209 protein-coding genes and 7 pseudogenes (1 of these 216 only partly in view) are annotated in these 230,686 nt (G+C 38.3%); 91 read left to right on the forward strand and 125 right to left on the reverse strand.

All coding sequences use genetic code 11. From position 1 onward, the window contains the following. The 7 genes in view from MST17_RS08035 to MST17_RS08065 are tightly spaced (at most 42 nt apart) and all read right to left on the reverse strand, a layout consistent with a single transcriptional unit that may run on beyond the window. Positions 1-492 carry the 5' portion of a M48 family metallopeptidase gene (locus MST17_RS08035; RefSeq protein WP_180027279.1) on the reverse strand. The gene continues 249 nt to the left of window position 1, outside the view, so the window shows 492 of its 741 coding nt (coding positions 1-492); it begins with the start codon at positions 490-492; the stop codon falls past the left edge of the window. 1 nt (position 493) lies between these two features. Beyond that, complete coding sequence (locus MST17_RS08040) at positions 494-3,775, reverse strand: type I restriction endonuclease subunit R (protein WP_180027278.1); 3,282 nt, start codon at positions 3,773-3,775, stop codon at positions 494-496. A 42-nt stretch (positions 3,776-3,817) separates the two neighbouring features. Further along, a complete protein-coding gene (locus MST17_RS08045) occupies positions 3,818-6,781 on the reverse strand; it encodes a reverse transcriptase domain-containing protein (protein WP_218949240.1) in 2,964 nt (987 codons plus the stop codon). Between the two features lie 37 nt (positions 6,782-6,818). Then, positions 6,819-7,760 (reverse strand): endonuclease NucS domain-containing protein, encoded by a 942-nt coding sequence (locus tag MST17_RS08050; RefSeq protein WP_180027277.1) that lies wholly within the window; start codon positions 7,758-7,760, stop codon positions 6,819-6,821. Further along, positions 7,760-8,917, reverse strand: a complete 1,158-nt coding sequence (locus MST17_RS08055; RefSeq protein ID WP_180027276.1) for a restriction endonuclease subunit S — start codon at positions 8,915-8,917, stop codon at positions 7,760-7,762. The genes MST17_RS08050 and MST17_RS08055 overlap by 1 nt, the downstream gene beginning before the upstream one ends. Continuing rightward, positions 8,907-10,430 (reverse strand): type I restriction-modification system subunit M, encoded by a 1,524-nt coding sequence (locus MST17_RS08060; RefSeq protein WP_180027275.1) that lies wholly within the window; start codon positions 10,428-10,430, stop codon positions 8,907-8,909. The genes MST17_RS08055 and MST17_RS08060 overlap by 11 nt, the downstream gene beginning before the upstream one ends. Then, positions 10,430-11,050: a restriction endonuclease subunit S gene (locus MST17_RS08065; RefSeq protein ID WP_180027274.1), complete on the reverse strand. Its 621-nt coding sequence runs from the start codon at positions 11,048-11,050 to the stop codon at positions 10,430-10,432. Before MST17_RS08065 ends, MST17_RS08060 begins: the two co-directional genes overlap by 1 nt. A gap of 1,101 nt (positions 11,051-12,151) precedes the next feature. Here MST17_RS08065 and MST17_RS08070 point away from each other — a divergent pair. From MST17_RS08070 to MST17_RS08080, 3 genes are read left to right on the forward strand one after another with little or no spacing between them, the layout of a single operon-like run. Further along, on the forward strand, positions 12,152-13,642 hold the full coding sequence (locus MST17_RS08070) for a site-specific integrase (RefSeq protein WP_180027273.1): 1,491 nt from the start codon (positions 12,152-12,154) through the stop codon (positions 13,640-13,642). Beyond that, a complete protein-coding gene (locus MST17_RS08075) occupies positions 13,639-15,846 on the forward strand; it encodes a hypothetical protein (RefSeq protein ID WP_180027272.1) in 2,208 nt (735 codons plus the stop codon). Before MST17_RS08070 ends, MST17_RS08075 begins: the two co-directional genes overlap by 4 nt. Beyond that, a complete protein-coding gene (locus tag MST17_RS08080; RefSeq protein ID WP_180027271.1) occupies positions 15,839-16,450 on the forward strand; it encodes a hypothetical protein in 612 nt (203 codons plus the stop codon). Before MST17_RS08075 ends, MST17_RS08080 begins: the two co-directional genes overlap by 8 nt. A 22-nt stretch (positions 16,451-16,472) precedes the next feature. Here the strand turns inward: MST17_RS08080 and MST17_RS08085 are convergent. Both MST17_RS08085 and MST17_RS08090 read right to left on the reverse strand, forming a co-directional pair. Beyond that, a pseudogene (locus tag MST17_RS08085) lies at positions 16,473-16,649 on the reverse strand (IS5/IS1182 family transposase); the annotation flags it as partial. A 70-nt stretch (positions 16,650-16,719) separates the two neighbouring features. Beyond that, complete coding sequence (locus MST17_RS08090) at positions 16,720-17,202, reverse strand: hypothetical protein (RefSeq protein WP_180022928.1); 483 nt, start codon at positions 17,200-17,202, stop codon at positions 16,720-16,722. Between the two features lie 305 nt (positions 17,203-17,507). Here MST17_RS08090 and MST17_RS08095 point away from each other — a divergent pair, with 305 nt between their 5' ends. Continuing rightward, a complete protein-coding gene (locus MST17_RS08095; protein WP_180022930.1) occupies positions 17,508-17,834 on the forward strand; it encodes a helix-turn-helix domain-containing protein in 327 nt (108 codons plus the stop codon). 361 nt (positions 17,835-18,195) lie between these two features. On the opposite strand, the gene MST17_RS08100 is transcribed toward MST17_RS08095, so the two are convergent. Next, positions 18,196-19,584 (reverse strand): hypothetical protein, encoded by a 1,389-nt coding sequence (locus MST17_RS08100; RefSeq protein WP_180027270.1) that lies wholly within the window; start codon positions 19,582-19,584, stop codon positions 18,196-18,198. Further along, positions 19,577-24,622, reverse strand: coding sequence for an AAA domain-containing protein (locus MST17_RS08105; RefSeq protein WP_180027269.1), 5,046 nt, complete (start codon positions 24,620-24,622; stop codon positions 19,577-19,579). The genes MST17_RS08100 and MST17_RS08105 overlap by 8 nt, the downstream gene beginning before the upstream one ends. 430 nt (positions 24,623-25,052) lie before the next feature. On the opposite strand from MST17_RS08105, the gene MST17_RS08110 reads away from it, so the two are divergent. Continuing rightward, a protein-coding gene (locus tag MST17_RS08110; RefSeq protein WP_085940648.1) for an IS4-like element ISAba1 family transposase occupies positions 25,053-26,143 on the forward strand; the annotation gives its coding sequence in 2 pieces (ribosomal slippage) (positions 25,053-25,593 and positions 25,593-26,143; 1,092 coding nt in all). Here the strand turns inward: MST17_RS08110 and MST17_RS08115 are convergent. Further along, positions 26,105-26,425 (reverse strand): PH domain-containing protein, encoded by a 321-nt coding sequence (locus MST17_RS08115; RefSeq protein WP_257222723.1) that lies wholly within the window; start codon positions 26,423-26,425, stop codon positions 26,105-26,107. The two genes, MST17_RS08110 and MST17_RS08115, sit on opposite strands and share 39 nt — an antisense overlap. 114 nt (positions 26,426-26,539) lie before the next feature. Then, entirely contained in the window at positions 26,540-27,454 is a 915-nt protein-coding gene (lpxO, locus tag MST17_RS08120; protein WP_178318334.1) for a lipid A hydroxylase LpxO, read from the reverse strand. A 123-nt stretch (positions 27,455-27,577) separates the two neighbouring features. Here lpxO and MST17_RS08125 point away from each other — a divergent pair. After that, a protein-coding gene (locus MST17_RS08125) for an IS4-like element ISAba1 family transposase (protein WP_085940648.1) occupies positions 27,578-28,668 on the forward strand; the annotation gives its coding sequence in 2 pieces (ribosomal slippage) (positions 27,578-28,118 and positions 28,118-28,668; 1,092 coding nt in all). 49 nt (positions 28,669-28,717) lie between these two features. Beyond that, positions 28,718-28,888 (forward strand): nitroreductase family protein, encoded by a 171-nt coding sequence (locus tag MST17_RS08130; protein WP_218944955.1) that lies wholly within the window; start codon positions 28,718-28,720, stop codon positions 28,886-28,888. 498 nt (positions 28,889-29,386) lie between these two features. Here MST17_RS08130 and estT read toward each other — a convergent pair whose 3' ends face one another. Both estT and MST17_RS08140 read right to left on the reverse strand, forming a co-directional pair. Continuing rightward, positions 29,387-30,247, reverse strand: coding sequence for a macrolide hydrolase EstT (gene estT, locus MST17_RS08135; RefSeq protein WP_077782102.1), 861 nt, complete (start codon positions 30,245-30,247; stop codon positions 29,387-29,389). Positions 30,248-30,264: 17 nt separating this feature from the next. After that, positions 30,265-30,561: pseudogene (locus MST17_RS08140) on the reverse strand (FAD-dependent oxidoreductase); the annotation flags it as partial. 155 nt (positions 30,562-30,716) lie between these two features. Here MST17_RS08140 and MST17_RS08145 point away from each other — a divergent pair. The 5 genes from MST17_RS08145 (at position 30,717) to MST17_RS08165 (ending at position 36,124) form a co-directional block, all read left to right on the forward strand. Continuing rightward, a complete protein-coding gene (locus MST17_RS08145) occupies positions 30,717-31,367 on the forward strand; it encodes a DUF234 domain-containing protein (protein WP_218944954.1) in 651 nt (216 codons plus the stop codon). A 165-nt stretch (positions 31,368-31,532) separates the two neighbouring features. Continuing rightward, the gene (locus MST17_RS08150; RefSeq protein WP_218944953.1) at positions 31,533-32,063 is read left to right on the forward strand and encodes an NAD(P)H-dependent oxidoreductase; all 531 of its coding nucleotides are present in this window, start codon (positions 31,533-31,535) and stop codon (positions 32,061-32,063) included. Positions 32,064-32,154: 91 nt separating this feature from the next. Continuing rightward, the gene (locus MST17_RS08155) at positions 32,155-33,189 is read left to right on the forward strand and encodes a tRNA-dihydrouridine synthase (protein WP_169538918.1); all 1,035 of its coding nucleotides are present in this window, start codon (positions 32,155-32,157) and stop codon (positions 33,187-33,189) included. A gap of 75 nt (positions 33,190-33,264) precedes the next feature. Further along, positions 33,265-34,355, forward strand: a protein-coding gene (locus MST17_RS08160; RefSeq protein WP_085940648.1) for an IS4-like element ISAba1 family transposase whose coding sequence is annotated in 2 segments (ribosomal slippage) — positions 33,265-33,805 and positions 33,805-34,355 — 1,092 coding nt in all. Because the reading frame shifts where the segments join, the coding sequence is not laid out codon by codon here. A gap of 434 nt (positions 34,356-34,789) precedes the next feature. After that, entirely contained in the window at positions 34,790-36,124 is a 1,335-nt protein-coding gene (locus tag MST17_RS08165; RefSeq protein ID WP_180027168.1) for an ISNCY family transposase, read from the forward strand. 212 nt (positions 36,125-36,336) lie between these two features. Here MST17_RS08165 and MST17_RS08170 read toward each other — a convergent pair whose 3' ends face one another. The 7 genes from MST17_RS08170 to MST17_RS08200 all read right to left on the reverse strand — a co-directional run bounded on the left by MST17_RS08170 (position 36,337) and on the right by MST17_RS08200 (position 45,198). After that, positions 36,337-37,674 (reverse strand): MFS transporter, encoded by a 1,338-nt coding sequence (locus MST17_RS08170; RefSeq protein ID WP_180008152.1) that lies wholly within the window; start codon positions 37,672-37,674, stop codon positions 36,337-36,339. A gap of 202 nt (positions 37,675-37,876) precedes the next feature. Next, on the reverse strand, positions 37,877-38,902 hold the full coding sequence (locus MST17_RS08175; protein WP_180027169.1) for an enoyl-CoA hydratase/isomerase family protein: 1,026 nt from the start codon (positions 38,900-38,902) through the stop codon (positions 37,877-37,879). A 23-nt stretch (positions 38,903-38,925) separates the two neighbouring features. Beyond that, a complete protein-coding gene (locus MST17_RS08180) occupies positions 38,926-39,699 on the reverse strand; it encodes an enoyl-CoA hydratase (RefSeq protein WP_180027170.1) in 774 nt (257 codons plus the stop codon). Positions 39,700-39,778: 79 nt separating this feature from the next. Continuing rightward, positions 39,779-40,906, reverse strand: coding sequence for an acyl-CoA dehydrogenase family protein (locus MST17_RS08185; protein ID WP_180027171.1), 1,128 nt, complete (start codon positions 40,904-40,906; stop codon positions 39,779-39,781). Positions 40,907-41,026: 120 nt separating this feature from the next. Beyond that, positions 41,027-42,682, reverse strand: coding sequence for an AMP-binding protein (locus MST17_RS08190; RefSeq protein WP_180027172.1), 1,656 nt, complete (start codon positions 42,680-42,682; stop codon positions 41,027-41,029). An 89-nt stretch (positions 42,683-42,771) separates the two neighbouring features. Continuing rightward, a complete protein-coding gene (gene mmsB, locus MST17_RS08195) occupies positions 42,772-43,665 on the reverse strand; it encodes a 3-hydroxyisobutyrate dehydrogenase (RefSeq protein WP_180027173.1) in 894 nt (297 codons plus the stop codon). Between the two features lie 15 nt (positions 43,666-43,680). Further along, positions 43,681-45,198: a CoA-acylating methylmalonate-semialdehyde dehydrogenase gene (locus MST17_RS08200; RefSeq protein ID WP_180027174.1), complete on the reverse strand. Its 1,518-nt coding sequence runs from the start codon at positions 45,196-45,198 to the stop codon at positions 43,681-43,683. Between the two features lie 163 nt (positions 45,199-45,361). Here MST17_RS08200 and MST17_RS08205 point away from each other — a divergent pair, with 163 nt between their 5' ends. Together MST17_RS08205 and MST17_RS08210 are read left to right on the forward strand one after the other, a co-directional pair. Then, positions 45,362-46,243, forward strand: a complete 882-nt coding sequence (locus tag MST17_RS08205; protein WP_078193328.1) for a LysR family transcriptional regulator — start codon at positions 45,362-45,364, stop codon at positions 46,241-46,243. A 121-nt stretch (positions 46,244-46,364) separates the two neighbouring features. Then, entirely contained in the window at positions 46,365-46,523 is a 159-nt protein-coding gene (locus tag MST17_RS08210; protein ID WP_168379604.1) for a hypothetical protein, read from the forward strand. Positions 46,524-46,753: 230 nt separating this feature from the next. Here the strand turns inward: MST17_RS08210 and MST17_RS08215 are convergent, their stop codons facing one another. Then, positions 46,754-47,569: a hypothetical protein gene (locus tag MST17_RS08215; RefSeq protein WP_180011811.1), complete on the reverse strand. Its 816-nt coding sequence runs from the start codon at positions 47,567-47,569 to the stop codon at positions 46,754-46,756. A gap of 197 nt (positions 47,570-47,766) precedes the next feature. On the opposite strand from MST17_RS08215, the gene MST17_RS08220 reads away from it, so the two are divergent. Both MST17_RS08220 and MST17_RS08225 read left to right on the forward strand, forming a co-directional pair. Continuing rightward, the gene (locus tag MST17_RS08220) at positions 47,767-49,191 is read left to right on the forward strand and encodes a PLP-dependent aminotransferase family protein (RefSeq protein WP_180027192.1); all 1,425 of its coding nucleotides are present in this window, start codon (positions 47,767-47,769) and stop codon (positions 49,189-49,191) included. A gap of 120 nt (positions 49,192-49,311) precedes the next feature. After that, on the forward strand, positions 49,312-50,748 hold the full coding sequence (locus tag MST17_RS08225; RefSeq protein WP_180027175.1) for an amidase: 1,437 nt from the start codon (positions 49,312-49,314) through the stop codon (positions 50,746-50,748). Between the two features lie 108 nt (positions 50,749-50,856). Here the strand turns inward: MST17_RS08225 and MST17_RS08230 are convergent, their stop codons facing one another. From MST17_RS08230 to MST17_RS08245, 4 genes are all read right to left on the reverse strand, one after another. After that, a complete protein-coding gene (locus MST17_RS08230; protein WP_180027176.1) occupies positions 50,857-52,986 on the reverse strand; it encodes a TonB-dependent receptor domain-containing protein in 2,130 nt (709 codons plus the stop codon). Between the two features lie 368 nt (positions 52,987-53,354). Continuing rightward, a complete protein-coding gene (locus MST17_RS08235) occupies positions 53,355-54,668 on the reverse strand; it encodes a DcaP family trimeric outer membrane transporter (protein ID WP_180027177.1) in 1,314 nt (437 codons plus the stop codon). A gap of 126 nt (positions 54,669-54,794) precedes the next feature. Continuing rightward, positions 54,795-56,168, reverse strand: coding sequence for an MFS transporter (locus MST17_RS08240; protein WP_180027178.1), 1,374 nt, complete (start codon positions 56,166-56,168; stop codon positions 54,795-54,797). Positions 56,169-56,359: 191 nt separating this feature from the next. Further along, the gene (locus MST17_RS08245) at positions 56,360-57,274 is read right to left on the reverse strand and encodes a LysR family transcriptional regulator (protein ID WP_180027179.1); all 915 of its coding nucleotides are present in this window, start codon (positions 57,272-57,274) and stop codon (positions 56,360-56,362) included. A 280-nt stretch (positions 57,275-57,554) separates the two neighbouring features. Between MST17_RS08245 and catA the strand changes: the two genes are divergently transcribed. The 6 genes from catA to benE all read left to right on the forward strand — a co-directional run bounded on the left by catA (position 57,555) and on the right by benE (position 63,663). After that, positions 57,555-58,475, forward strand: a complete 921-nt coding sequence (catA, locus tag MST17_RS08250; protein ID WP_180027180.1) for a catechol 1,2-dioxygenase — start codon at positions 57,555-57,557, stop codon at positions 58,473-58,475. Between the two features lie 85 nt (positions 58,476-58,560). After that, positions 58,561-59,958 (forward strand): benzoate 1,2-dioxygenase large subunit, encoded by a 1,398-nt coding sequence (gene benA / locus MST17_RS08255; RefSeq protein ID WP_180027181.1) that lies wholly within the window; start codon positions 58,561-58,563, stop codon positions 59,956-59,958. After that, positions 59,955-60,464 (forward strand): benzoate 1,2-dioxygenase small subunit, encoded by a 510-nt coding sequence (gene benB / locus MST17_RS08260; RefSeq protein WP_078190730.1) that lies wholly within the window; start codon positions 59,955-59,957, stop codon positions 60,462-60,464. Before benA ends, benB begins: the two co-directional genes overlap by 4 nt. Before the next feature lie 94 nt (positions 60,465-60,558). Next, the gene (benC, locus tag MST17_RS08265; RefSeq protein WP_078190731.1) at positions 60,559-61,575 is read left to right on the forward strand and encodes a benzoate 1,2-dioxygenase electron transfer component BenC; all 1,017 of its coding nucleotides are present in this window, start codon (positions 60,559-60,561) and stop codon (positions 61,573-61,575) included. 14 nt (positions 61,576-61,589) lie between these two features. Next, positions 61,590-62,375, forward strand: a complete 786-nt coding sequence (benD, locus tag MST17_RS08270) for a benzoate diol dehydrogenase BenD (RefSeq protein WP_180027182.1) — start codon at positions 61,590-61,592, stop codon at positions 62,373-62,375. A gap of 64 nt (positions 62,376-62,439) precedes the next feature. Next, complete coding sequence (gene benE, locus MST17_RS08275) at positions 62,440-63,663, forward strand: benzoate/H(+) symporter BenE (RefSeq protein WP_180027183.1); 1,224 nt, start codon at positions 62,440-62,442, stop codon at positions 63,661-63,663. A 181-nt stretch (positions 63,664-63,844) separates the two neighbouring features. Here the strand turns inward: benE and MST17_RS08280 are convergent, their stop codons facing one another. After that, positions 63,845-64,681, reverse strand: coding sequence for an SDR family oxidoreductase (locus MST17_RS08280; protein ID WP_180027184.1), 837 nt, complete (start codon positions 64,679-64,681; stop codon positions 63,845-63,847). Between the two features lie 524 nt (positions 64,682-65,205). Here MST17_RS08280 and MST17_RS08285 point away from each other — a divergent pair. Continuing rightward, positions 65,206-65,646, forward strand: a complete 441-nt coding sequence (locus tag MST17_RS08285) for a DUF2147 domain-containing protein (protein ID WP_168379617.1) — start codon at positions 65,206-65,208, stop codon at positions 65,644-65,646. Positions 65,647-65,731: 85 nt separating this feature from the next. On the opposite strand, the gene MST17_RS08290 is transcribed toward MST17_RS08285, so the two are convergent. Further along, on the reverse strand, positions 65,732-66,787 hold the full coding sequence (locus tag MST17_RS08290; RefSeq protein WP_078190744.1) for an aromatic ring-hydroxylating dioxygenase subunit alpha: 1,056 nt from the start codon (positions 66,785-66,787) through the stop codon (positions 65,732-65,734). A gap of 248 nt (positions 66,788-67,035) precedes the next feature. Between MST17_RS08290 and MST17_RS08295 the strand changes: the two genes are divergently transcribed. Beyond that, entirely contained in the window at positions 67,036-67,965 is a 930-nt protein-coding gene (locus tag MST17_RS08295) for a LysR family transcriptional regulator (protein ID WP_078190745.1), read from the forward strand. A gap of 105 nt (positions 67,966-68,070) precedes the next feature. Here MST17_RS08295 and hpxO read toward each other — a convergent pair whose 3' ends face one another. Beyond that, positions 68,071-69,228, reverse strand: coding sequence for an FAD-dependent urate hydroxylase HpxO (gene hpxO, locus MST17_RS08300; protein WP_180027185.1), 1,158 nt, complete (start codon positions 69,226-69,228; stop codon positions 68,071-68,073). Between the two features lie 208 nt (positions 69,229-69,436). On the opposite strand from hpxO, the gene alc reads away from it, so the two are divergent. Continuing rightward, positions 69,437-70,444: an allantoicase gene (alc, locus tag MST17_RS08305; RefSeq protein WP_180027186.1), complete on the forward strand. Its 1,008-nt coding sequence runs from the start codon at positions 69,437-69,439 to the stop codon at positions 70,442-70,444. A gap of 89 nt (positions 70,445-70,533) precedes the next feature. Continuing rightward, entirely contained in the window at positions 70,534-71,034 is a 501-nt protein-coding gene (locus MST17_RS08310; RefSeq protein ID WP_180027187.1) for an ureidoglycolate lyase, read from the forward strand. Between the two features lie 202 nt (positions 71,035-71,236). Here MST17_RS08310 and MST17_RS08315 read toward each other — a convergent pair whose 3' ends face one another. The 5 genes from MST17_RS08315 to MST17_RS08335 all read right to left on the reverse strand — a co-directional run bounded on the left by MST17_RS08315 (position 71,237) and on the right by MST17_RS08335 (position 75,237). Next, entirely contained in the window at positions 71,237-72,616 is a 1,380-nt protein-coding gene (locus tag MST17_RS08315; RefSeq protein WP_180027188.1) for a nucleobase:cation symporter-2 family protein, read from the reverse strand. A 30-nt stretch (positions 72,617-72,646) separates the two neighbouring features. After that, entirely contained in the window at positions 72,647-72,967 is a 321-nt protein-coding gene (gene uraH / locus MST17_RS08320; RefSeq protein ID WP_168379624.1) for a hydroxyisourate hydrolase, read from the reverse strand. Then, positions 72,964-73,467 (reverse strand): 2-oxo-4-hydroxy-4-carboxy-5-ureidoimidazoline decarboxylase, encoded by a 504-nt coding sequence (gene uraD, locus MST17_RS08325; RefSeq protein WP_180027189.1) that lies wholly within the window; start codon positions 73,465-73,467, stop codon positions 72,964-72,966. Before uraD ends, uraH begins: the two co-directional genes overlap by 4 nt. 143 nt (positions 73,468-73,610) lie before the next feature. Further along, positions 73,611-74,573 carry an allantoinase PuuE gene (gene puuE, locus MST17_RS08330; RefSeq protein ID WP_180027190.1) on the reverse strand — a complete coding sequence of 321 codons (963 nt, stop codon included), beginning with the start codon at positions 74,571-74,573 and terminating at the stop codon, positions 73,611-73,613. Positions 74,574-74,670: 97 nt separating this feature from the next. Beyond that, positions 74,671-75,237, reverse strand: coding sequence for a hypothetical protein (locus tag MST17_RS08335; protein WP_180027191.1), 567 nt, complete (start codon positions 75,235-75,237; stop codon positions 74,671-74,673). 321 nt (positions 75,238-75,558) lie between these two features. Between MST17_RS08335 and MST17_RS08340 the strand changes: the two genes are divergently transcribed. Then, positions 75,559-76,428 (forward strand): IS982 family transposase, encoded by an 870-nt coding sequence (locus tag MST17_RS08340; RefSeq protein ID WP_180048875.1) that lies wholly within the window; start codon positions 75,559-75,561, stop codon positions 76,426-76,428. Between the two features lie 746 nt (positions 76,429-77,174). On the opposite strand, the gene MST17_RS08345 is transcribed toward MST17_RS08340, so the two are convergent. Next, positions 77,175-77,549 (reverse strand): hypothetical protein, encoded by a 375-nt coding sequence (locus MST17_RS08345; RefSeq protein WP_180027385.1) that lies wholly within the window; start codon positions 77,547-77,549, stop codon positions 77,175-77,177. Between the two features lie 286 nt (positions 77,550-77,835). Here MST17_RS08345 and yddG point away from each other — a divergent pair, with 286 nt between their 5' ends. Continuing rightward, positions 77,836-78,759, forward strand: a complete 924-nt coding sequence (gene yddG / locus MST17_RS08350) for an aromatic amino acid DMT transporter YddG (RefSeq protein ID WP_180027386.1) — start codon at positions 77,836-77,838, stop codon at positions 78,757-78,759. Between the two features lie 23 nt (positions 78,760-78,782). Here yddG and MST17_RS08355 read toward each other — a convergent pair whose 3' ends face one another. After that, positions 78,783-80,078: an MgtC/SapB family protein gene (locus tag MST17_RS08355; RefSeq protein ID WP_180027387.1), complete on the reverse strand. Its 1,296-nt coding sequence runs from the start codon at positions 80,076-80,078 to the stop codon at positions 78,783-78,785. A 287-nt stretch (positions 80,079-80,365) separates the two neighbouring features. Between MST17_RS08355 and MST17_RS08360 the strand changes: the two genes are divergently transcribed. Next, positions 80,366-81,112 (forward strand): IS5 family transposase, encoded by a 747-nt coding sequence (locus tag MST17_RS08360; RefSeq protein WP_026056797.1) that lies wholly within the window; start codon positions 80,366-80,368, stop codon positions 81,110-81,112. Positions 81,113-81,214: 102 nt separating this feature from the next. Here the strand turns inward: MST17_RS08360 and MST17_RS08365 are convergent, their stop codons facing one another. From MST17_RS08365 to MST17_RS08425, 13 genes are all read right to left on the reverse strand, one after another. Continuing rightward, positions 81,215-82,102, reverse strand: coding sequence for a DMT family transporter (locus tag MST17_RS08365; protein WP_180027194.1), 888 nt, complete (start codon positions 82,100-82,102; stop codon positions 81,215-81,217). Between the two features lie 241 nt (positions 82,103-82,343). Continuing rightward, positions 82,344-83,972, reverse strand: coding sequence for a long-chain-fatty-acid--CoA ligase (locus MST17_RS08370; RefSeq protein WP_180027195.1), 1,629 nt, complete (start codon positions 83,970-83,972; stop codon positions 82,344-82,346). 400 nt (positions 83,973-84,372) lie between these two features. Then, on the reverse strand, positions 84,373-85,119 hold the full coding sequence (locus tag MST17_RS08375; RefSeq protein ID WP_227591916.1) for an OmpA family protein: 747 nt from the start codon (positions 85,117-85,119) through the stop codon (positions 84,373-84,375). A 20-nt stretch (positions 85,120-85,139) separates the two neighbouring features. Next, positions 85,140-86,099 (reverse strand): type VI secretion system-associated protein TagF, encoded by a 960-nt coding sequence (tagF, locus tag MST17_RS08380; protein ID WP_078190765.1) that lies wholly within the window; start codon positions 86,097-86,099, stop codon positions 85,140-85,142. A gap of 57 nt (positions 86,100-86,156) precedes the next feature. Further along, positions 86,157-89,987 carry a type VI secretion system membrane subunit TssM gene (tssM, locus tag MST17_RS08385; RefSeq protein WP_180008120.1) on the reverse strand — a complete coding sequence of 1,277 codons (3,831 nt, stop codon included), beginning with the start codon at positions 89,985-89,987 and terminating at the stop codon, positions 86,157-86,159. A gap of 28 nt (positions 89,988-90,015) precedes the next feature. Then, positions 90,016-91,461, reverse strand: coding sequence for a hypothetical protein (locus MST17_RS08390; RefSeq protein WP_168379477.1), 1,446 nt, complete (start codon positions 91,459-91,461; stop codon positions 90,016-90,018). Between the two features lie 2 nt (positions 91,462-91,463). Next, complete coding sequence (gene tssG / locus MST17_RS08395; RefSeq protein ID WP_168379478.1) at positions 91,464-92,456, reverse strand: type VI secretion system baseplate subunit TssG; 993 nt, start codon at positions 92,454-92,456, stop codon at positions 91,464-91,466. After that, positions 92,420-94,228: a type VI secretion system baseplate subunit TssF gene (gene tssF, locus MST17_RS08400; protein WP_180027196.1), complete on the reverse strand. Its 1,809-nt coding sequence runs from the start codon at positions 94,226-94,228 to the stop codon at positions 92,420-92,422. The genes tssG and tssF overlap by 37 nt, the downstream gene beginning before the upstream one ends. 15 nt (positions 94,229-94,243) lie before the next feature. Next, a complete protein-coding gene (tssE, locus tag MST17_RS08405; protein ID WP_078190770.1) occupies positions 94,244-94,720 on the reverse strand; it encodes a type VI secretion system baseplate subunit TssE in 477 nt (158 codons plus the stop codon). 70 nt (positions 94,721-94,790) lie between these two features. Beyond that, positions 94,791-95,294: a type VI secretion system tube protein Hcp gene (locus MST17_RS08410; protein ID WP_078190771.1), complete on the reverse strand. Its 504-nt coding sequence runs from the start codon at positions 95,292-95,294 to the stop codon at positions 94,791-94,793. Positions 95,295-95,342: 48 nt separating this feature from the next. Next, positions 95,343-96,827: a type VI secretion system contractile sheath large subunit gene (tssC, locus tag MST17_RS08415; protein WP_180022645.1), complete on the reverse strand. Its 1,485-nt coding sequence runs from the start codon at positions 96,825-96,827 to the stop codon at positions 95,343-95,345. After that, a complete protein-coding gene (gene tssB, locus MST17_RS08420; protein WP_078193364.1) occupies positions 96,820-97,323 on the reverse strand; it encodes a type VI secretion system contractile sheath small subunit in 504 nt (167 codons plus the stop codon). Before tssB ends, tssC begins: the two co-directional genes overlap by 8 nt. A gap of 15 nt (positions 97,324-97,338) precedes the next feature. After that, positions 97,339-98,034 carry a hypothetical protein gene (locus MST17_RS08425; protein ID WP_111885475.1) on the reverse strand — a complete coding sequence of 232 codons (696 nt, stop codon included), beginning with the start codon at positions 98,032-98,034 and terminating at the stop codon, positions 97,339-97,341. Positions 98,035-98,415: 381 nt separating this feature from the next. Between MST17_RS08425 and tssH the strand changes: the two genes are divergently transcribed. From tssH to MST17_RS08455, 6 genes are read left to right on the forward strand one after another with little or no spacing between them, the layout of a single operon-like run. Beyond that, positions 98,416-101,088, forward strand: a complete 2,673-nt coding sequence (tssH, locus tag MST17_RS08430; RefSeq protein WP_180027197.1) for a type VI secretion system ATPase TssH — start codon at positions 98,416-98,418, stop codon at positions 101,086-101,088. Between the two features lie 19 nt (positions 101,089-101,107). Beyond that, positions 101,108-102,238, forward strand: coding sequence for a type VI secretion system protein TssA (gene tssA / locus MST17_RS08435; RefSeq protein WP_180027198.1), 1,131 nt, complete (start codon positions 101,108-101,110; stop codon positions 102,236-102,238). A 5-nt stretch (positions 102,239-102,243) separates the two neighbouring features. Then, on the forward strand, positions 102,244-103,608 hold the full coding sequence (tssK, locus tag MST17_RS08440) for a type VI secretion system baseplate subunit TssK (RefSeq protein WP_180027199.1): 1,365 nt from the start codon (positions 102,244-102,246) through the stop codon (positions 103,606-103,608). A 9-nt stretch (positions 103,609-103,617) separates the two neighbouring features. Then, positions 103,618-104,421 carry a type IVB secretion system protein IcmH/DotU gene (gene icmH / locus MST17_RS08445; RefSeq protein ID WP_111885479.1) on the forward strand — a complete coding sequence of 268 codons (804 nt, stop codon included), beginning with the start codon at positions 103,618-103,620 and terminating at the stop codon, positions 104,419-104,421. Between the two features lie 12 nt (positions 104,422-104,433). Then, positions 104,434-105,105, forward strand: coding sequence for a hypothetical protein (locus tag MST17_RS08450; protein WP_180027200.1), 672 nt, complete (start codon positions 104,434-104,436; stop codon positions 105,103-105,105). After that, a complete protein-coding gene (locus MST17_RS08455) occupies positions 105,102-106,058 on the forward strand; it encodes a M15 family metallopeptidase (protein WP_180008112.1) in 957 nt (318 codons plus the stop codon). The genes MST17_RS08450 and MST17_RS08455 overlap by 4 nt, the downstream gene beginning before the upstream one ends. Before the next feature lie 45 nt (positions 106,059-106,103). Here MST17_RS08455 and MST17_RS08460 read toward each other — a convergent pair whose 3' ends face one another. The 9 genes from MST17_RS08460 to MST17_RS08500 all read right to left on the reverse strand — a co-directional run bounded on the left by MST17_RS08460 (position 106,104) and on the right by MST17_RS08500 (position 111,657). Next, positions 106,104-106,865, reverse strand: a complete 762-nt coding sequence (locus tag MST17_RS08460) for an alpha/beta fold hydrolase (RefSeq protein ID WP_180027201.1) — start codon at positions 106,863-106,865, stop codon at positions 106,104-106,106. A gap of 176 nt (positions 106,866-107,041) precedes the next feature. Next, positions 107,042-107,926 carry an MBL fold metallo-hydrolase gene (locus MST17_RS08465; protein ID WP_180027202.1) on the reverse strand — a complete coding sequence of 295 codons (885 nt, stop codon included), beginning with the start codon at positions 107,924-107,926 and terminating at the stop codon, positions 107,042-107,044. Beyond that, positions 107,926-108,345, reverse strand: coding sequence for a DUF6691 family protein (locus MST17_RS08470; RefSeq protein ID WP_180027207.1), 420 nt, complete (start codon positions 108,343-108,345; stop codon positions 107,926-107,928). The genes MST17_RS08465 and MST17_RS08470 overlap by 1 nt, the downstream gene beginning before the upstream one ends. Before the next feature lie 2 nt (positions 108,346-108,347). After that, positions 108,348-108,761, reverse strand: a complete 414-nt coding sequence (locus tag MST17_RS08475; protein ID WP_180027203.1) for a YeeE/YedE family protein — start codon at positions 108,759-108,761, stop codon at positions 108,348-108,350. 241 nt (positions 108,762-109,002) lie between these two features. After that, a complete protein-coding gene (locus MST17_RS08480) occupies positions 109,003-109,248 on the reverse strand; it encodes a hypothetical protein (protein ID WP_180008109.1) in 246 nt (81 codons plus the stop codon). Between the two features lie 40 nt (positions 109,249-109,288). Continuing rightward, positions 109,289-110,044, reverse strand: coding sequence for a zeta toxin (locus MST17_RS08485; RefSeq protein ID WP_257224042.1), 756 nt, complete (start codon positions 110,042-110,044; stop codon positions 109,289-109,291). Between the two features lie 3 nt (positions 110,045-110,047). After that, entirely contained in the window at positions 110,048-110,308 is a 261-nt protein-coding gene (locus MST17_RS08490; protein ID WP_168379492.1) for a hypothetical protein, read from the reverse strand. Positions 110,309-110,892: 584 nt separating this feature from the next. Continuing rightward, a complete protein-coding gene (locus tag MST17_RS08495; RefSeq protein WP_218949232.1) occupies positions 110,893-111,285 on the reverse strand; it encodes a hypothetical protein in 393 nt (130 codons plus the stop codon). 3 nt (positions 111,286-111,288) lie between these two features. After that, entirely contained in the window at positions 111,289-111,657 is a 369-nt protein-coding gene (locus MST17_RS08500) for a hypothetical protein (RefSeq protein WP_078190788.1), read from the reverse strand. A 1,119-nt stretch (positions 111,658-112,776) separates the two neighbouring features. Between MST17_RS08500 and aroQ the strand changes: the two genes are divergently transcribed. From aroQ to accC, 3 genes are read left to right on the forward strand one after another with little or no spacing between them, the layout of a single operon-like run. Further along, positions 112,777-113,232 (forward strand): type II 3-dehydroquinate dehydratase, encoded by a 456-nt coding sequence (aroQ, locus tag MST17_RS08505; protein WP_078190789.1) that lies wholly within the window; start codon positions 112,777-112,779, stop codon positions 113,230-113,232. Positions 113,233-113,247: 15 nt separating this feature from the next. Beyond that, positions 113,248-113,664: an acetyl-CoA carboxylase biotin carboxyl carrier protein gene (gene accB / locus MST17_RS08510; protein ID WP_078190790.1), complete on the forward strand. Its 417-nt coding sequence runs from the start codon at positions 113,248-113,250 to the stop codon at positions 113,662-113,664. Between the two features lie 17 nt (positions 113,665-113,681). Then, complete coding sequence (gene accC / locus MST17_RS08515) at positions 113,682-115,043, forward strand: acetyl-CoA carboxylase biotin carboxylase subunit (protein WP_180027204.1); 1,362 nt, start codon at positions 113,682-113,684, stop codon at positions 115,041-115,043. A 70-nt stretch (positions 115,044-115,113) separates the two neighbouring features. Here the strand turns inward: accC and MST17_RS08520 are convergent, their stop codons facing one another. Then, a complete protein-coding gene (locus MST17_RS08520; protein ID WP_078190792.1) occupies positions 115,114-115,596 on the reverse strand; it encodes a hypothetical protein in 483 nt (160 codons plus the stop codon). Between the two features lie 299 nt (positions 115,597-115,895). Between MST17_RS08520 and MST17_RS08525 the strand changes: the two genes are divergently transcribed. Next, entirely contained in the window at positions 115,896-117,278 is a 1,383-nt protein-coding gene (locus MST17_RS08525) for a sensor domain-containing diguanylate cyclase (protein ID WP_257224043.1), read from the forward strand. Between the two features lie 24 nt (positions 117,279-117,302). Here MST17_RS08525 and MST17_RS08530 read toward each other — a convergent pair whose 3' ends face one another. From MST17_RS08530 to MST17_RS08565, 8 genes are all read right to left on the reverse strand, one after another. After that, positions 117,303-118,463, reverse strand: coding sequence for an MFS transporter (locus MST17_RS08530; RefSeq protein WP_180027206.1), 1,161 nt, complete (start codon positions 118,461-118,463; stop codon positions 117,303-117,305). Positions 118,464-118,709: 246 nt separating this feature from the next. After that, the gene (locus tag MST17_RS08535) at positions 118,710-120,680 is read right to left on the reverse strand and encodes a choline BCCT transporter BetT (RefSeq protein WP_180008104.1); all 1,971 of its coding nucleotides are present in this window, start codon (positions 120,678-120,680) and stop codon (positions 118,710-118,712) included. A gap of 433 nt (positions 120,681-121,113) precedes the next feature. Then, positions 121,114-121,860 (reverse strand): IS5 family transposase, encoded by a 747-nt coding sequence (locus MST17_RS08540; RefSeq protein WP_257246850.1) that lies wholly within the window; start codon positions 121,858-121,860, stop codon positions 121,114-121,116. 136 nt (positions 121,861-121,996) lie between these two features. Next, positions 121,997-122,413: a DNA breaking-rejoining protein gene (locus tag MST17_RS08545; RefSeq protein ID WP_168379498.1), complete on the reverse strand. Its 417-nt coding sequence runs from the start codon at positions 122,411-122,413 to the stop codon at positions 121,997-121,999. A gap of 230 nt (positions 122,414-122,643) precedes the next feature. After that, entirely contained in the window at positions 122,644-123,165 is a 522-nt protein-coding gene (locus MST17_RS08550; protein WP_168379499.1) for a hypothetical protein, read from the reverse strand. A 29-nt stretch (positions 123,166-123,194) separates the two neighbouring features. After that, on the reverse strand, positions 123,195-123,677 hold the full coding sequence (locus MST17_RS08555) for an SH3 domain-containing protein (protein WP_180009663.1): 483 nt from the start codon (positions 123,675-123,677) through the stop codon (positions 123,195-123,197). A 10-nt stretch (positions 123,678-123,687) separates the two neighbouring features. After that, positions 123,688-124,140: a DUF4236 domain-containing protein gene (locus MST17_RS17205; protein WP_180009664.1), complete on the reverse strand. Its 453-nt coding sequence runs from the start codon at positions 124,138-124,140 to the stop codon at positions 123,688-123,690. Positions 124,141-124,150: 10 nt separating this feature from the next. Continuing rightward, positions 124,151-125,140, reverse strand: a complete 990-nt coding sequence (locus tag MST17_RS08565; RefSeq protein WP_180074499.1) for a DUF4041 domain-containing protein — start codon at positions 125,138-125,140, stop codon at positions 124,151-124,153. Positions 125,141-125,626: 486 nt separating this feature from the next. On the opposite strand from MST17_RS08565, the gene MST17_RS08570 reads away from it, so the two are divergent. The 3 genes from MST17_RS08570 to MST17_RS08580 all read left to right on the forward strand — a co-directional run bounded on the left by MST17_RS08570 (position 125,627) and on the right by MST17_RS08580 (position 127,075). After that, positions 125,627-125,848, forward strand: coding sequence for an excalibur calcium-binding domain-containing protein (locus tag MST17_RS08570; protein ID WP_180009665.1), 222 nt, complete (start codon positions 125,627-125,629; stop codon positions 125,846-125,848). A gap of 125 nt (positions 125,849-125,973) precedes the next feature. Then, positions 125,974-126,621 carry a hypothetical protein gene (locus MST17_RS08575; protein ID WP_180009666.1) on the forward strand — a complete coding sequence of 216 codons (648 nt, stop codon included), beginning with the start codon at positions 125,974-125,976 and terminating at the stop codon, positions 126,619-126,621. Further along, on the forward strand, positions 126,590-127,075 hold the full coding sequence (locus tag MST17_RS08580; RefSeq protein WP_180009667.1) for a hypothetical protein: 486 nt from the start codon (positions 126,590-126,592) through the stop codon (positions 127,073-127,075). The genes MST17_RS08575 and MST17_RS08580 overlap by 32 nt, the downstream gene beginning before the upstream one ends. A gap of 148 nt (positions 127,076-127,223) precedes the next feature. Here the strand turns inward: MST17_RS08580 and MST17_RS08585 are convergent. Next, positions 127,224-128,370 (reverse strand): annotated as a pseudogene (locus MST17_RS08585) (IS3 family transposase). A 357-nt stretch (positions 128,371-128,727) separates the two neighbouring features. Beyond that, positions 128,728-128,958, reverse strand: a complete 231-nt coding sequence (locus tag MST17_RS08590) for a hypothetical protein (RefSeq protein ID WP_078190858.1) — start codon at positions 128,956-128,958, stop codon at positions 128,728-128,730. Positions 128,959-129,193: 235 nt separating this feature from the next. On the opposite strand from MST17_RS08590, the gene MST17_RS08595 reads away from it, so the two are divergent. Beyond that, on the forward strand, positions 129,194-129,670 hold the full coding sequence (locus MST17_RS08595; RefSeq protein WP_180007802.1) for a CinA family protein: 477 nt from the start codon (positions 129,194-129,196) through the stop codon (positions 129,668-129,670). A gap of 79 nt (positions 129,671-129,749) precedes the next feature. After that, positions 129,750-130,367, forward strand: a complete 618-nt coding sequence (locus MST17_RS08600) for an aminotransferase (protein ID WP_180026238.1) — start codon at positions 129,750-129,752, stop codon at positions 130,365-130,367. Between the two features lie 65 nt (positions 130,368-130,432). On the opposite strand, the gene prpC is transcribed toward MST17_RS08600, so the two are convergent. Further along, positions 130,433-131,569 (reverse strand): 2-methylcitrate synthase, encoded by a 1,137-nt coding sequence (gene prpC / locus MST17_RS08605; RefSeq protein WP_180007804.1) that lies wholly within the window; start codon positions 131,567-131,569, stop codon positions 130,433-130,435. Between the two features lie 3 nt (positions 131,570-131,572). Continuing rightward, on the reverse strand, positions 131,573-132,457 hold the full coding sequence (prpB, locus tag MST17_RS08610; RefSeq protein ID WP_180007805.1) for a methylisocitrate lyase: 885 nt from the start codon (positions 132,455-132,457) through the stop codon (positions 131,573-131,575). Between the two features lie 239 nt (positions 132,458-132,696). Between prpB and MST17_RS08615 the strand changes: the two genes are divergently transcribed. The 3 genes from MST17_RS08615 (at position 132,697) to MST17_RS08625 (ending at position 134,951) form a co-directional block, all read left to right on the forward strand. Then, positions 132,697-133,350 carry a TetR/AcrR family transcriptional regulator gene (locus MST17_RS08615; protein WP_180005562.1) on the forward strand — a complete coding sequence of 218 codons (654 nt, stop codon included), beginning with the start codon at positions 132,697-132,699 and terminating at the stop codon, positions 133,348-133,350. Between the two features lie 112 nt (positions 133,351-133,462). After that, on the forward strand, positions 133,463-134,383 hold the full coding sequence (argF, locus tag MST17_RS08620; protein ID WP_078193464.1) for an ornithine carbamoyltransferase: 921 nt from the start codon (positions 133,463-133,465) through the stop codon (positions 134,381-134,383). 91 nt (positions 134,384-134,474) lie between these two features. Then, positions 134,475-134,951, forward strand: a complete 477-nt coding sequence (locus tag MST17_RS08625) for a hypothetical protein (protein ID WP_180026239.1) — start codon at positions 134,475-134,477, stop codon at positions 134,949-134,951. A gap of 47 nt (positions 134,952-134,998) precedes the next feature. On the opposite strand, the gene MST17_RS08630 is transcribed toward MST17_RS08625, so the two are convergent. The 5 genes from MST17_RS08630 to argC all read right to left on the reverse strand — a co-directional run bounded on the left by MST17_RS08630 (position 134,999) and on the right by argC (position 140,026). Next, positions 134,999-135,352, reverse strand: a complete 354-nt coding sequence (locus MST17_RS08630; protein WP_111883867.1) for a YnfA family protein — start codon at positions 135,350-135,352, stop codon at positions 134,999-135,001. Between the two features lie 77 nt (positions 135,353-135,429). After that, entirely contained in the window at positions 135,430-137,706 is a 2,277-nt protein-coding gene (clpA, locus tag MST17_RS08635; RefSeq protein WP_180026240.1) for an ATP-dependent Clp protease ATP-binding subunit ClpA, read from the reverse strand. Positions 137,707-137,718: 12 nt separating this feature from the next. Beyond that, positions 137,719-138,132, reverse strand: a complete 414-nt coding sequence (gene clpS, locus MST17_RS08640; protein WP_078188641.1) for an ATP-dependent Clp protease adapter ClpS — start codon at positions 138,130-138,132, stop codon at positions 137,719-137,721. Between the two features lie 18 nt (positions 138,133-138,150). Continuing rightward, positions 138,151-138,900: a hypothetical protein gene (locus tag MST17_RS08645; protein ID WP_180026241.1), complete on the reverse strand. Its 750-nt coding sequence runs from the start codon at positions 138,898-138,900 to the stop codon at positions 138,151-138,153. Between the two features lie 79 nt (positions 138,901-138,979). Then, a complete protein-coding gene (argC, locus tag MST17_RS08650; RefSeq protein WP_180026242.1) occupies positions 138,980-140,026 on the reverse strand; it encodes an N-acetyl-gamma-glutamyl-phosphate reductase in 1,047 nt (348 codons plus the stop codon). A gap of 137 nt (positions 140,027-140,163) precedes the next feature. On the opposite strand from argC, the gene MST17_RS08655 reads away from it, so the two are divergent. Further along, positions 140,164-140,442 (forward strand): hypothetical protein, encoded by a 279-nt coding sequence (locus tag MST17_RS08655; protein WP_228157131.1) that lies wholly within the window; start codon positions 140,164-140,166, stop codon positions 140,440-140,442. Between the two features lie 213 nt (positions 140,443-140,655). Here the strand turns inward: MST17_RS08655 and MST17_RS08660 are convergent, their stop codons facing one another. Beyond that, positions 140,656-141,333 carry a SprT family zinc-dependent metalloprotease gene (locus MST17_RS08660; RefSeq protein WP_180007811.1) on the reverse strand — a complete coding sequence of 226 codons (678 nt, stop codon included), beginning with the start codon at positions 141,331-141,333 and terminating at the stop codon, positions 140,656-140,658. A 215-nt stretch (positions 141,334-141,548) separates the two neighbouring features. Beyond that, positions 141,549-142,220, reverse strand: coding sequence for a ribose-5-phosphate isomerase RpiA (gene rpiA / locus MST17_RS08665; RefSeq protein ID WP_180004663.1), 672 nt, complete (start codon positions 142,218-142,220; stop codon positions 141,549-141,551). Positions 142,221-142,327: 107 nt separating this feature from the next. Here rpiA and ilvA point away from each other — a divergent pair, with 107 nt between their 5' ends. The 4 genes from ilvA (at position 142,328) to MST17_RS08685 (ending at position 146,681) form a co-directional block, all read left to right on the forward strand. After that, positions 142,328-143,866, forward strand: a complete 1,539-nt coding sequence (gene ilvA, locus MST17_RS08670) for a threonine ammonia-lyase, biosynthetic (RefSeq protein WP_180007812.1) — start codon at positions 142,328-142,330, stop codon at positions 143,864-143,866. Positions 143,867-144,060: 194 nt separating this feature from the next. After that, positions 144,061-144,528, forward strand: a complete 468-nt coding sequence (locus MST17_RS08675; RefSeq protein WP_180007813.1) for a hypothetical protein — start codon at positions 144,061-144,063, stop codon at positions 144,526-144,528. Positions 144,529-144,632: 104 nt separating this feature from the next. Then, positions 144,633-145,292 (forward strand): TrkA family potassium uptake protein, encoded by a 660-nt coding sequence (locus MST17_RS08680; protein ID WP_168378595.1) that lies wholly within the window; start codon positions 144,633-144,635, stop codon positions 145,290-145,292. A 51-nt stretch (positions 145,293-145,343) separates the two neighbouring features. Then, on the forward strand, positions 145,344-146,681 hold the full coding sequence (locus MST17_RS08685; protein WP_078188650.1) for a TrkH family potassium uptake protein: 1,338 nt from the start codon (positions 145,344-145,346) through the stop codon (positions 146,679-146,681). Positions 146,682-147,058: 377 nt separating this feature from the next. On the opposite strand, the gene MST17_RS08690 is transcribed toward MST17_RS08685, so the two are convergent. The 4 genes from MST17_RS08690 to MST17_RS08705 all read right to left on the reverse strand — a co-directional run bounded on the left by MST17_RS08690 (position 147,059) and on the right by MST17_RS08705 (position 152,708). Next, positions 147,059-148,216, reverse strand: coding sequence for a phospholipase A (locus MST17_RS08690; protein WP_180004659.1), 1,158 nt, complete (start codon positions 148,214-148,216; stop codon positions 147,059-147,061). Positions 148,217-148,234: 18 nt separating this feature from the next. Next, positions 148,235-151,174: an insulinase family protein gene (locus MST17_RS08695; protein ID WP_180026243.1), complete on the reverse strand. Its 2,940-nt coding sequence runs from the start codon at positions 151,172-151,174 to the stop codon at positions 148,235-148,237. A 141-nt stretch (positions 151,175-151,315) separates the two neighbouring features. Further along, the gene (locus MST17_RS08700; RefSeq protein ID WP_373685441.1) at positions 151,316-152,083 is read right to left on the reverse strand and encodes a hypothetical protein; all 768 of its coding nucleotides are present in this window, start codon (positions 152,081-152,083) and stop codon (positions 151,316-151,318) included. A 175-nt stretch (positions 152,084-152,258) separates the two neighbouring features. Then, positions 152,259-152,708, reverse strand: a complete 450-nt coding sequence (locus MST17_RS08705) for a GNAT family N-acetyltransferase (protein ID WP_078188654.1) — start codon at positions 152,706-152,708, stop codon at positions 152,259-152,261. A 277-nt stretch (positions 152,709-152,985) separates the two neighbouring features. Between MST17_RS08705 and MST17_RS08710 the strand changes: the two genes are divergently transcribed. Genes MST17_RS08710 through MST17_RS08720 form a run of 3 tightly spaced genes read left to right on the forward strand, consistent with a single transcriptional unit; the run spans position 152,986 to position 154,941 of the window. Then, positions 152,986-153,990, forward strand: coding sequence for an adenosine kinase (locus tag MST17_RS08710; RefSeq protein ID WP_180004657.1), 1,005 nt, complete (start codon positions 152,986-152,988; stop codon positions 153,988-153,990). Continuing rightward, positions 153,990-154,316 (forward strand): Rieske (2Fe-2S) protein, encoded by a 327-nt coding sequence (locus MST17_RS08715; protein ID WP_180004656.1) that lies wholly within the window; start codon positions 153,990-153,992, stop codon positions 154,314-154,316. The genes MST17_RS08710 and MST17_RS08715 overlap by 1 nt, the downstream gene beginning before the upstream one ends. 16 nt (positions 154,317-154,332) lie before the next feature. Beyond that, positions 154,333-154,941, forward strand: coding sequence for an OB-fold-containig protein (locus MST17_RS08720; RefSeq protein ID WP_180026245.1), 609 nt, complete (start codon positions 154,333-154,335; stop codon positions 154,939-154,941). Positions 154,942-155,028: 87 nt separating this feature from the next. Here MST17_RS08720 and MST17_RS08725 read toward each other — a convergent pair whose 3' ends face one another. Together MST17_RS08725 and MST17_RS08730 are read right to left on the reverse strand one after the other, a co-directional pair. Beyond that, positions 155,029-155,655 carry a YidB family protein gene (locus MST17_RS08725; protein WP_180010117.1) on the reverse strand — a complete coding sequence of 209 codons (627 nt, stop codon included), beginning with the start codon at positions 155,653-155,655 and terminating at the stop codon, positions 155,029-155,031. Between the two features lie 112 nt (positions 155,656-155,767). Continuing rightward, entirely contained in the window at positions 155,768-156,238 is a 471-nt protein-coding gene (locus tag MST17_RS08730; RefSeq protein WP_078188659.1) for a DUF6231 family protein, read from the reverse strand. A gap of 34 nt (positions 156,239-156,272) precedes the next feature. Here MST17_RS08730 and MST17_RS08735 point away from each other — a divergent pair, with 34 nt between their 5' ends. After that, positions 156,273-157,142 (forward strand): DUF2797 domain-containing protein, encoded by an 870-nt coding sequence (locus tag MST17_RS08735; RefSeq protein ID WP_180026299.1) that lies wholly within the window; start codon positions 156,273-156,275, stop codon positions 157,140-157,142. Between the two features lie 77 nt (positions 157,143-157,219). Here MST17_RS08735 and MST17_RS08740 read toward each other — a convergent pair whose 3' ends face one another. The 7 genes from MST17_RS08740 to MST17_RS08770 form a co-directional block, all read right to left on the reverse strand. Next, positions 157,220-158,137 carry an alpha/beta fold hydrolase gene (locus MST17_RS08740; protein ID WP_373684066.1) on the reverse strand — a complete coding sequence of 306 codons (918 nt, stop codon included), beginning with the start codon at positions 158,135-158,137 and terminating at the stop codon, positions 157,220-157,222. 250 nt (positions 158,138-158,387) lie between these two features. Further along, the gene (locus MST17_RS08745) at positions 158,388-158,999 is read right to left on the reverse strand and encodes a hypothetical protein (RefSeq protein WP_180022148.1); all 612 of its coding nucleotides are present in this window, start codon (positions 158,997-158,999) and stop codon (positions 158,388-158,390) included. A 78-nt stretch (positions 159,000-159,077) separates the two neighbouring features. Further along, positions 159,078-159,416, reverse strand: a complete 339-nt coding sequence (locus MST17_RS08750) for an Ig-like domain-containing protein (protein WP_180026246.1) — start codon at positions 159,414-159,416, stop codon at positions 159,078-159,080. A gap of 81 nt (positions 159,417-159,497) precedes the next feature. Continuing rightward, positions 159,498-159,725, reverse strand: a complete 228-nt coding sequence (locus MST17_RS08755) for a hypothetical protein (RefSeq protein WP_180026247.1) — start codon at positions 159,723-159,725, stop codon at positions 159,498-159,500. Positions 159,726-159,910: 185 nt separating this feature from the next. Then, positions 159,911-161,776 carry a SurA N-terminal domain-containing protein gene (locus MST17_RS08760; protein ID WP_180026248.1) on the reverse strand — a complete coding sequence of 622 codons (1,866 nt, stop codon included), beginning with the start codon at positions 161,774-161,776 and terminating at the stop codon, positions 159,911-159,913. A gap of 132 nt (positions 161,777-161,908) precedes the next feature. Beyond that, positions 161,909-162,181 (reverse strand): HU family DNA-binding protein, encoded by a 273-nt coding sequence (locus MST17_RS08765; RefSeq protein WP_078188662.1) that lies wholly within the window; start codon positions 162,179-162,181, stop codon positions 161,909-161,911. Positions 162,182-162,347: 166 nt separating this feature from the next. Then, the gene (locus MST17_RS08770) at positions 162,348-162,818 is read right to left on the reverse strand and encodes a phasin family protein (protein ID WP_180007822.1); all 471 of its coding nucleotides are present in this window, start codon (positions 162,816-162,818) and stop codon (positions 162,348-162,350) included. A gap of 207 nt (positions 162,819-163,025) precedes the next feature. On the opposite strand from MST17_RS08770, the gene MST17_RS08775 reads away from it, so the two are divergent. The 8 genes from MST17_RS08775 (at position 163,026) to fdx (ending at position 169,201) form a co-directional block, all read left to right on the forward strand. Continuing rightward, positions 163,026-163,673, forward strand: coding sequence for a hypothetical protein (locus MST17_RS08775; protein WP_078188664.1), 648 nt, complete (start codon positions 163,026-163,028; stop codon positions 163,671-163,673). A 112-nt stretch (positions 163,674-163,785) separates the two neighbouring features. Beyond that, complete coding sequence (locus tag MST17_RS08780) at positions 163,786-164,259, forward strand: Rrf2 family transcriptional regulator (RefSeq protein WP_078188665.1); 474 nt, start codon at positions 163,786-163,788, stop codon at positions 164,257-164,259. Position 164,260: 1 nt separating this feature from the next. Then, positions 164,261-165,478 carry an IscS subfamily cysteine desulfurase gene (locus MST17_RS08785; RefSeq protein WP_078193480.1) on the forward strand — a complete coding sequence of 406 codons (1,218 nt, stop codon included), beginning with the start codon at positions 164,261-164,263 and terminating at the stop codon, positions 165,476-165,478. Between the two features lie 104 nt (positions 165,479-165,582). Beyond that, the gene (gene iscU, locus MST17_RS08790; RefSeq protein ID WP_078188667.1) at positions 165,583-165,969 is read left to right on the forward strand and encodes a Fe-S cluster assembly scaffold IscU; all 387 of its coding nucleotides are present in this window, start codon (positions 165,583-165,585) and stop codon (positions 165,967-165,969) included. 37 nt (positions 165,970-166,006) lie between these two features. Further along, the gene (gene iscA, locus MST17_RS08795; RefSeq protein WP_078188668.1) at positions 166,007-166,327 is read left to right on the forward strand and encodes an iron-sulfur cluster assembly protein IscA; all 321 of its coding nucleotides are present in this window, start codon (positions 166,007-166,009) and stop codon (positions 166,325-166,327) included. A gap of 104 nt (positions 166,328-166,431) precedes the next feature. Next, positions 166,432-166,947, forward strand: coding sequence for a Fe-S protein assembly co-chaperone HscB (gene hscB, locus MST17_RS08800; RefSeq protein ID WP_078188669.1), 516 nt, complete (start codon positions 166,432-166,434; stop codon positions 166,945-166,947). Positions 166,948-166,986: 39 nt separating this feature from the next. Next, positions 166,987-168,846 (forward strand): Fe-S protein assembly chaperone HscA, encoded by a 1,860-nt coding sequence (gene hscA, locus MST17_RS08805; protein ID WP_180026249.1) that lies wholly within the window; start codon positions 166,987-166,989, stop codon positions 168,844-168,846. Between the two features lie 16 nt (positions 168,847-168,862). Beyond that, positions 168,863-169,201 carry an ISC system 2Fe-2S type ferredoxin gene (gene fdx / locus MST17_RS08810; protein WP_078193483.1) on the forward strand — a complete coding sequence of 113 codons (339 nt, stop codon included), beginning with the start codon at positions 168,863-168,865 and terminating at the stop codon, positions 169,199-169,201. Positions 169,202-169,375: 174 nt separating this feature from the next. Here fdx and MST17_RS08815 read toward each other — a convergent pair whose 3' ends face one another. From MST17_RS08815 to aspA, 5 genes are all read right to left on the reverse strand, one after another. Next, the gene (locus MST17_RS08815) at positions 169,376-170,842 is read right to left on the reverse strand and encodes an adenylate/guanylate cyclase domain-containing protein (RefSeq protein ID WP_180026250.1); all 1,467 of its coding nucleotides are present in this window, start codon (positions 170,840-170,842) and stop codon (positions 169,376-169,378) included. Between the two features lie 61 nt (positions 170,843-170,903). Then, complete coding sequence (locus tag MST17_RS08820) at positions 170,904-171,338, reverse strand: HIT domain-containing protein (protein WP_067762788.1); 435 nt, start codon at positions 171,336-171,338, stop codon at positions 170,904-170,906. A gap of 223 nt (positions 171,339-171,561) precedes the next feature. After that, the gene (gene mfd, locus MST17_RS08825; protein ID WP_180026301.1) at positions 171,562-175,029 is read right to left on the reverse strand and encodes a transcription-repair coupling factor; all 3,468 of its coding nucleotides are present in this window, start codon (positions 175,027-175,029) and stop codon (positions 171,562-171,564) included. A 179-nt stretch (positions 175,030-175,208) separates the two neighbouring features. Beyond that, positions 175,209-175,565 (reverse strand): hypothetical protein, encoded by a 357-nt coding sequence (locus MST17_RS08830; protein WP_180007827.1) that lies wholly within the window; start codon positions 175,563-175,565, stop codon positions 175,209-175,211. Between the two features lie 334 nt (positions 175,566-175,899). Then, the gene (gene aspA / locus MST17_RS08835) at positions 175,900-177,348 is read right to left on the reverse strand and encodes an aspartate ammonia-lyase (protein ID WP_180007828.1); all 1,449 of its coding nucleotides are present in this window, start codon (positions 177,346-177,348) and stop codon (positions 175,900-175,902) included. 422 nt (positions 177,349-177,770) lie between these two features. On the opposite strand from aspA, the gene putP reads away from it, so the two are divergent. Then, the gene (gene putP, locus MST17_RS08840; protein ID WP_180026251.1) at positions 177,771-179,273 is read left to right on the forward strand and encodes a sodium/proline symporter PutP; all 1,503 of its coding nucleotides are present in this window, start codon (positions 177,771-177,773) and stop codon (positions 179,271-179,273) included. Positions 179,274-179,336: 63 nt separating this feature from the next. On the opposite strand, the gene MST17_RS08845 is transcribed toward putP, so the two are convergent. Next, entirely contained in the window at positions 179,337-179,831 is a 495-nt protein-coding gene (locus MST17_RS08845) for an Lrp/AsnC ligand binding domain-containing protein (RefSeq protein WP_180026252.1), read from the reverse strand. Between the two features lie 205 nt (positions 179,832-180,036). On the opposite strand from MST17_RS08845, the pseudogene putA reads away from it, so the two are divergent. From putA to MST17_RS08865, 4 genes and pseudogenes are all read left to right on the forward strand, one after another. Continuing rightward, positions 180,037-183,696 (forward strand): annotated as a pseudogene (putA, locus tag MST17_RS08850) (trifunctional transcriptional regulator/proline dehydrogenase/L-glutamate gamma-semialdehyde dehydrogenase); the annotation flags it as partial. A gap of 229 nt (positions 183,697-183,925) precedes the next feature. Further along, positions 183,926-185,008: a tRNA (uridine(54)-C5)-methyltransferase TrmA gene (gene trmA, locus MST17_RS08855; protein ID WP_180026254.1), complete on the forward strand. Its 1,083-nt coding sequence runs from the start codon at positions 183,926-183,928 to the stop codon at positions 185,006-185,008. Positions 185,009-185,260: 252 nt separating this feature from the next. Continuing rightward, positions 185,261-185,485, forward strand: a complete 225-nt coding sequence (locus MST17_RS08860) for a hypothetical protein (RefSeq protein ID WP_168378613.1) — start codon at positions 185,261-185,263, stop codon at positions 185,483-185,485. A 263-nt stretch (positions 185,486-185,748) separates the two neighbouring features. After that, the gene (locus tag MST17_RS08865) at positions 185,749-185,997 is read left to right on the forward strand and encodes a hypothetical protein (RefSeq protein ID WP_180026255.1); all 249 of its coding nucleotides are present in this window, start codon (positions 185,749-185,751) and stop codon (positions 185,995-185,997) included. 56 nt (positions 185,998-186,053) lie between these two features. Here the strand turns inward: MST17_RS08865 and MST17_RS08870 are convergent, their stop codons facing one another. Then, positions 186,054-186,830: a phosphodiester glycosidase family protein gene (locus tag MST17_RS08870; RefSeq protein WP_257223090.1), complete on the reverse strand. Its 777-nt coding sequence runs from the start codon at positions 186,828-186,830 to the stop codon at positions 186,054-186,056. 135 nt (positions 186,831-186,965) lie between these two features. Here MST17_RS08870 and MST17_RS08875 point away from each other — a divergent pair, with 135 nt between their 5' ends. Beyond that, positions 186,966-187,502, forward strand: coding sequence for a lecithin retinol acyltransferase family protein (locus MST17_RS08875; protein WP_078193494.1), 537 nt, complete (start codon positions 186,966-186,968; stop codon positions 187,500-187,502). A 139-nt stretch (positions 187,503-187,641) separates the two neighbouring features. Here MST17_RS08875 and MST17_RS08880 read toward each other — a convergent pair whose 3' ends face one another. Together MST17_RS08880 and MST17_RS08885 are read right to left on the reverse strand one after the other, a co-directional pair. Continuing rightward, a complete protein-coding gene (locus tag MST17_RS08880; protein WP_180026256.1) occupies positions 187,642-188,100 on the reverse strand; it encodes an SRPBCC domain-containing protein in 459 nt (152 codons plus the stop codon). An 80-nt stretch (positions 188,101-188,180) separates the two neighbouring features. Then, positions 188,181-189,211 (reverse strand): annotated as a pseudogene (locus tag MST17_RS08885) (aldo/keto reductase). Between the two features lie 96 nt (positions 189,212-189,307). Here MST17_RS08885 and MST17_RS08890 point away from each other — a divergent pair. Beyond that, the gene (locus MST17_RS08890; protein WP_180026257.1) at positions 189,308-190,231 is read left to right on the forward strand and encodes a LysR family transcriptional regulator; all 924 of its coding nucleotides are present in this window, start codon (positions 189,308-189,310) and stop codon (positions 190,229-190,231) included. Between the two features lie 7 nt (positions 190,232-190,238). Here MST17_RS08890 and MST17_RS08895 read toward each other — a convergent pair whose 3' ends face one another. Together MST17_RS08895 and MST17_RS08900 are read right to left on the reverse strand one after the other, a co-directional pair. Then, positions 190,239-191,150, reverse strand: a complete 912-nt coding sequence (locus MST17_RS08895; protein ID WP_180026258.1) for a bestrophin family protein — start codon at positions 191,148-191,150, stop codon at positions 190,239-190,241. 135 nt (positions 191,151-191,285) lie between these two features. After that, a complete protein-coding gene (locus MST17_RS08900; RefSeq protein WP_180004641.1) occupies positions 191,286-193,013 on the reverse strand; it encodes a glutamine--tRNA ligase/YqeY domain fusion protein in 1,728 nt (575 codons plus the stop codon). A 168-nt stretch (positions 193,014-193,181) separates the two neighbouring features. Between MST17_RS08900 and MST17_RS08905 the strand changes: the two genes are divergently transcribed. Further along, positions 193,182-193,691, forward strand: a complete 510-nt coding sequence (locus tag MST17_RS08905; RefSeq protein WP_078193500.1) for a peptidylprolyl isomerase — start codon at positions 193,182-193,184, stop codon at positions 193,689-193,691. 138 nt (positions 193,692-193,829) lie between these two features. Continuing rightward, complete coding sequence (locus MST17_RS08910; RefSeq protein ID WP_168378618.1) at positions 193,830-194,549, forward strand: UDP-2,3-diacylglucosamine diphosphatase; 720 nt, start codon at positions 193,830-193,832, stop codon at positions 194,547-194,549. A gap of 134 nt (positions 194,550-194,683) precedes the next feature. Here MST17_RS08910 and MST17_RS08915 read toward each other — a convergent pair whose 3' ends face one another. Next, positions 194,684-194,902 carry a transposase gene (locus MST17_RS08915; RefSeq protein ID WP_168378619.1) on the reverse strand — a complete coding sequence of 73 codons (219 nt, stop codon included), beginning with the start codon at positions 194,900-194,902 and terminating at the stop codon, positions 194,684-194,686. A gap of 308 nt (positions 194,903-195,210) precedes the next feature. Here MST17_RS08915 and MST17_RS08920 point away from each other — a divergent pair, with 308 nt between their 5' ends. From MST17_RS08920 to MST17_RS08950, 7 genes and pseudogenes are all read left to right on the forward strand, one after another. Continuing rightward, entirely contained in the window at positions 195,211-195,360 is a 150-nt protein-coding gene (locus MST17_RS08920; RefSeq protein ID WP_168378620.1) for a hypothetical protein, read from the forward strand. Between the two features lie 59 nt (positions 195,361-195,419). After that, positions 195,420-195,647 (forward strand): annotated as a pseudogene (locus MST17_RS17210) (transposase). Positions 195,648-196,399: 752 nt separating this feature from the next. Further along, positions 196,400-196,591, forward strand: a complete 192-nt coding sequence (gene cydP / locus MST17_RS08930) for a cytochrome oxidase putative small subunit CydP (RefSeq protein WP_078188513.1) — start codon at positions 196,400-196,402, stop codon at positions 196,589-196,591. Beyond that, complete coding sequence (locus MST17_RS08935; RefSeq protein ID WP_180022131.1) at positions 196,591-198,177, forward strand: cytochrome ubiquinol oxidase subunit I; 1,587 nt, start codon at positions 196,591-196,593, stop codon at positions 198,175-198,177. Before cydP ends, MST17_RS08935 begins: the two co-directional genes overlap by 1 nt. Continuing rightward, a complete protein-coding gene (gene cydB / locus MST17_RS08940; RefSeq protein ID WP_180026259.1) occupies positions 198,174-199,319 on the forward strand; it encodes a cytochrome d ubiquinol oxidase subunit II in 1,146 nt (381 codons plus the stop codon). The genes MST17_RS08935 and cydB overlap by 4 nt, the downstream gene beginning before the upstream one ends. Positions 199,320-199,343: 24 nt before the next feature. After that, positions 199,344-199,445, forward strand: a complete 102-nt coding sequence (gene cydX, locus MST17_RS08945) for a cytochrome bd-I oxidase subunit CydX (RefSeq protein ID WP_002120988.1) — start codon at positions 199,344-199,346, stop codon at positions 199,443-199,445. 3 nt (positions 199,446-199,448) lie between these two features. Beyond that, the gene (locus tag MST17_RS08950; protein WP_078188516.1) at positions 199,449-199,751 is read left to right on the forward strand and encodes a cyd operon YbgE family protein; all 303 of its coding nucleotides are present in this window, start codon (positions 199,449-199,451) and stop codon (positions 199,749-199,751) included. Between the two features lie 20 nt (positions 199,752-199,771). On the opposite strand, the gene MST17_RS08955 is transcribed toward MST17_RS08950, so the two are convergent. From MST17_RS08955 to MST17_RS08990, 8 genes are all read right to left on the reverse strand, one after another. Then, on the reverse strand, positions 199,772-200,206 hold the full coding sequence (locus tag MST17_RS08955; protein WP_257223993.1) for a hypothetical protein: 435 nt from the start codon (positions 200,204-200,206) through the stop codon (positions 199,772-199,774). A gap of 17 nt (positions 200,207-200,223) precedes the next feature. Next, complete coding sequence (locus MST17_RS08960; protein WP_257223994.1) at positions 200,224-200,442, reverse strand: hypothetical protein; 219 nt, start codon at positions 200,440-200,442, stop codon at positions 200,224-200,226. 68 nt (positions 200,443-200,510) lie between these two features. Then, positions 200,511-201,647: a rod shape-determining protein RodA gene (gene rodA / locus MST17_RS08965; protein ID WP_180007840.1), complete on the reverse strand. Its 1,137-nt coding sequence runs from the start codon at positions 201,645-201,647 to the stop codon at positions 200,511-200,513. Between the two features lie 85 nt (positions 201,648-201,732). Further along, a complete protein-coding gene (gene ispD, locus MST17_RS08970; protein ID WP_180026260.1) occupies positions 201,733-202,458 on the reverse strand; it encodes a 2-C-methyl-D-erythritol 4-phosphate cytidylyltransferase in 726 nt (241 codons plus the stop codon). Then, positions 202,421-202,813: a septum formation initiator family protein gene (locus MST17_RS08975; RefSeq protein ID WP_078188520.1), complete on the reverse strand. Its 393-nt coding sequence runs from the start codon at positions 202,811-202,813 to the stop codon at positions 202,421-202,423. Before MST17_RS08975 ends, ispD begins: the two co-directional genes overlap by 38 nt. A gap of 16 nt (positions 202,814-202,829) precedes the next feature. Further along, entirely contained in the window at positions 202,830-204,119 is a 1,290-nt protein-coding gene (gene eno, locus MST17_RS08980; protein ID WP_078188521.1) for a phosphopyruvate hydratase, read from the reverse strand. A 64-nt stretch (positions 204,120-204,183) separates the two neighbouring features. Continuing rightward, on the reverse strand, positions 204,184-205,041 hold the full coding sequence (gene kdsA, locus MST17_RS08985) for a 3-deoxy-8-phosphooctulonate synthase (protein ID WP_078188522.1): 858 nt from the start codon (positions 205,039-205,041) through the stop codon (positions 204,184-204,186). Positions 205,042-205,072: 31 nt separating this feature from the next. Beyond that, entirely contained in the window at positions 205,073-206,713 is a 1,641-nt protein-coding gene (locus tag MST17_RS08990; protein ID WP_180026261.1) for a CTP synthase, read from the reverse strand. Between the two features lie 229 nt (positions 206,714-206,942). Between MST17_RS08990 and MST17_RS08995 the strand changes: the two genes are divergently transcribed. After that, complete coding sequence (locus tag MST17_RS08995) at positions 206,943-207,356, forward strand: internalin (RefSeq protein ID WP_180026262.1); 414 nt, start codon at positions 206,943-206,945, stop codon at positions 207,354-207,356. Positions 207,357-207,467: 111 nt separating this feature from the next. Here the strand turns inward: MST17_RS08995 and MST17_RS09000 are convergent, their stop codons facing one another. Next, complete coding sequence (locus MST17_RS09000; protein ID WP_180026263.1) at positions 207,468-208,352, reverse strand: LysR family transcriptional regulator; 885 nt, start codon at positions 208,350-208,352, stop codon at positions 207,468-207,470. 108 nt (positions 208,353-208,460) lie between these two features. Here MST17_RS09000 and dkgB point away from each other — a divergent pair, with 108 nt between their 5' ends. Both dkgB and MST17_RS09010 read left to right on the forward strand, forming a co-directional pair. Beyond that, entirely contained in the window at positions 208,461-209,267 is an 807-nt protein-coding gene (gene dkgB / locus MST17_RS09005) for a 2,5-didehydrogluconate reductase DkgB (RefSeq protein WP_218949175.1), read from the forward strand. A 1-nt stretch (position 209,268) separates the two neighbouring features. Continuing rightward, positions 209,269-210,444, forward strand: coding sequence for an MFS transporter (locus tag MST17_RS09010; RefSeq protein WP_180026264.1), 1,176 nt, complete (start codon positions 209,269-209,271; stop codon positions 210,442-210,444). Positions 210,445-210,482: 38 nt separating this feature from the next. Here the strand turns inward: MST17_RS09010 and MST17_RS09015 are convergent, their stop codons facing one another. The 3 genes from MST17_RS09015 to MST17_RS09025 form a co-directional block, all read right to left on the reverse strand. Further along, positions 210,483-211,574, reverse strand: a complete 1,092-nt coding sequence (locus tag MST17_RS09015; protein ID WP_180026265.1) for a YheT family hydrolase — start codon at positions 211,572-211,574, stop codon at positions 210,483-210,485. A 203-nt stretch (positions 211,575-211,777) separates the two neighbouring features. Then, complete coding sequence (locus MST17_RS09020) at positions 211,778-212,182, reverse strand: nuclear transport factor 2 family protein (protein ID WP_180026266.1); 405 nt, start codon at positions 212,180-212,182, stop codon at positions 211,778-211,780. Between the two features lie 122 nt (positions 212,183-212,304). Beyond that, positions 212,305-214,329, reverse strand: coding sequence for an NADPH-dependent 2,4-dienoyl-CoA reductase (locus MST17_RS09025; RefSeq protein WP_180026267.1), 2,025 nt, complete (start codon positions 214,327-214,329; stop codon positions 212,305-212,307). Between the two features lie 181 nt (positions 214,330-214,510). On the opposite strand from MST17_RS09025, the gene MST17_RS09030 reads away from it, so the two are divergent. After that, a complete protein-coding gene (locus MST17_RS09030; protein WP_180022122.1) occupies positions 214,511-215,050 on the forward strand; it encodes a PadR family transcriptional regulator in 540 nt (179 codons plus the stop codon). Positions 215,051-215,074: 24 nt separating this feature from the next. After that, the gene (locus MST17_RS09035; RefSeq protein ID WP_180026268.1) at positions 215,075-215,983 is read left to right on the forward strand and encodes an alpha/beta fold hydrolase; all 909 of its coding nucleotides are present in this window, start codon (positions 215,075-215,077) and stop codon (positions 215,981-215,983) included. Positions 215,984-216,116: 133 nt separating this feature from the next. On the opposite strand, the gene MST17_RS09040 is transcribed toward MST17_RS09035, so the two are convergent. Then, positions 216,117-217,028: a LysR family transcriptional regulator gene (locus tag MST17_RS09040; protein WP_078188530.1), complete on the reverse strand. Its 912-nt coding sequence runs from the start codon at positions 217,026-217,028 to the stop codon at positions 216,117-216,119. A gap of 279 nt (positions 217,029-217,307) precedes the next feature. On the opposite strand from MST17_RS09040, the gene MST17_RS09045 reads away from it, so the two are divergent. Then, a complete protein-coding gene (locus MST17_RS09045; RefSeq protein ID WP_180011275.1) occupies positions 217,308-218,222 on the forward strand; it encodes a LysR substrate-binding domain-containing protein in 915 nt (304 codons plus the stop codon). Positions 218,223-218,542: 320 nt separating this feature from the next. Here the strand turns inward: MST17_RS09045 and map are convergent, their stop codons facing one another. Then, on the reverse strand, positions 218,543-219,337 hold the full coding sequence (gene map / locus MST17_RS09050) for a type I methionyl aminopeptidase (RefSeq protein ID WP_168378636.1): 795 nt from the start codon (positions 219,335-219,337) through the stop codon (positions 218,543-218,545). Positions 219,338-219,686: 349 nt separating this feature from the next. Between map and brnQ the strand changes: the two genes are divergently transcribed. Further along, the gene (gene brnQ / locus MST17_RS09055; RefSeq protein WP_180026269.1) at positions 219,687-220,979 is read left to right on the forward strand and encodes a branched-chain amino acid transport system II carrier protein; all 1,293 of its coding nucleotides are present in this window, start codon (positions 219,687-219,689) and stop codon (positions 220,977-220,979) included. Between the two features lie 558 nt (positions 220,980-221,537). After that, positions 221,538-221,774, forward strand: coding sequence for a hypothetical protein (locus tag MST17_RS09060; RefSeq protein WP_078188534.1), 237 nt, complete (start codon positions 221,538-221,540; stop codon positions 221,772-221,774). Positions 221,775-222,047: 273 nt separating this feature from the next. Here MST17_RS09060 and MST17_RS09065 read toward each other — a convergent pair whose 3' ends face one another. After that, positions 222,048-222,509 (reverse strand): hypothetical protein, encoded by a 462-nt coding sequence (locus tag MST17_RS09065; RefSeq protein ID WP_180026270.1) that lies wholly within the window; start codon positions 222,507-222,509, stop codon positions 222,048-222,050. A 174-nt stretch (positions 222,510-222,683) separates the two neighbouring features. On the opposite strand from MST17_RS09065, the gene MST17_RS09070 reads away from it, so the two are divergent. After that, positions 222,684-223,544 (forward strand): alpha/beta fold hydrolase, encoded by an 861-nt coding sequence (locus MST17_RS09070; RefSeq protein WP_180026271.1) that lies wholly within the window; start codon positions 222,684-222,686, stop codon positions 223,542-223,544. A 216-nt stretch (positions 223,545-223,760) separates the two neighbouring features. Next, positions 223,761-224,246: an Lrp/AsnC family transcriptional regulator gene (locus MST17_RS09075; RefSeq protein ID WP_078188537.1), complete on the forward strand. Its 486-nt coding sequence runs from the start codon at positions 223,761-223,763 to the stop codon at positions 224,244-224,246. A gap of 85 nt (positions 224,247-224,331) precedes the next feature. On the opposite strand, the gene MST17_RS09080 is transcribed toward MST17_RS09075, so the two are convergent. Continuing rightward, entirely contained in the window at positions 224,332-224,544 is a 213-nt protein-coding gene (locus tag MST17_RS09080) for a hypothetical protein (RefSeq protein ID WP_180011282.1), read from the reverse strand. After that, complete coding sequence (locus tag MST17_RS09085; protein WP_078193931.1) at positions 224,541-224,753, reverse strand: DUF4177 domain-containing protein; 213 nt, start codon at positions 224,751-224,753, stop codon at positions 224,541-224,543. The genes MST17_RS09080 and MST17_RS09085 overlap by 4 nt, the downstream gene beginning before the upstream one ends. 384 nt (positions 224,754-225,137) lie before the next feature. Between MST17_RS09085 and MST17_RS17215 the strand changes: the two are divergent. Beyond that, positions 225,138-225,924: pseudogene (locus tag MST17_RS17215) on the forward strand (IS3 family transposase); the annotation flags it as partial. A 127-nt stretch (positions 225,925-226,051) separates the two neighbouring features. On the opposite strand, the gene MST17_RS09090 reads toward MST17_RS17215, so the two are convergent. The 4 genes from MST17_RS09090 to MST17_RS09105 form a co-directional block, all read right to left on the reverse strand. Continuing rightward, positions 226,052-226,543, reverse strand: coding sequence for a hypothetical protein (locus MST17_RS09090; protein ID WP_078193829.1), 492 nt, complete (start codon positions 226,541-226,543; stop codon positions 226,052-226,054). A 361-nt stretch (positions 226,544-226,904) separates the two neighbouring features. After that, positions 226,905-228,299 (reverse strand): class II fumarate hydratase, encoded by a 1,395-nt coding sequence (fumC, locus tag MST17_RS09095; protein WP_180026272.1) that lies wholly within the window; start codon positions 228,297-228,299, stop codon positions 226,905-226,907. A gap of 199 nt (positions 228,300-228,498) precedes the next feature. Then, the gene (locus MST17_RS09100) at positions 228,499-229,506 is read right to left on the reverse strand and encodes an SDR family NAD(P)-dependent oxidoreductase (RefSeq protein WP_180026273.1); all 1,008 of its coding nucleotides are present in this window, start codon (positions 229,504-229,506) and stop codon (positions 228,499-228,501) included. Positions 229,507-230,021: 515 nt separating this feature from the next. Further along, positions 230,022-230,618 carry a phosphatase PAP2 family protein gene (locus MST17_RS09105; protein WP_180026274.1) on the reverse strand — a complete coding sequence of 199 codons (597 nt, stop codon included), beginning with the start codon at positions 230,616-230,618 and terminating at the stop codon, positions 230,022-230,024. Between the last annotated feature and the right edge of the window lie 68 nt (positions 230,619-230,686).

The following is a 230,686-nucleotide window of genomic DNA, read 5'->3' on the forward strand; positions in this document are numbered from 1 at the left end:
CTGAGTTTCAACCCATAGGGCTTGCTCTAGAATACGTTGCAAACGTACTTTAAATATGACTTTTGCTCGTGATCTATACCATTCATTTAAATAAGATTTAATACTTTCAATATCCGCATCTAAGGTGTTTACCTCCAATCGTCCCCTCAGAAGTTTTACACCTTTTGGCTTGGTATCATCATGAATCACTTTCAATTGATACTGTTTACCCAAATAAAAGTGGCTTTCACCACTTTTATATTGGCGAGGCGTGATAAATTTGCTTTGTTCACGGAACTCTCGTAATTGCTTATAGATCCAACGACTACGTTGCTTTACCGCTTCAATGATTGTTTTATCATCTGTATTTAACGGTGTTGATACAACTACCCGACAATCAGCATAGACTTTAATCAGTATTTTTTGAGAACGACTAGAACTTTCAAGCACCTCAAAATCGATAACTTCATCACCATATACAATGCTTAACTTTTTCTCTGGCAGCGTATTCATCCTAGAGCCCATTCAAACCGACCCGAGTAATTTGTACGATCATTTCCACAATTTTTTTGGCTTGATCCATACCACTCCCAATGGATTTACATTCACGGAACATCTGAGGTAATAGTTTTTTACGGATATCTGCTTCAATATTTTGTGGATTAATTGAGTTTTCAGCCACAGAACTCATAACAGAACGGTCAACCTCGAAAGCAAGTTCAATCCACTTATCTTGATTCTCTTGATCTGTTATCGAGAATGCTTCAGGTAATAGCTTCTTAAAGACCCCGTAATAAGCTTGAGCATGCTTATTACCACTGAATACATCAGGAATTTCATCTAAACGACGAGCTTCTACTTGCTCTTCAAACTCCCTAAACAACATGTGTTGCTTCAATGGGTGATCAAACTCTTTCTCTGCTTCTTCAATGACTTGACGTAACAGCTTAGAGAAAGCCTCCTGAGCATAGGGATCATCACGCAATTGCTGTTCAATCATCTTCGTTACACGAGTTTTGATGATATCCGTTTCATTACGTGTTTTCTCTTCACTCCAATCTTCAGGTTGCGCCACTTTGCCCATCTTGCCGACTTCATAGACTCCATCAGGGTCTTTTACCTCAATACCCACAACATGTTTATCAAGAAGTTTTTTGACTTGCTCAGCATACTGATCATAGTCAATAGTCTCTCCAGCATCTCGTTTCACAATCTGACGCAAGCTTGTAAATAGTTTGACTGTTTCTTTGTAGTGCTGACGATCTGCATCAGAAAAGCTTTTATCTTCAAAGAAGTTTGCTGACTGCAACGCAACTTTTAAACAACTTGCAAACTCTGTAAGTGCTTCATAAAAATCATCACGAACTTTTAAGTGAATATCGACTAACTCACCCTCACGTTCTTCAATACGAGGGACTAAAACTTGGCGCAACTGCTCTAGATCATTTTTATTTTTTACACCATCAAAAATCGCCCATAGCGCTTTATACAAACGAGGTAAACGTTTGTATTCAGAGCTCATTTGCGTATACAAGCCTGTAAGATCATTGATATCATAGCCACCTTGGGTACGAGCAGCGAGATCTTGGTAATCAAGAATTGTGGCATCTAATTCTTTTAAAATACCTCGATAGTCAATCAATAAACCAAACTTTTTCATCGGATGAAGTCGGTTTACACGCGCAATTGCTTGAATCAGATTGTGCTGTTTTAAATTTTTATCAATATAAAGAACAGCATTTTTAGGTTCATCAAAACCTGTTAAGAGCTTATCCACCACTATCAGCAATTTAAGCGAATCATCTTTTTCAAAACGCTCAATTACTTGTTTGGTATAAGTTTGCTCATCCTGAGTGCCGACATTGTCTTTCCACCATTGGGTCACTTCAGGGGTAGTCGATTCATCAACATCAGTATTTCCTTCACGACTATCAGGTGGGCTCATCACCACAGCAGACTCAAACAAGCCTGCTTCATCCAAGTACTTTTTATACTTAATCGCTGAAGCCTTGCTATCGCAAGCAAGCTGTCCTTTTAAACCATCATCAATATTTTTCACAAAATGATTGGCAATATCTAACGCAATTAGGCGAATACGATCATCCGCTGTATAAATCTCACCTTTTCTCGCAAATTTACGTTTTAAATCTGCTTTTTGCTGATCATTTAAACCTTCTGTTATCCGTTCAAACCACGTATCAATCGCTCGTTCATTGACATCTAAATCAGGAATTCGTTCTTCATAGAGCAAAGGCGTTACGGTTTTATCTTCTACCGCTCTTTGCATCGTATACGCATGAACAATAGGACCAAACTTGTTAACGGTCTTTTCATCTTTAAGCAATGGTGTACCTGTAAATGCCACGAATGCCGCATTTGGAAGTGCGAGTTTCATACGCACATGGTTTTCACCACCTTGGCTTCGATGCCCTTCATCAATCAAGACAATGAAGTCTGAACTTGTATTGACACATTCAGGAAGTTTGGTTGCTGAGTTAAATTTCTGAATCAAAGAAAACATGATTCGCTCTGTGCCTTTGCCAATTTGTTCAGCCAAGCGTTTACCTGAAGTCGCCATGGCGTTTTGCTTGTCTCTTTTCCCTGTCAGTTCGCCACCAGAAACAAAGGTTTTACTGAGTTGATCTTCTAAATCAACACGGTCAGTAACAACCAAGATACGGCATTGTTTTAAAGCTTCATGCAAGATCAAGGCTTTACTGAGAAAGACCATGGTAAAAGATTTACCTGAGCCTGTTGTATGCCAAATTACACCACCTTCACGGCCACCTTTAGTGTTTTTAGTACTAATACGTTCAATGAGTCGCTTAATACCAAAAATTTGCTGATATCGAGCAACAATTTTTCCAACTTTCTTATCGAAAAGCGTATATAAACGAACAATTTCGAGTAGTCTTTCAGGCTTTAATAAACTAATAAGTAATTGATCTTGGCCCGTAACAGCCAACTCTCCACCTGCAATAAGGTTTTCATACCAATTTAAGTCATCGGCTGGACGATAAGAAAATAGGCTCTGTTTTTGTGAAGCACTTAATTTCTTATTTTTAAGCGCAAACATGTCTGCATCAGAAATATCTTCTTCTCGCCATGCTGCCCAGAATTTTGCAGGGGTATTGCATGTGCCGTAACGCCCTTCATGTCCATTTATAGAGAGTAGCAGTTGGCTATATGCAAACAAATGTGGAATTTCATCAGGTCGCTGATTACGAAGCGTCTGAGAAATACCTTCATTAATCGTTGGACCTTTCTTTGCCTGACTATCGGGGCGTTTTGCTTCAATCACTACTAAAGGGATACCATTTACAAAGCAAATGATATCGGGTCTACGTATATCTACACCACCTGAGCGTGTAACAGCAAATTCTTCAGTGTATGAAAAGTTATTGTTATGGATGTTATACCAATCAATCAGTGGAATCGTTGGGCTAACCTTTTTTCCATTCACAAATTCAGTTACAGGAATGCCATAGAATAAGTGGTTATACATTTTTTCATTGGCTGTCAGTAACCCTTCATTCAAAGCAGGGCTACAGATTTCGGCAATTAAGTTATCAACTGATTTTGAAGATAGTGGATATTCTTTGCCCGCGAATGGAAAAGTACGTTTAGAGAGCTCTTGACGTAAAATTTGGCGTAATACCACTTGGTCTTGCTTTCCATCACGGGCAGAAAGTGCATGTGATGGCGGTAAAAATGACCATCCTAAGTTAGTCAACAAGGCTAAAGCCGGAAGTTTTGCACTATATTCTTCTTGAAGTTTAGGAAGAAAATTTGTCATCAATTATATCTCGATAAATTAGCAGTTTAGATTCGATTTGAATCAACGCTTAAGAACTGCATCACAATCATATCCAGGAGGCAAATGTTTGAATAAATCTCTTGAATTTGGTGAAGATTTAAATTGAAAATCTCTTAATTCCTTAATCGATAATTTAGTTGTAAGTACACAGGTATTTTCCCCACCTTTGACATAAAGCATAGTCTTGCTCTCTGTTTTTGAAGGTCTCAATACACAAGATCCCCCATAGTGAGACGTATTAGCTTGTACTGTATAACAGTGTAAATCTCTTACCGCAGATTCAAGAATATGCTGATAATAATTGGTATCTCTGTTCCAAACACACGCTATTAATAGGTCAATTTCAGATTTAAATAAAACTCTATGAGTGATATCTGATAGCTCAAAACAATTGTAGGTTGCAAAGGAAATACCACGCCAAGATACTTTATGGTAATAAACATGTGGCTTAATTTCTAAATGTCCAGCCTTCAATCTTAGAGTTTGGAGCATATCTAACTCTGATGGTGCATAATGATTTTTTATACGAGCCGTCACTACACAAGATTTATATTCACCTGAAACTCTAAATGGCAAAGCCTCGATGATTAAATTATATGCAACACCATTAACAACCCAATGTTCTAGACCAAAAACTAAACCTATTTGGTGTCTTCTTGAAAAAGCAACCATAAATGGAAGCCAACTTACTGGAATTGCTACTTCTGGTAAAATAAGTAAATCGGCATGTTCTCTTAATGATGAATTAAGAATATTGAATAGTTTTTCCTGTCTATTAAAACTTAAATTTGGCTTGCAATCTTTTCTTACAGCAGAGGCTATGTCCGAGTCTGCTATCTTTAAATTCCCAATAGCTAAATTAATAACCGCTTTAAATTCACATCCAGCAACTTTAAGTTCAGATTTTACTATGCCTGTATTAGCTGCATTTTCTTGCTCAAATTTTACTGAAAACCCTTGACCAAAACTCTTTTCTTTATACTGTTTTATACATTTTGCCATCCAGTCATTCATATTAGGTTGTTCAATCAACTCATTTCCTAAATGGAAAAGTTGCCATTCATCAAAATGTATAAACCGTGGTGAAAGCTCTATTTTTTTTGTATCTAAATTTTGATTTTCTGAAGCTAAAAAGTCCGTTTCAGAAGTCAAGTCTCCATCATAACTAGAAAAATTGGCTAAAGGCCAAGCTACTAAATGGTGTCTTAAAAGGTTAGACTGACGAAACTGCCAAGCATATCTATGTAAATTTGAACCATAATTAATTAGGCTATTGATATTTGGTTTGTTGTCTTCATTTATAAATGCTGAATCATTTTCTATAAAACCCCATAAATTATTTGAATATTCTTTAATATCCAACAAACCTAAAGTAATGGATACCGATAATTCACTAAATAACTTAAGGTCATCCTGAATTTTTTCCGTTAATTTTATAGATTTTTTCTTTAAATTAAGTGTAACTCCATCAATTTTAGAAATCTCATCATCAATATAATCTTTAAAAGATTTTATGAAACTAAATTGATGGGTAACAACACCATATTGGTATAACTTTTCCCATAAACGGAAAAACTGCAACGCATTTTGACCTTTAAAGAATTGTTTAAGCTGAGGGAGTATATTTTCTTTTCTATCGATATGACATAATCGATGTGCTGTAATATGACTAGAGATATATTTAGAAAGTTCTGTTTCATTTTCAGCCAATCCAATCACACTACGTAAGGTATTCGCAGATCCGTTGTATAAAATATCGTATGCGAATCGATCTAAATCTTTATCTATATGATCATTAGGTAAAAATTTAAATGCACTACTACGTTCATCGAGCTCTTGTTTGAATAAATCCAATCCAGCTTTACTATGTTCTTTATCAAAAAATTGAAGAATTAACTTATCCTTTTGGATAGGTAATTTATTTTCTTCAATTTGAATTTGATAGTTTGACTGATCTTCAGATTTACTAATTAGTCCTTCAAAGTAATTTTCAATAAAAGATTCAATTGGATTCTCAATATCAAAATTAGGTCTCTTAAATACCATCAATATATCATCAACATATCGACCATAGTATAAAGGTCTAATATGCTTCTCCACATGATTATCAAAATCAGACAAATACCAATTTGCGATAATTGCGGATGATGCAAAACCAATAGGAAGTAGTTTTTTATCTTTACATTCTTTATGTGTTCTTGAGATTGGAGTGTTTATTTTAATTAGATATGCAGCATGCATTTTTTCAAGTAAAGTATTTAACTTTAAGGCTATATCTAATTGATCCTTTTGATCCGCATAATAACTTTGAATATCTTGTTCAATTTTTTCAAAACTTAAATTGACTTCATAAAAATATGATTTTAAATCTAATGAAAATAAGGCCACATCATCGCCAAATTGAGCAGTTTCTGTAGCTGCTTTAATTGCTTGATCACGCCAAGCATTGTATTGCTCGATATACCGTTTAAAAACCTCTTGACCATTCACACCATCACACTTATTACCATATTTTAAAGTCGATGGATGCATTCTATTACCATAGTTATCTTTGCTGACCTTTACCTCAAGGGCTGGACCCACAAAAAGACACCAAAGTATTTCTAAAATATGAATTTCAATCGGTGCTTTTACAAAATAATTAACTTTAGAAACTTGATATTTCTCAGAATCTTTGACATTGCTTATAAAAAGCCCATTCCCACCATCATTATGCTTCTTTTGTAATTCATCCTCATTTCTATCTACTTTTTTAGGCAATAGATGGTAGTCAATTTGATTTAAAAGTGTTTTTAATTTTTCATCTTCATCTAAATTTTCACAAACAATAAGATTTAATAGGTCATCGAAGATCTCTTCGAGATTATTATTTATTTCAAAATCAGCAATGCGCTGTTTGAGAAATAAATTAATATTTTCATGATAAGCATAACTTTTTAAATATAAATACGCTTTTTTAATATGATTAGAATTCAACACTATCATTATCCCCTAAAATAAAAAATGCACATAACCTAAAAAATTATTTATTTTTTAGTAACTTAAAACTCAACTGATAACGATAAAACTCAATATTCTGAGCCGCACTCAAAGCACGACGAATTCTTAGGTCATCTTCTAGTGCAATGATGACACCTTTCACTTGTTGATCTGCCTCAGCTAACTCATCTTTGACATAGCCCATATAGCGTTGAATTTGCCCCACAACACGATCACTTGCACGACCACGCTTAAGTTCAACAACAAGTAACGTCTTCTTATCCTTACTGATGGCCAAGATATCGATAGGACCTGTATCCGATGGATACTGCTGACCGACCAATTGACCTTCTTCGGTATAGATATCATAAGTCGAACCCAACTCGGTCTTAGACCAGTTTTCAACTAGAAAATGCTCCAGATGTTTTTCCAAAGCAAAAGCCGCTGGGTCTTCTACAATTTCATCGGGTTCTAAACCTTCAACGGGTTCTTTGCCTTGTATTAAGACTTTAAATTCTTCGGCATATTTAGTGATATTACTCACAGTACCGACTGATCCCGATGAGTTTTTTAGCTCTTGAGACATCAATTCTCTAGGCAAGGTTTGCTCAAACCATTCAACTTTTCTTCGATGGCTTAATTCACCTGAAGGCACATAGTAGTAATCTGAAATCACTTTACCTACTAAGTAGTTACCGTCTCCACGAGGCGTTAGAATGATATCTCCCTGTTTAATCCCTTTGCAGATAGTGTGTAACATGCCACATGCTAAGCCTGCCGAAATCTTAGTTTTATCAGGTAATGCTTTAAGATAAACAGGAATAAAACGATGATTAAACTCACGCCAATCATCAGGTAAGTCCTGTGTTAAGTCTTGGTCAATGTTCCAGTTGGCAGCAATAAAGCCGCCATCTAGAAACTCTTGAGCAAATACAGACTTCGCACCCGCCATAATGCGGTAGTAGCTAGGTGTTATTTGCATCATTAAGCAGCCACCTTGACACGTTTTTTACCTGTCAAAAGTTGTTGCATGAGTGCTTTTTTCTCTTGCTTTAAGCAATCAAGTTTCTTTTGCAAGGTCTCAATTTCTTTATCAGCTACCGAGATAATTTTCGCAATTTTTTGTTGCTCTTTAAAACTTGGGAATTTAAGACTAATCGTTCCCATCACTCCATTCATTAGCTTAGGATTAGCTAAAGTATGTGAAACGTACTTATAGGCCTCTCTTGATAAAGAAAAAGCTAGAAATTTTAAATCAATAGATGATTTTTTAGGTGTTAAAGTTCCACAGACATTTGTGCAATTAAATTTACCAGTTCTATAAAAAACAGTTCCAGCATTCACACCATCTGTAGTCCACGTAACCACTTCGCCATCAAAATCATAAGAATTTAAATATCCCATTACCCCATTATGTAAGGTCTGTGAAGAATATACAGGAAAGGTTCCTTTATTTTTTTCAATTTCAGTTTTACTAATTACTCTCCCACGCCCTACATGACATATTTCTGATACATGTACCTGATTCCATTCATCATGAAATCTCACCCCATTTTCATCGAGCAAACGCTTCTTACCCGTCAGCAACTGTTGCATTAATGCCTTTTTCTGCTGTTGGCTATTTTTGAGCAGTTTTTCAGTAGCCGAAATCGCTTGATCCCAAGTCGAAAGGATTTGGGCAATTTTTTCTTGTTCTGGCAAAATTGGAGCTAAAACTGGAATACTTTCACAATTTGCCTTATTTAAATATAGTATGGTCGTTTTAGATGCGACACTTTCCATATAAGGCTTCTGTGTTTCTAACCAGTATGCTAAATATTCATTATTAATAACATCAGTACATACAAAAGCATGGAGTTGTTGATTAATAACTAAGGGTTGTTTAGCAATAGCTACTACACCGAGTTCTCCAACAGCCGACATAATTACAGCTCCAGCAGGAACAACTTTTGCTCCTACCTCTTTAACAGCTTCATCAGAGATATAATTAACTTGTAAAACTGACGGTAGATAGCGACCATTAATTTCAGGTGTTGTTACCCAAGGAATATTGCCATCAAAAGTCTTTGGCTTATTGCGACCTGGAACTATTGATAAACAAATTTCATTTATTAAAAATTTTTTCCATCCATTAGGCACCATAACCCAACTCCTCTAAATACTTCGCCATCTGAACTTCAAGCTCAGCAAGTTGAGCCTTTAGCTGCTCACGCTCAGCACGTACAGCAACCAAATCAATCTCAGCTTCCTCTTCAAAGGTATCCACATAACGAGGAATATTTAGGTTGTAATCATTGTCTTTCACTTCCTGCAAAGTCGCCAAATACGCATACTTATCTACGCTTTCACGAGCACGATAGGTTTCAATAATCTTGGCAATATTGTCTTCAGTTAAATTGTTTTGATTTTTACCTGACTTAAACTCACGGCTTGCATCAATAAACAAAACCGAATCATCAGACTTTTGCTTTTTGAAAATTAAAATCGCAGCAGGAATACCCGTACCGTAGAACAGCTTTTCAGGTAAACCAATCACCGCATCTAACAAGTTTTCGTTAATCAACTTCTCACGAATCTTCCCTTCAGACGAACCACGGAATAACACACCATGTGGAACCACAACACCCATACGACCCGTAACAGGCTTTAGCGTTTCAATCATGTGAGAGATAAAGGCATAATCACCTTTGGTCTTTGGCGGCAAACCACGACGGAAACGATCAAACTTATCATTTTCAGCTTGCTCATAACCCCACTTGTCTAATGAAAATGGTGGGTTTGCTGTCACAATATCAAACAGCATTAAATCGCCATTCTTATCCAATAGTTTTGGATTACGAATGGTATCGCCCCACTCAATTTTGTGGTTGTCTTCGCCATGCAGGAACATGTTCATTTTGGCTAATGACCACGTTGAACCAATCGCTTCTTGACCGTATAGTGCGTATTCTTTGCTATTGTGATTACTTACAACTTTACGACCACACTTCATCAACAGTGAACCAGAACCACAGGCAGGGTCACAAATGCTGTCGCCTTTTTGTGGATCAAGTAACTCCGCAATTAAGTCCGATACTTCAGGTGGCGTATAGAATTCACCTGCCTTTTGACCACCACTCGCAGCAAAGTTTTTAATCAAAAACTCATAACCGTTACCAATCACATCAAGTGAACCCACACGGCTTGGTTTTAAATCTAAATCAGGCACAGCAAATACTTCTAAAAGATCTTTTAGAATCGTATTTTTTTGCTTTTCTTCGCCCAATTTATCCGTATTAAAAGAAATATCTTGGAAAACGCTTTTACCTACATCTTTCAGCTTTGTCCCATTGGCTTCTTCAAGTGCATGTAAAGCCATATCAATACGTTCACCATTACCGGGCTCAAAGCGACGCTCATGCAAAGTATAGAAATTAGATTCACGAGGCAGGACAAAACGCTCGTTTTTCATCATTTCTTCAATCAGTTCAGGCTCATCACCATATTCATTTTTATAATTGTCGTAGTGATCTTGCCATACATCCGAAATGTACTTTAAGAACAACATCGTCAAAATATAGTCTTTGTAGGTATCAGCACTCACTGTGCCACGGAATACATCACATGCCGACCAAAGGGCTTTATTGACGGTATCTTGATTAATTTGAGTAACCATTATTTGTTTCCTTGGAGCAGTTGTTTAAACATACCCATCATCATTTGTTCACGATTTTTAAGTAATTGTTGGGTCAAGATCTGCTCTTGCTCCCAAATACGGTTTAATTCGATTATCTGTTGCTGAATGTCCAAGCTAGGGACTTCAATCTCAAACTGGCTAACAGTTGATACGCTAAGCATCGGCATCTTAGAACCCTGACTTTCTTTGCGTAATTCATATTGCACATGAGGCTGGTTCAAGTACCAGCATACGTATTCAGGTAGTACATTTTGATTAGGCATCAAAATCAAAAATTGACTACTTACAATTAAGGGTAATGTTTTTGATTGATCTTGATGACCTACAAAATAATGTGCCTTGAGATACTCTCCACGACAGGGCAACAATACAGACTCAGGCGATACGATTGCGTTATCCTTACCCTGCCAATCAATTTGCGGTAAAGCATCAGCAAAAAGCGTATAGCCACATGTATCCGTTGCAATGTTACGAATATCTTTGATCTGCAATACATGGGCATTGCCTGAATCAACTTCTTCAACCTTTTCACGGAATGTAAAGCCTGTGCGGATCTCTGCGAGATCGCTCAGTTTTAGGAATCTTTTTAACTTTGCCATAAATATTTACTCTGAAAGAGAATGAGCCATCCTTGGCTCAGTCCACTTAAGATGCGTTACCAACATATTTCTTTAGCCAATCAGTCATTGATTTGTCTTTATCTGAATCCAAATTTATCCAAGCCGCATCTCTTTGCAAACGTGTCACTAATAAACCATCATCTCTATCCATGACTTGTTGTAAATCATCACGAATCTGTGGTGCTATTTTATCCGAAACGATAATCCAACAGGACTTTAACGGTCGACACCATGTTCCATAAGCCTTAATTTTTTATCCAGCTCTTCATAGTTACGTTGTTTACGCAGGTCATAATTGATCTGATATACTTTCATTTGTTCTTAACTCCTAATGTTTAGTCACGTTAATGGTTTTGAATTCGATGACAGGCGGCCACCTGTCATCACTAAATTTAATGCAGTAGAGACACTATGAGACATGCCGAGTGTTATGTTAGGTTGGTATTTGTGTTATGTCAATAAAAAACGCAGTAGAATCCCTATGTAAAATAATAAATAAATTTTCCTACTTTTTGTGAATTTCAACGAGGTTCTGGAAATTCTCAGATTTCAACTCAAAAAATTTAATATTGGCTATTTGAATTTAAAGTATATTGATTATTGGTGCTCTTCATAGAAAGTGATTCAATTATTTAATTCAAATTTATAAAAAACTGCTGAAGGGTTTTGTTGCACCCTTCTTAGACCAACCATATTCTGCTGTTTCATTACTATTGATGCCTGACTCATCAATATAAAGAATCTGTTCTTTTACATATTCGGCTTTTAATTGAGGCAACAATCATTGAAAGACAGCTCGACCTATTTTGCAGGCTTGTCTAGAGTAATATTTTTACATATAAAATATAAAAATCAATACCTTACAAATTAAAACTCTTATTTAAATCACATTTACAACAGTTCATTAATAATTATTTAATTATAAAAATTATTATATTTATAATAAATAGAATTTTATTGAGATTATTATATTTATAATAAATAGAATTTTATTGAGATTATTATATTTATAATAATCTTGAAGAGCTTGCAAAAATTTATTTTTTATATATTATTCTTAATGAAATAAAAGGAATTATCATGGATAACAAATATCAAGAAGCAAGTGCATTAGAATTTAATGATGATGGTTTATTTAAAATATCTACAAAATATATTAGATATGAAGATGATTTTACAGAAAAAATACACACATTTAGGGATGTTGAAAATGATAGTTGGGAAATTTATAGTGATGGGTGTAAAAAGATAATAGTTTTTAACAAATATAAGACTAATATTAAAAACTTAATTAAGTTAACTGCTATAAACATACTTACTAATCTTTCATCTTCTACATTAGTTAATTATATTCATGGATTCCTAAAAGTATTCTCTGAGCAAGAAATAATTGACATTATAAAAAATAAAGAAAAAATTCTTTATAATTGGGAAATCTATAAATCAAATAAAATCAATAGCTTTACAATCTCAACAATCTTGCCAGCTCTAAATTTTCTAAAAAACATCCTAATATATCTTTCTGTTAATAATTTATTAAGATGGAATAAAAATGATATTGAGAATATATCAAATTTAAAAAGATTTAAAATAAACAAATATGCAAAAATAAAATCCGGGGATTGTTTTTTAAATACAGAAGAGGAAGCAAAAATATTAAATTATATTGGCAAGGTAAGTAACTATGAAAATTTAACAAGTAAAGATTTAGATGAATATTGTGTTCTTATACTTTTTTATCAATTTGGTGTTAGGCCAAAACAAGTCGGAATGCTTAGGCTTTATGACTTAAAAACTTATAAAATAAATAAATACGATGAAACACTTCATGTTAAATTTCAAAAAATCAAACAAAGACATACTATGAATGCAATTCCATTAGTTAGAAAAATAAAAACAGAATGGATAGTTTTTTTTAAAGAAAAAATTAGAAAAACAGATAAACATGGTAATTATTATTTTTTTTCTAATAATAAAAACGATATACGTGAAATTTTAAGAAAAGTAACAATTAAAATATTAGGTTATCCTATTAATGCAAATATATTTAGACATTCAGTTGCACAGAGACTAGTTGAGTCTGGGGCAAATTTAGATGAAGTATCTTCCTTCCTAGGACATACTTATTCTAAAAGTGCATTGATTTACTTCCAAGTATCTGCACAGACTGGAGTATTAATTAATAAAGCTCTAGGCATATCTAATATATATAGTAAAATTTCAAAAATTACGCATGGTGATTTTATAAGTATAGAAGAATTAAATAATTTGAATACTGAAAAATACATTGAAAGTTATCCACATGGAATAGCAATATCTGGTATTGGTGGATGTGATTTAAAACAGAACTTATGTAAAAAAAATCCAGTTTTTTCATGTTATGGTTGCGATAAATTTTTACCTCTAAATGATAAAAGTGTTCATGAAAATGTATTAGAAAACCTAAGAAGTATTATAAAAAAATTTAAGGACTCTAGCTTATCTGAGACTCACTCTCCTGCTTATATGCAACTTAAGAGCCTAATATTCAATATTGAATCCCTTATACATGAAATCGAGGAAAAAAAATGAATAATTTTAAGAATTATATTTTAGAAATGAAGAAATTAGCTCAAATAAAAAAAATTAAATGGGACATAGAGGTTGACAAAAATGGTGTCGTACTCTCTGAGGATCGCTGGAATTTAAATGAGATAATTGGAAATAATACAAGACCATTTTACTATCTTTCTAGTTTCGAACTGGTTGATAAGTTTAGATTAAATAATATTGAAAATGTTATTATTAGTAATAACTGGATTGAACTTATCAAAGCAGTAACAATAGAAAAAATTTTAATAGATAAAATAAAGCCAAATAGTATAATGCCAATAATATTTAATTTGAGAGTAATAGCTAGTATAGCAACAAAACCTCCATATGATATGAATCCAGAAGATTTTTTTAAAGTTATAAATCATATTGAGAAAATAGACTCATTAAAAATTACAGCAATAAAAAGTATTGTAAAACATATTTTTGATATTAAGTTTTTATCTAAATTTTGTCCTATATATCCTTACTTAAATATTAAAAAAATATCTAGTTCTACCCCACTTTCTAATCAAATAGATAAGAGGGATAGTGCTGATAAACTACCCGAAAATAAATATTTTTGGGAACTAGTTAGAATTTTATATACAGAGGAACCAAAATCTTTTTTTGATTTTATTAGGTTTAGTCAACTAAAGTTATTAGTTCTTACTGGTTTACGGATTAGTGAAATAACTTCTTTACCTCTAAACTGTATAAAAAAGCACAATGTTTTAGATAAAAAAATCTATGAAAAAAATAAACAGTATGGGGCAGTTAGTCATTATTTTTCCCTTAAATACTTCGCAGAAAAATTAGAAAAAGAAAATCAACATAATATTTTACAAATTGAATCACAGATCATTCCAGAAATATTTGAGCTTGAAATCTTAAGTATTGTTGAATCAATTGAAAAATTAACTTTAGGTATTCGTTCAACTTTGAAAAATTTTGAAAATAAAAACTTAGGATTTTATGATGATTATATACCTGCTTACAGTGCTTATTTAATATTAAGTGGTAATAGTATTTTTTTAGAGAACATTGAATATGATACAAAGGAGCTAAATATTATACAACGTCAGGAACTATCCAATAAATTAATTGAATTGCAAATAAAACTATTAGATACCAAAGAATTCACACACTCTTTTTATACGTATATGCAAAGATTACGCTTAAAATGCTGTATATATAATCAAAAAAAACAGCCTTACCTTAGTCACGAAAAAATTATCTATAGAACCTCTTTTTTTCGAAAGTCTGATATCTTAAATTATATTTTTAATGAAAAAGAATCCAAATCTCCTGACCTATATTCTATTAAAGTGAATGATGGTTCAGTAATTAATTCTAGTGATTTTTTATTTCTGTATCCTAAAAGAGCCCTCATAGAAAATAGAAACAATGGTCTACTAGCAATTGATCATTATTTAAGTATTGGTGTTACCAATCGCCAAGCCCTGAACTGCTTTATTAGCAAAATTAGTGAAAGCACCCCTACTATTTTTGAAATATATGGATCAGATGAATTTAAAACTGCCTCACTAAAAAGCCATAGTTTCAGACACTTGATGAATACTGAATTATTCAGAAAAGGTATAGCAGATTCATTAATTACTAAACATTTTAATCGCCAATCTATTTCACAAACTTATGAATATGATCATCGCTCACTTGCTGAGAAATTAGATTTTAACAATATACCAACTATAAATAAAGACATAGATAATTCAAGAACTGAAGTACTTATAAATTTAATTAATGAAAATAAAACTAGAGGGCCTCTAATCAGCAAATATCTAGAAATTCAAGAAGAATATGGTGATGATGAAGCCTATTTGTTCTTGAAAACAGAAGCAGATGGATTTCATACAACACCTTATGGACATTGTGTAAATAGTTTTGCTGTTGATCCCTGCCCCAAACATCTTGAATGCTTCTCTGGTTGTAATCACTTTATGTCTACTGGTCTAAGTAAGCATAAACAAAACTTAATTAATCTACGAGATAAATTTAAGCAAGAATTACAAATTATTGAAGACTTCCCAAGTAAAGGAATAGGTAAATTGCATCAAATAGGTCACATTAAAAAACAAATATTAAATATAGAACTTATTTTGGAATCAGATGAAGGTTCTTTAGTTTTTCCTGCAGAAAATGATTTGTCTGATATTGATAAAAAGGATATTTTCGATGCATAATTTAATTCAACTATTAGAGCGTATGTTAGAGAATAATATTGACATTAGTTATAGAAAAGTTGCTGAATTAAGCAATGAATTCAAACATGCGTCTTCTATAACAAGGGACACTGAACGAAAAAATCTTGTTGATTCCTACAAATTTAGACAAGAAAAACTTAGATTATTAATTCGAAAAAAGACTCCTGAATATAATGTTCAACAAAAAAATCAAAGTTTACTCTTACAAATTGATGAGCTTAAGAATAATAACTTAGAACTGATAGCCTCTCATAATACTTTACTGAAAATTGTTGGTGAATTAGGTGGCTTTACAGCGTGGTCACAACTTTGTGAATCACTGGATCATTATGATCAAAGAGTTATAATTTCTAAAAATCATCCAGAATACTTAGCTTTTATAAAAAATTTACAAACTATTAGAAATCAAATGCAGCTATCTCAAATTGAATTATCAGTAATTTTGGGTAAGGATGAAAATTTTGTAGAAAATATTGAGTCTTTTGAACTTCTGCTACCAATCACAGGAGTCATCATAGTTGCTAATTTTTTACTTACACAGCAATTTGAAAATTATCGGAATTTTAAGCCAATTTTAGAGTGAGTGTTTAGGGGCTGTTGACATTTCAAGTATAAAATTTACCCGACAAAGGTAGCCAAATAAAGATACAAGCTAAAGCTACTGCTCCTTCATAACTACACTTTAGCTTATCATATCTCGTAGCTATTCCTCTAAACTGCTTCAACCGACAGAATTCATTCTCAACTAAATGTCTGATTTTATATAAATACCAATCCATGTATGATCAATAGATGACATTAACTTTATAATTAAAGCCTTTAAATGTCATCCAAAAATAAATATTAAAATTATTAATAAATACAAGATTCAATATTTTTAATAATATTAGCTATATTGTTTTTCTTTTTTATAATATTTTTTAAGTCAAAACTAATGTTATTGATATATTTTTCTAAGCAGAAATCTAACTCAGGAATTTCTTTAATTAGTTCGTTAGTTAATTTAATTTCATAGTTTTTATCTAATTCTTGTTGTCTAATTTCAATTAATTTTTTGTTTAATATTTCAGTTGCTTTAAATTTGCAATGATCAAATCTAAAATTTTCCAATTTTGAAGTTTCTGAATAATATTTTTTTCCATTCGAGCTAATAACTTCTGTGAGGTAATCCTGTCTTACAAGCTCTCTTAGAAGAGCATAAGTCTGCTGTTTTATTTCATCTGAAATGGTATCAAATTGAATCCAGATCTCTTTTGGAGTAAACATGACTAGAATAGTTTGTCGCTCAATAACGTGTAAGAACTGTTCTTTAACTGCATTTTTAATTTCTTTCATATGCCTTATCTTGGAAAGATGATAGCTAATTTTTCAATTTATAGATTCTAAATTCTAAGTTGTAGCTTACTGAAACCGAGGTATCTTTACAGATTGTATGCCCTTTATCATTAGCTTTAAGTTCATTAAACGCACTCCGAAAAATTATCAATTTTAAAAATTTAAAGGAAAATAATCTATCACTTTTCAGTCGCATGATTCGATAAAAGTAAAATTTCCTGAGATGTATGAATACTAAGGAATCCTTAGTAATAAATCAATTTAAAACTAAGAAAATCTTAGTTTTATGGTTTATATCTGAACTAATGTCACAACATAATTCAAATGTTTTCTCTATACGTTTAAGAATTGCTCGAAAAACAAAGAACTTGTCCCAAGAACGTTTAGGGATATTGGCCGGTATTGATGAATCATCCGCAAGTGCTCGGATGAATCAATATGAGACTGGAAAACATGTTCCTGACTTTCTTATGGCGACAAAAATTGCAGATGTTTTAGAGGTTCCTGTCGCTTATTTTTATACTAATGATGATTTAATGGCCGAAATTATTTTAAAAATTCATTTGATGACATATTTACAGAAATTGGAAGTTTTAAAATTTATTGATAATTCAGAAGAACTTACCGATTGATGTCAATTGATTAGCGCTTATGACGTTTATAAAAGAATTAATTAAGCTTCTTTATCACACGTACTGTATGCTAATTTTAGATCGTAAATACTTTTCGTAAAAAGTATAGATCAACTCCTTGAATAACCACATAAATGTGCTCTAATCAACAATAACGTCAACTATAAGTATTTACTTCTAATCCTTTAACTAGATTATATCAAAGCAGATTCCATCACTTATTAGACATATACTTGGTATTTTATTGTTAATATAGAACATACGGAAGTTACCTTATTTATTAAAATTTAACACTTCTTTAAATAGATAACTTCCTTTTTCTAAGATCAATCTGTGTTCATATATAAGCTAATAGTAATGATTAATTAGATTTTTTGAACATTGAACCGAAGCTAATTCCATTTTCATCTCTTGGACGTTGCCAAGCCTCGAATAAGCTCACCATACTCTTAGCCAAGCTCTTGTCATCACTAATAGAACCTATTGGGAATGAGGTTAAATAATCTGCTTCCGAATCCAATACATGCAGAATTATCACCACAAATTCATTTTCAACTGCAATGATTTCACAATTACCGTCAAGTAACCCTTCTTTAATACCGTAAAAATATTTTTGATGTTCTTTTGCAATGATCTTTCGATAATTTTGTAAGGATACACGATCTCGCTCATCTGACATCGGTAAAAAACACTTTAGCTGTATTTCATCGTTTTGTTTATTTTTGAGTTGTCCCAAAGCATTGACAAATGTATTAAATCTAAGAGATTTACCCCAAAATGCATCATCTGGAGCTAACCAATAAATATTCTGTACAGGATGATTTTTCGCAAGAATATCTTTGATTTTATTCAATATCAGTTTTGAATTACCTTGGCTATAACAAGGTCCAATAAACAGGTGATTTCCATTATTTGCTTCATTTCCCATAGGATTTAAGCTATCAAATAATGCAACTGATGCTAAAAAACGACTATCTTTAAAATATTGATGCAAATTTAACTGTTCGAAGCCTTCAAGGTTCTTCACGATATCTCGAATATTATTTCCTTTCTTACTCTGACCCAATACCTGATAAGTCTTATCTTTAAGCTCATCGCTCATAATAGAATCCAAGACTTTTATAGGTTGTGGATCGGCTTGAGCATCTATATTAAGGTCTAGCGACTTACGTACAGTGCATTCCCTAACCTTCTTTACAGTTCCCATTTTGTAGATGGCCGGTCTACCATCCATTTTTTTTAGGGTGATAATGTCATCTTCAATGAGTTGATAAAATTGCTTCTGAAATCTATCTCGAACAATACTTTCACTATTTGCTGCATGTTCGCTTGAAGCGATTAGTTTTAAGCCGTACATATTAGTATCAGGATTCTGAGCTATGTAATTAAAATTAGTAAGCTCATAAACTAGACCATGTGTATGTTCCAAGATCGAAGCAACCTTAGGTATAGAATCCACAGTTGTAAAGTATTTCATTGATTTGTTTGTCAAATGAAATAACCCATCTTGTTTAAGCTCAATCTCGTTATTTGTAATCAGTTGATCTAAAACTATCCGTGACTCTCTTTGATTCATACCCAAAAAGTTTGCAATGTTTTTGACCGACATTGGGCTGATACGCAGTAAACGCATAATCATTGAATCAATAAATTTTGGCATTTGGCTTGATGTATAACTGAATTTTATTTCAAACTTCTGTGCCGGAATCAAAATATCAACATCATGATATGGGATGCTGTAATTACTCATGACTGATACCTCGACTTGTCTTTGTTTTGATATTTGCGTTTAATTTGAATTCATTTTTTCTATCAGCAATATATTGGTAACGTGTCCTATCGCTTGAATACTCCTTAATATAGTTAAGCACTTCACCAAGCGGTGATTCTTGATGTTTTGGCATACTCCATAAACGTGAAGCACCAAAAATAACTAAACGATCCATTGCCCTAGATAATGCAACATTAATTCGGTTTGGCATGTTCATGAATCCAATTTTGTTATCTGGGCTATTTCGGGTTACAGACAGAATGATGATTCTATTCTCTTTCCCCTGATAACTATCGACAGTATCAATTTTTACTAATGATCTAAAATCTTCATTCCAAGCTTTCGAATTGAACTGCTTGCGTAAATAACGCTTTTGTTCACCATACATACATATAATGCCAATCGGAGGCTCATTAGGCTTAGATCGTTCTTTTAACTCTTTTAGTAACTCCTCATCTGCATGAATTTTTTCTAACAAACCAATAATCTTACGAGCCTCATGCTTGTTAAAGAAGGTTGTTCCAACACTATCACTAAATTTTTCAGACGTATCGACCCATGTGACAGTAGAACGTAATTCTTGAACCGAACAATGCTGGTATATATTTGGTACGATTCGAACCATTTTCTCTTGGTAAGGCTTACCTAGAGGCTCAATAACGCCTGTTACTAATTCCTCATCATAGAAACACGCAGAAACCATTTCTCCAATTGCTGGAGCCATACGATATTGAACTAATAACTTACCCTGTACAGCCTTACCATACGGCGAATTAAATAATCGTTCAAAATCACTTTTTAAGTTCGCTTCAATACGGTTTTTTGTAAATCCTAACTTTCGACCAAGGGCTTTAGCATGTTCAGGTGAATATAATGGAGGTAATTGTTTATGATCTCCAACTAATAAAATGCGTTTAGCAGATTGCATCGCAATAGCCAATTCTGAAGAAATTGACCTCGCTGACTCATCAATAATGACCCAATCGAATGATTGGTTCGCAATGTCAATAGAGTGATGTCCTATACCTACACAGGTACCGCAGATAAATTGTCTAGTTTTAGAAAGGTATGTTTCGTAATTAGCATTTGGACTATCAATCAGTTGATCATAGTCGAAAGCAATTTGCACCAAGGCTTTAGCGTTATTTGCAGCCTTACCCTGAACCTCAAAAGTCTCGTCCAGCATCTCCCATATTTGAGTTTCTCGATCTAGTATCTGACGACTATTCCATCCTAATAATGAAGTATGCAATTCCTTTGAATAATCCTTAAGTCTTTCGATAAGCTTCGTTGACAGGTTATTCCATTCAGCCTTGGAGATTAATTGATTATCTTCTGATTCTGTTGATATCCACATTCTAGATAAGTGACCAAACAAATGTACTTTTAAAAACAAAGCACATGCCAAATAATCTCTGTCAACGCCTATCGACTGACTCAAAGAAAGAACTCGATCTTCCATTTCCGTTAAGAATAGATTGCGATGTGTGGATATGATCGAATCCGAAAATACATCTTTTAGATTATTCGATACTGCATTCTCTCTGTTACTGAAACGTACAATCTCTAAAGGCGTATTTAGGCGGTGCGAGTGTTTTCTTATTCGTTCAGCAGCAGTATTAACAGCTTCATGTGATTGACTGACCATCAATACATTATTGACGTTTTGTTTTTCAAAAAGAAAGTGAACAAATGCTGCAATAAATTCAGTTTTACCTGTTCCTGGAGGACCTTGTAGAATTGAAACAGGCCCGTAGTTTATTAATTTTCGAAAAGCCTCGCGTTGAAGACTGTTCAGACTGACAACAACCTCACCTTGCTCATTATGTTGATCAAATCTCTCGAAGTCCTTATCAGTGACTGTAATATCATAGTGAGTCGGTCTAATATCTGAATTAGGCTCGAAATATTCTACCAAGTTTGGAATATCTGATTGTCTTCTTAGAATTTGCTCTAAAGCATTTTTTCTTTTCAAGAATGAAGATTTATCAGCTTTTGTTCTTAAATATAGAACTTCACCAACCTTAATTTTATCGGCGTGTTTAACACCTTTAACTCTTAATTCACCTGCAAGTGAGTTCTGAATATCAATATCACCTACTCGAAATTCTCTATCTTCTCCATTAAAATCAATAGTCTTGTAAATTAGGCTTATAAGTGAATCTTTAGGAAACTTATCTAATACATCATTATCATCTTCATATCTTGCAATGTAAATTTTACTATCAACCAAATGTAATGGTTGTGACAAGACGATATATGGTAATGCCTCAGTCTCAGTCTCTAAAATTGCCTTCCATAGCTTCTTAGTATCAATATTTAGAGCAGCTAGTTTCTGAATATCATCGCTTAAGTTGTCATCTCTAGATTTTGATGAATGTTCTACTGGAAGTTGATTTTCTTGTGTAAATAATTGTTGATCTGCCTTGTAGTCTTCAGATAACTCCAAATTTTTACTTACATCAACACTTTCATCTTGATCATTAGCTTGCTCTTGAAGGACATCATTAATAGCTGTTGAAAACTCATCGATTTTAAAAAGAAATTCTGATAGTTCAGCATATTCAGGTCTACCTACAGAATGTCTAATATCAAGAGCCACATTTATTTCAAGCATAGCCTGATCTATGACGTAATGTGGAACAACGTCTGACTCACGCACTCCAGTTACAAAGCGTATAGTCTTACTATTTGGATCGAGAATAAACTGTATTGACCCTCCAACACCTTGCATCTTAACAATAATATCATTTGCGTTACGTCCCTTTTCTAATGCTAGATAAATACGTTTATTGTCTGCAAAAATTTTAAGCTCTGTAAACTTATCAGGCACAGGAATTCGAAGTGTCGGAGTATCACCATGAATTTGTTCAGTTTCTATACTTTCTAATAAACGGTTTAGATCACCCAAAGGATATTCTGATTCTTTAAGTTCTATATTTACAGCATCGCTAACCCATTTGAATTCTGAACTATCACTTCCTATTTCAAATCCTAGAATTTCACATACCAATACCATAATTGCATAATTTTGGCACTGTTCACTTGTGGGATTATCAATGTAGGATGGGTAATACTTACTTTCGTGATCTAGATATTCATTAATATCAATAATGTCATTAAAAATAAAACTGTTATCATTCAAATTTAATAAGAGGCTTTTTTGGTCAATTCTTCCGATTGGCAAACCTAACTTGTGTAGATGAATGATGGCCTCAATCAAATTAGCTGCCAACAATAATTTTGATTCTTTCGTAGTTTCAATTTGATCAACAGTTATACCTTCAACAAAATTGCTAACTAGAAATAAAGATCTTGATTTTAATGAAATACCAAATCTTTCTATGCTTGGTAAATATGATAAATTTTGGGAGTTAGCTTCCTCAATACGCTCAAAAAAGTGCTGATATTTTAAAATATCGCTAGATGAAAATTCATTTACATGAACATCAGCCCATTCTTTGACACATAAATTACCTGAACGATATAAGATAATATCGTTCTTTTCATCTTCATAAATTTCATCATCTTCTGGATATAATCTATTCAGTCTTTCTGAAGTGATATATTCATTTAAACATGAAATATCGGCTATAAAATCTACGGCTTGAACAGGTCGTTTTGCATTGAACTCTCTAAACAATTGGCTAGCATCATCTATTTCAAGATTGATAGCCTTTCTCACTAAGTTTGCTAACCAATGGTCACTATTAACACATATATTATTTAGAGCTTTTGGGGTTAAACGAATATTCGACCACAAATGCCATGCGATAACCCCTAACATATAGACGTCTTTTTTAAACGCTTGTACATTAGCAATTTTTGATTCTTTCCCATCAGCAATAAATACTAAATCAGGTTGTAAATCACGAATATTATTAGCTATATTTTTTGAATCTGATGTTAAAAAATGTGAAATAGCCACATCTTTTTCAGGCGATATCCAAATACAATGCGAATTAATATCTCCATGTGATATACCTAGGTTATGCATCTCAGAAAACTTGCTGAGTAAAATCTGAATTAGATTTAACTTATCTTCTTCATTCAAATTCGGGCAAATCGTAGTAATAAAATCATTAAATCTAAGATGACTTTGACGATACTCAACCAATTCATTGTACTGTTGAGTAATTTGCTCTTCATTTGGCATGATTAATGGAACAAGTGCCGTATTGTACAAATGGCTGCTTTGTTTAAATTCAGCACTAATAACTCGCTCATGATTCAACAATGCTGCTCTCATTTTAGGAGATTGAATACTCAATTCCTTAAAATTTGAAAACATCCACTGTCTTATGATTGCTTTGTCGGAGCGTGAAATAGTTGAGGTAGCTTCGTATTCGGTATATAGCTTTTTAGGGTGACTTAGAATCTCATCATCTTGCTTATATTTTTGAACAATGATTTTTTTAGGTTGTGTAACTTTCTGCATAAAGATTTTATCAATAAGGTCAAAATCTTTATAAAGATGCTGGGCACTTGGATGTGGCTTAAATTCTTTATTAAATGAATGCTTATCGGCAAATTTTAAGAATTTATCAAGGCTAATGACATGATTTTTTTCATCATCGGGCAGATTTGAAAAATTAACCTTGCCACACATTACAACAAAGAAATACACCCTTGGAACAAAACCAGGATTTCCCTGAAATTTATCTTTGAGCCCCTTTAATTTATTGACAAGGATGAATTGTTTTTGGCGTGTCAATGAAACAGGTGATACCCCCATATCACGCTCGTCCATATACCAATTACCATTGGCAGACTTAATCGATTTACCATTCCAGTTTTTCAATTCAATAACTATGAGAACACTGTTAGTAACTAAGATTAAATCAAACTCTCCTTCTTTTTTTGAAATCTTATCAACTAATGTATAGCCGGCATAACCATACCAAGGACTATTTTTTCGCATTTCATCGTCAACACTAAATGCTTCTTGAATTTTGGAGATAGCTTCAGTTTCGTGCTGATGAAGCCCATTTGCTTGGGTTTTAATAATTAAAGACATAAAAAGTTAAATCCATAAAACATAGATATTGAAAATCAAGTCAATAAAAAAATAGATATTAAGAATTAAATCAATTAAGTGGTAAGTAGTTGAAATAAAATTAATTAATATATGAATATAAGAAATAAACATAAAAATACGTCCTGTAAAAAAACAGATTAAAAAACAAATCCATAAACCATAGACGTAAAAATAAAATCTATAATTTTCTAGACTTGCAACTTTTACTAAATTTAAAACTTGGTGATATAGTTATGGCCAGTACAATTGTGTACGAGCTCAAATTTAGGTAGGTCTTTTTAGTTATCTTTCCTTGGCTATAATTGAGCCATGAATAATTAATTGAATATAAATTATTCCTCTGTACACGACAAAAATAGATAACTCATTGAAATAATGTCACAATAATTGTTTTCTAACGACGAATACTATGACACATCTCAATGAGTTATATCTTATCTTAAACAAATCTCTAAAATGGAACAAGTCACATTTAAAGTGCTTTGCGCTCATCATGCTTGTGATTATTTTAAAGCAAACATGTAATCTTTCTTCTGCATCTAAAGCCTTGCCCATCAAGTGTTTACCACAATCATTTTATCGACGTATGCAGCGCTTCTTTGCAGGTCAGTATTTTGATTATCGTCAAATTTCTCAGTTGATTTTCAATATGTTTTCATTCGACCAAGTGCAACTGACTTTAGATAGAACCAATTGGAAATGGGGAAAACGAAATATTAATATCCTGATGCTCGCAATCGTTTATCGTGGAATAGCGATACCTATCCTTTGGACATTGCTTAATAAACGTGGAAATTCAGATACGAAAGAGCGTATTGCTTTGATTCAACGCTTTATAGCCATTTTTGGTAAAGACCGTATTGTGAATGTGTTCGCAGACAGAGAGTTTATCGGTGAGCAGTGGTTTACATGGTTAATTGAACAAGACATCAACTTCTGCATTCGTGTTAAAAAAACTTCATTGTCACCAATCATTTAGGAAAGAATCATAAAATTAGTGATTTATTTCGCCATCTTAAAGTTGGTCAAATTGAATGTCGTAAACGACGGATTTTGGTTGGTCGGGTGAAACTATATATAAGTGCACTACAGTTAGAAAATGGAGAGCTTTTACTCGTCGTTTCTCCTCAGTTTAATGCCAATGCTATTCAGGATTATGCATTACGCTGGGAAATTGAAACCTTATTCAGTTGTCTCAAAGGACGCGGGTTTAATCTTGAAAATACGCGCTTGACAGACCCTAGACGAGTGAAAAAATTGATTGCGGTGTTAGCTATAAGCTTCTGTTGGTGTTACTTAACGGGTGAATGGCAACATAATCAAAAAAAAGCGATAAAAATAAAGAAGCATGGACGACTCTCAATGAGTTTATTTCGCTATGGTTTAGACTATGTTCAAATGGCGATTCAGCGTTTAATTGGTTTTGGGAAAAAAGAAGAGTTTAAGGAAATTTTGGCAATTTTAAGAAAGCAGAATCCTGATAGGATAAGGGTTCTGTGAAATTTGTCGTGTACAGAGTATTTTTTGAATACTGTCGCGTGGAATGTCCCATTTTAAAAACATGCAACGGATCTGCAAGCGTTCTGCATCGACCTGATAGCGCGTATTGAACACAGGCCACCACAACACAAAAATGGTAATGAAATACACCCCTGTGTGCACAGGAAATGCTGGCATCGTGCCTTTGGCGTACATGGTCAGCAATAACTGAATCAATAGACCAGACATACAAATCACAAAAGCCAAAACCCACCAATCTTTTTTAGAACGAAACGTTTGCATAAAAATTCCCCTATTTACTTCATTCTATACATAAAAGTAGGTCTGGATTAAAGCTCGTTGCTGAAATTGCTCAAAAATGTCATAAAAAAACGCCCCGAAAGGCGTTGTAATACTCTAAAACACATAAGGGCGAATAAAAATTAAGAAGAAAATCCCGAGCATTAAAAACCATTTTAAGAAATAGTACACACGACTATTTTTAGCTTTTAAAGCCTTGGCTTTTAAACGCACTTGATAGACATAGCCAAAGACTTTATTTAAGCCACCCGTCTGATCGCCTGCTTCATTCGGAGAGCTTGCTGCGGTCATCACATTTTTGCCAAACCAGTGATTAAACTTTTGCATCCAGCGAGATTTTAACGGACGCTCGACATCGGCAAAGAAAATAATACGGTTTTGAGAAGTGCCATTTTCAGCATAGTGAATATAGGTTTCATCAAACACCACACTTTCACCATCACGCCATGAATACCGCTCACCATCGACATCAATAAAACAACGGTCATCATTTGGTGTCATCAATCCCAAGTGGTAACGCAATGAACCTGCATACGGGTCGCGATGACGCACTAAACGACTGTCGGGCGCTAGTTCAGTAAACATCGCCGCCTTAATGCTAGGCAAAGTTTTTAATAATGCTGTGGTTTTTGGACATAATTCTGCTGCTGATGGATGCGCGGAGTCATACCATTTTAAGTAAAAGCGCTTCCAGCCTGTTTTAAAGAATGAGTTAAAACCCAAATCATCGTAAGTACTTGAAGCTTTAATACCACCCTGTTCATATAAAGCTTTGGCTTCATCACGAATCATTTCCCAATTGTCATCCAAAACCTTTAAATCTTGAAAGTGCTGGGTGTCGATATACGGTTGATTTGGTACTTTAGAGAACAAATACATTAAATAGTTGATCGGTGCGAGGATGGTAGAATGGTCAAAAAACTGACGATAAAAACTATGACGCACCTTGCCGCGCTGTTGAATATACAGCGCTGAAGCGATAAAAATCGCCAAAATAATCCACTTCAACATAGAACAACCTAAATTGCTGAAAACAGCTAAAATTCAAAATGTCGCATATTCTCTCTGTACACGACAAAAATAGATAACTCATTGAAATAATGTCACAATAATTGTTTTCTAACGACGAATACTATGACACATCTCAATGAGTTATATCTTATCTTAAACAAATCTCTAAAATGGAACAAGTCACATTTAAAGTGCTTTGCGCTCATCATGCTTGTGATTATTTTAAAGCAAACATGTAATCTTTCTTCTGCATCTAAAGCCTTGCCCATCAAGTGTTTACCACAATCATTTTATCGACGTATGCAGCGCTTCTTTGCAGGTCAGTATTTTGATTATCGTCAAATTTCTCAGTTGATTTTCAATATGTTTTCATTCGACCAAGTGCAACTGACTTTAGATAGAACCAATTGGAAATGGGGAAAACGAAATATTAATATCCTGATGCTCGCAATCGTTTATCGTGGAATAGCGATACCTATCCTTTGGACATTGCTTAATAAACGTGGAAATTCAGATACGAAAGAGCGTATTGCTTTGATTCAACGCTTTATAGCCATTTTTGGTAAAGACCGTATTGTGAATGTGTTCGCAGACAGAGAGTTTATCGGTGAGCAGTGGTTTACATGGTTAATTGAACAAGACATCAACTTCTGCATTCGTGTTAAAAAAACTTCATTGTCACCAATCATTTAGGAAAGAATCATAAAATTAGTGATTTATTTCGCCATCTTAAAGTTGGTCAAATTGAATGTCGTAAACGACGGATTTTGGTTGGTCGGGTGAAACTATATATAAGTGCACTACAGTTAGAAAATGGAGAGCTTTTACTCGTCGTTTCTCCTCAGTTTAATGCCAATGCTATTCAGGATTATGCATTACGCTGGGAAATTGAAACCTTATTCAGTTGTCTCAAAGGACGCGGGTTTAATCTTGAAAATACGCGCTTGACAGACCCTAGACGAGTGAAAAAATTGATTGCGGTGTTAGCTATAAGCTTCTGTTGGTGTTACTTAACGGGTGAATGGCAACATAATCAAAAAAAAGCGATAAAAATAAAGAAGCATGGACGACTCTCAATGAGTTTATTTCGCTATGGTTTAGACTATGTTCAAATGGCGATTCAGCGTTTAATTGGTTTTGGGAAAAAAGAAGAGTTTAAGGAAATTTTGGCAATTTTAAGAAAGCAGAATCCTGATAGGATAAGGGTTCTGTGAAATTTGTCGTGTACAGAGAATAATATTAATAAAAAATAAGGATAAATTTATGGAAAAAACTTTTATGGAAGCAATGGATTTTAGACATGCTTGTAAAATATTTGATGAGACAAAAAAGATAAAAGATGAAGATTTAAACTATATTTTAGAAGCAGGGAGAAAATCTCCTAGCTCTTTTGGGCAAGAGCCATGGAAGTTTTTGGTAATTACAAAAGTATAGCCTGAATTAGCCCTCGATTTTACATCTTGGAACCATGGCCCCCCCCTTTTTTAGGAAAAGGATGACCTTCGGTCTCTCTATTTAAAGGAAATCTTCACGCCTTTTTGTCGGATTCGGCTGAAATTTACGGGACGGTCTTATTTAAGAATGTATGGCTTAATGTTGCGAAAGAAGTTGATTTCCTCCCAATGGTTTTTAAAACCCTGCTTTATAATATCCTCTCTTATTGACCATAAGTACTCTTTTAGGTATATCGTCATTTGGTGCGCTTCATCAATTATATTAGGTGCAGACAGCGAAATGGCATTTTCTTTTCGCTGTACCTCTGAGATAATATGATTTAATGAAGATACCATTTCGTATTTAGTTTACAATATTTCCTTTTATAAAAGAAAATTGCGTAGTATGATTATTAAAAAACACCAAAAGATGTTATTCAAAGAACACATTGATATTAGCTTCAATCTCTAAACCGTTGATTTGGAAATACATAATACCCTATTTGTTCATTCTTTTGTTATTTGTTGTATGTTGCGTTATTCCATCAATAATTTTATTCCAATCTTCGAAATGTAGTTCGTGTCCGGTTCCATCAAGCGTTATTAGTTTTGAGCCGTTTATCTTTTCAAGTAAAACTGCTGAATTCTTAAAATGCCATATTTTATCGTCCGTTCCGTGTACAATTAAGGTTGGCTGATTGATTTCGCTCAATCTGTTCCAGTATTCTTCACCACCTTGCAGTGCCGCATGATTGAACATACTTATATAGTTATTAGCTCTTTTAAATTCGGCTCTAATCAGTTTTTCACTTCTTTGTTTGTCAAATTGTTTCCTGCCGCTCATCAATTCAGCACCTTGAATTAAATAATTTGCCACACTGTCTTCATTTGTCCAATCTACGGTTTCAGCTTTTCCGTGAAAATCTAAAATACGCGTATCCATTTCAGGAATTGTGGGGTCTGAGTCGCCCCAAGGACCTGATGAGATTAGTGTTATTGAACTTACCCTGTCGGCATATTTTATTGATGCTATTTGAGAAATCAGTCCGCCCAGTGAAATTCCCACAAAATTGGCTTTGACTATTTTATAGCCGTCCAAAATTGAAATAGCATCATGGGTTAAGTCAACAATATCATAGGGGGTTGAACCCGGTTCGTAATTAGTAGATTTTCCTACGTCCCTATTGTCGTAGCGAATAACAAAAAATCCCTTTTCAGATAGTTTCTGGCAAAATTCAGCATCCCAATACAACATGGATACCGTTGCTCCCGCAATCAAGAGTATTGCCGGATCTTTTTCACATCCAAAACTTTCGGTAAAAAGTCTTATTCCGTTTTTTTTAACTATTTTCTCTTTCATTTCCTCGCCTTTCTGTTTTATAGATTCATTAGTTTTTGGAACGAAAAGTCGAGGCTGAACATTTCCGTTTCGTTTATTATTGATTCTGCCTGTGCTTCTCTTCCATAAGCAAACATTTGCTGTTCATAATTTTCAATAGCCTCTTCAATGCTGTTAAATTTCCCATTGGTCAGATTATCCGACAATATCAAGGCATCCATCAACCCACTGTTTACGCCTTGTCCTGCAAAAGGAGGCATCAAATGAGCAGCATCTCCAATCATCGTTATGGGTAATGGACGCTTACTTTTCCAAGACTTATCTAAGGGAAATAGATTTAAAACCTTTGAAAGTAAGTGTATTAAAGGAGATTTTAAAAGATTACAACTCTTATTCAAATAAAAATTTACTTGATTTTTATTTGCTAAGTGGTGGAGTTGCAAAATATATAGAACTATTTATCTTAAACAGTAGTTTTGATTTAAAATCTATGATAGATACAATTATTGATCCAAACTCAATATTTTTGGAAGAGGGAAAAAATAGACTTATTGAAGAGTTTGGAAAAGAGTATGGAACATATTTTTCTATTTTAGCTTTAATCTCTGATTCAAAAACATCAAGAAGTGAAATAGAATCAATTTTGGAAAGAAATATTTCAGGACATTTATCACGACTTGAAAATGACTATAACATCATAAAATCAATTAAACCAATAAATGCTAAACCAAACTCAAAAGTACAAAAATATGAGATAGTTGATAATTTTTTATCCTTTTGGTTTAGATTTATTTTTAAATACCAATCACTAATCGAAGCTGAAAATTTCGATAGATTAAAAGAGATTATCTATAGAGATATCTCAACTTTTCAAGGAAAATTCCTTGAAAAACTTTTTGTGGAACTCTTAAAAGAGAAACAAACTTTCACTTCTATTGGCTCATATTGGGAGAGAAATAATCAAAATGAGATAGATATAGTTGCTATCGATGATATTGATAAGAAACTTCTAATTTGTGAAGTAAAACTAAATGAAAAACGGATAAACTATCAGGCTTTAGTTTTGAAATCTCAAAAATTAATTCAAGAGTATAAAGATTATGAGATAGAGTATAGGCTTTTATCGATAAAAGATATTTAAAATTAGAAAAACAGATAATAGCTGGTGCTAGAGTGGTTGCTAGGGTAATTACTCTAATTTCAAGTTGGTGCAAGTGGTTTTTGCAAACTTTGTATAAAGCCTTAATCGATATAAAAGTTAAGTTTGATTATATATAATTGTTGAATAATTTAAAAGGAGTACAAAATGAAAAAAGTTTTAATTTTAAATGGACACCAATATTATGAAAATGTTGCAAAAGGTGAATTAACTGAAAAGATTTTAGAAAAAGCGACACAATTTTTCAAAGAAAATAACTTTCTTATAAAATATACAAATATAGATAAGGGTTACGATATAAAAGAGGAGTGTGAGAAGTTTGAGTGGGCTGATTATGTGTTGTTTCAATATCCTGTTTATTGGATGGGTGTTCCTTGGATTACAAAAAAATATTTCGATGAGACTTTTACTCAAGGAAGACACTATGCAAACGACGGAAGAAGCAAAAACGATGATAGCAAAACTTATGGAAGTGGTGGATTACTAAAAGGCAAAAAATATATGCTAAGCTTGACATATAATTGTCCAAAAAGTGAGTTTAACAATCCTGATGGTTTTTTTGATGGATTATCACTAGATGAAGCAAATGTTGCTACTCATAAAACTTTTCAATTTGTTGGATTAGAACCTTTAAAACTTACTCTATGCATGATATTTTTAAAGGAGATTTGGATTTAAATAAAGAGTTAGCTAAATTTGAAGATACTTTAAGAGAGAATTTTAAGTTTAGTGTATATATAATTTGATATATTTAATTTAAGGAGCTATAATGAGTTTATTATTAAACAAAGGTAAAATAGGTGATTTGGAACTAAAAAATAGAGTTGTAATGCCACCTATGTGTATGTATAAAAGTGATAATAGTGGAGAATTAAAAGATTTCCATATGTTTCACTATACTTCAAGAGCAATGGCTGATGTTGGTTTAATTATTGTTGAACCAGCATCAGTTGAGCCAAAAGGAAGAGTTTCATCTTTTGAATTAGGACTTTGGGATGATTCTTTAATTGAAAATCATAAAAAAATGAATGAGAAGTTACACTTATTTGGAGCAAAAAGTTCTATACAATTAGCTCATGCAGGAAGAAAATCTGAAGTTGTTGATGATATTTGTGTAGCTCCAAGCTCAATTGCTTTTAGTCAAAAATCACCATATAAAGTTCCAAAAGCGTTAAGTCTTGAAGAGATAACAAAAATAAAAGAGTTGTTTGTAAATGCTGCAATTAGAGCCGAAAAAGCAAATTATGATTCAGTAGAACTTCACGCTGCTCATGGATATTTGTTGTGTGAATTTTTATCACCTTTAACAAATAAAAGAGATGATATTTATGGTGGAAGTTTAGAAAATAGGTGTAGATTAGTAATTGAAACTGCAAAAGAGATAAAAAATAGGGTAAAATTACCCCTTATTGTTAGAATTAGTGCTGATGAATGGATGCAAAATGGATGGAATATAGAAGACTCTATTTATTTATGTAAAGAGTTAGAAAAAGTTGGAGTTGATTGTATTCATGTTTCAAGTGGTGGAAATATAGAAAATCCAGATAAGATACCAAAAATTGAACCATTTTATCAAGCTAATTGGGCAAAAGAGATTAAAAAAAGTGTAGATATTCCTGTTATTGCTGTTGGTTTAATAACAACAGCAAAAGAGGGTGAATATCTTCTTGAAAATAGTTTTTGTGATTTTGTTGCATATGGAAGAGAGTTGCTTAAAAATCCAAATCTTGTATTTTATGCTGCAAATGAACTAAACGAAAAAGAGAAAATTAATAGCTCTTATGCAAGAGCATTTTTAAAATAATATTCTCTGTACACGACAAAAATAGATAACTCATTGAAATAATGTCACAATAATTGTTTTCTAACGACGAATACTATGACACATCTCAATGAGTTATATCTTATCTTAAACAAATCTCTAAAATGGAACAAGTCACATTTAAAGTGCTTTGCGCTCATCATGCTTGTGATTATTTTAAAGCAAACATGTAATCTTTCTTCTGCATCTAAAGCCTTGCCCATCAAGTGTTTACCACAATCATTTTATCGACGTATGCAGCGCTTCTTTGCAGGTCAGTATTTTGATTATCGTCAAATTTCTCAGTTGATTTTCAATATGTTTTCATTCGACCAAGTGCAACTGACTTTAGATAGAACCAATTGGAAATGGGGAAAACGAAATATTAATATCCTGATGCTCGCAATCGTTTATCGTGGAATAGCGATACCTATCCTTTGGACATTGCTTAATAAACGTGGAAATTCAGATACGAAAGAGCGTATTGCTTTGATTCAACGCTTTATAGCCATTTTTGGTAAAGACCGTATTGTGAATGTGTTCGCAGACAGAGAGTTTATCGGTGAGCAGTGGTTTACATGGTTAATTGAACAAGACATCAACTTCTGCATTCGTGTTAAAAAAACTTCATTGTCACCAATCATTTAGGAAAGAATCATAAAATTAGTGATTTATTTCGCCATCTTAAAGTTGGTCAAATTGAATGTCGTAAACGACGGATTTTGGTTGGTCGGGTGAAACTATATATAAGTGCACTACAGTTAGAAAATGGAGAGCTTTTACTCGTCGTTTCTCCTCAGTTTAATGCCAATGCTATTCAGGATTATGCATTACGCTGGGAAATTGAAACCTTATTCAGTTGTCTCAAAGGACGCGGGTTTAATCTTGAAAATACGCGCTTGACAGACCCTAGACGAGTGAAAAAATTGATTGCGGTGTTAGCTATAAGCTTCTGTTGGTGTTACTTAACGGGTGAATGGCAACATAATCAAAAAAAAGCGATAAAAATAAAGAAGCATGGACGACTCTCAATGAGTTTATTTCGCTATGGTTTAGACTATGTTCAAATGGCGATTCAGCGTTTAATTGGTTTTGGGAAAAAAGAAGAGTTTAAGGAAATTTTGGCAATTTTAAGAAAGCAGAATCCTGATAGGATAAGGGTTCTGTGAAATTTGTCGTGTACAGAGAAATTATTCATTTTTTCAGAAAAAGTAAAGTATTTTTTTCAATAAATCATACTATTAAGTAAAACTTAAGAAACTAGCCATTAATCAAATTTACATTTTTTACAACTATAAATTTTTGAAAAGACAGTTTTATAACTGATGCTAAATACCATAAAACAAAGCAACACTCTTCTTAAGTGTTGCTTCTTGTGTTGTTTTTTATAACAACAATCATCAATGTTTTAAATTGCAACACAACTTTCATGAAATTATAAAATAATAAATATATATCAATATTTTAATCAGACAACACAGAAATAAGGTACTTATAATACGAAATAGTATTGTTAGAACCCATTTAAAGTGTCTATATTCTCACCAATAAAAATGTCTAGTTTATGATGGTTTTTATCATCATGGACTGGATATAAATATAGATGCTGATCACTATGTCTGACAAAGAAATTCAACGGCTTGCAGTTCTGCAAGACGTTCGAGATCATCGTATTACCCAGATCCGTGCTGCTGAAATCCTAAATCTTTCCACCCGTCAAATTACCCGGTTATTGCAAAAGCTCAATCAAGATGGTGTCTCAGGTATGGCACATGCCAGTCGTGGTCAACCTGGCCATCGTCGCCATGATGACTTGTTAAAATCAAAGTGCCTTTCCATTATTGCTGAACATTTGCTGGGCTTTGGACCCACCTTGGCGCATGAGAAGCTCAGCAGCATATTTGACCTGAATATCCCGGTAGAAACGCTTCGGCGCTGGATGACGGCCAATGACCTGTGGATTCCGCGATCCAAGCGCCTGAAGCGTCCATATCAGCCACGTTATAACCGGGATTGCTTCGGTGAACTGATCCAAATTGATGGCTCATATCATGACTGGTTTGAAGGTCGAGCTGCAAAATGCTGCTTGTTGGTTTATATCGATGATGCCACTGGAAAGCTGTTGCATCTGCGCTTTTGTGAGGCTGAAACGACCTTTGACTACATGCTTTCAACCCGAGCCTACATTGAACAATACGGCAAACCTCTAGCTTTTTATAGTGACAAGCATTCGGTATTCAGAGTTAATCAGAAATCCAGGCAAGACAGCCAGATTACGCAATTTGGGCGGATTCTGAATAATTTGAACATCGATATTATCTTTGCCAACTCACCCCAAGCCAAAGGTCGTGTGGAACGTGCCAACAGAACCCTTCAGGACCGTCTGATCAAAGAGATGCGCCTGGAAGGCATCGGTTCGATTGCAGAGGCCAATATATGGTTACCCTGCTTTATTGAGCAGTTCAATCAGAAGTTCGCCAAATGTGCGCGAAACTCAAAGAACCTGCATCGGCCATTAACCGAATCTGATCTTGAACTGGATGATATTTTTACCTGGCAGGAACCGCGTAAGGTCACCAAGAATCTGACCCTGACCTATGACAAGTGTATTTATATGCTTGAACCGACAGAGCTGAATCATAAGCTTGTTGGGCAATACATTTCATTTCTGGAGTACCCAGATGGTACTGTGGCAATCATGCATGAAGGACGGAAGATCAACTATAGCGTCTTCAATAAACTGGCTGAACTACAGCAGAATGAAGTGGTTGAGAATAAAAGATTAGGTTCGGTCCTGGCCCATATCCAGCAGCAACATGAGGAATTGGAGAAACAGAATAAACGTTCCCGTCTCAAGAAAAGTATGCCGAGTCGTAAAGCTCAGAAAGTTGTTATTGAACAAAGAAATTTAAATCCTGTGCTTGACTCTTGTAGTTAAAAACAGGACATTTTAAATGGTTTATCGCATAGACATTTTAATTGGTGAATAACAAGTATAATTTTGTGCCGCCAAGATCCTACGCAATACTGACAATATTATTTGTCCTGCTACAATCCTCAGACAAGAAAAAAGCCATAACAACGATTGCTATGGCTAATTCACATTAATTTCTATATTTAAATCAGCCTACTGTTTACCTGATTTTTGATTTATGAAGATTTAATTTCTTTACTGCTAAATGCTTTTGTTTTTTGCTCTATTTGATCCGGCTTTAAAAATGACGACGCAATAATCGCAATCACTGCAAAGCCTGAAATATAGGCAATAATTAAATTGGGGCTTCCATCACCAATACTCAACAATTTCGTCGCGATTAATGGAGCTAAACCACCACCTAGCACGCCTGCAAATTGAACTGAGATTGAAATACCGCTATAACGTATTTCTGCTGGAAATTGGCGTGAAAATAACTGTGACTGCGGCGCATACATCAAAGGAAAAACTACGCCAATACCAATCACAATGGCCGTCCAAACCAATACAGGATCCTTGGTATTTAACATTGCAAAAAATGGATAGCTGTATAAAGCCAGTACGCATAAACCAAATCTGAACATGTTTTTTTGCCCAACTTTATCAGACAAATGCCCAAAAATTGGCGTAATGACCATGATGACCGCAGCACCACAAATCGTTGCAAACAAAATGTCTTGTCTAGGAATATTTAGCTGTGTGGTTGTATAGGCTAAAGCAAATGTCGATGCTAAATAGAACCAAGCATTTTCAGCAGCTCGAGATAAAATAATCGTAATCAACTGCTTAGGATGATTTTTAAACACTTGTTTTGCTGGAACTTTAATTGTTTCGGTTTGAGCTTTAACTTTTTCAAAGTCTGGTGACTCAGGCACTTTCACTCGAATATACCAACCTACAGCCAGTAAAATAATGCTGGCTAAAAATGGCAGACGCCAACCCCAGCTAAATAGTGCTTCTTCAGGCAACATTGAGACTAAGCCTAAAGCTACCGAAGCGAGCAATAAACCACCACCTGTACTGGCTTGCGGTAAACTTCCCCAAAAGCCTTTTTTACCCGCTGGCGCATGCTCTACCGCCATGAGGACTGCTCCGCCCCATTCTCCACCCATGGCCATGCCCTGTATAAATCTTAAAATAATTAAACAGACCGTTGCCCAATAACCAATGGTTTCAAATGTCGGTAACAACCCAATCATCACCGTTGGAATACCCATCAACATTAATGTGACCAATAACATTGATTTACGACCGATTTTATCGCCGAAATGACCAAAAACAATTCCACCAAGTGGTCGACCAATAAAGCCAACAGCATAAGTGGCAAATGCTGCCAATACGCCAGTTAATGGATCAAGATTTGGAAAGAAAAGTCGATTGAAAATGAGTGCTGCGGCAGCACCATAGATAAAAAAGTCATACCATTCGATGGTTGTACCCACCATGCTGGAAATACCTGCTAAACGATGCGAAGACTTAGCTGGTGGAGCTGTGTTTCCCTGTACATTTTGCATTGTTATCTTCCTTATTCTGCAAGATATTTCTATGTTGCATTTTCACGATGCTTGATTTGTGTGATGATTTTCTTCATGAAAATCAATATTTTTAGATCTTATATGTGTTTAATTTACGCTGAGTCACTGGTTCATATCGAACATAAAATCAAATATGAATATTGACCAAGGGTTTGAACCGTTAAAAATATAAACCTACTGATTAAATAGATATTTCCTCCATTATTTTGTCTAAAGTCGGACTAGACTGTTGCCACTTTGGCTGTTTGTCTTTATCCACAATTAATGCACGCACACCTTCAACAATATCGCCATGTTGAAACCAAACATCTTGCAAATGTCGTTCAATTTGCATGCATTGCTTTAGAGAAAGCCCACGACCTAAATGCTGTAGTTGTAAACTGATCCTTTTCGCGATTGGAGAACGTTGTTCCAAGGTATTGCGTATTTTTAACGCCCACGGCTGAGCATCATTATGCTGTTCATTTTCAAGACTATTTTCAATGGCATCAATGCACTCATAACCAAAATGCTTACGAATTAAATCTGCATTTTGACTAAGTTCACTTTCCGCTGGTCGAGTAATATATTTCGCAATCAATTGTTCAATATTTTCCTTACTTAGTTGCTTAGAATTTCTTAAATCTTCTTCTAATTGAACAAGTTGCTCACTCGGAACATGGTAGTCAATCAAATCTAGGTATAACGCATCGCTGGCACTGATTTGATCGCCCGTAGTTGCCATGTACACACCAATATCATCCAAACGTGATAAAAAGTGTGTCGCAGCCACATCTGGGAAAAATCCAATGGCAGTTTCAGGCATGGCAAATCTAGATTTTTCGCTGCTGACAAGCACATGACATGCTTGGGCTAAGCCAAATCCACCGCCAAGTACATAGCCATCGAGTATGACAATAATGGGTTTTTTATACGCACGAATGGTATTCAGCATTTCATACTCAGCTTGAAAATAAGCTTGATGATCATCTCTACCATTCATATAACTATCATAGAGATAGCGAATATCTCCACCTGCACAAAATGCTTTGGGACTATTTGAGCGAATAAGTACAGCATGAATATTGGTTTGATCAGCCCATAGTGCTAATTGCTGTTGAATCCCTTGGATCATTTCTAAAGACAAGGCATTTAAACTTGCCACGCGATCTAAACTGATTTGGCCTAAATGCCCATGTTCTTCAATCATTAAGTTATTTGTACTCATATCCATATAATCCTTTTTTATTTTTAATTGTTTTTAAAATTGGCTTGGCGCTTTTCAACAAATGCTTGCATGCCTTCTTTTTGGTCTTGAGTTGCAAAAATCGAATGGAATGTTCTACGTTCAAAACGTAAACCTTCTTGCAAACTGACTTCAAATGCACGGTTAATTGACTCTTTGATCATCATGGTTGCGACTACAGATTTTTCGGCTATTTTTTCAGCAGCTTTTAAGGTCTTTTCGACCAACTCCTCTTTAGGGAAGACTTGAGCAACTAAACCACTCTGCTCTGCTTCTACTGCGCCCATTTGTCTCGCAGTCAGACACATTTCCATTGCTTTGGCCTTACCAATAGCAAGCGTTAAGCGCTGTGTCCCACCTATCCCTGGGATTACTCCCAAAGTCACTTCTGGTAAACCGAATTTTGCATTATCGGCACAGTAAATAAAGTCGCACATGAGTGCTAACTCACAGCCTCCACCCAACGCATAACCACTGACAGCTGCAATTAAAGGTTTACGGCGCTGAGCAATTCGATCTGCCAGATGAAAAAAATCATCCAAATAAATATTTGGGAAACTCAGTTCAGCCATTTCTTTAATATCTGCGCCAGCGGCAAAGGCTTTTTCTGAACCTGTAATAACCATACAACCAATGGTGGGATCTCGATCTAGATCATCCAAGGCAGTATTAAGATCTTGAATTAATGTGCTATTCAACGCATTTAAGGCCTGAGGACGATTTAAAATAATGAGTCCAACACCATTGTTCTTTTCGAGCAGAATCGTTTCAAATTGCATGTGAGATCCCTATATATGTTCAATATTTATGAGTAGGCTTCATATCTGAAGCCTTGTCGTTTTAAATGTCTTAAAGACGTTATAAGCTACGGGCAATTACTAAACGTTGGATATCACTCGTACCTTCATAGATTTGGCAAATACGTGCATCACGATATATACGTTCTATAGGGAAATCTTTGAGATAGCCATAACCACCAAAGACTTGTAATGCTGCAGAGCAAACACGCTCAGCCATTTCAGATGAAAAAAGCTTGGCCATAGACGCTTCATTTAAACAAGGTTGTCCTGCTTCTTTTAAACGTGCCGCGTGATAGACCAATTGGCGTGCGGCTTCTATTTCTGTCGCCATACTTGCTAACCGGAACGCAACTGCCTGATGTTCAAAGATCGACTTTCCAAAAGTAATACGCTCTTTGGCATATCGGGTTGCTTCTTCTAATGCTGCTCGTGCAAGACCAACCGCTTGCGCCGCTATACCAATACGACCGCCTTCTAGATTTGATAAGGCGATTTTCAAACCTTCACCTTCTTTTCCTAACATTAGGCTTTCATGCACTCGCACGTCTGTGAGTGCGATTTGGCAGGTATCTGAGGCATGTAATCCAAGCTTTTCTTCAGTACGAATCACTTCATAACCAGGTGTTTCTCTTGGGACAATAAAAGCACTCATGCCTTTTTTCCCTGCACTTGGGTCAGTCACAGCAAAGACAATAATGACCCCTGCATTATATCCCGAGGTAATAAACTGCTTAGCACCATTAATCACCCATTCATTGCCATCTTTTACTGCACGAGTTTTAATGGCAGCAGCATCTGAACCCGTATGTGGCTCAGTTAATGCAAATGCACCGATCATTTTGCCTTGTGCTAAAGGCACTAAATATTTCTGCTTTTGTTCTTCTGTGCCAAATTTAGCAATAGGAACACAGCCTACCGAGTTATGTACACTCATAATGGTTGAGGTTGCCCCATCGGCCGCGGCAATCTCTTCTAAAGCCATAACATAGGCAAGATTACCTGTATCTGAACCACCCCATTCATCTGATACCAACATACCCAATAAACCCAGTTCTCCCATCTGCGCTAAAGCCGCTTTGGGAAAGGTACCGTGTTTATCCCATTCGGCCGCTTGAGGTTTAATTTGTTCCTGTGCGAAACTGCGTGCCATGTCCTGAATTAATAATTGTTCTTCGGTAAATTGCATCTTATCTTCCTGTACATCAATCAATTGCTTTCATCCAGTTTGAAAATGACTAGAACTGAATGAAAGCTTGATTTTGATCCTGATTGTTCGGCATTCATTTAGGGTTAATCGTTGCGTCATTTAACTTGCATGCTGCGTAGATTGTTTTGCAATCTCTTGATTTCTTAATAAGAAACGCTGAATTTTTCCACTTGGAGTCTTCGGCAGTTCTTGAACAAACTCCACCAATCGTGGATAAGCATGTGCGGATAAGCGCTTTTTCACAAATTGCCCTAGTTGCTCTGCTAATTCTTCTGACGCTGTGACATGCTCAGCTAAAATCACAAAAGCTTTTACAATTTCTGTCCGATCTGGATCAGGCACACCAATGACCGCAGCTTCAATCACTGCATCATGCTCAAGTAAAGCACTTTCTACATCGAATGGCCCAATACGATAACCGGATGTTGTAATCACATCATCATTACGACCAACGAAGCTCATACTGCCATCTGCGTGTAATTCTGCGGTATCACCCGTGAGGTAATAGTGCTTTACAAAGGGTGACTTACGACTTTCTTTATAGCCACCAAACCACATCATCGGTGATTGACTAATATCGACAGCCAGTACTCCTGGCGTTCCTGCAGCTAGCTCTAGCCCTTGTTCATCAACAACCGCCACGCGATATCCCGGACTGGCATAACCTGCGACACCTGCGCGAATATCATGTTGTAAGCCATGATGATTACACACCACCATACCAACTTCAGTCTGACCATAATGGTCAAAGATCGGTGCATCTAAAACTTGTTTAAACCAGCGGAACACTTCAGGGTTAAGCGGCTCACCAGCGCTACTCACGACTCTAAATTTACCTTTGAGTTTTGCCATTTGTTCAGGATCAGCTGCCATCATCATCCGATACGCTGTCGGTGCGCCTGCAAGGTTCGTCACTTTGTAGTCATCTACGATCTGACACAAACTATCAATGCTAAAACCACCTTCGTAAAAGAGTGTTGCATGTCCAAGTAAAAGTGGCCCAGTGATTCCATAATACAAACCATAAGCCCAACCCGGATCGGCAATATTCCAAAATGAATCATCTTCACGTAGTCCTACCGCATTTTTCATATATTGACCAAAAGCGATCAAAGCTTTAAGCGGGACTTCTAAGGGCTTTGCAGGACCTGTAGTACCTGAAGTAAACATTAAAAGAAATGGATCATTGATGCTCTGTAGGACAATTTCACAATCTGTAGACTGTGCGTTTACTTCATCCCAAAAGTTTAAATCTCCCTGTTGAATCCCATGACCCGCTGGATCTGCAACAGTAACGATTTGAGGACAATGTGCAACTTCATCTAATTTACTGCGATTACCAACATCACTAATCACCAATTTGCTTTGTGCAAGGTGTAAACGATGTTCAATGGCTTTGGGGCCAAAGGCGGTAAATAGCGGTTGATATACAGCACCTATTCGCCAAGCCCCTAAAATCACCACAAGTAATTCAACTGTACGGGGTAATAAACCCGATACACGATCACCCTTTTGCACACCCTGTGACTTTAAAAAATTGGCAAATTGGCTCGACCACTGTTGCAGCTCTGCAAAGGTATATTGTTCTTTCCGCCCATCTTTACCTTGCCAATACAGTGCAACCTTATTTTGATCAATCGCATGACGGTCGCAGCATTCATAACATGCATTTAATTGCTCTAAAGAGCCTGATAACATTTCTTTGGCAGCATGATTTAAGTCAAATGCCTTTGAAACATCTTGATAATTCGACATCTTCTCTACCTCAGTCTCAATTTATTGTTATTCCGACACGAGTGTTTGTATTGTTAGCCATCCCTAGGCCAGATTAGTATTCAATCTGATTATTCAGCGTCCTTAGGTAAGTATTGCTGCACGATACTTGAAAAATCTAAGTGTGCATTACCTTGTAAACACAGCTGTTGATACATCTGCTGAACCAGTCCGCCTAAAATAATCGGCTGTTTGACTTGTCCTGCAGCTTCTACAGCCAATCCTAGATCTTTCAACATCAACTGCGTTGCAAAACCATCGGTATAGCCACGTCCTGCGGGTGCATTTGCTGAGATACCCGGCCATGGATTACATACATCTGAACTCCAGCAACGTCCGCTCGAACTATTCACCACACCCGCTAGGGCTTGAGGATCAATCCCTAGACGCGCACCGAGCGCCATACCTTCAGCAACGGCTGCCATGGAAATACCAAGAATCAAGTTATTGCAAATTTTCGCAATTTGACCTGCACCCACATCGCCACAATGCACAATGTTTTTACCCATGTGGCCCAATACAGCTTTGGTTCTTTCAAAGGTTTGATCATCTGAACCGACCATAAAGGTTAATGTACCTGCCTGTGCACCAATAGTTCCGCCTGAAACAGGTGCATCACAGATTTTTATCTGATGTGCAGCACCGGCTTCGGCTATATCCTTAATGGTTTGCGGATCAATGGTACTGCTATCGATACATAAGCTTCCTGCTTTCATTACCGCCAATACACCATTTTCTCCCAAGTACACCTCTTTGACATGCTTGGCAGCAGGCAACATGCTCATCACAACATCTGCTTGTTTCGCGGCATCTTGTGGGCTGTGGCAAACGATGCCACCTGCTTCAGTAAAATGCTGAATCGCAATTTCGCTTAAGTCGAAACCGTAAACCGTAAAACCTGCTTTGAGAAGGTTTTGGGCCATTTTTCCGCCCATGTTTCCTAAACCGATAAAGGCAATATTCATCCTTGAACTCCTAAATTAACGTAGGTTAATGGTGGTATTCACTTCACCTTTTTCTTGTGTATCTTCGAACCAACGACTGGTGATGGTTTTGGTTTGTGTATAGAACTGAACTGCTTGCTTACCATATGGACCTAAGTCACCCAGTTTTGAACCACGCGATCCTGTAAAGCTAAAGAAAGGTACAGGTACAGGAATTGGAATATTGATACCCACTTGACCAATATCGATATCACTTTGGAATGTACGAGCGACTGCACCACTTTGTGTAAATAGTCCAACACCGTTGCCAAATGGATTGGCATTAATCAATTCAATCGCCTGCTCTAGAGTATCGACATGAATAATGGCTAACACGGGCCCAAAGATCTCTTCGGTATAGATGCGCATATCAGTTGAAACTTGATTAAAAATCGTTGCTCCGACAAAGTTTCCTTGCTCATAGCCAATGACTTGAACATCACGACCATCCAGCAGCAACTCTGCACCTTGCTCTACACCGCTTTGAATTAAATCCAGTACACGTGCTTTTGCACGAGGTGAAATGACTGGGCCAATATCGGTATTCGGCTCATGCCCTGCATTGACCTTCAGCGTTTTGGCTTTTTCAACCAGTTCATTAACCCATTCTTTACTTTCACCAACCATGACAGCAACAGACAAAGCCATACAACGCTGACCTGCCGCACCGAATGCTGCACCAACGAGGGCATTTAAAGTTTGTTCTTTATTGGCATCTGGCATTACCACCACATGGTTTTTAGCTCCCATCATCGACTGCACACGTTTTCCATGCTGTCCTGCAAGGTTATATACATGTGTACCAACGGCTGTAGAGCCTACAAATGAAATGGCCTTAATAGCTTGATGTGTGCATAAACGATCAACGACGTCTTTACCACCATGCACTACGTTTAATACACCTGCTGGAATACCAGCTTCAATTGCAAGTTCGACAAGCATCATGGTCGATAATGGATCTTGTTCAGATGGCTTTAAGACAAAGGTATTTCCACTGACAATCGCCATTGGGAACATCCAGAGTGGAATCATCGCAGGAAAGTTAAATGGCGTAATTCCTGCACAGACACCCAGAGGTTGTTGCAAGGTATAGGTATCCACACCACGTGCAACACCTTCTATATATTCGCCCATTTGAAGTGTGCCAACCGAACACGCATGCTCAACGACTTCTAAACCACGTTGAATATCACCTTCAGCATCTGCAAGCGTCTTTCCTTGCTCAGCCGTCAGTACACGGGCAATCTCTTTCATATTGCTACGGATGAGATCTTGTAGCTTCAGCATAATGCGCATACGTGCTTGAACAGGCGTTAAGCGCCAAGTTTTAAACGCCTCTTGCGCTGAAGCAATCGCTGCATCCACTTCTTCCATAGTCGCCATTGGAACACGACCCAAAACCTCTTGAGTTGCAGGATTTAGAATGTCTTGCCACTCTGTAGTGTTTGACTCTACAAATTTACCGTTAATTAATAATTTAGCCGTCGCTGACTGAATATTTGACATTGTGTTCATGACCTCTCCATAGGCACTTATTGTTTTGTACTGACTTAGAAAATATCCAAAAGCCTTATATTTATATTTTCCAATTCACTTCAAACTAGCAAAGAAAATTTTGACTACCAATAGAGATTCACGCACGATTGATGTGCAAATATGCACAGGGATGACAATAACAATGAAAGTAGATTGGGATCATTTACAGTATTTTTTGGTTTTGGCTCGTGCGAAAACCCTAACCAATACCGCACGTATTATCGGTGTTGAGCACAGTACAGTTTCTCGACGCATACATGCGCTAGAACTGGCTTTAGGCACACCATTATTTAAACGTGAAGCCACAGGTTATGAGCTCACTTTAGAAGGTTTGGCACTGGTTCCTCGCGTTGAACAAATGGAACAGGCCTTTTTACAAATCGAAAAACCCAACCAACCTATGCAAGGTCGTGTGCGAATTGGCACACCCGAAGGGTTTGGAACAGCATTTTTGACACAGCTCTTGGCAGAATTGTCCAAAAAATACCCCTTGCTGACTATCGACCTTATTCCTGTCCCGAAAATGATCAAGCTTTCACATCGTGAAGCAGATATTGTTATTTCCATCGATCGACCGAAATCAGGCCCCTATATCATTACTCGACTGGCAGACTATTGTTTAAAGATTTATGGCAGTAAAGAATACTTAAAAAACACGCAACCCATTCATACCTTAGAAGATTTAAAATCACACACTTTTGTGAACTATATAGATGATTTAGTCTATAGTCCCGAACTGTATTGTTTAGAGCGCTTACCTATTCAGCTTAATGCCAACTTTAGAAGTAGCAGTATTTTGGCTCAACAAATTGCCGTGAGTGCGGGTGCAGGATTGGCAATATTGCCCAAGTTTTTGGCAGAGGAAAAACCCGAATTAGAACAAGTCTTGGCGCAAGATGTTCGTTTTGTGCATACCTTTTGGATGCTGACCTTAGTCGATTTACAACATGAGCCGCGCATTAAGCTGGTCTGGGACTTTTTGAGAAAAAGAACCGATCAATATCATAGTTTATTAATGGATTAAGTCAGGATGGCTTCTTCTAAACTATAACTGTTATAGAAATTTAGATGAATGTTGTATCTATGCTTTCAAGCGATATACCCCAATAATCACCTATAACCACTAGGGATTTAGAGTACATCTTATGAGCAATCAAGAGCCTAAAAAACCGCAAAAATATGCAGACAGTGAAATTTCAGATAAGGCCTTTAAACGTGCCATTATTTGGTTCTCGATCTATGTGCTTTTATTCTGTATTGGTGTAGCGTTTGTCGTTGGTGCAGATAATTCCTATCTACCTTAAACGATAATCTATTCGCTTATTGCAACTCGCTATTGCATGTATATCTTACATTTCATGTTTGCTCATGATCAGTTCATAATGAATTGATCATTAGGCCAAATAAATTGGTTTAAAATTGGTTTAAATTTGAATTTTAAAAAAGCTTGTAAGTCTACATTTACAAGCTTTTTTGCATTTTTAAAGTGATCAAATTACAGCTATAAAATTACTTGCCCATCTGAATCGCTTGCTTATGCAGGACTTTGCTTTTTAACTTGGTGCTGTAGATGTGTTTGAATATATTCACCGTAGACCGACATTTTTTCAAAGATGTGTTCTGAATAAAACATGTCTTCTACCAAGACTTGCGCACGATCAAATTCATATAAACCCAATCGTTGTAAAATTTTCGCATTAATAAACGAAAATTTTTGGCATAAATCGATATATTGCTGATCTTTGTCTTTAAATAGCAGCTTTAACATATTGATTTTATTTAGATCAAAGTCAATCGGTTCAGCTTTATCCGCCAAGACATGGATTTCAACATCTAAAAATTCAGCGAGCTGTTTTAATTTTTCTAAGTCGATATGTAGATGTGTAATACATATGATTTTGGAAACCTTCGGATTACATAAGCTATTGATCAAACTAAAATAGAAGTATTCTGCTGGCGATAGTTGTTCATTATGTAGCTCAATGTAGACATTTAGTCCCGATAAAACATCATCAACTTTAAATGCGCTAAGTTTAGCCTCAGCATGATAATAACGATTCAATATCGCAACATTTTCAGGGCTTTGCAGTGTAGCGTAGATCACCTTCTGATTCAAATTCGCTAAGATAAAAGGTGCAAATAAAAAAGCCGCATTTTCAGCCTTGGCATCCATATGTTCCTGACAAATACTGACATAGCCCACTTGCTGTACTTGACGCAAAATTCGACTGCGCAAAAGTACCGCTTCTAAATTAGTATGCTGTTGTTGCAACAGATGCAGCGTTGAATCTGTCAATGGAACATCCACCAGTAAATATTGTAACAGTTCTAATTCACTGGCTTTAAACATATTCAACTCCCTAACTTCCATACCATTTGACGCCACAAGTGTTGTGGTCTATGCACCTTATAAAAAATTCAAGCTTAAAACTAGATACAGTGATTTTGAAAAAACATATAACAGTATAGACTCATCTGTTATAAAAATTTAATGTAAAGTTTCATTTACTGATATATTTATAACAGAATTTTGTCTTGTTGATGACTATGTATAAATCGGAACAGCTCGCTCAGCACCTACGTCAACTGATTGAAAATGGCACTTTAAAAGCGCACGAAAAACTTCCGTCTTTACGTGAACAAGTGCAGTTGTCTGGCTTTAGTTTAATCACGGTCATGAATGCCTATCAGGAGTTGGAATCGCGTGGCTTAATCTATGCACGTGAAAAATCAGGCTACTATGTAGCGCAAGGCTTGCTCGAAATAGAGGATGAACAAACTCAGATTGTGTCCTTAAACACGCCGGTTGAAATTAACTCTCTAGTCTTTAAGTATTTAAAATCAATACAAGATGAAAAAGTCGTTCCATTGGGATCAGCTTTTCCAGCTCAAGACATTGTTTTTTCTAAAAAGTTAACCCAAATCATGGGGCAAATTTCCCGAAATCCCAAAAGTTACGATGCCATTGATAATCTTCCACCCGGTAATTTAGCCCTTCGTAAATTGATTGCACAGCGTTATTGCATGCAAGGCATTGCCACAGATCCAGAGGATATTGTGATTACCTCAGGCTGTATGGATGCACTGAATCTTTCCTTACAGGCCATTGCCTCACCGGGTGACTATATCGTGTTACAGCAAAATATTTTCTATGGCGCCTTGCAAGCTGCAGAGCGCTTAGGCCTTAAAGTGGTGACCTTACCTGAACATCCACAAGACGGTTTTGATTTAACCGCGTTTGAACATATTTTAAAAACTTATCCCGTCAAGATCTGTTGGTTGATGCTGAATTCACATAATCCTGTGGGCTTCACAGTGAGTGATGAAATCAAGCAAAAAATTGCCGTGCTCTTACACCAATATCATGTGCATTTAATTGAGGACGATGTGTATGAAGAAATGCATTATGCGTCCAAGAAACCTGTTTCAATGAAATACTTTGATCAAAATAATATGGTCTTACATTGCTCTTCTTTTTCTAAAACGTTGGGCGCTGCATTTCGGGTCGGTTGGGTGCACGCCGGTAAATACTCTCAAGCGATTCAACACTTACAACTCATGAGCACGATTTCCGTTAATACCTTATTGCAAAATGCCTTGGTGGAATTTATTTCAAATTATCATTATGAAAAACATTTACGGGTCTTAAGAAAAAGTCTACAACAACACAAATTACAGTTTTACCGTTATTTAGAAAGCCGCCTACCGACTGGATGCAAATTACAATATCATCCAAGTGGTTATTTTTTTTGGTTAAAACTACCGGAAAATGTTGAAAGTATGGCAGTCTATGAAGCCCTAATTCAACAGCAGATTAGCGTTGCTCCAGGCCGTTTATTTAATGTTGCGGAAGCCAAAACTCAATATATCCGTTTAAATTGTTCCTTTGCATGGAAGGATGAGATTCAACAGGCTTTAGATGCCCTCCTTAGTACAATCTCTGCACTTTCCTCAGATCAGACAAATATTTGACAATTTTTATTGTCATTATTATGCTCAAACAGATATTGTTCAAATACATATATTTGTTGTTGAGATAACAATGAATTCATTCAATATTTACCAAAATTCAAAAAACAAATAGGTTCGTTCATGGAAGATCAAAAACACAGTCAACGCATACATGCTTTTAGTTCGGATGTACTCACAGATCTGGATGCTGTGGGGATTGCACAGCTCATCAAATCTAAAGAAGCCTCTGTACAGGAAATTACACAAGCGGCCATTGCACGTGCGGAACAAGTCAATCCGCATCTAAATGCCATTGAACTGGACTGTTTTCAACGTGCTTTAGAGAAAAATCAATATGTTGAACATGGTCTATTTGCGGGCGTCCCTTTTTTCTTTAAAGATAATCTAGATTATCAAGGATTGCCATCACGCCATGGTTCAAAGGCCATAGGTTCAAAACCAGCCGATCGTAATCCTCAAATTAGCCAACAAATCTTAGATCAAGGTTTTGTCGTATTAGGAAAATCTAAGCTCCCTGAATTTGGTCTAAATGCCAGTACCGAATATAAAGATGGCTCAGCCACCTATAACCCTTGGAATCTAAGTTATTCCTGCGGCGCGTCTTCTGGCGGTTCTGCAGCTCTCGTTGCAGCCGGTGTAGTGCCAATTGCCCATGCCAATGATGGCGGTGGTTCGATTCGAATCCCTGCTGCATGTTGCGGTTTGATTGGATTAAAGCCTAGCCGTAGCCGTACGTATGACAGTGATGCAGCAGGCTCTCTTCCGATTAATATCATCAGTGAAGGTGTCCTAACCCGTAGCATACGAGATACTGCGCATTTCTATGCAGGAATGGAGTCAAGTTATTACAATAAAAAGTTGCCACGCATAGGTATGATTCATGGCCCTTCTAAACGTCGACTACGCATCGGTTTAGTCCCGCAATCGATTACAGGGCAAATAGATAGCGAAACAACTGCAACCTTAATGCATAGCGCAGCACTCATGGAAAAATTAGGTCATCATGTTGAAGAACTTCAGTTACCTTTTGCCTTAAGCTTTGTTGAAGATTTCAGTGAATATTGGGGAATGTTGTCCTTTTTACTGAGTACCTTTGGCAAAAAAATCTTTGGCGCTGACTTTAATCCCAAAGAGTTAGATCACTTAACCATTGGTTTATCGAAGTTGTATAAAAAGAACTTTTATAAAACCCCGCTATTTCTGTATCGATTAAAGAAAATGCAGCAACAATATCGTGAAATCTTTAAGCATTATGACGTTTTGCTATCGCCTGTACTTGCACATATCACACCTAAAATTGGCTATTTGTCACCTCAATTACCGTTTGACCAGTTATTTGAGCGTATACAGAACTATGTAACATTTACACCTATTCAAAATGTGGTGGGTGCGCCGGGTATGTCGATTCCTATGGGAGAAACGCAAAACGACGGACTTCCAATCAGTATGCAAATTTCAGCCGATGTCGGTGATGAAAAAACCTTGATTGAACTGGCGTATGAAATTGAAGAAGCTCAGCCATGGCGACGTATTCAAGATATGCCTCGTACTGCTTAACAACTCAATCAAAGATTTAAAAAAAGGGAGCTGATTGGCTCCCTTTTTTATTATCAAATCCGCAGCATAAGCCTTTTCAATTGTTCGCTGTATTTGAATATAAGATGCTTAATTAAAATGATACGTCAGTCCTGCATATACCGCCCGACCTTCACCCGGTGTTAAACGCGCAGGATCTTTGCCGGCATCGTTATAGCCCGGTGTAACGGTAGATGCATATTTTTTATTGGCTATATTTCTAAAATCCAACCACGCCATATATTGTTTTTGTGGTTGTATATAGCCGAATGATGCTCCCCAAATTTGCCAATCTTTTGCATAGACACTATTGGCATAGTCAGTTGCGACCTTTGCGGCATAAAGTGTATTCACCGCAGCATAAAAGCCTAAAGGATGTTCATATTTAAGTTCAGCCTGATAGATGTGTTTTGGTATACCTGCCAGCTCATTTTTTCCAAATACCGCATCATTTTTATAGTGAAAATCATTCAAGGTGTAGGCTTGTTTCAGTTGAACTTGTCCATATACATCATTTTGCCAAAGTAAACTGTTTAAACCGGCTTCAAGCCCCTGATGAATGGTGTCTGAAGCATTTGATTCAGCAATAATCTTTTTAGGCTCTGATTGGATTTCAACGGCCAATAGTTCATTTTTAACCTGTGAATAGTAATATGCAATATTCCACTCACCCAGTGCATGTTGACCACGCCCACCTAGTTCAAGAGTATTCGCTGTCTGACTATTCAAATGAATCGGAGCATTTTGGCGTCCCGTCGCTGCGCCACTTTCGTCGGGGAACTTTTGATCCGAACCCCAAATTAAAGCCCAAGGATGTGGTGCTTCTAAGCTTCGACTGACATTGGCAAAGAGCTGTGTTTCAGGTTGGATTTGATATCGAAAACCAAGCGATGGCAGGACATTCCATTCACGAATATTTTCTTTATGACTTTGCACAGGCCATGTCACTTCACTTTCACGATGGGTGTACGCCAATGCAACTCGACTATCGAGCCAAAACTGTGGGTGTAGTGCCAAGGCATTGGCATAATGTAAAACATAGTCACCACCTTGGTAGGTATAATGCCGCGTTTCTGTATCCGCAGCATAGGCGCCTTGCGCTACACGCAAGCGTTCAACGACCTGACCATCTGGCAAATGCGTGGTACTACGAAAACCTAAAGTATTTTGGCTTTCATGCCCCCATAGCGTTCGGTCAAATTGGTAGTTAAATAAGGTAATGATATCGTCATAGTCAACATCGGTACTATACAAACCTTCTTGCAAATCCATCGGATAATGATGATAGGCCAGACCCAACTGTAAACGATCGCCCGAGTCCAAAGTCATATTGGTTTTATTCGCCAACCAAAGACTTCCCGGCTGCGGACGATTATTATTCAGCGAGATATTTAGGGCTAATGCTTGTTTTGGATCTTGTTCAATCTGTTGTTGGGTTAGTCGTCCCGGTGTTTGGTGTTCAGTCTCTCGGTAACGCAGATAAAATCGTGTATCTAGGTGAGGATTTAATTGATATCCCACATTGGCCGATATACCTTTACTCTGGCTTGAGGAATGATCTTGAAAACCATCATCATCACTTTGCGTTAATGAAACATAATAGTCTAAGTCACCGATTTGTTGTCCTGAGCTGATTTCACTTTTCTGATAACCGTGGCTACCCATTTCATGATGCACTGACAGTTTTGCTGCATTTTTTCCAGTTGGGCTGGCATAGTTAATTAGACCACCCAAGCTTAATGCGCCACGTGTTAAACCATTAGCCCCCCGTAAAACCTCTATATGGTCTACCCACAGCGGCTCAAGCAGTTCATAAGGTGTTCCTCCTGGCCCTGTAAATGGCAAATCATCTAAGGTTACATACAACCCTGAAGCATGCGCCCCCGGTGCACGATTGATCCCCGAGCCACGTATCGACAGTTTCACCCCTTCATTTCCTGAAGATGCCGCGTATATCCCCGGTTGATTTTTAAATAAATCAGCATTTGTTCGCTTGGGTACATCTTGAATGTCTGCTGCAACGATCGCATTGGTTGCACCATTTACTTTAGTCAGTGCTTTTTTTATTTGATCATCCATTGAACTTTGTTCAACGTTAATGGTGATTTCAGGTAATACATTGCTATCTGCAACACTATATGGTGCCATCGCGGTGAGCATCATCAGGCTTAAAAGCTTAAGTGACGTGTTGTTATATTTGGAAAATTGAGGGACATCCATGATTGCGTCTTCTAAGTGAAACGAAATTGACGGCAAGGATTATAGTGTGTTTTATCATCATGTATGTATCAAAATATTTCAAAATTCATGATATTTATCAATATCCTTCTTCGTATTTTTATATTCAAATGATTTGTTAAATGAAATAAAACAGATAATTATATTTTTTAGTCAAAAATAAAAGTTTCTAAATAAGATAAAAGCCCTCAATCGATAAAGATCAAGGGCGTGTATGGATTGAGAGTACGCATTGAAAGATTTTCGGAAAGTTAGATGTCAAATCCTGAACATACTTTCAATCACACTCTCGTTAAATTGATATTGAAATTTCTAAGGCAATTTAAATTAAACAATTCTCTGTAACGGCATTAGAAGTTGTACATCGCGACCGCATTGATTCGGTTATCTTCACCCTTGGTACTGCCATTTGGCGCAGCACCAAAAGCTTCACGTTCACCATAGACATATTCCAGACCTAAACTAATCGGCTTAACAGGGCTGTAAAATACATTTGCCCATGCTTGCCACAAGTTTTTATTGGCCTTGGTTTTATCGACTAATGAGTTGACATAATCAGCATTATTATCTGCTTTCATATAACCATAGCCCAATGTTCCGCGCCATTGTGCTGAAATTTGTTGAGTTAAACCTACTGTAATCGAGTCAAATTCATTGGTGGCGATGATGTCTTTATCCGCATTAGTGACAAAACCTTGGTTGGTCCATGACACAAAACTACTGTCGCCTTTGACATGGTAATAATCCGCCTTGAGCACTGTTTTATCCGTCAAATCTAGTTTTGCGCCCAGACCAAGCCCCCATGCGGTTTCTGTATCCGTATCCGTTTTCTTTTCAGCACCCATCGCACGTGCGCTTAACATCAGCGTATCTGTCATTTTATGGTTTAAACGCGCTGTTAATGCAGGCAAACGCATGTTTGAACTGTCATCCTTAGAATCTTCGGCAGCGAGTACAAGATTTGTCTCTGGACTAAATTTGTGACTATAGCGAACTTGCGGTGTACGTTTAACAGCACCACCGACATAGCCCAATGCATCAATGGTTTCAGGCATATAATCAGGTACAGCAAAGTTAGACCATGTTTGCCCCACCAACCAATCACCATAGGTTAAATAGGCATGACGAATACGTAGTCCATCATTTGCACCCAAAAAGTCGACTTCAATTTTACCACCTACATCTCCCACTTGAGTCGGCGTTTTAAAGTCTAGTCCTAAACGTGTGGCAGCAAGTGTTGCTTTTAAACGATCTGAACTTTCAGCATTCCCTTCTAGCGGAACACTATTCATTTGGTTATACAGGCGAGATAAGCTGCCGCCTTCTGTCTGATAAGATGCATCTGCTCGCACATTGCCATACAAGCTAAACTCAGCGCCCGATTTGGTATTTAAACTCAGGCTCGGTGTTTGAGTCGGTTTTTGATTCTGCGCAGCAACTACAGATCCTTGTTTTACGTCTTTGATTTCACTCGACAAAGTGTTTTGCTGCTGAACATATTGCTGCATCATGGCTTTTAATGCTTTGACTTCATCACGCAACTGTTCAACTTCAGCTTCGCTGACTGCCGCATGTGTCCACATGGGGAACGCGACTGCACAAGCTAGTATCATCGGTTTAATTTTAAAGGTTTTTTTGACTAAATTTAGCTTTTGAGTTTTCATCCTGACCTCGATTTGGGCAATGCCCTTTCCTTATTTTTTGTCACAATTTCCCACTAGCCCTCATGCTGTGCATCAGGGCCTGGAAACTTAAAATTTTGGGGTAATGTTAAATCTTTAAATATCGGCTTAATTCGCTGGATTTTTGATAGCTTGCGTATTGAGTTTTGGCGATTGACCTTGAGTAGATGCCTCTACAGACGCTTGCAAATTCACCATAAAGATCGCCAATGCAGCAATAACACCGGGAATGGCTATCACCAAGAAGTTCATTTGATGCGGCAAATTCATGGTTAACAGTGCCCCTGTAAGCACAGGTCCAACGATTGCACCAATTCGTCCAATACCCGATGCCCAGCCCATACCTGTAGAACGTACCGTGGTTGGGTAGTATTGTGCGACAAAGGTATAAAGTAGGATTTGCGAACCGATGGTAGCTGCGCCTGCTACAGCAATTAAGGTATACAGAACCATTTGCGGACTGTTAAAGCCCAGTAAGATTAAAGCCAATGCGCCACACATGAACATGATGCTTAGTACTTTCTTGATATGGAATCGGTCTGCCAAAGCACCTCCACCAATAGCACCTACCATTCCACCAATATTCAGTGCAAAGAGGAAAATCATACTTGCACCTAGCGAATAGCCAGCTTGAATCATCAATTTTGGTAACCAACTTCCAAGTGCATAAACCATCAATAAGCACATGAAAAATGCAATCCAGAACATGAACGTACTGAAACTACGGCCTTGTTGAAATAATGCTTTTAACGGAGCTTTGTCTTCTTCAGAAACTTCATTGAGTACAAATTGAGTATCCGTTGTGAGGACATGTTCAGGGGCAATTTTTGAGACAATCGTTCGAGTCGTATCTGTTTGATGCTTCGAGGTTAAATACATCAATGACTCAGGGAGGAATTTCCAAATTAAAGGCAGTGCAAGACATGGAATAATCGCAATATAAAACATGATTTTCCAGCCATATACTGGCACTAACCAAGCTCCCAATAATGCTGAAGCCATACCACCAATGGCATAACCACTAAACATTAGTGCAACCAAGGTGCTGCGTATACGTTTTGGCGCGTATTCTGTCATTAATGCCACAACGTTCGGCATAACGCCACCGATGCCTAGTCCGGCAAGAAAGCGTAAAATACCAAACTCAACGGGGGTACTTGCAAAAGCGCCGCAGAAGGTAAAACCACTAAAGATACCGACACAGATCATAATGGTTTTTTTGCGACCAATTTTATCGGACAGTGTGCCAAAACACATGGCACCAAACATCATGCCAAATAAAGCCGTACTTGCCAGTAAGCCGGCTTGTACCGCAGATAAGGACCATTCTTGCATCAACAACGGTAAGGCAACGCCATAGATCACCAAGTCATAACCGTCAAAAATAATAATCAAAAGACACCAAATCAGCACACCCCAATGAAATGGCGTAAATTTGGCTTCATCAACCAAGGTATTAATATTAATTTTCTGGTTTTGCATAGCCCACCTCCTAATTGTGAAGCTTGTAAAATTCGCTTTTCACAATGAATAAGTCGGTGCTTAATGTCCAAAACCGATTAGGCATGTTTGTATACCTAAAAAGTTAAATACAAATTAATCCCTTGATTCCGCTTTATTTAAATAGATCATTTCATAACTGCAGTTCATCTGAACGTCTAGCGACAGCATACTCAAAACACAGCACGATCATATGGAATCGCTTCTAAATCATACACTTGATAAACACTATCAAATAAACCACGAATATCTTCGCTCTCATCCATATGACGCACAGCCATAAATACAGGGCTAATCGCGGCTTCGTCTAAGATAGGAACAAAGGTTAAATGTGTTAATTGCACACTTTGGGCACTCATTGGGGTAATACAAACCCCTTCATTCGCTGCAACAAAGCCTAGTGCCAGTTGTAATTCACGTACTTCACGTACTTTTTTAGGTTCTAAACCATACTCTGAAAATATGCCACGCACTTGGGTCGAAAAGTTTGGTTTGTTGTGATTTGGGTAAAAAATCAATTGTTGATCGATCAGATCTGCGAGATATACCCCTTCCTTTTTTTGTGCCAATGGATGACTAGCATGTAAGGCAACTACTAAGCGTTCTTCACGCAGTAAAACCCGTTTAATTGCAGGGTCTGAAATACGCAAACGCCCAAAGCCGACATCTATACGACCTTCCTTTAATGCTTTGATTTGTTCTGTGGTGGCCATTTCCTCCATTTCTATTTTTAAATGTGGATGTTGTTGTTTAAATAAGTACAAAATATTCGAGAGTAAACCAAACAATAAAGAGCTCACAAAACCGATTGTCACTGTTCTTTCTGTCAAACCGATTCGTTTCGTCATTGATTTAATTTCTTCTGCATTAGACAAAAGTTTTAAAGCATGATGATAAAAAAATTGGCCTGCTTCTGTAGTCTTAAGCGGACGGCTACCGCGTTCAAATAACTGAATTCCAAGCTCATGTTCCAAATTTTGAATCTGCCGACTCAAAGGTGGTTGAGCTATATATAGTTTTTCTGCCGCTTTGGTAAAACTCTGCTCTTCAACCACCGCGACAAAGTATCTTAAGTGTCTTAGTTCCATGGCTATCAATACCTATTAAGTATAATAAAATGCAAATTTGATCTTCGACGTGAAGATTTTATTCTTTTAAGGTATATCACATAGACAGGATTAAGCAAATTTAATCCCATCCAACAGATCAAAAACATCGTGCAGCCCATACCTGAAAGAAACTTCAGCTGCTACACGAAACAACTTAAAAAGTATTGTTAGACAACCAAACAAGGAACGTGGCAGCCAAAGACCTCTTTTATCGAGTGATAGCCACCCATACTTAAATGCATACTTAAGGAGATATAGTATGAACCGTCAAGAGATTGATGTTCTGGTTAAACAAATGAACGTAGATACAGCAACAGGGCCTGTTGACCAACGTGTACAGCAAGTTGTGGTCCGTTTATTGGGTGATTTATTCCAAGCGATTGAAGATCTAGATATTACTCAAACTGAACTATGGAAAGGTCTAGAGTATTTTACAGATGCGGGTCAAGCGAACGAATTAGGTCTTTTAGCCGCTGGTTTAGGTTTAGAGCACTATCTAGATTTACGTGCCGATGAAGCTGATGCGAAAGCAGGTATTACAGGTGGTACACCACGTACCATTGAAGGCCCTTTATATGTAGCTGGCGCACCTGAATCAGTTGGCTTTGCTCGTATGGATGATGGTACGGAAACCGATAAAATTCCAACCCTGTTTATTGAAGGTACAGTAACAGATACCGAAGGCAACATCATTGAAGGCGCTAAAGTTGAAATTTGGCATGCCAACAGCCTGGGTAACTATTCTTTCTTTGATAAGTCACAATCTGACTTTAACCTTCGCCGTACGATTCTTTCTGACCAAGACGGTAAATATGTTGCACAAACCTCGATGCCAGTTGGTTATGGCTGCCCTCCAGAAGGTACAACTCAATTTGTTTTAGACAAATTAGGCCGTCATGGTAACCGTCCATCACATGTACATTATTTTATCTCTGCACCAGGTTACCGCAAGCTAACCACTCAATTCAACATCGAAGGTGACAAATACCTTTGGGACGACTTTGCCTTTGCAACTCGTGATGGTCTGGTAGCAACTGCTGTTGATATCACAGACGAAGCTGAAATTGCGCGTCGTGGTCTAAACCAACCGTTTAAGCACATTAGCTTTAATGTTGAGTTAGTTAAAGAACAAGCCGCAGCACCAAATACTGAAGTTGATCGTCGACGCGCTAGCGCTTAATTACTCACTCAAAGGAAGCCGAGCTGTCTCATCCAAGTTTGACAACTCGGCGACTATCCCCTCATTGGACAGTCGGAGAATGGACATGCCACGTATTCCTGTAATTAACACCAGCCATCTAGATCGTATTGATGAACTTCTTGTCGATAATTTTGATACTGGTGAATTTAAACTGCACCGCTCAGTATTTACCGATCAAGCGTTGTTTGATCTTGAAATGAAATACATTTTTGAAGGTAACTGGGTGTATTTAGCACATGAAAGCCAAATTCCAAATAACAATGATTATTACACAACTCATATTGGTCGCCAGCCGATCATCATTGCACGTAACCGTAATGGTGAACTGAATGCCATGATCAATGCCTGCTCACATCGTGGCGCACAGTTATGTCGTTATAAAAAAGGCAACAAAGCGACGTATACATGTCCATTCCATGGTTGGACCTTTAATAACTCAGGTAAATTGCTCAAAGTTAAAGACCCTGCCGAAGCGGGTTATTCAGATTGCTTTAACCAAAATGGTTCACATGACTTGAAAAAAGTCGCGCGCTTTGAAAGTTATAAAGGCTTTTTATTTGGTAGCTTAAATCCTGATGTGCCAAGCCTTGAAGAATTCTTAGGTGAAACCACCAAAATTATCGACATGATCGAAGGTCAGTCGGAAAACGGTTTGGAAGTTTTACGTGGTTCATCTACCTATACCTATGAAGGTAACTGGAAACTGACAGCTGAAAATGGCGCAGATGGTTATCACGTTTCAGCCGTGCATTGGAACTATGCAGCCACCACACAGCACCGTAAAGAAGCACAAGCAGCGGATAATATTCGTGCTATGAGTGCGGGTTCTTGGGGCAAGCAAGGCGGTGGTTCTTATGGTTTTGACAGTGGTCACATGTTGTTATGGACGCAATGGGCTAACCCAGAAGACCGTCCAAACTTTAGCAAAGCCGATGAATATACCGAAAAATTCGGCGCACCGATGTCGAAATGGATGATCGAGCGTTCACGCAACCTTTGTCTTTATCCAAACGTCTATTTGATGGATCAATTCGGTTCACAAATTCGAGTTTTACGTCCGATTTCTGTCAATAAAACTGAAGTCACCATTTACTGTATCGCCCCTGTTGGTGAAGAGCCAGAAGCACGTACACGTCGTATTCGTCAATATGAAGACTTCTTTAATGCTTCAGGCATGGCAACACCTGATGATTTAGAAGAATTCCGTGCCTGCCAAGCCGGTTATGCAGGAATTGAGCTGGAATGGAACGACATGTGCCGTGGTTCAAAACACTGGATTCATGGACCGGATGATGCAGCCAATGAAATTGGATTAAAACCGCTATTAAGTGGCATCAAAACGGAAGATGAAGGTCTTTACCTTGCTCAGCATCAATATTGGTTAAAAACCATGAAACATGCCATCGCTGAAGAAAAAGAATTGGCAGAACAAGTCGCAAATGAACAAGGAGATGTCGCATGAATGCAACTGCACATTTAGACAGCGTAAGCATTGAAGCTGTATCTCAGTTCCTCTACCGCGAAGCGCGTTTTTTAGATGATGAACAGTGGGATGAATGGCTAGCGTGCTATGCCCCATCTGCATCATTCTGGATGCCTGCTTGGGATGACGATGACCGCCTCACGGAAGATCCACAGTCTGAGATTTCTTTGATTTATTATCCAGACCGTCAAGGTTTAGAAGACCGTGTCTTCCGCATTAAAACCGAGCGTTCATCTGCCACGATGCCGGATACCCGAACCAGCCATAACATTAATAATGTCGAGATTATTGAACGTGATGGCGACAAAGTCACGGTGCGTTTTAACTGGAACACCTTAAGTTTCCGCTACAAAACCAACTATAGCTACTTTGGCATGTCACGTTATGAAATTGATTTTTCAGGCGAGCAGCCAAAAATCCTCAGCAAATATGTTGTTCTGAAAAACGATTATATCAACCAAGTTATTGATATTTATCACCTCTAAAAGCTTATTTCACTAAGCAAGTTTTTACTTTCAGCCAGAAGGATATTTGGCTGAAAGGACATGTTATACCAGATTTTCAAAAGGATATTCAGCCATGTCAAACCATAATGTTGCACTTCAATTTGAAGATGGCGTTACTCGTTTTATTAGTGTTGCTCAAGGTGAAACCCTATCCGACGCAGCCTATCGTCAAAAAATCAATATCCCTCTAGATTGCCGTGATGGCGCATGCGGGACATGCCGTGCATTTTGTGAGTCGGGTACTTACGACATGCCTGAAGAATCTTATATCGAAGATGCTTTAACCCCCGAAGAAGCTGAGCAAGGTTATATTTTAGCTTGCCAATGTCGTCCAAGTTCAGATGCTGTTTTCCAAATCAGTGCATCATCTGACGTGTGTAAAACTGAAATTCATGAGTTTCAAGGCACATTGTCTCGTGTTGAAAATATGTCGGATTCTACGATTACCTTTGATATTCAACTGGATGAAGGTCAACCTGACATTAACTTCTTGGCAGGTCAATACGTCAATGTCGGCATTCCGGGGACTGAAGAAACTCGTTCGTATTCGTTTAGTTCAAAGCCGGGCAATCGTTTAACAGGCTTCGTGGTTCGTAATGTCCCTGAAGGCAAAATGAGTACTTTCCTGAGTGCCGATGCGAAAGCCGGCGACAAAATGACCTTCAAAGGACCTTTTGGTAGTTTTTATCTGCGTAATGTTGTCCGCCCTGTGGTCATGCTTGCAGGTGGTACAGGTATTGCGCCGTTTATGTCCATGTTACAAGTGCTTGAAGAAAAAGGTTCTGAACAACCTGTTCGTCTTGTATTTGGCGTAACCAATGACTTTGACATCGTAGCAAAAGACAAGCTCGATGAATTACAAAGCAAACTCCCGTGGTTCGAATACCGTACTGTGGTCGCTCACCCTGAGTCACAGCATGAACGTAAAGGCTATGTGACCAGTCATGTTGAAAAAGATTGGTTAAACAATGGCGATGTGGATATTTACCTCTGTGGTCCTGTACCGATGGTCGAAGCGGTACGTGGCTGGTTAGATACCGAAGGCGTTAAACCTGCAAACTTTTTGTTTGAAAAATTCTCAGCGAATTAAGGGAGAATAGTTTAATGTCAGAACAAGCCAGATTTAACAATAAAGTTGTCATCGTTACCGGTGCCGCACAAGGTATCGGTCGTGGAGTAGCACTACAAGTGGCTCGAGAAGGCGCTCAAGTGGTATTGGCAGATCTCTCAGATTTTGTTGAAGAGACGCTTAACGATATTCAAGCCCACAATGGCGATGCCATTATTGTTAAAGCCAATCTTGAAACATTTGCAGGCGCTCAATCAGTTGCTGCTCAAGCCATTGAAAAATATGGCCGAATTGATATTTTAATCAATAACGTTGGCGGTGCGATTTGGATGAAGCCCTTCCAAGAATTTTCAGAAGAAGAAATCATTAAGGAAGTTAATCGTTCATTATTTCCAACCCTCTGGTGCTGCCGAGCCGTGTTACCTGAAATGATTCAAAATCAGCAAGGGACAATTGTAAATGTATCTTCTATTGCAACCCGTGGTATTAACCGTGTGCCATATTCAGCGTCAAAAGGTGGGGTTAATGGCTTAACCGCTGCTCTCGCTTTTGAACATGCCAAAGATGGTATTCGAGTCAATGCCGTAGCCACAGGTGGCACAGAAGCCCCACCACGAAAAGTACCAAGAAATACCAATCCATTGTCAGATCATGAAAAACAATGGATGCAAGACGTGGTCGATCAAACCATTGACCGTACATTCTTGGGACGCTATGGCACAATTCAGGAACAAGTGAATGCCATCTTATTTTTGGCATCCGATGATTCATCTTATATGACAGGAACAGTCGTCCCTGTTGGTGGTGGAGATCAAGGTTAAACGCTATACCGTCATTGGTTTAATTCAACAGGCTCATTGACATAGTCGCATGGAGGCAAAAGCGATGGCACCCCTGTTAAAAACATTAAAAGAAGATTGGTCGATCTCAGCGACGGTTGCAGGATTTTTAGCCGTGCTGATTTCATATTCAGGCCCACTGATTATTTTTTTCCAAGCCGCACAAAAAGCTCAAGTTTCCCCAGCCATGATGATTTCATGGATTTGGGGGATTTCTATTGGTGCTGCGCTGGCGGGTATTTATCTCTCTATTAAATATAAAACCCCGGTGATTACCGCGTGGTCAGCGCCCGGTACAGCCCTTTTAGTCACCCTATTTCCGAATATTTCACTGAATGAAGCCATAGCAGCTTATATCACGTCCGCTATTGTTATTTTCTTGATTGGCATCACTGGCTATTTTGACAAACTCTTAAAATGGATTCCTCAAGATGTCGCTGCGGGAATGATGGCAGGTATTTTATTTCAGTTTGGACTTGGACTGTTCACTGCGACAGATAGTATGCCGATCATTGTCTTTGGCATGTTATTGGTCTTTCTCATATCGAAAAGACTTTCGCCACGCTACGCGATGATTTGGGTCTTACTGACTGGTGTCATCCTGAGTTTTACATTAGGAAAAATTAATCCTGTTGATGTGAATTTTCAACTCGCTATACCGCAGTTTATTGCTCCAGTTTGGACTTGGAACTCGACTTTAAATTTGGCGATTCCCTTAATTTTAGTCAGTCTGAGTGGTCAGTTCCTTCCGGGGATGGCGATCATGAAACTAAGTGGATATGACACGCCAGCTAAGCCCATTATCACTGCGACCAGTATTGCCTCGCTCGCTGTCGCATGTGTCGGAGGTATTACCATTGTTTTGGCGTCTATTACCGCAGCCATGTGTATGGGCAAAGATGCACATGAACTAAAAGAAAAACGTTATATAGCCGGTATTGCCAATGGTATTTTTTATATTTTAGGCGGCTTATTTGCAGGCAGTATTGTCATGTTATTTAGCCTATTACCTAAAGAGTTGGTCGCTGCACTTGCAGGTTTAGCGTTATTAGGTGCGATTGGAACAAACATGTCCGTTGCGATGAAAAATGAGGCCAACCGTGATGCGGCGCTAATCACTTTTTTAGCGACAGCCTCAGGTATGCATTTTTTAGGGCTAAGCTCAGTATTTTGGGGGATTTGTATCGGTGTCGCTGCACATGTCATTTTGACCAAACGAGTAGCCACACAAGCACCGATGACAACGACTCAAGATTCTAAAAGTTCATAATGTCCAAACGCATTGCCAATACAAAGAAGATGGAACACTACATCTTCTTTGTTTAATCGAAAACTCAATTTTTTGATTTTCTTGTCATTTATAAACTTAAAAATTCAATATTCGAAATTAAGAGCTCTATAGGATAAAAAAGGGATCATGTTGCATCATCCCTTTTTTACTTATCTTTGAATTATTTACGTTTTTTCTTACCACTAAGTAGATCTATGGCTTGGGCATAACGTGTAGGTGCAATTCGCTGAATTAAATCAATAATTTTGGCATCATTACCAATTAAAACTCGACGTTTATTCTGCTTTACCGCATCTAAAATGACTTTTGCTGCGACTTCAGGCGGTGTTTTTAGCACTTTATTAAATGCTTTGGTTGCCCTATCTGGGTTCATCCCTAACGCACGAATACTGTCACTCATACGCGCGCTATTTGCAATATTGGTTCGAATCCCACCCGGATGCACGCAAGTTGCGCTGACTCCAGCATTTTCCAAGTCTAATTCTTGGCGTAAAGATTCAGTAAAACCTCGTACCGCAAACTTCGTTGCATTATAGGCACTTTGAGTCGGTTGAGCCGTCAAACCAAATAAGCTGGAAATATTAACTATATGTCCATCGCCACTTTGTTTTAAATACGGTAAAAATGCTTTTGTCCCATATACCACGCCCCAGAAATTAATATTCATAATCCACTCAATTTCATCATAATGCATACCTTCTACAGTACTGGCTAACGCGACACCTGCATTATTAAAGATCAAATTGACCTGGCCAAATTCAGCTTGGGTTGCAGCCGCCCATTGCTCTACAGCGGCACGATCAGACACATCTAATTGGGTCTGAATTATTTTCACACCGGTGTACTTAATCATTTCAGCCGTTTGTGCAAGACCGTCAAGGTTGCGATCACTTAATGCTAGATGCGCACCTGATTGAGCCAGTTGAATGGCTAACTGCTGCCCAATACCTGAACCTGCTCCAGTAATGGCTGCGACTTTGTTGTTAAAATTTTTCATCGTTATTCCTATACACACTTAATCTCGTTCAGTGAACAAGCTGCATTTTCATATTATTCATAACACAAGCTTAACGAGAACTGATCTATGAATGAAATGATTTTATTTAATTGTAAAATATGAATGCTATACATAGCTCTTTAGCGTTATTGCTTCAAATCAAATTAATGTAATTCAACATGATTAGAGCAAAAATTGAAAACTTAAATGAGCCTTTTAGCTCCGGCTTTTTTTGGGATTGTAGCTCTAAATTTTTCAGCTCAAACAGCGTTTGATATTTATAAAAGTGATACAAATCCCAAATGTTATAAACAAAGCTCAACATTTATTCTATTTTTCTACACGATCCAGATTCTACATATTCAAAATCAGTATATAAAATCCACAATATATACTTATTTTTTTGTGAATATAGCCCTTGAAGACAACAAGGCTGATGCTTTGTAATTTTCCAAGTCTTGTGTATCCACCCTTTGGAAGATCAGGGATGCACATCTCTTACTATGTTCAATAGAGGTTCTAAAATGATAAAAACAACTCTTAGCCTAATCGGTTTGTCACTGGTGTCTAGCTTAGCTTTGGCTGCTGATCCATTGCATGGTACTAAATGGAAAACCATCGATGACCAAACCAAAAAACCTTTATCTGTAGTTCAATTTAATGAAACATCAAAGGGCGTTTTATCTGCAAAAATCGTTGATGTACTCACCCCGGGTGAAGCAGAAAACTGCCAAAAATGTGTAGGTAAATTCCACAATAAACCACTACTCGGTGTGCAAATCGTGAATGGTTTGAAAAATACCGGTAAAAATACCTATGACGGCGGTAAAATTACTGACCCGAAAAATGGTAAAACCTATAGTTTCAATGCCAAAATGTCGAATGACGGCAAGACCTTGAATGGTCGTGGCTATATTGGTGTATCTGCGCTTGGACGCAGCCAAACATGGATACGTGTAAACTAATCCTTTATGTACAAAGTCAAAAGCGGCTCGATTGAGTCGCTTTTTTTGTATGAAAACCAAGAATGAAATTATTCGAAAATAAAAATTAAACGGTATAACGTTTGCTTAGCCCCCATTCGGCTAATATTCGACGATAGGTTGTCGATGAGCGATCTGCTTCGAAATGCGCCTCCATACTGATATCCAGTGGCAATTCCTCAGGTTTTTGACTTTCCACCATGTCCTGATCTTCAGCAAAAATTTGTGCATTAAAATCATAGACCGCTTGTAAATCGCCTGTGGTATCAAAATTACGAGTTAAAGGCACAAATAAACGGGTTTTATTATGCGATACAGGACAACAGGCATTTAATATTTTTAACACTCCATTTTCAGGAAAATCGATGGTTAAAATTGCAGAAAATGGCGGATAGACATCAAACGTTCTTTTCCATAAAAAATCTTCTGGCGCTAAATGTTGTAAACCATGCGGATAATTACTCACATCACTAAGATATTCTGTATGTAGTCCATAGTCCGTACGTACTGTCGAATATTTTTGTACTTTAGGATTTTCACGGTCTGCAAAGCTCTCATGATGCACCCATGCGAAATGTGCAACATCAATAAAGCCTTCGAGCTGGCGCCCACTTGAACCACCAATATCTACATAAGGTGGCAATATAGATTGGTGCTGCTCGGTATCCCACGTGTCTAAATCTGGAAAATTGGCCGTAGATTCGTCTCTGTTAAATAAACTGGTCCACACCAATCCATATTTCAATACAACTGGAAATTTGGTTAATGAAAAACGCTCTGAAATTTGAGTCAGCTCTGGCTGTGCGGGAATTTTTACACACTTTCCTGCGCCGTTATAATGTAAACCATGATATGGACAAATAATGTCTTCACCCTTGACCCAGCCTTTGGTTAATGGCACCCCACGATGTGGACAGATGTCACGAACCAAATGAATTTTCCCACTTTCAGTTTGATATAACGCCATTTTTACATCGAGTAATTGCACTTGTTGCGGTTCAATCGAAACATCTTCTACACGTGCAACGGGATACCAATGCTGCGCCAAAATATTCCAGTCGTTGGCATCAAATGTACTGCACTGAGGTTGGGTAAATAAATTGAGTACTGGAATGGCATTCATAGTTCATCTCGACAATTGCAATATTTCTTTAGCATTTAGCGCTATTTAAATTTTGCTAAATCCTTATTTTCTAAGTCGAAATTAAAATCTAAACACATTTCTGTCTATTAGAATGATTTGCATGGATTGTTCTGTTTTTTAGAACATTAAGCATTGAACTCTGCACGATTTGATAAAGCTGGCATGAATATCGCTTAAAATGCATAACATTATGATTCGCTATTTACGCGATAGAGATTGAAGCCTGTATGTCGATTACTTTTTCTAGATTTTCTGAATATTTTATGGCGGTTGCACGGACTGGAAGTCTACGCAAAGCTGCTGAACAACTTTTTATTTCAGTCTCGGCAGTACATCGACAAATCGTTTTGGCAGAGGAAGAACTGGGGGTTGCCCTATTTGAACGACTACCTCAGGGCTTAAAACTGACGCTTGCGGGTGAATTACTGTACGCCGATTTATTAAAATGGCAAAAAGAATATCAACTGACGCGAACTCGATTTGATGAAATCCAAGGCTTAAACCGTGGAAACATTGAAATGGGTTTTATTGCAGCTTTGAATGACAGTTTCGTCGTCGACTGCATTCAAAAGATGGCTGAAACTTATCCGTGGATCAACCTCAACATCAGCATGAATAGCAGTGAAGACATTTCCAGAAAAATCGTCGATGCAGAATTAGATTTTGGCATTATATTAAATCCTAAAAGCCATAGCCAATTAGAGATTTTATCCTTTATAGAAATTCCGTTGGGCTTTGTAATGTCGCCGCATCATACCTTGGGTGGGATGGATAAAATCTATCTTTCAGATACGTTAAATGAACGGCATATTTTACCGAGTGATCCACTCATTATTAGTGAATATGTACAGACTTTATATAAACATCATAAGTTTAGTCCGATTCAAAAGATCGAATGTAATGACATTAGAATGATATTGTCATTGGTTCAGCAACAATTAGGCATCAGTTTGATGTCATACATGGATGCTTTGCCACTGCTTGAGAATAATAAGATTATTTTTAAACCGATCCGTGAAAAAGGCTTACACAGTTTGACCATTGCTTTATGTGTCGCATCGAAACGCCAAACCTCTCGAATTTCTCAGATCATGATTAATCTTTTGGTGGAAAAAATGGAAGAAATTAAGATCAATTTAAAATCTTTGAACCCCTAAAACCATTATTTAAGCTTTTTTTGTCACATATTTTTTTGTAAAAAAAAGCCAGTGCGAATAACCCGTACTGGCTGCTGAAAGCTAAAGTTTTATTAGTTTATTTTTTTAATCCAATGGATTACCTACAATATTACTAATGATGCCTTTCATAATATGATTGCCTTGTTCTTTACGCAGTTCTGCATACCATTCGCGCGTCACACTTTCATCCTTCATATGGGTCACATCACAACGCTTACGCGCACGCAAAACCAATTCATTGGCACGTTCATTACGTTTATTTTGATAACGACGCAATGAATCTTGCAAGCCCAAAGTATTGATTTGCAAAGCACGAGCTAGATAAATTGCATCTTCCATTGCTTGGCAACCACCTTGTCCAATATCAGGCGTTGTGCTGTGTGCTGCATCACCCACGATCACCACACGACCTTTGTAGAAATCTGCAAAAGGTTCAATATCATGAATTTCTACCCGATTGGTTTTTTTGGCATCTACAGCATCAATTAGCTTTTGAACCGGTTCACACCAACCTTTAAAGTATTCTTTAAATAAGGCCTTATATTGTGTGCGGTCATTTTCTAAGCCTGCTGCTAAAGGTACATCAAAGAAGAAATAGAATCGGTTGTCGGCAACGGGCATCAGCGAAACGCGCTTACCTTCTCCTACAAATGTCGTCCATTGATCTGCCGCAGCAAATTCTTCTGAAATATCGACTAAACCGTTCCAATTGACATAACCTGCATAGCGGCGCTCAACTTGTTCCCCCAATACATACGCCCGTGTCAATGAATGTGTACCATCGGCGCCAACCAATAAATCAGCCAGAACCTCACTTCCGTCAGCAAAACGGGTGATCACTTGATCATCTTGTTCTGAGAAGCTCACCATTTTTTTGCCTAGATGAATATTCTCACGACCAAATTCATCCATGAGCATATTTTGTAAGTCTGCGCGTGAAACTGGATAAGGTCGCTGACCAACTTCTTCGATTAAAGGAAACAGACTAAACTGTGTCATAACATCGCCCGTTAAACCATCGATATAGGCTAAGTGATCCATCTTGCCACCGAGCTTTTCGACTTGTTCGGTTAGCCCCAAATAGTTCAAACATTTGACACCGTTAGACCATAAAGAAATAGCGGCTCCAACAGGTAAAATTTGTTCTGCCTGTTCATAGATGGTTACTTGGTGTCCAAATTTTTTCAAAGCGATCCCTGTCGTTAGGCCCGCCATACCTGCACCAATAATTGTAATGTCCATCTATAACTCCCCTGTGTTTTTTTAAATATCTTTCTCCTAAAAAGCGAAAAGCATGCCATTTTTTCAAACAAACAATAAAAAAATCTAAAGTTGGCACACGCTGTGCTTCTAAACACGTGTAAATGCTAGTTTTTATCAAATGTTAAATTTTTAACACTAAAAACAAAATGCATATGTTTTAAATGAAAATAGTGAATGGATTTTATATATGGCGACTTTACTCGCACCAAGTTTTGATATTCCTGCACAATTACAGACACTTACAAATTTAGCAGATGACCGTATTGGTGCAAAAATACTTGAATGTTCAGATGATTTTTTTGCAGAAGCAAAACGCATGCTTCAATTTAATGCACCTATCTTCGTCGAAGATAAATTTGATGATCATGGCAAATGGATGGATGGTTGGGAAACGCGTCGTAAACGCCATGCAGGTTATGATTGGGCAATTATGCAACTCGGTGTTGCTGGTCGAATTCAAGCCTTAGATATTGATACAACATTCTTTACAGGGAATTATCCAGCTTCCGCATCAGTTGAAGCCTGCTTTGCACCAAATGGCGAGCTAGCACAGGCAGCATGGGTCAATATCTTAGACAATACCGTATTGGGCCCGAGCCAACACCATATATTGAAGGTCTCAAATGATCAGGTTTTTACCCATGTGCGTTTAAATATATACCCAGACGGCGGTATTGCGCGATTTAAAGTCTATGGTGAAGTTCAGGTTCAAATTCAAGACAATACGAGCACATTAGACCTCGTTGCGCTAGAAAATGGTGGACGTGTTATTGCTTATAGTGATGCTCATTTTGGGCATCCACGAAACTTAATTAACCCTGGCCGCGGCATCAATATGGGAGATGGTTGGGAAACTAAACGTCGCCGTGCACCAGGTTTTGACTGGTGTATTTTGGCTTTGGGTCAATCTGGTGCAATAGAGAAAATTGATATTGATACTGCCCATTTTAAAGGCAACTTCCCTGCGCAGGTTTCCATACAAGCGATCTATGTAGAAGATGCCACTGACCCTCAACTGATTCCGCAAAGTATGTTCTGGCCGTTTTTGCTAGATTCACAAGACATGCAGATGGATCATATTCATAGCTTTGTCAGTGAGATTTTAAAGCATGAAAAAATATCGCATATCCGCATCAATATGATTCCTGACGGGGGGATTAGTCGCATACGGTTATGGGGAAAAATACATCCTTAATTGCAATATTGATAAAATAGGAAGCCTTCGTGCTTCCTATGTGTATGGTTTCAATTTTTTTAATTAAATGCCCTATAAGATATCTAAACATGACACACAGCATAAAAATACAAGCTCTAAGTATTGAAGGCTTTGCACCTTTTGGTGAGGTTATTTGTACGACTGGACATGATTTTTTCCACATCAATGACGCACATACAGAGCGATATCATGCCCTCGTAGAAACAGAAATTTCAGCTGATGCGGTTGCTGGAATTAGCATCTTTAGAAATATCAAAACCACTGAATTGCCATTTACGATTTCGATGTTAGAGCGTCATCCCAACGGTTCACAAGCGTTTATTCCAATGCAAGCGCAGGCTTTTTTAGTGGTAGTTGCACCTGCGTTGGATGATCACAGCCCTGATCTTACACAGCTACGTGCTTTCATTACTGATGGTAGCCAAGGAGTCAATTATCGTGCAGGAACATGGCATCATCCTCTCCTGACACTCGAAGCACCCAGTAGCTTTGCCGTCATCGATCGGATTGGCACTGGACATAATTGTGATGTGTTCCAGTTCCCTACGTCTATTCACATTTCAAATTAATTTTTTTAGCTTAAATACTTAGAGTTAAATAGACTAAAAACCATCTAACCATCTGTTAATACATAATTTATTTCATCTCTTGATATTATTTAATTTAAACATAACGCATTAAAAAAGCCCTCAATTTAGAGGGCTTTATTTATTCTATACAAACTATATTCTATGAATCATCGTATGGTTCAAGACTCAAGATTGGCAATGATTAATGTTGCACATCTATCGCCATGCTTGGTTTTTTAACCTGATCTTTGCCCATAGTCACTTCTTTATTTTTAAATAAATTCAGATGATTGAACACAATATTTAAAATAATCGCCATCAAACAAGTTGAACTAATGCCTGAATGAAAGAGTGTTTGCACCCATTTCGGGAAGTTGGCATAGAAAGAATGATCGATAATTGGAATCATCCCTGCTGCAATCGCAGTCGCAACAATGATGAGGTTCTTTTGCTCGTTATAGTCAATTTTCGCCAAGGTACGAATACCACTTGCCGCAACCGTTCCAAACAAAACTAAACCAGCACCACCTAATACAGGGACAGGAATTGCTGCAATCAGTCGCCCCATAATTGGTAGAACGCCTAAGACGACTAAAATCATTCCACCCGCTGCGACAACAAAGCGACTTTTAACGCCAGTAATCGCTACTAAACCGACATTTTGTGCAAAAGCACTTTGCATGAATGAACCGAAAATTGGCGCTGCTGCACTAGATAGCATATCTGCACGTAAGCCATTGGTAATACGCTCAGCATCCACTTTGGTACCTACAATTTCCCCGACAGCAATAATGTCTGCCGTCGTTTCAGTCATAATCACTAAAGTTACGATCAGCATGGCAATAATGGCACTTAACTCAAAAGTTGGCATACCGAAAGCAAAGAAGCTTGGAAATTGAATCCAGTTACCATTTGCAACTTTAGAAAAATCTCCAAAGCCAAAGGTATAAGCGAGCACTGTACCGAAGACGATGGCTAACAAAATAGATAAACGTCGGATGGTTGCATTACGTGTTAAATTCAGCGCTATCACGATACCCAAAGTTAAAAATGCCAAGCTGATGTTCTCAGCATTTCCCCAGTCTGGTGCTTTATTATTGCCCCCCATCATCCAGCGTACCGCTACAGGAAGCAATGAAAGACCAATCACGGTGATCACACAGCCTGTCACAATCGGTGGGAAAAAACGAATAATTTTTGAAAAATAAGGTGCTAGGAAAAAGCCAATTAGGGATGCAACAATCACCGCGCCATAAACAGCAGAAAGCCCACCGCCTGCGGTTACTATGGCAATCATCGTCGCCACACCTGCAAATGAAACACCTTGTACTAAGGGTAATTTTGCACCGATATATTTCACACCTACGGTTTGTAGTATGGTCGCCAAGCCACCGACAAAAAGCGCCGCCGCAATCAATAAACCGATTTGCGCAGGTTCAAGTCCCGCGGCTGTACCAATAATCAATGGCGGAGCGATAATACCGCCATACATGGTTAATACATGCTGTAAACCATAGGCAAGGCTTTTCCCTGCGCCTAAATATTCATGTTCTGGTGAATCTGTTTTATCTTGTTCTGTCATTTTTATATCCCCTATTTTTTAACTTTGCTCTTAGCTGCCACGATACGTTGAATATGCAAATGGGCTGATGAGTAAAGGAATATGAAAATGCTGCGAGGCATCTTTTACATAAAAATGAATCACAGCTTTCGGAAAAAAGGTTTCGGTATTTAAAGTCTGAAAATATTCAGCAGTCGCAAATTCAAGGCTATAAGCACCTGCTGTAAAGTCCTTCAGCGCAAAATCATTGACGCGACCATCTGCATTGGTTTGGGCTGAACCTAGTAACTCTCCGTGTGCATTAAATAATTGAATGTGGACATTCGCTGCAGGTTTACCCAGATTGGTATCTAAAATATGTGAGCTAATCATGCGCTAAGCTCCTGTTTTAATCTTAATAAGGCAATTTCAGCCAATTGATGATGAACAATTCGTTTTTCAGTTTCAGGATCATTCAATAATCGATATTGCAGTGCCTGTAGTACATCTTCACTACTGAGGCCAGAAGCTTTGATTAAAAAGAGATATCCGTACTTTTTCTCATACGCGACATTGCCTTTGAGCAATGCAAATTGAGTTTCTTCATCTGCTGAAATTTCAGACTGTTCTTGATTTGAAAATTGTTGTTCCAAACAACTTAATTCTGCCTGTGCCTTTTTTTCACCAATTCGTGGATGGTTATCTAAAGCATTTTTGATTTCATCCCAAGTCCAAGCATTTGCAGCTTTTACTGCTTGCTCTGTGATTTGCGTGACACAGGTATAAGGACGCTGCGCCACAATGTGTTCTGCCCAGCCTTCAATTTGCACACAGTGCTTTAAAAAAGTTTTTACATCTGCTTCGGATGCTTTATTAAATTCAACAAGTTGCACTATAAAATCGCCTAAAATTATTGAATGATTGTTCAAATTTAGTTTTGCAATATCAGTGCCAACCTAGGTCTATGATGTCAGTTACCTATGTACAGGCCTAAAAAAAGAGGAGCTAAGCTCCTCTTTATCCAACTATTTTTTTATTAGACTGCATGATGTGTATACCAATGTTCCGCGATATCACCACGGCGACAGATCCACACTTTTTCATGTGATTGCACATAATCTAAGAATCGTTGTAGTGCTTTAAAACGGCCTGGTCGCCCTAAAATACGACAATGCATCCCAATCGATAACATTTTTGGCGCGCTTTCACCTTCTTCATATAACACATCAAAAGCGTCTTTAAGGTATTGATAAAATTGTTCACCACTGTTGAAACCACCCGGTGAACAAAACTTCATATCATTGCTTTCGAGTGTATAAGGAATAATTAAATGAGGACGGGTTAGACCATTTTCATTCGTCAAATGACTCCAAAAAGGTAAATCATCACCATAGTGATCGCAGTCATATTTGATTTGCGGAAATTCAGCCAATAGCTGACGTGTATTCGGACTGTCACGCCCTGTGTACCAACCAATAGGCGTCTTTCCAAATAAAGCTTCAAGCACACTAATCGCTTGATCCATGTGCTGACGTTCCAGCTCTATCGGCATATCTTGATAATGTAACCAGCGTTGACCATGTGAAACGACATCATAGTTGGCTTGTTTGATCGCATCGACGATATAAGGATTGCGCGCTAAAGCCATACCGACACCAAAGACCGTCATGGGTAAATCACGTTTTTTAAATTCTTCATGAATCCGCCAAAAACCTGCTCTGGAGCCGTATTCATACATCGAGTCCATCGACATATGTTTGGCAGGAAAACTGGCCGCTCCAATAATATCGGATAAGAATTGTTCTGATCCTGCATCCCCATGTTCGATGTGGTTTTCTCCACCTTCTTCATAGTTCAACACGAACTGCACTGCGATCCGTGCCTGATTAGGCCATACGACTTGAGGAACATTACCATGATATCCAATTAGGTCTCTGGAATAATCCTGTTGTTGGATCTGGTCAATTAAGTTTTGTCCACGTAAGTAGCCTGTAGTCACTTCAACTTCCTAATTTGTTATATCAAACAGTAAAAAAATTAGGTAGAAGCAAGCAAATTATGCGCCAATGTCATAGATGGCTAAATAGCTTTTCATATCAATGACCATTGCCATTTTTTAAAATATTGAATGGTTGCCCTGAATCATCTGCAATGATTGAAATTTGCCAAATTTCATCTATTTCTGGAAAATTCTGATGCAGTTGATCAATGAAATAGTAATAACCCGGTGTATTTTCGGTAATATAAATGATTGTATTTGAACACAATATATAGAGCTGAATCTCATCAATGGTTCCAAGATCTTGGCGTACGACATCTATACTTTGAATATCTTTCCATAATATAGTTTTAGTGCTTATTTCAGGCCCAGTTATATTGTATGTGAAACCATCATTAAAATATTCAAAATCACCTTTATCCTGTCTTACACTCTCAAATTCGTTTGTTTTATTTTTTATATCTTGTTTTAAATCAATTGAATCTACAAACCAAATATGAGGATGACAAATTATTGCATTCCAAATAATAAAAATGCAAAGTGTAAAAAACCATATATTAGCTGTAATTACTATCGTAAGTACTGCCAATATAAATAAGATAAAACCCAAATTTAGGTTTAAAAATAATATAGTTGAAGTTCTTATTGGTAGTTGTACTTTCATTGGCAACTGCTTGAATAAAATATTACCATCATTCAATTTTTCGTTATATTTAAAGTAAAAACAAATTGCCAGCATTAAGAATGAAATTAAACTAATGAATGTAAAATGTTTTTCCCATATTTGCCAATTAGATAAAAAATATATAAAAATGACCATAAATATTGAAATTGAACAATACATCGTAAGTAAGGAATTTAAAAAAATATGCATTCTCATTGTTTGTTTAATCTAACCCGAATCGCGGATAAGAAATTGACTTGAAAAATATGAGGACTAGAGCCATCAGTTGAGTTACCACACAAAACTCACAACTCTATCCTCATGTTTAATAGTACCGAATTATTTTGCGTAATTGATGATTTCTTTCTTAAATTTGAAGCAACTTATTGGCAATTCCTTAAGCAAAGCCATCGTTTCTCAAGAATTCGAGCGGCTCACTTGAGTCTTTCAGAAATCACCTTTATTGCTATTTGGTATAAATGCTCTCATTTCACTAATTTCAAAGCATTTTTCACATGGCTAAGGCAGGATAAAAGCTCTTTATTTAAGAGCTTACCCTGTTACCAACGGCTGATTCACCTCATTAATACGCACCAGTTGGCACTACATGCTTTACATGTAGCCTTAATGAAAGGTCAACGGAGCCAATATTTATGGATTGACTCAACCACTTTACCTGTCTGTAAAAATCAACGAATTCAACGCCATAAATCTCTAGCAGAAATTGCATCTCGTGGTAAAAGCTCGATGGGTTGGTTCTACGGCTGTAAATTACATATTATGATGAATCAACTTGGAGAAGTCGTTTGTTCAGCATTATCCAATGGACATGTGGCTGACATAAGAATGGTTGAGCATTTGGTTGAAGGCTTGGAAGCAAAGCTTTACGCGGATCGTGGTTATATCAGTCAGGATTTAAAAAACAGATTAAAAGAACAAGGTATTGATTTAATTACTTATCATCGAAAGAACATGCGGTCTGTTCAACTCTGTACATCAGATGCATATCACTTAAAACAACGTAATAAAATAGAAACGTTATTCAGCTTATTGAAAGGTCAATACAATTTGGTGACGAGTAGAGCTAGAAGTATCTCAGGCTTTTTAAGTGGTATTTACGCATCACTATGTGCATACCAATTAACTCAGCAGCATAAGCCCACAATTCAAATTATGCAGTCATTGGCTTAAAAAGGATTCGGGTTAATCTAGTAATTTTTTAATGGTATAACTATACGTAAATATTGATAAATTTAAAGCATCATGATCAATTATTCTTTGTAAAATCAACACACCTAACGCTGAAAATTAATTTATACTCATAAGTCATTTTCACTCAGTTCCAAATAAAAGATTCAAACAATAAGATTGGCTAGCAATTGATTAATCCATGCTTTGGAAAAGACAAAAGATTTTGATTAGGCCCACCTCATATCCAAGTAAGTTACTTAAGTTTTAGTGACTTATGGTGGTCTGTCTTAAGAATCTTTATGCAATAGAGCCATAAACGAGCAAAACTCTACAAAATATTAAAAAAAATATTTACTCATAATTTTTAAATTTTACTCTTCACTCAACAATGCAATATATTGAAAATAAATAAATTACAAAAATATAGATAAACCTAATATAATATTCATAAACTTCACTTTCTTTTTTTATCTTCCCGATCAACAAATAACTCCCATTATAAATTAGATCAACAAAGATAATAAAAAAAACTACTGCACCAATAAAACTCCAGAAACCTATCCCAAAAAAGTAATACTTTATTAAAAAAATCAAAAACTCAATAATAAAAAAATAGCTATAATTAGCCTTTTATAATCGTGATAAACTCTAATTACAAATTTATCCATTATTGTTCCTTTTTAAACTATCGATCCATCTCATTACGAACTGCATCATTATTTACTTCTTCAGTAGACATCAATTATTTAATACACATCACGGCGGTAACGACCTGCTTTACGCAGTGTATGCAGTTGTTCAATGCCCAGTATCTCTTGCAAAGTGGCATCTACCGCTTTGGCCATATTCAAACTGCCGCAGATATAGAGACAAGCCCCTTGCTCTAGCCAATCAATCAATTCAGCTTTTTTTACAACTAGGATATCTTGCACATACTTTTCAGCAAATCCATCACGAGAAAATACCCGATCGATTTCTGCAATTTTACCTTGGTTTTGTAATTTATGCAGTTCATCAGCAAAAATTGCATCGAAATCTTGTTGATGCTCACCATAAATTAACCAGTTTTGATAGTGCTCTGTTGCGACACGTTGCTTAAGATGTGAAAGCAAACCCGCCATTCCTGAGCCATTGCCAATCAAAATCGCAGAGTGAACGCCCTCTGCTAAGTGAAAATTTGGATTCGCATGAATATAGGCATGAATACATTGTCCAAGTTTTAAATCGTGCGTTAATAAGCCAGAACCTAAACCTAGTTCATCGCCATGCTGCTCTTGACGTACAACGAGCTCTAAATATTTTTAATTAAATAGAGTTTGATAATTTCACGCTTAGACTAAACAACTAAAGAAAGATTATAATTAAAGCTTAGAATTCATTCGCCATTTGCGAAATCTTCGAGCAATCATGTCCAAAAATCTTGCAACGCTGATTGGATTCAGTGCAATCTTACAATGGTCTTCTATTGTTGGTTTACTTAAGAAAATTAGTTTCAGTATTGGCCCTGATCTTGCTGTGCTCTTTATGTATACTTTGAGCTCAATTATTCTATTGCTCTTATTTAAAATTCCAAACCTTAAACTGGTTCCGCACCAATTTTTGATATACGCCACCATTTTATTTGTGATTTATGAGTTGTGTTTTTCTTATGCCATTGCTTTGGCTCAAACAGCTCAACAAGCGATTGAAATCAGTTTGGTCAATTATTTATGGCCGAGTCTGACAATTGCCGCGTTAATATTATTTAAAGAATTAAAATTTAACTTTTTCGTAATCATTGGTTTAGCCATTAGTTTGGGCGGCATCATTTTGATCCAAACGGGTAATGGAAGTTTTAACTGGTCTACAGTCTTTACGAACATTCAGTCCAATCCATTAAGCTATTTTCTTGCTTTTATGGGCGCGAGTTTATGGTCACTCTACTGTGTGATTACCCGTAAATACAGTCATGGACATAACCCTATTTCATTCTTTTTCGTCGTGATCACCATTGTGCTATGGCTAAAAATGTTGACATTTCACGGTATCCCGCGAATGCCTGCCGTAGACTTACATACCGGTAAGTATATGTTAATCGTGTCCATCGTGACCGCATTGGGCTATGCAGCGTGGAATGTAGGTATTATAAAAGGCAATATTACGATATTGGTGACCTTATCGTATTTTAGTCCGATTTTTTCTTCATTAATTTCAATGTTTATTTTACAGACACCACTGAGTTTAAGTTTTTGGCATGGTGCCATTTTGGTGACATTAGGTTCGCTGGTATGTTGGATTTCAACCAGTTGGCCACAAATAAAAGCAAAATTAATGCAATTGCGTCATGAATAATAAGAAGCAGTCACTTGGCTCATTTATCTTAAACTGAATAGCAAAACCGCGATTAGGCACAGAATATGAAGTAACTGTGTTGGTGCAAAATATAGAAAATATTTCCAGCCACCTGTGAGAAATGCATTCACACATTTTGAAATCGCATGGGCTGATAATCCAATCACCACAGCATAAACCAATGTTAAATTGTCGATATTACCTTGCATCACCACGGTTGCCATAGCTGCATGGACTTCAAAGAGTGATGCCAATAATGTCCCTAAAATTAAGCCTTTATCACCTAAAGCGAGATTTAATCCATAAACAAGTGCTTGGATCAAAGTAAGCGTGATGGCAATGATTGCCGCCTGTTTTAAGCTAAACATTCGACTATCAGTATTTTCTAACGGCACTGTTTCATTCGCCTCTACACGAAGCATTTCAGGTTCTGACTCTTTATTATGCTGTTGAGATGAGCCATAAATCAGATATAACGCAGCAAGGACCAATATCAAGATGCTGACGATACTTGGTATAACTAATATTTTAAACCAGGCAAAACTCACCCCAAGGACAATGATCAAAAGTTGAACCAATGTCGCAACACATGAAAAAAGTCCTGCCCCTGCATTACTTTTGGCACTGGCTTTTCCTGCTCGCACTTCCATGCCTAAGCTTGCGATTGTTGCTGTGCTCGACACAAAACCTGATGCCAAGGCCGATAAAATAATGGCTTTATCAGAAGATAGAAGCCGCTTGGCGATGTGCGCTAATGACTGCACCACCAAGATCAATATCAGTAATTTTAAAATCACATAGGGATTTAATACTGAACCCCAATAGGCTTGATTTGGAGTTAAAGGTAAGGCAATTAGGATCAATGCCAGTAAAAAGACCCCATCTCTTAACTCATAGTCTTTGATCCAATGCGCTGCAAAATGATGTAAGCCTTTTTTTCCAAATAATATGAGGGTCAGCACGACAGCCAAACACGCAGCAAGTGGAATATTAAAAACACAAGCGGCACCGATCAAATAAGTCATGACAAAAGCAAGTTCTGTGGTTGTTCCAATATCTTGTTTTTGTTGACTTAATCCATAATAGCTAAACATACTGACGACAATTGCACCGATCACACCAACAGCTAAATGGATTAAAAAACACAATGCTCCAAACAACGCACAAATGGTAAATGAGCGTAAACCGGCAAAGCTCTGTTCACTGTCCAAATTGTTGTTACGTTGACGCTCCAAACCGATGAGCAATCCACAGCCTAAAGCCGAAGCTAAAATAGTTAACAATGCTGGGAAGGATAATGTTTGTATGAGTATTTCCAAATTTAAGCCCTCCCATCAATACATTGTTTATATTGGCAATATAAATAAAAAATAATAAAAAAAATTTAACGCTAAAATTTGAAAAATAAATATATAGATTGAACAACTTGAGCATTTTCAATCATGTTCAAAGTTTAGTCATCCTTTAAATCATAAACAATTCCATGATAAATATCTTAGTAAACATTAATTTTTCCCATATTTTAATTAGGGTCTGTTGACATTTGTTGATTAAAAAAATAGCGAGATAGTAAAATTAAATCGCCAAACCCAATTTTACACTCGCTATGCCTCGAACAATGCTAAATGATCAACACTGGTCCAAGTTACTTGCTATTTTCCGTCACTTTAATATTTATCTCAAATTAAATTTACGGAATTTTATTGAAGCGATTTTATTTCGAATTAGAACAGGCTGTCCTTGGCGTGATTTACCTCAAGAGTTTGGTAAATCAAATTCTATTTTTAAGAAATATAATCGATGGTCTAAAAATAGTAAGTTTATGAATATTTTTAAATTATTCAGCCAGCATGCTGATAAAGAGTGGATTTTTATCGATGGGAGCCATGTACGAGCGCATCAACATTCAGCTGGTATTAAGAATCAAAGTATTTCCAAAAGTATTGGTGGTAATAGTTCAAAAATACATTTAGCAATCGATTCAAATGGTAATCCTATTGAATTTATTATTTCAGATGGAACTTCACATGATATTAAGGTTGCACCTGATCTTGTATCAAAATTAGATTTAACAGAGTCAGAAATGCTATGTGCAGATAAAGGCTATGATTCAGAAAGTTTCAGAAAGAAAATTAGAGAAAGTAATACGAAAGCAAACATTCCTCGAAGATCAAATGCCAAATCTAGCAATGATGATATGGACTGGTATATGTATAAAATCAGACATTTAGTTGAAAATGCATTTTGTAGATTAAAACAATTTAGAGGAATTGCCACAAGATACGATAAGCTAAAACGTAACTATCAAAGCGCTGTTGCTTTAGCTTGTATATTTATATGGTTGCCTCTTTAGCTCAATTTATCGGCTGTAAATGTCAACACACCCTAAAAATATATTCGAAAAACTGACTTAAATTCGGCCTTTATTTGCTTTCATGACTGTTTAAAGCACACATTAAGCCCAAATCACCATAATGGCCGCAATCACCACTAAGGCTAATCCCCAATGATCGGTTCTAGCGAGTTTTTCCTTAAAGAAATAGGCAGAGATTAATAGACTAAATAATATTTCGATTTGACCTAGGGTTTTAACAATCGCAACCGTCTGCATACTCATAGCAGTAAACCAGCCCAAAGACGCTAGAAAACTACAGACACTAACGCGAAAGGTCAGACCGACTCTCTCCCACATGGCAATGAGCGTTTTACGGCTAAATAGACTGAGGTACAGCAGCATAATCACACATTGAAAGCCAATTACACTCAACAGTACCCACGCCGCACGATGCAAAGTCGGTAAATCACTTAGCTCTAAACTGGCTTCACGAACCAATAAAGAGGTAATAGCAAAACTTAATCCACTCCCTACACCAATGCATAACGTTGGCAGAGATAATTTTTGTCGTTGAGAACCCTTGCTTAAAAGAAAAACGGCTATGCCACCAACCAAAACACCAATCCAACCAAATAAACTTAAATGTTCACTTAAGAAAATCACCCCCACTATGGCCGCAAAGATGGCTTCACTTTTCGCTAAACCGACACCGATGGCATAATTCTTTTGTTTAAAAAGCAAGACCATTAAAATCGTCGCTAAAATTTGACTTAGTCCAGCAATCACCACATAGACCCAAAACATAGGTGTAAATGTGGTCACCTGAGTCACAGGCTGTTGTTGGTACAACACGAACAAATAAATGCAGGCAAATGGGAGCCCAAAAATAAACCGTGCAAGGGTGACACCATACACATCAACAGTGGTACTGAGTTGCTTTTGAAATGCATTGCGCCATGACTGCATAAAAGCAGCCATTAAAGTGAATAAGATCCAAACTTGAAACATAAGAAAGGTGGTTTAACGGTGGATGCCTCATCAATTTACGCTTTTATTGAATTGAATGCGACCCAACACGGCTAGATTATTCATTGAACTTGGTTATGGATTCGTTGAAAAAAATTTATTTAAAAACCTCATATTAAGCATATGGTATTTATCAAAATTTAAGTTTTTATAAAAAAACGCAAAGGCATGTTACCTTTGCGTTTTGCTCCTTACCAACATTTAGTTAGTGACTTATATTAAGTTAGCTTTCTAGTAATACAGCACCAAATTGCTCACGTAGATCTTTTTTCAGCATTTTACCTGTTCCACTCAATGGAATAGCATCCACGAAAATCACTTTATCTGGCACCTGCCATTTAGCGACTTTATCTGCATAATAATCCAAAATTTCTGTATCAGATAAATCGACATCTGGCTTTTTAATTGCAATCAATACAGGACGCTCATCCCATTTTGGATGGGTTGCTGCAATCACTGCCGCCATTGCAATTTTAGGATGTCCCATAGCTAAATTTTCTAACTCAACGGAAGAAATCCATTCACCGCCCGATTTGATCAAATCTTTTGAACGGTCACTAATTTTTAAGAAACCATCTTCGTTCAGGGTTGCAATATCCCCGGTATCAAACCAACCATCTGAGGTTAATGCAGATTCTGTTTTGCCAAAGTAATTGCCAATAATCCAATGCCCTTGGATCTGTAAATTACCCGTCGTTTCGCCATCACGTGCAACTTCGTGTGTACCGTTTTCTTCATCGGTAATACGTAAATCGACCCCGAATGGTGGACGACCTTGAGACAATCTTACTTGTAATTGTTCTTCTTCAGATAATAATAAATGTTTGGCTTTAAACTGGTTTGAAGAACCTAATGGACTGGTTTCAGTCATCCCCCAAGCATGAATCGTTTCACAGTTAAATTGTTCTTTAAAGACTTTTAACATCGCAGGAGGACAAGCAGATCCACCAACCACATTACGCACTAAACTTTGGAGCTGACTGCCCGCTTGCTGCGCAGCATTGATTAATCCCTGCCAAATCGTTGGAACACCCAATGCAACGGATACTTTATAGTCATCAATCATTTGCGTCAGGCTTGCTCCATCTAAACCTGGGCCTGGCAGCACTAAAGTACATCCCACCATTGCCGCAGCATATGGCGTACCCCATGCATTGACATGGAACATCGGCACAACAGGCATCATAATATCTCGCGCTGAGATATTTAATGAATCCGGCATACAAATCGCATAACTGTGTAAGACTGTTGAACGATGACTATACAACACGCCTTTCGGATTGCCTGTGGTACCCGAGGTATAACATAACGAACTAGCCGATAATTCATCTAATTCTGGCCATGTATAGTCTGCAGATTGCGCCGCGATGAGTTCATCATAAAATTTAACTTCTGGCACCGCTTCGATAATTGCTGCATCTGGTGCATCTAAACAAATAAAATGTTCAACAGATTTTAATAGTGGTTTTACTGCTTTGATTAAAGGCAAAAAGGTTTTATCAAATAACATGACGCGGTCTGCGGCATCATTGATGATAAAAATTAATTGTTCTGGAAATAAACGCGGATTAATGGTGTGACAAACATAGCCGCTACCTGAAATAGCGTACCAAGACTCTAAATGACGGTGGTTATTCCAAGCGATGGTCGCAACACGATCCCCTAAATTTAAACCGAGAGATGCAAGAACATTAGCAAATCGTTTTGAATTTTTATGGACATCACCCCAAGTGGTTTTCGTAATCGTCGTGTCTGTATTTTTTGAAATTACTAAACTATCCGCATGATAGCGACCCGCATGTTCAATCATGCTACTAATCAAAAGCGGTTTAAACATCATATTACCAAGCATTCTTTGCTCCCACATTCATCCATATTGAGTTGTTGTTTTTCCGCACTGTCCTGCAGATTTTTTAAAACTTTGCACCATGTCAAAAGTGATTATTCTTCATCGACAAGGTTGAAAGCAGTAGATATGAAACGCATATCCAAAACTGATTCTTATGTTTTAACCTTAATTGATTTTAGAATCCACTGTTTTATTGCTCAAAATATGAATGCTTTAGTGGTATAAAATGCAAAAATTAAAGCTTTAGCCCTATTCAAAATATAGTCTTATTTAGTTATAACACTGCTGCTTTAAAAAATGTCGTTTTCAGTTATCAAATAATCGACTGAGTCAATTGGCATAAAAAAACCCAGTCTAGATACACTGGGTTCAATCGTCGCATTAGCCGTTGTAGTTACAATAGTTACAGCACTTCAAACTCAATACGACGGTTTTTCTTACGGCCTTCAGGCGTAGCATTGTCTGCCACAGGCTTATTTGAGCCCATCCCTTCAGTACTTAAGTTCGCCGCTGCAATATTTTTTGAAATCAGGTAGTTTTTAACTGCATTAGCACGATCTTGGCTTAAACTTAAGTTTTTCTCAGGATTCCCTGAGCTGTCTGTGTGACCAATAATTCGTACTTTTTTCCCACCGACGCGATTCAGTGCGATAACCATTTCATCTAAGATCTGTACCCCAGATGGTGCTAAAATCGCGCTTCCAGATTCAAATTCAATAATACGATTACGTAAAGCCGCATCAATAATGGCCTGTTCAGCCTGATTGACAGAAAGCTGTGCATTGAAACGAAAAGGTGCTGTGACCAAAGACTGAAACTTGGTGGTCGTGGGTTGGATATCATTTTGATTTGACATCTTTCCACTTAAATCGACTTGCGTTCCGCGTACAGAGAGTTTGCCCTGTTTTACTTTTTTTAAGTCGTCATTAATCATTTGGCTTACGCTATTACCCCAGCCATTGGGTGCGGTAACTGCTCGAACCTGAATTTTATCAACCACATTTGCCTGACCATAGGTCAAATAGGCTTTATTTAATATTTCTTGCTTGGTTGCTTCATTCGGTACAGCGCCTTCAATCACAATAGGCTCTGCCCAAAGCAAAGTCGAACAACCTAAAATGCATACACTCGCAATAAATTTGGGCAACATTGGTAAGATTCTTTGCATCATTATTCTTCTATAAAAGTCTGTCTAAAAAGTTTAATGCCATGAATAAGGCTGATCTGACGCTCACTCAAAGACTGTTCCAAAACGGCTAAGCCTGCATTTTGTTCAAGATAAGGATCAATCCAACTAGCATCAATCAAGGAAACCCAATGATCACTTTGCATGTTTTGGGTAAATACATCACTCAGCGCTGTAATATCAGCGCCTTGAAAACCAAACAGTAAAACTGGCGAATCACTGTGTAGGATGCCAATGAGTAATTCAGCATCTTGGTTTTCGACAAAGCGACTAATTAAATTGACCCAAAAAGCCGCAATTTCATAACAGTAACTAATATTATTGATCGGTAAGATCAACACTTTATTCAACCGAGACGTACCCTGATGAATAATCGGTTGTAGCAGCAAACCGAGACCAATCATGCTTTGCGCCAGCTGATACGGCGTAAAATTCAATAAACGTGCAAATGAATGCAAAGTATGATGCTCATAAAAAGAAGAGGTTTCTTCTGTTCCGAACACTTGGATTTCGTTATTTAATTTACCTAATTTATCGAGCAAAATATCGGGATCGCGAATAGAACGCATCACTCGGTTACGCTGATATAAGTCAATCAAAGTCTGTTTATAACGATATGGTGCATACAAAATATTATCGAAAGGATCATCGATTTCTAGCAGATGAGCCAGCACCATTGGAAATTGACGCTTTGAACTGTCTTCACTACTAATCAAATTGGCAACCAAAAAACGCTTATCTTTTGGACTGGCAATAAAGAAATCTAATGAAGGCAGTGAGTTATACGCTGCATTAAAATTGTCTGAACGCATAGCGAACTCAAGCGCCTCCGTGATCCACTGATCAATTAACTGAATCAGTGAATATTGTTCACGGCTCTTTAAGAAGTCACCACGAGCTGGACATTTTCCATAATACAGCGGTGTCGTTCTCACTTCATACATCGTCACACTCCTTGTTCTTTTGCACGAATGCCACCGCTCTCATTTTTAAATTCATCATCATGGTGTTGCTGTTCCTTGTACAACACTCATCGGTGAAGTCGCTGGCGCTACAGGCGCTTGTCCTGCAGGCATCGTTTGCGCTGCGACGACACGAACACCTTTATTCGTCACCACTTGATCAACAAGAGTCATACCTGAATAGCCTGAACCTGTAGTTGGGCCAGATGCGTTACCACTAATCAAACGGAAGTTCACTTTAACAAACACTTTTGGATTTTGTTTGCTACGCCACACCATTTCAAATGAATTACCATTTTGTGTACGCTGAGCGCCTTCAACCAATCGGTTAATACCATATTCACCCGGCTCATCAAAAATCGTATGCGTTTGACCTTCCAAGTCAATTGCAGTAATACGTGCACCCGGAATTGCCCCTTTATTTGGCCAAACGAAGTTCACCCATTGCTGAACACCGTTTTCATACACCATACGCTGACCATCAATATCAATGGTATATGAAAGCAACTGTGTATTTTCTAATGGGAAGAACTGGAAGTTCGATTGATTGGTTGCCGCAGGTGCTGCTTGACTCAATTCCCCTGTAGCAACGCCATTACTTGGCGCAACATAGCGTTGGAAATTCGCTACAAATTGTGGATTTAACCCTATACCCAAATCTTTCCATGTTTTCGTGGTTAAGGTATAGCCACGACGAATCACCAATGGATCTAAATATTCTTTTACAAAGCGCGCGATACTTCCGTTTTCACCAAAAATTTGGCTAATTTCATTACTGGTCGCTTGTAAAGTGGCATTGCTATTAAATGGATATTTAGGTGCAAGATTGGTTGTAAATGGTTGATACGCCTGCATTGCCCATAATTTATTAATTTCGTTTTGAGCTGGAATCAAAAGAACTTCAAATGACTGAGTCACCGGCTGCATAAAGAGTTTTTGAATCAATTGTTGATCTAATTCATTTAGACCCACAGACATTTTTTCATCCACAAATTTTTGCGTGCTATTAAAGACAGAGCTTTGATCATTGATGGTTTGTTTCACCAATGTCATGCTTGCAGGGCCCATATCACCACCACTCTTTAAGTCATTGAACTTACTACGTACTTGACTCAAAGACAGCATGTATTCATCTAAAATAGATTTGTTTTGCTGATCATCACGCTTACGAACCAATTGATAGAACACATCAAATTCTTTTGCAATAACACCTTGACCGGCTTTTGAAGCCACTTGCTGTGCCTGCTGCGCATCATCACGGCTAAGGACTTTACGTTTAAACCACGCAATAAAGCCTTTCTGAGGTGCAGCCAGTTCTGCTTGAACAATTGGATTATCCCAACTGGTTTCTTTCGCAATACGGTCAACCACTTTACGAATTGGCGAATTTTCAGGTTCACCTAAAATATCGATAAAACGTGACTGCTGAGCGACATCTGCGCCTTTGCCATAATGCACAGCATTTAAGAATTTACGCCATTCAGCGATATATTCCTGCTTATAAAGTTCGGTTAACTGTTTACTGATCTGATCTGGACTGCCACTAAATGTCAGGTCATCAGAACGATTGGTATTGAGTACCCAATCTTGAGTATCCGTCGGATTATTCGCTGCTTGGTTAATCGCATCTTTTACATAATCATTCCATGCTTGGTAAGTAAAGATACCCGGCAAGGCATAACTACCCAACATGCTATTTTGGCCTGTTTCACCTAAAATTTGCTTCACTGTCACTGCAGGGAAACGTACTGAACCACGCATTTTAATTTCATTATAAACGCGGTCACGTGCAGGAATGCCCATAGTAACAGCCGTCAATAATTGACGTGTTTGATCAACCAATAAAGGATCAGATTCCATTTGCGGGAACGCAGGATCAGCAGCTAAAGTCATCGCATAAGATAAAACTTGTTCGGCTTTTTGAATCATTTCCCCACGTGGCATTTGACCACGATTTGAATCTAACCATGAACGCCAAAAACGAGTGACTTGATCACTCAAATGGCTCGATTCCATATATTTATGATTGCTCATCATCAAATACGCCTTCAGTGCATTATATGCATCCTGAGGGTTAGTATCTGATGGTTCTAAATAGGGCTGATTTGATTTCACAGCTTGAGTGATTTGCACATTGACGTGATTTTCTTTCAACGTCGCTTCATTGGCTTTAACGCGCTGTAAGTACTGCGCCATATTTTGCTGAGATGGTGCCAATACAATTTGTTGAATACCTCGTAAATACTCAACTTTGAGTTTTTCACGAATTTTATTCCCTTGGTATAAACCAAAGCTATATTTCAAAGGACGATCTTCATCAAAATGATCGAGCTGCTGTAAATGCCCTTGTAATATCAGCAATGCATCCAATTGAGTCGAAAGCTCACTTCCGCTACGGCTTTCCATTTGTACAACTTTGTCTAGGTCTGCCTGAACTTCAGCCACGAGTTGTTGGTTATTACGATACGACCAAACCCATAATCCAAGCACCACAGCAACCAATAATAATGCAGCAATAAATGCCATAAAACGCTGACGCTTACGTGCAGGATTGATATGTTGTTTAACCAGATTTTTATCTTTTAAAATGACGGTTGAAAAGAGTCCTTTTAAGAAATAACCATGATCTTGCGAAACAGAATTTGTCGGAATGCCAAACTCACTATCCGTACTTTTCACCAAATGAAAATCTTCAGCAATTTGTTCGGTCATCGGACTTTCAATCACACCTTCTTGTAACGCACTGGTGAAATAGAACCCACGGAATACCGGTTTAAACTGATAAGGGTTGTCTTGAAACAACGTACCAATAAAAGTTTTTAACACTGGCTTTAAACTTTTAAACTCAAGTGGAAATGTCATTACACTTGGAGAAATATTTTGCGAATGACGACGACTCAAGTGCGTAGTACTGACGCTCTTCAAGCCATCGTATAAAATTGAATAATGCTTTTCGAACATCTCAACAGCATGTTCGGATGAGTCTGGATCATAAGGTAGCGTTGCACCCCAAACTTGATCAAATTCATCCTTATCATAACAATCAAAAAATTCTGTAAAGCCAGCAATCAAATCCATTTTTGAAAAAACGATATACACTGGCGCAAAAATTTCTAAACGTTCCGTCAAATCCTGTATACGTGCGCGTAAGTTTTTGGCTAATTTGATTGATTTTTCAGGACTTTGACTAACAAGCTCCGCCACAGAAACAATCACGATTAAACCGTTAATTGGTGCTTTAGAACGGTTTTTCTTTAGAATATTTAAAAAGCCTAACCATTCTGAATGGTCTTCGGCATAAACTGAATATCGACCTGCGGTATCGAGTAACACACCATCTGTAGAGAAAAACCAATCGCAGTTACGAGTACCACTTAGACCTGCCGACACCATTTTCTGATGAGTTTCTTCAAATGGAAATCTAAGACCAGAATTATAAATCGCTGAACTTTTACCCGCTGCTGGGTTACCAATCACCATGTACCAAGGTAATTCATATAGGGCTGCATTCCCCTTTTTGTCGCCGAGTTTTGATTTACGGATAAGTTGAATCGAGTCTTTCATTTGCTGATTGATCAGCGCAAGTTCTTCTTTATTTTTTTGTTTACCGTATTCAGCTTCATTATCCTTGGCAATCGCCTCAGCAAGTTCTTCGCCTTGCTGTTTATGACGATAATGCTGTACTAATTCATATATACCCCACAGAATTAATCCGAGAATATAAACAGCAACCACAATGTAAAAAGTCTTTTGCGGAATCGAATTATGCATAGCCACAATGGCCACAAAAAATGACAAAGCCACCATCGCTTTAGGATTGGTGACGTACTGCCAAACATAACCGAGGATCGTATAAAATAGTGTGTTCACAATGTTCTCAATTTCGTCTTAATTCTAATTAAACAGTTTCTTGTTCAAGTTCATCTTCTACTGAAAATGCTTGAATAAAAGCAAATGTCGATTCTTGGTCTGTGCTATAAATCATGGCAGTTAACTCTTCTGGCAAGTGCATACCCAACATGAATCCAAAAATTTTTGCCAATTGCTGGGTATTTCCAAGATTCTGTTTTGTATATAAAAAATGATAGGTTTCAATCGCGGTTTCATTAAATTTATACTGTAATTTTTTCACCACTTTCATATCCGTTGCATCATCTAACATCAATAAAAAGGGTTGTTCTTGATCATACTGATCTAAATTATTCAGTGCTTTAAGCTCTAAATGACGTTTCAACTCAGGCTCATGTGCCACCACTTGTAGCACTTTATTTGGAGTTAAACCTCGAACTTGAACGTCTGAAGCAGCCAAACACCAACTCGATGCAAACTCTGCAGCAATGTATTTTTCTTGTAACCACATCTTTTCATCAATCCATTCTTGGTCGATTTCAGAGTCAGCATTCAGAATCAAACTGACTTCAAACTTTTGTTTTGAAATCATCTCTAAAATGCTTAACCATTCTGAATAAGCGACTTGAGTGCCGATAAAATGTGGCTCGATATGAATTTGTTCGGGAATGATCGAAAATCCGTCAGAAAGATACTGCTGAATAATCTGGGCATAATCATCATTCCATTGATGAATCAAATTATCAGCAAGCAAAATATGGACATTTAAACGATTTAAACGTGAAACTTGCTGTGCATTGTTCGCCAAATGTTCTGGATGTTCATCTTGCGTATAATCTGGATCCACCCAACCCGGATGCATACGGTACTGATATGCCAATTCACTATCATAAAAGAGTGCTGATTGCTTCAGATGCTCAGCAATTAAAAATAGACTTTCAACGTGTTGCTCTAGTTGTTGCTGAATAAGTGACTGGATTCGTTTTTCACGCATGGTGATGGCACTATATTCATCATCTGCTTCTTCATTAGTGAGTTCATCTAAATCTTTGATTCGAAATGAAAGAACAGGCAAACCGTATGCATTGAATAATTTATCATCGAGTTCAGGACTTTTGAATTGTTGAATATCTTGGATAATTTGTTCATTTTCACCAAAACTATGCCAAGCCGCTGAAGAATAAACATTTAAACGAAATTGCTGTACATCAATAGGCTTCGGTTTTGCTTGTTCAATGGCATCAAGTTGTTGTTGCTCAGCTTGTTCTTCTGCACGTTTTTCAGCTTCAAGTTTTTTTTCTTTTTGATGTTGAATGCCCTTATAAATCAAATAAGGCGACAAAATAATTGCACATAAAGCGACAGGAAGAAGTAGAAAATAGGTGACCAGATCAAAAGCTGTCGGGTCATAGCCTGTATCTCGCCAGTAAAAAATCACGAAAGCAGTACACAAAACAAAAAGCGTACTAAAGGTACCAATTATTAATTTCAGCATTATTATAAATTCCCCATTAAGGCATAACAGGTTTCTGTATTATCGACCTGTTTATTCGGCTGTAAAAATGCTCCCTGAGCTAAACCAATTCCGCTCAAAGAATTTAAACACACCGGTTTTATTTCTTCTTTTTGTAAAATTAAGCGCACATCCACCATTAATGTTGGACTGCACCAAGTTTGAATCATTTGTTTTAATTTTAAGCTGCGTGACTGATTCGGTAAAAATGTTAAATAATCTTCATGATTTAAAGGTCCAATCACGATTTCAATTTTTTCGTCAATCTGTTGAATCTTTTCACCACAAAATGTATTTAGTCCCAATAAACTCGGCTGAGATCCACCTAAACATGTTCTCTGATCTTCTTCAAATACAAAAGTTTCAGGGATAAATTCTCGAATATCAAAATTCTGCTTAAAGATACAGTTCAGCATGGTTTTTAATGCATACGCTGTATTGTTTTGTCCCTGCATTAAACCTGAAAACTCTGCAAAATAATCATCTAAATCAGGCTGATCATGCTGGCTACGGATATAACCATTTAATGCATGTAAAATATCAAGATAGTGATTATCCTGCTCGATTTCATAACGAATAGGTAAATGATAATTTAAACTGGCATCAACATAATGTGCTGTTAATTTATGATTAAACAGCCCTAAAAACTTTTGTGTTTCGTGTCGCTGATGTCGCCCGCTGAGCTTAATCTTATTGGTATAACTATAAGGTAATGCACCTTGAATACCCGTTAAACCCACCATTAAATTTGTCAGTTCAACTTTTTCATCATTGAACTCTAAACTTTCAATTTCAGTATTCGGGAAGTTCAGATTAAGTGAACTATTAAACTCAAAGTCATTTGCCCAATGGACTTGAGCTGCTCCATAAGGTGCATGTCTTAACAAACGAGTGGCTTGAACAAACTCGTAGGCTTTCGGTTCTTGGAAAAGTCCGTCAATTACAGAGCTTTCTTGCCACCAACGTTCTGCACGCATTGGTATAACTCCTGTTGACTATTTGCATCAAAAACCGAGACATCGACAAAGCTGTTCATATTGACTTTTAAATTAAAGATATGTGCCAGTAATTGACTAAATATATACAGGCTATGTCCTCTAAATATATCCGCATCGATATCGAGCTGTACTTTTAAACCTCTGACAAATAAGGGAAACGGTTTACTATCCACAAGTTTCTGCGTGGTAGAAAACTGAATATTTTTTATGGAGTCGATAATAATTTGGTTTTCTTTTGATTTAGGTAAATTATACAATTCCAAAAGTTCTTTAATATGAGAGACCGCATCGCCTTTCATTAAAGACATATTATTCAAAGATAAATGTGAAATCACTCGCCACTGTTCTTGTTTATTTTGTTCAAAATAATATGGAATCGACGGACGTTTGAGCATCAGAGCACGACGTGCCAAATTACTATCATTCAGTGTTAATGCATTCTGATCTTTATTATAACTTTCGTAAGGTAACTCACGATTACTACATAGTAGTTCCGTACTAATAAAATCAGACTGAGTGCTATGCGGATCTAAAGCACGAGATATGATTGAATAGTTTAATTCCTGATGTTTATTCTTCATCTGCTGCGGATTTAAACTATAAAAAAACTGAATTTTATCTTGATGATAATGACTCATTGCAAAAAAAGGCAGTACAGGATAATACACTTCATCTTGGTTACTTTTTTCACGCACCATGTTCATTTTTAAAATGCTATAGGCTTGAAAATATTCAGGATGATGTGCGTCTGTCACCAATGGATATTCCATTCGCTTATGATTAATCTTTTGCGGCTCTGCTTGTTTATTGAAAAGATTAACAATTGGTGTAGCAAACAATTTAAAATTTGCCGCATTTAATTCTGAATAATTTCGAATCGCCGCTTGATCATTTAAATTGAGTTTAAAGTGCATTTGAACATCAAATTCACTATGTTCTAAACTTAAAAACTTAATGAAATCTAAATTTAGATTTAAAAAATTGAATTTTTCAGGAACACAAAAATATTCCATCAATAAACGATATGCATGATGCGTATGTTGATCGATAGGTAGAACACTTTGAATTTCATCAAAGCCCATAATTTCAAATGGATTGGCAATATCAAAAATGTGCTGCCCCACACGAATCGAAAAACTCGTAGTCGATTTAAAAATACTATCTAAAACCTGTAAAGGAAAATTAGAAATAGCGTCTAAAAATATCGGCAAAGTTTCATTTTTGAGTAAAGCGTGCTTATTCGAAAAAATTTCAAATCCTAAGCTCAATGTGGCATTTTGATTTAAATGCATATGTGCCGATGGATGAGTTTTGAAATTGAGCTGTTTTAATTGAATCGGTAATAAAGTGACTTCTTGTACCGTCTGATATTCACATTGAACACCACGCGTACTTTTGGCTTTTAGACTGGTCGCCTTTGGAATAACGTGTCGATCTGTTAATTGCTTAATTTTATTTATATCTTCGAAGCTCACCACAGAACATGCAGGAAATGGTTTTAAATATTGAGGAAACATCACCTCAAAAATTGATCGAGTAAAAACGTCATAACTATCTGCAAGTTTTTTATCAATCCGTGCAGAAATTAAAGAAAAGGCTTGAATTAAACGCTCAATATGCGGGTCATCTATTTGTTCTTGGTTTAAAGACAAACGCTGGGCGATTTTGGGGTATTTACTGGCAAACTCACGGGATTGTTGTCCAAATTCCTGTAGTTGTTTTTCGTAATACGGTAACAGCTCTTCAATCACAGATAACCCACTTCATTAAGCTCTTGGAGAAATAACATATTGTTGTGTTGTTGGTTTTAATAAGGCATCAAAAATAACTGGTTCGTATAAAGGATGAATATTTAAATATGCCTGAATACTTAAACATAGTGCCCCCATATTATGGCCATCCATGAGCATTTCGACTCGAATCTGTTTTAAACGCGGTTCATGTGCAGCAATCGATTGCTCAATTGACTGGCAAATTTTGTCGCGATCCGATGGATTTGCTGTCGATAAGCCCACAAAATCGATAATGCCAAATTGCAAAATAGACTTTTTTGCTAATGGAAAGTCATCAATCAGTTCATCTAACTTTGCCACCCGACTATTGAGAAGATCCTCTAAATCGGAAGCAACAGATTCACGAAGTTCTTGCAAAGACAGACCTTGAGTCTGCTGAGCATCTGCTGGTAATAAGCGGTCAAATAATGTCGTTCTAAAACCGTAAGGATAAAGCTGATCGAGATTCATATCTTCTTATAAATATTTAAAAAAATGAAAATAGAGGCTACCCAAGTTAGCCTCTATCTGAATCCATCTATTACGCTGCGTATGAAGCAGTGTTGTTAGATAATGACCACTTCTTAGTAACAGCACCTTTCGCAGTACCGTTAATATCTTGTTGGTTATATGTCCACTCTACTGCAGCATATTTCAAACCAAATGATTCGTGCGGAACACCTTCATCATTTACAGTTGGAGTCACACTAGAAACCAACACATGTTTCAGTTTGATTTGAAGATATTTAATACGTTTATCGCCATTCGCACGGTAGAAATCAATTTGAACTTCATCAAATGTATAACCTGCTGAACATGCTTCCCAAAGTTTAGGGCTTGTCGCGTCTAAATCTTTAACAAAAACCATGTCAGAATGTTCTACACGTTCTGCAGTGTGACCACCCACACTTGAAGAAGTCGCAGATTTAGGTTGACGGATGTTATGCGTCCAAGAGTTTACTTCTAACCAACTCTTGTGCTCTGCATCACGAGATTCGCCGTCTACTTTGTACTTACCACGAAATTGAATGTATATATCTTTCATTGTTCTGAATACCTATTTATTTAAAGTTATTATAGTGTTGACCCAAAATTAATTTGAGGACTGAGGTAACTCGGTCACAAGTCGTAATGAAACAGACAACTCATCCAACTGGAAATGTGGTCTTAAGAAAACCACAGATTTGTAGTGACCAGGCAAAGCTGGATTTTCTACAACTTTTACAGAAGCTTCACGCAATGGATACTGAGCTTTAGCTTCTTGAGATGCACCATCATCGAGCAATACATATTGCGATAACCATTCATTTAAGAAGGTCTCAACATTACCCGCTGATGCAAAACTACCCACTTTGTCACGCATCATTGCTTTTAAATAATGTGCAATACGTGAAACTGCCATGATGTATTGGATCTGGCTAGACAATGCAGAATTGGCATTTGCTGTATCGCTATCATATTTTTTAGGTTTTTGCGTCGATTGCGCACCGAAAAATGCAGCATAATCCGTATTTTTGCAGTGTACCAACGGAATAAAACCAAGATCACTCAGTTCTTTTTCACGACGGTCAGTAATGGCAATTTCAGTTGGGCATTTAAAGACCACTTCACCATCATTGGTTTTGAACGTATGGACAGGCAATCCTTCAACTAAACCACCACCTTCTACACCACGAATCGCAGCACACCAACCATGCATATCAAAAGCATTAGTTAAACGCGTACCAAAGGCATAAGCCGCGTTCATCCATAAATATTCATTATGGTTTTCGCCCGAAACTTCTTCAACGAAGTTAAATCCTTCAGTGGCAATACCTTCTTTTGGATCATATGGCAAACGACCCAAAACACGTGGCATTGTCAACGCAACATAACGTGCATCGTCACTTTCACGGAATGAACGCCATTGTACATATTCTGCTGTTTCAAAGATTTTAGATACATCACGCGGACGATCAATATCAGTAAAAGACTCTAGTCCCAACATATTCGGGCTAGCAGCCGAAATAAACGGTGCATGTGCAGCCGCAGCGACATGTGAAATTTGCTCAAGCAAATACATATCAGATGAAGTACGGTCAAACTCAAAGTCACCAATCAATGTTGCATAAGGCGCACCACCGAATGATCCATATTCTTCTTCATAGATTTTTTTGAACAACGTGCTTTGGTCAAAATCGGTCGCACCTTGGAAATCTTTAATCAATTCTTTTTTCGTCGTATTTAACATACGAATTTTTGTTAAAGAATTTGAAGGTGTTTCTTGGCAGAAATAATACAAACCACGCCATGTCGATTCAATTTTTTGAAATTCAGCATGGTGCATGATTTTACTTAACTGAGATGAAATCAACGCATCAATTTCAGCAATACGCTTATCAATTGATAAAGTCATATTGTCCGAAACGGTGATGGTACCTGCCATGACTTCTTTGGCAAGTTCACCGATCAGACTTTTTGCACGATCATGTTCTTGATCTGTACGCGCAATACGACTTTGTTCGACAATTGAATCTAAAAGCGAATATTCTTCAGTTGCTTCAAGGTTTGCAGCAGTTGCAGTATTAAAATTACTCATTTTCTGCCTCCACACTCAACTTACGAATTTGATCAGTGTTATGTAACACTTCATCCAGTAAATCTTCTAAGCGTTCATTATTTGAAATTTTATTACGCAAGTCAGACAGACGCTCACGCGCGGCAACTAACTTTTGTAATGGATCAACCTGTTGTACAACTTGCTCTGGAGTGAAATCAGCCATGCTCTTAAATGTAAGATCTACCGACATTTTTCCACCGTCTTCAGTCAAGGTATTCTCAACTTGAAAATTAGCACGTGGCGCTAAAGACTCCATTACTTCATCAATATTATCTAAATCAACATTAATGAATTTCTTGTCTTTTAATTTGGTTTTCTCTACTTCAGATGCCGCTGAGAAATCACCTAACACCCCTACAACGAATGGTAATTCTTTAATTTCTTTACCGTCGCCAACTTCAACATCGTAAGTCAATTGAACACGAGGAGGACGAATTCGTTGAAGTTTTTTCTGTACACTTTCACGTTTTGCCATGAGTGCTTTTCCTTGTTATTTATTTTTTAATGTATCGAAAGGTGAACCACTGGCAGCAGGTTTTTTCGCTGTAGTCTGCGTTTTTGCTGTCGTGGTAGTTTTCTTTTTGCTTGCTGCTGTAGTCGTTTGTTTAGACTTGGTAGACGCTGTATTGGTTCGTTTTTTAGCTGGTGTTGTCTGTTTAGATTTCACATTGCTCGAAGATTCTGTACTTTTTTCACGAACATCTGCTGCAGCAGACGTAGATTTATCAATCGTCGGCTGAATATAACGAATATTATCCGACAACACTTTGGCAGGAGAATAGGTCTGTTCATCTAGAGTACGATTTTCATTACTCCGCATATGATTCAGCGCATTATAAGAAATAGCGATACCTGCTAAAAAAGTGACATCAGTAAGTTCAGGCGACTGATAGTTCTTTTCTCGCAGCAGATTGACCGCTTGCAATGCTTTTAAATTGTAACCATTAGCTTGATATTTTTTGGCAATATCTACAAAGATTTCATTTTTTAAGTTCTCATTTTTCTTATTTTTTTTGTCACATAATTGATTATAAAAACCAATAATCTCTGGATCTGTATCACCTACTGCCAGTGGATAATCCTTTAAACAGGATTTTTTCACAGATGCCGCTTTATCTTTTGCAAAAACGGTTTGTGTTAAACTGGCTGCTAAAATTATAGGTAATAAAACACTAAATTTATTCAAAATTGCCTCTGTATTTCTATGTGCTAAAACTTAATTTATGTGGAGAAATCACCACTTATTTTCCCGTGTTCCCGTGGGTTTTCTCTTCATTTATCAAAATTAAAAATATGCTGCAGATTTAACAAAAAATAAGCACATAGAGTCAATACAAAAATGTGCCAAACACTCCAAAGTTTGTCGTCTATTTGTTTTTTTTTGTTTCATTTTATAAAAAAATCTTTTTCCTTTTTTTATTTAGTCTGTATTATATCGCCTAAAGCAAGACACTAATAATATATAAGGTGTTGATTTTAAAGTTTTTATTTTTATAGCAAGAAAAAAGAGATCACAGTCAAACTTGTAAAATTTCGTACTGTGGATTCTAAATTTGATGAGTTATTTATGAATAATTTAAAAGTTTTAATTACTAAACTTTCACCTCACACCCGCATTTCACTCGAAAAGTCAGCCAATACATGTATTTCACAGCAAAATTATGAAATCGAAATTGAACATTTTTTACTCGAATTATTAACCTATAACAATAAAAATGACCTCCAAATACTCTTAGAAAAATACAAAGTTTCTGCAGACGGTTTGGCAGATGACCTCAAAGAAAGTATTGCTCAACTTCCAAAAGGAAATACGCGCACTCCTATTTTTGCCCAATCCATTGTGCGCTTACTTGAACAAGCTTGGTTATTAGCATCTGCTGAACAAGATCCACAAATTCGTAGTGGTCATTTACTTGTTGCGCTCCTTACCGCGCCAGATTTATACCAAATTGCAGCAAGAGCTTCTTCTCTTTTCGATTTATTACCTATCGATACGATTAAACATAAATTTTTAGATCTTTGCCTAAAGAGCATTGAAAATGAAGATTTAGCAACAGCATCACTTGATGAAAAATCAGCAGCACAAACGAATGCAACTACGCCAGTTAAAACACCAGCTCTAGACCAATACACCATTAATCTTACTGAAAAAGCTAAAAATGGTGGCATTGATCCTGTGATTGGTCGTGAGTTTGAAATCCGCTTAATGCTCGATATTTTGATGCGTCGTCGTCAAAACAATCCGATTTTAACGGGTGAGCCTGGTGTTGGTAAAACAGCCGTTGTTGAAGGTCTGGCATTAAAAATTGCAACCAACCAAGTTCCAGATGCTTTAAAAAATGTCAGCATTCATACTTTAGATATGGGCTTACTACAAGCGGGTGCCAGTGTTAAAGGTGAATTCGAAAATCGCTTAAAACAAGTTATTCATGAAGTTCAAGCCTCTGCACATCCAATCATTTTATTTATTGATGAAGCACACACGTTGATTGGTGCGGGTGGTCAAGCAGGTCAAAATGATGCAGCAAACCTGTTAAAACCGGCGCTCGCACGTGGTGAGTTAAGAACCATTGCCGCAACCACATGGGCTGAATATAAGCAGTATTTTGAAAAAGATGCCGCATTAAGCCGACGCTTCCAAGTAATTCAGGTTGAAGAACCGACTGAAGAAGTCGCAATCGATATGCTGCGTGCCATGATTCCCGTGATGGCAAAACATTTCAATTTACAAATTGACGATGAAGCTATCGTTACTGCAGTCCATGCATCACACCGTTATATCACTGGCCGTCAATTACCTGATATAGCGATAAGTGTCTTAGATACGGCTTCTGCACGTGTTGCGTTAACGCAAAATGCACAACCAGTAAAATTGGATCAACTTCAAGCTCAATTACATAATTTGAAGCTTGAATTGGCGATTCTTGAAAATGAACATAAGAATATTCCTATTCACCACGAACGCATTGAAAATGTAAAAACACAAATATCCGCGCTTGAACAAGAGATTCAGTCGACTGAAACACAGTGGAAAAAAGAACTCGAAATCGTTCAACAGATTAAAACGCTTGAACAAGAGTCCGAGCAAAAACCAGAAAATATTGAAATTTTAAGCAATATTCGTAACCAATTGGCAACGTTACAAGGTCAAACGCCGCTGGTTTTTGAACGTGTGAATGCACAAATTATTAATGAAATCATTTCAGACTGGACCGGTATCCCAGTTGGAAAAATGGTGAATGATGAAATTCAGCAAATTTTGAAGCTTGAAACACAGTTAGAACAACGTGTGATGGGTCAAGATTATGCACTGCATCAACTGGTACAAGGCATTAAAACCTCCAAGGCAAAATTGGAAGATCCTAATAAACCTCAAGGCGTTTTCATGCTGGTTGGCCCAAGTGGTGTGGGTAAAACCGAAACAGCACTTGCGTTAGCAAACGAGTTATATGGTGGTGAGTCACATTTAATCACCATTAACATGTCTGAGTATCAAGAAGCACATACCGTGTCGTCTTTAAAAGGTTCCCCTCCGGGCTATGTCGGTTATGGCCAAGGCGGCGTACTGACAGAAGCAGTTCGCCGAAATCCATATAGTGTGGTTTTGCTCGATGAGATTGAAAAAGCACACAGCGATGTTCAAGAGCTATTCTACCAAGTATTCGATAAAGGTACTTTGGAAGATGGCGAAGGTCGTGTCATTGACTTTAAAAATACTACGATCTTATTGACTTCAAATGCAGGCTCAAGTGCCATTATGCAGGCCTGTTTAAATCAGCCAGTAGAAGAATGGCCGTCAGCAGAAGAACTTTTAGATGTATTAAAACCAGCTTTATATAAACAATTTAAGCCGGCATTTTTAGGTCGTATGCGTATTGTGCCGTATTTCCCATTGCACGATGATCTGCTCGTACGCATTATTCAGCATAAATTAGGAAAAATCACCGCGCGTATTGAAAAACAATATGGTACGCAAACACGCTATACCGATGATTTAGTCGAATTATTATTAAGTCGCTGTACTGAGGTCGATAGTGGTGCGCGTAATGTCGACAACATTTTAAATGCGACGGTCTTACCTGCTTTAGCCACTGAATTGTTGATGGCGATGAGTGAACAAAAGATTCCATCAGTCATTGAAATCGATGTCAAAGACGATGAAATTATTTATGTTTTAGATCCTAAAAGTAAACCTGCGAAAAAACGCAGCAGCAAAAAGACTAAAACCTTAGAAGCATAAGTTAGGAACGATGTAGAATATGAGTTTAGAGCTCGACGCTTTATTGCAACCGATTACGGATGATTTACCTTGCGGTAGTGATTTTTCATTTTCCAATGATTTTCATGCAATTAAAAAAGCTAAAACACAAGATGACCCACTCTTGGATCAAGGCGACTGGATCGCAGAACCGAAACAAGCAGATTGGGGCTTTGTGCACCAAAAATCGTCAGATCTACTTCGCGAACAAACTAAAGATATTCGCTTATATGGTTGGTTGCTTGAAGCGTGGACTCACATTCATGGTTTTGAAGGGATTGCCAAAGGGATTGAACTTACACAAAAAAGTTTGCAAGACTTTTGGCTGCAGCTTCATCCTGAAATTGAAGATGATGACCTTGATCAACGTCTAGGTTTATTACAAGGGATAATTAATCAAATCCCAACATTAATTAAATCAGTTTCAATCGTTCATGGCGCGGCAGCTTATTCCCTATCCGACTATGATCGACTACTTCATGTTCAAAACCAAAGACGTAAATCCAACCATGAAGATGATGATCAAGAAGAGTCTTTTAATGGTATGGAACAGTTTGAACATGCCTTGTTCAATACGTCAAAATCAATTCAATACCAGTATTACCAACAGTTTTTAGATATTTTAAACCATTGGGAAAACTTAAAAACGACTCTTGATGATTTGATGGGTTTAGATGCGCCAAGCTTTGCTGGCATTGACTCTCAAATCGAAATGATTCACTTGAGCTTGAAAAAAATCTATAAAGCAGATGCTTTTATCAATTCATCGAGCGCTGAACAGGTTCAATCAAATTCTCCAATTGAAAGCCAGACACTTTCCACTGTAACTTCCGTGCAGAATGATATGCAAATAATACAACAACAGCATACACAGCAATTTAAACCTCAAGTGCAAAATCATCTTGAAAATCGTGAACAAGCCATGAAAGTCTTGCAAGATATTGCTGACTATTTTCAAGTGAATGAGCCGCATAGCCCTGTTAGTTATATGCTGCAAAAAACCATTAAATGGTCACAAATGCCACTGCATGAATGGTTAACCCATGTGATTAAGGATGAAAACCCTCTTGAAGCTGTACAAGAAATGTTAGGTGTTCAGCAACAAAGCAATGAATCGAATAGCGACTGGTAAAAACAATGTTTAAAGCAGAAAAAATTTTATGGGGCGAAGGATTATTTTTACGCCCACAACACTTTCAATTACAAGATGCTTATCATGAACAGCGTTTAAACCATACGGTTCGCGCAACGATACCGTTCGCTTATGGTATTCAAAGTTTAAATTTTGATGAATCACAACTCAGTACCAATACTTTGGCTTTGAATAAAGTTGAAATGATTTGGCAAGATGGCGAGATTTATCAAGCACCTGCACAAGATTTATTACCAGAGCCCGTGCTACTCGACTCATTAAATTTACGCGGCGAAATGCAAATTTATTTGGCATTACCGATTGTTCAACCGAATAAGCGAAACGTCAATTTTGAAGAAAATACCCAATCGAGTCGCTATCATTCACATTTGACTGAAACTCATGATTTATTTACAGATGCAACGGCTGCTGAAATTACTTTATTACGCCGCCGTGCAGAGTTTAAAATCTTTGAATTAGGCCAAGAACCACAGCACAATCTTGATGGTTTTCTTTACATGCCTATTGGCCGAATTAAGCGCCAAAGTTCTGGTAATTTTGTTTTAGATTATCAATTTATCCCACCAATATTACATATTAGCTCGTGTGATTCGCTGATTACTGGGCTTAAACGAACGCTCAATATCATCAAGGCTAAAATTAAAACCATTCAATCGAATAATCGTGAAAACGAACAAAAGTTAATTGAATTCCGTTCAGGCGATATTGTGTCGTTTTGGTTGGTTAATGCGCTGAATACTGCACATGCGACCTTAAATCATTTATTGCAATATCCACTGATTCATCCTGAACGTTTGTATTTTGAATTATTGCGTCTGACAGGTTCCTTGCTCACCTTCTCGACAGCTTACGAAGTAGATCAGCTTCCACAGTATCAACATCATAATTTGCAAGAAAGTTTTGCTCAATTAGATGTGATTTTACGTGAGTTGCTCGATACGATTATTTCAAATCGATATATCAGTATTAACTTGAAAGAAACCCGTCAATCCTACTGGGTGGGCAGTCTTGAAAGTGACAAAATTACTCGCGATTCTCGCCTGTATTTAGCTGTTTCAAGTAGCGTGATGCCTACACATGACATTATTTCTTATGTACCGCTGCGCTTTAAAGTCGGCAATACTGTCGATGTTGAACAGCGCGTCATGGCAGCCTTACCGGCTGTTCCATTGCAACATATGATGCAAGTGCCAACAGCAATTCCAGTACGTTCAGGTGTGAGTTATTTTGAAGTTGAGCCAAATAATGATTTGTATCAACGTATGCTTGATTCTGAATCCATCTGCGTATACATACCAGCTGGTTTCCAAGATATCTCGATTGAACTTATTGCAGTGATGAATGGTTAAGGAGCAATCATGAATATTTCAAATAATGCCCCTTCACTTTTTGACGACGGTCAAATTGGATTAGGCTCTTCAAAACCAAGTGCTGAACCGAAAATCAACAGTTCAACTAATTTAGTTGATCTACTGCATGATGGTTTTTACATTGTTTTCTTACTCAAAAATCAATATGTTCCATCAAGCCCTGAAAGCTTCAGGACAAAAATTATGGATCTATTAAACCGATTTGAAAGCCAAGCTCGTAAGCTTCAATTCAGCAATGAAGATATCACGGACGCAAAATATGCTTATTGCGCTTTACTGGATGAAACCATTGTCACCCAACAAGATGCTCGCTTTTTTGATTTACAAAACAATTGGATGATGAATCCACTGCAATTAAGTCTTTTTGGTTCTCAGCTAGCTGGTTATCGTTTTTTTGAAAATTTAGAGCAAATTCGTTCTAAAAATAAAGATCGATTAGCTGCACTTGAAGTTTATCATTACTGCATGCTCCTTGGTTTTCATGGTAAATACCGCCTTGAATCGATTGAAATGCTCAATTCACTCGTTGCACGTGTCGGCGATGAAATTGATTATATGAAAGGTAAAAAGGCGTTTTCGCCTTTCGCGGCATTACCGGATCAAATTAAAAACATTATTCACCGTGAATTACCATTTTTTTGGATCATTATCTTTTGGGCTTTGTTTGCTGTATTAGCATTTGGTGGACTGAGATATATGTTATCTAGCCAAAATAATCAGGCGTTATCACAATATCAAAACGTCATAACTGCCCCATCGGAACAGGCTTATATCACCATTCATTTACCATAAGACTTAGACACCATGGCAAACGAAAAATCGAATAACGTTAGAATTTTACAGTCGACTCAAAAAAATAATTTACCGCCTTTAGCTCATGCTGCTATCGGCTTTCTTGTTGGTGCAGCGGTGATTATTGTTGTTGGCCTGGGATATTTTTATCTAAATTCTGACGATCAGCCTACAAATGCAGAAATGACTACTTCTGCCCCAACTGAAGATAAAGCTGAAACTGAGGCATCCGCTGTACCTCGTCAAAACGAAAATGAGCAAGCTTCAGCTGAAAAAGCGCAGCAAACCGTTCATGCAACTGAAGAAAAAGATCCGGATAATGACTTATATTCGAATGATTTAGCTACTGCTTTCAATCATGGTAACACGGCTAAGGCAACTCAGCCTGTTCAAGCTGTGGCGAATAACCGTTCACCTTTTGAAATTACCCAACCGCAGCGCCCTGTTGTAGCTGCTACAACAACCGTTAAATCACATATTCCAAATACTATAGCGAAACCAAAAGCTTCGCCAACAACGGCCAAGGTGACCAAGCCTACAGAGCCATCTACGAAAGTAGTGAAAGAAGATGAGCACTTCGAAGAACCGATGGGCGGAACGCAAATTTCTGAAACCAAACGTCCAAAAGTGGTTGCTGCAACAAGCACTGCCAATGCGACTGTGAGCACTACAGTTTCTCCATGATCATTTTTTTGGTTAGTTGTTTCTTTGTCTTAGCACTGGTGACAGTGCTTTGTTTTTCTTATGAACTCAGAATTAAAGTTCAGGATTTTTTCTTTCAAATCATTCCACAAAGTAAAAAAAGAATTCAGCACGCCAAAAATTTTGCTTATGAACTGAACTATGCAGCAGCACCACAACAGATTCAATCACACTGGCATTTACAACAATGGTGGATTTTATTTGCAGGCTTCTTACTGTTTGCCAGTATTTTATTATTTGCTTTTACTCGCCCGATTACTGCAAGCAAAGTTGAAGCGGATTATTTACGTAAAGTCGATCCACAAATTTACGCCATGCTCGATGGACAGGTTTTAGATGCGCCTCCTGAAGTCGAAGAATATCTTGTTCAAGAAGCAATCGCTGAAGAAGCGGCAATGATTGAGCAGCCATCTGTTATGGCTTCAAGCTTTAACCCAGAAGTTCAAGATATCCATACGCATTCATACTCTACGGATGTGCCTTCAGCAGATCGTAAATGGCATAAAATGAACCCACGTTATAAGCAGCGTTTATTGATGGTGTTCAAAATCATGCGTGAACAACATGGTTATGAAATGGTTTTGCTTGAAGGTTATCGTAGTCCAGAGCGTCAAAATAATTTAGCCACCAATAAAAATACCACTCGTGCGCGTGGTTTCCAAAGTTATCATCAGTTTGGTTTAGCAGCCGATGTCGCCTTTAAACGCAATGGCAAAGTGGTCATTACTGAGCGAGATCCTTGGGCTATGCGTGGTTATCAACTTTATGGTCAAGCCGCTGAGTCTGTCGGTTTAACATGGGGTGGACGCTGGAAATCTATTCAAGATTATGGTCATACAGAATATCGTATGCCAGGCCTGAAAAAAACTGCAGAGATGGCGGCATTACTCACCTCTGAAGGTCAGCTTCAAGCCAATAACATTTCGATTGAGTAGTATTTCGATGTTGTGCCTGCAAAATATAATTGAAGGCACACCGTATTAATCTAAATAATTTTGTATTTGCTCTATAACTTCAGTTGTTTTTTCTGCATGTAACCAATGGCCTGCACCTTCTATTTCTACAATTTTCGCATGTGGAAATTGTTGTTCTATCGTATTGGTATGTTCCACTTTTGAAATATAAGGTGACTGTCCACCTTTGAGGAACAATACAGGCTGTTGCCAAGTATTTCCCATACTTTCCCAACCAATAATTTGGTCATACTGTTTATACAACGCATCTACATTAAACAACCATTGTCCTTTGCTAAAAGACTTGAGTAGAAACTGTATCACCATATCTGAATGAATATACTCACGCATAATTTCTACCGCTTGCTGTCTAGATTGAATTTGCGCATTTTGTACAGCAATCAAAGCTATAAATATTTCATCATGATGACGTTCCTGATATGCAAAGGGCGCGATATCCAATACAACAAGTTGCTCTACCCGCTCTGAGATTAAAGCCAATTGCATTGCGACCTTGCCTCCCATGGAATGGCCAATCACTGAAAACTTATCGATACCAATCGCATCTAATGTCTCAAGTACATCGTTTGCCATCTCACGATAATTCATTTCTGTACTTTGAGGTGATTTACCATGATTTCGTAAATCAAGCTGAATGACAGAATGTGAATTTTGAAAAGCTCTGGCAAGCATCCCTAGGTTACTGAGGCTGCCAAATAAACCGTGAATAAAGACTAGTGGATGCGTTTCGCCCTCTAATTTTTGATGATATTCGTAATTTAGGATCATTTTTGAATACTTTGCTATGTTGATATTATGATGCCTAGTTGACGGAATGAAATCAAATGACAGTTAAAAATTATTAGTCTTACTTAGGCTATTTGTATGTGGTATATGATTTAACTTGCTTAGGCTATTTTATAAATGAAATAGCCAACCGCAATCAACCTAAAAGATCTTTGTCTTTAATTTGCAGATTTAAAATGATTAAAAGGAATTTTTAAATAGCGGATACCATTCCCTTCTGGTTCTGGAAATTTACCTGCATCCATATTGATTTGTATCGCAGGTAAAATCAGTTTGGGCATAGCCAAATTTGCGTCACGCTGAGTTCGCATTGTGACAAAATCTTCTTTTTTCGTATCAACGTGGATATGAATATTCTGCTGTTTTTGCGCATGCACACTGCTTTCGCAGCAGTATTTTGACCGGTTTTCTGGTAAATAGTCATGACATAAAAACACGCGCATTTCAGGTGCTAACTGATAAATCTTTTGTACAGAGTCGAATAATACTGCCGCACTACCCTTGGGGAAATCACAACGTGCTGTGCCATAATCAGGCATAAATAAGGTATCACCGACAAACACAGCATCATCACCAACCACATAGCTCAGACAAGCAGGTGTATGTCCAGGCGTTGGAATGTTATAGGCCTTTAACTCACCGATTTTAAATGCCTCATGATCTGCAAATAAATAATCAAAAGACTGATGTGAATTAAAATATTTCACATCAAAATTATAAATGGCGCTGAATGTTTCCTGCACAATCTTGATGTTATGGCTCATCGCAATTTTGCCACCAAGAACCTGTTTTAAATATTGTGATGCCGTTAAGTGATCTGCGTGCACATGCGTTTCTAAAATCCATTCTACGCTTAGGCTATTTTCTTGGATATAATGAATAATCAAATCTGCATGCTTCGTTTGAGTAGTTGCGGAAGCAGCATCATAATCCAATACACTATCTATAATCGCACATCGGTTTGTTTGCGGATCGGCTACCACATAACTGAATGTATTGGTATTTTCATCAAAAAAATGTTGTACCTGTGCACGATTTGACATTAATTTGCTCCCGAAAATTTACGATGTATATAGACGCCCGCAAACATCGCTACAACGAAATAGATCGCTTGATAATAACCAAGCCCGATCAAAGTAAAGGCTGGCGCAGGACAAATCCCAGCAATGCCCCAACCTATTCCAAAGATAACACTCCCCATGATGAGTTTTGCATCAATTTGATTATTACTCGGTAATTCAATCGCCGTCCCATCAAAGGTTGTCGGTTTTGATTGACGAACGGCCATTTGAAATGGAATAAATGCAACTGCAATGGCTCCCATCATCACAAAAGCTAAACTCGCATCCCACTGCCCTGTAATATCAAGGAAACTTAAGACCTTTTCTGGATTAGACATGCCCGAAATCATTAAACCTAATGAGAAAATTCCACCAAAAATAAAAGCCAATATATTTTTCATCATTAAGCTCCGATTACATGTCTCATTACATAAACTGTGATAATCCCAGCCAACATAAAACTAGCAGTTGCAAAGAATGAACGCTTAGAAAGACGACTAATACCGCAAATGCCATGACCGCTAGTACAACCTGAACCTAATCTCGTTCCGAATCCAACCAATACCCCGGCAATGATCATCATCCATGGGCTTGCATCCAGTTCAATTGTCACAGAGGTCATTTTCACGTAGATAAAAGGCACAATAAAAAGTCCCGCTAAAAACCATATCGCAGGTGTTTTTAAAATCGTTTGAGGATTCAACATTTGCGCAATTAAACCACTGATACCGGCGATTCGACCATGTACGTATAGGTAGCCAACTGCGGCTAGGCCCAATAAGGTCCCGCCGAGAAAAGCGGTTAGAAATGGATGCATATTCATCAGCCACAAAAACAATATATGTTTTTATAATATGTTATTTAAAAAAAGATGCAAGCTCTCCAACCGAAATATTCGTTCTGACTTGCCTTTTCCTGATTGAAAAATTCAACGTTTCAAGAGTGTTTGATTAATTTATTTAGAAATAATTTATAAACTTGAAAAATCACGAAATATATCCTCGGAGATTTTTCAATAAAGGCTGTTTATTATGAAGTTAATTGAAATAATAGATAGTTTATAGATCAATACTGATATCGCTGAGTGCATCGCTCACCCACGTTAAAGCATCTGAACCCAATTCTATAATATTCGAACCAATTTCAGCTAAGTCGGTCAAATCTAGAGAAGATAAAGGATCAAATGATGAATTGTTTTTTTGCTGTTCTTGTTCAGCTTGCTGCTCAATGACTTGATCTAGATCCGTTTGATCTAATGGAGATGAGTTTGAATGTTGTTGTAATTCATTGTCTATATTTTGCATAGAGTTATCCTGTTGTTTTTTATATCACTTACGATTGATATTACTTCGGTTCAAACTCTTTGAGCACCTTATCTACAAACCACCACGGTAAACGCTGAATACCTGAATTCATCTTTAAAATTTCAGCTTGTTCAATTTCCGCAATGAAAGACGCATGCTGTCCATCGGCAGAGTTATCAAATAAATAACTTCGATCCGTTGCTTCTACCGCCTGCATTAACAAATCCATACTTCGATAATAACGTTCACGAATTTTTTGTTCTGGCACGCCATGTCCACCCGTTTTCACTCGGTACTGAACACGTGAAATATTGATAACAGGATCAATAGTGGAAACATAATACAGATAGGTTCGAAAGCCTTTTCTTTTTGCTTCGCGTAGAAACTCCACCTTTGAAATATGGGACATCACTGTTTCAAAGGTAAAACTAATTTTTAGTTCTAAAAACTGCAAACGGATATAATCAATAATTCTTGCACAAAGATACGAGTCAATCTGGTCTGGATGAAACTCAATTTTCCACGGATCTAATATCTGAGGTTTACGTGCTAATAGAGGAATAAATTCTCCATCGGCGGGACGCTTTTTCGTATATAGAAAGTCAATTAATGCTTCGGATTTTAAAGCGGGATGGTAATCCAACAAATTGAGCCGGTGTGAATGTTTCAGTTGAGCTTCGAGTTCATCCGCATTTAAATATGCCCCAATATGATGGGGCAATAAATATTCTTTAACTGTGCTTTTACCTGAACCATTTGGACCCGCGAACATTCTAATGCGAGGTTGTGGAGGCATGTATTAAACAATTTCCTCTATTTTCTTTTTACGTTTTAAAATTTTAGGTAGATCATCCACTTGTACGAAGTCGGCTGAAACATCTTTTATTTGTACTTCTTGACCATTTTGCAGACGTTGAACCAGTTGTAGACCTTTTACATAAACCACAGTGGATGAAGCACTTGCTTGTTCAAAAGCATGGCGAAATGCATGGATAGCAAGGCTCGGGATCATATCGTCCTCATATTGGCTTGCTTTCATTACTGAAGTATAAGCTGTCATGGAAACAACTCCTCAAACATCAAAAATAATGTGTTCAATCATCTTATCATACTCGCAATATTTGTCTATTTATCCATCACTCATACTGAAAGGAAATCGATAAAAATTCAAAGTGCTTAAATCATTTGATTATCTTACTCGAAAAGAATGTCGTATATGAGTCAATGTGTGTGGATAGTAAATCAGGAATTAAGTAAAAGTTACCTACATTGGATTTATCACCCAATTAAGCATTTAATTTTTCACAAAAAAATAGCCACTTATTCAGTGGCCAAAAGAGAACGACATCAACAAGTTGATGTATTAGTACTGACCTATGCAACAGGACCAGGGATGTTTGTTGCATATAAATTGTTCTAACCTAATCATAATAATGTGATGGACTTATCATTTTAAGCATATTTTATATCATTTTCTGACAATCTACATTTTCAACTTCTAAGATTATTAGAAACTGCACCTATAGTGAATAATGCTGTAATAATTTTGAAATATTAGACCATTTCGAATTATGAAAAATAGAACAAAATGAAAGAAAGTTAGACTAGAGCCCAAAAGTTTTAGAAGAGAAATTTAAACCTAAATTATTTTGTAGGACTCGAACAAAATGCACTTTCGTTTAAGCCAGATGACTGCATACTCTGTTGCTGTTGTTGTAAGTAGTGCTGTGAAGCCACTCGCATTAGATTGGCCATTTCAAGAGCTGAGTTTTGCTGAGAAATTTCTAAAATCTGTCGATATGCATTCAATCTTAAACAAAAAGCTTGAGTTTGCTGCTGACCAGTTGCTGTAGAGGCTGGGTCATCCAAAATGGCTTTGGTTGAATTAATTTGCTCAGTATATGCTTGTATCTGAGCATTATATTCAGCTTGAGTTAGTTGTGGAGTAACCGCTTCTTTCACATTTGCATATAATAAAGAAGCAGTAAACACCGAGAAAATAAAAACATACAGTTTATACATCAATGGAGAATGCATAAACTAAGCCTCATCACCTTCTTTCCAGACATCTTCATAATCATCAGCATCGATCATAAAACGATAGCCTACATCCAAAGCTAAATATGGTAGCACTTCAGGCACGACATCTTGCAGTTTACGCACAGTCATTGTTTCAAAGTTATCTGCGCCTTCAAGCTCACCACCATAAATATACCAACTGACATTTTCATCACCTTCTGCAGGCTTACGAATACCAACAATTGGATCTTTATTTAAGGTATGAACAGCCACAGCAATTACATCATCGCCCTGCACTTCTACATATGCAGAACCCACTTCTTCACATAAAAGCTTTTGTTCTGCAATCAGTTCTGCCAAAGGTGATGAATTTTGCGTATGTTTTGCCATGTTTGTTCTCAGGCCATATAGGTTTCGGGCATTCTACCGTGAATTACACTTATATAGATAAATTTTTTCCGCGGGAAAGCATTCGAGCCTTGTTTTATCAATTCATTTATAGCAAAAGACTCAATGCGGTAGATTCCACCTAAAAGTATAAACAAGAAGAAAGGAAACTTATTCAACACATATACCGCTAAAACATGGAAATAGACGAATAAAAAATAGAATCAGCATGCAAACAGCAAGCTTCTTTACCACCACAGATTTAACTTTTGCCAATGCCTGTGCAAATTTGGACAAATACCCGATTTTCCAAACTTACATGATTTATGAAAGAAATCGTCAATGCCTTGTACGTTTCATAGATTCAAAACACTGACTAGAAAATACACAGGATGGTTAATACGCTTATATATAGGTCTATAAAGTATGACTTAGCTAGGCAATAAATGTTCATCATATCTAAAGCTGCCTACTTATAAGGAAATGCTCCCACAGAATATTTAATTCGCTAAGGCAAACAAAATATCTAGCTTGAGCCCTATCATCTATGAAAAAAATTTCATTGGCCTAGAAATATGCTTTATAAACCATAGAAAAAGTAACTATCTTTTAATTTTTATATACTTAGCACACAAACCTGATTTATGCTTTCAAATAACTCGATTGAAAACTGAGAACAATTTAGATTCCTTTACGCGTGAAATAAGTTAAACCTTAGAATTTTTTAAGTCGCTGTATAAATACCATCTTTACGACTATGCTTGCGTAGGCTGTTCAACTGACGATCTATAAGACAAATGTACAAGCCATCTCACCTTTCAAATCATTTATACTGGTTATTGCTAAACGCATGCACCACGATAAAGCAAGTTTACACAAAAGATATCAACAGTTTTAGCCAATTGGGTTTAAAATGATGTCCTACAATATAATGATAAAAATGTAATTTTTTAACATTGCCAATTCTATGCAAAGTTCGCATTATATAGCCCATTCTCGGCACATGCTTTTCACGTCAATTCAAAGAAATTATAAAAAAAATGTGGAATTTTATGCCATAATGAGCAAACTTTGCAGGTATCTTGCAAAGTAAATTTGCAACTTTTTATTGGAGCAGGCTGAATGAGCTCGACCATTTTGGTCATTCATGGACCGAATCTCAACTTACTGGGAAAACGTGAACCCGAAGTTTATGGCTATCTAACACTCGAAGATATTAACCAAAAACTGATTTCACAGGCTCAAAACGCTTCCATTTCTCTCGACACTTTCCAAAGTAATTGGGAAGGCGCTGTCGTCGACCGAATTCATCAAGCGCAACAAGAAGGCGTTCAATTTATCATTATTAACCCAGCAGCCCTAACACATACTTCGGTTGCTGTGCGTGATGCCCTCCTTGGTGTAGCCATTCCGTTTATCGAAGTACATCTATCAAATGTCCACGCTCGCGAAGCATTTAGACATCACTCCTATCTATCTGATAAAGCCGTTGGCGTTATTTGTGGTTTAGGTGCAAAAGGCTATGCCGCAGCACTAGACTTCGCCATCGAAAAAATTCAACCAACTTCTCAATCTTAATTAGGAATACTGTTCATGGATATCCGTAAAATCAAGAAACTCATCGATTTGATGATTGAATCTGACTTACAGGCGATTGAAGTTAAAGAAGGCGATCAATCTATCGCTCTAACTCGTCGCAATCCAGTTGTTGCTGCCGCTGCGCCTGCTATGGCTGCTCCCGCCGCTGCACCTGCTGCACCTCGTTCACCACGTGGTGCTGTTGAGCCGTCTCCTATGGTTGGTGTGTTCTATGCTGCGCCAAATCCAGGTGAAGCACCATTTGTTAAAGTTGGTCAAACTGTATCTGCTGGTGAAACACTCGGTATCATCGAAGCAATGAAAATCATGAACCCAATTGAAGCAACTCAAAGCGGTGTGATTGAAGAAATTTTGGTTAAAAATGGCGAAGTGATCCAATTCGGTCAACCATTATTCCGCTATCGCGCTTAAGACCACGGGGAATCACAATGTTGCAAAAAGTTTTAATTGCAAACCGTGGTGAGATTGCGCTCCGCATCACCCGCGCTTGCAAAACTTTAGGAATTAAAACCGTAGGGATTTATTCCGATGCCGACAAAGACCTAATGCACTTACGCTTCTGTGACGAAGCAGTGTGCATTGGACCAGGTGCCAGCAGCGAAAGTTATCTCAATATCCCTGCCATTATTACAGCGGCTGAAATCACCAGTGCAGATGCCATCCATCCAGGTTATGGTTTCTTATCTGAAAACGCTGAGTTTGCAGAAATTGTAGAAAACTCAGGTTTTATCTTTATCGGTCCGCGTCCTGAACACATTCGCTTAATGGGGAACAAAGTTTCTGCCATTATTGCGATGAAAAAAGCTGGTGTACCAACTGTTCCGGGTTGTGACCATGCTGTAACGATTCACAATGCATTGGCAGAAGCCAAAGAAATTGGATTTCCATTGATCGTAAAAGCTGCCTCTGGTGGTGGTGGTCGTGGTATGCGTATCGTTGAACGTGTAGACACACTACTCGAATCTGTACAAGCTGCTCAACGTGATGCGGAAATGTGGTTTGGTGACGACACCGTTTATATGGAACGTTTCCTTCAAAAGCCACGCCATGTCGAAGTGCAAGTTCTTGCAGATGGTAATGGCCATGCAATTCACCTTTATGATCGTGACTGTTCATTGCAACGTCGCCATCAAAAAGTGCTTGAAGAAGCGCCTGCACCAGGTTTACCTGAAGAAGCACGTGCGCATATTCTTGAAGCATGTGTAAATGCTTGTAAATTGATGCAATACCGTGGTGCTGGTACATTCGAGTTCTTATTTGAAGAAGGTGAATTCTTCTTTATTGAAATGAATACTCGTGTACAAGTAGAACATCCTGTTACTGAGCAAGTGACTGGCGTAGATATTATCGAGCAACAATTACGCATTGCTGCTGGCTTAGGTTTGGATCTTCAACAAGAAGATATTCAACTTAAAGGTCATGCGATTGAATGTCGTATTAATGCAGAAGATCCATCTACATTTATGCCTTCACCGGGCAAAATCGATCATTTCTATGCACCGGGCGGCGCAGGTATCCGACTAGATTCTCATATCTATCAAGGATATAGCATCCCGCCATACTATGATTCAATGATTGCAAAACTCATTGCGCATGGTAAAGATCGTGAAACCTCTATTGCGCGCATGAAACAAGCTCTCGAAGAGATTATCTTAACTGGCGTGAAAACCAATATTCCGCTACATAAAGATTTGATTCTTCAAGATAAAAATTTCTGCGAACAAGCAATGGATATTCACTATCTTGAAAAACATTTATTAAAGAAAGTCGAAGGACATGAAGAGAAATAAAACTTCAGCGTCAAAAAAACCACTCAAATGAGTGGTTTTTTATTTTCATAAGAAAGATCTATAGTCATGCTTAAGGCAAAACTCGACGCAATGTCGCAAAACACTGCTGAGCCTGATCATTGGCACAGAAATTAATAACCGATGGACTTTTCCACTTTACAAAGTACTGTGAAATTTCGCCGGTTTGATCTTGAATATTGCCCGAACAATCCATCTGATTATTGTCATATTTCACTTGTAAAATCAGTGCTGGAATTTGCACATTCGGATCTTGCGCAGGTTGATAGTCATATACCCCAGATGACCACTCTTCACCGCTTTTGATCACAACATCATTATTGCTCTTAAAATTATAATATTCAACGCACTTTTTATTGGTCGGAATTTCCATACCCCATAAGCCGACCAATTCAGAACGTGTTGTCACCCTAAAGCTATTCACCGCTTCAACTTGATTTTTAGCCTCTGAATTTTGAGTTGTATTCTTATTATCTGCCGCCATCACCAACGATGAACTCAACATGAGTAAAACTGTAAGATATGCTATTTTCATACATTTAATCAGTCATATAAATCATGCTCTTAAAGTAACACATTTTTTTACAAATCCGCGGTTTATCACATTTTCATAACAATCATTTTTCCTATTTATCCAAAAAATCAATCTCGGTTAACGAAACTACAAATCAGCTAAATGCCAAACAAATCACACTATTTACAATAAAATAATATAAAATCTTTTTTATCGTTTAATATACGAAAAAAACGAATTCTCCCATATTTAACCTAGGCTTACATAAGCTAATGAAACTGCATTCGAATAGTCTTGCTCCGCTTAATGCACGCCACAGCATGGCTTTTGTAATAGTCGCTGCAGTTATTCTTTGCTGCTGCTTAATCGGTATTTTCACCCGCCCATTATGCTATTTAGCGATTTTTTGGCCTGCGAATGCAGTATTGTTAGCAATATTCTTAAGGTTCCCTAAACTGAGTAATCTGGGAGGATGGTTAGGTGCATTTACCGGTTATATGCTCGCAGATTTAGTGACAAGCAATTATTTCCAACTCACTTTATTTCTCACTTTTTCAAATTTAACCAACAGCATGGTATCGCTATTTTTTATGCGATATTTTCAGGTGAACTATCAAAACTATAATAAAGGTTTCACCTTTCTGACCATGATTGTCATCATCGCCTGTGGTGGATGCCTTGCAGGTGCTCTTTTTGCTATTTTCACTGTGCCTTATATCCCTAACACGTTTATGTCGACCGATCGATTGTCGATTGATTTTGGTATGTGGTGGATTACTGAAATATTAAATGCGCTGATTATATTACCGCTTATTCTGTCTTTTCCTAAACTGGCCGATCTTAAACTTTATTTCAAAGATCGACGTCATCAAAGCTTTCTGATCAATAAAATATTTCCGGCAATTGCAGTTGTCTTCTGTGTATTTTTAACAGCAGTTTCTACAGGCCCAGGGGCAATTCTCTACCCTTTAGCGGCTCTAATTTGGGCAGCATTAACCTATCGATTATTTACCTTATCACTGATTAATGCCGTGGTAATTTTAGCGACCTATTACAATTTAAATGCGTTCTACTTACACGATTCTTCATTAGCCTATTTATCGACAGCAATTTCGGTCCGTATCGGCCTAGCCATGCTGATTCTATCGCCGTTGATTCTTTGTATTATTAGCCGAAATCGGCACGAACTATATAAAGAGGTTTTATACCTTGCAAATCATGATAGTTTAACGCATGCGATGAATCGTCGATATTTTTTCGAGCAAGGTGAGCTTTACCTACAAAACCAAATTCAGCTTAACTTTTCCATTATCATGATGGATATTGATCATTTTAAAAAATTAAATGATCAATATGGGCATTATGTCGGTGACCAAGTTTTACAAGAATTTTCGAGTATTGTGCGTAAGAATTTACGTGAAACTGATTTATTTGCACGAATTGGGGGAGAAGAGTTTAGTGTATTACTCACGAACATTGCTGCAACTGAAGCTCAAGGTATTGCTGAGCGTATCCGAAAAGTCGTTGAAACTACGCCTATTTTCATTGATAAAAAAAATACGATTTATATTACGGTGAGTATAGGTCTGATTCATCAGTCTTTGCCCAATGCTCCAAGTTTGCAAAGTATGATAAATCAAGCCGATCAGGCCTTATATCAAGCCAAAGAGCTCGGCCGTAATCAGGTGATTTTAGTTCATTGAGATTTATCAAAATACTGAATTGTTTTAAGTTGGCTTTTGGATCGTTTTAGGCAAGCCCACGACCAAAAACATGGCAGGTATAACCACCAGTCCTGCGATCATAAAAATAACGGGTCCCGAAAGCATGTCCCAATATCGGCCTGCTAAAATACTGCCACTCGCAACACCTAAGCCCCACATGGTACTGTATAGCGCTTGACCACGCCCTTGTTGACTCGCAGTAAAATTTTGAAAAATGATTCGCATCGCGATTAAGTGGAATAATCCAAAACTGAAGGCATGAATCGTTTGCGCAGCAAATTGAGTGATAAACACCGCCGGATATAAGCCTACAATCAACCATCGCATCCCTGTTAGCCCCAAACAAATGAGCACTAAGTTACGCCAAGAATATCGATTAAAAAAGACATTGGCATAGGCAAACATAATGATTTCTGCAATGACTCCTACAGACCATAAAAAACCGATTTGGCTCGTCGAAAAATCAGCCTGCTTAAGGTAATTGCTATAAAAACTATAAAACGGCGCATGCGAAAAAAGTAGAAAAAATTCAATGATAAAAAAACTAGCTACAACTGGTCGTTTTAAGATAGGCCAAAGTGGTTCAAGTTTTTTCTGTGAAGATGGTGCAGTAGCGGGCTCTTTAATCGTAAATGACCAAATAAATGCGAGAAATGCAATGCATAACAACATGATAGGCAGCATTGAAACAGGTATTATTTCTAGCAAAGCCCCTATTCCAAATACACCAACAATGAAACCAACTGATCCCCATTTTCTGACTTTTCCATAAAGTTCTGCACGACGCTCAGCCAACCAAAATAAAGTTACCCCTTCAAACTGAGCTAAAATGGCATTTTGAAAGAAACTGAATACCAACATGAGTAATGCAACAGACTGAAAACTGTTTGGAATTATAAAAATCAGAAACCAAATACAGGCTTCCATCCATGTTGCGATTCGAACTAAAAGCATGCGCTTTCCGGATTTATCTGCAATCCACCCCCAAATAAATGGCGCAAAAAAACGTGTCACAATTGCAATCGAAGATAAAACACCTATTTCTTGATAATTAAACCCTTGATCCTCTAAATACAAACTCCAATACGGCATGAATGTACCCACTATTGAATAATAGAAAAAGTAGAATCCACCGAGTTTGGATTGGATTGGAATGTTAAGCATCAAACTGTATTCCTTAGTATTTACAGTAAGTTATAAACTTTTCAGAGTTGTATGCTTTTGCATCTAAAAGGCTTGGTTAGGATATGACGAGTATACAAATTTATTTTAATTAAATTATTTCAAAATTTGTACAATTTTATCAAAATATCAAATTTCCTCATTATTCTATTTATTAAACAATATGTTATTTTTACTTATAAAACTCTCATATGTTAATAAAAACCGCCCATTTGGGCGGTTTTTTATCTATTGGCTCTTAGTTCGAACTAAATTTAAAAAATGCAGATGACGCTCATATTGATCAATGACATCTTGCAAGATATCTTCTTGCGTCCATTCGATGATGTCATAATTTTGACCACCTTCCCTCAAAAATACTTCAGCTTGATAATCTTGCGTAATTTCTCCTGAATCAATCATAAAGCTTGGTGTATTTTTTTCTTGGACAACTACTTGGTAGATAAAGTTAATCTCATCTTGATGGTTTACACGAAGCTGCAAGCCATCATCTATCGTGTTTACCGTCACATCTAAATGACGACGCTTAAACTCTTTCTGTAGATTTGAAAATGCCTGGCTTACCGTTGTATCAATATATTGTTCAACTTCTTCACGTGTATGCGGATAATGCATAATCAATCCTAAACGTTGCTGCCAACTTCTTGGATTATGAATTGCTCTAGGTGTAATACGCGCATCCTGTAATGCTTGCATCTTGGTTGCATCTAAATGTAGAGCCTTGACTAAGCCCCAGCAAATTAAAAGCATTACAAAAGTGAATGGTAATGCACTCAACATTGTTGCAGATTGCAAAGCACCTAAACCTCCTGCAAACAACAAAACAATCGCAAGAACAGCCATTAACGTTGTCCAAAACAATCGTTGCCATGTTGGGGAGTTCTCAGATTTAGCTGTTAAATAATCTGTAACAAGTGCACCAGAGTCCGCTGAAGTCACAAAAAATAGCATAACCAATATGGTCGCAACAAAACTCATAATGCCTGAGAATGGCAAAGTTCCTAAATACTCAAATAGCGCAACGGATGAGTCTCGTTGTACTGCAGAAATCAGTGAGGTATTCGCTTCGTTTAAGATGCTATAGAGTGCAGCGTTGCCCATCACTCCCATCCAGATCAGCGTGAAGCCTGTTGGTATAAGTAAAACACCTACAATAAACTCACGAATAGTACGTCCTTCAGACACACGCGCAATAAACATACCTACAAATGGCGACCATGAAATCCACCATGCCCAGTACATAATTGTCCAACCACCAATCCAACCATCAGATTGATAGGCATATAAATTAAAGGTCATGTTAAATAAGTTTGAAAAATACTGACCAGCATTTTGTATAGTCGCTTGCAATATAAATATTGTTGAACTAGCAAAAAATACAAATAATAAGAGGGTTAATGCTAAGCCTAAATTGATCTCTGATAATCGTTTAATACCCTTGTCTAAGCCCATAAATACGGACAAAGAGGCCATAGCCGTAACAATGACAATTAGAATTAGTTGCGTCGTCGTTGAATATTCAATCCTGAATAGATAATTCAGGCCGGAGTTAATTTGGGTTACACCAAAACCTAATGTCGTTGCGACACCAAATACAGTACCGATCGTCGCAAAGGTATCTACACCATCACCGATTGGACCATAGATTTTTTTTCCTATGAGAGGATATAACGCAGAGCGAATTTTTAGAGGTAGATTGTGTCTATAAGCAAAGTAAGCTAACGCTAAGCCAACGATGGTGTAGATTGCCCATGCATGAAGTCCCCAGTGGAAGAAGGTTACGCGCATGGCTTGCTGCGCTGATTGGATCGTTTCAGGATCACCAGTTGGAGGTGATACATAGTGCATCACTGGCTCCGCGACACCGAAAAACATTAAGCCAATACCCATACCAGCAGTAAATAACATAGCAAACCAGGAGCTATTACTATATTTTGGTTGGCTATGGTCTAAACCTAATTTAATTTTACCCATATTTGAACAGGCAATATAAATAAGCACTATTAGAAAAATGGCTACAGATAACACATAGAACCAACTGAATGAGTTTGTAACCCATTGATTTAGTTGTTTAGTAATTAGATCAAAAGCATTGGGAGCTAAAAATACAATGGCAATGAAAATGCCGATAATAACAACTGTGCTAATAAACACATTTGGATTCACATTGGAATACCATGACGGTTTCAATGAAGACATACCTTCCCTATTCCGTTTTATTTGTAAGACAGATCAAAATTGATCAAAGAGATATCCGCTAACTGCGGAAGAAACAGGCTTGTAAAGATGAGTGCTGGCGATTGTAATTTCGCTCTATACGATAAATATTAAAAATATTCATGTGCATAAATTGAAAATTAAAGGCTGACTCAATCTAAGCCACTGTTTAGAATGTGCACATGTTATCATATTTTTAGATACTAAATTAAATATTAAGCAATTTATTAAATTAAGAAAACGATCAATTTAATGTCTTCATTCTAAATTCATTATATTTATCAATATCATTTTTCTTAATTTCTTATAATTTTCCAATTAATACAAAATTCAAAAAACCACTTTTTGGTGGTTTTTTGAATATTTTTTTATCACTTATATAGGGTGTGTTGACATTTACAGCCGATAAATTGAGCTAAAGAGGCAACCATATAAATATACAAGCTAAAGCAACAGTGCTTTGATAGTTACGTTTTAGCTTATCGTATCTTGTGGCAATTCCTCTAAATTGTTTTAATCTACAAAATGCATTTTCAACTAAATGTCTGATTTTATACATATACCAGTCCATATCATCATTGCTAGATTTGGCATTTGATCTTCGAGGAATGTTTGCTTTCGTATTACTTTCTCTAATTTTCTTTCTGAAACTTTCTGAATCATAGCCTTTATCTGCACATAGCATTTCTGACTCTGTTAAATCTAATTTTGATACAAGATCAGGTGCAACCTTAATATCATGTGAAGTTCCATCTGAAATAATAAATTCAATAGGATTACCATTTGAATCGATTGCTAAATGTATTTTTGAACTATTACCACCAATACTTTTGGAAATACTTTGATTCTTAATACCAGCTGAATGTTGATGCGCTCGTACATGGCTCCCATCGATAAAAATCCACTCTTTATCAGCATGCTGGCTGAATAATTTAAAAATATTCATAAACTTACTATTTTTAGACCATCGATTATATTTCTTAAAAATAGAATTTGATTTACCAAACTCTTGAGGTAAATCACGCCAAGGACAGCCTGTTCTAATTCGAAATAAAATCGCTTCAATAAAATTCCGTAAATTTAATTTGAGATAAATATTAAAGTGACGGAAAATAGCAAGTAACTTGGACCAGTGTTGATCATTTAGCATTGTTCGAGGCATAGCGAGTGTAAAATTGGGTTTGGCGATTTAATTTTACTATCTCGCTATTTTTTTAATCAACAAATGTCAACAGACCCTAATTTCATCTAGTTGGTTTTGCTTCGGTTACTTTCTAAGCTATCCAGATAAAGTAAGTTTAGCGAACTGCTTCAACATGCAATTTATAATTAACTGTTCTATTATTCCGTGCCGTATTCCGCATTTGGTAGATCTGAATCAAATAATTGCCTGATTCTGGCAGCTTGAATTTTCCAGATGCTCCTGTTGTAGATCCAATCACCAAAGCGTCTGCTTTTCCTGGTTTATCACCAGGAGCATATATATTAATTTGGGCTAAATCATGATTGCTTGTCAGCTTATAGCTTAAAGTTTGTCCAGCCTTAGCATTCAAACTATACTGAATGTCATCGTAGCCTTTAAATGATCCTGCAACTGTAGTACCAATAGCACCTTTTGCAAACTGAATGGGTTTTACTGGTGCAGCAGATACACTTGGCGAAACCGCCGCAGACAAAGCCAAAGTTATTGAACCTAACAAAGTTAATTTTTTCATCACTATGTGCCATTTTTAAATTGATCATTTTTAATCATGTGAAATTCTAAATTTCATCAATGATTTTTCATTTATATCGTAAGATGTACAAAGCACTTTTGCCATTTCCTTTTGTTATCCATTGATATAAAAAACCGTACGAAGGTGGCTTATTTTTTACTTGAGCAGTCCGTATCTTGCATGTGAAAGTGTCTGTAATTCAAACATGTGGTCGTAATCATAGTTTGGCATTATGAATCCACATTTTTACTTACGTTTGATATGGCACTGCTCATAGAGAACATATTGTCGTTGAGCATGCTCATCAGTAATGAATTGAGTAATGCTGGGCTATGTGTATTCCACCACGCTTGAAAGACTCGTGCATGTACGCAGAGCATTTCTAGGAATTGTTTTTCATCTATATAGATATTTCCTTTTGACTTAACTTCTAAAGTTTCTAGGTAATTTACTGCGTCGTGGAAATGAATGGGCAACAGATCGCTATAACGTGCGATGCGGAAGTGTTTTTTGTGACGTGACCACATTTCTGCATGTAGTTTGCGTTCACCTTGGGCACGTCGGTCGATAATTTCTTTGAGTTCTGCTTGCTGCTCTGCGTTGATTTTTACTCGTGTGTCGATTTGCTGTTTTAGAACTTCTTTTTCCAGTACATCGAGTACCCATTTGCGGAATTCTTTAGCGACTTGTGTGAGGGCGAAGATTGCTATTAAATGAGAGCGCCACGTTAAGAAAATATTCGTAACACCCAATTGGGGTAAAGCACCTTAAGGTGCTTTTATTAGCGGTAACTCTTATTTCCTCCGGAAGTATAGCAATAACGACCACCTCTTGGACCATAACAATACGAGCCTGAATCACAAGAACAACCTTTAGAATATGTTTTTTTAACTTTTGTGTTAGGTTGACTCTTTATATGCGAGGAATAACTGTTCTTCACTGTACTTTTTGAGTATAGATCACCTTTAAGAAAGCAGTTTTCAAATGCGCATAAATATTTGGATAAAACCCATTTAGGACTTTCAAATTCTTTTGATAATCTTTCCCACTGATCTTTTCTATCATATATTAGAACGGCATCACCTCTTGCTAACTTTTCTACAATTTCCCCATTTTTAGGATTGTTTCTAACATTAAGAGTACTGGTATTTACATATTTCTTTGCTAAAGGATAGAATTCTTCTTCATTTAATTCCAAACCATCAAAAGCAAAACTAAATGATGACAATAGGATTAGAGATAGCTGTAGAATTATTTTTTTCATTAAGCATTACTCAAGATTGTTGTAGATTCACAAATACAAATAATAAAAGCCATCCAAAACTTATAAACCTTGCTGGCTTTGAATAGCCTTCACGCAAAGTAAACCATGCGAAAATATATGGCATTAGAAAGATTCCAATGCCTAAAAGAATCGAAACCTTCCGCTCAAACTTTGGCATAAATGGTAAAGGTGTAGGAACTTGCGTTCCTACAGGAGACATATTCATTTGCATGCTAGACCTTACAGGCTCACTTCTAACAGTTTCTTTCTTTACTTGCTTAGGGCTAAAACTGCTATACGAAAGCCCAGTACCAGGCAAACCAACAGTTGTTCTTGTTCCCTTTTTGCCAAGGTTTACACGCGCGCCTTTACCGCCTAATGAAACGCTAGAAATACCCTTTTTCGTAATATTTAAACGTACACCCGGTGCTATCTTTAGACTTTTTCTAAAATTAAAACCCACGATTAACCCCTTATATTAAAGCTGGAATTTCTTCCTCAAGCCTTTTTTCTGCCTGAGTTTTTTCATGTCTAATTGTTTGGCTTTGTCTATATTGCTCAGCTTCAGCTGTAATAGTAAATTCAGCATCGCTTGAAATCTTATGAACCTCACTTTGGATTTCATCTAAAGTCACATGGAAAAATTCTTTTCGGAGATTGACTAGATTTAAACGACGTTCAGCAAACACTTTATGAAGCGCATTTTCCATAGCCGGTGCATTTTCGCTATAGATCATTGCATGTACATCAAAGTAGAACGGCACACTAGCATCGCCCAGTTCATGTACACGATCTATTGGCTCCAAACGGCGCGTCATACCAATCTTATAGACATCTTCGCCAAATGATCCGATGTTAGAAATAATATAAACATGTCCCGCTTTTGTCTGCTGTGCCATTGATAGTGCGCGCTCATTTTTCTGATGAGCCTCTTCTAACTTAATTGATAACTCAGCAATTTCTGCATTCAATTTATCTAAGTTACCACCGACAGCTTTTGCTGCTTCAGCTTGTGCTTTCAATAATAATTTTTGGAATTTTTCCTCTTCCTTCTGAGCTGCCGCCATTTCCTGCTCAAGCTTTGCCTCTTCGCGCATTTGACGGCGAATTTCAGCCTGCTCCTCTTTCTCTTCTTTTACTTTTTCTTGATATCCATAAGCCAACCATAACTCCTGCATCTTCATGTCCACATATTTACGATCAATATAGACATGGTTTGACTCATTCATTTTATTTATATCTTCGGCAGCTTTGCGAATACGCTCCTGCATTTTTTCTATATTATTCCAACGCACATTTGCTATAGCTGCTTCACATTCATTATTGAATGCTCGCGTTGTTAGCTTGATTGCGCGTGTGACCATTTTCTTACCTTCAGCTTTACTTTCTCCCACAGTCCACTCTGTAGAGCAAGTGACTGCGGTTTTAGCCTTAAGCATTGATTTCTGTTTTTCTCTGATCAACGCAATTCTTTGTTTATATTCTTCAGATGTTCCAAAATCAAAATGTGGCTTATAAAACCCAGATTAAGCTAATTCTAAATCTTCATCATATACAGCAATCTTACGAGTTAATATTTGGAAAAGACCATATTTTTTTTGGTAATCCAGCTGAAGCGCTTGAATATCGCTACTTAGTTGAGTCTTACGCTTTAAAGATTCTTCGACTTCCTTATCAACATCTATAATTCTTGAATATCTAGCTTCATATTTTTTTTAATTGAGTCTGATTATTAGTATTCTCAGTTTCTTTTGCTTTATATTTCCCATATATAAAATAAAAAGCCGCCCCCAAAAGTGCTACACATATAAGCAAAAAAATTGTAATACCGTTCACTTTATACCCCAAGAATGTTATATTTTTACTTAATTTAACAAATTGTGTACTTTTTGTCACACGGTAAATTTACTGATAAGATTTGCATGACTTTTCTACTTTTAAAATAATTTATGAAATTTTTACTCATTTTAATTTTGGGGTTCACTTCCATTCAAGTTTATGCAAAAAAGTGTGCTGACTTTAGTACTCAGCAGCAAGCACAGAAATGGTATGAACAAAGAAAGAAATCAGGACAAACAGGTTGGAAAAGTTTAGACCGCGACGGCGATGGTCAGGCCTGTGATTGCCTGCCGGGTGGAAATGGCAAGAAGTGCCCGAAGAAGAAAAGATAAAATTGAACAAGTATATTGATTATAATTTAATCCATTAGATTTAATTATTTCCTAATGTATTTCAGTCGAAATATATTTTAAGTAAATTATGCTTACCAAAAATTATGAATAAATTTGGATCAATAATGCATATTAAACCACTTTTACTTTTAGGCTTATTTGGTCTATTAACCGGGTGTCAAGTTGTAGAAACTGCTGATAATAAAAAGTCAGTTTCTATGTTACCGCTACACATTCCAAAGGAAGCACGCTACCTAAATACTGCTGCAAATGCACCTATTTCAGAAAAGCGAGAAGCTTATGCTAACCAACTCGTGAGCTCGGGCCAAAAATATGCCACGATCAAAACAATTCCTTATGAGTTTTTCCAAGGATCAGGTTCTTTAAGTGCGTACCCTTACACGGTTTACACTTTTGACCAGCAACGTGTGAAATTTGTAGAAAACTCACTACTCAGCCCATCAACTACACAAACAAGATTTGATCATTCGCAGGTGAAACTCAAACTACCTGTTGGTCAACACGACATTGTTTTCGTAAGTGGCATTGGAAATCATAGTTACTTTACTGAGATCAAAAACGTGACTTTAGAAGAAAATAAAGATTATGTGATTGGCGTAGATCGTAATCCAAATACAAAACCTCTAGTTTTCATTGCTGAATATGAAGTTGACTCTCGATTTAAAGCGACTGAGCCAGAATCTATTGTTATTACAAAACGTATTGTTGAAGGTGTTGAGCATGCAAACCTTAAAAAAGTCAAAGTTTATTAAAACAGCTACTGGCTTAGGGCTATTAACTTCACTGTTATTGCTCCAAGGCTGCGTACGAATGATGCTACCAACCTCAGAAACTGAATTGGTCACAAAATCAATCAATGGTGGTGGTTCAGTAGAAGTTCCTTTGGACTATGTACAATCCTATGCAAACTTAAAGCAGGCATATGGAAAATGCGTGGAATACAGGACTTATAATGATTATTTGAAAGTTGAAGCTAACCTAGATCGTGAAAATAATATTGGGACTTTTTATGGCAGACCGCCATATGGGACTTATATTTTTAAGACTACAATTACGCCTATAGATTCAACTTCATCTAAGCTTACAATCTATACAATACGTGGCAGTCTTCTGACAGACAATGCCAATCAAAATGTATTAAAAAAACGTTTAGAGCAGGATAAACTTCGTGCATTAGGTCAAGATCCAAAATGCAATAAAGGTTAATTTGTACTTAAATCAAAAGAGTGCCATATGGCACTCTTTTTTATTAGACTGATTAAAAATAAATTCATCTTGCTAATAATTGACCAAAGAGGTGGTCCCACATGTTTGAACAACTAAAAGCGTATTTATAAGTGATATTCCGCTCTAGTTAAGCCACCTTGTTTTGTTGGGGTAGCTGATCATAGTAAAACTCATTTAGCCTTGCGAAGCAGTGCTTCTCATGTCTAGACTCGAATGAGGTCGTTTCAGATTATAAAACTCAAAATATGCACTCAATTGCTTTTTCGCATCTGTGACACTGCTATAAGCTTTGAGATACACCTCTTCATATTTAACGCTCCGCCATAATCGTTCAACCATCACATTATCTACCCATCGACCTTTACCATCCATACTGATTTGAATGCCATTTGATTTCAATACATCAATAAATGCATCACTGGTGAACTGACTGCCTTGGTCTGTATTCAATATTTCAGGTGATCCATATTTTTCAATCGCTTCATTTAAAGCCGAAATACAAAAATCCACCTCCATACTAATCGATACCCTATGCGCAAGTACCTTGCGGCTATGCCAATCAATCACAGCACATAAATAAACAAAGCCTTTTGCCATAGGGATATACGTTATATCCGTAGACCACACTTGATTACTGCGCTGAATAGCCAATCCTTTGAGCAGATATGGATATTTACGGTGAGCTTGATTAGCCTGGCTTAAATTTGGTTTGCAATATAACGCCTGAATACCCATTTTCTTCATTAAAGTACGTGTATGACGTCGTCCTATATGATGCCCTTGACGTTTCAACAAATCACGCATCATACGACTGCCTGCAAAAGGATATTGCATATGTAATTCATCAATACATCGCATCAGCTTCAGATCTGATGAGCTAACAGGTTTTGGGCGATAATAATAACAACCACGAGAGACTTTCAGTAACTTAGCTTGTTTAGATACTGAAATCTGAAGTGAGTGATCGATTAACTTTTGTGGTTGAAGCGGCCCAGTTTCTTCAACACACCTTCTAAAAAATCAATTTCTAATGCCTGCTCACCGATTTTTGCATGTAACTTTTTAAGATCAATGGGAGGTTCTGATGGAGCTTTTGATTGATCGAAAGCTTGTGAGGAAGCTGAGATCAATTGATTTTTCCAGTCAATAATTTGGTTTTGATGAACATCAAACTCAGAACTCAATTCAGCAAGTGTTTTTTCTGCTTTGATCGCAGCAAGTGCTACCTTAGCCTTAAAGTCGTTTGAATGATTTCTTCTTGGTCTACGTGCCATAAAATACTCCATATATTGATGTTTATAACATCATTTGGGGAGCAAAATATCACTTATAAGTGTTGTTCAAATTTCCTGATCCACCTCTTAAGTACCCGTTGTATTAAAGCTTTTTAGAAATTTAAATAAATCCATTATTTCTTCCCCCCATGAAAAAATAAATAAATTATACTCAATAATATCTAGTGGATTAAATAGCCGTTGGTCGAATAGCTAGAGCTATGGATCAAGTGATCATTAAAAAAATATGTATTACTTTTGAATCTAGACTTATCTAAAGTTTGAATCAGGCAAATACAAAAATACAGTTCCCAACTCAATGAGAACTGTATTATTAATACTACAAATTGATCGAAATTAAACAGCAAGTACTTTCACAATAATGGTTTGCATGTCTTCATTTTCTTCAGCCAAATAAACACGCTTTAACTCTTTACTTTTCACTTTGAATTGATGATTTTGATACTGAATTACAGCCGGAATTTGATCAAAATACAGGCTATCTGCGTCTAATTCTTCTTGAAAAAGTGGCGTGCCCAATTGATAGTCTAGGCTTTTTAATACTACATATTTAACAGTCGTTTTCATTGAAATAAACCTACTTTTGTTACGCTCTTTATTTTAAGTTTTAACATCGTTTTCCTTCCGAAAAAACCTTTATTTCATATTTTCGTACAGCTTCTAAGCAATCACGCTATTTTGTGAATTCCACAACACCCACAGTACCAACTTAGACTTTTAGTGAAATTACAGGCGAGCGGAATCAATGCTAAAATTTTAAGAATACTAATGATCATTCACCATTCTACTTTGGGGTAAGCACATGCTTAAACAGTGTTGCGATGCTTTAGAACAAAAATCCATGACTATCGCATTTATCGAGAGTGCAAGCTCTGGTTATTTATGTAGCCAATTTTCAATTTATAAGAATAGTGGTGCAGATATCTTGTTAGGTGGTCTGGTCAGCTATGATCCGTCGATCAAGCGTGAAATTTTAAAAGTAGATCCTCTACTGATAGAACAATATACGGCCGAATCGGCAGAAGTGACTCAAGCGATGGCTGAGCACGGACAACAGCTTTTTTCACGTGCAAACTTTGTGGTTGCCTGCACTGGATTACTCAAATCCGGTGGCAGCGCAACTGTAGAAAAACCCGAAGGAACATTTTATATTTCAATCTTACATGACAGTCGTATTTATAATTACCACTATTTTATTTTAGGTACAGCTTTAGAACGCTTAGATCAGTTAACTGAAAATGTTGCTCACAGTGTATTAGACATCTTAAATGCAGAATAAAACATACATAATCTTCATATTTAAATATCATTTTGCATAGCATACTGTATTGAGAAATTTTTCTCATCAGGACAAGAAAATGCAGCTACGTCATTTCAATGCATTCGCAATTAGCACACTACTGTCCTGCTCTGCTTTGGCTACGGTAGGCGGCCCTCAAACCATTGAGGTTTTAGGTTTTGATAAAAAAGACCAAAAAATCTATTTAATGCGTCATTTTGAAGATGGTCGTGGTCGTTTACCACAATTATATTATTATCAATTAAATAGCCAAAAGCCGACGCAATTAATTACAGTGAAGTCTTTATATATTAATCCTAAGACAAAACGGATTGATTACGACCAAGACAGTGCCCAGTTTGATAAAGAAATCGCGAAAATTAAAAAGCGTTTAGCCAAACTAACACCAGTAAATAACAATAATGCCCGAATACAGTTATTAACGACCATGAATGGCACTGCAAAATCTTGGTATGACCCGAATGAAACCATTGATAAATGGACCTATCAATATCGTATTAAAAATTCGCAGTATAAAAGCGCCATACAAAAGGCTGAGACGTATAAAGAAGGTTTAAAAATCTCTAAAACTTATCGTGTAGTGCAAAAGCCTTTTTATTTAGTGACTGTTAAATATCTAGGGATTCCATTTGAAACGGGATATAGCGTCGAAGATCCTGTTTTATTAACCAAATAGATTGTTAACTCAATTAACAAATAATAAAAAAGCCTCTTTTGAGGCTTTTTTATTTCACTTTAAAATTATGCCGCAGAACGCTCTGCAATCGGCACCACTTTACGCAGTTCAGGGCCTGTATAGTCCGCGCTTGGGCGAATAATACGGTTGTCCGCACGTTGTTCCATCACATGCGCTGCCCAACCTGTTACACGGCTCATCACAAAGATTGGCGTGAATAATTTGGTTGCAATATCCATGAAATGGTATGCAGATGCATGGAAGAAGTCTGCATTACAGAACAATTTCTTCTCGCGCCACATCACTTCTTCACAGCGTACTGATACTGGATAAAGCACAGTATCACCGACGTCTTTTGCTAGGCGTTCAGACCAAATTTTGATGATGCCATTACGTGGATCATTGTCTTTATAGATCGCATGACCAAAGCCCATGATCTTTTCTTTACGCTCAAGTTTGCCGAGCATTTCACGTTCAGCTTCTTCTGGAGACGTCCAGTTTTCAATCATTTCCATCGCAGCTTCGTTCGCACCGCCATGTAATGGGCCACGTAGTGAACCAATTGCACCTGTGATGCATGAATGCATATCTGACAATGTTGATGCACATACACGCGCTGTGAATGTAGATGCGTTAAACTCATGCTCTGCATACAAAATCAGTGATACGTTCATCACTTGCTCGTGCAATTCATTTGGTTTTTCGCCACGCAGTAAATGTAGGAATTGAGCGCCGATTGAATCATCATCGGTGTTTTCTTCTACACGTACACCATCATGGCTGAAACGGTACCAGTAGCAAATGATCGCAGGTAGCGTTGCCAAAATACGGTCTGCAACATCTTGTTGTTGTTCAAACGATTGTTCAGTTTCAAGGTTGCCTAACATTGAAACGCCTGTACGCATCACATCCATTGGATGTGAGTCCGCAGGAATACGTTCTAATACTTCTTTCAACGCTTGTGGCAATTGACGCAATGATTTGAGTTTAGCTTTGTATGCTGCTAATTGTTCTGTTGTTGGCAATTCACCAAAGAAAATCAGGTACGCAACTTCTTCAAACTGACAGTTTTCTGCCAAGTCTTGAACGTCATAACCACGATAGGTTAAGCCCGCACCGCTTTTGCCTACAGTTGAAAGTGCAGTTTTACCCGCTACTTGTCCGCGCAGTCCTGCGCCCGTGAGTACTTTTCCTTCAGCCATTTTTTATTTTCCTTCAGTGAACAATTTATCTAAGGTATTTTCAAAAGTGTGATAATCGAGGAATTGATAGAGTTCTTTTCGTTGTTGCATTTTATCCAGTACATTGACTTGTGTACCGTCATTGCGGATTGCATGCATCACTTCGAGTGCCGCTTTTTGCATTGCACGTGTCGGAGACAATGGATAAAGCACCATTGAAATGCCTTGCTCGCCTAATTCTTCTTTGGTGTAGTAAGGGGTATCACCAAACTCTGTGATATTTGCCAATACTGGTACACCCACAGCATCGCAGACTGTTTTGTACATGGTGATGTCTGTCATTGCTTCAGCAAAGATCGCATCTGCTCCTGCTTCTACACATGCACATGCGCGGTCGATCACTGCCTGCAAACCTTCTTTTTGTAATGCATCTGTACGTGCCATCACCACAAAATTTGAATCGGTTTTTGCATCGACTGCCGCTTTAATACGGTCAACCATTTCTTGTTGTGACACAATTTCTTTGTTTGGACGGTGACCACAACGTTTTTGTGCCACTTGGTCTTCGATATGCACCGCTGCTGCACCCGCAGCAATCATTTGTTTCACAGTACGAGCAATGTTAAATGCACCGCCCCAACCTGTATCGATATCGACGAGTAATGGCGTATCTACACGTTCAGTAATACGACGAACATCTTCCAAAACATTGTCTAAACTGGTCATGCCTAAGTCAGGTAAACCATATGAATAGTTCGCAACACCTGCACCAGATAAATATATGGCTTTATAGCCAACTTCTTTTGCCATCATTGCTGCATAGGCATTTACTGTGCCAATGATTTGTAATGGTTTTTCGATTTCCAATGCTTGTCTAAATCTTAAGCCTGCAGACGTTTGTTGTGTCATATTCCTTTCCACGGCATTTACTTTAATTTTCGAAGTTTGAGTATATCCATATTTTTTTCCAACTCTATGGCTTTGTAGAATATTAACTCTAAAACTTTAGTCAAATATTTCACTTGTCACCTATCTGTTGTTATTCTTTAGTCAAAGATCTCTTATTTATGAGCAAAGCAGAAAAGAACTGAATTTTTTGCTATAATTATCGTCAGCTCAGATCTTTTTTTGTTAAATATTATCACTTTATGCAAGATTTAATACACATTGAACCTTTAACGCATGACCAGCCACAAACGCGGCGCGGACATGAACGATGTGTTGCGCTTTTAGAAAGTGCTACGGAGCTTTTTTTAAAACGTGGTTTTGATGCGGTTTCATTAGATGACATCGTGAATCATGCTGGTGGTTCCAAAGCGTCAATCTATAAATATTTTGGTAATAAAGACGGATTATTTAAGGCTATTTGTGACTATCGTCGCTGCTTATTTTTCAAAGATATTTGCCTACCATTTACGGTGAGCCCTGACACCGATATTCGTGCTTATCTCATCAATACTTTAAGTGACTTTCATCAGCATATTGTGATGCCTGAAAATGCGGCATTTATGCGGTTAGTCTTAGAACAAACAGGACGTAATCCTGAAATAGCACGTTATATTCATGAGCAAGGCCCAAAACAAATTCAGAACACCGTTGCAGAAATTTTGTATCAAGCACATCAACACGGTTTGCTGTATTGTGAAAACCCACTGTTTTCGGCTCAATTTTATTTTGGAATTTTGCGAAATTTAGAATGGCGCGTTCTCATGGGCATCAGCATTGACGAAAATGATCAAGAAACCATCAATTACATCAGTTATTGCGTCGATCGTTTCCTAGACGGTCACCAAAAGCGCTAGATTTTTTGCAATTTACCTCTCTTATAGTATATTAATCGATTCCTTTTTCTCTAACCAACCAACAACTAATTGTTGTTTTGTTTTTTGATTCAGCAATTATTGTGGAGTAACAATGGCTCTACGTCACTTTCTAACTTTACGCGATTTATCGACTTTAGAACTTAATCAAATTGTACAGCGCGGTATCGAACTCAAGCGCAAACAGCATAACAATGAAGTTTTCCAACCTTTCGTTGGTAAAGTCATGGGCATGATTTTTGAGAAATCGAGCACCCGTACACGTGTATCGTTTGAAGCAGGAATGAGCCAATTTGGTGGTAGCGCAATTTTCCTTTCATCTCGCGACTCTCAATTAGGTCGTGGTGAGCCAGTAGAAGATTCTGCACGCGTGATTTCAAGCATGCTTGATATTGTGATGATTCGTACTTTTGGTCATGACATTGTTGAACGCTTTGCTTCTTATTCAAAAGTTCCTGTCATCAATGCATTAACAGATGATCACCACCCTTGCCAATTACTTGCCGATGTTCAAACATTCGTTGAACACCGTGGTTCTATTGAAGGTAAAACGGTTGCTTGGATTGGTGATGGCAACAATATGTGTAACTCATATATTGAAGCAGCTCATATGTGGGGCTTTAAATTAAAAATCGCTGCACCTAAGGGCTATGAACCTAAAGCTGAATTTTTATCTGAATTTGCACACTGTGTGGAACTTGTTGATTCTGCCGAAGATGCTGCGGTTAATGCAGATTTAATCGTGACAGATGTTTGGGCAAGTATGGGCCAAGAAGAAGAGCAAAAAATTCGTGAAAAAGCGTTTGCAGATTATCAAGTGAATGAACGCCTGATGGATCTTGCTCACGCTGACTGCCTATTTATGCACTGCTTACCTGCGCATCGTGGCGAAGAAATTTCTGAAAATATGCTTGACCACAAAAATGCTGTGGTTTGGGATGAAGCTGAAAATCGCTTACATGCACAAAAAGCACTTGTTGAATTCTTAATTAACGAAAATCTTAAAAAAGACTAAGGTTTTACTTAGATAAATGAAGCACCTTCGGGTGCTTTTTTTGTTTTTGCATGCTTTAATAAAACCATATATTTTATAAGTGATTAAGATTATGCGTTTAAGAAATATTTGCTTATTGGCTCTTGGATTGAGCTTATCTACTTTTAGCTTTGCTGGTGAACCAAGTGAATTAGATCAATACTTGGTGAAAAATCAGATTTTAGATAGCAATTTTAAAATTAAAAATAAAACAGGTTTAAACGAAATACTGGCTGCCATTAGTGATGAAGATTCACGCACTCTTCCCTATCAAGTTGATCAGAATATGTTGATGGAAAAAATGGAAATGGAAGCGGATAAGATTGAAATTGATGGTATTATCACCACCCCTGATTTTGCGCAATTTGAACAATCAGTCGGTGAACATAAGGTGAAGCAACTCATCAAGCATAATTCACTCCAAAACTGTGAATTACTATTCGAGCATCAATTTCAACGTGTTAATCCATATAAAATTGAAATGGATCTAAGCTCGGGTAGCAAACAATACGAAATTATCATTAAAAATACAGAGTGCAAATTTAAATAAATATCTAATTTCTTACAGCTCTTGGTTTAACTTTTGCATTGTTTAACTTAACGAATTAAACCTTGAGGCTGTAATACAATCACAGCTGCGCCCACCAACACAATGACGCCACCTAGCATATCCCAACGTGTTAGAACTACGTGATCGACAAAACGCAACCACAGCAATGCAGAGAAAATGTAGATTCCGCCATAGGCTGCATAGATACGACCCGAAGCTGCTGGATGCAACGTCAATAACCAAACAAATGCAGCCAATGCAAGCGCTGTTGGAATCCATAACCACTGCGATTTTTGCTGATTTAAAATCAAATATGGGAAGTAACAGCCTAAAATTTCCATCAGTGCTGTCAGTGCAAATAAACCAAATGTGGTCAGCACTTTTGTTAATGGTATGTCCATCATTGAGAAACCCAAATCTAGCGTCGAATAAATATAAAAAACCCGTGCAAGCACGGGTTTTTCGTTAATTAAATTACTTAAGCAGGTTCAGCGGTTTGGTCTTCAAACACTTCGAGTTTTAAGCCCACAGCTTTGCCATTTTCTTTCTTCACTGAAACACCAACATTACCGCCATGTTCCGCAAGCTCGCCAAACAAAATCATTTCAGCAAGCGGTTTCTTCAAATGCTCTTGAATTAAACGCTGCATTGGACGAGCGCCCATCAAGCGATCGTATCCTTGCTCTGCCATCCATTCGCGTGCATCTTGGTCAACCTCAAGAACCACTTTTTTGTCATCTAACTGTGCCTGAAGCTCTGTTAAAAACTTATCAACCACACTTTCAATGACAGTTGTTGGCAATGCTTTAAATTGAATAACACCATCTAAGCGGTTACGGAACTCCGGAGAGAAGGCTTTTTTCATCGCGTCTTGGTTATCATTACTGTTATCTTGATCCATGAAACCAATGCTCACACGTGAAATTGATTCTGCACCAATATTGGTAGTCAGCACTAACACGACGTTACGGAAGTCAGACTTACGACCATTGTTATCCGTTAATGAACCATGATCCATAATTTGTAATAACAAATTAAAGACATCTGGATGCGCTTTCTCAATTTCGTCTAGTAAAAGTACGCAATGCGGATTTTTATGAATCGCGTCGGTCAACAAACCACCTTGATCAAAACCTACATAACCCGGAGGCGCACCAATTAAACGAGATACGGCATGACGTTCCATGTATTCCGACATATCGAAACGTACAAGTTCAACACCTAACAATTTCGCCAATTGCTTAGTGACTTCAGTTTTACCCACACCTGTAGGACCCGCAAAGACAAAATTACCCACTGGCTTATCTGGTGCTTTTAGACCTGCACGAGATAATTTAATCGCAGATGCAAGCGCTTCAATCGCTTCATCCTGACCGAACACCACACGTTTCAGATCACGCTCAAGATTTTCAAGGACGCTCTTGTCATCTTTAGACACAGTTTTCGGTGGAATACGGGCAATTTTCGAAACGATATCTTCAATGTTTTCAACTGAAATGACCGTATCATCTTGCTCAGCTTTTAAACGACGCTGCGCACCAGCTTCATCAATCACATCAATGGCTTTATCAGGCAAGAAACGATCATTGATAAATTTTGCAGATAGTTCTACCGCAGAAACCAACGCTTGATCTTCGTATTTCACATGATGGAATTCTTCAAATTTGCCTTTTAAGCCACGCAGAATATCAACCGTTTCTGAAATAGATGGTTCATTGACATCAATTTTTTGGAAACGACGAGATAATGCATGATCTTTTTCAAAAACTTGACGATATTCTTGGAAAGTCGTTGAACCGATACAACGTAAAGTACCATTCGCCAAAGCTGGCTTGATGAGGTTCGATGCATCCATCGTGCTGCCCATACTTGAGCCTGCACCGATGATCATGTGAATTTCATCAATAAATAAAATGGCATCAGGTTTCTTTTTCAAGGCATTTAGCAGTTGTTTTAAACGCTTTTCAAAATCACCACGGTATTTAGTTCCAGCAACTAAAGCACCAATGTCTAAACTAAATACTTCTGCATTTTCAAGCGGTTTAGGAGCTTTGCCATTTACAATGAGCCAAGCCAAACCTTCAGCAATCGAAGTTTTACCGACACCTGGGTCACCCACCAAAAGTGGGTTGTTTTTACGACGGCGGCACAGAATTTGAGCTGTACGTTCAATTTCTTTTTCACGACCAATCAGTGGATCTGTTTTGCCTTTTTGAGCTTCAACATTGAGATTGGTCGTATAAAGCTCTAATGGGCCAGAATTTGAAGACGTGGTGCTTTCACCATCGAGCTCTTCAATTTCCTCTTCAGCTTGGACTTCATCTTTACGTGTGCCATGTGACAAATACTGCGTTAATGTCAAACGGTTGATTTGATGGCGTTTAAGTAAATACACCGCAAATGAATCACGCTCTGAATACATCGCAACTAAAATGTCTGCACCTTCTACAGTGCGGTCATTACCACTCGATTGAACATGGAAAATTGCACGCTGCAAAATACGATCAAAACTTTCTGTAGGATGTGGTGCTTGATCGCTATTTTCGCCAAGCTTAGGGGTATGTTGTTCTACGTATTCTTCAAGTTCTTTGCGAAGCACAATAATGTCTGCGCCACATGCTTTCAATGCATTAACAGCGGAATCATTATCCAGTAAAGCCAATAATAAATGTTCTACCGTCAAAAATTCATGTCTCTTTTGACGAGCCATGCTGACAGCCAAACGTAATGATACTTCTAATTGACGACTGAGCATGTAATCCCCTTATTAATCTTTTGGCTCAATCTGACAAAGTAATGGATGACTTTGCGACCGAGCGTAATTATTGACCTGATTTGCTTTAGTCTCTGCGATGTCTCGCGGATAAACCCCTGCAACACCCTTTCCTTCATAATGTACAGTTAGCATTACTTGAGTGGCTTGGTCAAGATTCAAAGCAAAGTATTGTTGTAAAATTTCAATTACAAAGTCCATTGGGGTGTAATCATCGTTCATTAAAACGACAGCATACATAGGAGGACGCTTTAACTCAGGTGGCGCAGTCAATACTTGAATGTCTGAATCACCATCATCCTGCGTACCTTGGCTGAGAGTCGGGTTTAGATGCCAGTCCACTAAACCAGATTGGTAAAATGAATTTTTAATGTCAGATAAACACGTTTGACGCTTATTGGTTCGCATAGAATTTAGGTTTCACACTTAGTTTGCACTTGCTTCAGTTTGAGGAATTTCTGAAAGGAAGGCAGATTGATTTTCAACAGGCTGACCTTTCGACCAGCTAAAACGGCGAATAACGGGTTTAGAACCGGTTAAACGCACTTCAATAAAGTCTGGACTAAAGCCTTTTGGCATGGTCCAACGTCCAGTGAGTCGCTCACTTTCGCTAAAGTTAAAGTTTTTGTCTTCTAAAGGCACTGCAAGTACTTCTGTACCCTTAATTAGACGCAGCTCAACACTTCCAGATACATTACTTTTTGACGGACTTACTTGAACGAGATCAAGTTGGTATTCATACGCATTTTCAGGTAACGATTTAATCGCTAAATGTTGTACTGCAAGCGGCATACCCCCACGTTGGCGCAATACTTCACGATACAAAACACCCAAATTACCGGTTAACTCTTGATCATCACGTGCTTTTTTAACGGCCAAATATAAATCATTTGAATTACTTACAGCGACATCACGCTCTTGAATTGCCGCATTCAAACTTTTATTCAGGCCTGCTAATTCAGTTTTTTGCTTTTGCACCACATCAACCAGTTGCTCTGCATCTGCATCATATCCGACCACAGTTAAGCCCTGACGATGACCGATACTATATCCGAGCAAACCGCTGCTCAATGCAAGTACAACTGCACCAATCGCCAGTGGCATATTCGTCTTCATAAAAGGCGTTTTTTCACTGTTTTCAGGTTCTGACTTGAAATTAGATTCTGTATTCGACATCGTCATCTCTTATTTTTAGTTCACTCAAGGCACACATTTAAATCCAGTTTTAAATGTGTGTGAAGTTTTAAATCGTTTCTTATGGTAATAAACCAATGCCTTGAAGTCCTGCATTTTCAGCAAAACTAAACATCAAGTTCATATTTTGTACGGCTTGACCTGCTGCACCTTTCACCAAATTGTCTTGAGCCACCAAAATCACTAATTTTTTCGGTTGAGGTTTGCAAATCGCAATACGTAATTGGTTCGCACCACGCACAGTACGTGTTTCAGGTGAGCTACCTGCAGGCATAACATCTACAAACTGCTCATTGGCATAGAACTGTTCATATATGCTTTGTAAATCCGCAGAAGCACCTGCGTCTGTCAAATCAATATAGATAGTACTGAGCATGCCACGAATCATCGGTACTAAATGCGGTACGAATAAAATTTCGTTAAACACACCTTTTTGACCTGATATATTTTCTAAGGCTTCTACTATTTCGGGATGATGACGGTGACCTGCTACACCATATGCTTTAAAGTTATCTGCATTTTCAGAATAGATCATACCTAGGCTGGCTTTACGACCTGCACCAGACACACCTGATTTTGCATCAATAATAATGCTTTCAGGTTTCACTAATCCTTCGGCTTTTAATACTGGCGCTAAACCGAGCTGAACAGTTGTTGGGTAACAACCTGGGTTACCAATCACTGAAGCCTTTTGAATTTTTTCACGGTTTAATTCAGACAAACCATAAACTGAATCTTTTAATAGCTCTGGACATGCATGATCTAGGCCATACCATTTCTCAAATTGAGCTAAATCTTGCAAGCGGAAGTCAGCAGCAAGGTCAATCACTTTAGTATTTGCAGCAACTAACTCTTCTGCGTGTTTCATTGCAACACCGTGCGGCGTCGCAAAGAATACAACGTCACAGTGTTTTAGTTCTTCAATATTTAGATCTGAATAGCAAAGGTCTGTATGTCCACGCAAACTTGGGAACATATCATCCACACGGCGGCCATTTTCAGTACGCGAAGTTAAAACTTTCACTTCCGCATTTGGGTGTCGCAGTAAAATACGCAGTAATTCAACACCTGTGTAACCTGTACCGCCGACAATACCTACTGAAATCACGCTCTTTACCTCTATTCAAAGTATCCATTTGATGACTGCCTAGTATGACAGGAAGTTGAGGATTTCTGAACTGTTTTGACATATAAAGCTTCACTTTATAATGTTAGCTTATCTTCTGAATCCTATTAAGTCAGATCATGCATATAAATCCTGATCATTACCTATCCACAGCTCAAGGTCGTGTCTTCACTAAAGAAAGAAATATTCCAGCATGGCAATGCTGTTTTGACGCTTTTAAGCATGAATTAAAAACTAACCCAAAGGTTAAAATCATTTATATATTGATCGGATGCCAAGGGGCTGGGAAATCAACTTGGGCCAAAAACCAAATATCCCGCGAACCTGAAAATATTATTTTTGATGCTATTTTAGTAAAGCAATCTGAACGTCTACCGATAATTGAGCAAGCTAAATAATTGGGTAAAAAATGCGTTGCTGTATGGTTTCAAATCCCGCTCGAAGTATGCATAAAAAGAAACGCTCAACACCCTTCAGATGAAATAGTCGATCTGATGGCATTAACCAATGTTTATTACGCATTAGAACCGCCTACATACCAAGAAGGATTTGATTTAATTGAAATAATATATTAAGAAATGCTTTAGTGTTTACAACTTAGTGCCTTTAATTCAGAGCACCCACCACCAAGGCATTGCCGTCATTTTTAGTATTTTTCGATGCTGCTGAAAATTTATATCATGCTTTTGCACTTCAGCCCAAAAGTTTGGGCTATGGTCAAAGTGCTTGGTATGCGCTAACTCATGTACAGCCACATATCGTACAACTTGCTCTGGAAACAGCACCAATGCGCTATTCAGCATAATATCATGGCGCGCTGAACAGCTTCCCCAGCGCGTTTTGGGCTGACGAATTGAGCAATCACCATATTTCAAGCCTGTTTCACTGCTCACTTGCTTTAAATAAATTGGTAAATACTCTTTGGCATAAGCAATCACAAAGCTTTTTAAATATTGCTCAGGCTGTCGATCACTGATGAATAGTTGATGGCTTTCGTCATCCAAGATAAATGAATGTTTTTGCGTTTGATAAACAACCATTAACGGTTGTTCTAAATTAAATAACTTTAATTTTATTGGCAGACTTCGATCCTGCAGCCCTGCTTTTTCCTGCTGCTTCTGCCATGTCTCAATCATCCATTGTTCTGATTGTTTCAGAAAATCTTGCACTTGGCGCTGTGTACAAAATTGCGGCACTGTTAATTTAATTTGAGTTGGTTCTACTCGCAATCTTAAGCGTGTGGCACGTAATTTTCGGGTGATTTGAATTTCAGGGAGGTTGGGAGTCATTTATTCTTTTTAAAAGCTTATTAATAATGCATAAAATTTAACTTTAAGCAGTTTTCAAAAGTATATTGAGGGTTCCTTCTCCCTCTGGGAGAAGGTTAGGATGAGGGGGACATTTAAATTGACCTCTCCCTAACCCTCTCCTCAAAGGAGAGGGAACTTCCATTAGAAATTTAAATATAAATCGAAACTCTATTTACATTTAAATTTTCTATAGATTAAACCGCTGTACGCTCTTCAATACCGTTATCAGTGGCTACAACCGCAATATCCGCCTTGTTTAGAGCAAAGATACCGTTACACACTACACCCGGAATATTGTTTAAAGTTTTTTCAAGTTCCAATGCATTTAGGATATTTAAGTTGTGTACGTCTAAAATTACATTACCGTTATCTGTTACTACGCCTTCACGGTACACAGGATCGCCGCCTAAAGAAACGATTTTACGTGCCACAGCAGAACGTGCCATTGGAATCACTTCTACAGGAAGCGGAAATTCACGTGCCAACTGATCAACCCATTTAGAATCATCTACGATACAAACGAATTTTTTCGCAATAGACGCCACGATTTTTTCTCGAGTCAACGCAGCGCCGCCGCCTTTAATCATGTGCATATGACGGTCGATTTCATCTGCGCCATCCACATAGGCATCTAAACCACCAACATGGTTCATATCAACCACTTCAATGCCTAATTTTTTCAAACGTTGTGCAGTTGCTTCAGAACTGGCAACCGCAGCTTCGAGTTGAAGCTCTGGCAATAATTCGATGAGGAAGTTCACAGTACTTCCTGTACCAACACCCAAAATACCGCCCTTTGGCAAATGCTTTAATGCAGCTTTTGCGGCAGCTTGTTTCTTTTCATCTTGGGTAGCATACAGACTCATAACTTGGCTCAACTATTTTTTGACATTTGTTGCTGATTTTACAGCCCAAATGTACGGGTGTTTGTTACAATGAACGCCTATTTTAAACTGTTAGATGGAAAATTAACATGCTGTCTCGTTTGGTTCGACAAATATTACAGGCAACAGTCTATGACGTTGCAATCGAAACCCCACTCGAAGCAGCGCCACGAATTAGTGAAAAACTAAACAATAACATTCGCTTTAAACGCGAAGATTTACAACCTGTCTTTTCTTTCAAGCTACGCGGTGCCTACAACCGTATTAGTCAATTACCGAAATCTCAGTTGGAACGTGGCGTTATTACTGCTTCTGCAGGTAACCATGCTCAAGGCGTGGCGTTATCTGGTAAAAAGTTGGGTATTCGCGCCATTATTGTTATGCCTAAAACCACACCAGACATTAAAGTACAAGCGGTTAAACGCTTAGGTGGTGAGGTAGTTCTGCATGGTGATTCTTTTGACGTAGCCAATAAATATGCAATCCAATGTGCAAAAGATGAAGGTATGACCTTTATTCCACCTTATGACGACGAACTCGTTATGGCCGGTCAAGGAACCATTGCCAACGAAATTTTGCGTCAATGGCGTGATGTAGAGTATGTATTTGTTGCTGTTGGCGGTGGCGGTCTCATTGCCGGTGTAGCTGCTTATTTAGGTGATGTGGCACCGCATGTTAAAGTCATTCCTGTTGAATATGACGAATCAGCATGTTTAAAAGCAGCCTTTGAAGCTAATGAACGTGTCATTCTTCCATCTGTTGGTCTTTTTGCCGACGGTACAGCAGTTGCACAAATTGGTGAAAAACCATTTGAAGTGATTCAGCTACAAAAATCAGATAACTCAGGCCCAATTGTTGAGCGTGACGTTATTTTGGTGAATACAGATGAAATCTGTGCTGCAATTAAAGATACCTTTGATGAGTGCCGCAGCATTGTAGAGCCGTCAGGTGCAATGGCGCTTGCAGGTATTAAGAAGTATGTTGCAGAGCATGGTCTAGAAAATAAAAATATGGTGTCGATTGTATGCGGCGCTAATATGAACTTTGACCGTCTGCGCTACATTGCAGAACGTACTGAACTGGGTGAACGTAAAGAAGCGATCTTTGCTGTGACCATTCCAGAAGAAAAAGGTTCATTCCTCCAATTCTGCCGCGCACTACAAGGCCGTAACATCACTGAGTTTAACTACCGCGCAAGCTACTCAAGTGCCGCTCAAGTGTTTGTGGGTATTAGTCTCAAAAATGGCGAAAAAGAACGTCAGGAAATTTTTGAAACCTTAAAATTCCAATACGATGTAGACGATCTTTCAGACGATGAAGTGGCTAAACTGCATATCCGTTATTTAATTGGCGGTCATGCCGATATCGAGAATGAACGCCTATTCCGCGTGGAATTCCCTGAACGTCCAGGCGCATTACTGACTTTCTTAGAACGTCTAGGCCCAACGCATAACATCACCCTATTCCACTACCGTAACCACGGTGCTGCGGAAGGTCGTGTATTGGTGGGTATGGAAGCAACGGATGCGAAACAAAACCCAGATGGTTTGATTGAAACATTGGAAAATATTACCTATCCATATGTTGAGATTACCAATAACCTCGGTTATCAACGTTTCTTGAAATAAGTAAAATTTCTATATGAAAGCTGGGATCTAGGTTCCAGCTTTTTTATTTGCATCAACTATTTCCTGAATCAAAATAAATAAATTCATCAAATTAATTCATCAACGCTGTCATTGTTGTTAATTTAACCATACCCTATAATCCATTGAAAATAAAACAAAATGGATATTTAAAATTGAATTTTTATGCCTTATTTATGATCGCTATTGTAGGTTTAGGTGGATATTTTTATGCATATCCGGCTTATCAACTTAAGCAAGAGGAAGATAAGATTCGTCAAAGTATGAAACAAATTCCAAATCAGTCCCGTACGCAAAATCTAGAAAATATTTACGGCTATACCGCGCAAGCTGAAATGTTGAATCAATATCCAAATTACATTGTATATATTCGCTTTGATGAGCTAAGTGATCAAACCGCTCCCGAACCTGTTCAAGCCATCATCCGTGAATTTTCATGCGATGGCTTAAACCGTTTAAAGAACAATTCTGAGCTCGTTCGTAAAGCCACCTTAAATGTCATTAAAGAAGATCAGCATCAATTTCAATACATTCTAAAAAATAAATTAGGCTATGAAATTTTTAAATACCAACAAGTTATGGATAATTGCCCCAATATTGTTGAACTTTATGCCTATCAAAATGCTGAAGAAATTAAAAATTAGAGCTTTTCGGTTTAGATGGATTATGTAAATTTCCATAGCCGCTCCAGGCTGAACAAGCTAACATCAACATATTCAATAACTTTAGAATAATTTAGGAATACGGCATGGCTCAATTCGCTGTGATTGGCTTAGGAAGTTTTGGCGCAACTGTAGCCACTGAACTCATGGGTTTAAAACACGATGTCATTGGAATCGATAGCAACAAAAAGTTTGTTGAAAGTATTTCGGACCAACTGACCCATGCAGTGATTGCTGACGCAACAGATGAGCACGTTTTACATGAACTCAATATTCAAAATTGTGAAGCCGTCGTAGTCGCAATTGGTGAAGATATTGAAGCCAGCATCTTATGTGTGCTCCATCTTAAAAACATGGGGATCAACAAAATTTGGGCCAAAGCCAAGTCCAAAGCGCATCACATGATTTTAACCCATTTAGGCATCAGCAAAATCATCCATCCTGAAGAAGATATGGGTGTCCGTGTTGCTCAGTCACTAAGTTATCCAATGGTGAGCCGCTACATGGTACTCGAAGATGACCATTATTTGGTGAAAGTTGAAATTAAAGAATCACAACAAGGCACGCGTTTAAATCAAATAATGGATCATGTCCCTGAAGTGAAGACGATTTTGCATAAACGTGGCACCGAGCTTCAATATAGTTTAGATCCGAACCTGATTTTACAAACAGGCGATATTTTAGTGGTTGAAGGTTTACTCGAACATTTACGTCGACTGGCTAAACACTTTAAAGCAACTTTGTAATCAGCGTCGAGCTCCTTTTGCACATAATCACGCAAGATGACAGTAAAAAACATGAAACTGCACAATAAACAGCGTAATACCATTAATCTCAGCCCACCCAGTATTTTGGCATTGGGTTTTCTTGGGCTCATTATCATTGGCACCTTGCTGTTAAAGCTCCCATATTCACATCATGGTGATTTAAGTTGGATCAATGCCCTCTTTACAGCGACCTCTGCCGTAACCATTACTGGACTTTCAGTTGTGAATGTCGGCGAAGCCTATACGGTGTTTGGTAAAGTCGTGATTATGGGTTTACTACAATGCGGTGGTCTCGGTTTTATGACCTTTGCGATATTGGCCGCTATGAGTTTGTCCCCTAAAATTGGGCTAAAACAACAAATTATGGCTCAAGAAACCATTGGACAAACCAGTCTTGCCAAAGTGACCATGACTATTAAAGGCGTACTGCTTTATTCGCTATTTTTTGAAATGGTGGGAACGGTTATTTTGACCATCGCTTGGATGCAAGAATACAATTTTAACCAGGCCCTGTTCTATGCTGCCTTTTATAGTGTTTCAGCATTTAATAATGGTGGATTTTCATTATTTCCCAATAGTTTAATGAGCTTTGCTGACCGTTATTTCATTACGTTTACCATCAGTATGCTTTACATTATTGGGGGTATCGGCTTTTTGGTACTGATGGACATTAAGCGCAATAAAAGTTGGAAAAAACTCAGTACCAATAGCAAGCTGATTTTATCGACTATTGCGGGTTTAAATGTCTTTGCCTTCATCACCATTTGGTTATTAGAAGCTAATAATGCTGCTACCTTAGCTACGATGTCACTTGGTGACCAAGCCCTAAATGCTTGGTTCCATGCAACTGTTCCGCGCTCTTCGGGTTTTAACAGCTTACCCATGGAAAGCATGAGCGATGCATCTTCACTGATCACGATGTTACTGATGTTTATTGGTGGTGGTTCTCTCAGTACAGCTGGTGGCATCAAAGTCGGGACGTTTATTATTGTTGTACTCAGTGTGGTCAGTTTTTTAAGACGTGAAGATGAACTGCGTGTGTTTAACCACTCTGTTTCTGAAAAAACGACCTTTAAAGCATTAGCGGTGATTTTCATTACAGTAACGTTGATTTTCATTGGCTTTTTCAGTCTATTGCTTCTCGAACCTGATAAACGCTTTTTAGATTTGTTGTTCGAAGCGGTATCCGCTGCCTGTACAGTAGGCCTATCTCGTGGCATCACCAGTGACTTACAACCTGCTAGTTTAGTTGCCCTGATGTTATTAATGTTCGCAGGTCGACTTGGACCCTTAACACTGGCTTATCTGATTGCCACACCGAAGAAGAGTCGCTTAAAACACCCACCTTCTGAGATTCAGATTGGTTGATTTGTACATTGTCTCACAGTTATAAAAAAACCACGCCATAGCATGGTTTTTTTATTTACTGATGTTACATAGTAACATCAGAAGCGTAATTTGATTCAAATGAAAGAACGATACGCGGTAAGGTCATCCGCAAGTGTTTGAGACAGGATGACTTCTAATCAAAAATGTTTTTGCGATACTTTAAATAAATAGACGCTAGAGAGCGAGTTTTGCGGATGACAATGGTTTTGGGTACTTTTGCCGAAACAAAAGTACCTCCAGCCGAAGGCTAATCCCTTTATTCAATCCCTAGATATAAGACTCCGTCGATTAGACTTAAAAGCATCTTAAAAATGCGAAATTACTTTTACGTCCGTAAATTAATTATTGAGCAATCATTAAAACCAATTCATTAATGACACACCGACACCGACATAGGTTGCACGATGGTTATAGTCAATCAGACTTTCACCATAACCATCAAACAATTGAACTGTACCGCGCAATTTACCATTGATTGGGAAAGTCCAATCAAACTGCACAGCACCATGTGAATCATCACCACCTTTTAGTGAATGGCGCAACATCAAACTAAAGTCATGATCTTTATGACGATAAAACGCTGTTAAATCCCCACGTCCCACATAATCGGTAATATCTGGGTTGTTATCATCTTTGGTATCTTCTTCGAAACGATACCAAGGACGTAACATCAGTGCAAAATTATCACGTTCAAATCCTAGATTTAACATGACACGGTTCCAACTCCGCGATAAGGGATCAGAACGTCCATTAGACTGATGGTTAAAGGTTAGACCCAACATACGCCAATTCAAACCTAAGAGTTCATAGTTGGTACGAAAAACCAGACTAGCTTCAGGTTCATAGTTGGTTTCACGGAATGGTCGTGATTCGTCTTCGTTGTAGACTTGCCAACGAGAAGACTGGGTATAGCCCAACCAGATATCACCATTATCACCAAATAAGTTTTCAACAGCTTTGGTTTTTAATGACAATTGGAATTTGGCTTCCATCGATTTCAGGTTTTGTTCCTGATCGGCTTGTACCGTGTTGTTTTCATTCGGGCTAGATGGACGTTCATTTTTATCCGACGTCCAATATCCCGGCATTAAATACACAGGTTGATAGCCGCGAATATTCCATGTTCCCAATTTACTTTCTGGAGAAAGCTCCCAACGACTATCCAATAATGAAAGATTTGGATTGAGGTTCGGTGCTTCTACAGCAAATAAACGGTCCGTAAACGCATGACTGACTTTTTCTTTCAAAGTCAGCTTTTCAGTCGGCTCAGGTTTAATTTCTTGGGCGGCTTGGCGCTCAGAAACCAACATTTCTTTTTCAGCAGGTTGCACTTTAAACAAAGCGTCATAACACGATAATCGCTCTGCATTTGACTCAAGTGCCACACATGCTTCAGCGGTAGCTGGTTTAACAGCCACTTCCGCATTTTGTGCATTTACAGTATTGACATACATTGAACTGAGCGCAATTAGGCTCAGTTGCAATGTCGTACGCTCAAGAGATTTGAACGCCATAAAAACCCCTTTTTTGTTTTAATTCACTTGTTTTATTTCGAAACCAAGCTCAACCAAAGCATCTCGCTTAGCCATCGGTGCAACCACAGCTTTTGTCGGTTGTTGTTCAACCAAGTACGCTACAGCAACACGTTTTAGATCTTCCAAAGTCACATTCAACAAACGTTCACGTAACATTTGACGGAAAGCTGGCGTGCGTTTATGCAATAAAGCGTAGCAAGCTGTAATAGCTTCACCCGCTGGTGATCCCGGTTTATCCATGCTAGCAATTAGACCCAAAATCGCTTCTTCTAGCTGATGAGGTTGTTGTTCAGCATTCAGTAGCCACTGCACACTTGCGTCAAAATCTTTAAACGTTTCAGCTAAACGTGGGTCACGGTAGCTATAGAAACGGAATGAACATGCATTACCGTCATAGCTTGCACCACCACCATAAGCACCACCTTTTTCACGAATCGCGCTATGCAAGAAGCCATTACGCAAATAAGCCGCCAAAATCATTAAAGGTGCTGCATCAGGATGCGACACTTCCACCGCAGGATATGCTGAAGCGCAGAACTGAACATTGGCTTGAATGAGCCAAGCTTCGTCATTGTTGCTATCCGCAAAATTCACTTGAGTTAAATCATGTGGGTTATCGTCAATCGCCACTTTATCCCAAATGGTTTGAACTTCCTCAACCAATCGGTCTGAATGATGTTCTTCACACACCACCAAGAATTGTTTTGGTGCTTTAAGCAAACGGTTATGAATTAACTTAAGCTCATCAATCAAGGCATTATAAGCCGTGTCGTCTTGCTCAATTTTGCTGACAAGTTCTGACAACCAGTTCAGCGCGCTTAGCCCTGTATTATGATAATCACGTAACGCCAATGCACTATGTTGACGACCTGCAATTTGCATTGCATAGCTATGACCAGAGCCAGAAACACGTGACTGCCAACGTGCTTTACGTTGTTGCAATAACTCTACGATACGGTTTTTCTCATCAAAACGTAGCTGTTCAAAAGCCAATTTCAATAAGCGAATAGCTTCAAGATTATTCACCAATGATTTAGTGGTTAGAGTCAGCCAAGCACTAATTTGACCTTTGTCGTCCACTTTTGAACGCAGCGACGCACCCATACCTAAACCGCCACTCACAGCTGTTTGCAACTGTTGTAGCTCTAAGTAGTCGTATTCACCTGCACCAACTTCACCCATCAAAATCGACAAGAGGTTGAAATACGGCGATTGCACCACTTCATCAGGAATCTGAATCAAAACTTGTTGGTAATAAAGACCATTGGTGCCTGCATGGTAAAGATTTAAAGGTGTGTCCAATCCATTACTGATAATTTCGCGTAATTGACCTTGTATAATCTGTAATTGTGCAGGAACGTCTTCTAAACCTACTTTAGGCAATAGGTTCAAATCATCTGGGGTATCTTGACGAATGTTCAGTGCTTCAGTCTGCGCAATAATCTCTGCTTTTTGCGCTTCAGTTAAGTTCGCATCAATTTCTTTTAAACGTGCTTTTTCTGCTGCCGCTTCCAACGCATTTTTTTCAGCATCTGGAACCAAAGTTAATTGCACACGATGTTGATTATCAAGCAAGTATGTTTTGATTAAGTTAGATAACCACATTGGGTCTTTCAACTCTTCCTTCACTTGTTCAATGGCCGTATCCACATCCCAAACATCCACAGGGTCTGAATGGTGAATCGCACTGCTTAAACCATTCAGAATTAAGCTTAGGCCATATGGTGTACCATCACCATTGATTTCACGCTGATGCAATTCAATCTGATGTAAAATCGCCTCAACTAAAGCTGGATCAACAGGCTTAGCCGCAACGTCTTCTAATACTTTAAACACGCCATTTTTAAATTGTTCTGCATGCTCAGGGTTTGAACCTTGAATTGCACAGTAGAACGTCATTTCATAGTTTGAGTCATCTACGCCCATGAATGGACCAGTAGACTGTGCATAACCACAGGTTTCTAAGTAATGACGTAATGGCGAAGCAGAATCTTCAAGCAATACCCCCTCAACCAAACGCATACCTAAACGTAATTTAATATTACTTGCTTCAGGCAATAACCAAGAAAGCACATGATATGTTTTGTCTTTGAGGTCTTCAGCATCAACTGCATACGTTTCGGTTACCGTTACAGGCGCAGTTAAGCGGCGCTCAGGTTTTGAATACAGCGTTTGACCTTTTTCAAATTTTGACAAAGCAAGCGTTTCAAACTGTTCTTGTAAGTTATAAACAGGCTCATTACCAAAGGTCATGAACACCGCATTACTTGGGTGATAATGTGATTTGTAGAAACTTACTAGCTCTTCATAACTTAAGTCAGGAATGTCTTTCGGATCACCGCCTGAGTTGTAATGATATGTCGTTTCTGGGAATAAATGATGGGCAAGTTGGTGATACAACTGATCTGAAGGTGAACTCATGGCACCTTTCATTTCATTAAATACCACGCCTTTATATACAGCTTCTCCATTTTCTAGCTCAATACGAATCCCTTCTTGCGCAAAATCAAGCGGGTTCAAATTCGCAGCAAAAGCAGCATCCATATAAACTTCTAACAAGTTTTGGAAATCTTTTTTGTTTTGCGTTGCAAATGGATATGCCGTCCAATCCGCTGCGGTAAACGCGTTCATAAACGTATTGAGTGAACGACGAATCATTAAAAAGAATGGGTCACGTACAGGGAACTTTTCTGAGCCACACAGTGCCGTATGCTCAAGAATATGCGCCTCACCTTTTGAATCCATCGGCTGCGTACGGAAGGCAACTAAAAATACGTTTTCGTCATGGTTTGTGGCTAAGTGATAATGCACTGCGCCAGTCACTTTGTGTTTATATTCAGACACTAAAATGTCTAAAGCTTCAACATGATGTTGACGAATCAACTGAAACGCGGGATGTACAGTTTGAGAAATGGTTTCAGTGACATCTACAGTCATGTGTGCTCCTAATCTATTCATTTAAATTAGGCAAAGTATACCTTAAAAAATCACAACTAGATTCACCGAAACAACATTTCCAACTGTTTTAATCAACTTGAACTTTAATTTTAAAAATCACTTGTTTTCGCACTAAAACATTTAGACAGATTTTATGGATTGCCTATCATTTCGTGTTGACCAATAGACGCAAATCACAATCGCCAATAACAATACAAAAGAAGCCATAAAGCGACTTAAATCCAATCCACCTGAACTGATGGGCTTATCTAAAAAATCCCCAACAACTGCACCCAATGGACGTGTCAAAACAAAAGTGGCCCAAAATAAAATCGTCTTTGAGACCCGATTAAAAAAGTACAACAACGCCATCAATAGAATTAAACCACCAAATAGCCAAATGCCACCGCTATAGCCTAATCCTGCACTATCGGAAGTCCAGTCCCCCAAAGCTGTACCTAGCGTTTGAGAAAATGTAATCGTCAACCAATAAAAGATCTGTGTGCGCGGCAAATTCACTACACTTGGATTGATTGACCCTTCGACTCGATACCAACTAAAAAGCGATATGAGCACCAAACCCAGCAACAGCAAACTACCACCCAAGTAGCCAATCCCTAAAGAACGATCTACAAAATCCGCTAAAGTCGTACCGACCGTAGTACTGGCAATAATCGTGGCCCAATATAAATAAGGTTTATAGGCTTTGGACTGTATTTGAAAATACAGCAGACTGATAAATATGCCTGCGAAAATAAAGGTACTGAGTAAATAGCCCAAATTTAAGGACATGGACAGTGCATCACCACTGGTTTCACCAAAGGTGGTCGCAAAAATTTTAGTCAACCAAAACAGTGCGGTAATCTCAGGGACTTTTTTAACGTAGTCTTGTAGCTCAAGCGCTTGCATATGCATCACTCTATGCAGTTATTTTGATGCTTATATCTTCGATAACTAAAATGAATTTTTGCTTAAAACTTTGCTTAAAATAAAGCACTCTTTTTTTGAATTACTAAATGAAAAAAAAGCACCCGATATCGGATGCTTCATTTACAGTGTTTACTTTCTATTTTTGGATTTAAAACTAAACTAGATATTTGAAATAATTATAATTTGGATGACTTTCAACATAGACATAATTCTGCTTTTGATAGAATTTTGCAGCATTTTTAAGTTCTGTATTTAAGCACAGTGCAGAAAAATGCTTTTTCGCACCCTTTTCCAATTCCACCAATAGCTGCTTACCCACGCCATGCTGACGGTACTGCGGATGCACATAGAAACGGCGAACTCGTCCAATCCGTTCTTCTACACCAGTATCACCCCATTGCTGATTTAAACCGCCACAAGCAATTAATTTATCGCCATCATAAGCAAGCAATAATTGCTCACCCGTTTGGTCAAAACGATTTTTACCACTTTGATATTCTTCAATTAAACGGTGTATAAATGTATAGCCTTCATGCTGCGCCAAAGCAGCAATATTTTCGATTTGAGCAGGAAGTTGCTCTGCTGGACGAATCGTAATTTCCATATATTCACACTTTTAATCTGTTATCTATTTATGATGACCAAATCATCTTGATTCAGTCTGAACACCCTATAGCTCTATAAAAGTAAAATTTTTCGATTTGCACAATAGCAAAGCTGATTAAAACGGCAACTAATTCAAAAAAAATGTAAAAATATAATGGATTTGCCCGATTTTTATACACACTTGTCCTTTAATTGAATTTTCTTCAACAAACTACAGCAATCCTGAGCATTCGTGTAAACTTAGCACTTTCATTTTTTTGATGTGAACATACAACATGGCAACTGTTGACCTTTTTGCAATTGGTAATGCACTTATTGACCAAGAATTTAAAGTCTCTGACGAATTCCTAATTCAACACAATCTGCAAAAAGGTACGATGCAACTGACAGATGGTGATACTCAAGCAGCCCTTTATAACAATCTAAAAGCGACTCAAGAATATAAAGGTCAAGCTTCTGGTGGTTCTGCAGCAAATACAACGGTTGCTTTTAGTGCTTTAGGCGGAACTGCATTTTATGGTTGTCGTGTCGGCAATGATGACTTAGGTCAAATTTACCTAAATGGTTTAAACGACGCAGGTATCCAAACTGCAACTCAATCAATCAGTGAAGGTGTAACCGGCACATGTATGGTATTGGTCAGCCCTGATTCTGAACGTACGATGCATACTTACCTCGGTATTACTGCTGAATTAACTGATAGCCAAATTGATTTTGGCAGCTTAAATACTGCGAAATGGTTATATATCGAAGGTTATCTTTCAACATCAGATAGCGCGCGTCTTGCGGTAAAACAAGCACGTCAAATCGCCAAAGCCAATGGTGTACAAATTGCATTGACCTTATCTGATCCAGCAATGGTGCAATATGCACGTCAAGGTCTAGATGAGCTACTCGATGATGGTGTGGACTTATTGTTCTGTAATGAACAGGAAGCACTGATGTATACAGAAACTGACCATTTGGATGCTGCACTTACGAAATTGCAATCACTAAGCAAACACATTGTCATTACATTAAGTGCCAAAGGTGCCTTAATTCATAATGAAGCCGCAACATTTACCGTGCCAGGTCGTAAAGTTACCGCAGTAGATACCAATGGTGCTGGTGATGCTTTTGCTGGTGCTTTCCTATATGCACTCAATGCAGGTCATGACTATCAAACGGCTGCTGAACTTGCCATCTTGATCTCAAGTGAAGTTGTGGCTCAGTTTGGTCCACGCCTAGCAGTTGAAGACTATGCTCAGCTTTTACAATCATTTCAGAAGGAATGTGCTTAATGTTTAAAATTTGCATGACGGATGATGTGCCTGAACGTGAAGCACGATCATTCGAAACGCCTGAAGGTGAAACGATTTTTATCACCCAACGTGATGGCATGTTTTACGCTTATCAAAATAACTGCCCACACTTGCACGTGGAACTTGAGTTTCTTGAAAATCAGTTTCTAGATCGTGACCAAGAGTTTATTGAGTGCTCAACACACGGCGCACTGTTTATGGTCGACTCTGGGGAATGTATTTCTGGCCCATGCCAAGGTCAAGCCCTTGAAAAAGTGAACATTAACGTGCATTCTGACGGTGGAATCTACCTCACAGAAGAATAAACACTGGAATACAACCATGTCCGCATTTTTAACAGACTATAACTTAATACCCTTTCATTTAAGTTTATTGGCCGTACTGTTATTGGGCATGGTTGAAACCATTGGCTATTACATCAATATTAGTCCTAGCCAAGTTTTGAAAAGAATTGCCCCACAGCGCATACAAGAATTGGCATTATTGAATGTCAAATTTTCCAAGACTCTGATTTTGTTCTTTCTACTGATGAATTTTAGCTTTGCAGGCTATGTACTTCAGTTCTGTATTCACGCTAAAGAAGGTCAATTCGTTCCCGCTTATTATCTTATTTTACCTGCGTTGATTATTGCCATATTCTTTACGGTATTTATGATTCATTGTTTGGATCAGGTTGTACCGCCCAAATATAAAAAACAAACCGTTAACCTACTGGGTCGTCTAGCAACCATTTCAAGTGGAAATGCCCGTCCCGGCTTTTCGGCTCAAGCGCGTGTGCGTGATGAGTTTGGTCAACTACATTATGTGCAAGTTGAACCAGAGTTTGGTGAGTTAGAATTTCAGTCAAGAATCATTTTGATTCGTCAAAAAAAATCACACTATATTGGCAAAAAAATCAGTGTGTCGAACCGTTTATTTAATCCACCTTAGCGTCACATTGTTATCATTTTTCAAATCATAAAAAAGCCAGTGTTCACTGGCTTGTATTCAATCAAATACCATCAAACGATATTGTGATTAACGCTTAAGAAAACCTGAAACCAAATTCATCACTTGTTGAATATCAGCATTCGCTTCTTGCTGATTGGTTTGTCCAGCTTGTGGCGTCAATGAGTCAATAATTTGCGGCAATACTGTTGAAATTGCACTGTACACATCTTGTTTCTGAGTTTGAGTTTCTTGTGCAACTTGCTCCACTTCGGCATCATCAAATAAATTTTGTACTTGTTGATTATTCACAGCGGCATTATCGCCAGGGCCTGTAGATACCCAATCATCAACCTGACTGCTCAAGCCCTGTCCACGTAATTTATCCAAAGCACCTTGTAGGCCACCTTGTTTTTGAATCCAAGCCAGCACCAGAGGTAACACTGCAACTAAAATGGTTGAAGCATTGCCACCACTACTACGTTGCTGCGACTGCGCTGCACCGCCCAGTTGGCCCAACACAGAGCCTAGAATTCCAGCCAAACCACCCGCTTGGTTTTGAGCATTGGTTTGTGTATTTTGAGCGCCTGCATTTGCACCCAGTTGCCCCAACACCGAACCTAAAATACCGCCTAAGCCACCTTGTTGATTTTGATTGTTCGCACCACCAAGGGCCTGCTTTGCTAAAATTTCAACAATATTATTTAAATTTGTCATTTTATTTTTCCCAGTAAAACCTAGATAAACTTAGTTACAGCATACGTGGAAAAAGACATTTCCATCATAAATGTTTGTTAATTTTTGCAATTTTTCTCAGGCTAAGTATTTGTTACCAACGGAATTTATCCCAGTTTTCAGGATTTGCCCAAAATTTAGAGTTAAACCAATCTGGAATATGTTTATAAGTCAAAATATTAAACTGCCATAAAGCAAAATCACTTTCATGCGTGGTTTTATCAATGAGCTGAGTAAAGCCTAAAGCACGTAATAATTGTTCATCGTGTAACTTACTCACCACCACGATGCGTTTGGCAAATAGGTCACGCAATTTTACCAACATCTGAGTTTTCTGCTGCTGATCCAAACTCAACATCGTTTCAGTATCAAGAATCACAAATCCAAGGTCAAAACGCTGGGTAAAAGGCAGATTTAAAAACTCAGTTACGTTAAAATGTTGCCATTGAATTGGATGAAATTGATTGTATTGCTCAAGATCCTGACCAATACAGATTGCGGTTGAAATGGGCTGCTCTTTTGACAAATCGTCTAGCATAGAAGTGATGACATTTTGTTCAGCCATTGACCGCATCCTTAATAATGAAGTGAGTATTCGTATGGAACTACAAGGCATTTGCCATAAAATGCATGCAGGTCTTAAAGACCTTAGTGTAACTGATCAACATACACACAAGGCAAATGTTGAGTATAAATTTATTCTAGATCGCTCAGAAGTTGATCTACCGTTTAGCCTTGGCCAAGAAATTGAAATTGAAGCCACTGGAAATATCTACTGCATTTCTTGCGGCGCAAAAACGCCTAAATCGTATTCACAAGGTCATTGCTTCAAATGCATGAAGACCAAGGCTTCTTGTGATATGTGCATTATGAAGCCTGAAACCTGTCATTATCATCTCGGGACTTGCCGTGAAGATGATTTTGCCCATGAAGTTTGCTTTCAACCGCATATTGTCTATTTAGCTAATTCGAGTGCCTTAAAAGTGGGGATTACTCGACTTGGTCAAATGCCTACACGTTGGCTGGACCAAGGTGCGACGCAAGCTTTGCCTATTATGAAAGTTGGTTCACGTCGTTTATCTGGTCAGCTTGAAGTCATGTTTGGTACGCAAGTGGCCGATAAAACCGATTGGCGTAAATTGCTCAAAGGTGAAGCAGAACCGATCAACCTGATCGAAATTCGCGACCAATTGGTAGAAGAATTCGCACCAAAAATTCAGACCATTCGTGAAGAATTTAGCCAAAATTTAGAGTTTAATGAAACCGTTGAACTACTAGAAGATGAGTTGCCACGCCAATTTATCTACCCGGTAGATGAATATCCTGAAAAAATCAAATCGCATAATTTGGACAAAACACCGATTATTCGAGGAAAATTACAAGGGATTAAAGGTCAGTATCTGATTTTGGATACCGGTGTGATTAATATTCGAAAATACACTGGCTATGAAATTAAAGTACGTGCTTAAATCGACTCAAAGTATCTAATTAAGTTTAAAAAAGCGAGATATTTCTCGCTTTTTTACACCTACTCTACCAATCTGATTCATTGAACAGTTGAAAGAAACTTTAAATATGGCAACGCCATTAACTGCTCCGCTTCTAAGATTGGCATATGACCAACATGGTCTAAAATCAGAGGCTTTTCGGCTTTTTTAAATAAGCGTCTCAGTTCTTCTGCTACTTCAACATTGATAATCTGATCTTGCTTCCCCCAGATAATAAACACAGGTGCATCAATGCCTCGTGCAGCCAAAGCAAAGGACTCTGGCGTATACAAGGTGGCCATTTTTTGCAGTTGCTCCACCATTTTATTGGTTTGTTTAGACTGAACGATCATCAACTTTTCTTGCCCAATTTTTAATTCTTGTGGAATAAAAGGCGGAGATTGCATCACGATCTTCATCACGCGATCAAAATCACCAGTTTTTCTGACCACTAGCTCTGCAAGCTTTGCCGTATCTTTTAGATACGCTGTATTGCTCGACTTAAAGACACCTGCTGAATCCACCAACAATAAAGATTTCACTTCTAAGGGATACTGAGCGCTATAGAGCATGGCAATTGCACCACCCATCGAATGCCCTGCGATATGTAAATTTGGATCTAACTTTGCAGCATCTATAAATCGTCGTAATTTTTCAGTTAAATTAGGAATTGATAGATCAAATTGATCTGCGACAATAGTTTCTCCATGTGCTGGCAGATCTGGAATAATGACATGATAATTGGGCGTTAAATAACGGGCAACTCGGTTCCAATTATCACGCGTGCCTGACAAACCATGCAGCAACAGTAGCGTCGGTTTTCGTGGATCTCCTCCTTCACTGTATGTCCATTCGATTTCATTATTTTTGACTTTTTTACTACTCAAGCCCGCCCAAGCTCTTTCCTGCTCTAAAACTTTTTGAAAGTTTAGTTCTGCAGCTTGAATACTACTGGCAACGCAAATCGTTAGTAGCATCTGTATCATGTGTTTAAAATAATGATCCATCCATCGCAATAACGGGTTCTTTAAACGTTTACATTGAGGCATATACAGAGATATCATCCACTTAATCCTTTGTCGTGATGAGTTATTTTTTTCATATTATTTTTTGAGAACACCAATCTACGATGCTAGAGCCGATATTTCATTTGCCAAATCTTTTAAATAAAAATTATATCTGTCAATTTAAGTCAAAAAAAACCAGCTCAGAAGCTGGTTCATATTTCTAAGCAAGCCAATCAGACGGTGTCAGTGGAGCTTCAATGAGTAAGCTTGGATATTCAAGCGCAGGAAGTATAGCGGGCGGATTTGAAACGTCGCTGCCCAATGCGATCAAATCCTGTTCATCGGTGTGCAATACAATTGGGACTTCATTCGCATCCTGTAAAAGCGTATCTAGATTGATCACAGATTGAATCGGCTCAATTTGACTGTCATTTTGGTTTTCACTTTGCTCATCACTTGCCAATAAAATCTCTGTAAGTTCAACAGATGATTCAGGTTGTGCAAGAAACAGTTTAGCTATTGAGATTTCAGGCGATTGAACACCACGACTGTCCTCCGCCACGATTGTTGCAAAGCCACCATTTTGAATCGGGTTATCCATCGACCAAAAACCACTTTCATTGGCATACGTCACGTACTCTTGACCATTGGCTGTAACAATGATTTTAGCCTGTTGAAATGCATTGCCTTCGAGTTTTTCAGTATTTAGCGTCACTTCTGGCGCCGGCAGTAGATAGCTTGGATTTTCAGGCGAGGTCTGAATAAATGGAAATACCAAGCCAATCGCAGGAGATTGCTGACCAAATTGATCTTCCACAACAATCATCAACATGCCACCATTTGCCACTGGATTTTCTATTGACCAATCACCATTTTCATCGACCTGAATACGATAGACCGCTTGATCCGACTAAATCACAACAGTCGTATTTGGTGCGGCAGTACCTGATATCACCGCGCCAGACTCTAAAATCGTAACAGCTTGCGGTAAAATGATTTGCGCTGTATGCAACGCCTCAGAACGATTACCGTCCTGATCAATTGCCACAACACTTATTGCACCTGTGGTCGTTAAAGGATTGAGCATCGACCAATCGCCATTTACATCAGCAACTGTTATAAACTCTTGCTCACCATAGGTCACAACCACCGTATTTCCTGCATCAGCTTTACCAACCAAATATTCGCCTTTTTCAATTATTTCCGGCATCTTGGGTAGCACACTTGGCTCTGCAATTGGAGCAATCATTATTGCCTCTGAGCGTAAGCCATGATGATTTGCCGCATAAATTGTGACAACTCCGCCCTCTTTAAGTGGATTTTCAATCTGCTAATGTCCTTGTTTATCCACTTTGACCCGTGTAAAAGTTTCACCGACCGAAATGATCACCCATGTTTTTGGCTCTGCCGTGCCAGTTAAAAGGTCATTTAGTCCTGTCACTTCTGGTGTTGAGGGAATATGCTGATGCTGTGATTTCCCCTGAATCAGCAACTGCTTTATTTCAACTTGTCCCAAAATATTTTTTAAAATACTGTTTAAATCTCTCATCTTTTGCATAGCACCCTCAAATCACATCATTATATTTTTTAGGAAACTGCCTTCCCAAACTCAATTTAAGAGAATTATTTAAATAGTCAATTTTATTTAATCTTTGTTTTTAAAAGTTTTTCTTAAAGTGTGATGCATTAAACTTAAACATAAAAAAACCAGCTCGAAAGCTGGTTTTTTTAAAGCTGCCTTAATTATTTAATTTTGGCATGATCTTTTAGATAACGTGTGTAGTCATCAAATTCTTGTTGACCACGAAGCTGTTGATAAAGTTTTGTTAACTCATCTAACTGCTCACCCGTTAATGCCGCATCAGATTGTTTATTCACTGCAGTCACAGCAACCACAACCAATTCATTTGGTAGATTAGTCGTAGTAACAGACCAATGACCTGCTTTCGGCGCTTTTACACTAAATGCAGCACGTTGAATTTCGCGTTTTAACAAACCATCCGCACGAGTGAATGTACCCGCATTTTCAAAGTTTAAACTGCCTTTTGCAACTGAAGCAGCAGGTTTTGCAGCAAACTCTTTTAATGTCACTTGAATTTGGGCTTTTGCAGCATCAGACGCTTTCTTTTCAATCAGCTGCGTTTTCACATGCGCTTTCGCTTCAGCTAAGGTTTGAACACCTGCAGCATGATAGTTACGCACTTTCACCCAAACTACATCACCGTTTTTCAACTGAATGCTCGATGAAACATTACGTTCACCATTTTTAACATCATCGTTAAACAATTTAACTTTGACGTTTGCATCACTTAAAACCGGATGTTGCGATGCTAATGTTAAGCCATTCAATGACTGTACTTTTACGCCTTTCACTTCTTGGCCCACGACATCAAGGGCATCACTGCTTACGACCATGTCATTGAGGCTGTTTACAGTGTCAGAAAAAACATTGGCTTTTTTCGAAGCAGCGACTTCTGCTTGTAGACGTGCCTTTTCCTGTTCAAATGAAGCCACTTTTACAGCTGGCGCCACTTTTTCGATCAAGTGATAGCCACTGTCTGTTTTCACGGGAGCAGTTACTTGACCAGCTTGAGCACCTTCAACTGCTGCATCAAACGCATCACCAAACACACCTTTTTCATAAGCAACCAGTTTACCACCTTTTGCTTTAGATTCCGGATCTTCAGAGAATTGCGCTGCAGCTTGGTCAAAGCTTAAACCCGCTTTAATTTTAGCTTGAACACTTTCAGCCAGTTTTTTAGCTTCGGCATCTGAACGATTGTCCGCAGTGATCATGATGTGCTTAACGAGTGGTTTAACTGACTTCTGTGCATTCTCAACAAAGCTGTTATACGCTTCTTTCAATTCAGCATCAGTTGCAGCTTCTACTGGTGCAGTAATATTGGCAGGTGTTAATACGACAAAATCAGCATCAACACTGGTTGCTTGCTTAAATTTGTTTTTATGCTGCTCATAATAAGCGGCAATTTCAGCATCAGATACTTTTACATTTTTCTTGTAATTTTCAAGATTAATGCTCGCCAACTGAATACTACGTTGTTCCGTTTGTAAGTTCGCAATTTGCAAGATATCAAGCTTACTCACCAATGCATATTCCATAAATGTAGTAGACAACATTTTTAAAGCATGGTCTTTACGTAAATTATCAATGAATGTGCGGTTCGTCATACCAATCGATTCGAGGTATCTCCCAAACGCTTCATCTGAAAATTGACCATTGACTTGGAAGCTTGGCTGCTGATGAATCATTTGCACAATTTGTGCATCACTCAAGCTAATGCCTAATTTATCAGCTTGTTGCAATAACAATTGGCGTGAAACCAAGGTATCCATCGCTTTATTGCTAATGAAATTTTGATTCAATAATGTTTCATCACCCTGAGCATATGCCAGATATTGTTCTTTTAATGAGTTCGTCAGTGCTTCGAGTTCTTTTTGAGAAATTTCAGTACCGTTTACAGTCTTTGCTGCATCTTTAGATCCACCACTAAAATATCCTTCAATACCTACAAGTGCTAAAGGGGTTAAAAACAAAACGAGCAAGACCTTGCCCAGCCAACCCTTAATGACTTTACGAAACGATTCCATAAGTATTCCAATATTTTATTTGCGGTGAATTTTAACCGAAAACCCGAGATGAATGAATGCGATATATCAATTAATCACATTTACCAATAAAAAACGCGCCAAATAATGGCGCGTCTCATGTGCTTAATAAGCTTAAGCTACAGAATCTTTCAAGCCTTTACCAGCTTTGAAGCTAGGAACTTTGCTTGCTTTGATTTCTAAAGTCGCACCAGTTTGTGGGTTACGACCAGTACGTGCAGCGCGTTCTTTAACGCTGAAAGTACCGAAACCAACTAAAGTAACTGTATCACCAGCTTTTAATGCATTGGTAACTGCAGCAATTGTAGCATCTAAAGCTTTACCGGCATCGGCCTTAGATAATCCCCCATTTTCGGCAATTGCATCAATTAATTCTGATTTATTCATGAAAATTACGTCCTCTTAATATCGTTTATTTAAGGTTCAAGAATTTGTATAAAACGCCATAACGCCTTTATAGCAATGCTTTAGGGTTAAACGCAATACTCATCAACCTCTTTTTATAGAATTTTTTGACGAAAAAAACCTTGAAAATTCGATAATAGTAAAAAAGTTAGTGTTTTTTTAGTATTTCGGCCCTCAGTTGGGCATTTTCTTCGGCCAATTGGTCAACTTTAGTATGTAATTGAAGTATAAGCCTTTCTAAGTGCTGTAAATCCTTTACAGTCACCAATCCTAAACGGTTTAAAGAATGATTAACACCATTATCTAAAATTTTTTCTACTTTATCTTTCGTATCGGTTACAGATTCTTTGGCTTTTTCTGAAACTTTTTCGACAGTTTGATCTGCAATATCAATCGTTTTGGACTCAAGCTCCTCTCCAACTTTGACTAAAGAGTCAAAAAGCTTATTTCCTTCACCCTCAGCACGTGAAAAAGCACCTAATCCAGCCAACCAAATCTGTTTGGTATATTTGCGAAAATCCATTTTAGAGCGACGATCAGAATGACTACGTACGCGAGTTTTAGCCGGCTTTTCTGATGTTTCTTGTGCATCGTCAATTATGCTTTCTGTATTTTCCATAATCCGCACTTCTCCTGATTATTTTATGTGCACAACAACATGTGATTCTTCATTTTAACAACATAATAGCAAACATATGACTTGATAGATTGATTAAACTGTTCTACAAAGCTGGTGAATTACCAACTTTTTGGTATATTCTAAGTTCCTCTAGAGCAGGATGCTCAGTTTCCAGTGCTTTCAGATTTTAACAAGGACATTTTTTTTATGAGTGATACGCAACAAACACAAGCTCAACCACATTTGTTGCTTACTATGACCCTGATTGTTTTAGAAACGATTTTTACTTTCATTTTAAAACATGACCGTGTTGTAGCATTACAAGCTAAAAAATTTGTTGATCAAAAAGTCGCACTGAAAATAAATAGCTACATCCCTTATTTTGACTTTTATGTTCAATTTACTGAGCACGGTATTCTGTTCGACACGAAATCTCCAGATAAAGCCATCGACCTTGATGTCCGCACGACATTAATGGATTTGGTGAAAATTTTTGTATTTGGTAATCGTAAAAGCATCAAAACCATGCGGATCGATGGTGATGTGGTTCTGAAAGATGAATTTCGCGATCTTGTTTCATTATTTAGTGTGCCGAAAATTTTATCTGACTGGAAACACTGGCTGTCTGAACCTGTCGAAGAAAACGATATCGTTGCGTCAAAAAAACGTATTGCCCCACTTTTAGAAAAAATCGAACAGCAACGCTCTAAAATCAACACACTGCAAGTTGAAGTTAAACAATATAAAAACCGTATTAAGCGTATCGAACGTCGTCAAAAGCGGATTAATATCGCTTTTAGTCTAATATCTGTTCTTTTAATAACGTTATTAGTGTATAATGTGTGGTTCAAATAAATACATAATTTTTCAGACAAAATAAAACAAATAAACAATCTCAAAAAAACTTGACTATTTTAGTCAGGATTCATAAAATCTGCACATCTAGACTTAACATGTGTATCGAATCATGCGCTTAACAACTCGCGGTCGCTACGCAGTGACTGCTCTACTTGATTTAGCTTTGCAGCCAACTGAACAAACGATCACTCTTGCAGAAATTGCAGCTCGTCAAACCATTTCAGTGGCCTATCTTGAGCAGTTATTTGCAAAATTAAAGCGTCACGGCTTAGTTTCCAGCATCCGTGGAGCAAACGGTGGTTATCACCTTGCTCGTAGTGCTGAAGACATCACTGTTTTGGAAATTATTGAAGCTGTAAATGAAACAGTTGATGCAACCCGTTGTGACCACAAAGGCAACTGCCAAAATGGTGCAATGTGCTTGACTCATGATTTATGGCAGGAACTCTCCCACCACATTGCCGATTATCTTGCAAAAATCACCCTTGCTGACCTTGTAGCACGCGATAACGTTCAAACCGTATCAATTCGTCAAAATTCAGCAAACTTTGATTCAGCCCTTTTATCGGTTACAGGTATTTGACATGAAGCGTCCTATTTATCTTGACTATGCAGCAACTACACCTGTAGACCCTCAAGTCGCAGAACGTATGATGGAATGTCTAACGTTTGACGGTACTTTTGGTAATGCAGCTTCTCGTTCTCATGCTTACGGCTGGCAGGCAGAAGAAAAAGTAGAATATGCACGTGAACAAGTTGCTAATCTAGTAAAAGCTGATCCACGCGAAATCGTTTGGACTTCTGGTGCAACTGAATCTGACAACCTTGCGCTTAAAGGTATTGCTCAGTTCTATGCATCTAAAGGCAAGCACATTATTACAAGTAAAATTGAACATAAAGCAATTCTTGATACTTGCCGCGAGCTTGAAGAAGAAGGTTTCGAAATTACTTATCTTGAGCCAGAAGCAAAAACAGGTTTAATCACACCTGAAATGGTTCAAGCAGCCCTTCGTCCAGATACAATTCTTGTATCTTTGATGATGGTGAACAATGAAATCGGTACAACTACAGATGTAGCTGCAATCGGTGAATTGACTCGTGCAAACAAAACTTATTTCCATGTAGATGCTGCGCAAGCTGCAGGTAAAGTAGAAATTGATCTTTCAACAATGAAAGTTGATTTGATGAGTTTCTCTGGCCACAAAATCTATGGTCCTAAAGGTATTGGTGCTCTTTATGTACGTCGTCAACCACGTGTACGTATTAAAGCGCAAATGCACGGTGGCGGTCATGAACGTGGTATGCGTTCAGGTACGCTAGCGACTCACCAAATCGTGGGTATGGGCGAAGCGTTCGAACTTGCTGGCAAAAACCTGCATGCTGAACAAACTCGTATTCGTGTACTTCGTGACAAACTTTGGAATGGCTTGCAAGATCTTGAACAAGTCTTCCTCAACGGTCACCCAGAATACAACGTTGCAAACTATCTAAACGTCAGCTTTAACTTTGTTGAAGGTGAATCGTTAATGATGGCACTTAAAGATTGCGCAGTATCTTCTGGTTCTGCATGTACATCAGCAACTTTAGAACCATCTTATGTACTTCGTGCATTGGGTCTTTCAGACGAATTGGCTCACAGCTCGATTCGTTTCAGCTTTGGTAAATACACCACTGAAGCCGATATTGACCACGTACTTGAAATTACCAAAGCAGCAGTTGAAAAACTACGTGATCTTTCACCGCTTTGGGACATGTACAAAGAAGGTATCGACCTTAATTCTGTAGAATGGGCTGAACACTAATTCATCCCGGTGAGATAGCTTTTATTTTAAGGCTATCTCATTGATTAACGTAATTTCACCCCCATATTAATCTTAAGGCTGACCCCGAGGTTTGGAGAAGCATCATGGCTTATAGCGAAAAAGTAATTGATCATTACGAAAACCCTCGTAATGTTGGTGTTTTAGACAAAAATGCAGAAAACGTTGGTACAGGTATGGTCGGTGCACCAGCTTGTGGCGATGTTATGCGTCTACAGATTCAAGTTGATGACAATGGCGTAATTGAAGAAGCTCGCTTCAAAACTTACGGTTGTGGTTCAGCAATTGCATCTAGCTCATTAGTAACAGAGTGGCTAAAAGGCAAAACTCTTGATGAAGCTCAAGCAATTAAGAACATTGATATTGCAACTGAACTTGCACTTCCACCAGTAAAAGTACACTGCTCTGTACTTGCTGAAGATGCAATCAAAGCTGCTGTAGAAGACTACCGTAGCAAGAAAGTAAAAGCTTAATTGTTTACGTGTTTTAAAAAAGATTAACGGAGTTTTCATGATTCATTTAACTGAAAATGCTGCAACTCATATCAGCAATTACATCAAGAATCGCGGTAAGGGTGAAGGCATTCGCGTTGGCGTGAAAACTTCTGGCTGTTCTGGTTTAGCTTATGTACTTGAGTTTGTCGATGATATTGACACGCATGACCAAGTATTCGATCAGTTTGGCGTAAAAGTATTCGTTGACCCAAAAAGCTTAGTTTATCTCGAAGGTATGGAGATGGACTATGTGAAAAATGGATTAAACGAAGGTTTTGAATTTAATAACCCAAATAAAAAAGGCGAATGTGGCTGCGGCGAATCGTTTACGGTTTAAGCCTTTTCCACGCTCCTTTTTCGCATTAAAACAGTGTAAAATTCACTGTTTTAATTGCATTTAAAGCAACACTTTTTGCACCTCTATTGCGGACACCATCTCCCATGAATCATTTTGAGTTGTTTAACTTACCTGTAGCACTCGATATTGATTTAGCAGTTTTAAAATCTGAATTTTTAAAGTTGCAGCAACAATATCATCCAGATAAAGCCGAAGACAAAGATCTAGCCCTGATTAAATCCAGTGAGATTAATCAAGCATTTAAAGCTTTATCCAATGTTGATAGCCGCGCTGCATATCTATTAAGTCTCAAAAAACAAGATTATCACCTTGATCAATCAATTAGTGATTTTGAGTTCCTACAAGATGCCTTAGAAATTCGTGAACAGTTAGATGAGGCAGGCTCTGCTGATGACCTCACTTCACTTAAAACTGAAGTTCAGCAATGGATTGACGGTTTGGTTCGTGAATTCAAGATTGATTATGACGACGAAGACTGGGCTGAAGCACGTGATACCGTACGTAAATTACGCTTCTTCCAAAAAGTAATGGCTGACATCGATAAAGCTGAAGATCGCTTCTTAGACGACGATAGCTTTGATTTAGACGATGATTTTTAATTTATTTTTTATATTTGACGTTCAAAGGATGTAACACACATGGCTCTCTTGCAAATTGCAGAACCTGGTCAATCAAGTGCGCCGCATGAACACCGCATCGCAATTGGTATCGATCTTGGGACTACACACTCTTTAGTAGCCACGGTACTTTCTGGTAAAGCGAAAGTGCTTAACGATGAACATGGTCGTGTGTTACTCCCTTCTATTGCACACTATGGCGAATCCACTACGCAATATGGTGACGACGCAAAGGCATTCTTAACGACTGATCCTAAAAACACCATCGTTTCTGTAAAACGCTTTATGGGTCGCTCTAAGGCAGATATTAAATTCCAACACCCGTACAACTTAGTCGGTGAAGCGAATGAAATGCCTGCTTTTGAAACTGCACAAGGTCGCAAAACACCAGTTGAAATTTCTGCTGAAATTTTAAAACAACTTAAAGACCGTGCAGAAAGCAGCTTAAACAATCCAGTAAATGGTGCTGTCATTACTGTGCCTGCCTATTTTGATGAAGCACAGCGTCAAGCAACGCGTGATGCAGCACAGCTTGCAGGCTTAAATGTACTCCGTCTTTTAAATGAACCGACTGCTGCGGCAGTGGCTTATGGCTTAGACCAAGACACCAATCTTGCACATGATCAAAACTATGTGATCTATGATCTGGGTGGTGGTACTTTTGACGTTTCAATTTTACGTTTCTCTCAAGGCGTTTTTGAAGTTCTAGCAACGGGTGGCCACACGGCGCTTGGTGGTGATGACTTAGACCGTCTGATTGTAAAATGGGCAAAAAAACAACTGAATATTGAAACTTTAGATGATGCTGAATATGCACATTTCATCGTTTCTGCTCGTAAAGCAAAAGAAGCTCTAACCGAGGCTGAATCTGTAGAGCTTAAAGTTCTTGATCAATCATTGACTTTAGACCGCCCTACTTTTGAATCCATCATCAAAGTTGCTTTGGATAAAACCATCAGCGTTTGTAAACGTGTCATGCGTGATGCCAAGCTTGAGCTCAGCGATATTCAAAATGTGGTATTGGTCGGTGGTTCTACCCGCTCGTATGCTGTACAAAAAGCTGTTCAAGATGTCTTCAATCAAGAACCTCTTTGCACCATCAACCCTGATGAAGTTGTGGCCATTGGCGCCTCGATTACAGCGAACCAACTTATTGGTAACTCTAAAGATGGTTCACTGCTTTTAGACGTCACGCCGCTTTCTTTAGGTTTAGAAACCATGGGCGGTTTGGTTGAGCGCCTTATTTCGCGTAATACAGCCATTCCAGTGGCGCGTCGCCAAGAATTCACAACCTATCAAGATGGTCAAACAGCGATGTTGATTCATGTTGTACAAGGTGAACGTGATCTAGTTGAACATTGCCGTAGTCTAGGTCGTTTCGTGCTTCGTGGTATTCCACCGATGACTGCGGGTCAAGCGCGTATTGAAGTGACTTTCCAAGTCGATGCAGATGGTTTACTGACGGTTTCAGCTAAAGAAACTACCTCTGGTGTGCATGCTCAAATTGACATCAAACCTTCTTATGGTTTATCTGATGCCGACACTGAACGCTTACTGGTTGATGGTTATAAGTTTGCTGAAGAAGACAAAAACTTACGTCATCTTCAAGAAACCAAAGTTGAAGCAAAACGTGAACTTGAAGCACTTGATCAAGCACTTAAAGTGGATGCTCAACTCCTCAGCCAAGAGCAACTCAGTTCCCTCACTTCTGCACGCAGTGTTTTAGATGCTGCACTTGAAACGACTGATATCAAAGCTATTGAACATGCTGTAGAACAGCTTAAAATACATAGCGATGCATTTGCTGCAGCTCGTATGAATCAGCACATTGATGCCGCACTGAAAGGCACAAAACTCGATGACTGGTCAAACTCAAATTAATTTATAGGTCAAGATTATGCCACGTATTAAAGTACTGCCTCACGCAACAATCTGCCCAAACGGCGCTGAGTTTGAAGTCGAATCAAATGCTAACCTTTGCGAAAGCATGTTAAAAAACGGCATCAAAATTGAGCATGCATGTGATATGTCTAAAGCATGCACCACTTGCCATGTGGTTGTACGTAAAGGTTTTGATGGTCTAGATGAAATGGATGATGTCGAAGCAGATCTTCTCGATCGTGCTTGGGGGTTAGAACCAGACTCTCGTCTGTCATGCCAAGTAAAAATTGAAGATGAAGATTTGGAAATTGAAATTCCCAAATACACCATCAACCATGCTTCAGAAAATCATTAATTTATAGATAATTTTCTATAATCAAAAAGCCAGTTCATCGTAACTGGCTTTTTATGCATAAAACTATTCAACAATTCAAAAAAAAGAAGACGTTTTGATAAAAGAATGAATTGAGTTATTTTTACAATTTAAGGCAATACGATTAGATCTAATTTATATAATGTATATGTGAAATTAAGAGTGCGATTCAGTTTTTTTGACTTCTTCGATCACTTCATCTTCTAAATTCAGTTTTACGATACCAGCAGAGTTGGTCATTCTTTGCTGAGTTTGTAAGCGTTGAATCATACGTTCTAAAACATGTATTAGTTCAGGATATTCAAAGTTTTGCACTTCATCTAAGTTCAATAATAGATTGAAGCCTTTATATTCGTAATCGAACCAACGTTGATAATCTGTTTTCTGTGAGGTGTATTTTTCCATCACTTGCCAAGTACGTACTGGGCCTTTGATACCTTTTAAGAAGATCGGTGCTTTAGGTGCACATAAATAGTCATTTTTCACTAAATGATGCGTATCGTCTGAAATCAAAATTTCATCGACTTCGGCAGCACTCTGTAATCTTGCAGCCAAGTTGGCATCACGACCCACGATGGTATAAGCCATACGGTGAGCCGCACCATAGTTCCCAACGTGGCAATACCCTGTAGAAATACCCATACGAATGTGTAGCGGCGGATAACCCATTTTAATCCAGCGTTCACGTAGCAACTTCATTTGCTGACGCATGACCATTGCCATCTCTAAACAGGTTTTTGCATCTTGCTCTACACCTTGGCTATGTGGATCACCAAAGAAAATTAGAATTGCATCACCCATAAATTTATCGACAGTCGCTTCATACTGTTTGGCAATCTCAGTCATATGACTCAAATAGTCATTGAGTAGAAATGCTAAATCGTCTGGGATTAATGTTTCAGAAAGTTCTGTAAACCCTTGGATATCTGAAAAGAAAATCGTGAGTTTTTTACGTTTATATTCGATTTTAGCTTCAGACTCACCTTTCATAATCGATTGCCAAAGTTGCATTGGCGCATAACGACTCAGCTGATTGGCGAATTCCATATAACGATTCATCTGATCATAATAATGGTTCTTTTTATTACTTAGAGACTGAACTTGGGTGTGCTGATAAAAAGTTCCTACACTGAAATAGGTAATGAGGCACAGAAAACCAAGTACGGTTAATTCACTGCTGGTTGACTCGAAATATTCTTGGAAACCAAAGACATAAATATTACATAAATAAAATACAGTGACGCCCACAATCCCTGCCAAGGACATCATTAAAAAATTGATTTTGTTATAAATGGTTGTATATAGCAGCGCAAAGACCGCAAGAAAGGTTAAAACGAGGCTTAAATGTACTGCAGACATCAGTACAGCAATAACGATGATATCGATCAGAAAAAGTACATTGCGTTTAACTTGATTGCTATATCGATAAATTAGCCAATGGGAAAACTTAGGAACAACTAAAATCAGAAAAAATAAAAATGCAGGAATGTAGATTTGATAATGCGTATCTGGTTGGGTGTAGTGATAGACAACAATCACCAAAGACAGCATGATATATCCCATCAAACGATGAAAATATTCAAACTGTTTAGGCTCTTTGCTGATTAAATTGTCTAACGGCACTCGATCGCCCCCATACGGACACTCATTCTTCTACTATCCTGATATTGTCCGTAAATCGGGATTAGTCCATACGCCAATCAAAAGGCATATCGCCTTGACCACGTAGTGCAAGCATTAGTGTTTGGCGCATGTGTGCCAAGACATCATTGTTATAAGGAACTGCTGGCGTACCCCAAACTGGTTTCGGCCAAGCCACATCATTTTGATAACGAACAACATGATGAAAATGTAATTGTGGAACCATATTACCCAATGCAGCTACATTCATTTTGTCTGCACGGAATACACGTGACAATTGGCTTGATAACCAGCTTGATTCACGTAAAAACTGCTCTTGGTCTGCCTGACTTAATTCATAAAGCTCTGTAATTCCCGGAACACGTGGAATCAAAATAAGCCACGGGAATTGCATATCATTCATCAAACGACATGTTGACAGAGGAAAGTCGCCTACATAAAACGTATCTTGAGCAAGTTGTGGATGTAAACTAAACATATCTTTATAAATGATGCAAAATTAGAATGATGGCTAATACTATCACATCCTTATGGGTGTGAATATTCTGTACAGAACGTTTCATTACAAATAAACTGCATTTGAATAAAACGTTGCGTGCTTATGACTCTAATAAATTTTTCAAAAAAATCAAGCGTTTCTTCTATATAAAAAACACTCATGAAAATCTACTCATTATAAACAAGCAATTTATACGCCAAATCTATTGATTTGGCGCCAATTCCTTCAGCAAACTGTCTAATAAGTCATTTATAAATTGAATGCGTTTGTCATATTCTTCGAGCATGACCATCACTTTTAGACGCTGTCCACCTTCCATTCGGAAGAAAGTCGGATGCTTTTGCATCATTTGAATGATCGATATGGCTTGAACTGGTGTATCTGGTGAGAACTCAATACTGCCGCCATGTGAACTGATATCAATTTTTGTGATACCCAATTGTTCCGCTTTTAAACGCAACTGATGGACAGAGAATAATTGCTTGACTGCTTGCGGCGGCAAGCCAAAACGATCGATCAACTCCATACGAATGTTATCGAGTTTCTCTTGAGTATCCGTATTACTAATGCGTTTATAGAACAATAACCGTTGATGTACATCACCTAAATAATCATCTGGAATTAAGGTTGGCATGTGCATGCTAATTTCAGCCGTTAATGACAATGGAGAGTCAAAGTTAGGCGTTTTACCTTTTTGAATGGCTTTGGTGGCTTTTTCAAGCATTTCCATATACAGGCTATAACCGATGGTTTGCATTGAGCCACTTTGCTGTTCACCCAGCAACTCACCTGCGCCACGAATTTCTAAGTCTTCTGTAGCCAACATGAAGCCCGCACCCAAAGTCGATGCACGAGAAATGGCATCTAGGCGTTTTTCAGCATCACCTTTTAAACCTTTAAGCGAAGGCACAAGTAAATATGCATAGGCTTGATGGTGCGATCGACCGACACGACCACGTAGTTGGTGCAACTGTGCTAGTCCCAGTTTATCTGCACGCTCAATCAAAATGGTATTGGCGTTTGGCACGTCAATCCCAGTTTCAATAATGGTTGAACACACCAGTACGTTATATTCTTTGTGATAGAACTGTTGCATGATTTGCTCTAGTTCACGCTCACGCATTTGACCATGTGCTACCGCAACTCGGGCTTCAGGAACCAATTCACGTAGAGTTTCTGCCGTACGTTCAATGGTCTCCACTTCATTATGCAAGAAATACACTTGCCCACCACGTAACAGTTCACGCAAGATGGCTTCTTTGATCGAATCTCCAGTGTGTTCTTGCACAAAGGTTTTCACAGCAAGACGACGTGCAGGCGGCGTTGCAATAATAGATAGATCACGCATACCACTAAAAGCCATATTCAGCGTACGTGGAATAGGCGTTGCAGTTAGCGTTAGCATATCAACATCGGCACGTAAGGCTTTAATTCTCTCTTTATCACGTACACCAAAACGGTGCTCTTCATCCACGATCATGAGGCCGAGATTTTTAAATTGCACACTTTCCTGCAAGATTTTATGTGTGCCAATCACAATATCCACTTTGCCTTCTGCGAGGTCTTCAATGGTTTTGGTATGTGATTTTGATGAACCAAAGCGTGAAAGGACTTCAATACGTACAGGCCAGTCCGCAAAACGGTCTTTGAAAGACTCGTAGTGCTGCTGCGCCAACAACGTGGTTGGCACAAGTACAGCCACTTGTTTGTTATTTTGTACTGCCACAAATGCAGCACGCATGGCCACTTCTGTTTTACCAAAACCGACATCACCACAAACCAAGCGATCCATCGGCTTCGCTTGTTGCATGTCATACAGTGTCGCTTCAATAGCATTGGCTTGGTCTAAAGTTTCTTCATAGGCGAAGCCACTGGCAAACTGCATATACAGACTTTGATCCAGTTCAAATCCATAACCCGGCTTCGAGTGACGACGGGCTTGAATATGTAAAAGTTCTGCCGCCACATCATGGATCTGCTCTAAAGCCTTGCGTTTGGCTTTAGACCATGCATCTGTGCCCAATTTATGTAATGGTGCTAGATCTGGGTCACCACCACTGTATCGGCTAATTAAATGCAGGTTTGTTACAGGGACATACACCTTAGCTGCATCGGCATAGTCTAACTGCAAAAACTCATGGTCTTGGTCATCGATACTCAAGGTAATTAAACCTGCATATCGCCCCACACCATAATCAATATGAACCACAGGTGCGCCAATACTTAGCTCGGTTAAACTACGAACAAGAAACTCTTCTGATACTTCCTGTTGGCGTTTACGACGACGTTGAACCACACGGTGTTCATAAAGCTGATTTTCAGAAATTACACTGAGTTTGTCAGTTAGCAATAAACCACGATCTAAGGGCGCATTGGTGATCGCAATCGCATGCATAGAATGCATAAAATCATCAAAACTTTCGACCGTCGGGATATCACCCAAACTTGGACGCAATGCATCTTTTAAGGTTTCACGTCTACCTGCGCTTTCAGCCACCAATAACACTGGATAATTTGCCGCATCTATATATTGCTTAACCGCAGAAAATGGCTTTTCACGTTTTGGATCGACAGGTAAACGGGGTGGAATCTCAGCTGCAAGATTGATCACGCCATTGCGTTCATCAAAAGCCTCAGGCGAAGCCACGATACGACGGCAGAGATTTAATTGTTCTAACACTTGATTTGGTTGTAGGAAAATCTGCTCTGGCGGCAAAATCGGTTGGTCGACATTATGACGACGGTCTTCATAACGACGCACAATGTCTGACCAAAACTGAATCAATGTGTCATCTATGGCTCTGTCTGTAATGACAATGCCATTCTCAGGTAAGTACGAAAACAGGGTACTTTGCTCTCTCATGGCTTGTTCAGAGAAGAACAACGGAAAATAAAACTCAATACCCGGTGAAGCTATACCATCTTGTACATCTTGATAAATTGGGTTTTTCTTTGGATTTGCTGTCGGAAAATTTTCCGCATATCGATCACGAAACAGTGAACGTGCTTCTTTTAATGGAAATTCTTTTGCAGGTAAAACCGTAAAATAATCTAAGTTTTGGGTGGTTCGCTGAGTTTCAGGATCAAAGAATTTGAGGGTATCGATTTCATCATCAAATAAGTCAATACGAATCGGTGAACTTTGCCCCGAAGCGTAAATATCCATGATGCTGCCGCGTACTGCAAATTCACCATGATCATAAACGGTATCCACCAAGTGATAGCCCGCTTGTACTAATCTTAATTTTTGTTGTTCGATATCAAATTTTTGACCTACTTTAATATCAAAGTGTTCACCTAATACCCAAGATGCAGGCGCAACTCGCTGCGCCAAGGTTGTTGCCGAAACCAACAACACGCCTTGCTGTGGCATATTAGACAAAATCGCCAAGCGTTCAGAAACAATGTCTTGATGTGGCGACAGCCGGTCATAAGGTAAAATTTCCCAATCAGGGAAAATAGTCGGCTTAATTCCGTAAAATTCCAGCTCACTTTCTAACTGCCCGAGATGCTGATTATTACGTGCTACAATCACAAACAACTGTTTGGATTGTTTGCTAATTTCTTTAAATAATAATGCAGCAGATGAGCCTTGTAAGTTTCCGACCCACCGCTTTTCGCCAGCTTTGAGCTGTTTAAGATTGAGTTGTGAAATTTCTTGCTGGAACATGATGTAAATAGCTTTTAATGTTTTAATCACTTAGTGATCATATTAACACGATGCTTTTTACATTCCGAGATTTAAGCAACTATATACAGTGTTTTAACCAATATGGATTTGTGATTGTATTTTCTATTGATGAGTACCCTTAACGCACACATCAAACTCAAACACTGCAGTCCATTCACTTACTTACGATCACGGATGAATTGACGATAATAATCATTCAATAGTTTGACATAATGTTTAAATTGCAACAGATTTTCTTCAGTATTGCCTAATCGTGCAACAAAGCGTTGATTTGCAATTTCCAAGTCTATTTTTTCATTGATAATCATTGCAGTCGCATAGAGCTGTTTTAAATCATCGAAATTTGTCATTTTTCTATTCGACAAATATTCCATACGTTCAGACAAAGTATTTAAAACTACGCCTTCAATGATATAGCCCTGAGTTTCATCATATTGAATGTGGTGTTGTTCTAAGTAAAGTTGCTCAGGCGACTCTTTAGCGCCTTTGAATAAATCGACTAACTTATTAAACATCTGACTATCTACAACATGATAAAAACCTATTGTACTTCGATTACGTCCTTTTTGGGGCAAGTTAAAGCTTTTCTGACTTTATCTATGCACTAAATTTTTCATCCAAACCTTCATGACTATATATAGAACTATAATTACTATCCTAAGTAAATATAGCGTTCTATTCTCAACCAATACTTACTTTTAGAATTTAAGTATCTAATAGATACTTAATACATCACTGCCATCAGAATAGTCTTCAAGATTTACCACTGATCATTTTCAAATAAAAAACGAAGGATTAACCTTCGTCATTTACTCATCATTAGGCTATTTAAAAGTCTTAAATAAGCATTTAACTCACTTGAGCGAGTGGCATACTAAATGGTGTCACTTCAGAAACTAAATTTTCAATCGAGAAAATTTCATCCAATTGACTTACAGTTAACAGCTCTTGCTCTAAAACCACTTGGCGAATGGTTTTATTTTCGGCAATACATTGCTTGCCGATTTCATCACATTTTGCATGACCTAAATATGGATCGAGTAAGGTCACAATTCCTACACTACGCATCACAGCATCAAAACATGCTTGCTCATTTGCCTGAATCCCTTGAATACATTTGCTGTCTAAAGTTTTCACCGCATTCACCAAAAGCTCAATTGATTCATTCATGGACAATGCAATCACCGGCTCCATGACATTTAATTGTAATTGCCCCGCTTCTGCGGCCAAAGTAATGGTTAAATCATTCCCCATTACTCGAAATGCAATTTGGTTGACCACTTCAGGGATCACAGGATTGACCTTTGCAGGCATAATGGAGGAACCTGCTTGTAACTCAGGTAAACGAATTTCCGCTAAACCTGTTCGTGGCCCTGAACTTAAAAGACGTAAGTCATTACAAATTTTAGAAAGTTTGACAGCTAAACGTTTTAAGCAGCTTGATAATAAAATGAATACGCCACAATCGCTGGTTGCTTCGACATAGTCTTCTGCACCTTGCAATTTTAGACCGGTCAAATGAGCTAGATTTTCAACGGCCTTGGCTGCATAACCCGCAGGAGAATTCACGCCAGTGCCAATTGCCGTCGCACCTAAATTAATTTCCAATAGAAGCTGTCGATTTTGCTCAATCAACTTCAAATCTTCTTTTAATAATGTTGCAAATGCTCGGAACTCTTGCCCCAAAGTCATCGGAACTGCATCTTGTAACTGTGTACGCCCCATTTTGATGACATGTTTAAACTCATCAGCTTTGAGATGTAAGCTTCCTATAAGTTGATTTAGCACCACAAATAAAGCATTAAAAGCACTATATGTCGCTAGACGCAGCGCTGTTGGATAGACATCATTAGTCGATTGTGACTTATTGACATGGTCGTTGGGATGAATCCTTTGATAACTGCCTTTCGCATCTCCGAGCAACTCAAGGGCAATATTGGCAATGACTTCATTGGCATTCATGTTAATAGAAGTGCCTGCTCCACCTTGATAAATATCAATTGGAAATGAATCTGCCCATTGTTCAGGATGAACAATCAATGCATCACACGCCTGCTGAATCGCTTGGCGAATATCATCTTGTATTAAGTTAAATTGATAATTGGTTTCTGCTGACGCTTTTTTTACCTGAGCAATAGCGCGTACAAAGTTTAAATTTTGTCCGACATGCTGCTTTGATATTTGAAAGTTTTCGATGGCACGCAATGTATGTATACCGTAATAACATGACTGCGGGACTGCTTTATCCCCCAATAAATCATGCTCTATTCTCGTTTTTTCCATTTGAACCGTTGTCACTGCGCATTCCCTCTAATTACGCACCAAGACTGTGCATACCTCATATTCGACCTGTTCAAATCATCTCACTACAGATGATGTGATGCACATTTGCAACCAATATTTCAAATGCACATTTCTTGTTCACCATGTAACATTGTGTAATTTTTACCTAATTTCATTAGTTCTCTTTTTGTGATGAAAAGTCTTAAGTAGATTTACATTTCAAAATTTAAATTCCCTTCTGTACAACATTTCAGCAGCACAATAAAAAATTCGATTTGTAATAAGAAAAAATATCATTTACGCAAAACATACATAAAATATGCTTAAAGGTTACAGAGTGTAATTTTTAAATCGTGCTTGAATCTGCGACTTACGACAGAAGTACAAATTTTCATCTAGGACAGAGATGATTTGCTTTCATTAAGGATGAACCGCCTATGAGCCATTTAAACCCGACATTAGTCACCTTTATTTTTTATATTCTTGCAATGCTTGCCATTGGTTTGTGTGCCTACAAAGCTACGCATAACTTTGACGAATACATTTTAGGTGGACGAAGTTTAGGAAGTGTTGTGACTGCACTTTCAGCAGGTGCATCCGACATGAGTGGTTGGCTACTCATGGGTCTCCCTGGTGCAATTTATCTATCTGGTCTTTCCGAAGCTTGGATTGCAATCGGCTTAATTATCGGTGCTTGGTTGAACTGGTTGATCGTTGCTGGTCGCTTGCGTGTTCATACCGAATATCAAAATAATGCCCTGACCCTGCCCGATTATTTCACGAGCCGTTTTGCAGACCGTAAAAAGATTTTACGTATCATTTCAGCTGTAGTGATTTTAGTGTTCTTTGCGATTTACTGTGCTTCTGGCATGGTGGCTGGCGCACGACTTTTCGAAAGTTTATTCGGTTGGAACTACACAACAGCACTGTGGATTGGTGCAATTGCAACCATCAGCTATGTCTGTATTGGTGGATTCTTAGCGATCAGTTGGACCGATACTTTCCAAGCGGGTCTGATGATCTTTGCACTGCTGATCACACCGATCATCGCCTACCTTGCTTTAGGTGATAACAGTCAAAATCTTGCTGCTGTTTTGGAAACAGCTCGCCCACAAGCTTCTAATTTATTTGAAGGTTTAAGTACAGTTGCGATTTTATCCAGCATGGCATGGGGCTTAGGCTATTTTGGTCAGCCGCATATTTTGGTTCGCTTTATGGCAGCCGATTCTGTTAAATCCATTCCGAATGCACGACGCATTGGTATGACATGGATGATCCTGTGTCTAGGCGGTGCTGTAGCAGTGGGTTATATCGGTATTGCTTACTTCCAAGTCCACCCAGAACTGGCAAGTGTCGTTAATGCCAACCCTGAAACGGTATTTATGGAGTTGACTAAAATTCTATTCAATCCGTGGATTGCTGGGATTATTTTAGCCGCAATTTTAGCTGCGGTGATGAGCACACTTAGCTGTCAGTTATTGGTTTGCTCAACCACCTTGACGGAAGATTTGTACAAAGGATTTATTCGTAAAAATGCATCGCAAAAAGAATTGGTTTGGATTGGACGTGCGATGGTCTTGGCAATTGCCGTATTTGCAATCACCTTTGCAATGAACCCTGCAAGTAAAGTTTTAGGCTTAGTAGCTTATGCATGGGCAGGTTTCGGAGCTGCATTTGGCCCACTGATTATTCTTTCATTGCTGTGGAAACGTATGACGCTTAACGGAGCAATCATTGGCATGATCGTGGGTGCTGTGACTGTAATCGTGTGGAAAAACTACTTAGGCCACCTTGGTTTATACGAAATCATTCCAGGCTTTATTTTCTCTGCAATCAGTATCGTTGTGGTGAGCTTATTGGGCAAAGCACCTGAGGCGGATGTGGTTGAACGCTTTGAAAAAGCCGAAGCGCAATATCAAAAAGAAATGTCTGAAATCTAAAATTTTTGACACTAAAAAAGGGGCTAAATGCCCCTTTTTTTATACTCGATTATTGATGATTAGCTACTTCGGCCTAGCCGCAGGTTTCAGCTTAATTTGCATACTTTCTTTGATTACTTCCATCACAGGATAACTGCGCGTTTCCTTGATGCCGGGTAGCTGCCAAAGCACCTGCCCTGAAATTTTTCTAAATTCTTCCATATTTGCACAGCGTATTTTCACTACAAAATCAAAACCACCGCTGATCATATGACATTCTACGATTTCTGGAATTTGACGCACTGCATCCGAAAAATCTTCCAATACATTGGGCGTGGTTTTATCTAGTAAAATCTCTACAAAAACCACAAATCCATTGTTGAGTAAGACCGGATTTAAACGTGCTTCATAGCCTAAAATAAAGCCCTCTTTCGATAATTTTTGCACACGTGCCAACGCCGCAGTGGGTGATAAATTCACCATTTCTGCAAGCTTAATATTGGACAATTTTCCTTCGTCTTGCAGCAGCTCTAAAATTCGAATATCTATACGGTCTAAGCTCAAATATGGGCTAGTCATCTGAATTTTTCTCTAAATATTATTAAAACTATAGTGAGTTATTCGCTAAATATTCTGTGATGATAAATTAAATAAAGGATCAAGCTCAAGATTTATTTGCTCGTCATAGAACTTTGACACGGAAAATTGAAACATGAATGGAAAAGTATTTGAAGTCACGGGAAGCGATGACTACATCATTGAATTTAAAGACAAGAATAGCTTTGAACAATCGATTAATACAGCATGGCGTCGTGCTGAAACTGAGTGCATTGAAAACTTATTAGCACACAGTGAAATCCCTTCCCCGATCAGCGATCAAATTCAACAATTGGCTTTTGACTTAGCCCATTCATTACGTGAACGTAAAAGCGGTACAGGTAAAGCAGGCATTGTACAAGGCTTGCTACAAGAGTTTTCATTGTCTTCTCAGGAAGGCATCGCGCTCATGTGTTTAGCTGAAGCGCTACTCCGTATTCCAGACAAAGCAACACGTGATTTACTGATCAAAGATAAAATCAACCAAGGTAACTGGAAAGATCATGTTGGCCAAAGTAGCCTCATGTTCGTAAATGCTGCTGCTTGGGGTTTAATGCTGACGGGTAAACTAATGGAAACCCCTCAACAAAAAAGTCTGTCTAGCCTACTCACCGGTATTTTAGCACGCAGTGGACGTGGCATTATCCGTAAAGCTGTCGACGTGGCTATGCGTATGATGGGCGAACAGTTTGTTACAGGCGAGACCATCAATGAAGCGCTTAAACATGCAGAAGTATTAGAAGACAAAGGCTTCCGTTATTCATATGACATGTTAGGTGAAGCAGCATTAACTGAACCTGATGCAGAACGTTATTATCAAGACTATACCGATGCGATCCACGCGATTGGTCAAGCCTCTGAAGGTAAGGATGTTTATAACGGCGCAGGTATTTCGATCAAATTGTCTGCCCTACACCCACGCTACCAACGTTCACAGATCGACCGTATACATAACGAACTTTATGGCAAAGTGCTAGAACTTGCTGTATTAGCTAAGCATTACAATATTGGTTTAAACATTGATGCTGAAGAAACTGACCGCCTAGAAATTTCTTTGGAACTACTTGAGCGCCTGTGTTTTGAGCCTAAATTAGCAGACTGGAAAGGTATTGGATTTGTGATTCAAGCCTACCAAAAGCGCTGTTTCTATGTGGTCGACCATATTATTGACCTCGCTAAGCGTAGCCAAAAACGTTTAATGATCCGCTTAGTGAAAGGTGCATACTGGGACAGCGAAATTAAGAAAGCGCAAATTGAAGGTATGAGTGACTATCCTGTATTTACGCGCAAAGTTCATACCGACCTGTCTTATATTGCATGTGCTAAAAAACTCTTGGCAGCACCTGAGCAAATTTATCCTCAGTTTGCAACACACAATGCGCAAACCGTTGCTACGATCTACCAATTAGCACAGCCAGAGCTTTACTATCCAGGCCAGTATGAATTTCAGTGCCTTCACGGCATGGGTGAACCCCTCTATGAACAAGTGGTGGGTTCGAAGTCTGATAACAAACTGGGTGTGCCTTGTCGTATTTATGCACCAGTGGGTAACCATGAAACCTTATTGGCCTATTTGGTTCGACGTTTACTGGAAAATGGTGCGAATACCTCTTTCGTCAACCGTATTGCAGATAAAAATTTAAAAATTGAAGATTTAATTGAAAATCCAAGACAGACGATATTAGCGACGGCTGAAAAAGAAGGTATCACTGGAGCTAAGCATCCTTCTATCCCATTTCCGCAAGATTTGTATGGCACAGAACGTCGCAACTCAAAAGGACTCGATTTAGCCAATGATCGCGACTTATCTCAGCTCAATACCACGGCAGTACAGCATGCACATACCCAGTGGCATGCTAGTGCAATCGGCGCTAATTTAGAAGAAATTCATACTGCAAGTATCAACATTACAAACCCTGCAAACCGTAGTGATGTGGTCGGCAGTGTCAGTGAAGCTAGTCTAGAGCAAGCGGAAATCGCTCTCAATAATGCTGTAAATGCCCAAGCTTCATGGAAAACTTTAGACAAAGATCAGCGTGCAGCATGCTTAAACCGTGCGGCAGATTTGATGGAAGCACAATTGCAATCTCTCTTGGTGTTGTTGTCACGTGAAAGTGGTAAAACTTATGCCAATGCTATTGCTGAAGTCCGTGAAGCTGTAGATTTCCTACGTTATTATGCAGCTCAAATAATTGATCTAGCAGAGAATACGCAAATTGAACCCCTTGGTACTGTACTGTGCATTAGCCCGTGGAACTTCCCGCTTGCTATTTTCACAGGTCAAATTGCTGCAGCCTTGGTTGCAGGTAATACCGTGATTGCCAAGCCTGCTGAACAAACACCGCTAATTGCTGCTCAAGCTGTACATATTTTATGGGAAGCTGGTGTTCCCTTCGATGTATTGCAACTCCTTCCTGGCCGTGGTGAAACCATTGGTGCCAAACTCAGTGCTGACTCACGTATCCAAGGCATCATGTTTACAGGCTCAACGGAAGTCGCACGTATCTTGCAAAAAACCGTGGCACAGCGCTTAAACCAATTTGGCGAAAGTGTGGTTTTGATTGCTGAAACTGGTGGTCAAAATGCCATGATTGTTGACTCATCAGCATTGACAGAACAAGTGGTATTGGATGTCGTTAACTCTGCCTATGACAGTGCAGGTCAACGCTGTTCTGCCCTACGTATTCTCTGTGTGCAAGAAGATAATGTGGACGTTGTCCGTACCATGTTACAAGGTGCGATGAAGCAACTTCGTGTCGGAAATCCTGCACTTTTAGCAACTGACATTGGCCCTGTGATCGACCTTGAAGCACAGCAAAATATTGAAAAACATATTGAGAAGATGCGTAGCAAAGGCTATCCCGTACATCAAATCATGTTTAATGCTGATAGCAATACCTTAAGTACGGGTACTTTCGTTGCACCAACTTTGATTGAACTGCCAAATTTAAATGATTTAGAACGTGAAGTTTTTGGGCCAGTATTGCATTTAATCACCTACAAATATGGTGAGATTGAAAACCTATTAACGCAAATTAATGCCAAAGGTTATGGTTTAACCATGGGCTTGCATACACGTATTGATGACACGATTCAAAAAGTCATCGGTCATGCAGAAGTCAGCAACTTGTACATTAACCGTAATATTGTAGGTGCTGTGGTCGGTGTACAACCTTTTGGTGGCGAAGGCTTATCAGGTACAGGTCCAAAAGCTGGCGGTCCTTTATATCTTTACCGTTTAATGCATCAAGTTTCTGAGAAAAAACTGGCTACACCTTATGCAGCTCAGGCAGAAGCACAAGCTGCACACTTCCCTGCATATGACGCATTTAACACTTGGGCGAAGCAGCATTTTTCAGGCATTGCTATTCAAGCACCGCAGGCCATAGCCGCAGGACAAAGTTTTGAACTGCAAGGCCCAACCGGTGAAAACAACCAATATGCCATTTTGGCACGTAAAGGTGTGCTTTCATTGGCTAATAATGATGCAGATCAACTGAATCAAATTGCTGCGATTTTATCTGTAGGTAGTCAGCCTGTTGTACTTGCAGACAATACTTTTGTGTTGAAACACTTAAATAGCATGCCAAAAATCCTCGTAGACCAATTTAAAGTGATCACGGATATTTATCATGGGAATTTTGATGCGGTTTTACATCATGGTGAAAAAGCTGAGTTATTAAAAATTCAACAAGTCATCGCGTCTCGTGAAGGTGCAATTATTGGCATTACACATTTAGCTTCAGGCCAATATGACATCCCTGTAGAGCGTTTCGTGATTGAGCGGGCAATCAGTGTCAATACAGCGGCAGCCGGTGGTAATGCTAGCTTAATGACAATGAATTAAACACTGAATTTAACTCCAACTAATCAGTTCCTCACTTAGCTCAATCTTTATGAATGTTCCATAAAGATTGAGCGTTTTTTTAACTTCCCCTCGATAAAAGTTCTGTTTAGCGTATTCAGATTCATCTTCTCTACAGATAAATACAGCCAAAAGTGGAATTAATTTAGTCTTATAAGGTGAATTTTGCTAACATGACTTTTTTTAATATGTTTGCGATTTTTTACTGCATATGACTTCAACTTATCAGCAACAACTTGATGCCAAAGTTGCCCGCATTACGGCTCAATTTTCAGAATACAACCCTCCCTCTTTAGAAGTTTTTCCTTCTGCTGAACAAAACTTTCGTATGCGAGCGGAATTCCGAATTTGGCATACTGAAAATGATATGTTCTATGCAATGTTTGAACGCAATTCAGACAATGAAAAACAAGTTGTAGAAATTAAAGATTTCCCGATTGCAGATAAAAGCATTAATGATTTAATGCCCGTATTATTAAATGAACTCAAGGCACAAGAGATCTTATCGAGCCGTTTATTTGAGGTTCATTTCTTATCAACGCTGAAAGGTGAAATGTTAGTTTCATTGGTTTACCGCTGCCCGCTCAATGCTGAATGGGAGGTAGCTGCCAAAGCGCTGTCTGAAAAGCTCAACATCAAGATTTATGGTCGTAGTCGTGGTCAGCGCGTGATTTTAACTGATGACTATGTGGTTGAAGAACTCCAAGTGTTTGACCGCAAATATCAGTACAAACAAATTGAAAGTAGTTTCACTCAGCCCAATGCCGGCGTATGTCAAAAAATGCTGGAATGGGCGTGTCAGGCTGCCGATCACTCAGACAAAGACTTACTTGAGCTCTACTGTGGTAATGGTAATTTCACGCTGCCACTTTCTACATGCTTTAATCGCGTTTTGGCAACAGAATTAGCCAAGTCTTCAGTTTATGCAGCACAGTGGAATATTGAGCAAAATGGCATTGATAATATCCAAGTGGCTCGTCTATCAGCTGAAGAGTTTACCCAAGCCTACAATGCTGAACGTACATTCCGCCGCCTTGAAGAAGCTGAGATTGAAATTTCAAGCTATAACTTCGATACGGTATTTGTCGATCCACCGCGTGCAGGTATCGATGATGAAACACTAAAACTGTTGCAACGTTTTGAACGCATTATCTATATTTCATGCAACCCAGATACTTTACATGACAATCTTAAACTGCTTTCACAAACGCATAAAATCAGTAAATTTGCCTTGTTTGATCAATTCCCTTATACACACCATGTAGAGTCTGGTGTGTTTCTTGAGAAGATTTAAACAAATTATTTCAAGTCATGTTGTTGTCATAAAAGGAGCTTTCTAAAAGCTCCTTTTTTATATACTAAAAAAGCTTTATTTTCTCGCCACATGCGGTGTAATGGATGCCTTTTTATATCAATTAGGCAAAGATTCTAAAAGTCCAATCGAAAAAATGATGATTCAAGTGGCTAAAATTTCACTTTAGTAGTCTTGCTTTATTTATTGGATTGGTTATATTTCGTCCTATGTTAGGTCGCAAATGAAGGCTCTATGAGTTTTTGGCATAAGTTGTTCGCTAATGAACAGCAAAACGGGCATAAGAATCAAATTGCCTGTGTTGAAAATGATTGCTCTTGTAAAACCAATGAACAGCTTATTGCTGCTCTTACAAAGGCAACAGATGAAGATGTTATCCTCGGTATCAAAAAAGTACTCGCTTCGCGCGGTTATAGCCGTAAGGAATTAAATGAAATCCAGCATCTACCTCTACAGTAGAGTCTGAACATTCAATGTTCAAACAAGGCATTCTGTTTTACAGAGTGCCTTTTTCATTTTTTAGTCTAATCAAAAGTATGCCGCTTATTTACAGATTAGGTTTTGTGGATTGGCCACATCGCTATTTACAGCTTTTATGCTATGCTCCAAGGCAACTCAGTGATGTCTAATTTTTAAACACACGACAATAAAACCTAATATTGCATCAAATATGATGCCGAAGACCTCTAAACAGCATTGATATAAAAACTAAAGGAATGAACATGAATAAATTAACAATTTGCCTAATCGCCTGCTGCATACTTAGTCTAAGTGCTTGTAGCCAAATCCCCAAAGAATGCGAAGAATCTTGGGACAAACTCGAAGCCTTATCGAAACAAATGGGCTTAAACGAAGAGCAAATCAAAGAACAGAAAAAACAGTTTGAAGACAGTATTAAGCAGCAATCTAAAGAACAAGCCATTCAAATGTGCCAAACCCAAAGTACCTTTTTAGGTTTAATCGGCAAATAAACAGTAGTTGCTATCAATCTAAAGACTGTATACATGAAGCCCGACCATTCGGGCTTTTATTGTTTGCATTGAGATGCTGTTGTATACGCTACAATTGGCCCTAAAGGTTTTAAACTCGAATCATGTCTATTCAATGCTTGAATATCTGCACTAGACACAGATCCATCTAAATACAAGGCATTGTTAATCGATAATTGCTGCTTAAAATATTGTGCAAATGCATAAAATGACACCCCTTCACGACTGATCACAAAATACAACTTGCCGTTTTTGATCCCCACGCCATTGCGGATTTTCAATGAATCTGACTGTGGGATAAAGTTTGGATTGATTTTTCCATCTACCACCAGCATTGGACCTGACTGCGTTGCATAACGTGCCTTAAAATCTGTGGAAGCATATTTTTGTGTAGTTAATATCACCGCTTGCTTGTCATTCCATGCCAGAACACCATTCGGCTGAATTAAAAAATTACCAAAGCCTCGTGTTGCACGATTCAAGGCTTTTTTCTGCAGCCCATTTTCAACGTAAAGACCAACAGGCGCTAAATCTGCATGATACATCCCTGCATTCATTGCAAAGTTCATCGTATTACACTTACGCGCTAATGACTGCTTTAAACGCTGTAGGTCTCGATATGGCTGCTGCTCTGCATCATATAAATAGAGCTCTAGTTTACTCAAATCCGAAATTTCAACCACATCCACTGCAATAGGCTGACTGACACGTTTCGCTTGAATATTGGCATAGGAAATAGTCGGTGAGAAAATCAGACCGAGCAGCATCATAAAGCGCATTTTTTTAAACATTGAGGTTGATTGAAGACCAAGCATGACCCTATCCATAGTGCACGTTAAAAATCGAACAAATTTTAGCTAAATCATCGCTAAAATAGTCGATTAATTCACAGATTAAAAGTAGACTAATCTTTAAAAATAATTCGGATTTAAAGTAGGACTGGTAAATTCATGCACGTGCAGAAAGATGGTTTTCCTCTTGGAACACATCTGATTGTTAAACACTTCGGTTATAGCCATCATGGCATATATGCCGGCCGCGGTAGAGTCATTCACTACTCTGGTTTTGCACACCTTTTCAAAAAACATCCGATTGAAATGACTTCGATCGAAAAATTCAGCCACGGCAAAAAAATTATCGTTCAGTCATATAGCAATCCAAAATTTAAAGGTCGTAAAGTGGTGCGTCGTATGCGCTCTCGCATGCATGAAAACAACTATCATCTGATTATTAATAACTGTGAACACTTATGCACATGGGCTATTACCGGCGTTGAAAGTAGTCCTCAAGTGTTCCGTATGATGAACCGACTCACCACGATTGGCTATGTCAGTTCTCTGATGAGTTTTATGAGCAGTATGATGCTGACCGTGACCACCACTTGCTTTGCACTGGTGTTCTATATCAAAAAGAAACTGCGCGAAAAAGCCAAAATGCAGATGCCGGTTTATACCTATTTAAAGCGTGAAGAACATAAAAATCGTTAATTCACTGCAGCAGCATTGAACCGTGGCTTTATCAAATTTCAATACATCAGCACATTGCTTAGAAATACTGCGCTAATACACAAGCTTTTCCTTACGGCGTATCAGATGTCATGCTTAATTTTGGTCACTCTTCACATTGCTAAAAGTTCGCATTGCTAAAAGGTGGAAATTTATCTTCAACCAAATTGCTTTGCAGGCCATGTTCTAAATAAATTTTGGCTGCATCCAAAACCGTTGTAAAACCACCTGTACTATCGATAATAAAATCAATTAATGCCTGACCTTGCAGAGGAATCTTTGAATTTTTGATGCGGACATAGGTTTCCATCGGGCTAATTTGCTCAAAAATAAAATCGACCTGAGTTTTTGGTTCTCCCCACTGTATTTGAATTAATTTGTTTTCCTTAATATTCAGCACGTCTACATCGGCGACTGCATTATATTTTTGCCAAGTCCATTGCACCGTTTTACCTTCTTCTAGATATCCACTCGATGCACTAAACCAAAAATGCTGTGTTATTAAAGGATCAACAAAAGCATTAAATACGATATTGATGGACTTACGAATTAACATCTGGGTTTCAATCACGACACTCATCAGTATTCCTTCAGTATTTTAATTTTATTCAGTGATAGCACAGAGAACTGATCATTGCCTACCACTGAATTGTTATTGCCCTATTCTGCTGTATGTTCTGAAATAGAGGCTGATGTCACTAGCGTGGGATTCTTCTCTGTAAATTGCCCATTCCAATAGGGATAGTATGGATAAGGTGGATACACTGCACTGACTGCGTCTAATCGGGCTAACTGCTCTAAGCTTAATGACCATTCCTTCGCCGCAAGGTTATCCAACAGTTGCTGTTCATTACGTGCGCCTATCAAAATGCTAGACACTGTCGGTCTGGTTTTCAGCCAATTCAATGCAATCTGTGGAATAGAGTGCCCTGTTTCCATGACGATTTCTTGCATTACATCTAACACTGCAAATAACTTTTCGTGTTGAACTGGTGGTGCGAATTGTGCTGTCTCATGTAGTCGACTTTGCTTTGGAATCGCATGCTCACGATCAAATTTTCCTGTTAATCTCCCCCAGCCTAGCGGACTCCATACCACTGCACCAATCTGTTGATCATGCTGCGCAGGCATCAACTCCCATTCATAGTCACGTCCAATCAAAGAATAATAGACTTGATGCACACTTAGCTTTTCATAGCCCTGCTGTTGGGCAATCGACTGAGCTTTCATGAGCTGCCAGCCTGAAAAATTCGACGCACCGATATAGCGAACTTTTCCACTACGTACCAAGTCATCCAAACTGCGCATCAGCTGCTCAAGTGGCGTCGTGCTATCAAACTGATGTAGTTGCAGCACATCAATATAATCTGTGCCTAAACGCTTTAAACTCGCCTCCACGGCTTGAATTATATAGCTTCTAGAATACCCACTTTGCTGGAAATAATCACCTCTTGGCGTTTTGATTGAAGTAATGCACCGAGCATCTGCTCTGAGGCACCATTTGAGTAAGCATCTGCGGTATCGAAATAATTCACGCCTTGATCAATACACAGATCAATCATACGTTGGGCATCATTTAAACTCGATTGCCCCCATGCAGAGAAAATAGGGCCTTGCCCGCCAAATGTACCTGCACCAAAGCCGAACTCTGAAACTTGTAAGCCAGATTGCCCTAGATTGTGATAGTTCATGGTGATTTCCTGTGTTTAATTTATACACAGAATAGGCACAGATATTTATCAGAAAAACCCTGAATATCGAGAAAGACTTTCTTGATTATATTGATAATGCTAACTGAAGATTTCGACTTATTCACACGAATGGCGGCACTGGGTTCAATCAGTCAAGCTGCCAAAGAAGCCAATCTCTCTGTTTCTGTCGCTAGTAGCCGTCTACACAGACTTGAACAAAGTTTAGGGCTGCGCTTATTTCATCGCACTACACGGCAACTACATTTAACACAGGAGGGTGCTGTTTTATTGCAGCAAGGTTTTCCCTTACTCGAACAATTTAATTCTCTGCTAGGCCAATTTCAGCCTGAACCACAACAACTTAGTGGGGTATTAAAAATCACCTGTTCAGAAGTTTTTGGAAATCGTATCTTAGGGCCAGTATTTGCAGCCTTTGCCAAGTTGCATCCAACATTGACTTTGGATATTGAACAGACCGATCAAAATTTAGATTTGGTCTCCGCAGGTATCGACGTTGCGATACGTATTGGACAGTTAGAAGACTCATCACTGATTGCTAAACCGCTCAGCTTAAACCGTCGTATTTTGTGTGCCTCGCCTAGCTATATCGAACAACATGGCGAACCTCACTCCCTAGAAGAGCTCTCTATACACCAATGCATTTTACAGAAATACCCTAAGGGTGTTTCGCAGCTTTGGACATTCGTCCAAGATCAACACAACATAAATATACCTGTTTCAGGACAAGTTCATATCAACTCAGGTGAAGGCGTACGCCAAGCAGCACTTGCAGGTTTAGGCATCTCAAACCACTCTATTTGGCATGTGGAGGACGATCTACTCTCTGGCCGACTTGTCCAAGTTCTACCAGCAATCCCTGTTCAAAGCACAGCAATCTATATGGTAATTCCGCATCGACATTTTGTCCCGCCTAAAGTACAGGCCTTTATGCAGCACTTGGACGATTTTTTTCAGCATCAGTATGCTTGGTACATATCGCCCAATTTATCTGAAAATTAGGCCAAACTTATCTTAGGTTACTGTTAAAAGTCTTAATCAGCGGTGGCAGATCCACCTCTAAACTACTAAATATTTCACGCTCAATGTTTCGTACAATCGAGTCCAGCGGTAAATCATTTTCCTGCAAGCCAAAAGGCTCTTCTAGCTCTGCACTTAACGCATCCAAACCTAAAAATAAATATGCAATCAAAGCCACAATAACAGGTGTCCAAATCCCTAAACTGGCCTCTAGGCTAAACGGCAAAATCAGACAAAATGAATACACCGCGCGATGTAAAAGCACCGAATAGGAAAATGGCAATGGCGTGGTCATAATACGGTCACAGCCTGCATGGATATCACCCATCGCTACGGTATGACGTGTAAGCGTGCTGTAGATAATGTCTGTAATCTGACCTTGCTTATAGGCTTTGACTAAATCTTTTTGAATAATTTCAAGTAAATACTGTGGTGCATTGATATTGTCTCGGCATTGCTGCCATTGCTGATCCGTCAAAGCTACGCCGTCTTTAAAATGTGCAATATCTTGTGATTCATGGCGTAAGCGATCACGTAACAAATTGCAAAACAGCATGATGCGGTACATCAACACGTTTCTTTGCTCATCTTCAAGGACATGGCTATCACGAATCATGTGGCGTGTATTGGCAATCAATGAGCCCCAAAGCTTGCGCCCTTCCCACCAACGGTCATAACAGGCAGTATTTCGAAAGCTCAAAAAAATCGACAGAATCACCCCAAAGATGGTAAATCCGATGGCTGGAACTTCAGGCGTATTCAGGTAGTGTGCAGCGCTTAGATACACCAAAATCGCCGACAAACTCACGACGACAGCCAACGCAGGCATGACTTTTGGGAGTATCGTGCCATGCCATGCAAATAAAAGTTTAAAGCTATTATTTTTATTTCGAATGATCACTTATTTCCCCTCTGTACTGCCTTAATGAACCATCTCAAGCATGAAAAAAGCCCAACCGAAGTTGAGCTTAATCTTAACCTACTTGATCTTAACCTATTGGGGATTCAAAGATGAATCCCTTTAAAAACTAAGATTTTATTTACCCGGTTTAAAACTGTCTTTCAAATCTAAGATGCGGTTAAACACTGGTTTTTCAGCTGTATGATCAAACTGATCTGCAACAAAGTAACCTTCACGTTCAAATTGGAAGCGATCTTCAGGTTTTGCTTCTGCCAATGCAGGCTCAATGACCGCTTGAACCACTTTAAGTGATTCTGGATTTAAGTTTGCAAGGAAGTCATCACCCACTTCAGGGTCTGATTCAGTGAATAAACGGTCGTAGATACGAACTTCCGCAGCAATACCCTTGCTTGCAGAAACCCAATGTACAACGCCCTTCACCTTACGGCCTTCGGGGTTTTTACCTAAAGTTTCAGGGTCAATTGAACATTTCAATTCAACCACTTCACCGTTCTCGTCTTTAATCACTTCATCGCACTTAATCACATACGCATGACGTAAACGCACTTCACCGCCCGGAATCAGACGTTTAAAGCCTTTAGGTGCAACTTCTTCAAAGTCTTTACGGTCGATGTAAATGTCTTGAGTCAACGGAATGATACGGTCACCCATGTCAACGTTTGGATGACGTGCATGTACCAAATCCATTGCTTCAGGCAAGTTAGTTAAAGTCACTTTGAGTGGATTCAACACTGCCATACCACGCGAAGCAGTATTTTCTAAAGACTGACGGATGCAGTATTCAAGCATTGCAACATCCACGATACTGCCATCGACTTTTGTTACACCGACACGTTTACAGAAGTCACGCAGACCTTCTGGAGTAAAGCCGCGACGGCGCATACCTACAACGGTCGGCATACGCGGGTCATCCCAACCATTCACAAAACCACCTTCAACCAATTTACGTAATTTACGCTTAGAGGTAATGGTGTAATCCACATTTAAGCGGCTTGATTCGTACTGACGTGGTACAGATGGTGATTTAACTTTTTCTACAACCCAGTCATAGAATGGACGGTGATCAACAAACTCAAGTGTACACAGTGAATGCGTAACTCCTTCAATGGCATCTGATAATGGATGCGCATAATCGTACATTGGGTACATTTTCCATTTATCACCAGTTTGGTGATGTTCAGAATGCAAAATACGATACAAAATAGGATCACGCATATGAATGTTAGGTGAAGTCATGTCAATTTTGGCACGTAGTACTGCCTGACCTTCTCCCAACTCACCATTACGCATTTGTTCAAAACGCGCTAAGTTTTCTTCTACGCTAGCATCACGTTGCGGTGAGTTTTTACCCGGCTCAACAAAATTACCACGGTTTAGTTTGATTTCTTCAGGGCTTTGCAAATCCACATAGGCATCACCTTGTTCAATCAATTGAACTGCCCAAGTGTAAAGCTGATCAAAATAGCTCGATGCATAACGTGGCTCGCCGTTCCATTCAAAACCTAGCCATTTCACGTCATTGGCAATACCGTCTACATACTCTTGTTCTTCGGCATCAGGGTTTGTATCGTCGAAACGGAGGTTACATAGACCTGCGAATTCTTGAGCAATACCAAAGTTCAAACAAATGGCTTTTACATGACCAATATGTAGGTAGCCGTTTGGCTCTGGTGGAAAACGTGTTACAACTTGTTCTGTACGACCTGCAGATAAATCATCTGTAATAACTTGACGTACAAAATCTAAGCCTGGCTGTTGTTCCTGCTGCGCAGCTTCGACAGGGGCATTGTTCTTGGTTGTCGGATTGTTAGGCAGGGATGAAACAACATCGTTTGGCTTCATGGTAATAAAATCACTTCTATAAAGATAAAATTAGGATAATTAAAACGCTTTTCTTTATTTTTAACAAAGAAAGTAACGTTTTTACTTGCCTTGTAGTTTACAGTTTGCTTATGCTTCTCACAACCAAAAAACCCATGGCTTTCATGTCCATGTACAGGAGATTACACAATGAGTTTTCCTCAAGTCGAATTAAACACCAATAAAGGTCGTATTGTTCTTGAGCTTAACACTGAAAAAGCACCTAAAACTGCTGAAAACTTCTTACAGTATGTTCGCGATGGTTTCTATGACGGCGTGATTTTCCACCGTGTTATTGATGGTTTCATGATCCAAGGCGGCGGCATGGATGAAAACTTCAAAGAAAAAACAACTCGTGATTCTATTGAAAACGAAGCTGACAACGGTTTAAGCAATGATGTTGGTACGATCGCTATGGCACGTACTCAAGCACCTCACTCTGCTTCAGCTCAATTCTTCATTAACGTGAAAAACAACTCTTTCCTTAATCACACTGGTAAAACAGCGCAAGGTTGGGGCTATGCAGTATTTGGTAAAGTAGTTGAAGGTCTTGACGTTGTTGACGCAATCAAAAGCGTTCGTACTGGTAACCGTGGCTACCACGCAGACGTTCCTTTAGAGAACGTTGTAATCGAATCAGCTAAAATCATTTCTGAATAATTTTTAAATTCTCCCTGAGTAGCATTGCTGCGCAAGTCCCTTTAATAAAGGAGGGAGTTTCAATATGAAATAAATGTCGGAACTCCTCCCTTTTCCAAAGGGAGGCTGGGAGGGATTTTTAGAATAAGGAAAAGATTCGTGACCTATCTGTTTATCGCTGATTTACATTTGTCACCTGAACACCCTCGACTCGTTCGGGGGTTTTTAGCTTTGTTAGAACAATACAAAACTCAAAATACCCAGCTGTATATTTTAGGTGATTGGTTTAATGCTTGGATTGGTGATGACTTTACTGCCCCATGGTTAGACGAAATCATTGCAGCGCTTAAAGATTTTACTGCTTTGGGAAATCAAATTTATTTCCAAGTAGGTAATCGTGACTTTGCATTGGGTCAAAAGTTTTTAGATAAATTTCACGGTCAATTATTACAAGACGTTGATTATCTCCACATTAGCAACTATAAAATTCGCCTCGAACATGGCGATTTACTTTGCACCGATGATGTGTCTTACCAAAAGTTTCGTAAAGTGATTCGTAATCCTTTGCTTTTAGGTTTCTTAAAGAGCTTACCGCTTAGCATTCGACAAAAAATCGCCAATGGCTTCCGCAAAAAAAGTACAGAAACCAAGCAAGTTAAATCTTATGAAATCATGGATGTAAATGCCGAAGCTGTAGAAAAAGCTTTAGAGCATGCCGATCTACTGATTCATGGACATACCCACCGCCCCCAAATACACGATGTGCATGGCAAACCTCGTATCGTTTTAGGGGACTGGCGTACAGAACAAGCTCAAATATTAGAGATTGGTGAAAACCCATCTGTGAGTGATTTAAAATTAAAAATTTGGTCTTACTAGTCCATAGCTTTCTAATCGTTAGCCTTTAGAAAAACTTACCATCATATTTGATTAATATACGCATCCAGACCATGCAAACGTAGACTTTTAATTAAGCAAAAAAAAAACAGCAGATGATCTGCTGTTTTTTGCTTTTAGGCTAAGCGATATAGCTGGTTTGGGCCAGTATAGAAGCTTTTTCCATCTAGATTCAGGTTAAATGTCTCGCCTGTTTCTAATTCAACCATTTGCCCAACATCAACCCAAATTAAACCAGCATTGGTATTTTGTTGACGTTTTAAAGGCACCATTTTTACATTAATTTCGTCGCCATTTACGGCTTTGGCAGTTTGCCAAGTATTTAAAATATTCAAAAGATTTACTCAACATGTGAGCTTTTTGTGACAGAACAAAGAGATTAATCAATCGGGTTTGGAATAATAATTCTGTAGTTACAAAGATATGATTCAAGTCAGAAGCTTGAATACAGATAAATCACAATCAGCTAAATAAAAAAAGATAAGCAGGAACATTACCCGCTTCGAGTTAAGCAGAAGTATACAATATTGCGCTTTGATTAGCAAAAGTAGGACTTATATACGTTATAAATACCTGCTTTTTCAATAGTATTCAAAAATCTGTGTCATTTCAATAAACTGAATCAAACAAGAAATGACACATCATGGCAAGCAACTTTGATTTCAAAGCTGTTTTTAAAAACAATTACAGTCAAGCCCTCCTCACTGGTGAAAACGGTATCTTAACCCCACCCCTCAAACAACTGACAGAAGCAGCTTTAAATGCTGAAATTGAATTTAGAAGCCCCCACTAGCCAATTGTAGGAATAGCTATTCTCGTAAGACTGTAAAATCATCTTACGGTTCATTTGAACTGGAAATACCTCGGGATCGTGCTGACGATTTTGAGCCTCAACTCGTCAAGAAAAATCAAACCTAACTCCATAAATAGATCGACAACAAAGTCATTTCGCTATATGCACTCCGTACGGGCTACCGCAATATTCAGAAACAAATTACCGATATGTATGCACTGGTTCTTTCCAAGGGTGGCATTACCAATATTACAGACAAGTTAATCCCTGAATTACATGCTTGGTAACGGCGTCTTCTCGATATTGCCGTATATCCATTTGTGTGGCTCAATACCATTCATTACAAGTATTATTCACCAATTAAAATGTCGTGTTTTTAACAAAAAAGATCAAGAATGAAGGTATTTCTGTCAACAAAGCCGTTTTACCATTCTGGGATTACATGCCGAGGACCATAAAGAACGGCTAGGTCTTTACCTTTCAAAAAGTGAAGGTGCTAATGAATGTTCAGCGTATTCACAGATTTGCAGAATAGTGACAGACATTCTGATCGCCTGCATTGATGGACGTAAAAGCTTCCTGAGGCAATTGCTGCGATATGTCCGCAGACAGAAGTTTATACACTGAAGAATGCGGCCCACATTAAAACAAGCCTCAATTTATCATGATATATCTGGGCTTATTCATGATTCGGGTTATTTAATAGCGAGGTGGTGTCGCACTTCAAGACTTAACCTACTTATATTTAATTAGTAAAGATTCTCATTATTCACAATGTAAATTTTAGTAAATATAGTAAATTAGTCAGAATTTAAATTAGATACATAAGCAATTTAGTCGGATTTAAAATATGTAAACACAAGTGTTTTAGTCAAGTATTTAAAATAAAAAATTAGTTTATTTTTTAACTAATAAGTAATATAAGTAATTGTATTTAAATTACTTAATAATATATTTTTATTTTAACTGTTCAACCTATTTGCTTTTTGTATATATTTGTTAATAATATAGTACAAGTTTAAAGAATAGGCTTATCTCCATGAGCTTAAAATTCAAAGATTTAAATCGTCGTGTGGTCAGAGAAATAACCGCAATACTAATAATTAAAGTGATTATTTTAATGATCATTAAGAACATCTGGTTCGACGCCCCTACCATCCCTAAAAACTTTGACAATCAAGTTGCCGAGCATATTGCTGGCAGTCCTTCCCAAATCAAGGAGACACGTTGATGATTTCTGAAAGCGTGGTCGATCTTTCGCGGTTCCAATTTGCAATGACCGCGATGTATCACTTTATTTTTGTTCCGCTGACTTTAGGTCTGGCTTTTATTCTTGCCATTATGGAAACCACCTATGTGATTTCTGGCAAAGAAATTTATAAAGACATGACTAAATTCTGGGGAAAACTCTTCGGTATTAACTTCGCATTAGGTGTTACTACTGGTTTGACCATGGAGTTTCAGTTCGGTACTAACTGGGCGTATTACTCGCACTATGTCGGTGATATTTTCGGTGCACCATTAGCCATTGAAGGTCTGATGGCATTCTTCCTTGAATCAACATTTATTGGTTTATTCTTCTTCGGCTGGGATCGCCTATCCAAAGTTCAGCATTTGGCTGTCACTTGGTTAGTTGCTCTAGGCTCGAACATGTCTGCACTATGGATTTTAGTAGCCAATGGTTGGATGCAAAACCCTGTTGGTTCTGCTTTTAACTATGAAACCATGCGTATGGAAATGGTGGACTTCGGTGCGCTGATTTTCAACCCCGTGGCTCAGGTTAAATTCGTGCATACCGTATCTGCAGGTTATGTGACTGGTGCTATTTTCGTACTGGCAATTTCAAGTTACTACTTATTGAAAAAGCGTGACTTGCCATTTGCGCGTCGCTCATTCGCCATCGCTGCTATCTTTGGTTTAGCGTCTACACTTTCGGTGATCTTACTGGGTGATGAATCTGGTTATGAAATTGGTGACGTACAAAAAACTAAACTAGCTGCGATTGAAGCTGAATGGGACACTCACCCAGCTCCAGCGCCATTTACTTTGTTCGGTATTCCAAATAAAGAAACCATGTCTACTGACTACGCGATCAAAATTCCTTATGTCATGGGGATTATTGCAACACGTTCAACTGACAAAGAAGTGATAGGTATTAAAGACCTGATCGTACAACACGAAGCGCGTATTCGTAACGGTATGGTGGCTTACTCACAGTTAGAACAACTTCGTGCAGGCGATACGTCTCCTGAACTTAAAGCAGCATTTGCTGAGTCTCAAAAAGACTTGGGTTATGGTCTGCTTCTGAAAAAATACACAGACAAAGTGGTCGATGCTTCTGATGATCAAATCAAAGCTGCTGCAAAAGACACTATTCCACATGTTCCAAGCTTGTTCTGGGCATTCCGTGCAATGGTTGCTTCTGGTTTCTTAATGCTCCTTCTGTTCGTACTTGCTACCTTTGCTGTCGGTAAACGTAATGCAGAAAACAAACCTTGGTTATTAAAGTTTGCTTTATTTGCCCTGCCATTACCTTGGATTGCAGCACAAACAGGTTGGTATGTTGCCGAAGTTGGTCGTCAACCTTGGACTATCGGTGAAGTTCTACCTACACATCTTTCAGCTTCTAGCTTAAGTACAGGTGATGTATGGGGTTCTATCCTTGCATTGGCAGCGTTCTACACTGTACTGCTGATCATTGAAATGTACTTAATGATTAAATTCTCACGCCTTGGCCCAAGTTCTCTACATACTGGTAAATACCACTTCGAGAAACTTGAAGCTGCAAAAAAGGCAAATGAGGAGGCTCAAGCATGATCGAATATGAATTACTCAAAATCATTTGGTGGGTTTTAGTCGGTGTCCTACTGATCGGCTTCGCCCTCACCGATGGCTTCGATATGGGCTCAATGGCGATCATGCCATTCGTAGGTAAAAAAGACGAAGAACGTCGTGCGGCAATCAATACGATTGCCCCACACTGGGACGGTAACCAAGTATGGTTTATTACTGCCGGTGGTGCACTGTTTGCAGCATGGCCAATGGTATATGCAACTGCATTCTCAGGCATGTATTGGGCGCTGTTACTGGTACTCTTCGCTCTCTTCTTACGTCCAGTCGGTTTTGACTACCGTTCTAAACTTGAAAATACCAAGTGGCGTAATTCTTGGGACTGGGGTTTAGCAATTGGTGGTGCCGTTCCTGCCCTCGTATTTGGTGTTGCGTTTGGTAATATGTTCCTTGGTGTTCCATTCACTATGGACGAAACTGTTCGCTCGACTTATACAGGGAGCTTCTTTGCACTGCTTAACCCATTTGCTTTAGTTTGCGGTATTGTGAGTTTATCTATGCTTTGCGCTCATGGTGGTGCATGGCTCATGCTTCGTACAGACGGCGACCTACGTACACGATCTGCAAAAGCGACTCAGCTTATGGGTATCGTATTCTTGGTTTGCTTCTTACTTGCAGGCGCATGGTTATACTTCGGTAATATCCAAGGCTACACATTAGCTCAACCGTTTGACACGAATGGCGTTGCAAACCCGTTAGCTAAAGAAGTGATCACCAATGCCAACCCAGGTTGGATGAACAATTATAGTATTTATCCTATTACTATGATTGCGCCAATCATGGCTATTTTAGGTGCGCTGATCATCATCCTTGCCGCAGGTAAAGGTAAAGCAGGTTTCAGCTTCCTTGGTTCAAGCTTGGCAGTCATTGGTGCAATCTTAACTGCTGGTTTTGCATTGTTCCCTTTCCTTATGCCATCGAGCATCAACCCAACTGTAAGTTTGACTATGTGGGATGCGGTATCAAGTAAAAATACCCTAACTGTGATGACAGTTGCAGCATGTATTTTTGTCCCACTTATCCTGTGCTACACAACTTGGTGTTACTACAAGATGTGGGGTGTAGTCACTAACAAACATATTGAAGAGAATTCACACAGCCTATACTAAGGCTGTGTCTAAGGAGAAAAGACGATGTGGTATTTTGCTTGGATTCTCGGTATTTTGATGGCATGTTTTGCGGGTGTACTTAGTGCGCTTTACATCGAACATCATCAAGATCTAGATGAGGAATAACAAATGACTGATGCTGCTGTAGAAAAATCACTTGTAGAAAAGAAGCCAAATAAATTTGCAATGGTCATTTCCTGCCTGTTAGCTTTTCCTTTGGCAGCCGTGTTACTTGTACATCCCGCTGCCATGCTGGATGACAATGGTGGATATAGCCATCGAGCGCTGATGTTCATCATGATAGGTATTTCAGGTGGTTTTGTGCATGGTGTGGGTTTTACGCCACACCATTGGTTCTGGAAATGGCTTTTTAGCCCCTTTCTCGCTTGGCCACTGATGTTATGGGGCTACTACACATGGTTCCTACATTAATTAATATCTAAATAAAGCCCTCATTTGAGGGCTTTATTATATTTGCGATCAATTTCGGCTTTTTTTTCTGCTGTAATATCGTCTTGCATTTGAAAACAGTCTCTAAATTTTTCATGGATATGATGAATATATTTTTCTTTAGCGGCATGCCTTAGCAAAATTTGAGCTGCCATTATGATAAATCCATTGACTTGCTTCACTATTATTATGCGCTGAGCATCCGCCAACCCAGCTTTTCGCTGAATTAATGAGTTTCGACCAGTATGCACAATCGAATGCAAATGCTTTAACGAATAGAACTTAAACTCTTTAAACATTTCAACAATATGCTTAATTTCTACAACATTTTCTAACTTTGTAATCATTTCAGCTGCGGTAGGAATTTTCACATTCTGAAGCAACTCTTCTTCTCGTTGAATTTCAAATTTCTGAATTTCTATATTAGAGGCGACCATTAGTAACCAATATGCCCTCACCACAGCTTCAAATTGAATTCGAAATAATGCGAGTGCAATATATCTTGGCGTGATTCTAAAAGTTGTAAAATGGCTTCACCATGCTCCATGGATAATTCACAACATTCATAGACCAAATCAAGTCGCTGCACGCCACCAATAAATGCTGAATGATTTAACTCGTTATATAGCTCATCCAACATCGATTCAGAATCACGAAAAATATCGATCAACATCAGCTTCCATTTTTTAAATGCCAAAATTTAAAATATAAAAAAAGCCGGATTAATTCCAGCTTTAAAATTTAACGATGCGTATGAATCGACATCACAATCCCCATACCTGCAAGCATGGATATGACTGCTGTACCCCCATAGCTCATCAAGGGTAATGGATCACCTGTTACAGGCAAGATACCACTAACCATACCTGAGTTCAAAAATACAAAGAAGAAGAAAGTTAAGCCCATCGCCCCTGCATAAAGTCGTCCAAAATTATGGAAGGAATTTAGTCCAATAATTAAACAGCGAACAATAATTGCTGTAAACAAACTAAATAAAAGGAAAACACCAATAAAGCCAAATTCTTCAGCATAGGTCGACATAATAAAGTCAGTATGATGCTCTGGTAGATAACCTAAGTGCGACTGTGTCCCTTCGGTATAACCCTTGCCCATTAAACCCCCTGAACCAATGGCAATTTTAGACTGAATAATGTTCCAACCTGCACCAAGCGCGTCAGATTCTGGGTCAAATAGCGTCAGCACACGTTTTTTCTGATATTCCTGCAAAAAGAACATCCAGAGTACAGGTGCTGCAATCGCAAAAGCGGTTAAAGCACCTGCAATCAAACGCCAAGACATTCCACTTAAAAATAAAACAAAAATACCCGGAATAATCAAACCGATATTCAAGTCAGGCTGTAAAGCGACCAATGCAAATGGAATCAATAATAAAATTAATGCACCGACAATTTGTAAAAATTTCGGTGGAAAAGGTTTTCGCGCAAAATACCACGCCATCATGAGTGGCATGGCAAATTTCATAAACTCACTCGGCTGCATACTGCCGATACCCGGCAAGCTAATCCAGCGTTTCGCCCCCATCCTTTTTTCACCAATGACCAAAACCAACAACAGTAAAAATATACCGATGGCGTATAAGTACGGACTCATAGATTGGTAAACTTTGGGTGGAATTTGCGCGCAGATCAGCATCACAATAAAGCCCACGCCAAAACTTGTGGCTTGACGCAGCACCATTCCCGAGTCTTCTGCGGTCGCACTATAGACAACCATCAGCCCCAATATTGCATTGAGTACCAAGAAGCAAAGTAACCACGGGTCTAAATGAAGTTTAGCCCATCGAGAAGAATCGTGTTTTATACTGCGGCCATCGCGTAATGACTGACGTAAAAAACGATACTGTTGAGAAGGGATCATTGCGAAACAGATCTAAAAAGGATGCGGGAATTATAGATTAAAGCGACAGTAAAAATCACTTTCCCTTAAATATTCCTCGAAATAATCATCTATTAACTTGAGACGCTAAAATTAAACGTGCCAATTCCAAGTCATCAGGATAGGTAATTTTAATATTGTCCGAACGACCCTGCACGACATTGACATGCTCACCGAAAAATTCTAAGGCACTTGCTTCATCTGTGATGGTCGCACCAGCGGCAAGCGCTTGTTCAATGGCATTTTTAAGCACACCCAATTTGGCAATTTGTGGTGTCTGCGCTTGCCATAAAGTTGAACGATCTACCGTAGTTGATATTTGTGGTGCCGTTTCAACTCGTTTTAAGGTATCGCGTACGGGAATGGCGAGAATCGCACTTAGCTCTGAATCGACTGCCGATTGAACTAAATTTTCTAAACTCAACTGTGAGACACATGGTCGTGCTGCATCATGAACAAACACCCAATCATCATCATTGGCAATCGCAGATAGATATTGCAATGCATTGAGTACAGAATGCACACGCTCTGCACCGCCTAAACAAAAATGAGCCTTCTCTTGATTAGTGAGTGCCAAGGTCTGAGCAACATTATCTTGCTCACCTATAGCCAATACATAGCCTGTCAACGGCAATTGGTTGAGACGTGCAACTGTGTGTTCAAGCACAGTTAGACCCGCAATGTTTTGATATTGTTTTAGTTCAGTTTTAGAAAATCGACTTCCTGAACCAGCAGCAGGAATAATAGCCCACAATTTAAGGTTCGGGTGGAAGTTCGGCTGGTTCTGATTCATTGGTACGTAGGTCTACTTTTGCATTTGGATCAATATAAATTGGTTTGTACTGAGTACTGATCGTACTCATCTGTACGAAAGTCTCATGCGGTTTAATTAAACCTAAATCTAGACGAGCATGCTCTTCAATAGCTTCAACGCCATTTTTTAAATCGTATACTTCAGCGGCAAGCACGCGATTTCGTTCTTTTAATTCGTCATTGAGTTCGACTTGTTGTTGTATTTTCTGACTCAGTTGTTGATGTTGATGATAACCACCTTCACCGAACCAGTATAAATATTGAAACCCTGCGATCAAAAAGATCGCAAGGCCCAACAATGCTTTACTCGCTTTGGAGTCAAATACATTTAACATAGATAGCATGATCTGCTTAGTTCAAACCTTTGAACTCAGCTTTACCGCGATATGCAGCATTAGTCAATTCTTCAATACGAAGTAATTGGTTATATTTCGCTACACGGTCAGAACGGCAAAGTGAACCAGTTTTGATTTGACCCGCTGCTGTACCCACTGCAAGATCCGCAATAGTTGAATCTTCAGTTTCACCAGAACGGTGTGAAATTACTGTAGTGTAACCATTTGCTTTTGCAAGGTAGATTGCATCTAGAGTTTCAGTCAACGTACCGATTTGGTTGTACTTGATCAGAATCGAGTTACCCACTTTTTCATTGATACCACGTTGAAGAATTTTAGGATTCGTAACGAATAGGTCATCACCAACCAATTGGATTTTGTCGCCAAGGATTGAAGTGAGGTAAGACCAACCTTCCCAATCAGACTCATCCAAACCATCTTCAATTGAGATGATTGGGTATTGTTTTGCAAAACCAGCAAGGTAGTCAGCAAATTGGTTGCTTGTGAATGCTTTATTGCCTTCACCTGCAAGGATGTATTGACCATCTTTGTAGAATTCTGAAGATGCACAGTCAAGCGCAAGCATAATGTCAGAACCAGCTTTGTAGCCAGTTTTTTCAATTGCTTCAAGAATTACTGTAATTGCTTCTTCGTTAGAACGAAGGTTCGGTGCAAAACCGCCTTCATCACCAACTGCAGTATTTAAACCTTGTTTCTTTAATACTGATTTTAAAGAATGGAAAATTTCAGCACCAGCGCGTAAAGCTTCAGAGAATGAAGTGAAGCCTACTGGCTCAATCATAAATTCTTGAATGTCTACGTTATTGTCTGCATGTGAACCACCATTTAGGATGTTCATCATTGGAACAGGCATAGTCAAAATGCTGTTATTACGAAGGTCTGCGATGTATTGGAAAAGTGGAATTTTCTTTTCGTCAGCAGCAGCGCGCGCAGCAGCTAGCGATACCGCTAAAGTTGCGTTCGCACCTAATTTTTCTTTGTTTTCAGTACCGTCAAGCGCGATCATTGTGTTATCAATGTCTTTTTGTTCGAATACTGATTTACCCAACAATGCATCACGAATTACTGTGTTAACGTTGTTAACCGCAGTTTTAACGCCTTTACCTAAGTAACGAGCTTTGTCGCCGTCACGAAGTTCTAAAGCTTCACGAGAACCAGTTGAAGCACCAGATGGTGCACATGCACGGCCTACAACGCCAGAGGCTAAGATTACGTCTGCTTCGATGGTAGGGTTACCACGAGAGTCCAAAATTTCACGTGCACGAATGTCAACGATTTGGCTCATGAACAATTCCTCAGTTGATTAATAAAAATGATGCGTCAAAAGTGACGCATCAATGTGTATCGAATTAGTGTGTGTCTAACTTTGCGAAACCTTTGACCAAGGTATCGAGTTCTTTTAACTGTGCCAAGAAAGGTTCCAACTGTGACATGCGTAGCGCACATGGACCGTCACATTTGGCATTTTCTGGATCTGGATGAGCTTCTAAGAACAAACCTGCTAAACCAGTCGCCATACCTGCACGTGCCAATGTCGTGATTTGCGCACGACGACCACCTGCAGAATCCGCACGACCACCCGGCGTTTGAAGCGCATGTGTCACATCAAAGAACACAGGGACATTCATTTCTTTCATGATGTCAAAGCCCAACATGTCTACAACTAAATTGTTGTAACCAAATGCTGAACCACGTTCACAAAGAATTAGTTTGTCATTTCCTGCTTCCAAACACTTATGCAAAATATGACGCATTTCGTGTGGTGCGAGGAACTGTGCTTTTTTAATGTTGATGATGGCATCAGTTTTCGCCATCGCTTCAACAAGGTCAGTTTGACGGCTTAAAAATGCAGGAAGTTGGATAATATCCGCAACTTCAGCAACAGGCGCAGCTTGGTATGGTTCATGTACGTCAGTAATAATCGGCACATTAAAGTGTTTTTTAATGTCAGCTAACCACTCGATTCCTTTTTCCAGGCCTGGGCCACGGAAAGAGTTCAAGCTTGAACGATTGGCTTTATCAAAACTTGCTTTAAATACATACGGAATATCCAAGCGTTTGCAGATATCCACATAGGTTTCAGCAATTTCAAAAGCAAGGTCTTTTGACTCAAGTACGTTCATGCCGCCGAATAGTACAAATGGCAAATGATTTGCCATTTGTATATCGCCTAAACGTACAATTTCCTGTGGTTTTAATTGTGACATTTAAACTCTTCCTGGTTTAGTCAAAAACACATTATTTCGCTTTTTGGTACTGCTTTTTAGCAGCATCAATAAAGCCTGCGAATAATGGGTGTCCATCACGTGGTGAACTTGTAAATTCCGGATGGAATTGTACAGCAATAAACCAAGGATGTTCAGGAATTTCAACAGTTTCAACGAGACGCTGTACTGGAGAATAACCTGAAATCTTCATGCCTTTTTCTTCAAGCACTGGGATATAACGGTTGTTCATTTCATAACGGTGACGATGACGTTCAACGATCTCTTCAGAACCGTAAACTTGTGCAGTTTTTGTTCCCGCAACCAATTCAGATTTTTGAGCACCCAGACGCATTGTGCCGCCTAAGTCAGAATCTGCATTACGTTGTTGAACTTCGCCGCGCTCATCTAACCATTCAGTGATTAGACCAATCAATGGTGATTTTGTAGAACGGTTAAATTCAGTTGAAGTTGCATCACTAATACCCGCAACGTTGCGCGCATATTCGATCACAGCCAGCTGCATACCTAAACAGATGCCGAGGAACGGCACACCGTTTTCACGTGCAAAACGAATCGCTTTCATTTTGCCTTCTGTACCGCGCTCACCGAAACCGCCCGGAACTAAGATTGCATCCGCGTCTTTTAATACGTCGGTTACATCTTGGCTTTCAAGTTCTTCAGCATTGACGTAGTCGATTTGAACTTTCACACGGTTTTGAATACCCGCATGTAAAAGTGCTTCGTTTACAGATTTATACGCATCTGGAAGTTCAACGTATTTACCAACCATCGCTACACGAACTGTGTATTCAGGGTTTAGTAATGCATCTACAACGTTATCCCAGTCTGTAAGATCAGCTTCTGGAAGATCGTTATAACCAAAACGTTCACAGATTAAATCATCAACGTTTTGTTCATAGAATGTACGTGGAATTTGGTAAATCGAACGCGCATCTTTACACACCACAACTGCACGTGCTTCAACGTTCGTAAATAACGCGATTTTACGTGTAGTATCAGCATCAACATCATGCTCTGTACGGCAGATCAGGATGTCTGGTTGAATACCAATCGACAAAAGCTCTTTTACAGAGTGTTGAGTTGGTTTAGTTTTTAATTCAGCAGCTGACTTAATGTATGGGAGTAAAGTTAAGTGCATTAACATTGTTCGCTTATGACCGAGTTCGACCATAAGTTGACGTACAGATTCCATGAATGGGAGAGATTCAATGTCACCTACTGTACCGCCGATCTCAACGATCGCAACGTCATAGCCTTCACCTGCGCGAAGAACACGTTCTTTAATATTGTCAGTAATATGTGGAATAACTTGAACTGTACCACCGAGGTAGTCACCACGACGTTCTTTATTCAAGACATCTTGGTACACTCGTCCTGAAGTAAAGTTGTTCAGTTTGGTCATTTTCGCACGACGCAAGAAACGTTCGTAATAACCCAAGTCTAAGTCAGTTTCAGCACCATCCTCTGTGACAAAAACTTCACCGTGTTGGAATGGACTCATAGTCCCTGGATCGACATTAATGTATGGATCCATTTTTACCATGGTTACTTTTAAACCACGGGCTTCTAAAAGCGCAGCCACTGATGCAGCTGAAATACCTTTACCTAGTGATGATACAACACCACCAGTAACGAAAATAAAATGGGTCATTAAGTTTCTCGTACAATGGAGCCTAAATTGGCCTACAATGTTGTGCGATTTTACTTTACTCTGTACCAAGAAAGCAAAGTCATTCCGCATCAATTCATAGAACAATTAACAATTGGCTATTGTAACAGCAATTATCATAAAAATTTAGAGTAAGTTCTTATCATTTCTATATTCTTATTTGCTGTTATAATGCATTTATCCAATCCACACTTTTTTGTTTTGTGTAATTATGAATAAGAAACTTTTAATCTGCGGTGCAATCGCAACAGGTCTACTTCTTACAGCATGTGTAAAAAAAGAAGCACCAAAAGAAGAAGAACAGGAACAGGTTGAAGTTGCAGCATCTGAACCAACAGCATCTGTACCTACACAATTAGAACCAGTTGAAGAACAACCAGTTGTTGAAGAACCGACTCAACAGCAAGTTGAAGTGATTCGTGAAGAGACACCGAATACAACAACTGAAATTCGTCGTGAACCTACTCCTCCTGCAGAAGCTCCTGCTCCAAAAGCAGAAGCACCTAAAGCAGCAGAAAAACCTGCGCAAGCTGCTCAACCTAAACAAAACTCAGGTTCTGCACAGTCTGAAGATGACGCCGTAGCTGCTGCCATTGCTGCTGCAACACCAGCTTTAGAGAACTAAGATCGAAGTTTTATCAAACAAATGATCAAAAAAACCCGGCAAAAGTCGGGTTTTTTATTGTTTCTATGTAAATAAAAATCTGTACCCGACGATGCACTGTTTTTCTCACAACTATTCTTGTAATTTTTCAGCTAAATATTCAATAAATAAACGAACACGTTTCGGTAAATGCTCTTGTTGATAATAGACAGCATGAATAAGCTGTTCATGTGGCTCAATTTGATCGTCTAAAAGTTGTACCAATCGTCCTTCTGCAATATCTTTTTCTAACATAAAAATCGAAAGACAAGCGATGCCCATCCCATGAATCGCAAGCTCGCGTATCGTTTCACCATTTGACGCCTTGATGTTCGGGCGGATCGTCAGGGGCTTCCCTGCGACTTGGATCGGCCAAGTATTCATATGGGTAATTTGACTAAATCCAAGTAAAGCATGTGCGGTTAGCTCTTCAGCATTTTGCGGACGTCCATGCTGCTGAAGGTATTCAGGACTCGCCACCAAACACAGTCGACTCTTGTAGATAAGTTTTGCATGCAAACTGGAGTCGCTTAATTTTCCAAAGCGAATTGCGACATCTGCTTTATGCTCTAATAAGTCAATCACTTGATCATGATTCACCAATTCAATCTGTATATGCGGATAACGTGCATTAAATTCTGGTATCAAGGGAACGATCATATGCAGAATAAACGAAATCGCAGAATCGACCCGCACCAACCCCGAAGTATCTGCATCTAATTTCAGCAGAGAATCTTCCGCTTCACTCAAATCATTCAATATCCGCCGTGTTTTAGCTAAAAATAATTGCCCCTCCTGCGTCAGCTTAATTTTGCGGGTTGTTCGTTCCAACAGGGTTACATTTAATTTAGATTCCAGACGCTGTAATGCGCGGCTTACACCAGATGCTGTTTGATCCAGTCTTTCTGCTGCTTTAATAATAGAGCCGCTATCTACAATAACAGTAAAAGCCTGCAGCTCCTCAATTGTCGATTTCATTGCTTATTCGATTCGTGATTTTTAATCAATAATATATTCCAAATTCATGCATTTTTCTTCATTAAAATTAGCAGCACAATAGCATCAATTCAAAAAAGAGAATTCCTGATGATTGTTCCCCAATTTGGTGTCGGTACCTTCCGTTTGGCAGGTGAAACTGTCATTCATTCAGTTAAAACAGCCTTAGAGGTAGGATATCGTGCTGTAGACACCGCACAAATTTACGCTAATGAAGCAGAAGTAGGCCAAGCACTCCATGAAAGTCAGGTCAATCGAGCTGATATTTTCTTAACCACGAAAATTTGGACTGAAAATTATGCTGCCGACAAACTAATACCCAGTCTAAAAGACAGTTTAATTAAATTGAGGACTGATGCAGTTAACCTCACACTTATTCATTGGCCAGCACCTGCTCTAGGAGTCGATATTCCTGAATTAATGGGACATTTACTTGAAGCAAAAAAACAAGGTTTGACTGAACATATTGGTGTATCTAATTTTAATATTGAGCTCACTCAACAAGCCATTGATCACATCGGGCTAGAAAATATTGCAACCAATCAAATTGAACTTAGTCCATATTTGCAAAATCAAAAATTGGTCAATTATCTGCAAACGAACAATATAGATGCCACATCCTATATGACCTTGGCTTATGGCAAAGTTTTGCAAGACCCAACCCTGTTAAATATTGCGGCCGAACACCAAGTCACTTCGGCCCAAATTGCACTCGCATGGGCACTGCAAAAAGGTTATGCCGTGATTCCATCATCAACCCAACGTGAACATTTAACCAGTAATTTAAAAGCTCAAGAGATTCATTTAACACCAGAACAGATGCAGGCCATTACCACACTAGACAGAAATGCGCGTGAAGTGAACCCACCTGAACTTGCTCCAGTGTGGGATATTTAATATGAAATTCAATTTTCCATTAATTGCATTAGCCGTAGGTGCTTTTGCAATTGGCACAACAGAATTTTCACCGATGGGTTTTTTGCCTGAAATCGCAGCAGATTTATCGGTATCTATTCCTCAAGCGGGCTTACTGATTAGTGCCTATGCCGTTGGCGTCATGATTGGTGCCCCATTGATGACCTTATGGTTAGCACGTTTTCCAAAACGTACATCACTCATGTTATTAATGACAATTTTCACCCTTGGCAATCTGCTTGCCACAGTTGCGCCAGATTATTTAGGTTTAATGGCTGCGCGTTTAGTGACGAGTTTGAACCACGGCGCCTTTTTTGGCTTAGGCTCTGTCGTCGCAGCAAGTGTTGTTCCAAAAGATAAACAAGCCAGTGCCGTTGCTATGATGTTTATGGGCTTGACCATTGCCAATATTGGCGGCGTGCCACTCGCAACATGGGTGGGGCAAAATATCGGTTGGCGTATGTCTTTTGCGGCCATCACCTTACTTGGCATCATCACCATGTTGGCATTATGGAAAGCACTGCCCCATCAGCAACAGACCGAAAAACCGGATGTACGAGCAGAGTTAAAAGTATTAACACGCATGCCTGTTGTTTTAGCACTGCTCACCACGGTCATGAGTGCTGGAGCTATGTTCTCGCTCTATACCTATATCGCACCAAGCTTAAAAGTCTTTACTCATGCAAGCCCCGAACTTATCACTTTCATGTTGGTCTTAATCGGGATCGGATTTTCAATTGGTAACCATTTCGGTGGTAAGTTCGCAGATCAATCCTTAGATAAAACCTTGATTGGCTTTTTAGTCTTACTCATGCTGATGATGCTGTTATTTCCAATTTTAGCAACAACCACCATTGGCGCGGCGATTGCATTAATCATCTGGGGAGCAGCAGCCTTTGCCGTCGTACCACCTTTACAAATGCATGTTATGACAGTAGCTCACGATGCACCAGGCCTCGCTTCTTCAGTGAATATTGGTGCATTTAATCTTGGAAATGCTTTGGGCGCTGTTGCAGGTGCCGCAGTGCTAAATCTCAACCTAAGCTATGCTGCAGTGTCTTATGCAGGCGCTACACTGAGCGCTATAGCGTTGATTTTAGTATTGATACAGATGAAGCTTAAACCTCAAACATCTGCATGTTGCGCACAAGCTGAGTAACACACACTTAAAATAGCCTACCCAAAGTAGGCTATTTTTTAGTTCGCATATAACTTTAAAAAATCTGCCATCAATTTGGTTGCCCATGAATGGGTTTCCACTAAACCTTCATAATAACCACAGTGACTGCCTTTTTTGGTGGTTACCACCACAACATTCGGCAAAGAACGGATTAATTCTTTATAGGGTTCAAAGTTTTGAATGTGGCAAACAGGGTCATCTTCGGCATTTAAAATCATCAATGGAATTTTAAGATTTTCAAATACATAAATTGGATTGGTAGATTTTGCATAACTTTCATAATCGGCAAAACCAGCCATTTGGAAATAAGCACGCTCAAACTGCGCCAGATCTTTACTTTTTAGGACTTCTATTAAAGATGGTGTTGTTGACCATGTTGCAGAATAGGGTTCTACAAATTTCTGAAAGAGCTTCTTGGTCATCATTTTACTGTAAAAAGGATGTACATTTTTAAAGCCAAGCTCAGTATCATAGCCCGGACATAAAGCAAAAGCCGCTTTAAGTGGTGTTTCCTCACCTTGTTCGCCTAAATAGCGGACCAATAGCCCCGTTCCTGCAGATGAACCGACGCCATACAAACACGATTCGGGAAATTTCTGCTGAATAAAGGCAATCTGTTCACGCAGGTCATCGGTTGAACCAAATAAATTTATTTTGGCAACTGGCATAGGTAAATTGGCATGACCACGTCTTAAACACAGTGCAATGCGCCAACCTGTATATAGATGAAGATCCCGAACCACTTCTCGCATACTTTCAGGCGTTCCCGTAATCGTATGCATGAGTACCACAGTTGGCACATCCGCAGGTAAATCTAAGCCCAACCATGCAATGGCTGTGATTCCACCATCAGCCATGGTTAGCTGCTCTATAGCATCATATTTAAGCTTCACTTGACGCTTTTTAATGACATCAAAATACAGTAAATGTGCGTGGGTATTCGACAGCCAAGGCGTAGGGCGATATTTTTCATGTAGTTGCTTTAACTTCGGCAGCACATGTTTCATTTGCCCTTCAGGATGATAATAAAGCTGTGGTAATTCTGCACCGATGGCATGATCTACAAAATTTAAAAGAGCCTGACGCCCTTTATGAATCACATTATTCATTGACCTTACCTTCACCTCGCTTCGCACCACAGCAAATTATTCCAATCTTTTCACTTTGACTAACAATGCCCATTAAAAAAAACGTATCTACAAAACCATATCTCGCTAGCAATATTTGTTTGCTTAAGCCTCAAAAGCAAAAAGCATGACAATATCCATCATGCTTTTTATCATTCTGTGATGAGCATTTAAAATCAGCAGATTTAAGGCTGATATTGCATAATGCGCTCACCCATTTTTGCAGCCAATGCTTCTAAGCCACTTTTTGGACGAAGCATGACTTCAAAATCAATCATCTGACCTTGTTCATTAAACTGAATCATGTCGATCCCTTTTAACTTTTTCTCGCCAACATTGGCAGAAAACTCAAGAACTACGTTCAAGCCATCTTCTGTATAGAACTCACGGTGATAGGTAAAATTTTCAAAAATTTGAATCACATTGGTCAAAATAAAAGTTACTACAGGCTTACCTGGATATGGGTTAAACGCGACAGGTGAACGAAACACCACATCTTCTGCCAAGAGTTCATTTAAAATATTCATATCCCGTGTGTTAAGCATTTCGTGCCAACGTGCAACAGATTTTTTTGTTGTTTCAATAGTCATGTTTATGTCCTTTTTTTTGATGAATCATTTCCCTTTCCTCAAACTCCTCTCCCAAATGGAGAGGAAGCACGACAACTGCATATTAAATTGAATGAAGTTGTCGTGGTTTAGTATGAGGCTGATTAAATCACCGCAGCCAAATCTGCACCTTGACGAATGGCACGTTTAGCATCCAACTCACCGGCTTCTTTCGCACCTCCAATCAAATGCACATTTTTGCCATCTGCTTGTAGCTGTTCATACATCGCGGTATAGGATTCCTGACCTGCACAAATCACCACATGATCAACATCTAAAATACGTGATTGACCATCAACGGTAATATGCAAACCTTGATCATCAATTTTGTCGTAGCTTGCACCCGCAATCATTTTCACATCGCGGTGTTTCAAACCTGTACGGTGAATCCAACCCGTGGTTTTACCTAAGCCAGCACCAACCGATTTAGCCTTACGTTGCAATAAATACACTTCACGCGGCGATTCTTCGACGTCTGGATGTTTCAAGCCACCGACTTGCGCATAAGTGGTATCAATACCCCATTCATCATAAAATTTCTCAGGATTGAGGCTACCGCTTTCACCTTCATGCGTTAAATATTCAGCCGTATCGAAACCAATACCGCCTGCACCAATGATCGCTACACGTTTGCCCACAGGGTGACGTTCACGTAAAACCTGTAAATAGCTCAATACTTTTGGATGATCAATACCATCTATATCTAACTGACGCGGTGTAACACCCGTCGCCACCACGATGTCATCAAAATCAGACTGTGCTAACTCTTCATAAGTTGCCGTATGGTTCAGTACCAATTTAATCTGAGGTAATAGTTCTATTTTACGTCTGAAATAACGCAGCGTTTCATAAAACTCTTCTTTACCAGGAATCGTTTTCGCAATATTAAACTGCCCACCAATTTGGCTCGATGCTTCAAAAATAGTTATGTTATGACCACGCTCTGCAGCATAAGTTGCAAAGCTTAAACCTGCAGGTCCCGCACCAATCACAGCAATATTTTTCACCTGTGCAGATTCTTTAAAAATCAGTTCAGTTTCATAGCAAGCTTGAGGGTTAACCAAACATGTTGCAATTTTCATTGAGAAAATATGATCTAGGCAGGCTTGGTTGCAACCGATACAGGTATTAATTTCATCACTACGACCTTGTTCTGCTTTTTCCACAAAACGTGGGTCAGCCAGCATTGGACGTGCCATGGACACCATATCTGCATCACCCGAAGCAAGTACGTGCTCAGCCATTTCAGGAGTATTGATACGGTTTGAGGTGATTAAAGGAACATTCACAAGACCTTTTAATTTCTTGGTCACCCATGTAAATGCAGCACGTGGCACTTTGGTTGCAATGGTCGGAATACGTGCTTCGTGCCAGCCAATACCGGTATTGATAATAGTTGCACCGGCTTTTTCAATGGCTTTTGCAAGTTGCACAACTTCTTCAAAAGTCGACCCACCCTCAACCAAATCCAACATAGAAAGACGATAAATAATAATAAAATTTTCACCAATTAATTCACGCGTACGACGCACGATCTCAATTGGAAAACGAATACGGTTTTCATAACTGCCGCCCCATTCGTCATCACGGTGGTTGGTACGTGCAGCAATAAACTCATTAATTAAATAACCTTCTGACCCCATGACTTCTACACCGTCATAACCCGCTGTCTGTGCTAACTGAGCACATCTAGCAAAGTCATTGATCGTGCGTTCGACGTCTGCTGTGCTTAAAGCTTGTGGTTTTACTGGGTTAATTGGTGCTTGAATTGAAGAAGGTGCAACATTATTGGCCTGATACGAATAACGACCTGTATGCAAAATCTGCATCGCAATTTTACCGCCAGCATCATGTACCGCCTGCGTAATTACTTTATGCTTTTCTGCTTCTTCTAAAGAGTCTAATTTTGAACCACCAGCAAATGTCACACCATCATCATTGGGAGAAATACCACCGGTTACAATCAAACCTACACCGCCTTTCGCACGCTCTGCATAAAAAGCTGCCATGCGTTCATAGCCACCCGGTGCTTCTTCCAGACCGATATGCATAGAACCCATCAATACACGGTTCTTTAGCGTTGTAAAACCTAAATCTAGTGGTGCCAATAAATTTGGATAATTTGACATTTTTTCTCCTTAGCGTGCTGAAAAGCTGGCTATTTTTATCTTCGCTTGTATACGAGCTTTCTCTTTCCATCTACGCATACAAGATTTTTGCAACTTGTTGCACTAATTTATATGCGAGATTTGATTTTTATGCAACATGTTGCATAATAAAAAGTACAAAACTATTTTGACTGAGCCATATATGTCTTTAGCCCATGTTTTACTCACGAGCTTACTTGAAAAACCGAGTACAGGAATTGACCTTGCACGCCGTTTTGACCGCTCTATGGGCTTTTTTTGGAATGCAACACATCAGCAAATCTACCGTGAACTCAGTGGTATGCAGCAAAAAGGCTGGATCAGCACTATTGAAGATGAGCACAGCACAACCCGTAAAAAAACCTACCAAGTTGAACAACTTGGACGTGTTGAATTAGCCAATTGGATGGTTGAGCAAAGCCCTCCGGCTCAATTACGTGAAGAGTTGATGGTTCGTTTACGTGCAGAAGCTCAGCTGGGTACAAATGGCGTATTACCCGAATTAGAGCGCCATCTTGAAATTCACAAAGAAAAACTAAAAGTGTACCAGTCTATTTTTGCAAAAGACTTTGCACATGCGCATGATGAAGACCGTACTTTGTACATTCATAAAATGATTTTACAGCTTGGGATTGATTTGGAAATCGGTTGGATCAAATGGCTTGAAACCATCATTCCACAGTTACATAAGTTTAATCGCTAAAACAAAAAATAAATAGGAAGCCGCATGCCACACTATACAATGCCCGATCAGCAACAACTGTATGTTCGTGAATATGGTCAAGGAGAACCCATTCTGGTTTTATCTGGACTGGGCATGCAAAGTTGGCAATGGCACCCTTTTCTATATCAACACCGAAAGCATTTTAAATTTATCATTCCAGACTGGCGTGGATTTGGCGGCTCTAAACTTTGTCAAATTCCAAATATGGACACCATTTCAAGCCATTGGCGAGATATTGACAGCTTAGTTTCCCAGCTCGGTTACGATAAACTCACGGTGATTGCCTACTCCATGGGGGCAACGACCACCATGCACGGTTTAAAATACGGTCAGTTTGCCGAAAAAATTAAACGTTATTTGCACATCGATCAAACGCCTAAAATTAGAGTAGATGAAGATTGGCAATATGGTTTATATGGCAAACGTCACACTGAGTTTTTAAGTATTTTAGAAGACATCTCGAAGGTACTTGCAACTAACCTCTCCGTGCCATTTGCACAGCAGATGAATAAACATGACCGTCAAGGTCTGGTCGACGCTTGGTTAAGATTCATAGACTTACAAAATAGCAATCCTTATGCATTATCCGCTTTCCGTTTCGCATACCAACAACCAACTTTACAGAAGCTGATGTTACCATCACAAAGTGTGGCCTATTTATATTGGTATATTCAAAATTATTTGAACCATACTGAAGATTATCGTGAAGCCATTGCAGCACTCACCGCTCCGACGACTTTTTTCACAGGGGCAAAATCGATCCTCTATCCTGCCCAAGGTCAAAAAATTATTGCTGACAGCCTAGCCAATGCAGAGCAGATTATTTTTAAAAAATCGGGACACACGCCATTGCTCAGTGAACCGGTCAAATTCAGCCGTGAAATCACCAAGTTTTTAAAACAAGCGCTCTAATAAGACTGAATAAAAAAATAGGCTCAATACTTTCAAGAATGAGCCTATGTTTTATGCAGAAAGGTGTTACTTAAACGTTTGCTTCAAAATTGAATTTCAAATTTAACGTTATTATTACTTTTTAAAATAAGCACTAGAAAACCCGACGATCGTATTCAATTGCTTCCAAATCATATACTTGGTAAACGCAGTCAAATAAAGGACGCGCCAACTCCCCTTCATCATCATTCCGCACGATCAAGTAAATTTGGCTAATGGCCGCACTATCCGATAATTTCACATAATTCACATGCCTAAACTGCATAATTTGTACAGATTCAGGAACAATACAAATACCTTCGCCTGCTGCAACCATGCCTAGTGATTGCTGCAAATCTGCTTGGGTGTTAAAGCGTTTCGGCTCCATACCGTATTCTAAAAACAACGACTTGATCAGCGTTGCATAACTTTGACCATCCGTTGCTGGATAGATAAAAATCTGCTCATCTTTGAGATTATTTAATGCAATCTGCTGCTGTGAAGATAAAGGATGGCTCGAATGCACCGCAACAATTAGCGGCTCTTCACGCAATAGCACACGTTTAACCGCCTGATCCGACACACGAACTCGGCTAAAACATGCATCAACCCGACCTTCTTTTAATGCCTGAATCTGATCAACTGCACTCAGTTCGATTAAATTTACATTTAAGTGTGGGTATTGCTGGCGGAACAAATAAACAATTCGAGGTAATAAACCACAGAGTAACGAACCGCCATAGCCAATATTAATAGTACGTTCAGTGGCACTGGCCCGCTGCGTAATGAGCTTAATCTCTTCTGCATTGGAGAGTAATTTCACGGCTTGCTGATAAAAGAAACGGCCGATGGTGGTGGTTCTTAAAGGACGGCTGCCACGCTCAAAAAGCTGTGCACCCAACTCTTCTTCTAAATTTTGAATTTGACGACTTAAAGGAGGTTGAGCAATAAATAGCTTTTCAGCAGCCTTCGTAAAACTCTGTTCTTCTACAACGGCGACAAAGTAACGTAAATGTCTTAATTCCATGACATTGTCCTTTAATGTCGAATTTCTTTCATAATGGTCTTGTATTTGAATATATCAGGACGACACTCAAATCACATCCTTCAAATTCGGTTATTTAAAAGATATATACACCACATTTATTGTTTGGTCATGCTAATGTGAAACGATTACAAGGTTAACCCGACTTTAGTCTTGGCAATTTTGCTCAACTTTCTCACATGAAAAACTACAAAACGTGATTGACTTCATGAAACAATTCAAGTTAATTAGCTAAATCGTTGCAAATATGGAATAAGAACAGTGCTGAGTGATCTAGATGATTTTTATTGTTTTGCCCAAGTGGTCGAGCATGGTGGTTTTAGTGCAGCAGAACGTGCAACAGATATTCCAAAATCAAAACTGAGTCGTCGGGTCTATAACTTAGAAGAACGTTTAGGTGTCCGCCTGATTCAACGTAGCTCACGACATTTTGCTGTTACAGATATTGGTATGAATATCTATCGCCATGCACAAGTCATGATGAATGCCGCTCAAGCCGCACACGATTTGGTTGATCATCTCAGTACGCAGCCGCGCGGCTTAATTAAAGTCAGCTTACCGGTTTCCATCGCGCAAAATGAAATGACCAAAATTTTGCCTGAATTTTTAAAGCAATACCCAGAAATTAAAGTGCAAATGATGGTGACCAATCGCCGCGTAGATATCATTAATGAAGGCTTCGATCTTGCGCTACGTGTACGTTCAAATCTAGACGATGACCCGAATTTAGTTATTCGTAAATTTGAAACGATTGAGCAGCACTTATTTGCCAGTCAGGCCTATCTGAATAAATTTGGCGAACTCAAACAACCTGAAGATTTATCACAGCATCAAATCTTAAGTATGGCGGATGAGCATCTCGATCAACATATTATTGTGACCGATGCACAGCATCATCAGAAAAAAATCAAAGTTAACCCAACCGTGATGGGTTCTGACCTATCGATGTTAGCTGCACTAGCCTGCCAAGATTGTGGCGTGGTGTTATTACCCGATAGCATTGTGTCCGATCATGTGAAATCAGGTGCTTTGGTTCATGTATTACCTGAATGGAAAGCTGCACATGGTATTTTCCATGCTGTATATCCATCTCGTCGTGGCTTATTACCGGCTGTACGTGTTTTCATTGATTATTTAGTTGAAAAACTCAGCCAACATGAACACGCTAAATTTTAGGCAAAAAAAAGCTTACCCATGTGATGGGTAAGCGAAAACTTAAAAACTAAGTAAAATCAGAAACTACAGCAGAATCTGTAATCATATTATATAAATAAAATACATCTTTATTAAATCGTTAATAGCTCTAACTGATTTTCAGAGTTATAAGCAAAACCTTATAAATTAAGCTATAGAGAAAACCTCTTAGTCTTAAAACCTATAACGCTCATACACACTACAACTTATTAGACTAAAGTCAAAAAATATACACTTGTACAATTTAATTTAACTTCAATCCTTTAGATACAGCAGATTCAGGATTAAATTCGCGATTTAGCTTAGATTGCAGGATATGTACCTGTACCTTCTGGCCATGGAGATAGCAACTCAAAACCACTATCGGTTACAACCACCATATGCTCCCACTGTGCAGATAAAGAGCGGTCTGCAGTAATCACTGTCCAGCCATCTTTTAACTCTTTAGTTCGCGCTTTACCGCTGTTAATCATCGGCTCAATGGTAAAGACCATGCCTTTTTTTAGAATTACACCTTGACCCGGTTGACCATAGTGTAAAACGCTCGGTTGCTCATGATAAACCTTACCAATCCCATGACCACAGTATTCACGTACAATGCTGTAGCCTTCACGATGAGCAACTTGTTGAATGGCATAACCTACATCTCCCAATGTTGCTCCCGGTTTAACTGCATGAATCCCAGCAACCATGGCCTCGTAGGTAGTTTCGACTAACTTTTTAGCCGCAGGTGAAACTTCACCCACATAGTACATACGACTGGTATCACCAAAATAACCATCTTTAATGATGGCAACATCAATATTGATAATGTCACCATCTTTCAATACAGTTTCTTTCGAAGGAATACCATGACAAACCACTTCATTCGGTGAAATACAGGTGGTTTTGGTATAGCCATAGTAGCCAACGTTGGCAGGAATCACTTTAAGTGTGTTGACGATAAAATCATTACAGATATCGTCTAGATATTCAGTGGTCACGCCCGGCTTGACATACTCCCCGATCATCTCTAAAACCTGAGCAGCTAAACGACCTGAAATGCGTAATTTTTCAATATCTTGCTCGGTTTTAATCGTGATTTTGGAAGCTTTCATCTGAATATCCTCAAATTTGAATACACCGAATTATAGACCTTTTAGATTTTTTTTGTTTTATTCAGCCAATATTTCTGCATTTATTCGGCTTATAGCATCCTATTTAGTGCTGAAAATTAGAACAATTGATTTATATCTGATAAATCTTAATCGCTAAACATATTTCTATAAAAAATTTATATACAATAAATTTCTTTTATTTATCATAAATATAAATAAAACATTATTTTATCTGTCAATATATTCATGATTCGTATTATAAAAACTATCTATACGATTTATAAATTTTGCTCCAAAAACGAGCTTAATTGCACTAAAATTGCCTTTTTTCACAGTTCATCTCCCCTTTATGACAAGTCTTCGTACACGGGATATTGTTGCCTTAGGTTTTATGACCTTTGCACTGTTTATTGGTGCAGGTAACATTATTTTCCCACCAATTGTCGCACAGCAAGCGGGTGAACATGTTTGGTTAGCTGCATTTGGTTTCTTAATCACCGCAGTTGGTCTACCTGTCATCACGATTATTGCTTTGTCGCGTGTTGAGGGTTCTATTCAAGTTTTAAGTTCACCTTTGGGTAAAGCAGCCAGCATTATCCTTACTGTCGCGTGTTACTTAGCTGTTGGACCTTTATTTGCAACACCTCGTACAGCTACCGTTTCATATGAAATTGGTTTCTCTTCTTATTTTGGTAACGGCGCAAACAGTCTGCTAATTTATAGCGTGATTTATTTTGCATTAGTGACCATTGTTTCACTTTATCCAAACAAAATTTTGGATACTGTGGGTTATTTCCTTTCACCGCTCAAGATCTTAGGTCTCATTGTACTGGGTATCTCTGCGTTCTTTATCCCTGCCGGTGTGATTCCACCTGCTATTGGTAATTACGTGGCTGCACCAGTTTCAGAAGGTGTGGTCAATGGTTATTTAACCATGGATACTTTAGGCGCTTTAGTTTTTGGTATCGTGATCGTAAAAGCCATTACTTCACGCGGTGTAACGGATAGTAAGCTCGTCACTAAGTATGCTGTCATTGCCAGTATTATTTCTGGTATTGGACTTACACTGGTTTATATCAGCTTGTTCAAACTCGGTATGGGCAGCCATGATATTGCTCCAAATGCAACAAATGGTGCAGTGATCCTGCATGCATATGTACAACATGCATTTGGTGATATGGGCGCTTATTTCCTATCCGCAATGATTTTTGTTGCATGTATGGTGACTGCGATAGGCTTGACCTGCGCATGTGCTGAATATTTCTCAGAATTGACTAAAATTCCATACAAAGTTTTTGTGTTCATTTTAGTTGGCTTCTCACTGCTGATTTCAAACTTAGGTTTAACCAAACTCATTGCTGTTTCAGTACCTGTTTTAAGTGCGATTTATCCACCTGCGATTGTAGTTATCCTACTTAGCTTCTGCTCTAAATGGTTTATTTCACCATCAAGAGTTATTGCGCCTGTTACCGCATGTGCGTTTATTTTCGGTATTTTTGACGGTTTAAAAGTGGCTGGTTTCGAAGATGCACTTCCAAGCTTTATTGCCAATCTACCGCTTGCTCAACAAAATTTAGCATGGCTGATCCCTTCTGCGATTGTGCTGATTATTGCTGCTGTAATTGACAAAGTTAAAAAATAACCTTTTTTGACCTGTCTAAAATCGGAGTTTTACCCGAATGACGATTTTACCTGTGACCAATAATTGTCGAGTTTTACCCAAACTGACATTTATTTGTCCTACTACAGCGCAATAATCCTAAGTCATTGAACTTTTAAATAAAGTTTTATTTTCATGATGAGAAAAAAAGCCAGCCCTTTGGCTACAAAATATAATAATAGTTAAAATACAAATACTTTCTGCAAAATACACCGTACACAAACTCCATGATTAAGCCCGATTCAGACTGTAAGCTAGGCGGTTTCGTGTCATAAAGCCGATATACCCGTGTTGGTATATATATTGCTTATTCATACATAGATATTATGCATCGACCATTTTACTCACTAGTCAACACCTTTAGATTCATAATATTTAGTATATGAATAAAATGATTATTCTTATATGATGATCTAACATAGTTTTATGACAAAATAATGACATTTGCTATTGAAATACTTCTAGTTTCGAAGTACAACAGTAGTTCAAACCTGACCAAAATCATGGGTTTTGGCGAAACAACAACACGGAGGGGTGGAGATGTTATCAGTACATTTCAAAAAGCAATTCTTCATTAACGCTCTGAAGGCAAATAAGAACATGGTGACCTATACAAGCACCACTATTGCTCTCATGCTGACACTACTTATTCAAGGCTTAATACAAGGAAATTTAAGACCTGAATACTTTGCTTATGCGCTTATTGTCTCGGTGGCCTTTTATTTATGGGCAGTCATTGACCACAAATATCGAAAGCAAAAATCAACAGAATTTTAAGTTAGAAGATGGATGAGGCATCATCCATCTTGAAAAAAGAAAAGATGCCACCCCTACCTTCTCGATTATTTAATCCATTTTAAAAAACAATACAAATAATCCCTAAAATAACCAGAAAATCATCAGCCTTTTCTCATGAATTTTCGATTCTATTTAACTTCAAATTTTGTTTTATAAATTCTTCTACATAGCCATCGTCTGCACTTTAAAAGCTTTTAGTTCTTGATTAGCTTCCAATCTCATGCAAACCATTTCTAATTGATATTGCTTTGTTTAAAACCAAAATTTAACGATGACTCCAAAGAGCAATCCGAGTGTTGCAATTAACTCGCCTATCACCAATCCAAGCATTGCCATACTCATCATCCATTTAGGTAAATGCCATTTGCCTAAGACGTGCGGGACTTTAAATTGATTGGTGGTATCGGCTAAATAGCCATGCAGTACATAACTTAAAATCGAAAAGCTAAAAAAGAACAAATTGATGATTACAAAGAGTAAATTGAGTGTATGTGGAAGTGCTGAAAAATAGGCCAATACCGCCAAAATGAGCGTTGCTGGGGCGTATAACAAACTACTCCGATGTGCTATATCGACATAATAATGCGCACGTGCTAGTTCAGAATGTCTTATTTGTGCATATTTCCACACCCCCGTGAGCATACCTACCCATAAATAAATCCCACTAAAAACTATCGCAATTTTTACTGCACTTGAAAGTTGAAATATATCCATTTTTAATTCAAATCCATTGTTCAATTATACGCATTATTTTTATCTGTATTTCTTCTCCAATAATACTTACTTCTAACCTATTATGACATGACTTTAGAGTCATACTCTTTTCAAGTTTCTTTTTGGAACTTGTTTAAATTAGTGACATCGGAATACATCCATAAAGTTTGAATCATGTCATCATCTGAAAAACTCACGATTCATTGCCAAGACGGCTATCCACTGAGTGCGCGCTATTATCCGCACCAGACAGAGCTCAAACAGGTTTTACCTGTGTTGATTTGTCCAGCCACAGGCATTACCAATCAATTTTATAATAGTTATGCAACATGGTTGAGCCAACAAGGCTATGACGTTTTAGTTTTTGATTTTCGTGGTATTGGTGAGTCGCTACACAGCCCTCTAAAAGAATCGACAGCAAGTATTGTGCAATGGGGGCAGCTTGATATCCCTGCGGCAATCGACGCCTTGATCAGTAAAACGCAAGCGCCTAAAGTCATATTACTCGGTCATAGCGCAGGCGGACAATTATTAGGTATCGTGCCAAATTTTGACAAAGTTGCTAAAGTGGTTGCTGTTTCTGGCTCTACAGGTCATGTAAAAAAACTTAAAGGTCGTACCAAACTTTTAGCTCCAGTGATGTTTAATGTGATCTTCCCGATTGCACGCTATACCATTGGCTATGGCCCGACCAATGCAATTGGCATGGGTGAAAATTTGCCAAAAGATGTTGCTCGTGAATGGGCTGAATTTTGTAGCAAACCCGGTTATGTCATCAATGCCTTAGGCAAAACTGTTCAGCATGATTTTCATCAACAAGTGAGCTGCCCGATCACTGCCGTATGGAGCTCTGATGACGAAATCGCCACGGAAGCCAATGTCAAAGACTTGCTGCGCTTATACCCGAATGCTTCGACTCAAATGATTGAGTTAAAACCGAAAGAAACAGGTCATAAAGCCATCGGACATATGTTGATGTTTAAATCGTCACATCAAAACCTATGGCCGATCATTGAACAACAGTTACACGCTTAAGTTTTTGCCACTCAGTCAGTAATCCGGCTGAGTGGTCTTTTTATGGACTGCACAATAATTTCTACTTTTAGATTCAATCACCCTGCCTGACAGCTTACATATTTTATTTTTCTATCTTTAAAATCTGCACTGAACGTCCAAGTGTACTTATTTTCTTCAGCCGACCATTGCAAAAAATGATATAACTATTTTTTCTCAATTATATTCTATTTTGGCATGAGTGAAGCACGACACAACCTCGACAGAATTGATCGTTTAATATTATCCGCATTAAGAGAAGATGGACGACTCACCATAGCCCAGCTTTCTGAACGTGTTGGTCTCTCCTCTTCGCCGTGTTGGACACGCTTAAAGCGTCTAGAAAATTTAAAAATTATCGACGGCTATACAGCCAACATCAACCCAAAATCGATTGGGATCAATGAATTATTCTTTATTGAAATTACATTAGAACGTCACGACGATGAAATTTTAGATCAATTTAGTGAAACTTTAGCCAATATGCCAGAAGTAGTAGAAGCACATTTAGTCACTGGCGATTATGATTATTTGGTGAAAGTTGCAGTTAAAAATGCTGAACACTATGAGCGTTTTTTACGTAAAAATTTATATTCTATGAAAGGTATACGCCATACCCGCTCCATTTTTGCGCTACGACAATTAAAATCTGCCAGCAGTGCTGACCTCATGATGATTGAGTAATGAGTCAATATAGATCTAATCTATAAAATGACTTTAAAATTTAAGGGCAATTGAGTTCAGCACTCAATTGCCCTATTTATGTGTTCTAATCTATATAGCCATCTTTTTTCAATTTTTTATCTGTCAAATACTCACGTATGACCAATGTTGCAATAATAATGATGGCTTCTAAGATCACTACTGTGACGGTTAGTTTGGTAAATACTTCGATACTGAGCAACTCAAACCATAATTGAGCGATGGCTAATAAACCCCATAAAACTGAAATAATAAGTGCACTAAAGACACCGTATTTCATTTTTCTCTCTCCAAAACAACTACATAAGCTTCGCGCTTCCAAAAAAGCAGCATACGACGGATATCCTTTTCCATCGTAATCACCGCCCAACCTTGCTGTGCATTTTGATTTAAAAAATTAGTGAATTTAACAGGATCAACTTTTGAAGAGCCAAGCAGCAAAGATCCCAGCATACCTTCTTGATAGATAACAACTTTATATTCTTTCATCAATATAGTTCTTTATGGTTATAGTGAATTGAACAAATGTTCATGGCAAAGTATAGCGATCGCTTTTTCCTAAAACAACAAAGTTTTAACTGTCAATTTACTCAGCATTTTTTCAATTTTATGCTTTAATATACACAGTATGAGATGAGCCTTATATGAGTATCACGCGAGTGATACGACTAGCCCCTAACCATGGGGGCTTTTTAATGTCCGCATTTATGATTTTCAAGTTTTAGCATCTTTGAGAGACTCTTTCGCTAATAGTTTGCTGTGTCTTTCGACATGCTGCCAGCATAGCCCTATACTCGTAAAGCTAAGAAAGTATTCAAAGCAACGATATACTTACTTAAATCTATCACCGATCAGTTAAAAATAATCACTGCAGTCTCTTCTGCCTGCAAATATCTAGGTGTCAGCACTTCACGCTTCTATGCATGAAAAATGTTAGATTTATTTATGTATGATGATTTGAAAGCTATCCATTGGCAGCATCATACTCATTTAGGCGCACAATCATGTCCATGACATACATGATCTTGATTATCGTATGAATGAATGTTCTGTCTGTAGAATCTAAGAATATTTAAAAAGCTAAGTTTACTGAATAAAGTTGCACGCAAATATAAGCATACAACGGATATTACTTATATCAGTACCAAGCAAGATGGGTTGTATTTATGTGGATGCTAAGTTTATTTAGTCGTTGTACTGTCTGTTGGCAAACTAGCCATTGTAATGGTCAAGTAAAATCAGACCATCAATTGATATGCGTGTAATGCATTTAATTAAGCAGTAGCTCATCAAGGTTATCCAAACAGGTGCATGGTACATTTCCTTGCAAAGCAATACTTCACAGACTCGAAGTACTGTAATCATGATTGTAGGGGCTATTTATTGATGAATAACGGTATTCTAGTATACAACCGTCGCGACCTTACACAGTATGCTGCTCATGGGATAATGCAGTAAGCGAAGCTTGTCTCCCACATTAAAAGACCATGTGATTCACGGTAGTGTTTACTACTAGAAAAGAAACCGATGCTGTATTATTCTCAAAGTTTACTACCATCGAATTAGACGACCTTCTACAAATGACTGGTTAAGTCTAAAAGCCTTTAAGCAGAAATATTTTAAGTATTTAGAAGGGATGACCGTTCACGATATTGTTTAGGATCAATGCTTCACTTGCTTGATGGGGCACTATGAAACAGTCACTTGCCGCAGTAAATCTGAAGTTCTGATGTGCATATAAAAAATCCTCCTAAGCGGAGGATTTTTCGACTAAAACCTTATGAAGTTTAGAATTTTGCTTCTAGCACATTCGCTGACACTTGGTTTTTCCAAAGCTCACGTAACGTCGGTAGATAGAATTTTTCACCTAACTCAACCAACTCTGCATCAATCAAACCATGAACTTCGTGCATGAATAAATAATCAAGTTCAACAGTTTGTAATTTTGACTGTGCTTTTTTATATTCTTTACGTTTTTGCTGTGCTTTTTTTACCAAGTTATCTGCATAAGCACGGTCTTTATATTGGGCAATAGCATTCAAACGTAGCTCAATTACGCCCCACCCACTGAGTAGTAATTTAAATTTTTCAAAATCTGTCGTTGTTGATTCCCAGCTCATTTCTTCTAGATTTTCATTCTCAGGCAAAACTGGTAGCAAAAGCTCCATAACACTTGGGAAAATCTTTTTAAAATTCAAAACAAATTTAACAGGATGCTCGCCCGGATAGTCTTTAAATTGAACGTTCTTTTGGACATCTGTCAAATAGATGGTGAGCATTGGGGGAAATCCTTAAATAAAACACTGTCTTGCAAATATTTATTCAAACAAATGTCAAATAGCAACGAAAACAGAAAAAGAAAGGCATTTTAACAAGTGTGCCAATGAATTCAAAGCCCAATCCAATGAATTACTCGCTTCATCATCAGGCCTTTCTTCATTTTGTTCGTTCCCCTATTTTTAATAAATCGTCTGGTTTCTATACATACATTTCAAGATGAATATGAATCCAAAGAATCTGTGTTAGGCAATAACTAGTTGAAAAATAATTCAATCATATATCCAATAAAAAGAGAGGCTGAATATGAATCAGCCCCTCTTTTTATTTTCAAACACTCTAGATGAATGATCTCAAAACAATTTATTTGGTATTGGGTGAAACCATTTGCTCAGGACGAACCACTTCATCAAATTGCTCTGCAGTGACTAAACCGAGTTCTACCGCAACTTGCTTTAAGGTTTTGCCCTCTTTATATGCGGTTTTAGCAACTTTCGCAGCATTTTCATAACCAATTACTGGATTGAGCGCCGTAACTAACATTAATGAATCATGTAAGAAATGATCGATTTTTTCACGGTTTGGTTCAATGCCTACTGCACAGTGGTCATTGAAGCTATTACATGCATCGCCGAGGAGTTGAATAGATTGCAATAGGTTAAAGGCAATAACAGGCATAAACACGTTTAATTCAAAGTTACCCGATGCACCGGCAACATTAATGGTTGTGTCATTTCCAAGTACTTGAGCACCCACCATCGTCATGGCTTCACTTTGAGTTGGATTGACCTTACCTGGCATGATGCTTGAGCCTGGTTCATTTTCTGGAATGCGTAGCTCACCAAAACCACAGCGTGGACCACTGGCTAACCAGCGCACGTCATTGGCGATTTTATTTAAACTTGCAGCAAGTGTTTTTAAAGCACCCGACGCAAATACAGCTGCATCACGTCCTGCAAGTGCTTCAAATTTATTGGGCGCAGTGACAAATGGTAGACCCGTTTGCTTCGCAAGTTCTGCTGCTGCTTTTACAGCATATTCAGGATGTGCATTTAGACCAGTACCCACAGCCGTACCACCTAGTGGTAATTCATACAGTCCTTCTAAAGCTTGATTTAAACGCTTCAATCCATGATCGAGCTGTGAAACATAGCCACTAAACTCTTGGCCTAATGTTAAAGGCGTTGCGTCCTGTAAATGTGTACGGCCAATTTTAACAATATCTTTAAATTCTTTAGATTTCGCTTCTAAGGTATTACGAAGTTTCGTTACAGCAGGAATTAAAAGCTCATTGATTTGTAGACTTGCAGCCACATGAATTGCGGTTGGGAATGAATCGTTGGTCGATTGAGCACGATTGACATGATCATTGGGATGGACAGGTTTTTGTGAACCCAACGGATTACCCAGTTTTTGATTGGCAATATTGGCAATTACCTCATTACAGTTCATGTTACTTTGCGTACCTGAACCAGTTTGCCAAACTACCAGTGGAAATTGTGCATCCCACTGCCCTGAGATCACTTCTTCGGCTGCATTGACGATATAACCAGAAAGTTCCTGAGGGATTTGACCCAATGCTGCGTTAGTAATCGCTGCTGATTTTTTAACGAGACCCATTGCACGAATCATGGGACGTGGTAAACGTTCACCACCAATTTTAAAGTTTTGCAAACTACGCTGTGTTTGTGCACCCCACATCGCATCGCTAGGTACTTCAACATCGCCCATTGTGTCATGTTCAATACGTGTTTGCATAAATGACCTCATATCCTTATCTATAAAACTTGAACGTCTATGCAGAATCAAACTCTGCTGATAAATACAGTTTAGGTAACTTGTTTAGACTTGTAAATAATAACCATTATCAATTATGAGTGGTTTATTTGATAATCTTTATCGTGATTTTATAAAGAAAATCATGCACGATGATTAAATTTACCGAAAACAAGACGAGTTAATTCCCTCTTAATGTTTGTTGATAGAAACGCCATTCATCTTCTAGCATTTTCTTTAAATCTTGTTCAGGCTGCCAATCAAAAGTACTTTTCGCTTTCTGTGTACTTGCCCCAAGCTGGTCATATTCATGGCTTGGGTAAAAACTAGATTCGACCGTCTTAATCTCCGCCTGTGTCACTTCTGAAAGCGTATCCAACAGTTGCTGTATCGAAACCAATTCACCTGAAATATTAAAGGCCTCGCAAGTAAATTGTTGCTGCGACAACCATTGCAAACATTGCCACACCGCCTTACAACAGTCGAGTACATGCAAGAAACTCCGTTCCACAGTACCATCTTCAGTTTTGGCTTGTTTGCGAAGTTCAATAAAATCTCGTTGTAAAGCACCGACTTGCATCGAAAGTGGCACGATATTTTTTGGCAATGGCGCAACAAACTCACCTAAAACTGCATGTTCGAAAGCACCTGCGACGTTTCCTAAACGCAAAATCGCAATTTTCCACTCATTATCGGTACGTGCCGTATCCCGTATAATTTCTTCCACCATTTGTTGAGATTTCACATAGGGATTTGGATAGGTAAAATTGATTTCTGTGTCTTCTGTTAATTCTGCCGAAGACTGACCATATACCGCCAAACTTGATAAATGGATCAGTGTTCGTACACCTGTTCGCTGCATGGCACGCAGCAAACTCATGATACAGCTGACATTATCATTATAGTATTCAAGTGGTTTAAGGACGGATTCTTCCAATGACTTAAAGCCTGCCGTATGAATGACAGCATCGACGGTATATTGTTCAAATACTTTATTGAGTGCGGGAGTATTTCGAATATCGAGTTTGACAAAAGGTACATACATGCCTGAAATAAATTCTAGTCGTTCAAGTGTTTGTAAATTTGCATTGGATAAATTATCCACAATAATGACTTCTTGACCTTGAGCCATTAAACTCAAGGCTATATGTGAGCCTATAAAGCCTAAACCACCAGTCACTAAAATCATTGTTTAGATACTCCTTATAGTTATCAAGCTTTTACAACTCTTCGGCATCATCTTGGTGTCGTCACCAACTTTTCTACAGATCAAAATTATTAAACCTCGCCTCAGCATTTTTCATGAGCCGAACAATCTGCAAGAGCATTCTAGTTTTATCTTACTGCTTTAGAATTTTGACTGTGTTGCAGTTATGGATATTAACTGTATTTGATTTACGACAAATGACCTCGCTAGCGATCCAATTTGAAGACATCACAATTATTCGTGGCATTTGAGTGAACGCGTTTAGAAGAAGATATTTGAAAATAGTCGCACTGCAAACATATTACACAGCAACAAAATATTAGAGATGATCTTATCGAATGAGCAAATAGCATTGAGCAGTCTGACTATTTTTTGAGGTATAGGATCTGGATGTGAACGCCAGATGAATCATCAGAAATATTCATCTGGCAAGATGTTGGCAATGTAACTATAGCAGCAGCAAACGTTTGAAATCGCAAATATCTAAGCAACTTAATTTAGCGGATATAGCCTTTTTTAATCATGGCTGAGAATAGGAACTCGTAAACTTTTAATATCATGCTCACCAAATGAAAACCATAGCTTCGCCATAAAGACAGTCCGACAAAATTAAGCAAAACAGCGATGATCAACGCGCCCGCCATATCCATTGGATAATGCACACCTAAATAGACTCTCGACCACGCCACAAGAAAAGCGAATGCGAGAAATACATAGCCGACGGTTTTTTGCTTTGAAAATATATAAGAAAATGCAATCGTGCTAAAAAACAGCATGTGATCACTCGGGAAGGATCCATTCGGTGAATGTTCTATAATCGTGCGTCCGACGTCCAAGACAAAGGGTCTAGGATAGTAAAAGAAACTCGAAATCACTTGGCTGATAAGAAAAGCGACGATTGTAAAAACTGTGGCTTTAACGATTTGTTTTTTGGTGTCAAAACTGCCTTTAAACCAAGCCAAAAACATCAAAAGAATCACGATATAAAATAGATCATTGGCAATAAATATGGCAAAAGAAATAGTGAAATCTAAAGCATTGTCCGAAGCATTGATTGAATTAAATAAACTTAAATTAAATTTCTCTATATTCATGAGATGGTTTAAAAAATGAAAAGATCATAGCACTCTGTAAAATCAAAAATTGCGTTTTATTCATATAA

This window comes from Acinetobacter sp. YH16056_T (assembly GCF_024605895.1).
In the GTDB taxonomy this organism is placed as follows: Bacteria; Pseudomonadota; Gammaproteobacteria; order Pseudomonadales; family Moraxellaceae; genus Acinetobacter; species Acinetobacter amyesii.

Excerpts from the sequence above, each read along its gene's own strand:
- ilvA (WP_180007812.1), top strand. The coding sequence starts at position 142,328 with ATGCTGTCTCGTTTGGTTCGACAAATATTACAGGCAACAGTCTATGAC.
- MST17_RS08595 (WP_180007802.1), top strand. The coding sequence starts at position 129,194 with ATGCTTAAACAGTGTTGCGATGCTTTAGAACAAAAATCCATGACTATC.
- MST17_RS08045 (WP_218949240.1), bottom strand. The coding sequence starts at position 6,781 with ATGATAGTGTTGAATTCTAATCATATTAAAAAAGCGTATTTATATTTA.
- eno (WP_078188521.1), bottom strand. The coding sequence starts at position 204,119 with ATGAGCCAAATCGTTGACATTCGTGCACGTGAAATTTTGGACTCTCGT.
- MST17_RS08155 (WP_169538918.1), top strand. The coding sequence starts at position 32,155 with ATGAGTTTATTATTAAACAAAGGTAAAATAGGTGATTTGGAACTAAAA.
- hscA (WP_180026249.1), top strand. The coding sequence starts at position 166,987 with ATGGCTCTCTTGCAAATTGCAGAACCTGGTCAATCAAGTGCGCCGCAT.
- MST17_RS08995 (WP_180026262.1), top strand. The coding sequence starts at position 206,943 with ATGAATAAGAAACTTTTAATCTGCGGTGCAATCGCAACAGGTCTACTT.
- MST17_RS08290 (WP_078190744.1), bottom strand. The coding sequence starts at position 66,787 with ATGAATGCCATTCCAGTACTCAATTTATTTACCCAACCTCAGTGCAGT.
- tssB (WP_078193364.1), bottom strand. The coding sequence starts at position 97,323 with ATGGCAAAACGTGAAAGTGTACAGAAAAAACTTCAACGAATTCGTCCT.
- rodA (WP_180007840.1), bottom strand. The coding sequence starts at position 201,647 with ATGATCCCTTCTCAACAGTATCGTTTTTTACGTCAGTCATTACGCGAT.
- MST17_RS08450 (WP_180027200.1), top strand. The coding sequence starts at position 104,434 with ATGGCAAACGAAAAATCGAATAACGTTAGAATTTTACAGTCGACTCAA.
- MST17_RS08655 (WP_228157131.1), top strand. The coding sequence starts at position 140,164 with ATGCATATAAATCCTGATCATTACCTATCCACAGCTCAAGGTCGTGTC.
- benA (WP_180027181.1), top strand. The coding sequence starts at position 58,561 with ATGCCACGTATTCCTGTAATTAACACCAGCCATCTAGATCGTATTGAT.
- MST17_RS08710 (WP_180004657.1), top strand. The coding sequence starts at position 152,986 with ATGGCAACTGTTGACCTTTTTGCAATTGGTAATGCACTTATTGACCAA.
- MST17_RS08095 (WP_180022930.1), top strand. The coding sequence starts at position 17,508 with ATGTCACAACATAATTCAAATGTTTTCTCTATACGTTTAAGAATTGCT.
- MST17_RS08365 (WP_180027194.1), bottom strand. The coding sequence starts at position 82,102 with ATGTTTCAAGTTTGGATCTTATTCACTTTAATGGCTGCTTTTATGCAG.
- MST17_RS09075 (WP_078188537.1), top strand. The coding sequence starts at position 223,761 with ATGAGTGAAGCACGACACAACCTCGACAGAATTGATCGTTTAATATTA.
- iscA (WP_078188668.1), top strand. The coding sequence starts at position 166,007 with ATGATTCATTTAACTGAAAATGCTGCAACTCATATCAGCAATTACATC.
- MST17_RS08345 (WP_180027385.1), bottom strand. The coding sequence starts at position 77,549 with ATGGCGGGTTTGCTTTCACATCTTAAGCAACGTGTCGCAACAGAGCAC.
- MST17_RS08645 (WP_180026241.1), bottom strand. The coding sequence starts at position 138,900 with ATGTCGAATACAGAATCTAATTTCAAGTCAGAACCTGAAAACAGTGAA.
- MST17_RS08285 (WP_168379617.1), top strand. The coding sequence starts at position 65,206 with ATGATAAAAACAACTCTTAGCCTAATCGGTTTGTCACTGGTGTCTAGC.
- MST17_RS08770 (WP_180007822.1), bottom strand. The coding sequence starts at position 162,818 with ATGGAAAATACAGAAAGCATAATTGACGATGCACAAGAAACATCAGAA.
- MST17_RS08530 (WP_180027206.1), bottom strand. The coding sequence starts at position 118,463 with ATGCTTAACATTCCAATCCAATCCAAACTCGGTGGATTCTACTTTTTC.
- MST17_RS08190 (WP_180027172.1), bottom strand. The coding sequence starts at position 42,682 with ATGTCGAATTATCAAGATGTTTCAAAGGCATTTGACTTAAATCATGCT.
- brnQ (WP_180026269.1), top strand. The coding sequence starts at position 219,687 with ATGACAAGTCTTCGTACACGGGATATTGTTGCCTTAGGTTTTATGACC.
- MST17_RS08475 (WP_180027203.1), bottom strand. The coding sequence starts at position 108,761 with ATGCATCCATTTCTAACCGCTTTTCTCGGCGGGACCTTATTGGGCCTA.
- MST17_RS08890 (WP_180026257.1), top strand. The coding sequence starts at position 189,308 with ATGCTAACTGAAGATTTCGACTTATTCACACGAATGGCGGCACTGGGT.
- rpiA (WP_180004663.1), bottom strand. The coding sequence starts at position 142,220 with ATGAGTCTGTATGCTACCCAAGATGAAAAGAAACAAGCTGCCGCAAAA.
- MST17_RS08860 (WP_168378613.1), top strand. The coding sequence starts at position 185,261 with ATGAGTTTTTGGCATAAGTTGTTCGCTAATGAACAGCAAAACGGGCAT.
- iscU (WP_078188667.1), top strand. The coding sequence starts at position 165,583 with ATGGCTTATAGCGAAAAAGTAATTGATCATTACGAAAACCCTCGTAAT.
- MST17_RS08490 (WP_168379492.1), bottom strand. The coding sequence starts at position 110,308 with ATGACAGCTTATACTTCAGTAATGAAAGCAAGCCAATATGAGGACGAT.
- benE (WP_180027183.1), top strand. The coding sequence starts at position 62,440 with ATGGCACCCCTGTTAAAAACATTAAAAGAAGATTGGTCGATCTCAGCG.
- MST17_RS08690 (WP_180004659.1), bottom strand. The coding sequence starts at position 148,216 with ATGGCGTTCAAATCTCTTGAGCGTACGACATTGCAACTGAGCCTAATT.
- clpS (WP_078188641.1), bottom strand. The coding sequence starts at position 138,132 with ATGCGAACCAATAAGCGTCAAACGTGTTTATCTGACATTAAAAATTCA.
- MST17_RS09035 (WP_180026268.1), top strand. The coding sequence starts at position 215,075 with ATGCCACACTATACAATGCCCGATCAGCAACAACTGTATGTTCGTGAA.
- MST17_RS08745 (WP_180022148.1), bottom strand. The coding sequence starts at position 158,999 with ATGTTGATGATTGTTGTGGAAGATCAATTTGGTCAGCAATCTCCTGCG.
- MST17_RS08485 (WP_257224042.1), bottom strand. The coding sequence starts at position 110,044 with ATGCCTCCACAACCTCGCATTAGAATGTTCGCGGGTCCAAATGGTTCA.
- MST17_RS08575 (WP_180009666.1), top strand. The coding sequence starts at position 125,974 with ATGCATATTAAACCACTTTTACTTTTAGGCTTATTTGGTCTATTAACC.
- MST17_RS08685 (WP_078188650.1), top strand. The coding sequence starts at position 145,344 with ATGAAACTGCACAATAAACAGCGTAATACCATTAATCTCAGCCCACCC.
- MST17_RS08480 (WP_180008109.1), bottom strand. The coding sequence starts at position 109,248 with ATGCAAAATATAGACAATGAATTACAACAACATTCAAACTCATCTCCA.
- cydX (WP_002120988.1), top strand. The coding sequence starts at position 199,344 with ATGTGGTATTTTGCTTGGATTCTCGGTATTTTGATGGCATGTTTTGCG.
- MST17_RS09070 (WP_180026271.1), top strand. The coding sequence starts at position 222,684 with ATGTCATCATCTGAAAAACTCACGATTCATTGCCAAGACGGCTATCCA.
- MST17_RS08520 (WP_078190792.1), bottom strand. The coding sequence starts at position 115,596 with ATGAAAATAGCATATCTTACAGTTTTACTCATGTTGAGTTCATCGTTG.
- MST17_RS08535 (WP_180008104.1), bottom strand. The coding sequence starts at position 120,680 with ATGTCTTCATTGAAACCGTCATGGTATTCCAATGTGAATCCAAATGTG.
- MST17_RS08230 (WP_180027176.1), bottom strand. The coding sequence starts at position 52,986 with ATGGATGTCCCTCAATTTTCCAAATATAACAACACGTCACTTAAGCTT.
- MST17_RS08050 (WP_180027277.1), bottom strand. The coding sequence starts at position 7,760 with ATGATGCAAATAACACCTAGCTACTACCGCATTATGGCGGGTGCGAAG.
- MST17_RS08075 (WP_180027272.1), top strand. The coding sequence starts at position 13,639 with ATGAATAATTTTAAGAATTATATTTTAGAAATGAAGAAATTAGCTCAA.
- benD (WP_180027182.1), top strand. The coding sequence starts at position 61,590 with ATGTCAGAACAAGCCAGATTTAACAATAAAGTTGTCATCGTTACCGGT.
- MST17_RS08060 (WP_180027275.1), bottom strand. The coding sequence starts at position 10,430 with ATGGTTACTCAAATTAATCAAGATACCGTCAATAAAGCCCTTTGGTCG.
- MST17_RS09015 (WP_180026265.1), bottom strand. The coding sequence starts at position 211,574 with ATGAATAATGTGATTCATAAAGGGCGTCAGGCTCTTTTAAATTTTGTA.
- MST17_RS08695 (WP_180026243.1), bottom strand. The coding sequence starts at position 151,174 with ATGACTGTAGATGTCACTGAAACCATTTCTCAAACTGTACATCCCGCG.
- MST17_RS09025 (WP_180026267.1), bottom strand. The coding sequence starts at position 214,329 with ATGTCAAATTATCCAAATTTATTGGCACCACTAGATTTAGGTTTTACA.
- hscB (WP_078188669.1), top strand. The coding sequence starts at position 166,432 with ATGAATCATTTTGAGTTGTTTAACTTACCTGTAGCACTCGATATTGAT.
- MST17_RS08775 (WP_078188664.1), top strand. The coding sequence starts at position 163,026 with ATGAGTGATACGCAACAAACACAAGCTCAACCACATTTGTTGCTTACT.
- MST17_RS08080 (WP_180027271.1), top strand. The coding sequence starts at position 15,839 with ATGCATAATTTAATTCAACTATTAGAGCGTATGTTAGAGAATAATATT.
- mfd (WP_180026301.1), bottom strand. The coding sequence starts at position 175,029 with ATGTTCCAGCAAGAAATTTCACAACTCAATCTTAAACAGCTCAAAGCT.
- MST17_RS08830 (WP_180007827.1), bottom strand. The coding sequence starts at position 175,565 with ATGTTTAATAAGTTAGTCGATTTATTCAAAGGCGCTAAAGAGTCGCCT.
- argF (WP_078193464.1), top strand. The coding sequence starts at position 133,463 with ATGGCTCTACGTCACTTTCTAACTTTACGCGATTTATCGACTTTAGAA.
- MST17_RS08245 (WP_180027179.1), bottom strand. The coding sequence starts at position 57,274 with ATGGAACTAAGACACTTAAGATACTTTGTCGCGGTGGTTGAAGAGCAG.
- MST17_RS08145 (WP_218944954.1), top strand. The coding sequence starts at position 30,717 with ATGATAGATACAATTATTGATCCAAACTCAATATTTTTGGAAGAGGGA.
- MST17_RS08470 (WP_180027207.1), bottom strand. The coding sequence starts at position 108,345 with ATGAAAAATATATTGGCTTTTATTTTTGGTGGAATTTTCTCATTAGGT.
- accB (WP_078190790.1), top strand. The coding sequence starts at position 113,248 with ATGGATATCCGTAAAATCAAGAAACTCATCGATTTGATGATTGAATCT.
- MST17_RS08615 (WP_180005562.1), top strand. The coding sequence starts at position 132,697 with ATGCAAGATTTAATACACATTGAACCTTTAACGCATGACCAGCCACAA.
- dkgB (WP_218949175.1), top strand. The coding sequence starts at position 208,461 with ATGATTGTTCCCCAATTTGGTGTCGGTACCTTCCGTTTGGCAGGTGAA.
- benB (WP_078190730.1), top strand. The coding sequence starts at position 59,955 with ATGAATGCAACTGCACATTTAGACAGCGTAAGCATTGAAGCTGTATCT.
- MST17_RS08780 (WP_078188665.1), top strand. The coding sequence starts at position 163,786 with ATGCGCTTAACAACTCGCGGTCGCTACGCAGTGACTGCTCTACTTGAT.
- MST17_RS08205 (WP_078193328.1), top strand. The coding sequence starts at position 45,362 with ATGAAAGTAGATTGGGATCATTTACAGTATTTTTTGGTTTTGGCTCGT.
- aroQ (WP_078190789.1), top strand. The coding sequence starts at position 112,777 with ATGAGCTCGACCATTTTGGTCATTCATGGACCGAATCTCAACTTACTG.
- MST17_RS09105 (WP_180026274.1), bottom strand. The coding sequence starts at position 230,618 with ATGAATATAGAGAAATTTAATTTAAGTTTATTTAATTCAATCAATGCT.
- MST17_RS08955 (WP_257223993.1), bottom strand. The coding sequence starts at position 200,206 with ATGGTCGCCTCTAATATAGAAATTCAGAAATTTGAAATTCAACGAGAA.
- MST17_RS08760 (WP_180026248.1), bottom strand. The coding sequence starts at position 161,776 with ATGGAATCGTTTCGTAAAGTCATTAAGGGTTGGCTGGGCAAGGTCTTG.
- MST17_RS09010 (WP_180026264.1), top strand. The coding sequence starts at position 209,269 with ATGAAATTCAATTTTCCATTAATTGCATTAGCCGTAGGTGCTTTTGCA.
- MST17_RS08115 (WP_257222723.1), bottom strand. The coding sequence starts at position 26,425 with ATGCAAACGTTTCGTTCTAAAAAAGATTGGTGGGTTTTGGCTTTTGTG.
- MST17_RS08130 (WP_218944955.1), top strand. The coding sequence starts at position 28,718 with ATGGAAAAAACTTTTATGGAAGCAATGGATTTTAGACATGCTTGTAAA.
- MST17_RS09030 (WP_180022122.1), top strand. The coding sequence starts at position 214,511 with ATGTCTTTAGCCCATGTTTTACTCACGAGCTTACTTGAAAAACCGAGT.
- MST17_RS08220 (WP_180027192.1), top strand. The coding sequence starts at position 47,767 with ATGTATAAATCGGAACAGCTCGCTCAGCACCTACGTCAACTGATTGAA.
- prpB (WP_180007805.1), bottom strand. The coding sequence starts at position 132,457 with ATGACACAACAAACGTCTGCAGGCTTAAGATTTAGACAAGCATTGGAA.
- MST17_RS08555 (WP_180009663.1), bottom strand. The coding sequence starts at position 123,677 with ATGAAAAAAATAATTCTACAGCTATCTCTAATCCTATTGTCATCATTT.
- MST17_RS08715 (WP_180004656.1), top strand. The coding sequence starts at position 153,990 with ATGTTTAAAATTTGCATGACGGATGATGTGCCTGAACGTGAAGCACGA.
- MST17_RS08905 (WP_078193500.1), top strand. The coding sequence starts at position 193,182 with ATGAGTTTTCCTCAAGTCGAATTAAACACCAATAAAGGTCGTATTGTT.
- MST17_RS08410 (WP_078190771.1), bottom strand. The coding sequence starts at position 95,294 with ATGAAAGATATATACATTCAATTTCGTGGTAAGTACAAAGTAGACGGC.
- MST17_RS08200 (WP_180027174.1), bottom strand. The coding sequence starts at position 45,198 with ATGAACACAATGTCAAATATTCAGTCAGCGACGGCTAAATTATTAATT.
- MST17_RS08545 (WP_168379498.1), bottom strand. The coding sequence starts at position 122,413 with ATGAAAAAATTAACTTTGTTAGGTTCAATAACTTTGGCTTTGTCTGCG.
- MST17_RS08340 (WP_180048875.1), top strand. The coding sequence starts at position 75,559 with ATGTTTAATAGTACCGAATTATTTTGCGTAATTGATGATTTCTTTCTT.
- MST17_RS08210 (WP_168379604.1), top strand. The coding sequence starts at position 46,365 with ATGAGCAATCAAGAGCCTAAAAAACCGCAAAAATATGCAGACAGTGAA.
- mmsB (WP_180027173.1), bottom strand. The coding sequence starts at position 43,665 with ATGAATATTGCCTTTATCGGTTTAGGAAACATGGGCGGAAAAATGGCC.
- MST17_RS08040 (WP_180027278.1), bottom strand. The coding sequence starts at position 3,775 with ATGACAAATTTTCTTCCTAAACTTCAAGAAGAATATAGTGCAAAACTT.
- MST17_RS08295 (WP_078190745.1), top strand. The coding sequence starts at position 67,036 with ATGTCGATTACTTTTTCTAGATTTTCTGAATATTTTATGGCGGTTGCA.
- prpC (WP_180007804.1), bottom strand. The coding sequence starts at position 131,569 with ATGGCTGAAGGAAAAGTACTCACGGGCGCAGGACTGCGCGGACAAGTA.
- MST17_RS08070 (WP_180027273.1), top strand. The coding sequence starts at position 12,152 with ATGGATAACAAATATCAAGAAGCAAGTGCATTAGAATTTAATGATGAT.
- cydP (WP_078188513.1), top strand. The coding sequence starts at position 196,400 with ATGAGCTTAAAATTCAAAGATTTAAATCGTCGTGTGGTCAGAGAAATA.
- MST17_RS08335 (WP_180027191.1), bottom strand. The coding sequence starts at position 75,237 with ATGAAAGTACAACTACCAATAAGAACTTCAACTATATTATTTTTAAAC.
- trmA (WP_180026254.1), top strand. The coding sequence starts at position 183,926 with ATGACTTCAACTTATCAGCAACAACTTGATGCCAAAGTTGCCCGCATT.
- MST17_RS09100 (WP_180026273.1), bottom strand. The coding sequence starts at position 229,506 with ATGATTTTAGTGACTGGTGGTTTAGGCTTTATAGGCTCACATATAGCC.
- catA (WP_180027180.1), top strand. The coding sequence starts at position 57,555 with ATGAACCGTCAAGAGATTGATGTTCTGGTTAAACAAATGAACGTAGAT.
- tssK (WP_180027199.1), top strand. The coding sequence starts at position 102,244 with ATGTTTAAAGCAGAAAAAATTTTATGGGGCGAAGGATTATTTTTACGC.
- MST17_RS08215 (WP_180011811.1), bottom strand. The coding sequence starts at position 47,569 with ATGTTTAAAGCCAGTGAATTAGAACTGTTACAATATTTACTGGTGGAT.
- ispD (WP_180026260.1), bottom strand. The coding sequence starts at position 202,458 with ATGAATCAGAACCAGCCGAACTTCCACCCGAACCTTAAATTGTGGGCT.
- MST17_RS08590 (WP_078190858.1), bottom strand. The coding sequence starts at position 128,958 with ATGAAAACGACTGTTAAATATGTAGTATTAAAAAGCCTAGACTATCAA.
- MST17_RS08090 (WP_180022928.1), bottom strand. The coding sequence starts at position 17,202 with ATGAAAGAAATTAAAAATGCAGTTAAAGAACAGTTCTTACACGTTATT.
- MST17_RS08705 (WP_078188654.1), bottom strand. The coding sequence starts at position 152,708 with ATGGAAATTACGATTCGTCCAGCAGAGCAACTTCCTGCTCAAATCGAA.
- MST17_RS09080 (WP_180011282.1), bottom strand. The coding sequence starts at position 224,544 with ATGAAATACGGTGTCTTTAGTGCACTTATTATTTCAGTTTTATGGGGT.
- MST17_RS08065 (WP_180027274.1), bottom strand. The coding sequence starts at position 11,050 with ATGGCAAAGTTAAAAAGATTCCTAAAACTGAGCGATCTCGCAGAGATC.
- MST17_RS09020 (WP_180026266.1), bottom strand. The coding sequence starts at position 212,182 with ATGACTATTGAAACAACAAAAAAATCTGTTGCACGTTGGCACGAAATG.
- putP (WP_180026251.1), top strand. The coding sequence starts at position 177,771 with ATGAGCCATTTAAACCCGACATTAGTCACCTTTATTTTTTATATTCTT.
- uraH (WP_168379624.1), bottom strand. The coding sequence starts at position 72,967 with ATGATTAGCTCACATATTTTAGATACCAATCTGGGTAAACCTGCAGCG.
- MST17_RS08870 (WP_257223090.1), bottom strand. The coding sequence starts at position 186,830 with ATGCTTGGTCTTCAATCAACCTCAATGTTTAAAAAAATGCGCTTTATG.
- benC (WP_078190731.1), top strand. The coding sequence starts at position 60,559 with ATGTCAAACCATAATGTTGCACTTCAATTTGAAGATGGCGTTACTCGT.
- MST17_RS08875 (WP_078193494.1), top strand. The coding sequence starts at position 186,966 with ATGCACGTGCAGAAAGATGGTTTTCCTCTTGGAACACATCTGATTGTT.
- hpxO (WP_180027185.1), bottom strand. The coding sequence starts at position 69,228 with ATGGACATTACAATTATTGGTGCAGGTATGGCGGGCCTAACGACAGGG.
- MST17_RS08660 (WP_180007811.1), bottom strand. The coding sequence starts at position 141,333 with ATGACTCCCAACCTCCCTGAAATTCAAATCACCCGAAAATTACGTGCC.
- MST17_RS08975 (WP_078188520.1), bottom strand. The coding sequence starts at position 202,813 with ATGTTAAATGTATTTGACTCCAAAGCGAGTAAAGCATTGTTGGGCCTT.
- MST17_RS08165 (WP_180027168.1), top strand. The coding sequence starts at position 34,790 with ATGCTGATCACTATGTCTGACAAAGAAATTCAACGGCTTGCAGTTCTG.
- MST17_RS08100 (WP_180027270.1), bottom strand. The coding sequence starts at position 19,584 with ATGAGTAATTACAGCATCCCATATCATGATGTTGATATTTTGATTCCG.
- MST17_RS08735 (WP_180026299.1), top strand. The coding sequence starts at position 156,273 with ATGGAACTACAAGGCATTTGCCATAAAATGCATGCAGGTCTTAAAGAC.
- MST17_RS08460 (WP_180027201.1), bottom strand. The coding sequence starts at position 106,865 with ATGATCCTAAATTACGAATATCATCAAAAATTAGAGGGCGAAACGCAT.
- MST17_RS09085 (WP_078193931.1), bottom strand. The coding sequence starts at position 224,753 with ATGAAAGAATATAAAGTTGTTATCTATCAAGAAGGTATGCTGGGATCT.
- MST17_RS08880 (WP_180026256.1), bottom strand. The coding sequence starts at position 188,100 with ATGAGTGTCGTGATTGAAACCCAGATGTTAATTCGTAAGTCCATCAAT.
- MST17_RS08900 (WP_180004641.1), bottom strand. The coding sequence starts at position 193,013 with ATGAAGCCAAACGATGTTGTTTCATCCCTGCCTAACAATCCGACAACC.
- MST17_RS08865 (WP_180026255.1), top strand. The coding sequence starts at position 185,749 with ATGAATAAATTAACAATTTGCCTAATCGCCTGCTGCATACTTAGTCTA.
- MST17_RS08180 (WP_180027170.1), bottom strand. The coding sequence starts at position 39,699 with ATGCAATTTGAAACGATTCTGCTCGAAAAGAACAATGGTGTTGGACTC.
- MST17_RS08150 (WP_218944953.1), top strand. The coding sequence starts at position 31,533 with ATGAAAAAAGTTTTAATTTTAAATGGACACCAATATTATGAAAATGTT.
- alc (WP_180027186.1), top strand. The coding sequence starts at position 69,437 with ATGGCGACTTTACTCGCACCAAGTTTTGATATTCCTGCACAATTACAG.
- tssG (WP_168379478.1), bottom strand. The coding sequence starts at position 92,456 with ATGCGTGCAGAACGTTGGTGGCAAGAAAGCTCTGTAATTGACGGACTT.
- MST17_RS08570 (WP_180009665.1), top strand. The coding sequence starts at position 125,627 with ATGAAATTTTTACTCATTTTAATTTTGGGGTTCACTTCCATTCAAGTT.
- MST17_RS08750 (WP_180026246.1), bottom strand. The coding sequence starts at position 159,416 with ATGATTGCTCCAATTGCAGAGCCAAGTGTGCTACCCAAGATGCCGGAA.
- MST17_RS08725 (WP_180010117.1), bottom strand. The coding sequence starts at position 155,655 with ATGACAAATTTAAATAATATTGTTGAAATTTTAGCAAAGCAGGCCCTT.
- kdsA (WP_078188522.1), bottom strand. The coding sequence starts at position 205,041 with ATGTCACAATTAAAACCACAGGAAATTGTACGTTTAGGCGATATACAA.
- MST17_RS08740 (WP_373684066.1), bottom strand. The coding sequence starts at position 158,137 with ATGCTACTAACGATTTGCGTTGCCAGTAGTATTCAAGCTGCAGAACTA.
- icmH (WP_111885479.1), top strand. The coding sequence starts at position 103,618 with ATGAATATTTCAAATAATGCCCCTTCACTTTTTGACGACGGTCAAATT.
- MST17_RS08920 (WP_168378620.1), top strand. The coding sequence starts at position 195,211 with ATGGCAAGCAACTTTGATTTCAAAGCTGTTTTTAAAAACAATTACAGT.
- MST17_RS08225 (WP_180027175.1), top strand. The coding sequence starts at position 49,312 with ATGGAAGATCAAAAACACAGTCAACGCATACATGCTTTTAGTTCGGAT.
- MST17_RS09090 (WP_078193829.1), bottom strand. The coding sequence starts at position 226,543 with ATGCTCACCATCTATTTGACAGATGTCCAAAAGAACGTTCAATTTAAA.
- MST17_RS08315 (WP_180027188.1), bottom strand. The coding sequence starts at position 72,616 with ATGACAGAACAAGATAAAACAGATTCACCAGAACATGAATATTTAGGC.
- MST17_RS08960 (WP_257223994.1), bottom strand. The coding sequence starts at position 200,442 with ATGTTGATCGATATTTTTCGTGATTCTGAATCGATGTTGGATGAGCTA.
- clpA (WP_180026240.1), bottom strand. The coding sequence starts at position 137,706 with ATGCTCAGTCGTCAATTAGAAGTATCATTACGTTTGGCTGTCAGCATG.
- MST17_RS08495 (WP_218949232.1), bottom strand. The coding sequence starts at position 111,285 with ATGCATTCTCCATTGATGTATAAACTGTATGTTTTTATTTTCTCGGTG.
- MST17_RS08700 (WP_373685441.1), bottom strand. The coding sequence starts at position 152,083 with ATGCAAGCGCTTGAGCTACAAGACTACGTTAAAAAAGTCCCTGAGATT.
- MST17_RS08240 (WP_180027178.1), bottom strand. The coding sequence starts at position 56,168 with ATGCAAAACCAGAAAATTAATATTAATACCTTGGTTGATGAAGCCAAA.
- MST17_RS08375 (WP_227591916.1), bottom strand. The coding sequence starts at position 85,119 with ATGTTGCCCAAATTTATTGCGAGTGTATGCATTTTAGGTTGTTCGACT.
- fumC (WP_180026272.1), bottom strand. The coding sequence starts at position 228,299 with ATGCAAACACGTATTGAACATGACACAATGGGCGATGTTGAAGTACCT.
- MST17_RS08280 (WP_180027184.1), bottom strand. The coding sequence starts at position 64,681 with ATGAAAAATTTTAACAACAAAGTCGCAGCCATTACTGGAGCAGGTTCA.
- MST17_RS08185 (WP_180027171.1), bottom strand. The coding sequence starts at position 40,906 with ATGCAATTTACCGAAGAACAATTATTAATTCAGGACATGGCACGCAGT.
- MST17_RS08175 (WP_180027169.1), bottom strand. The coding sequence starts at position 38,902 with ATGAGTACAAATAACTTAATGATTGAAGAACATGGGCATTTAGGCCAA.
- MST17_RS09065 (WP_180026270.1), bottom strand. The coding sequence starts at position 222,509 with ATGGATATATTTCAACTTTCAAGTGCAGTAAAAATTGCGATAGTTTTT.
- MST17_RS08675 (WP_180007813.1), top strand. The coding sequence starts at position 144,061 with ATGATCGCTATTGTAGGTTTAGGTGGATATTTTTATGCATATCCGGCT.
- MST17_RS09000 (WP_180026263.1), bottom strand. The coding sequence starts at position 208,352 with ATGAAATCGACAATTGAGGAGCTGCAGGCTTTTACTGTTATTGTAGAT.
- MST17_RS08625 (WP_180026239.1), top strand. The coding sequence starts at position 134,475 with ATGCGTTTAAGAAATATTTGCTTATTGGCTCTTGGATTGAGCTTATCT.
- MST17_RS08525 (WP_257224043.1), top strand. The coding sequence starts at position 115,896 with ATGGCTTTTGTAATAGTCGCTGCAGTTATTCTTTGCTGCTGCTTAATC.
- MST17_RS08990 (WP_180026261.1), bottom strand. The coding sequence starts at position 206,713 with ATGACCCATTTTATTTTCGTTACTGGTGGTGTTGTATCATCACTAGGT.
- MST17_RS08785 (WP_078193480.1), top strand. The coding sequence starts at position 164,261 with ATGAAGCGTCCTATTTATCTTGACTATGCAGCAACTACACCTGTAGAC.
- MST17_RS08360 (WP_026056797.1), top strand. The coding sequence starts at position 80,366 with ATGCCTCGAACAATGCTAAATGATCAACACTGGTCCAAGTTACTTGCT.
- tssH (WP_180027197.1), top strand. The coding sequence starts at position 98,416 with ATGAATAATTTAAAAGTTTTAATTACTAAACTTTCACCTCACACCCGC.
- MST17_RS08730 (WP_078188659.1), bottom strand. The coding sequence starts at position 156,238 with ATGGCTGAACAAAATGTCATCACTTCTATGCTAGACGATTTGTCAAAA.
- MST17_RS08500 (WP_078190788.1), bottom strand. The coding sequence starts at position 111,657 with ATGGCAAAACATACGCAAAATTCATCACCTTTGGCAGAACTGATTGCA.
- MST17_RS08540 (WP_257246850.1), bottom strand. The coding sequence starts at position 121,860 with ATGCCTCGAACAATGCTAAATGATCAACACTGGTCCAAGTTACTTGCT.
- MST17_RS08370 (WP_180027195.1), bottom strand. The coding sequence starts at position 83,972 with ATGCTTGGTAATATGATGTTTAAACCGCTTTTGATTAGTAGCATGATT.
- MST17_RS08935 (WP_180022131.1), top strand. The coding sequence starts at position 196,591 with ATGATTTCTGAAAGCGTGGTCGATCTTTCGCGGTTCCAATTTGCAATG.
- tssA (WP_180027198.1), top strand. The coding sequence starts at position 101,108 with ATGAGTTTAGAGCTCGACGCTTTATTGCAACCGATTACGGATGATTTA.
- MST17_RS08845 (WP_180026252.1), bottom strand. The coding sequence starts at position 179,831 with ATGACTAGCCCATATTTGAGCTTAGACCGTATAGATATTCGAATTTTA.
- lpxO (WP_178318334.1), bottom strand. The coding sequence starts at position 27,454 with ATGTTGAAGTGGATTATTTTGGCGATTTTTATCGCTTCAGCGCTGTAT.
- MST17_RS09060 (WP_078188534.1), top strand. The coding sequence starts at position 221,538 with ATGTTATCAGTACATTTCAAAAAGCAATTCTTCATTAACGCTCTGAAG.
- MST17_RS08720 (WP_180026245.1), top strand. The coding sequence starts at position 154,333 with ATGTCCGCATTTTTAACAGACTATAACTTAATACCCTTTCATTTAAGT.
- MST17_RS08170 (WP_180008152.1), bottom strand. The coding sequence starts at position 37,674 with ATGCAAAATGTACAGGGAAACACAGCTCCACCAGCTAAGTCTTCGCAT.
- MST17_RS08755 (WP_180026247.1), bottom strand. The coding sequence starts at position 159,725 with ATGCAAAAGATGAGAGATTTAAACAGTATTTTAAAAAATATTTTGGGA.
- fdx (WP_078193483.1), top strand. The coding sequence starts at position 168,863 with ATGCCACGTATTAAAGTACTGCCTCACGCAACAATCTGCCCAAACGGC.
- MST17_RS08310 (WP_180027187.1), top strand. The coding sequence starts at position 70,534 with ATGACACACAGCATAAAAATACAAGCTCTAAGTATTGAAGGCTTTGCA.
- MST17_RS08105 (WP_180027269.1), bottom strand. The coding sequence starts at position 24,622 with ATGTCTTTAATTATTAAAACCCAAGCAAATGGGCTTCATCAGCACGAA.
- cydB (WP_180026259.1), top strand. The coding sequence starts at position 198,174 with ATGATCGAATATGAATTACTCAAAATCATTTGGTGGGTTTTAGTCGGT.
- MST17_RS08765 (WP_078188662.1), bottom strand. The coding sequence starts at position 162,181 with ATGAATAAATCAGAATTAATTGATGCAATTGCCGAAAATGGGGGATTA.
- MST17_RS08465 (WP_180027202.1), bottom strand. The coding sequence starts at position 107,926 with ATGTCAAATCGTGCACAGGTACAACATTTTTTTGATGAAAATACCAAT.
- tssC (WP_180022645.1), bottom strand. The coding sequence starts at position 96,827 with ATGAGTAATTTTAATACTGCAACTGCTGCAAACCTTGAAGCAACTGAA.
- MST17_RS09040 (WP_078188530.1), bottom strand. The coding sequence starts at position 217,028 with ATGGAATTAAGACATTTACGTTACTTTGTCGCCGTTGTAGAAGAACAG.
- MST17_RS08820 (WP_067762788.1), bottom strand. The coding sequence starts at position 171,338 with ATGTTTAGTTTACATCCACAACTTGCTCAAGATACGTTTTATGTAGGC.
- MST17_RS08600 (WP_180026238.1), top strand. The coding sequence starts at position 129,750 with ATGCAGCTACGTCATTTCAATGCATTCGCAATTAGCACACTACTGTCC.
- MST17_RS08950 (WP_078188516.1), top strand. The coding sequence starts at position 199,449 with ATGACTGATGCTGCTGTAGAAAAATCACTTGTAGAAAAGAAGCCAAAT.
- MST17_RS08630 (WP_111883867.1), bottom strand. The coding sequence starts at position 135,352 with ATGGACATACCATTAACAAAAGTGCTGACCACATTTGGTTTATTTGCA.
- tagF (WP_078190765.1), bottom strand. The coding sequence starts at position 86,099 with ATGTATGAAGTGAGAACGACACCGCTGTATTATGGAAAATGTCCAGCT.
- yddG (WP_180027386.1), top strand. The coding sequence starts at position 77,836 with ATGTCCAAAAATCTTGCAACGCTGATTGGATTCAGTGCAATCTTACAA.
- accC (WP_180027204.1), top strand. The coding sequence starts at position 113,682 with ATGTTGCAAAAAGTTTTAATTGCAAACCGTGGTGAGATTGCGCTCCGC.
- MST17_RS08680 (WP_168378595.1), top strand. The coding sequence starts at position 144,633 with ATGGCTCAATTCGCTGTGATTGGCTTAGGAAGTTTTGGCGCAACTGTA.
- MST17_RS08390 (WP_168379477.1), bottom strand. The coding sequence starts at position 91,461 with ATGCTGAAATTAATAATTGGTACCTTTAGTACGCTTTTTGTTTTGTGT.
- MST17_RS08455 (WP_180008112.1), top strand. The coding sequence starts at position 105,102 with ATGATCATTTTTTTGGTTAGTTGTTTCTTTGTCTTAGCACTGGTGACA.
- map (WP_168378636.1), bottom strand. The coding sequence starts at position 219,337 with ATGAAAGCTTCCAAAATCACGATTAAAACCGAGCAAGATATTGAAAAA.
- MST17_RS08580 (WP_180009667.1), top strand. The coding sequence starts at position 126,590 with ATGCAAACCTTAAAAAAGTCAAAGTTTATTAAAACAGCTACTGGCTTA.
- MST17_RS08235 (WP_180027177.1), bottom strand. The coding sequence starts at position 54,668 with ATGAAAACTCAAAAGCTAAATTTAGTCAAAAAAACCTTTAAAATTAAA.
- MST17_RS08055 (WP_180027276.1), bottom strand. The coding sequence starts at position 8,917 with ATGGTGCCTAATGGATGGAAAAAATTTTTAATAAATGAAATTTGTTTA.
- estT (WP_077782102.1), bottom strand. The coding sequence starts at position 30,247 with ATGAAAGAGAAAATAGTTAAAAAAAACGGAATAAGACTTTTTACCGAA.
- tssE (WP_078190770.1), bottom strand. The coding sequence starts at position 94,720 with ATGAATCTCGATCAGCTTTATCCTTACGGTTTTAGAACGACATTATTT.